This is a genomic window from Herbaspirillum sp. ST 5-3 (assembly GCF_004804275.1).
Classification (GTDB): Bacteria; Pseudomonadota; Gammaproteobacteria; order Burkholderiales; family Burkholderiaceae_D; genus Noviherbaspirillum.
The window spans coordinates 55519-280951 of sequence record NZ_STGI01000006.1 but is presented as its reverse complement, the minus strand read 5'-3'; the positions used below and the strand labels follow the sequence as shown (position 1 = coordinate 280951).

At 58.8% G+C, this 225433-nt stretch carries 221 protein-coding genes, 4 tRNA genes and 2 pseudogenes (2 of these 227 running past the window's edge); 140 read left to right on the top strand and 87 right to left on the bottom strand.

Annotated features, from left to right (window positions below; genetic code table 11):
- On the top strand, positions 1-1241 hold the end of the coding sequence (locus E6W33_RS14450) for an adenosylcobalamin-dependent ribonucleoside-diphosphate reductase (RefSeq protein ID WP_136418006.1). The gene continues 1603 nt to the left of window position 1, outside the view; the window shows 1241 of its 2844 coding nt (coding positions 1604-2844); its start codon lies beyond the left edge, outside the window; it ends in the stop codon at positions 1239-1241.
- Between the two features lie 87 nt (positions 1242-1328).
- Here E6W33_RS14450 and E6W33_RS14445 read toward each other — a convergent pair whose 3' ends face one another.
- The 3 genes from E6W33_RS14445 to E6W33_RS27065 form a co-directional block, all read right to left on the bottom strand.
- A complete protein-coding gene (locus E6W33_RS14445; RefSeq protein ID WP_136418005.1) occupies positions 1329-2327 on the bottom strand; it encodes a hypothetical protein in 999 nt (332 codons plus the stop codon).
- Complete coding sequence (locus E6W33_RS14440; RefSeq protein WP_136418004.1) at positions 2324-2902, bottom strand: hypothetical protein; 579 nt, start codon at positions 2900-2902, stop codon at positions 2324-2326. Before E6W33_RS14440 ends, E6W33_RS14445 begins: the two co-directional genes overlap by 4 nt.
- A gap of 182 nt (positions 2903-3084) precedes the next feature.
- A complete protein-coding gene (locus E6W33_RS27065) occupies positions 3085-3246 on the bottom strand; it encodes a hypothetical protein (RefSeq protein WP_168798648.1) in 162 nt (53 codons plus the stop codon).
- 116 nt (positions 3247-3362) lie between these two features.
- On the opposite strand from E6W33_RS27065, the gene E6W33_RS14435 reads away from it, so the two are divergent.
- From E6W33_RS14435 to E6W33_RS14425, 3 genes are all read left to right on the top strand, one after another.
- Entirely contained in the window at positions 3363-4649 is a 1287-nt protein-coding gene (locus tag E6W33_RS14435) for an aminotransferase class I/II-fold pyridoxal phosphate-dependent enzyme (RefSeq protein ID WP_136418003.1), read from the top strand.
- A gap of 115 nt (positions 4650-4764) precedes the next feature.
- Entirely contained in the window at positions 4765-6117 is a 1353-nt protein-coding gene (locus E6W33_RS14430; RefSeq protein WP_136418002.1) for a TrpB-like pyridoxal phosphate-dependent enzyme, read from the top strand.
- Between the two features lie 88 nt (positions 6118-6205).
- Positions 6206-6883, top strand: a complete 678-nt coding sequence (locus tag E6W33_RS14425; RefSeq protein ID WP_136418001.1) for a DUF4145 domain-containing protein — start codon at positions 6206-6208, stop codon at positions 6881-6883.
- A gap of 182 nt (positions 6884-7065) precedes the next feature.
- On the opposite strand, the gene E6W33_RS14420 is transcribed toward E6W33_RS14425, so the two are convergent.
- From E6W33_RS14420 to E6W33_RS14405, 4 genes are all read right to left on the bottom strand, one after another.
- Entirely contained in the window at positions 7066-7977 is a 912-nt protein-coding gene (locus E6W33_RS14420) for a DNA adenine methylase (protein WP_136418000.1), read from the bottom strand.
- A 30-nt stretch (positions 7978-8007) separates the two neighbouring features.
- A complete protein-coding gene (locus tag E6W33_RS14415; protein ID WP_136417999.1) occupies positions 8008-9504 on the bottom strand; it encodes a hypothetical protein in 1497 nt (498 codons plus the stop codon).
- An 868-nt stretch (positions 9505-10372) separates the two neighbouring features.
- Entirely contained in the window at positions 10373-11419 is a 1047-nt protein-coding gene (locus E6W33_RS14410; protein ID WP_136417998.1) for a M48 family metallopeptidase, read from the bottom strand.
- Positions 11416-12663 carry a YjgN family protein gene (locus E6W33_RS14405; protein ID WP_136417997.1) on the bottom strand — a complete coding sequence of 416 codons (1248 nt, stop codon included), beginning with the start codon at positions 12661-12663 and terminating at the stop codon, positions 11416-11418. The genes E6W33_RS14410 and E6W33_RS14405 overlap by 4 nt, the downstream gene beginning before the upstream one ends.
- A 151-nt stretch (positions 12664-12814) precedes the next feature.
- Here E6W33_RS14405 and E6W33_RS14400 point away from each other — a divergent pair, with 151 nt between their 5' ends.
- The gene (locus E6W33_RS14400) at positions 12815-14077 is read left to right on the top strand and encodes a TIGR03862 family flavoprotein (RefSeq protein WP_136417996.1); all 1263 of its coding nucleotides are present in this window, start codon (positions 12815-12817) and stop codon (positions 14075-14077) included.
- A 261-nt stretch (positions 14078-14338) separates the two neighbouring features.
- Here the strand turns inward: E6W33_RS14400 and E6W33_RS14395 are convergent, their stop codons facing one another.
- From E6W33_RS14395 to E6W33_RS14380, 4 genes are all read right to left on the bottom strand, one after another.
- Positions 14339-15211 carry a hypothetical protein gene (locus tag E6W33_RS14395; protein WP_136417995.1) on the bottom strand — a complete coding sequence of 291 codons (873 nt, stop codon included), beginning with the start codon at positions 15209-15211 and terminating at the stop codon, positions 14339-14341.
- Between the two features lie 163 nt (positions 15212-15374).
- On the bottom strand, positions 15375-16535 hold the full coding sequence (pstS, locus tag E6W33_RS14390) for a phosphate ABC transporter substrate-binding protein PstS (protein WP_136417994.1): 1161 nt from the start codon (positions 16533-16535) through the stop codon (positions 15375-15377).
- Positions 16536-16774: 239 nt separating this feature from the next.
- Positions 16775-18313 carry a hypothetical protein gene (locus E6W33_RS14385; RefSeq protein WP_168798647.1) on the bottom strand — a complete coding sequence of 513 codons (1539 nt, stop codon included), beginning with the start codon at positions 18311-18313 and terminating at the stop codon, positions 16775-16777.
- A gap of 337 nt (positions 18314-18650) precedes the next feature.
- Complete coding sequence (locus tag E6W33_RS14380) at positions 18651-20123, bottom strand: hypothetical protein (RefSeq protein ID WP_136417992.1); 1473 nt, start codon at positions 20121-20123, stop codon at positions 18651-18653.
- 147 nt (positions 20124-20270) lie between these two features.
- On the opposite strand from E6W33_RS14380, the gene E6W33_RS14375 reads away from it, so the two are divergent.
- Positions 20271-21134 carry a hypothetical protein gene (locus E6W33_RS14375; RefSeq protein WP_136417991.1) on the top strand — a complete coding sequence of 288 codons (864 nt, stop codon included), beginning with the start codon at positions 20271-20273 and terminating at the stop codon, positions 21132-21134.
- Between the two features lie 125 nt (positions 21135-21259).
- Positions 21260-22162: a DMT family transporter gene (locus E6W33_RS14370; RefSeq protein ID WP_136417990.1), complete on the top strand. Its 903-nt coding sequence runs from the start codon at positions 21260-21262 to the stop codon at positions 22160-22162.
- A gap of 28 nt (positions 22163-22190) precedes the next feature.
- Here the strand turns inward: E6W33_RS14370 and E6W33_RS14365 are convergent, their stop codons facing one another.
- Complete coding sequence (locus E6W33_RS14365; RefSeq protein ID WP_136417989.1) at positions 22191-23096, bottom strand: crotonase/enoyl-CoA hydratase family protein; 906 nt, start codon at positions 23094-23096, stop codon at positions 22191-22193.
- A gap of 407 nt (positions 23097-23503) precedes the next feature.
- Here E6W33_RS14365 and E6W33_RS14360 point away from each other — a divergent pair, with 407 nt between their 5' ends.
- The 4 genes from E6W33_RS14360 (at position 23504) to E6W33_RS14345 (ending at position 29985) form a co-directional block, all read left to right on the top strand.
- Positions 23504-25654: a histidine kinase dimerization/phosphoacceptor domain -containing protein gene (locus E6W33_RS14360; protein ID WP_136417988.1), complete on the top strand. Its 2151-nt coding sequence runs from the start codon at positions 23504-23506 to the stop codon at positions 25652-25654.
- A 37-nt stretch (positions 25655-25691) separates the two neighbouring features.
- The gene (locus E6W33_RS14355) at positions 25692-28187 is read left to right on the top strand and encodes a GGDEF domain-containing response regulator (protein WP_136417987.1); all 2496 of its coding nucleotides are present in this window, start codon (positions 25692-25694) and stop codon (positions 28185-28187) included.
- 252 nt (positions 28188-28439) lie between these two features.
- Positions 28440-29627: a multiheme c-type cytochrome gene (locus tag E6W33_RS14350; RefSeq protein ID WP_211097342.1), complete on the top strand. Its 1188-nt coding sequence runs from the start codon at positions 28440-28442 to the stop codon at positions 29625-29627.
- 52 nt (positions 29628-29679) lie between these two features.
- A complete protein-coding gene (locus E6W33_RS14345) occupies positions 29680-29985 on the top strand; it encodes a PadR family transcriptional regulator (protein ID WP_211097341.1) in 306 nt (101 codons plus the stop codon).
- 9 nt (positions 29986-29994) lie between these two features.
- Here the strand turns inward: E6W33_RS14345 and E6W33_RS14340 are convergent, their stop codons facing one another.
- Positions 29995-30711, bottom strand: coding sequence for an amino acid racemase (locus E6W33_RS14340; RefSeq protein ID WP_136417985.1), 717 nt, complete (start codon positions 30709-30711; stop codon positions 29995-29997).
- 499 nt (positions 30712-31210) lie between these two features.
- Between E6W33_RS14340 and E6W33_RS14335 the strand changes: the two genes are divergently transcribed.
- Positions 31211-31879, top strand: coding sequence for a hypothetical protein (locus E6W33_RS14335; RefSeq protein ID WP_136417984.1), 669 nt, complete (start codon positions 31211-31213; stop codon positions 31877-31879).
- A 149-nt stretch (positions 31880-32028) separates the two neighbouring features.
- Here E6W33_RS14335 and E6W33_RS14330 read toward each other — a convergent pair whose 3' ends face one another.
- Positions 32029-32901 carry an alpha/beta fold hydrolase gene (locus tag E6W33_RS14330; RefSeq protein ID WP_136417983.1) on the bottom strand — a complete coding sequence of 291 codons (873 nt, stop codon included), beginning with the start codon at positions 32899-32901 and terminating at the stop codon, positions 32029-32031.
- A gap of 373 nt (positions 32902-33274) precedes the next feature.
- Here E6W33_RS14330 and E6W33_RS14325 point away from each other — a divergent pair, with 373 nt between their 5' ends.
- Positions 33275-34318 carry a hypothetical protein gene (locus E6W33_RS14325; protein WP_136417982.1) on the top strand — a complete coding sequence of 348 codons (1044 nt, stop codon included), beginning with the start codon at positions 33275-33277 and terminating at the stop codon, positions 34316-34318.
- Between the two features lie 127 nt (positions 34319-34445).
- Here the strand turns inward: E6W33_RS14325 and E6W33_RS14320 are convergent, their stop codons facing one another.
- The 3 genes from E6W33_RS14320 to E6W33_RS14310 all read right to left on the bottom strand — a co-directional run bounded on the left by E6W33_RS14320 (position 34446) and on the right by E6W33_RS14310 (position 36462).
- On the bottom strand, positions 34446-34928 hold the full coding sequence (locus E6W33_RS14320) for a hypothetical protein (protein WP_211097340.1): 483 nt from the start codon (positions 34926-34928) through the stop codon (positions 34446-34448).
- 160 nt (positions 34929-35088) lie between these two features.
- Positions 35089-35739, bottom strand: coding sequence for an ABC transporter substrate-binding protein (locus E6W33_RS14315; RefSeq protein ID WP_136418065.1), 651 nt, complete (start codon positions 35737-35739; stop codon positions 35089-35091).
- A 168-nt stretch (positions 35740-35907) separates the two neighbouring features.
- A complete protein-coding gene (locus tag E6W33_RS14310; RefSeq protein WP_136417981.1) occupies positions 35908-36462 on the bottom strand; it encodes a periplasmic heavy metal sensor in 555 nt (184 codons plus the stop codon).
- 71 nt (positions 36463-36533) lie between these two features.
- On the opposite strand from E6W33_RS14310, the gene E6W33_RS14305 reads away from it, so the two are divergent.
- The gene (locus E6W33_RS14305) at positions 36534-37154 is read left to right on the top strand and encodes a Crp/Fnr family transcriptional regulator (protein ID WP_136417980.1); all 621 of its coding nucleotides are present in this window, start codon (positions 36534-36536) and stop codon (positions 37152-37154) included.
- 170 nt (positions 37155-37324) lie between these two features.
- On the top strand, positions 37325-37528 hold the full coding sequence (locus E6W33_RS14300) for a hypothetical protein (RefSeq protein WP_136417979.1): 204 nt from the start codon (positions 37325-37327) through the stop codon (positions 37526-37528).
- A gap of 86 nt (positions 37529-37614) precedes the next feature.
- Here the strand turns inward: E6W33_RS14300 and E6W33_RS14295 are convergent, their stop codons facing one another.
- The gene (locus E6W33_RS14295; protein WP_136417978.1) at positions 37615-38226 is read right to left on the bottom strand and encodes a hypothetical protein; all 612 of its coding nucleotides are present in this window, start codon (positions 38224-38226) and stop codon (positions 37615-37617) included.
- A gap of 320 nt (positions 38227-38546) precedes the next feature.
- On the opposite strand from E6W33_RS14295, the gene E6W33_RS14290 reads away from it, so the two are divergent.
- Entirely contained in the window at positions 38547-38768 is a 222-nt protein-coding gene (locus E6W33_RS14290) for a hypothetical protein (RefSeq protein ID WP_136417977.1), read from the top strand.
- Positions 38769-38775: 7 nt separating this feature from the next.
- On the opposite strand, the gene E6W33_RS14285 is transcribed toward E6W33_RS14290, so the two are convergent.
- Positions 38776-39426 (bottom strand): LysE family transporter, encoded by a 651-nt coding sequence (locus E6W33_RS14285; protein ID WP_136417976.1) that lies wholly within the window; start codon positions 39424-39426, stop codon positions 38776-38778.
- Between the two features lie 237 nt (positions 39427-39663).
- On the opposite strand from E6W33_RS14285, the gene E6W33_RS14280 reads away from it, so the two are divergent.
- The 9 genes from E6W33_RS14280 to E6W33_RS14240 all read left to right on the top strand — a co-directional run bounded on the left by E6W33_RS14280 (position 39664) and on the right by E6W33_RS14240 (position 45865).
- Positions 39664-39942, top strand: coding sequence for an acyl carrier protein (locus E6W33_RS14280; RefSeq protein ID WP_136417975.1), 279 nt, complete (start codon positions 39664-39666; stop codon positions 39940-39942).
- Positions 39936-41159, top strand: a complete 1224-nt coding sequence (locus E6W33_RS14275) for a beta-ketoacyl-[acyl-carrier-protein] synthase family protein (protein ID WP_136417974.1) — start codon at positions 39936-39938, stop codon at positions 41157-41159. Before E6W33_RS14280 ends, E6W33_RS14275 begins: the two co-directional genes overlap by 7 nt.
- A 532-nt stretch (positions 41160-41691) precedes the next feature.
- On the top strand, positions 41692-42168 hold the full coding sequence (locus E6W33_RS14270) for a hypothetical protein (RefSeq protein WP_136417973.1): 477 nt from the start codon (positions 41692-41694) through the stop codon (positions 42166-42168).
- Between the two features lie 109 nt (positions 42169-42277).
- Positions 42278-42931 (top strand): hypothetical protein, encoded by a 654-nt coding sequence (locus E6W33_RS14265; protein ID WP_136417972.1) that lies wholly within the window; start codon positions 42278-42280, stop codon positions 42929-42931.
- A 127-nt stretch (positions 42932-43058) separates the two neighbouring features.
- On the top strand, positions 43059-43703 hold the full coding sequence (locus E6W33_RS14260; RefSeq protein WP_136417971.1) for a hypothetical protein: 645 nt from the start codon (positions 43059-43061) through the stop codon (positions 43701-43703).
- Positions 43704-43759: 56 nt separating this feature from the next.
- Positions 43760-44146 (top strand): hypothetical protein, encoded by a 387-nt coding sequence (locus E6W33_RS14255; protein WP_136417970.1) that lies wholly within the window; start codon positions 43760-43762, stop codon positions 44144-44146.
- Positions 44147-44219: 73 nt separating this feature from the next.
- Entirely contained in the window at positions 44220-44450 is a 231-nt protein-coding gene (locus E6W33_RS14250; RefSeq protein WP_211097339.1) for a hypothetical protein, read from the top strand.
- Positions 44451-44540: 90 nt separating this feature from the next.
- The gene (locus E6W33_RS14245; RefSeq protein ID WP_211097338.1) at positions 44541-44948 is read left to right on the top strand and encodes a cupin domain-containing protein; all 408 of its coding nucleotides are present in this window, start codon (positions 44541-44543) and stop codon (positions 44946-44948) included.
- An 80-nt stretch (positions 44949-45028) separates the two neighbouring features.
- Positions 45029-45865, top strand: a complete 837-nt coding sequence (locus tag E6W33_RS14240) for an AraC family transcriptional regulator (protein ID WP_136417968.1) — start codon at positions 45029-45031, stop codon at positions 45863-45865.
- Between the two features lie 12 nt (positions 45866-45877).
- Here the strand turns inward: E6W33_RS14240 and E6W33_RS14235 are convergent, their stop codons facing one another.
- The 5 genes from E6W33_RS14235 to E6W33_RS14215 form a co-directional block, all read right to left on the bottom strand.
- Positions 45878-46465, bottom strand: coding sequence for a LysE family translocator (locus tag E6W33_RS14235; RefSeq protein ID WP_136417967.1), 588 nt, complete (start codon positions 46463-46465; stop codon positions 45878-45880).
- Positions 46466-46663: 198 nt separating this feature from the next.
- Positions 46664-47419 carry a transporter substrate-binding domain-containing protein gene (locus E6W33_RS14230; RefSeq protein WP_247869646.1) on the bottom strand — a complete coding sequence of 252 codons (756 nt, stop codon included), beginning with the start codon at positions 47417-47419 and terminating at the stop codon, positions 46664-46666.
- Between the two features lie 64 nt (positions 47420-47483).
- Positions 47484-48257: an ABC transporter permease subunit gene (locus E6W33_RS14225; protein WP_136417965.1), complete on the bottom strand. Its 774-nt coding sequence runs from the start codon at positions 48255-48257 to the stop codon at positions 47484-47486.
- A gap of 84 nt (positions 48258-48341) precedes the next feature.
- A complete protein-coding gene (locus tag E6W33_RS14220) occupies positions 48342-49337 on the bottom strand; it encodes an ABC transporter substrate-binding protein (RefSeq protein WP_136417964.1) in 996 nt (331 codons plus the stop codon).
- Positions 49334-50107 (bottom strand): ABC transporter ATP-binding protein, encoded by a 774-nt coding sequence (locus E6W33_RS14215; RefSeq protein WP_136417963.1) that lies wholly within the window; start codon positions 50105-50107, stop codon positions 49334-49336. Before E6W33_RS14215 ends, E6W33_RS14220 begins: the two co-directional genes overlap by 4 nt.
- Positions 50108-50467: 360 nt before the next feature.
- Between E6W33_RS14215 and E6W33_RS14210 the strand changes: the two genes are divergently transcribed.
- Positions 50468-51196, top strand: coding sequence for a glutathione S-transferase (locus tag E6W33_RS14210; protein WP_136417962.1), 729 nt, complete (start codon positions 50468-50470; stop codon positions 51194-51196).
- Here the strand turns inward: E6W33_RS14210 and hpaR are convergent.
- Positions 51191-51691 carry a homoprotocatechuate degradation operon regulator HpaR gene (hpaR, locus tag E6W33_RS14205; protein WP_136417961.1) on the bottom strand — a complete coding sequence of 167 codons (501 nt, stop codon included), beginning with the start codon at positions 51689-51691 and terminating at the stop codon, positions 51191-51193. The two genes, E6W33_RS14210 and hpaR, sit on opposite strands and share 6 nt — an antisense overlap.
- Before the next feature lie 253 nt (positions 51692-51944).
- On the opposite strand from hpaR, the gene E6W33_RS14200 reads away from it, so the two are divergent.
- Positions 51945-53486 carry an acetyl-CoA hydrolase/transferase family protein gene (locus E6W33_RS14200; protein WP_136418063.1) on the top strand — a complete coding sequence of 514 codons (1542 nt, stop codon included), beginning with the start codon at positions 51945-51947 and terminating at the stop codon, positions 53484-53486.
- A 9-nt stretch (positions 53487-53495) separates the two neighbouring features.
- On the opposite strand, the gene E6W33_RS14195 is transcribed toward E6W33_RS14200, so the two are convergent.
- The 6 genes from E6W33_RS14195 to E6W33_RS14170 all read right to left on the bottom strand — a co-directional run bounded on the left by E6W33_RS14195 (position 53496) and on the right by E6W33_RS14170 (position 60778).
- Positions 53496-55046, bottom strand: coding sequence for a fatty acyl-CoA reductase (locus tag E6W33_RS14195; RefSeq protein WP_211097337.1), 1551 nt, complete (start codon positions 55044-55046; stop codon positions 53496-53498).
- A 63-nt stretch (positions 55047-55109) separates the two neighbouring features.
- On the bottom strand, positions 55110-56117 hold the full coding sequence (locus E6W33_RS14190; protein WP_247869645.1) for a DUF2156 domain-containing protein: 1008 nt from the start codon (positions 56115-56117) through the stop codon (positions 55110-55112).
- Positions 56118-56267: 150 nt separating this feature from the next.
- On the bottom strand, positions 56268-56915 hold the full coding sequence (locus tag E6W33_RS14185) for a class I SAM-dependent methyltransferase (RefSeq protein ID WP_136417960.1): 648 nt from the start codon (positions 56913-56915) through the stop codon (positions 56268-56270).
- A 356-nt stretch (positions 56916-57271) separates the two neighbouring features.
- Positions 57272-57658 carry a nucleotide pyrophosphohydrolase gene (locus tag E6W33_RS14180; RefSeq protein ID WP_136417959.1) on the bottom strand — a complete coding sequence of 129 codons (387 nt, stop codon included), beginning with the start codon at positions 57656-57658 and terminating at the stop codon, positions 57272-57274.
- Between the two features lie 58 nt (positions 57659-57716).
- Entirely contained in the window at positions 57717-60224 is a 2508-nt protein-coding gene (locus E6W33_RS14175) for an EAL domain-containing protein (RefSeq protein ID WP_168798646.1), read from the bottom strand.
- Positions 60221-60778 carry a hypothetical protein gene (locus E6W33_RS14170; protein WP_136417957.1) on the bottom strand — a complete coding sequence of 186 codons (558 nt, stop codon included), beginning with the start codon at positions 60776-60778 and terminating at the stop codon, positions 60221-60223. The genes E6W33_RS14175 and E6W33_RS14170 overlap by 4 nt, the downstream gene beginning before the upstream one ends.
- A gap of 131 nt (positions 60779-60909) precedes the next feature.
- Here E6W33_RS14170 and E6W33_RS14165 point away from each other — a divergent pair, with 131 nt between their 5' ends.
- Positions 60910-63123, top strand: a complete 2214-nt coding sequence (locus tag E6W33_RS14165; RefSeq protein ID WP_247869644.1) for an EAL domain-containing protein — start codon at positions 60910-60912, stop codon at positions 63121-63123.
- 167 nt (positions 63124-63290) lie between these two features.
- Here E6W33_RS14165 and E6W33_RS14160 read toward each other — a convergent pair whose 3' ends face one another.
- From E6W33_RS14160 to E6W33_RS14150, 3 genes are all read right to left on the bottom strand, one after another.
- Positions 63291-63683 carry a DUF4148 domain-containing protein gene (locus E6W33_RS14160; protein WP_136417955.1) on the bottom strand — a complete coding sequence of 131 codons (393 nt, stop codon included), beginning with the start codon at positions 63681-63683 and terminating at the stop codon, positions 63291-63293.
- A 233-nt stretch (positions 63684-63916) separates the two neighbouring features.
- Entirely contained in the window at positions 63917-64321 is a 405-nt protein-coding gene (locus E6W33_RS14155) for a response regulator (RefSeq protein ID WP_136417954.1), read from the bottom strand.
- Between the two features lie 153 nt (positions 64322-64474).
- Complete coding sequence (locus E6W33_RS14150) at positions 64475-67327, bottom strand: bifunctional diguanylate cyclase/phosphodiesterase (protein WP_136417953.1); 2853 nt, start codon at positions 67325-67327, stop codon at positions 64475-64477.
- Positions 67328-67605: 278 nt separating this feature from the next.
- On the opposite strand from E6W33_RS14150, the gene E6W33_RS14145 reads away from it, so the two are divergent.
- Entirely contained in the window at positions 67606-68061 is a 456-nt protein-coding gene (locus E6W33_RS14145; RefSeq protein ID WP_136417952.1) for a universal stress protein, read from the top strand.
- Positions 68062-68119: 58 nt separating this feature from the next.
- On the opposite strand, the gene E6W33_RS14140 is transcribed toward E6W33_RS14145, so the two are convergent.
- From E6W33_RS14140 to E6W33_RS14130, 3 genes are all read right to left on the bottom strand, one after another.
- Positions 68120-69574 carry an alpha/beta hydrolase gene (locus E6W33_RS14140; RefSeq protein ID WP_136417951.1) on the bottom strand — a complete coding sequence of 485 codons (1455 nt, stop codon included), beginning with the start codon at positions 69572-69574 and terminating at the stop codon, positions 68120-68122.
- 346 nt (positions 69575-69920) lie between these two features.
- The gene (locus tag E6W33_RS14135; protein WP_136417950.1) at positions 69921-70382 is read right to left on the bottom strand and encodes a DUF1854 domain-containing protein; all 462 of its coding nucleotides are present in this window, start codon (positions 70380-70382) and stop codon (positions 69921-69923) included.
- Entirely contained in the window at positions 70379-72658 is a 2280-nt protein-coding gene (locus tag E6W33_RS14130) for an ABC transporter ATP-binding protein (protein ID WP_136417949.1), read from the bottom strand. Before E6W33_RS14130 ends, E6W33_RS14135 begins: the two co-directional genes overlap by 4 nt.
- Before the next feature lie 261 nt (positions 72659-72919).
- Between E6W33_RS14130 and cphA (E6W33_RS14125) the strand changes: the two genes are divergently transcribed.
- Together cphA (E6W33_RS14125) and cphA (E6W33_RS14120) are read left to right on the top strand one after the other, a co-directional pair.
- Entirely contained in the window at positions 72920-75091 is a 2172-nt protein-coding gene (gene cphA, locus E6W33_RS14125) for a cyanophycin synthetase (RefSeq protein WP_136417948.1), read from the top strand.
- Between the two features lie 123 nt (positions 75092-75214).
- Positions 75215-77782, top strand: coding sequence for a cyanophycin synthetase (gene cphA, locus E6W33_RS14120; protein ID WP_136417947.1), 2568 nt, complete (start codon positions 75215-75217; stop codon positions 77780-77782).
- A 12-nt stretch (positions 77783-77794) separates the two neighbouring features.
- On the opposite strand, the gene E6W33_RS27060 is transcribed toward cphA (E6W33_RS14120), so the two are convergent.
- The 4 genes from E6W33_RS27060 to E6W33_RS14105 all read right to left on the bottom strand — a co-directional run bounded on the left by E6W33_RS27060 (position 77795) and on the right by E6W33_RS14105 (position 80146).
- Complete coding sequence (locus E6W33_RS27060) at positions 77795-77932, bottom strand: hypothetical protein (protein WP_168798645.1); 138 nt, start codon at positions 77930-77932, stop codon at positions 77795-77797.
- A gap of 210 nt (positions 77933-78142) precedes the next feature.
- Positions 78143-79279, bottom strand: a complete 1137-nt coding sequence (locus E6W33_RS14115) for a PQQ-dependent sugar dehydrogenase (RefSeq protein ID WP_136417946.1) — start codon at positions 79277-79279, stop codon at positions 78143-78145.
- Between the two features lie 59 nt (positions 79280-79338).
- Positions 79339-79620, bottom strand: coding sequence for a hypothetical protein (locus E6W33_RS14110; RefSeq protein WP_136417945.1), 282 nt, complete (start codon positions 79618-79620; stop codon positions 79339-79341).
- 22 nt (positions 79621-79642) lie between these two features.
- The gene (locus tag E6W33_RS14105; RefSeq protein ID WP_136417944.1) at positions 79643-80146 is read right to left on the bottom strand and encodes a hemerythrin domain-containing protein; all 504 of its coding nucleotides are present in this window, start codon (positions 80144-80146) and stop codon (positions 79643-79645) included.
- Positions 80147-80313: 167 nt separating this feature from the next.
- Between E6W33_RS14105 and E6W33_RS14100 the strand changes: the two genes are divergently transcribed.
- Both E6W33_RS14100 and E6W33_RS14095 read left to right on the top strand, forming a co-directional pair.
- On the top strand, positions 80314-81213 hold the full coding sequence (locus tag E6W33_RS14100) for a DMT family transporter (RefSeq protein ID WP_136417943.1): 900 nt from the start codon (positions 80314-80316) through the stop codon (positions 81211-81213).
- 41 nt (positions 81214-81254) lie between these two features.
- On the top strand, positions 81255-81608 hold the full coding sequence (locus E6W33_RS14095) for a DUF1232 domain-containing protein (protein ID WP_136417942.1): 354 nt from the start codon (positions 81255-81257) through the stop codon (positions 81606-81608).
- Here E6W33_RS14095 and E6W33_RS14090 read toward each other — a convergent pair whose 3' ends face one another.
- On the bottom strand, positions 81609-82430 hold the full coding sequence (locus E6W33_RS14090; RefSeq protein WP_136417941.1) for a metal-dependent hydrolase: 822 nt from the start codon (positions 82428-82430) through the stop codon (positions 81609-81611).
- A gap of 98 nt (positions 82431-82528) precedes the next feature.
- Between E6W33_RS14090 and E6W33_RS14085 the strand changes: the two genes are divergently transcribed.
- A complete protein-coding gene (locus E6W33_RS14085) occupies positions 82529-83125 on the top strand; it encodes a TetR/AcrR family transcriptional regulator (protein ID WP_211097336.1) in 597 nt (198 codons plus the stop codon).
- A 21-nt stretch (positions 83126-83146) separates the two neighbouring features.
- On the opposite strand, the gene E6W33_RS14080 is transcribed toward E6W33_RS14085, so the two are convergent.
- The 6 genes from E6W33_RS14080 to E6W33_RS14055 all read right to left on the bottom strand — a co-directional run bounded on the left by E6W33_RS14080 (position 83147) and on the right by E6W33_RS14055 (position 90732).
- Positions 83147-84571 (bottom strand): diguanylate cyclase, encoded by a 1425-nt coding sequence (locus tag E6W33_RS14080; protein WP_136417940.1) that lies wholly within the window; start codon positions 84569-84571, stop codon positions 83147-83149.
- Positions 84568-84975, bottom strand: a complete 408-nt coding sequence (locus E6W33_RS14075; protein ID WP_136417939.1) for a response regulator — start codon at positions 84973-84975, stop codon at positions 84568-84570. The genes E6W33_RS14080 and E6W33_RS14075 overlap by 4 nt, the downstream gene beginning before the upstream one ends.
- Positions 84962-86812 (bottom strand): PAS domain S-box protein, encoded by a 1851-nt coding sequence (locus tag E6W33_RS14070; RefSeq protein WP_136417938.1) that lies wholly within the window; start codon positions 86810-86812, stop codon positions 84962-84964. Before E6W33_RS14070 ends, E6W33_RS14075 begins: the two co-directional genes overlap by 14 nt.
- 251 nt (positions 86813-87063) lie before the next feature.
- Positions 87064-87267, bottom strand: a complete 204-nt coding sequence (locus E6W33_RS14065; RefSeq protein WP_136417937.1) for a hypothetical protein — start codon at positions 87265-87267, stop codon at positions 87064-87066.
- A 42-nt stretch (positions 87268-87309) separates the two neighbouring features.
- Entirely contained in the window at positions 87310-89838 is a 2529-nt protein-coding gene (gene ligD, locus E6W33_RS14060) for a DNA ligase D (protein WP_136417936.1), read from the bottom strand.
- Positions 89839-89847: 9 nt separating this feature from the next.
- On the bottom strand, positions 89848-90732 hold the full coding sequence (locus E6W33_RS14055; RefSeq protein ID WP_136417935.1) for a Ku protein: 885 nt from the start codon (positions 90730-90732) through the stop codon (positions 89848-89850).
- 213 nt (positions 90733-90945) lie between these two features.
- Here E6W33_RS14055 and E6W33_RS14050 point away from each other — a divergent pair, with 213 nt between their 5' ends.
- Positions 90946-91863 carry a Tim44-like domain-containing protein gene (locus E6W33_RS14050; protein WP_136417934.1) on the top strand — a complete coding sequence of 306 codons (918 nt, stop codon included), beginning with the start codon at positions 90946-90948 and terminating at the stop codon, positions 91861-91863.
- 197 nt (positions 91864-92060) lie between these two features.
- Positions 92061-93200, top strand: coding sequence for a metallophosphoesterase (locus tag E6W33_RS14045; RefSeq protein WP_136417933.1), 1140 nt, complete (start codon positions 92061-92063; stop codon positions 93198-93200).
- Positions 93201-93210: 10 nt separating this feature from the next.
- Here E6W33_RS14045 and E6W33_RS14040 read toward each other — a convergent pair whose 3' ends face one another.
- Positions 93211-93612 (bottom strand): DUF1330 domain-containing protein, encoded by a 402-nt coding sequence (locus E6W33_RS14040; RefSeq protein ID WP_211097335.1) that lies wholly within the window; start codon positions 93610-93612, stop codon positions 93211-93213.
- Between the two features lie 334 nt (positions 93613-93946).
- On the opposite strand from E6W33_RS14040, the gene E6W33_RS14035 reads away from it, so the two are divergent.
- The gene (locus E6W33_RS14035) at positions 93947-94636 is read left to right on the top strand and encodes a hypothetical protein (RefSeq protein WP_136417932.1); all 690 of its coding nucleotides are present in this window, start codon (positions 93947-93949) and stop codon (positions 94634-94636) included.
- A 7-nt stretch (positions 94637-94643) separates the two neighbouring features.
- Here E6W33_RS14035 and E6W33_RS14030 read toward each other — a convergent pair whose 3' ends face one another.
- Positions 94644-95756 carry an NADH:flavin oxidoreductase/NADH oxidase gene (locus E6W33_RS14030; RefSeq protein WP_136417931.1) on the bottom strand — a complete coding sequence of 371 codons (1113 nt, stop codon included), beginning with the start codon at positions 95754-95756 and terminating at the stop codon, positions 94644-94646.
- Positions 95757-95889: 133 nt separating this feature from the next.
- Here E6W33_RS14030 and E6W33_RS14025 point away from each other — a divergent pair, with 133 nt between their 5' ends.
- Together E6W33_RS14025 and E6W33_RS14020 are read left to right on the top strand one after the other, a co-directional pair.
- The gene (locus tag E6W33_RS14025; RefSeq protein ID WP_136417930.1) at positions 95890-96903 is read left to right on the top strand and encodes an AI-2E family transporter; all 1014 of its coding nucleotides are present in this window, start codon (positions 95890-95892) and stop codon (positions 96901-96903) included.
- A 99-nt stretch (positions 96904-97002) separates the two neighbouring features.
- Complete coding sequence (locus E6W33_RS14020; RefSeq protein WP_136417929.1) at positions 97003-97293, top strand: hypothetical protein; 291 nt, start codon at positions 97003-97005, stop codon at positions 97291-97293.
- 115 nt (positions 97294-97408) lie between these two features.
- On the opposite strand, the gene E6W33_RS14015 is transcribed toward E6W33_RS14020, so the two are convergent.
- From E6W33_RS14015 to E6W33_RS14005, 3 genes are all read right to left on the bottom strand, one after another.
- Entirely contained in the window at positions 97409-98332 is a 924-nt protein-coding gene (locus E6W33_RS14015; RefSeq protein WP_136417928.1) for a delta(1)-pyrroline-2-carboxylate reductase family protein, read from the bottom strand.
- 17 nt (positions 98333-98349) lie between these two features.
- Entirely contained in the window at positions 98350-99423 is a 1074-nt protein-coding gene (locus E6W33_RS14010) for a 3-deoxy-7-phosphoheptulonate synthase (RefSeq protein WP_136417927.1), read from the bottom strand.
- A 138-nt stretch (positions 99424-99561) separates the two neighbouring features.
- Positions 99562-100458: a LysR family transcriptional regulator gene (locus E6W33_RS14005; protein ID WP_136417926.1), complete on the bottom strand. Its 897-nt coding sequence runs from the start codon at positions 100456-100458 to the stop codon at positions 99562-99564.
- 87 nt (positions 100459-100545) lie between these two features.
- On the opposite strand from E6W33_RS14005, the gene E6W33_RS14000 reads away from it, so the two are divergent.
- Both E6W33_RS14000 and E6W33_RS13995 read left to right on the top strand, forming a co-directional pair.
- On the top strand, positions 100546-101469 hold the full coding sequence (locus E6W33_RS14000) for a DMT family transporter (RefSeq protein WP_136417925.1): 924 nt from the start codon (positions 100546-100548) through the stop codon (positions 101467-101469).
- A 37-nt stretch (positions 101470-101506) separates the two neighbouring features.
- Positions 101507-102292, top strand: coding sequence for an enoyl-CoA hydratase-related protein (locus E6W33_RS13995; RefSeq protein ID WP_136417924.1), 786 nt, complete (start codon positions 101507-101509; stop codon positions 102290-102292).
- A 68-nt stretch (positions 102293-102360) separates the two neighbouring features.
- Here the strand turns inward: E6W33_RS13995 and E6W33_RS13990 are convergent, their stop codons facing one another.
- The 3 genes from E6W33_RS13990 to E6W33_RS13980 form a co-directional block, all read right to left on the bottom strand.
- Positions 102361-103479, bottom strand: coding sequence for a hypothetical protein (locus E6W33_RS13990; RefSeq protein ID WP_136417923.1), 1119 nt, complete (start codon positions 103477-103479; stop codon positions 102361-102363).
- 296 nt (positions 103480-103775) lie between these two features.
- A complete protein-coding gene (locus E6W33_RS13985) occupies positions 103776-104564 on the bottom strand; it encodes an N-acetylmuramoyl-L-alanine amidase (RefSeq protein WP_136417922.1) in 789 nt (262 codons plus the stop codon).
- A 4-nt stretch (positions 104565-104568) separates the two neighbouring features.
- Complete coding sequence (locus E6W33_RS13980; protein WP_136417921.1) at positions 104569-105540, bottom strand: helix-turn-helix domain-containing protein; 972 nt, start codon at positions 105538-105540, stop codon at positions 104569-104571.
- A gap of 100 nt (positions 105541-105640) precedes the next feature.
- On the opposite strand from E6W33_RS13980, the gene E6W33_RS13975 reads away from it, so the two are divergent.
- The gene (locus E6W33_RS13975; protein WP_136417920.1) at positions 105641-106459 is read left to right on the top strand and encodes a dienelactone hydrolase family protein; all 819 of its coding nucleotides are present in this window, start codon (positions 105641-105643) and stop codon (positions 106457-106459) included.
- A 283-nt stretch (positions 106460-106742) separates the two neighbouring features.
- The gene (locus E6W33_RS13970) at positions 106743-107519 is read left to right on the top strand and encodes a ferredoxin--NADP reductase (RefSeq protein ID WP_136417919.1); all 777 of its coding nucleotides are present in this window, start codon (positions 106743-106745) and stop codon (positions 107517-107519) included.
- A 154-nt stretch (positions 107520-107673) separates the two neighbouring features.
- Here the strand turns inward: E6W33_RS13970 and E6W33_RS13965 are convergent, their stop codons facing one another.
- Positions 107674-108045 (bottom strand): hypothetical protein, encoded by a 372-nt coding sequence (locus tag E6W33_RS13965; RefSeq protein WP_136417918.1) that lies wholly within the window; start codon positions 108043-108045, stop codon positions 107674-107676.
- Between the two features lie 435 nt (positions 108046-108480).
- Between E6W33_RS13965 and E6W33_RS27055 the strand changes: the two genes are divergently transcribed.
- The 3 genes from E6W33_RS27055 to E6W33_RS13955 all read left to right on the top strand — a co-directional run bounded on the left by E6W33_RS27055 (position 108481) and on the right by E6W33_RS13955 (position 110299).
- Positions 108481-108624 carry a hypothetical protein gene (locus E6W33_RS27055; RefSeq protein WP_168798644.1) on the top strand — a complete coding sequence of 48 codons (144 nt, stop codon included), beginning with the start codon at positions 108481-108483 and terminating at the stop codon, positions 108622-108624.
- 3 nt (positions 108625-108627) lie between these two features.
- The gene (locus E6W33_RS13960) at positions 108628-109479 is read left to right on the top strand and encodes a hypothetical protein (protein ID WP_136417917.1); all 852 of its coding nucleotides are present in this window, start codon (positions 108628-108630) and stop codon (positions 109477-109479) included.
- A 112-nt stretch (positions 109480-109591) separates the two neighbouring features.
- The gene (locus tag E6W33_RS13955) at positions 109592-110299 is read left to right on the top strand and encodes a hypothetical protein (RefSeq protein ID WP_136417916.1); all 708 of its coding nucleotides are present in this window, start codon (positions 109592-109594) and stop codon (positions 110297-110299) included.
- Here E6W33_RS13955 and E6W33_RS13950 read toward each other — a convergent pair.
- Complete coding sequence (locus E6W33_RS13950; protein ID WP_136417915.1) at positions 110283-110966, bottom strand: hypothetical protein; 684 nt, start codon at positions 110964-110966, stop codon at positions 110283-110285. The two genes, E6W33_RS13955 and E6W33_RS13950, sit on opposite strands and share 17 nt — an antisense overlap.
- 663 nt (positions 110967-111629) lie before the next feature.
- Between E6W33_RS13950 and E6W33_RS27945 the strand changes: the two genes are divergently transcribed.
- From E6W33_RS27945 to E6W33_RS13925, 5 genes are all read left to right on the top strand, one after another.
- Positions 111630-112400, top strand: a complete 771-nt coding sequence (locus E6W33_RS27945) for an AraC family transcriptional regulator (RefSeq protein ID WP_348983162.1) — start codon at positions 111630-111632, stop codon at positions 112398-112400.
- Positions 112401-112468: 68 nt separating this feature from the next.
- Positions 112469-113782 carry a diaminobutyrate--2-oxoglutarate transaminase gene (gene ectB / locus E6W33_RS13940; protein ID WP_136417913.1) on the top strand — a complete coding sequence of 438 codons (1314 nt, stop codon included), beginning with the start codon at positions 112469-112471 and terminating at the stop codon, positions 113780-113782.
- Between the two features lie 21 nt (positions 113783-113803).
- A complete protein-coding gene (locus E6W33_RS13935) occupies positions 113804-114310 on the top strand; it encodes a GNAT family N-acetyltransferase (RefSeq protein ID WP_168798642.1) in 507 nt (168 codons plus the stop codon).
- Positions 114307-115659 carry a SidA/IucD/PvdA family monooxygenase gene (locus tag E6W33_RS13930; protein WP_136417911.1) on the top strand — a complete coding sequence of 451 codons (1353 nt, stop codon included), beginning with the start codon at positions 114307-114309 and terminating at the stop codon, positions 115657-115659. The genes E6W33_RS13935 and E6W33_RS13930 overlap by 4 nt, the downstream gene beginning before the upstream one ends.
- Positions 115660-115775: 116 nt before the next feature.
- A complete protein-coding gene (locus tag E6W33_RS13925) occupies positions 115776-116426 on the top strand; it encodes a LysE family transporter (RefSeq protein ID WP_136417910.1) in 651 nt (216 codons plus the stop codon).
- 301 nt (positions 116427-116727) lie between these two features.
- On the opposite strand, the pseudogene E6W33_RS27045 reads toward E6W33_RS13925, so the two are convergent.
- Both E6W33_RS27045 and glmS read right to left on the bottom strand, forming a co-directional pair.
- Positions 116728-116859 (bottom strand): annotated as a pseudogene (locus E6W33_RS27045) (integrase core domain-containing protein); the annotation flags it as partial.
- A gap of 642 nt (positions 116860-117501) precedes the next feature.
- Entirely contained in the window at positions 117502-119319 is a 1818-nt protein-coding gene (gene glmS / locus E6W33_RS13915) for a glutamine--fructose-6-phosphate transaminase (isomerizing) (RefSeq protein WP_136417909.1), read from the bottom strand.
- A 148-nt stretch (positions 119320-119467) separates the two neighbouring features.
- Here glmS and E6W33_RS13910 point away from each other — a divergent pair, with 148 nt between their 5' ends.
- A complete protein-coding gene (locus E6W33_RS13910) occupies positions 119468-119941 on the top strand; it encodes an Lrp/AsnC family transcriptional regulator (protein ID WP_136417908.1) in 474 nt (157 codons plus the stop codon).
- Between the two features lie 38 nt (positions 119942-119979).
- Here E6W33_RS13910 and glmU read toward each other — a convergent pair whose 3' ends face one another.
- A complete protein-coding gene (gene glmU / locus E6W33_RS13905) occupies positions 119980-121338 on the bottom strand; it encodes a bifunctional UDP-N-acetylglucosamine diphosphorylase/glucosamine-1-phosphate N-acetyltransferase GlmU (RefSeq protein WP_136417907.1) in 1359 nt (452 codons plus the stop codon).
- Between the two features lie 33 nt (positions 121339-121371).
- Here glmU and E6W33_RS13900 point away from each other — a divergent pair, with 33 nt between their 5' ends.
- Positions 121372-122250, top strand: coding sequence for a DUF6279 family lipoprotein (locus E6W33_RS13900; protein ID WP_136417906.1), 879 nt, complete (start codon positions 121372-121374; stop codon positions 122248-122250).
- Positions 122251-122290: 40 nt separating this feature from the next.
- On the opposite strand, the gene ttcA is transcribed toward E6W33_RS13900, so the two are convergent.
- From ttcA to E6W33_RS13885, 3 genes are read right to left on the bottom strand one after another with little or no spacing between them, the layout of a single operon-like run.
- Positions 122291-123220, bottom strand: a complete 930-nt coding sequence (gene ttcA / locus E6W33_RS13895) for a tRNA 2-thiocytidine(32) synthetase TtcA (RefSeq protein ID WP_247869643.1) — start codon at positions 123218-123220, stop codon at positions 122291-122293.
- Between the two features lie 14 nt (positions 123221-123234).
- Positions 123235-123627, bottom strand: coding sequence for a dihydroneopterin aldolase (locus tag E6W33_RS13890; protein ID WP_136417904.1), 393 nt, complete (start codon positions 123625-123627; stop codon positions 123235-123237).
- A gap of 11 nt (positions 123628-123638) precedes the next feature.
- Positions 123639-124406, bottom strand: a complete 768-nt coding sequence (locus E6W33_RS13885) for an SDR family oxidoreductase (RefSeq protein ID WP_136417903.1) — start codon at positions 124404-124406, stop codon at positions 123639-123641.
- A gap of 94 nt (positions 124407-124500) precedes the next feature.
- Between E6W33_RS13885 and E6W33_RS13880 the strand changes: the two genes are divergently transcribed.
- From E6W33_RS13880 to E6W33_RS13860, 5 genes are all read left to right on the top strand, one after another.
- Complete coding sequence (locus E6W33_RS13880) at positions 124501-125661, top strand: SAM-dependent methyltransferase (RefSeq protein ID WP_211097333.1); 1161 nt, start codon at positions 124501-124503, stop codon at positions 125659-125661.
- Positions 125662-125710: 49 nt separating this feature from the next.
- Positions 125711-125908, top strand: a complete 198-nt coding sequence (locus E6W33_RS13875) for a DUF2905 domain-containing protein (RefSeq protein WP_136417902.1) — start codon at positions 125711-125713, stop codon at positions 125906-125908.
- A gap of 312 nt (positions 125909-126220) precedes the next feature.
- Positions 126221-126562 (top strand): c-type cytochrome, encoded by a 342-nt coding sequence (locus E6W33_RS13870; protein ID WP_136417901.1) that lies wholly within the window; start codon positions 126221-126223, stop codon positions 126560-126562.
- 354 nt (positions 126563-126916) lie between these two features.
- Entirely contained in the window at positions 126917-128551 is a 1635-nt protein-coding gene (locus E6W33_RS13865) for an ATP-binding protein (protein WP_168798640.1), read from the top strand.
- Positions 128548-129975 (top strand): sigma-54 dependent transcriptional regulator, encoded by a 1428-nt coding sequence (locus tag E6W33_RS13860; protein WP_136417899.1) that lies wholly within the window; start codon positions 128548-128550, stop codon positions 129973-129975. Before E6W33_RS13865 ends, E6W33_RS13860 begins: the two co-directional genes overlap by 4 nt.
- An 85-nt stretch (positions 129976-130060) precedes the next feature.
- Here E6W33_RS13860 and E6W33_RS13855 read toward each other — a convergent pair whose 3' ends face one another.
- From E6W33_RS13855 to E6W33_RS13840, 4 genes are all read right to left on the bottom strand, one after another.
- The gene (locus tag E6W33_RS13855; protein WP_136417898.1) at positions 130061-130705 is read right to left on the bottom strand and encodes a cytochrome b/b6 domain-containing protein; all 645 of its coding nucleotides are present in this window, start codon (positions 130703-130705) and stop codon (positions 130061-130063) included.
- A gap of 11 nt (positions 130706-130716) precedes the next feature.
- Entirely contained in the window at positions 130717-132090 is a 1374-nt protein-coding gene (locus E6W33_RS13850; RefSeq protein WP_136417897.1) for a multiheme c-type cytochrome, read from the bottom strand.
- Positions 132091-132211: 121 nt separating this feature from the next.
- Positions 132212-132946, bottom strand: a complete 735-nt coding sequence (locus tag E6W33_RS13845) for a response regulator (protein WP_136417896.1) — start codon at positions 132944-132946, stop codon at positions 132212-132214.
- Between the two features lie 55 nt (positions 132947-133001).
- A complete protein-coding gene (locus tag E6W33_RS13840) occupies positions 133002-133409 on the bottom strand; it encodes a response regulator (RefSeq protein WP_136417895.1) in 408 nt (135 codons plus the stop codon).
- 323 nt (positions 133410-133732) lie between these two features.
- Between E6W33_RS13840 and E6W33_RS13835 the strand changes: the two genes are divergently transcribed.
- From E6W33_RS13835 to E6W33_RS13825, 3 genes are all read left to right on the top strand, one after another.
- On the top strand, positions 133733-133930 hold the full coding sequence (locus E6W33_RS13835) for a DUF2905 family protein (protein ID WP_136417894.1): 198 nt from the start codon (positions 133733-133735) through the stop codon (positions 133928-133930).
- 56 nt (positions 133931-133986) lie between these two features.
- Positions 133987-135405 (top strand): DHA2 family efflux MFS transporter permease subunit, encoded by a 1419-nt coding sequence (locus E6W33_RS13830; RefSeq protein ID WP_136417893.1) that lies wholly within the window; start codon positions 133987-133989, stop codon positions 135403-135405.
- A 123-nt stretch (positions 135406-135528) separates the two neighbouring features.
- Complete coding sequence (locus tag E6W33_RS13825; protein ID WP_136417892.1) at positions 135529-137157, top strand: tetratricopeptide repeat-containing response regulator; 1629 nt, start codon at positions 135529-135531, stop codon at positions 137155-137157.
- A gap of 17 nt (positions 137158-137174) precedes the next feature.
- On the opposite strand, the gene arsC is transcribed toward E6W33_RS13825, so the two are convergent.
- On the bottom strand, positions 137175-137534 hold the full coding sequence (arsC, locus tag E6W33_RS13820; RefSeq protein ID WP_136417891.1) for an arsenate reductase (glutaredoxin): 360 nt from the start codon (positions 137532-137534) through the stop codon (positions 137175-137177).
- 367 nt (positions 137535-137901) lie between these two features.
- Between arsC and E6W33_RS13815 the strand changes: the two are divergent.
- The 14 genes and pseudogenes from E6W33_RS13815 to rpoC form a co-directional block, all read left to right on the top strand.
- Positions 137902-138759 (top strand): annotated as a pseudogene (locus E6W33_RS13815) (type 1 glutamine amidotransferase); the annotation flags it as partial.
- A 143-nt stretch (positions 138760-138902) separates the two neighbouring features.
- Positions 138903-138988: transfer RNA gene (locus E6W33_RS13810), tRNA-Tyr, on the top strand.
- 40 nt (positions 138989-139028) lie between these two features.
- Positions 139029-139102 (top strand) — tRNA-Gly (locus tag E6W33_RS13805).
- Positions 139103-139143: 41 nt separating this feature from the next.
- A tRNA-Thr gene (locus E6W33_RS13800) sits at positions 139144-139218 on the top strand.
- Positions 139219-139286: 68 nt separating this feature from the next.
- Positions 139287-140477, top strand: coding sequence for an elongation factor Tu (tuf, locus tag E6W33_RS13795; protein ID WP_136417879.1), 1191 nt, complete (start codon positions 139287-139289; stop codon positions 140475-140477).
- Positions 140478-140556: 79 nt separating this feature from the next.
- A tRNA-Trp gene (locus E6W33_RS13790) sits at positions 140557-140632 on the top strand.
- A 34-nt stretch (positions 140633-140666) separates the two neighbouring features.
- Complete coding sequence (gene secE / locus E6W33_RS13785) at positions 140667-141050, top strand: preprotein translocase subunit SecE (RefSeq protein WP_136417889.1); 384 nt, start codon at positions 140667-140669, stop codon at positions 141048-141050.
- Positions 141051-141061: 11 nt separating this feature from the next.
- On the top strand, positions 141062-141625 hold the full coding sequence (gene nusG / locus E6W33_RS13780; RefSeq protein ID WP_136418056.1) for a transcription termination/antitermination protein NusG: 564 nt from the start codon (positions 141062-141064) through the stop codon (positions 141623-141625).
- Positions 141626-141783: 158 nt separating this feature from the next.
- Positions 141784-142215 carry a 50S ribosomal protein L11 gene (gene rplK, locus E6W33_RS13775; RefSeq protein WP_040039168.1) on the top strand — a complete coding sequence of 144 codons (432 nt, stop codon included), beginning with the start codon at positions 141784-141786 and terminating at the stop codon, positions 142213-142215.
- Positions 142215-142910 carry a 50S ribosomal protein L1 gene (rplA, locus tag E6W33_RS13770; protein ID WP_136417888.1) on the top strand — a complete coding sequence of 232 codons (696 nt, stop codon included), beginning with the start codon at positions 142215-142217 and terminating at the stop codon, positions 142908-142910. The genes rplK and rplA overlap by 1 nt, the downstream gene beginning before the upstream one ends.
- 295 nt (positions 142911-143205) lie before the next feature.
- Positions 143206-143703: a 50S ribosomal protein L10 gene (rplJ, locus tag E6W33_RS13765; protein WP_136417887.1), complete on the top strand. Its 498-nt coding sequence runs from the start codon at positions 143206-143208 to the stop codon at positions 143701-143703.
- Between the two features lie 68 nt (positions 143704-143771).
- A complete protein-coding gene (gene rplL / locus E6W33_RS13760; RefSeq protein ID WP_136417886.1) occupies positions 143772-144149 on the top strand; it encodes a 50S ribosomal protein L7/L12 in 378 nt (125 codons plus the stop codon).
- A 260-nt stretch (positions 144150-144409) separates the two neighbouring features.
- Entirely contained in the window at positions 144410-148516 is a 4107-nt protein-coding gene (gene rpoB, locus E6W33_RS13755) for a DNA-directed RNA polymerase subunit beta (RefSeq protein WP_136417885.1), read from the top strand.
- Between the two features lie 94 nt (positions 148517-148610).
- Positions 148611-152849, top strand: a complete 4239-nt coding sequence (gene rpoC / locus E6W33_RS13750; protein ID WP_136417884.1) for a DNA-directed RNA polymerase subunit beta' — start codon at positions 148611-148613, stop codon at positions 152847-152849.
- A gap of 132 nt (positions 152850-152981) precedes the next feature.
- Here the strand turns inward: rpoC and E6W33_RS13745 are convergent, their stop codons facing one another.
- A complete protein-coding gene (locus E6W33_RS13745) occupies positions 152982-154736 on the bottom strand; it encodes a phosphoethanolamine transferase (RefSeq protein ID WP_348983161.1) in 1755 nt (584 codons plus the stop codon).
- Positions 154737-155240: 504 nt separating this feature from the next.
- Here E6W33_RS13745 and rpsL point away from each other — a divergent pair.
- The 38 genes from rpsL (at position 155241) to E6W33_RS13555 (ending at position 179223) form a co-directional block, all read left to right on the top strand.
- Positions 155241-155630, top strand: a complete 390-nt coding sequence (rpsL, locus tag E6W33_RS13740) for a 30S ribosomal protein S12 (RefSeq protein ID WP_136417882.1) — start codon at positions 155241-155243, stop codon at positions 155628-155630.
- Between the two features lie 159 nt (positions 155631-155789).
- On the top strand, positions 155790-156260 hold the full coding sequence (gene rpsG / locus E6W33_RS13735) for a 30S ribosomal protein S7 (protein ID WP_136417881.1): 471 nt from the start codon (positions 155790-155792) through the stop codon (positions 156258-156260).
- Between the two features lie 124 nt (positions 156261-156384).
- Complete coding sequence (gene fusA / locus E6W33_RS13730) at positions 156385-158487, top strand: elongation factor G (protein ID WP_136417880.1); 2103 nt, start codon at positions 156385-156387, stop codon at positions 158485-158487.
- 83 nt (positions 158488-158570) lie between these two features.
- Positions 158571-159761: an elongation factor Tu gene (gene tuf, locus E6W33_RS13725; RefSeq protein ID WP_136417879.1), complete on the top strand. Its 1191-nt coding sequence runs from the start codon at positions 158571-158573 to the stop codon at positions 159759-159761.
- Between the two features lie 87 nt (positions 159762-159848).
- Positions 159849-160160 carry a 30S ribosomal protein S10 gene (gene rpsJ, locus E6W33_RS13720; protein ID WP_089400500.1) on the top strand — a complete coding sequence of 104 codons (312 nt, stop codon included), beginning with the start codon at positions 159849-159851 and terminating at the stop codon, positions 160158-160160.
- A 174-nt stretch (positions 160161-160334) separates the two neighbouring features.
- Positions 160335-160991, top strand: coding sequence for a 50S ribosomal protein L3 (rplC, locus tag E6W33_RS13715; RefSeq protein WP_136417878.1), 657 nt, complete (start codon positions 160335-160337; stop codon positions 160989-160991).
- A gap of 3 nt (positions 160992-160994) precedes the next feature.
- Positions 160995-161615 carry a 50S ribosomal protein L4 gene (gene rplD / locus E6W33_RS13710; protein ID WP_136417877.1) on the top strand — a complete coding sequence of 207 codons (621 nt, stop codon included), beginning with the start codon at positions 160995-160997 and terminating at the stop codon, positions 161613-161615.
- Positions 161612-161929 carry a 50S ribosomal protein L23 gene (gene rplW / locus E6W33_RS13705; RefSeq protein WP_136417876.1) on the top strand — a complete coding sequence of 106 codons (318 nt, stop codon included), beginning with the start codon at positions 161612-161614 and terminating at the stop codon, positions 161927-161929. The genes rplD and rplW overlap by 4 nt, the downstream gene beginning before the upstream one ends.
- Positions 161929-162756, top strand: a complete 828-nt coding sequence (rplB, locus tag E6W33_RS13700) for a 50S ribosomal protein L2 (protein ID WP_136417875.1) — start codon at positions 161929-161931, stop codon at positions 162754-162756. Before rplW ends, rplB begins: the two co-directional genes overlap by 1 nt.
- A 10-nt stretch (positions 162757-162766) precedes the next feature.
- Positions 162767-163042 (top strand): 30S ribosomal protein S19, encoded by a 276-nt coding sequence (gene rpsS, locus E6W33_RS13695; RefSeq protein WP_088710709.1) that lies wholly within the window; start codon positions 162767-162769, stop codon positions 163040-163042.
- Between the two features lie 8 nt (positions 163043-163050).
- Complete coding sequence (gene rplV, locus E6W33_RS13690; protein ID WP_136417874.1) at positions 163051-163380, top strand: 50S ribosomal protein L22; 330 nt, start codon at positions 163051-163053, stop codon at positions 163378-163380.
- A gap of 9 nt (positions 163381-163389) precedes the next feature.
- Complete coding sequence (rpsC, locus tag E6W33_RS13685; protein ID WP_136417873.1) at positions 163390-164226, top strand: 30S ribosomal protein S3; 837 nt, start codon at positions 163390-163392, stop codon at positions 164224-164226.
- Positions 164227-164228: 2 nt separating this feature from the next.
- Positions 164229-164648 (top strand): 50S ribosomal protein L16, encoded by a 420-nt coding sequence (rplP, locus tag E6W33_RS13680; protein WP_136417872.1) that lies wholly within the window; start codon positions 164229-164231, stop codon positions 164646-164648.
- A gap of 12 nt (positions 164649-164660) precedes the next feature.
- Complete coding sequence (rpmC, locus tag E6W33_RS13675; protein ID WP_136417871.1) at positions 164661-164852, top strand: 50S ribosomal protein L29; 192 nt, start codon at positions 164661-164663, stop codon at positions 164850-164852.
- A complete protein-coding gene (gene rpsQ / locus E6W33_RS13670; RefSeq protein ID WP_057289731.1) occupies positions 164852-165124 on the top strand; it encodes a 30S ribosomal protein S17 in 273 nt (90 codons plus the stop codon). The genes rpmC and rpsQ overlap by 1 nt, the downstream gene beginning before the upstream one ends.
- A 247-nt stretch (positions 165125-165371) precedes the next feature.
- Complete coding sequence (gene rplN, locus E6W33_RS13665) at positions 165372-165740, top strand: 50S ribosomal protein L14 (protein ID WP_040039188.1); 369 nt, start codon at positions 165372-165374, stop codon at positions 165738-165740.
- Positions 165741-165749: 9 nt separating this feature from the next.
- Complete coding sequence (gene rplX / locus E6W33_RS13660) at positions 165750-166064, top strand: 50S ribosomal protein L24 (protein ID WP_136417870.1); 315 nt, start codon at positions 165750-165752, stop codon at positions 166062-166064.
- A 6-nt stretch (positions 166065-166070) separates the two neighbouring features.
- Positions 166071-166610, top strand: a complete 540-nt coding sequence (rplE, locus tag E6W33_RS13655; RefSeq protein ID WP_136417869.1) for a 50S ribosomal protein L5 — start codon at positions 166071-166073, stop codon at positions 166608-166610.
- Between the two features lie 7 nt (positions 166611-166617).
- A complete protein-coding gene (gene rpsN / locus E6W33_RS13650; protein WP_136417868.1) occupies positions 166618-166923 on the top strand; it encodes a 30S ribosomal protein S14 in 306 nt (101 codons plus the stop codon).
- A 14-nt stretch (positions 166924-166937) separates the two neighbouring features.
- Positions 166938-167333: a 30S ribosomal protein S8 gene (gene rpsH / locus E6W33_RS13645; RefSeq protein WP_136417867.1), complete on the top strand. Its 396-nt coding sequence runs from the start codon at positions 166938-166940 to the stop codon at positions 167331-167333.
- A 10-nt stretch (positions 167334-167343) separates the two neighbouring features.
- Entirely contained in the window at positions 167344-167877 is a 534-nt protein-coding gene (rplF, locus tag E6W33_RS13640) for a 50S ribosomal protein L6 (protein ID WP_136417866.1), read from the top strand.
- A 12-nt stretch (positions 167878-167889) separates the two neighbouring features.
- The gene (rplR, locus tag E6W33_RS13635; protein ID WP_136417865.1) at positions 167890-168252 is read left to right on the top strand and encodes a 50S ribosomal protein L18; all 363 of its coding nucleotides are present in this window, start codon (positions 167890-167892) and stop codon (positions 168250-168252) included.
- Positions 168253-168264: 12 nt separating this feature from the next.
- Entirely contained in the window at positions 168265-168786 is a 522-nt protein-coding gene (gene rpsE / locus E6W33_RS13630; protein WP_136417864.1) for a 30S ribosomal protein S5, read from the top strand.
- A gap of 10 nt (positions 168787-168796) precedes the next feature.
- Positions 168797-168976, top strand: a complete 180-nt coding sequence (gene rpmD, locus E6W33_RS13625) for a 50S ribosomal protein L30 (RefSeq protein ID WP_040039196.1) — start codon at positions 168797-168799, stop codon at positions 168974-168976.
- A gap of 27 nt (positions 168977-169003) precedes the next feature.
- Positions 169004-169435, top strand: a complete 432-nt coding sequence (rplO, locus tag E6W33_RS13620) for a 50S ribosomal protein L15 (protein WP_136417863.1) — start codon at positions 169004-169006, stop codon at positions 169433-169435.
- Between the two features lie 28 nt (positions 169436-169463).
- A complete protein-coding gene (gene secY / locus E6W33_RS13615; RefSeq protein WP_136417862.1) occupies positions 169464-170795 on the top strand; it encodes a preprotein translocase subunit SecY in 1332 nt (443 codons plus the stop codon).
- A gap of 33 nt (positions 170796-170828) precedes the next feature.
- Complete coding sequence (gene infA / locus E6W33_RS13610) at positions 170829-171047, top strand: translation initiation factor IF-1 (RefSeq protein ID WP_005663428.1); 219 nt, start codon at positions 170829-170831, stop codon at positions 171045-171047.
- Positions 171048-171084: 37 nt separating this feature from the next.
- The gene (gene rpmJ / locus E6W33_RS13605) at positions 171085-171198 is read left to right on the top strand and encodes a 50S ribosomal protein L36 (RefSeq protein ID WP_014004415.1); all 114 of its coding nucleotides are present in this window, start codon (positions 171085-171087) and stop codon (positions 171196-171198) included.
- A gap of 27 nt (positions 171199-171225) precedes the next feature.
- Positions 171226-171591, top strand: a complete 366-nt coding sequence (gene rpsM, locus E6W33_RS13600; protein ID WP_136417861.1) for a 30S ribosomal protein S13 — start codon at positions 171226-171228, stop codon at positions 171589-171591.
- Positions 171592-171633: 42 nt separating this feature from the next.
- The gene (gene rpsK, locus E6W33_RS13595; protein ID WP_136417860.1) at positions 171634-172038 is read left to right on the top strand and encodes a 30S ribosomal protein S11; all 405 of its coding nucleotides are present in this window, start codon (positions 171634-171636) and stop codon (positions 172036-172038) included.
- Between the two features lie 171 nt (positions 172039-172209).
- On the top strand, positions 172210-172833 hold the full coding sequence (rpsD, locus tag E6W33_RS13590) for a 30S ribosomal protein S4 (RefSeq protein ID WP_136417859.1): 624 nt from the start codon (positions 172210-172212) through the stop codon (positions 172831-172833).
- Between the two features lie 99 nt (positions 172834-172932).
- Positions 172933-173910, top strand: coding sequence for a DNA-directed RNA polymerase subunit alpha (gene rpoA, locus E6W33_RS13585; RefSeq protein WP_136417858.1), 978 nt, complete (start codon positions 172933-172935; stop codon positions 173908-173910).
- A gap of 147 nt (positions 173911-174057) precedes the next feature.
- Positions 174058-174453, top strand: a complete 396-nt coding sequence (rplQ, locus tag E6W33_RS13580) for a 50S ribosomal protein L17 (RefSeq protein WP_136417857.1) — start codon at positions 174058-174060, stop codon at positions 174451-174453.
- 169 nt (positions 174454-174622) lie between these two features.
- Positions 174623-175555, top strand: a complete 933-nt coding sequence (locus tag E6W33_RS13575; RefSeq protein WP_136417856.1) for an ATP-binding cassette domain-containing protein — start codon at positions 174623-174625, stop codon at positions 175553-175555.
- 1 nt (position 175556) lies between these two features.
- The gene (locus E6W33_RS13570; protein ID WP_136417855.1) at positions 175557-176342 is read left to right on the top strand and encodes an ABC transporter permease; all 786 of its coding nucleotides are present in this window, start codon (positions 175557-175559) and stop codon (positions 176340-176342) included.
- A 28-nt stretch (positions 176343-176370) separates the two neighbouring features.
- A complete protein-coding gene (gene cutA, locus E6W33_RS13565; RefSeq protein ID WP_136417854.1) occupies positions 176371-176703 on the top strand; it encodes a divalent-cation tolerance protein CutA in 333 nt (110 codons plus the stop codon).
- Positions 176696-178489, top strand: coding sequence for a protein-disulfide reductase DsbD (dsbD, locus tag E6W33_RS13560; protein WP_136417853.1), 1794 nt, complete (start codon positions 176696-176698; stop codon positions 178487-178489). The genes cutA and dsbD overlap by 8 nt, the downstream gene beginning before the upstream one ends.
- A gap of 92 nt (positions 178490-178581) precedes the next feature.
- The gene (locus E6W33_RS13555; RefSeq protein WP_136417852.1) at positions 178582-179223 is read left to right on the top strand and encodes a peroxiredoxin; all 642 of its coding nucleotides are present in this window, start codon (positions 178582-178584) and stop codon (positions 179221-179223) included.
- Positions 179224-179314: 91 nt separating this feature from the next.
- Here the strand turns inward: E6W33_RS13555 and E6W33_RS13550 are convergent, their stop codons facing one another.
- From E6W33_RS13550 to yihA, 3 genes are all read right to left on the bottom strand, one after another.
- A complete protein-coding gene (locus E6W33_RS13550; protein WP_136417851.1) occupies positions 179315-180421 on the bottom strand; it encodes a magnesium transporter CorA family protein in 1107 nt (368 codons plus the stop codon).
- A gap of 181 nt (positions 180422-180602) precedes the next feature.
- Complete coding sequence (gene hemB / locus E6W33_RS13545) at positions 180603-181565, bottom strand: porphobilinogen synthase (protein ID WP_247869642.1); 963 nt, start codon at positions 181563-181565, stop codon at positions 180603-180605.
- A 263-nt stretch (positions 181566-181828) separates the two neighbouring features.
- Entirely contained in the window at positions 181829-182530 is a 702-nt protein-coding gene (gene yihA, locus E6W33_RS13540; protein WP_136418055.1) for a ribosome biogenesis GTP-binding protein YihA/YsxC, read from the bottom strand.
- A 148-nt stretch (positions 182531-182678) separates the two neighbouring features.
- Here yihA and E6W33_RS13535 point away from each other — a divergent pair, with 148 nt between their 5' ends.
- The 8 genes from E6W33_RS13535 to E6W33_RS13500 all read left to right on the top strand — a co-directional run bounded on the left by E6W33_RS13535 (position 182679) and on the right by E6W33_RS13500 (position 190252).
- Positions 182679-183317 (top strand): c-type cytochrome, encoded by a 639-nt coding sequence (locus E6W33_RS13535; RefSeq protein WP_136417849.1) that lies wholly within the window; start codon positions 182679-182681, stop codon positions 183315-183317.
- A gap of 87 nt (positions 183318-183404) precedes the next feature.
- Positions 183405-185510, top strand: a complete 2106-nt coding sequence (locus E6W33_RS13530) for a cytochrome c biogenesis protein ResB (RefSeq protein WP_136417848.1) — start codon at positions 183405-183407, stop codon at positions 185508-185510.
- Between the two features lie 93 nt (positions 185511-185603).
- Positions 185604-186755, top strand: coding sequence for a c-type cytochrome biogenesis protein CcsB (ccsB, locus tag E6W33_RS13525; RefSeq protein ID WP_136417847.1), 1152 nt, complete (start codon positions 185604-185606; stop codon positions 186753-186755).
- Positions 186756-186863: 108 nt separating this feature from the next.
- Positions 186864-187247, top strand: a complete 384-nt coding sequence (locus tag E6W33_RS13520) for a hypothetical protein (RefSeq protein ID WP_136417846.1) — start codon at positions 186864-186866, stop codon at positions 187245-187247.
- 14 nt (positions 187248-187261) lie between these two features.
- Positions 187262-187765 (top strand): sigma-70 family RNA polymerase sigma factor, encoded by a 504-nt coding sequence (locus E6W33_RS13515; RefSeq protein WP_136417845.1) that lies wholly within the window; start codon positions 187262-187264, stop codon positions 187763-187765.
- A gap of 1 nt (position 187766) precedes the next feature.
- Entirely contained in the window at positions 187767-188525 is a 759-nt protein-coding gene (locus tag E6W33_RS13510; RefSeq protein WP_136417844.1) for an anti-sigma factor, read from the top strand.
- 63 nt (positions 188526-188588) lie between these two features.
- A complete protein-coding gene (gene msrP, locus E6W33_RS13505; RefSeq protein ID WP_136417843.1) occupies positions 188589-189569 on the top strand; it encodes a protein-methionine-sulfoxide reductase catalytic subunit MsrP in 981 nt (326 codons plus the stop codon).
- A 32-nt stretch (positions 189570-189601) separates the two neighbouring features.
- Entirely contained in the window at positions 189602-190252 is a 651-nt protein-coding gene (locus E6W33_RS13500; protein ID WP_136418054.1) for a protein-methionine-sulfoxide reductase heme-binding subunit MsrQ, read from the top strand.
- 12 nt (positions 190253-190264) lie between these two features.
- Here E6W33_RS13500 and lysA read toward each other — a convergent pair whose 3' ends face one another.
- Complete coding sequence (gene lysA / locus E6W33_RS13495; protein ID WP_136417842.1) at positions 190265-191548, bottom strand: diaminopimelate decarboxylase; 1284 nt, start codon at positions 191546-191548, stop codon at positions 190265-190267.
- Between the two features lie 15 nt (positions 191549-191563).
- Positions 191564-191731 carry a lipoprotein gene (locus E6W33_RS13490; protein WP_247869641.1) on the bottom strand — a complete coding sequence of 56 codons (168 nt, stop codon included), beginning with the start codon at positions 191729-191731 and terminating at the stop codon, positions 191564-191566.
- Between the two features lie 40 nt (positions 191732-191771).
- Here E6W33_RS13490 and cyaY point away from each other — a divergent pair, with 40 nt between their 5' ends.
- Positions 191772-192110: an iron donor protein CyaY gene (gene cyaY / locus E6W33_RS13485; protein ID WP_136417841.1), complete on the top strand. Its 339-nt coding sequence runs from the start codon at positions 191772-191774 to the stop codon at positions 192108-192110.
- 59 nt (positions 192111-192169) lie between these two features.
- Here cyaY and E6W33_RS13480 read toward each other — a convergent pair whose 3' ends face one another.
- A complete protein-coding gene (locus tag E6W33_RS13480; RefSeq protein ID WP_136417840.1) occupies positions 192170-194518 on the bottom strand; it encodes a penicillin-binding protein 1A in 2349 nt (782 codons plus the stop codon).
- 310 nt (positions 194519-194828) lie between these two features.
- Here E6W33_RS13480 and E6W33_RS13475 point away from each other — a divergent pair, with 310 nt between their 5' ends.
- Genes E6W33_RS13475 through E6W33_RS13455 form a run of 5 tightly spaced genes read left to right on the top strand, consistent with a single transcriptional unit; the run spans position 194829 to position 199898 of the window.
- Entirely contained in the window at positions 194829-195911 is a 1083-nt protein-coding gene (locus E6W33_RS13475) for a pilus assembly protein PilM (protein ID WP_136417839.1), read from the top strand.
- Complete coding sequence (locus E6W33_RS13470) at positions 195908-196522, top strand: PilN domain-containing protein (protein ID WP_136417838.1); 615 nt, start codon at positions 195908-195910, stop codon at positions 196520-196522. Before E6W33_RS13475 ends, E6W33_RS13470 begins: the two co-directional genes overlap by 4 nt.
- A 15-nt stretch (positions 196523-196537) precedes the next feature.
- On the top strand, positions 196538-197197 hold the full coding sequence (locus E6W33_RS13465; RefSeq protein ID WP_136417837.1) for a type 4a pilus biogenesis protein PilO: 660 nt from the start codon (positions 196538-196540) through the stop codon (positions 197195-197197).
- Complete coding sequence (locus E6W33_RS13460) at positions 197194-197736, top strand: pilus assembly protein PilP (protein ID WP_136417836.1); 543 nt, start codon at positions 197194-197196, stop codon at positions 197734-197736. Before E6W33_RS13465 ends, E6W33_RS13460 begins: the two co-directional genes overlap by 4 nt.
- 47 nt (positions 197737-197783) lie before the next feature.
- Positions 197784-199898, top strand: coding sequence for a type IV pilus secretin PilQ family protein (locus E6W33_RS13455; protein ID WP_136418052.1), 2115 nt, complete (start codon positions 197784-197786; stop codon positions 199896-199898).
- A gap of 13 nt (positions 199899-199911) precedes the next feature.
- Here E6W33_RS13455 and E6W33_RS27535 read toward each other — a convergent pair whose 3' ends face one another.
- Positions 199912-200514, bottom strand: coding sequence for a hypothetical protein (locus E6W33_RS27535; RefSeq protein ID WP_247869640.1), 603 nt, complete (start codon positions 200512-200514; stop codon positions 199912-199914).
- A gap of 40 nt (positions 200515-200554) precedes the next feature.
- Here E6W33_RS27535 and E6W33_RS13450 point away from each other — a divergent pair, with 40 nt between their 5' ends.
- From E6W33_RS13450 to E6W33_RS13440, 4 genes are read left to right on the top strand one after another with little or no spacing between them, the layout of a single operon-like run.
- Positions 200555-201907: a hypothetical protein gene (locus E6W33_RS13450; protein WP_247869639.1), complete on the top strand. Its 1353-nt coding sequence runs from the start codon at positions 200555-200557 to the stop codon at positions 201905-201907.
- Positions 201907-202455, top strand: coding sequence for a shikimate kinase AroK (gene aroK / locus E6W33_RS27845; RefSeq protein ID WP_282183698.1), 549 nt, complete (start codon positions 201907-201909; stop codon positions 202453-202455). Before E6W33_RS13450 ends, aroK begins: the two co-directional genes overlap by 1 nt.
- An 8-nt stretch (positions 202456-202463) precedes the next feature.
- Positions 202464-203564: a 3-dehydroquinate synthase gene (aroB, locus tag E6W33_RS13445; RefSeq protein WP_282183697.1), complete on the top strand. Its 1101-nt coding sequence runs from the start codon at positions 202464-202466 to the stop codon at positions 203562-203564.
- Positions 203565-204716, top strand: a complete 1152-nt coding sequence (locus tag E6W33_RS13440; protein WP_136417834.1) for a deoxyguanosinetriphosphate triphosphohydrolase — start codon at positions 203565-203567, stop codon at positions 204714-204716.
- Here E6W33_RS13440 and E6W33_RS13435 read toward each other — a convergent pair.
- The 8 genes from E6W33_RS13435 to E6W33_RS13400 form a co-directional block, all read right to left on the bottom strand.
- Positions 204713-205804, bottom strand: coding sequence for an enoyl-CoA hydratase/isomerase family protein (locus tag E6W33_RS13435; protein WP_136417833.1), 1092 nt, complete (start codon positions 205802-205804; stop codon positions 204713-204715). The two genes, E6W33_RS13440 and E6W33_RS13435, sit on opposite strands and share 4 nt — an antisense overlap.
- A 160-nt stretch (positions 205805-205964) precedes the next feature.
- Entirely contained in the window at positions 205965-206312 is a 348-nt protein-coding gene (gene raiA / locus E6W33_RS13430) for a ribosome-associated translation inhibitor RaiA (protein WP_136417832.1), read from the bottom strand.
- A gap of 105 nt (positions 206313-206417) precedes the next feature.
- Entirely contained in the window at positions 206418-207905 is a 1488-nt protein-coding gene (locus E6W33_RS13425) for an RNA polymerase factor sigma-54 (RefSeq protein ID WP_136417831.1), read from the bottom strand.
- Between the two features lie 18 nt (positions 207906-207923).
- On the bottom strand, positions 207924-208664 hold the full coding sequence (gene lptB / locus E6W33_RS13420) for an LPS export ABC transporter ATP-binding protein (protein ID WP_136417830.1): 741 nt from the start codon (positions 208662-208664) through the stop codon (positions 207924-207926).
- Between the two features lie 2 nt (positions 208665-208666).
- Complete coding sequence (lptA, locus tag E6W33_RS13415; RefSeq protein ID WP_136417829.1) at positions 208667-209218, bottom strand: lipopolysaccharide transport periplasmic protein LptA; 552 nt, start codon at positions 209216-209218, stop codon at positions 208667-208669.
- Between the two features lie 39 nt (positions 209219-209257).
- The gene (gene lptC / locus E6W33_RS13410; protein ID WP_247869638.1) at positions 209258-209803 is read right to left on the bottom strand and encodes an LPS export ABC transporter periplasmic protein LptC; all 546 of its coding nucleotides are present in this window, start codon (positions 209801-209803) and stop codon (positions 209258-209260) included.
- A gap of 44 nt (positions 209804-209847) precedes the next feature.
- A complete protein-coding gene (locus E6W33_RS13405) occupies positions 209848-210375 on the bottom strand; it encodes an HAD family hydrolase (protein ID WP_136417827.1) in 528 nt (175 codons plus the stop codon).
- Positions 210375-211403, bottom strand: coding sequence for a KpsF/GutQ family sugar-phosphate isomerase (locus E6W33_RS13400; RefSeq protein WP_136417826.1), 1029 nt, complete (start codon positions 211401-211403; stop codon positions 210375-210377). The genes E6W33_RS13405 and E6W33_RS13400 overlap by 1 nt, the downstream gene beginning before the upstream one ends.
- 116 nt (positions 211404-211519) lie before the next feature.
- On the opposite strand from E6W33_RS13400, the gene E6W33_RS13395 reads away from it, so the two are divergent.
- Both E6W33_RS13395 and E6W33_RS13390 read left to right on the top strand, forming a co-directional pair.
- Positions 211520-213505 (top strand): monovalent cation:proton antiporter family protein, encoded by a 1986-nt coding sequence (locus tag E6W33_RS13395; RefSeq protein ID WP_136417825.1) that lies wholly within the window; start codon positions 211520-211522, stop codon positions 213503-213505.
- A 139-nt stretch (positions 213506-213644) separates the two neighbouring features.
- Complete coding sequence (locus E6W33_RS13390; protein ID WP_136417824.1) at positions 213645-214553, top strand: AEC family transporter; 909 nt, start codon at positions 213645-213647, stop codon at positions 214551-214553.
- Positions 214554-214568: 15 nt separating this feature from the next.
- On the opposite strand, the gene E6W33_RS13385 is transcribed toward E6W33_RS13390, so the two are convergent.
- Together E6W33_RS13385 and uvrA are read right to left on the bottom strand one after the other, a co-directional pair.
- Entirely contained in the window at positions 214569-214847 is a 279-nt protein-coding gene (locus E6W33_RS13385) for an acylphosphatase (protein WP_136417823.1), read from the bottom strand.
- A 15-nt stretch (positions 214848-214862) separates the two neighbouring features.
- Positions 214863-217715, bottom strand: a complete 2853-nt coding sequence (gene uvrA / locus E6W33_RS13380) for an excinuclease ABC subunit UvrA (protein WP_136417822.1) — start codon at positions 217713-217715, stop codon at positions 214863-214865.
- A gap of 191 nt (positions 217716-217906) precedes the next feature.
- On the opposite strand from uvrA, the gene E6W33_RS13375 reads away from it, so the two are divergent.
- The 7 genes from E6W33_RS13375 to E6W33_RS13345 all read left to right on the top strand — a co-directional run.
- A complete protein-coding gene (locus E6W33_RS13375) occupies positions 217907-219103 on the top strand; it encodes an MFS transporter (RefSeq protein ID WP_136418051.1) in 1197 nt (398 codons plus the stop codon).
- Positions 219104-219157: 54 nt separating this feature from the next.
- Complete coding sequence (gene ssb / locus E6W33_RS13370) at positions 219158-219652, top strand: single-stranded DNA-binding protein (protein WP_136417821.1); 495 nt, start codon at positions 219158-219160, stop codon at positions 219650-219652.
- A 229-nt stretch (positions 219653-219881) separates the two neighbouring features.
- The gene (locus tag E6W33_RS13365; protein WP_136417820.1) at positions 219882-221603 is read left to right on the top strand and encodes an EAL domain-containing protein; all 1722 of its coding nucleotides are present in this window, start codon (positions 219882-219884) and stop codon (positions 221601-221603) included.
- 29 nt (positions 221604-221632) lie between these two features.
- Positions 221633-223132 (top strand): HDOD domain-containing protein, encoded by a 1500-nt coding sequence (locus E6W33_RS13360; protein ID WP_247869637.1) that lies wholly within the window; start codon positions 221633-221635, stop codon positions 223130-223132.
- A 268-nt stretch (positions 223133-223400) separates the two neighbouring features.
- Positions 223401-223955, top strand: a complete 555-nt coding sequence (locus E6W33_RS13355) for a DUF2726 domain-containing protein (protein ID WP_136417818.1) — start codon at positions 223401-223403, stop codon at positions 223953-223955.
- Positions 223956-224038: 83 nt separating this feature from the next.
- Positions 224039-224755, top strand: a complete 717-nt coding sequence (locus E6W33_RS13350) for a transposase (protein WP_136417817.1) — start codon at positions 224039-224041, stop codon at positions 224753-224755.
- 180 nt (positions 224756-224935) lie between these two features.
- Positions 224936-225433: the start of a glutamate synthase-related protein gene (locus tag E6W33_RS13345; protein ID WP_136417816.1), read on the top strand. The gene runs 4179 nt beyond the window's last position; the window shows 498 of its 4677 coding nt (coding positions 1-498); it begins with the start codon at positions 224936-224938; its stop codon lies beyond the right edge, outside the window.

Sequence of the window (225433 nt, the reverse complement as noted above, 5' to 3'; positions counted from 1 at the left end):
TGATGGTCGCCAGCGTCGCACCCTACATCGATGCCGCGATTTCCAAGACGGTCAACGTGCCGGAAGACTATCCGTACGAGGACTTCAAGGGCCTCTACATGGAAGCCTGGCGCCAGGGGCTGAAAGGCATCACCACCTATCGCCCCAACGGCGTGCTCGGCGCGGTGCTGTCGGTGCCTGCCGCCAATCCCAATCCGCAGCCGGTCACGCTGTCCGAGCAGGACAAGCGCCTGGTGCTGACGGAACTGGCGATGACGCCGCCGCTGGCGTCGCTGCGCTGGCCGTCGCGTCCGCGCCTGCCGGCCGGCGCTTCCGCCTGGATCAGCGAAATCATCGACACGCCGCAGGGCGAATTCGCGGTCGCCGTATCCGACAAGGGCGGCGTGCCGTTCGAAGTCTGGGTGCTCGGCGGCCAGCCGCCGCGCGGCCTGGATGCGATCGCCAAGACGCTGTCGACCGACATGCGCGCCAACGACCGCGCCTGGCTGCGCAAGCGCCTGTCGCTGCTCGGCAGCGCCTACGGCGATCCGTTCGAAATGCCGATGCCGCCCAACGGCCAGCCGATCCAGGTGCCGAGCGCGACGGCCGCCTTCGCCAAGCTGGTCGAATGGCGTTACAACCAGCTCGGCGCACTCGACAAGCAGGACAACGAAACGTCGCCGGTGCTCAACGCGCTGTTCGCGCCGCATGAGCCCAAGACCGGCACCGACGGCACGCTGGCTTGGGTGGCGGATGTGCGCAACCCGGCCACCGAAGACGATTTCGTGCTGATGCTCAAGGAACTGCAGATGCCGGACGGCACCCGCCGTCCCTACAGCATGTGGCTCACCGGCGGTCATCCGCATACCCTGGACGGCCTGTGCAAGCTGCTCAGCCACGACATGCGCGTGGTCGATCCGGCCTGGATCGGCATGAAGCTGCGCAAGCTGCTCAACTACGCCGAACCGCGCGGCGATTTCCTCGCCCGCGTGCCCGGCAGCGAAAAGCAGGTCAGCTATCCATCGACCGTCGCCTACATCGCGCAACTCGTGATTCACCGCTACGCCATGCTCGGCATCCTCACCGAAGAAGGCATGCCGGTCAAAGCCATGGGCGTGGTCACCGACGAGCCGGCGCATATCGCCCGGACCGCGCCGACCATCGCCGGCAAGCTGTGCAAGGAATGCGGCAACACGACCGTGATCAAGAAGGACGGCTGCGAGTTCTGCACAGCCTGCGGCGCGATCGGCGCTTGCGGTTGAACCAGCAGTAGGCAGGATCGGGGCGGTGTGAATTGCCGCATAAGGTGAACACCGCCCCTTGCCGCTTGCGGCCCGTTTTCACGGTGTTCAGCCCGGCCGCTCCACGATGCTGACCCAGACCAGGGTCTGGTTGAGCAACTGCCAGGCAATCTCGCCGAAAGTCATCGGCCCGGTCAAGGTGCCGGTCTTCTTCCCCTCCAGGTTGGCATAGAGATAGTTGAGGATGCAGTTGCAGGAAAAGGCCGCTGCAATCTTCCTGTCGGCCATGGCTGCGTCGAAGCTCTCGACATAGTCGGCAACCGGTTTGGCGAAGAAATATTCGACGCCTGCGAAGACCGGCGCGAAGAAGCTTGTCTCGCCGCTGGCGGCATCCACGCTCTGAATGCTCACGTTGACGTAGAAACCGTTGTAGTCCGCGACCAGCGGCATGCGTGTGTCGATCGCATGCTCGCTGATGAAACGTGCGAGATTGGTCCGTTTTCCGTCGATCATGCAATCGCCTGCCGAGAAACCGTCCGCGTCGAAGATCAGCGTGTGCGCATCGAGAGCCTCGAACAGGTTGAGCAGCTCGACGTTCGCCTGCTTATTGGCCGGAAGCTCGACGTGCATCGCGACCGCCAGGCAATCCGATTTCTGCCCGGTTGCGCCGTTGTACACCTGCGGCTTCACACGGCCGATGTCGTCCAGGCTGACGCCCGCGACCCAGCCGACCAGGGGCTTCATGAACATGTCGTCGAAGTCCGGCCCGTGTTTCGCATAATGCTCATGCACGGCACTGCCGGCAGGCAGGATGCACACCGTCAAGCCGTTGGCGGGGCCGTCCGTGGCGATGCGGTCGATAGTCGATACGTCGTACATGCCGACGTGTCCGCCTGACGCCTCGTCGATCACCGATACATGCAGCAGCTCTTTGCTCTGCAGGCCACCCTGGTCTCCCATGAAATAGGGAATCGTTCCGCCGATCCAGTTGCCGCGCGGCACCTGGTCGAGCAAGGCTTCATCGCCGGCAAGCAGGATGGCGCGGCCGCTGGTGACCAGCTCCGACACGGCGGCCAGCGAATACATTCCCTTCTTTGCGGTCATCATGCCTTCTCCCCTTCGATTTGGCTCAGCATGAGGACTTCAGCGTTGAGCAGCAGCCGGTTCTTGATAAAGAAATTGCGCGTGATGCGGATGCGTTCGGCAATGGCGTCTTCCGAGTTGCTGGCGCGCTTCACATAGCGCACATTGTTCTTGAGCAGGAAGCGCAGCGATATGTCGGCTGTCGTGATTTCCGTCTCGCCGAGAACAAGACGCCGCCAGCATGTCGCCGATACCTCCGGCAATCCGTGCCCATCCACATGCAGCCCGTGCCGCACATAGGTCTGCTGGTCCTGCGGGAACAACTCGTTGACCTGCTTCTGCTTTGGCTGCCCGAAGAGTAATCGAATGAAGTTTCCAAGCACTGCGTCCTCCCTTGATGGTGTTGTTATGACGGCAATCTCCATTTGCATAAGTGCAACAAACATGCCAGTGGTCAACGAGGGGAAAAGACAGGCGCGCAGCCGAACGGGCTGCGAAAAATTGATACAGCGGTGCGCAACATTGCTCAAAATATGAGCAACAGGCGACCGGGAAATTGAACCTTCAGGATGCCGTCGGCGTGGAAATCCGGCCGGCAAGAACTTCCGGTTTCGCGCCTCGAATTGTTTGCATCCTTGTGCGCGAAGCACGCCGCGAAGCCGGTACGGAGTTTGTCCGACATTGCCGTCCGATGCGGCAAAAACGCCTGCTTCATGAGGTTTTTGCGCAGAGAAAAAATGTTATTCTTCAGGACGCCACATTGAACGCGTCCGCTCGCACATCAGCATGCGGCAGCCAGCAAGCTGCCCGGAAAAACACTGCGCAAGCCGTGCATCGCGCCGCGTTTTTCCGCCTGCTCGTTCTGCTTGCCTGTCCGCTCCCGTTCGCCATCGCGTGTTTCACCCGAGGTGGAATGCGGGCACGCTGTTTCGTTGTGGTTCATGTTGAGCTTCGCAGCGGTCGCCGCCGGCTATTCTCGCGATTGCGACCGCTCTCCCATGCAAGTCTTGCGCCGCCGCGCTACACACTTTTGAAAACCACAGGAAGAAAAGGAAGACAATGAAAATCGAAACCCTCGCAGTCCACGCCGGCTACACGCCCGAGCCGACCACCAAGTCCGTCGCGGTGCCGATCTACCAGACCGTCGCCTATTCCTTCGACAATGCGCAGCACGGCGCGGACCTGTTCGACCTCAAGGTCGCAGGCAACATCTATACCCGCATCATGAACCCGACGCAGGACGTGCTGGAAAAGCGCATCGCCGCGCTCGAAGGCGGCGTCGGCGCGCTGGCGCTGGCCTCCGGCATGGCTGCGGTCACCTATTCCATCCAGACCATCACCGAAGCCGGCGACAACATCATTTCCGCCAGCACGCTGTACGGCGGCACCTACAACCTGTTCGCGCACACCATGCCGCAGATGGGCATTGAGGTGCGCTTCGCCGACGCGCGCAAGCCGGAAAGCTTCGCGCCGCTGATCGACAGCCGCACCAAGGCCATCTTCTGCGAATCGATCGGCAATCCGCTCGGCAACGTCACCGACTTCGCCAAGCTGGCCGACATCGCGCACGCGCATGGCATTCCGCTCATCGTCGACAACACCGTGCCCAGCCCCTACCTGTGCCGTCCGTTCGAATACGGTGCCGACATCGTCGTGCACGCGCTCACCAAATACCTCGGCGGTCATGGCAACAGCATCGGCGGCGCCATCGTCGACAGCGGCAAGTTCCCCTGGGCGCAGCACAAGGACCGCTTCAAGCGCCTCAACGAGCCGGACGTCTCCTACCACGGCGTGGTTTACACCGAAGCGCTCGGCGCTGCCGCCTACATCGGCCGCGCGCGCGTCGTCCCCTTGCGCAACATGGGCGCGGCGATTTCGCCGATGAATGCCTTCCTCATCCTGCAAGGCATCGAGACCCTCGCGCTGCGCATGGACCGCATCTGCGAAAACTCGCAAGCCGTCGCCAGCTTCCTCAAGAATCATCCGAAGGTCGGCTGGGTCAACTACGCCGGCCTCGCCGACCATCCGGACCATGCGCTGGTGCAGAAATACATGGGCGGCCGCGCCTCCGGCATCCTGTCCTTCGGCCTCAAGGGCGTGGACAAGGCCGACCCCCGCGCAGCCGGCGCACGCGTGCTCGACGCGCTGCAACTGTTCACGCGCCTGGTCAATATCGGCGACGCCAAGTCGCTCGCCACGCACCCGGCCTCGACCACGCACCGCCAGCTCAATCCGGAAGAACTCGCCAAGGCCGGTGTGTCGGAAGACATGCTGCGCCTGTCGATCGGCATCGAGCACATCGACGACCTGATCGCCGACCTGGATCAGGCGCTCGCGAAGGCGTAAGCCAGCAGTAGCAGACGTAAGCAACATAGACAGCGGGTCCCCTCCCCCTTGCAGGGGGGAAGGAGCCCGTCCAGCAGTGATACAAAAACCGCTTGCCACACGATAGGATCAGACCATGTCACAAACCAAATTCCTGCTCCCCGAATCCGAAATCCCGACCCATTGGTACAACATCGTGGCCGACATGCCCAACCCGCCCGCGCCGCCGCTCGGCCCGGACGGCAAGCCGCTCACGCCCGATGCGCTGGCCGCGATCTTCCCGATGAGCCTGATCGAGCAGGAAGTGTCGGCAGAGCGCTGGATCAAGATTCCCGAGAAGGTGCGCGAGATCTACCAGCTCTGGCGTCCCACGCCGCTGTTCCGCGCGCATCGCCTCGAAGCGGCACTCGGCACACCCTGCAAGATCTACTACAAGTTCGAAGGCGTCTCGCCGGCCGGCTCGCACAAGGTCAACACCTCCGTCGCGCAGGCCTACTACAACGCCGAAGCCGGCATCAAGCGCATCGCCACCGAAACCGGCGCCGGCCAGTGGGGCAGCTCGATGGCGCTCGCCGGCCAGATGTTCGGCCTCGAAGTGCGCGTCTACATGGTCAAGGTCAGCTACTTCCAGAAACCCTATCGCCGCTCCATGATGCAGACCTGGGGCGCCGAAGTTTTCGCCAGCCCGTCCGAGCAAACCAACGTCGGCCGCGCCGCGCTCGCAGAGAATCCAGACAACCAGGGCTCGCTCGGCCTCGCCATCTCCGAAGCCGTCGAAGAAGCCGCCTCGCGCGCCGACACCAACTACGCGCTCGGTTCCGTGCTCAACCACGTGCTGCTGCACCAGACCGTGATCGGCCTCGAAGCCAAGAAGCAGTTCGATCTCGCCGGCGACTACCCCGACATGATCTTCGCCCCCTGCGGCGGCGGCTCCAACTTCGGCGGCGCGGCCTTCCCCTTCTTCGCCGACAAGGCCGCCGGCAAGAACGTGCGCCTGGTCGCCGTCGAACCGACCTCCTGCCCGACGCTCACGCGCGGCCACTACGCCTACGACTACGGCGACACAGCCAAGCTCACGCCGATGACCCTGATGTACACCCTCGGCCACGACTTCATGCCGCCGGGGATTCATGCGGGCGGTCTGCGCTACCACGGCGACTCCGCGCTGGTATCGCAGCTCTATCACGAGAAACTGCTGGAAGCCGTCGCCGTGCCGCAGCTTGCGACCTTCGACGCCGGCGTGCGCTTCGCGCGTTCGGAAGGCATCATCCCCGCGCCGGAATCGAGCCATGCGATTGCGGCGTGTATCGATGAGGCATTGCGCTGCAAGGAGAGCGGTGAGGCGAAGACGCTGTTCATCAACCTGTCGGGCCATGGGCACTTCGACATGGGCGCGTACGACGCTTACTTCAGCGGGAAGCTGCAGGACTTTGCTTATCCGGAGGAGGCGATCAAGGCGGCGCTGGATCGGTTGCCGAAGGTGGGGTAGACGGTTTGCCGATGCAAGCGTCGGATAGGTTGTTGGTTTGGCGCTTGCATTACATAAGGACGCAAAACACAAAGGCTTTGGACTTCCAATGGATGAAGACAAAGAGAAAATCAAGCTTCACTGCAACATGTGCATGGGAAAGCGATGGCATACGACGCTGTACAACACCCAAAAGGAACATTTTGAAGAACTTGACGACTTCGGTAATGAATATCACGAATTCTGCAATTACCGTCTTGCTGAATGCGATGGTTGCGAAAGCATTAGCCTGCACACTGAATGGTGGTGTAGCGGTCAATCCGAGAAAGTTGTTGAGCAGTGGCCACCTAAAACGTCTCGCAGACAGCCGAAATGGCTTTTCGATCTAATCTTTATGGAGAGTATTTCGAATCCTTATAAGCGTGAATTTTTAAGCGAGATATACATCGCGCTAAAGAACGAAAATCTGCGCTTGGCTGTTCTCGGAATGCGAGGACTCTTAGAGCAAGTAATGATTGAGTCGGTGGGTGATCAAGGAAATTTCGTTAAGAACCTTGCTAGGTTTGAAGCGGATGGTTATATATCTGGGGTCCAAAAAGACGCCATCGGCCCAGTCATAGAAGCCGGACATGCAAGTATGCATAGAGGGTTCAAGCCCAGTAAGCAAGAAGTTGAAGCAATTATGGATGTTGTCGAAAACGTGATCGAGTCGATATACATCAGCAAGCAAAAAGCGGCCGGATTGAAAATCCCGGAAAGGCCAAAGAAACACAATACGCAGAAATGATAGAACTACGCTTATGATCGGCTGATTGGGCGCGGTTCGCAAGGGCGTATGTACACTTTGTGAAAACCACATCTTGCGCTAACTTTGATTTCTCCACTAACAAAAAGAATATAAGTGAATAATCGAGTCGGCCCCTACATACTTGGAGACACTTATACATTCGACTCTTGAGTCTCGCAAATTCAAGCAGCCAAGGCGTTGACATGCAAAGTTCGTGTATTTGCTTTCAACGCCGACGAGATGAACGGTAGAGCTGAGCTACGCGGAATAACAAGATCGTCAGAGAATATGAATACTTCACTTCCCTTGTAAGCGCGGGACGCGTTGTATTGCAGTTCATATAGAAATTTACGGCGTTGAGCGTAGTAGCTCAGTATCTTATCAACACCATCGTATGACACGATCCATTTTACGTTTTCCAACTCTTGGATAGTATCGGCTATCCTTTCGTGATCTTCAGGCGCGTAATGGTTAAGGTAGAGTCGACTTGCCTTTTCGAAGTAAGGTGGATCACAATACACGAGCGTTTCTTCCGGCAAAATTGGAACATAAGTAGCAAAAAACTCTTCTGCATCGAGATTGCAAACTGTAATTGAATCTCGGAAGGAGCTGATCAGTTCTATACGTCGAATAAGTTCATTTCTTGGAAATCGAGCGTCAATTTTCCACTTTCCTGATTGGTTAAGTCCGCCTATCACCCCCCCGGTCAACACTCCAGATCTGTTCGAACGATTGAGATAAAACGTTGCGAATCCAACGTCGAACTCACTATGCTGTTCTGGATGACGCAGTACTTCGCGATGGTTGCGCCATTCATCAACGTTCAGTAAAGACCGTGAAATTCGATTACAAAATTCATCAGGCTGTGTCAGCAAAGAATTCCAAAACGAATAAATGTGATATGACGAATCGTTGAGATGAACGTGCTCAACACAGCCGTCGATTAACAACTCCATTGCAACGCCAGCTCCGCCCGCATATGGCTCAACGTAATGCCCACCCTCAAGCCCATTAGCTCTCAAAACTTCGACAACGAATGGTGTTAATTTCTGCTTCCCACCAGGGTAGCGCAGTGGCGTTCTATTTTGAGTCATAGCTTGCCTTATGCAGGGGAGAGGTCACTATCATTTGTTCATGTGATCAAGCAGAGGGAAAATATTCGCGAACAAGGTTGGGATGTCACCCGCTTGGATCGTAAACGTGGGGCTATGGACAAGCTGATTCATCGAAGTGATCGACAGAATCCCCTCATGCCTCAAGATTTCGGTCCCTGGGCCATGCAGCACTCGGACCATCTGAGTATCCTTCTTATTTTGTGTAAGATGAGTGATGATGTCTTTCAAGACATCCGCCAAGTTCCTGTCTGTTCCATCGGCCTTACGGGCCGTGGGTGCCCCTGCAACGGTCGCATGGTCATCGCAATAGGCCTTTGCAGAAATTTCAAACATGCTACGCAAGAGGAAACAAAACGCGATCGGATTATCTTTTATTTTCAGCTTCAGTGCTTCCTGTCGTAACGTTACCAGCTTGGACCGATTTTGGCCAAAGAGCGTAAGTGCCCGCAGCGAACGCCGCACCGTCCGCTCATCATTCGTCGCTGTCGCCGCAGTTTTTCCTCCGCTTGAAGTGCCGCCATTTGCACCCGCCGCCCCTCCACCAGCACCACCAGAATTGGACGGCCCTCCACCGGAAGCATTCGTTTGACTGCTTGGCTTGGTCGCGCTGGCATTTGTTCCGCCAGAACTGTTCCCCGTGTTTGCGCCAGACGAGTTTGAACCGCCGGCTTGCGTTCCTTGCCTGGAATTTGTAGTGGTTCCCGCTGCTGATGCTGGTGCCGGCACACCAAATCTAAGCGCTAGATCAGGACTGTCGCGAATTGCGGTAAACGTCAACGTCTCCATCCCAATCGCGTAGATCATTTCATCAAGGCACTTTCTGTGCGGAATCAATGGATAAAGGCGAACGAGTTCCGGACTTGTTGCGGCCCCGAACCTTTGCGCAGTCTTCTTGATCGCTTCATCAAGAACCGACAAAACATACTTTCCAGCCCAACGAGCTCGTTGCTCCTCGGTCAAGTTCGTTCCTGTCGCCAAATACTTCTCCAATAGATCCAATGCTACTTCCGATGCCCCATTCTTATCGCGGTTGTGGCGAGCTCGGGCAACGGTCTCCCAATCGTCGCGACCGGCTTTTGTCCCTTTACCATGGGTACGCGTAATAATCCGATCAACGAGATCTGCATCGCTCAGCTTGTACAGTGTGCAAGGGACAGACGAGTTTTCTTGAATCCATTGCGGAGCCAAGGTAGCAATTCGCTCAATCAATTGTTGTGGAAGATCTAGCGGCTTCGCATCGATAACACCTAGAATAATCTTCAAAGATGCGACACGACGGTTCCCTTCCTTGACGTGTTTACCACCAGATTTGTCTTCGATCGCCAGAATGTTTTCTGTCGGAAGATATCCGTCATCAAGCAAGCTCTCCATTAGAGCCCAGAAGTGATCCGGACTAATTGAGATCATTGCTTTAACAGCATCGACTTCGTTTTTTTGTGGAACCGTTCGAAAATTATGCAAATCGAGGCTAAGATCCTTGACCGGCACCAGTAATGTTTTTGCCATGATTCCCTTTGACGTTGTTCGTCTCTGCACAAATATTGTCGTGGGATCATCTAGTGTAGATGAATAAACCACGCGTCGGAATCTAGGTGCCCAGATACTGGCGAGGTGAAATACCTGTCTGTGCTTCTACGAACGCTCGGTCCGCTTCAAGGCATTTGCGAGATTTCTGCGTAAGCACCGGTCTCGCTTTTTCCTCGAACGCCTTTTCTAGGTTAGCAGCGTACATGCTTTACACCTGGCCCGCTAAAAGGCCACCTGACAGTGTTGAAAGTCGCCGCCCGACTCCGTGCCGATTCAGATGCAGCCGGTCAAACCGATATGCTGCTCACTGATCAGTTCCGGCATTAGACCTCTTACCGGCGTATCGAACCATCCCGACCGTATGGGAAGAGTTTGTCTTACACCTCCCGCAGCGGGAGTGTATATAGGCTCTGACCTTCCCCTAACGTGGGTATATATGGGGTCAGACTGGTCAGACTCGATATAAACCAAAGTTACAGACGAGATCAAACACATGTTCAGCAAGGGGGCGCCCTGCGCACCGTGTTGAACACATGCCGCCACCATTTTCGTTTTTTCTGCAGGCCGACTCTTCCAGCATGATCCATACCTTCACGCCATTCGGCGGAAAAAAATGGCGTTGAATTCAGCCAGGATGGCGATCATGCCATTCCCTTGTGATGGCCACCCCGAAACCCCGGATAATGTCGCCCATGCACAAGCAAACCAATCCCACGAAAATCGCAAGAGAACAGGGGCAGGTCCCGCAATCAAGCAGATACGAGGTAGCAAGACCTAACCCCGGTTCTTGTTCGCTGTCGTTAGCTCCACGCGCAACCCGTTGTTCATCAAGCCGGTGACGCTGTAGCTACTTACCATCCGCCGCGCGAAGCCGGCCGATCCGTTCCTCGTCGCTCGGGTGGGAGCTCAGATAGTCCAGCGGCCTGTCGCGCCGGGTCTTGCGCTGACCTCGCCGCTTCGGCACCTCATCCTCCCCATGATCGTGCTCATGCGCCGCACCCAGCTTCTCGAACAGGTCCGCCATTGGTGATAGCGGAATGTGATTCTCGCGCATCATGTCAATCGCATAGCCGTCCGCCTCGCGCTCGAAGTCGCGTGAATACTTCTGGTCGAGCAGGAAGGCCGGTGCGGCCGCCAGCACGCTGGAGACGTCGCCGATCAGCAGATGAATGACGACGCCCATGCCCGCCGCCTGCATCATGTGCCGCAGCGAGTGCCGGCGCTGCACATGGCCGAGTTCATGTCCGAGTACGCCCAGCACCGCATGGTCGTTGTGCGCGAACGTCACCATCTCATCGGTCATGATGATCACGCCATTGGGCAATGCGAAGGCATTCGGGCTCATCTTGCTGCGGCGGAATTCGATCCGGTATGCGGTCTTCTCGCCGCGTGGCTGCTTCAGTTGCGCGAACAGCTGCCGCAGGCGTTCCTGCTCCTCTGGCGCAAGACGCGACGGCTCCATGAAGCGACCGTCGATCATCGTCAGCTGCTCGTCGCCGATGCGTTGCCCGATTGCTTCCGGCAACTGCTGCGCGAGCGTGTCCGCCGCCCATGGCAGGCCCCATTGATAACCGGCGATCAGTACGGCCAGCAGCGACACGAGCGCGAGCAAGGACCGTGGCCACTGCATCTGCCAATGCACCACGCGGGGTTCGCGATAACCGTTCTTGCGCAGCAGCCGGTCGAGGCCCGGATCGCTGCTGTGGATGAATCCGCCGTCCGGCAGGCGCAGGATGCGCGGCGCATGGTCCAGCCGCTCCGATACGTCCAGCTTGGATAGCCGGTAGCTGCGCCGCACGCCGTAGCCGTCGATGGCGACGATGCGCTTGTGGATCAGCAGGGTCACCGGCTGGGAGCGCGCGCTTTGACCGTCAAAATAGGTCGCAGTAATCATAGGGCGATATCGATATCGAACAAGTCGCCGGCTTCCTGTCCGATCGCGCCGGCGTGGTCGTTGCAATGGTCGGCCAGGAATTCGTTCAGATCGCCGGACGGCACCAGGGTCATGCTTTCGATGCGGTACTTCGCCAGCCGCACGGCGGCGAAGGGCTTGTACAAGCCGCAGGTCAGCGTGATCAAGGCCAGGTTCGATGCATGTATCCACAACAGGGAGCGCGCTCTGGCGGCGCTTTCGAAACGGTGCATGCCGAGTTCGGTGTTGTTCCAGACCAGGTTCTGGATGCGGCTTTCCAGATAGGGCCGCACGAACAGGTAGAAAGCGTATGCGTTCAGCAGGCCATACACCAGCGCGAACAGCCAGCCGAAAATCGTCTTCTGCAGAAACGCGAACACGCCGGCGGTCAGGAAGCCGAACACCGCTGCCGGAATCGCGCCGAGAAAGAAGAAGCCGACCGCCTTGCCGTAGACTTTGAAAAATGCGGACGCGCGCGCATGGAAGTAAAACGGCGTGCGCCCATAATCGGCATTGTCGTGCTGATAGCGCTTCAGGCAGTAGTGCGCCAGCGGCACCGTGACGCCGAGTGCGATGAGCGGCAGCAGTGTCGTCAGCAGAATCACGCCGATTCCGGGATTGTGCGAGTAGGACACCACAATGCTCCAGATGAACAAGCCGATGAATGCGAGCACGACCGGGAACAGGATCAGCATCCGGTACGCCTCGCCGACCGTGCCGCGGAAATGGAATCGCAGACCGCGATAACTTGAGTTAGCCATCTTGAAGCGGAATGCGCGCGCCAGCAGCCACGGTGTGATGCCGGCGAGGATGAGCGCGACGATGACGGCAGCCACGACCGAGATGTCGAAAGAAATCTGGTAAGCGGCGATCAGCACGAGTGCCAGGATGCGCCCCTTGAGGATCGCCTTCGGATCGCCGTGATAGTCGAAAATCGTGCCGGCGACGCGGGTATTGCGATAGAAGTATTGCAGCCGCCTTACCTTGGCCCAGGCGGAATAGACACCAAGCGTCAGGATGGTCAGCAGCAGGTTCACCACCCAGATGCGGAAATATTCGGAACCGGTGCCGGTGAACTCGAAGCGCTGCGGAGCGCTGAAATCCTGTTCGGCCGGTGCGGCCGGTTTCACGCCCACCGCCACCGCAGCGGTGCGCTGAGGGGGCTCGTCATCCTGTAAGCGCAGCGGCTGCGAAGCCGCACGTCCTTCAATCGTGGCCTCGGCCATTCGTTCTCCCTGATTTCATTTCTTGTTGGGCGGTGCCGCCGGCAAATAGATGGCACAAGCGAATCGCAAAAAATTGCAAGAATGCCATCGTGCGGAATTGTGGCATCTTCTGCGCCGTTTCCTTGTGATGGCCACGCCGAAACCCCGGATAATGTCGTCCATGCACACGAAAAGCAATCCCATAAAAAGCGTAGTCATCATCGGCGGCGGCCCGGCCGGCCTGATGGCGGCCGAGGTACTGAGCGGGCGCAATTTGCAGGTCGAGGTCTTCGACGCCATGCCATCGGTCGGACGCAAATTCCTGTTGGCGGGCAAGGGTGGCATGAACATCACGCATTCCGAGCCGATCGAGTCCTTCCTCGGCCGTTACGGTGCGCGGCGTGAACAGATGGCGCCGCTGCTCGATGCCTTCGGCCCGCAGGCGCTGCGCGCATGGAGTCACGGGCTCGGCATCGAGACCTTCGTCGGCACCTCGGGCCGCGTCTTTCCGACCGACATGAAGGCCGCGCCGCTGCTGCGCGCGTGGCTGCATCGCCTGCGCGACGCCGGCGTGCGCTTTCACATGCGGCATCGCTGGCAAGGTTGGGAGGGCAAGCCTGCGGACGGCAATCTGCGCTTCGCGACGCCCGACGGCGAGCAACGCGTGCATGCGGATGCGGTTCTGCTTGCGCTCGGCGGCGCAAGCTGGGCGCGTCTCGGCTCCGATGGCGCGTGGGTGCCCTTGCTCACGGCGCAGGATGTGACGGTCAAGCCGCTGCAGCCGGCCAATTGCGGTTTCGATACACCGTGGATCGAACATTTCCGCACGCGCTTTGCCGGCGAGCCGGTGAAGTCGGTGGTTGCCAGCGTGGTTGGCGCGGATGGACAGACGCACACGCGCCAGGGTGAATTCGTCATCAGCGCAAGCGGCATCGAGGGCAGCCTGGTCTATGCGCTGTCGTCGCATCTGCGCGATGCGATCGCCGTGCACGGCGAAGCGACGCTGACGCTCGACCTGGTGCCGGGCAAGAGCCTGCAGCGCGTGATCGACGAGGTCGCGCATCCGCGCGGTTCGCGCTCGATGGCTTCACACCTGCAAAGCCGGGTCGGCTTGCGCGGCGTGAAGGCCGGACTGCTGCGCGAACTGGCGTCGAAAGAAGAGTACGCGGACCCGCAACGCCTGGCGCAGGCGATCAAATCGCTGCCGCTCAAGCTGGTGGCGCCGCGTCCGATCGACGAGGCGATCAGCAGCGCGGGCGGCGTGGCCTTCGAGGCGCTCGATGCGCACTTGATGCTGCGCGCGTTGCCGGGGGTGTTCTGTGCCGGCGAAATGCTCGACTGGGAAGCGCCAACGGGCGGCTATCTGCTGACCGGCTGCTTTGCCAGCGGCCATGCTGCGGGGCTTGGGATGGCCGCATGGCTTGAAGGGCGTTAGAGCCTATCCCAGTAGGAAACAGCCCCACGCCGATATCCATTGGGGCACAGGGCAAGGCGCGAGGCCCGCTGCATGGTGATCCACGCAAGGGACTCGCAACACCGCCATGTGCCCCAATGGGTAGCGGCCCTCCGGGTTGGGGGCAAAAACGCACGCCAGCTGTGTTGCTCGTCTTTGCATAGATCACTATGCCGCATCCTCGCCCTTGCTGGCGCACCTTTTTGCCCCCAACGCGGGGCTGTTTCCTACTGGGATAGGCTCTTAGTAAAGATATTGACTGAAAGGCGGTGTTTCACCGTTCTCGATCATGCTTTTCCAGTCCCTTAACGTGTCAACTTTCCAAAATTTCTCGCACAGGGTCAGGTACTCAATCACGGCTTGTTTTTCGCCAGCCAAAAGCAAGGCGCGTGCAAGCACTGTATTCGGACCAAAGGTACTGAGGACGGCCGATCCAGGAACCTTCGCTGACTCGATTAAATGTGTTTTTGCCTGTTCTACATTGCCGCTTTTTAACGCAACCAATCCGAGTACCGTGTTGGCACGGTAGACATTGTCAGCATAGAGGTCCACGCCACCGCGATAAAAAAATGACGTGCTCCTGTCATTGACCACGTCGATCAGCGCATGTGCGTACGTGCTTGCCTCGTTCAGGTGATTGGCGAAATAGGAAGCCATCATGGCCTGACGGACCGCTCTAAGCTTGTGTTCGCTCGCGTCCGATTTTGAATATCCATTGAGCTGCTTCACTGCCTCCAGATAATTCTCCTCTTCCCGCGTGTATTGTTCGACGAAATCTGCTTTGATGACTTCTTCCGGTTTTCCTATCCCGATAATTTTAAAAAGGCCGTTATTTTGGTCGTAAGTCATGGACCTATCCACGGCAGAGGGTTGAATCGAGATAATGTCTTTGGAAATCTTGAATTTATTCGAGGGCCCGAGCGCTCCGAACTTTCCGGTTTCCTGGAAATAGTGATAATGGTCGTCGCTACCCTTGTACTTCACGCAACGATAAGGCCGACATACGTCGATAGCGCGGGAGAGCTCCTTCTGGCTGTGTAGCTGAGTATCAGCCAGGAAAATGCTTGTCACCAAAAACGGCGCCCCGACCAAAATCCCTGGCAAAAACTTCGTCATTTTCGAGCCTCCGGTAGCGAGTGTTGACTGCCAGTGATTGGGGGCAACCGGCATGTTCCATCAGGCGCATTATCGGCGCGATGCCGATGGGAGGTCAGCCTCGACCTTCGCCGGCCCCCCGCGCACCTCGCACTACCTCGCCCCATCTTTGCTTGCAGCCGCGCTATCTCAGCCGCGCCTGCACCGATGCCAGCTGCAAAGCCTGCGTCATGCGTCGGCGCGTCGCGCCATCGACATCGCCGGTGACTGCCGCCACCGTCATACCGTCCCGTACCGCACCGCTCATGAAATCCAGCGATCTGCCCTGCGCGTCCTGGACTTCACGAAAGCTCGCCACCACGCGGGCCTGCACCGTGGAAGGCAATGGCACGTACCCCGTCTCCGCTGCCATCTCGTCTCCGCGCAGGAAGGCCCAGTAGAAGAAGCGGAGCACGTCCCGGACACGCTCCGGGCTTTTCGGATGTTGTTCGATGAGGATGTAGGTCGCGTCGGTGATCGGCCAGACGTTGGGGCCGGGCATGTCGACGAAGCTGAGTTTTTCGTCGCGCGGCGCCATGCTGGACTTGACCGCGGCGGCGAGCGCTTCATCGGTTGGGGCGACGAACTGCCGGTTGCGGTTCTGCAGGAGCGCATAGGCCAGATGGGAACGCGCGACCTGGTTGGCCGATACATAGCCGATGGCGCCGGGCGTTGCCAGGACCGCGGCTGCGACACCCTCGTTTCCCTTGATGCTTTCCACGCTGCCCGGCCAGTTGATGCGCAGGCCGCTGCCGACGCGGGTGGCCCAGTTCTGGTCCACCTTGCTCAGGTAGTCGCCGAAAGAGGCGGTGGTGCCGGAATCCTCGGCGCGCACGATGCGCTTGATGCGCAGATTAGGCAGTTTGACGTCCGGATTGAGCGCCTGGATGTCGGGCTCGGCCCAGTTCGCGATGCGACCGGAGAAGATCGCGGCCAGCACCGCGCCGGTGAGCCTGAGCTGGCCGCCCTTGACGCCGGGCAGGTTGAACACGGGGACGACGCCGCCGACCAGGGTGGGAAATTGCAGCAGCCCGGCACGCTTGAGTTCTTCGGGCCCGAGCGCATGGTCGGTGGCGCCGAAGTCCACGTCGCGCGACACGATCTGCCGCACGCCATCGCCCGAGCCACTAGCGTGGTACATCACCGTCGTATTGCGTTCCTTGGCGTAGCGAAACGCCCACGAGGTGTAGGCGGCCGCGGCAAAGGTCGATCCGGCGCCGCGCAGCTCGTGCTTTTGCGCCCATGCGCCGGCATGCGGAAGCAGTGCGAGGCAGAAAATTGCGGATAGGATGGCTTGTTTCTTCATGACGTCTCCCCTTTTGTGCAGTTGTTACGGTGACGAACCGCATCGGTTGTCGAGCAAAGTCTTGTGCCGCGCAGGAAATCACGGTCAAGTAAGGATAGGCGCGTCGGCGCATGAAGAAAGTCATACAGAAGTATAGGGTGGTGGCCGGCCGGACCTGTGGCAGAAGAAGCGCCCGCGTGATCCGGCGGCCTTGAGCTGCGCGGGGTGCAGCTGTGCCATGGCTCAAAGCAAAGGTAGCACTACATTGCTACATGTTTGAACCTGGCTCTCAGCTCTCTCGCAGCGTCATCGCTGATGGGGTTGTACCGCAGGTCGAGCAACGTCTCCGCGCGCAGTTTGTCGCTGTTCGCCACGGCCCTCGCACCTTCATTGCCGATGCTGTTGCCGCGAAGGTCAAGGGTATCCAGGGTCTGCACGATCTCACTGTGCGCCAATGCTCGCGCGCCCCAATCGCCGATGTAGTTGTACCCGGCGCCAAGGAAAGTCAAGGAGCGCAGCTCCTCGCTGTTCGCCAATGCCTCCGCGCCTGCATCGCAGATTCCGTTGTTCTCGATGTTAAGGGATGTCAATGACCTCAGATGCACGCTGTTCGCCAATGCGCGCGCACCTTCAAGATTGAAGCGACAATCCTGAAGGTCAAGCGAAGTCAAATTTCCCAGCTTGTCGCTGTCCGCCAGTGCGCACACGCCTCCATTTCTGAGGTAATTTCCCGGGAGGGCAAGGGAGGTCAAGGACCGTGCGATCTCGCCGTTCGCCAATGCCCTCGCGCCCGCCTCGTCGATTCTGCCGTTCCCAAGGTCGAGAGATTTCAACCTCAAGTGCCGGCTGTGCGCCAGCGCCGTCGCGCCTTCATCGCCGATGAAGAGGTTTCCTTCAAGGTCAAGGGAGGTCAGCGCCGCCAGTTTGTCACTGTTTGCCAGTGCCGCCACGCCTTGCGGCCCGATGGTGACGTTGTTGCGAAGGCCAAGGGAAGTCAGCGATCTCGCCATCTCGCTGTTTGCCAGCGTCGTCACGCCTCTGTCGCTGATGTTGTTGCTTCGCAATTCAAGGGAACGCAAGCGCAAGTGCTCGCTGCTCGCCAACGCCGCCACGCCTTCATCGCCGATGGCGTTGTTCCCGACGTTCAGGGATGTCAAGGCCTTCAGGCTCGTGCTGTTCGCAATGGCGTTCATGACCTCATTGGCTAACTCGCATCCCGCCAGATTCAAGCCAGCATGTTGCAATTGCGGGTTCCTTGGGAGGATTGTCTGCATTGCCGTCACGGCACCTCGCACCGAGCGGGGCGCCTCCTTCGCATCCAGATCCAGCGAGCGCAAATGCGTTTGCTCTGCCAGAACCTGCAATGCGGTTTCCTGGAGATCATCGGGCAGTGATCGCAGTCGAATACCGACATCCGGCGCACGACGCACAATAGAGCGCATGCCCGCCGCGAATTCTTCCAGCGTGGAGCGGCGTGCAAGGTGTTCGATTTGTGCGCGTGCCGTCTCACGCCCGACTTCCTGCTGATCTCTGCTGTGCAGCACGCTCCTGGCCGCGGCTCTGAAGCCTTGATCGACTCGCTGCAACAACGCCAGTTGCCTTGCACTGACCGGTGGTGACTCACCGGTAATGGTGCGACGGACAATCGTTTCCAGCATTTCCTGCGGCAACTGCACCGCCGGTCTGTCGTCGCCTGGTCTCGCTTGACCATCCTGATGGCGAGGATTGGAAAGCATGTCGGACGTGGCACCCGCAGGGGATGTCGGCTGTGTGCTCAGGGGTGGGGCTGCGCGTTTCATGATGAGTCGATGAGGGAACGCCTGCGACGTGGGCACTGGCGATTGGCAATGCATGAAATCGGCGACAACAGGTCCGTAGGTGGCGCCCTTGTTGGTACCGCCTCCTGCCAGACCGGCTCACAATAGCAAGAACTGGCAGTTAACTCATAGGTGGCATTCCTGATGAAAGCGGTTCTGTCATCGCAGTGATTAGTTGTGGCGCGACGTGCGCTGCATGAAATTGCTCGACATATATGCTGAAATTTATGCATGGCCAGGCTTCCCGGCTCACGGGAACCTGATGAGAAGGACGGCAGCGGGCATCAATTTGCGCCACGGTTCAAAGAAAGAGGAGGCGCTACACCACCACATGCTTGAACCTGGCGCTCAACGCTCTCGCGCCTTCTTCGCTGATGCGGTTGTTCAGCAAGTTGAGGAATATCTCTGCGTCCAGTCTGCCGATGCGCGCCATGGTTCTCGCACCCCAATCACCAAGGTCGTTGTCCTGAAGGCCCAGGGACGTCAATGATCTCGCCGTATCGCTGCGCGCCAATATCGCCGCGCCCCTGTCACTGATGCTGCAGCCCCCAAGATCAAGGGACATCAATCTCAAGTGCCTGCTGTTGGCCAGCGCTATCGCGCCTTCATTGCCCACGAAGTAATTACCACGAAGGTCAAGGGAGGCCAAGCCAGAAAGTTTGTCACTGTTGGCCAGCGCTGTCACGCCGTCAGGGCTGATGCCGAGGTTGTTCCGAAGGCCGAGGGACTTCAGCGACCGCGCCATCTCGCTGTTCGCCAATGCGGTCACACCCGCATCGCAGATTCGGTTGCCTCTCAGTTCAAGGGACTGCAAGCGCAGGCGCTCGCTGTTCGCCAAGGCGAGCGCGCTGTCATCGTCGATGGCGTTGTTGCCGAGGTCCAGGGAGCTCAATGCCGCCAGTTTGTCGCTGTTCACCAGGGCCATCACGCTTGGCGTGCCGACGAAGGCGTTGCTCCGCAGGCCAAGGGAAGTCAAGGACCGCGCCATCTCGCTGTTCGCCAGTGCCGTCACGCCCGCATCGCTGATGCTGTTGCCCCTGAGCTCAAGGGATCTCAGGCGCAGATGCTCACTGTTCGCCAGGGCCAGCGCACCGTCGTCGTCGATGTCGTTGTTCCCGATGTCCAGCGAGGTCAAGGATTTCAGGCTGGCGCTATTCGCAATGGTGTTGACGTCGTCCCTGGTCAGGTTACACCTGTTCAGGTTCAAATCTGCACGATGCAGTTGCGGATTTTTGGGGAGAATTTCCTGCATTGCAGCTACGGCATCCGGAGCGATGTCAGGCGTGCCCTTCGCATCCAGTTCCAGCGAGCGCAAATGGGTTTGCTCTGCCAGGACCTGCAATGCGGTTTCCTGAAAGTGATCGGGCAGCGATCGTAGCCGGACACTCACATCCGGCGCATTACCCACAATAGAGCGCATGCCTGCCGCAAATTCGTCCGGAGTGGAATGGCTTGCAAGGTGTTCGATTTGCGCGCGTGTCGTCTCGCGCCCGACTTCCTGCTGGTCCCTGCTGTGCAGCACGCTCCTGGCCGCGGCTCTGAAGCCTTGATCGACTCGCTGCAACAGCGCCAGCTGCCTTGCACTTGCCCTGGGTGTCTCGCCGATAATCGTGCGGCGAATAATCGATTCAAGCATTTCCTGCGGCAACTGCACCGCTGATCTGTCAGCGCCAGAGCCCGCTTGACCATCCTGTCGGTGACGCTTGGAAGGCGCAGCGCCGGGCTGCATGCCGGATGCGCTTCCTGCAGCGACTGCGGGTTGTGTGGTCGAACCTGGGTGTGCGCGCTTCATGATGAGGTCGATGAGAAAACGCCGGCGGCATATCCGCTGGCGATCACCTCGTATGTGACGTTTCCGATGAAATCGGTTCTGTCGTGGCAGTGAAAATTTGTGGCGAGACGTATTATCATGCGGTAGAAAGCGAAACCGTTCTACTCCATGGACAGCGACCTCCAACTGCTTACCCTTGACGACATCCGGATCGCCGGCGTGCGGCGCTTTCGCGTGTCGACGCTATCGCACGCGTTGACTGCGCCGATCGTCGGCGCAGTCATCTTGGGCTGTCTCTGGGCCGGCTGGCATGGTGGAGTCGCATTTGGAAAAGGCGGCGGCCTTCCGGGCTTCATCGCATGGTGGATTGCGCTTTCGCTTGCGCCATATTGGCTTCTGGTGTTGCGCGACTGGCGCAAGGCGACGCGGCCCCACGCATGGCTGGCGGCGACCAGCGACAATGGCGTATTCGTCAAATGGCGTTCCTATCGGAATGCGCATTGGGGTCACGATGACGTGCAGGTCGTGTTCATTCCGTATCGCCTCATTGCTGCGGCACGCGGACACCGGCGCTGGTGGATTACGCCAAGCGATAACAACGCAGTCCGCGCGGAGCGCAAGTCTTATGTCGAACTGCGCTTAAGCGCACTGGCCGATGCATCCGCACTCGCCGTCAAGCTGGCTGACGAACGCAGCGCGCGGCCGGGCGGCAGAAAGCAGCATTCCACCTGGGTGCATTTCCCGGTGTCCCTCGAAACTGGCAACACCTTGCGCATCGAATGGCAGGCGCGTCCGCGCATGCAGGTCTTCCTTGAGCTGTTGCGGCAGCACCATGTCTCTATCGAGACGATGGCGACGACAACGGCGGACTTGTCACGTCGCCATGATGATTCGACTCTGAATGAACTGGCACGTCGCGGCGATACGATGGCGCTCATCCGCGTGCTCCGCCATGACGACGGCTTGAGCCTGGAACAAGCTAAGGCGAAAGCCGAGGCGCTTGTCGCCGACGCGCGCACGCCCGACGCTTGACTCGATTAGTCGTCTGTCTCGCGACTCATCGCTGCTTCGGGTGCTTCTACGCCGAGTGCCTCTTTAGCCGTACAATGATCGGCTTGATGCTCCTCCTTGCCTGACCAATCAATCCAGTTTCTTCAATGAGCTACACCCCAAGCCGCCCCATCGCCTATGGTTGCCTCGCCCTCTCCATGTCCCTCGTCGGCAGCTATGTCGCGCTGACCAAACCGCTGGCCATCGTCTTTCCTGTTTTTCTCTTGGCCTGGCTGCGCTTCGGCATCGGCGGGCTGGCGATGCTGCGCTGGCTGAAGAAGCCGGCGAACGAGCAGCCGATGTCGCGGCAGACCAAAAAACTCGTGTTCCTTGAATCCTTCCTCGGCAATTTCCTGTTCACGATCTGCATGATTTCTGGCGTGCGCATGACCAGCGCAGTGTCGGCCGGCGTAATCATGGCGACCATTCCGGCGGTGATTGCGCTGATGAGCTGGATCTTTCTTAGGGAGCGCATCGGAGCGCGCATCTGGGCGGCGGTGGCGTGCGGTGCGATCGGCATTGGCCTGCTGTCGCTGGCCAAGCCTTCGCATGCGGCGGGCGATGCGCAGCAGACGGCCTGGCTCGGCAACCTGCTGGTGTTCGGGGCGGTGCTCTGCGAAGCGTCTTATGCGGTGATCGGCAAGAAGCTCACGGCAGTGCTGAGTCCCAAGCGCATCAGCGCCATCATCAATCTGTGGGGCTTCGCGCTGATGACGCCGCTCGCACTGTCCATGGCGTTCGGCTTCAACTTCGCGGCTGTGCAGCCCGGGATATGGCTGCTGCTGGTGTTTTACGGCCTGGCGGCGAGCGTGTGGACGGTGTGGCTGTGGATGACCGGTCTGAAGTCGGTTCCCGCTGCGCAGGCCGGTGTGTTTACCGTGATGCTGCCGGTGAGCGCCGCGCTGGTCGGTGTCGTGGTGCTCGGCGAGACGCTGACCGGCATCCAGATGGCTGCCTTCGCCGTCTCGCTGGCCGGCATCCTGCTCGCCACTGCGCCGGTGCGGGTCTGACGCGAGCAGCGCTGCACAAGCCGCGCCTTTACTTGTATTCCTTCTCCTCCCACCACGGGAAGAAGGACGGCATGTCCTGCGATACCTTGTTGATGAACTTCGCCGGGCGCTTTTCGAGGAAGGACATCACGCCTTCCTTGGCATCGGGCGCGGCGCCGCGGGCGTAGATGGCGCGGCTGTCGATGCGGTGCGCATCCATCGGGTGTTCCGCGCCGAGCATGCGCCACATCATTTGCCGTGTCAGCGCAAGCGAGACCGGTGCGCAGTTGTCGGCGATCTCGCGCGCCAGGGCACGCGCCGTGGGAAGCAGGTCTTCCGCCTTGCACACCTGTTGCACCAGTCCGCTTTCAAGTGCTTCCTGCGCGGAGAACACGCGGCCGGTATAAGTCCATTCCAGCGCCTTGCTGATGCCGACCAGGCGCGGCAGGAACCAGCTCGAACAGGCTTCCGGCGTGATGCCGCGGCGGTTGAACACAAAGCCGAAGCGTGCGTCCTCCGAGGCAATGCGTATGTCCATCGGCAACTGCATCGTGACACCGACACCGACGGCTGCGCCGTTCACGGCGGAAATCACCGGTTTGAGGCATTCGAAGATGCGCAGCGACACGCGCCCGCCGCCGTCGCGCACCGATGCATGGCTCCAGTCCACTTCACCGTCCGCCGTGCGCGGCGTGCCTTGCTTGTCGGGCCGGTCTTCGCGCGCCGCGAAGTCGAAGGTCTTGGCGCCGGACGACAGGTCGGCGCCGGCGCAATAGGCACGGCCCGCGCCGGTCACGATGATCGCGCGCACCTCGTCGTCGGCATCGGCCTTGTCGAAGGCGTCAATCAGCTCCAGCATCATCGTGCCGGTAAAAGCGTTCAGCTTCTCCGGACGGTGCAGGGTAATGGTGAGAATATTTTCCTGGATGTCGTATTTGATCGTCTCGTAAGTCATCGTTTTCTTTTCCGTTCAATGTGGTGTGGGCCGGGTACGGCAGGGTTTGTCTTTTCCATCATATCCTGCAAGGTGCGTCGCACGCAGCGTGCCTTGGTGCAAGCGCCGGAACTGCGGAAGTAATGCGGCGCGGACATATTGTCCAGACATGCCAGGGACCTGAAACAAATCTCACCCCCGCATTTCCATCCCTCCCGGCATCGGTCTCGCCGGCAAACATCCCGGACCTCCACATTCTCCATGACATGCTTTTGCATGTCATACGTCAAATCATTCCCCGTCAAGCAGATTTAGCCTATCAATCAATATATTGTTATCGAAGCTATTGCAAATCTGCAATGGCCGATGTTTCGCTCATGGCGACGACGAGAAGCGCGCAACCAATCAGGGCGAGCGAGATCTGACGATTGAGCGAGGTTCTTGTGAAGCTGAAGGAAAGTGTCTTTACCATTCGAAAGTCGCTTTCTGTATTGGTGGTCGCGTGCATCGTGCCGACCATCGTCACGACAGCGGTGCTCATCAATCATGCCTATGAACGCGAGCGTGTCCGCGCGGAGCTGAGGAGGATTGAGACAGCGCGCGCGCTCATGCAGGCGGTCGATCGCGAGCTGTCGAGTGCGCAGGGAACCTTGCAGGCACTCGCCACCTCGCCCCATTTGTCTTCCGGCAATCTCGCTGAATTCTGGGCGCAGGCGCAAGACGTGCAGCGCTATCGGCCGAACAATAACTTCGTGTTGAGCGATGCCACCGGCCAGCAGCTCGTGAACACGCTGCGCCCCTTCGGCAGCGCGTTGCCCCGGCACGGCAATCCGGCGCAGCTTCGCCGTGTGTTCGAGACGGCGAAGCCGGTCATATCGGACCTTTACGCGGGCGGCCTGACGCAGCGCCCGTTGATCAGCATCGATGTTCCCGTGGTGCGCAACAATCAGGTGATCTACGACCTGTCGATGGGCTTCTTTCCCGCGCATCTGGGCGAAATATTGCGGCTGCAGCGCATTCCACCGGATCGCGTCGCTGCGATTTTCGACAGCAGCGGCGTTGCAGTTGCACGGACCTGGGAACCTGAACGCTATGTCGGGAAAAAAGGCGCGCCGCAACTGGTCAAACGGATGCAGGAGGTGGCCGAGGACAGCATCGAGAATGTGACGGTGGAAGGTGTCCCCGTTGTTTCTTCATTCAGCCGATCGTCGGTCTCGAACTGGACCGTTGCCATTGGCGTTCCCCTGGTCGTGACCGCCCGCGAACTATGGAGGTCGATCGCCTGGATCGCCGGCGTCGCGGCGCTTTCCCTGGCGGTCGGGCTGCTGTTTGCGGCGCTGCTCGGCGAGCGCATCAGCCGGTCGATTCACGCGCTGCTGGCGCCGGCCGAGGCGCTGGGACATGGCGAGCCCGTCGCGATGCCGCTGCTGCACCTCAAGGAGGCGAACGATGTTGCGCAAGTGCTCGTCAAGACCTCCCAATTGCTGCGGCAACGCACCACCGAGCGTGATCTGGCGGAACGGGCGGAGCAGGAGATGCGCGCGATCAAGCAGCGGCTGGAACACAGCGAGGCCTTTCAGCGCCGCATCTTCGAGGAGGCGCCCAACGCAATCATTCTTGTGGCGCCATCCGGACGCATCGTTCGCGCCAATGCGGAGGCCGAGAAAGTATTCGGCTACACGGGCGAACAGCTGCTCGGCCTCTTTGTCGAAGATTTGCTGCCCCGGGAAGTTGCTGAGCACCACAAGTCTTTGCGCGAATCCTTTTTCGCCAACCCTGGCCGGCGCCTGATGGGAAGCGGAATCTATCTGCAAGGGCGTCGCGCCGACGGCACGCAGTTTCCGGCCGATGTGATGCTCAGCCCGCTCCAGTCGCCGGAAGGCGTGCTCGCGATCGCGATGGTGCGTGATGTGACGGAATTGCGCCGAAACGAGGATCGAATCAACGCCGCGCTGCACGAAAAGGAAACGCTGCTGAAGGAGCTGTACCATCGGGTCAAGAACAATCTTCAGGTCATCGCCAGCATGATCAACCTCCAGGAACGCGCCATGCCGGGCGATGCGACACGCGTCGCCTTGAAGGAAGCCGCCGACCGGGTGCGCGCGATGGCGCTGGTGCATGAAAAGCTCTACCAGTCGGGCAATCTGTCATCTATCGCGCTGGATGGCTACATTGTCGATCTGTGCCGGCAGCTTGGAGACGCCGCTGGCGCCGGCGAGCGCGGCGTTGTACTGACCGCGGAGGCGGAGCCGATCCAGGTCGGCCTGGACATCGCGGTTCCGCTTGGCCTTGTCCTCAACGAGTTGATCTCCAACAGTCTCAAGCATGCATTTCCCGGCGGTCGTCGGGGCCGCGTCTTCGTCCGGCTGGAGAGAGAGGACGCGATGAGCATGCGGCTCACGGTGGCGGACGATGGCGTAGGACTGCCGCCGGGCATGACGCCGGCCACGACGCCCACGCTCGGCCTCAGGCTGGTGACGGCCCTCGCCACGCAACTGGACGGGAACTTTACGCTGGAGACAAAACAGGGCGTGACGGCCAGCCTTGTCTTCCCATTTATCAAACAGGCTCAAGCATGAAATCCTTGCAAACCACTCTCCGGCCCGGGAGCATTGAATGACAGATGCAAACATGGTGCCCACCGCCATCGGCGAGCGACACTCGTCAAAAATCCTCGTCGTGGAAGATGAGGCGATCGTCGCGCTGGACCTGCAACTGCAGTTGGAAGAAATGGGGTATACGGTGTGCGGGGTTGCTGATACCGGCGAGGACGCCGTCGAGCGTGCCTGGAAACTCCGGCCCAACCTGATCCTGATGGATATCGTCCTCAAGGGTGCCATGGATGGCATAGAGGCCGCCGAACAGATCAGTCACGGGCTGCAAATTCCAGTGATTTTTCTTACCGCCTACAGCGATGCTGGCACCGTCGCGCGCGCAGCGCATACGGCCTCCTACGGCTATCTCACCAAGCCCTTCCGTCCGCAGGAGCTGCGTGCCGTGATCGAAGTCGCGCTCTACAAGGCCGAACTCGAACGGCAGCTGCGCGATTCGGAGCAATGGTTCGCTTCGACATTGCGCTCGGTCGCGGACGGCATCGTCGCCACCGATGAGCAGGGCAAAATCCAGTTCATGAATCCCGCTGCGGAAGACCTGCTGGGTTGGCAAATGAGCGAGGCATGCGGGCGCGATGTGGGCGAGGTGGCGCACATCGAGAACACGCAAACCGGAGCCGTGGTGGAATCGCCTGCCAGGCGTGCGCTGCAGGAAGGAAAAGCGGTCGGCATCGATTTCGCCGCGACGCTGGTGTCACGCAACGGATTGCGCCTGCCCATCGACGATTCAGCGGCGCCCGTCAAGGATGCGGAAGGAAACTCGCTGGGCGCCGTCATGGTATTTCGCAGCGTGCAGGAACGTCTGGCGGCGGAGCAAAAGCTCCGGCAAAGCGAAGAGCACTTTCGGAAGGTCTTCGACTTCGCTCCGGTGGGCATGGCGCTGGTCGGCCTGGATAACAGTTTTCTGCAGGTCAATGGCGCCATCTGCCAGCTGCTCGGCTATTCCGACACGGACCTCGTTGGCGCGGACCAGGCGCGCTTCAGCTGCCATGACGATCTGTCGTCCGAACGCGCCGTTCTCGACGAAATACTGTCGGGCAAATCACTCTCGTCGCAGTTCGAAAAGCGCTACCGCACCAGGGACGACCGGGTAGTGTGGACCCTGGTGAGCGTCTCCCTCCTGCGGCAGAATGAGGAGCCGCTGTGCTACCTGTGGCAGATTCATGACCTGACCGAGCGCAAGGACGTGGAAGACCGGCTGGCACGCCTGGCGCATTACGATCCGCTTACCGGGCTGGCGAACCGTGCCTGCCTGAGCGAGGAAATCGAACGGCAGATTCTGTTCGCTCGTCGTCATCAGCAATGTTTTGCGGTGGTCTTCCTCGACCTGGATCACTTCAAGCAGATCAACGACAGCCTCGGCCACGAAGCGGGCGACGAATTGCTGCAGGCGATCGCGCATAAATTGAAAGACTCCATACGCGAAATCGATACGGTTGCCCGACTGGGCGGCGACGAATTCGTGATGCTGCTGACGGAAGTCCGCTCGGCGGAAGACGTATTGACCGTCACCGACAAAGTGCGCGCCGAGTGCGCGCAGCCTTTCCACATCGCGGGTCACGAGATGTGCATCAGCATCAGCCTGGGTGTAAGCCTGTATCCGGACGACGCCCAGGATGCGCGCACGCTGCTCCGGTTCGCCGACAGCGCGCTCTATCATGCCAAGGCGGAAGGCCGCAACAACTTGCAGTTTTATCGCCCCGATCTCATCGCGCGCCTCCAGAAGCGCATGATGCTGGAAGCGGGCTTGCGCTCGGCGCTCGCGCATCGCGAGTTCGAGTTGCATTATCAGCCGATCGTCTCGCTGGCGGACGGAACACCGCTCATGGCGGAAGCGCTCATTCGCTGGAATCATCCCACGCTCGGATTGCTGACGCCGGAGACCTTTATTTCCCTTGCCGAGGAAATGGGATTGAGCACGGCGATCGGCACCTGGGTCATCGGCGAAGCGTGTCGTTCGGCGATGGCGTGGCCGGTTCACAAGGGGCGAGGCATTGCGGTCTCGATCAATGTGTCGCCGCGCCAGTTCAAGAGCGGCACCCTGGTGCAAAGCGTCACGGATGCGCTGCAGGAAACCGGCCTCGACCCGAAACGCGTCTGCATCGAAATCACCGAGCAAGTCTTGCTGGACAATAACGAAATGAATCACGCGACAATCGAAGAGCTGAAGACACTGGGCGTCAAGATCGCCATTGACGATTTCGGTGTCGGCTACTCGTCGCTCAGTTACATCAGCCGCCTCGCGCCTTCGGAAATCAAGATCGATTGCTCGCTGGTGCGCGACGTCGCCGTCAACCCGTCGGATGCAGCGATCGTCAGAGCCACCATCGTGATGGCGCACAGCCTGGACATGACCGTCGTGACCGAAGGCGTCGAGACGCAGGTCCAGCAATCCTTCCTGCAGAGCGAAGGATGCGACATGGCGCAGGGCTATCTGTACGCATTGCCCGCTCCCGCCGCGGAATTTCGTGACTGGTTGAACAGGAATCGCCCGCAGTAGGAGGTGCGTGCCAGGGCGCGCTCTCGCAACTGCGGCGATATGCACTTCCGCTCGAAATTCATCTGCATCAAGTTTGCCCTCCGAAATGCGATATCAATCCGGAATGCCTTGACTGCCGTCAATGACAGGCGGCGAATCGACGACCAACAATATCGGCAATCGATATCGGCACGCTACAGCAACTCTTTCGACCGAGCCGCCCGCATGGCGCGGCCAGCTGAACCAGTTTCAGTCACGAGAAGGGAGTACGTCATGTGGTCCATATTCCAGGGGCGCGGACCGCGCCTGATTGCCATGGCCGCAACGGCCTGGTTGCTGTGCGGTGCTGCATTGGCAGCCGATCCCGAATTCGTCGGTTCCAAGCGATGCGGCGAATGCCACGAGGAGGATTATGCGAGCTGGCAGCAGTCGTATCATGCCAAGATGATCCGCCCCAAGGACACGGCCATCCTCAAGGATGTCGTTGAACAGTGGAGCAACGGCGGACCGACCAAAATCAACCTGACTGGCGCACCGGCCACCTTGAACGATGTCGAGTTTGTGATCGGTTCGAAATGGAAGCAGCGCTTCCTGGTCAGGAATCCTGCTACCGGCGGCCACCTTTTCCTCGACAAGCAGTGGAACGCCGTCGCTAAGGCGTGGGAAAACTACGGCAACAAGAACGACTGGGAAACGAACTGCGGAACCTGTCACTCGACCGGCTTCCGCCTCACGTCGTATGACTCAGCCAAACCGACCGAGCAGAAGTGGTCGATGGTCGAATACAACGTTGGCTGCGAAACCTGCCACGGCCCGGGCGCGAAGCACTCCAAGTCCGAAAAGGCGCGCGACATATACAGCTTCAAGGGCAAATCGATCGAAGAACAGACGCGCGTCTGCGGCTACTGCCATATCCGCGGTGAGAATGATCTGTACAAGACCGCGCAGGGCAACCCGTCGGAGCATCTGCCAAGTCCTGTTATCGGCAAGACCTGGCTGCCCGGCGACGACTGGACCAAGTGGTATCCCGAGCACACCATAATCCCAGGCGTGCAACCGGAGGACAAGATCGATGCCGTCTACAAGGGCGACCTTGCCGGCATGTTCAAGACCGACGACATCGCGAAGGCAGGTGGTTTCTACGACGCTGCGAAACATCACCAGCAGTACCAGGAATACCTCCAGTCGCCGCACTACACCGCTGCCAAGGTGAAGGACCGCCTGAGCTGTTCATCGTGCCACACCTCGCACATCAGCGATGCCACTCCGAAGTTGATCGTGCCGAAGGACACCTGCAAGGAATGCCACGATTCCTCGTACACGGTCGAGAAGTACATGCCGGGCACAGGACAGACCGCCAATGGCCTGTTCCTGCGTACGCACACCTTCAACAAGAACCAGTCGCGTCCTGCGCAGACGACGGTCAAGGGCGAGCCGGTTTATTACAAGCAAGCCCAGTAATGGGTAGCTTCAATTCGGGCCGGGAAATCCGGCCCTTTTTTTAAGACAGATCTTGATTGCGATATTCAGGGACGTTTTTCTCGGCTTCGTCCGCGTGCACATTCTCCACCACGCCGCGAAGGAAGCGATTTATGGCGTCGAGATGATGGAGGAACTCAAGCATCACGGCTACGACATCAGCCCCGGCACGCTCTATCCGATCCTGCATGCGATGGAAAGCGCCGGTTATCTGAGCGTGCAGTTCGAGGTGATCGAGGGCAAGCGGCGCAAATACTATCGCGCCACGAAGACCGGCGTACGTGCGCTGCAGGAGCTGCGCAAGAAGATACGCGAACTGACCGAGGAAGTGCTCGAATAGGCCGAGCGCCTATTCCGCCGCGATTGGTGTCACCGGCGAGCCGACCGCCCGCTTCAGTGCCGCGCGCGCCAGCAGCCTTGTCGAATCCAGCGTCGGCAAGGACGAATTCGCATCATGGACGATCAACGGGATCTCGGTGCAGCCAAGCACAACTGCGTCACATCCCTGATCCTTCATGCGTGCAATCACTTGCCGGAAGCATGCAACCGACTCCGGTCTGAAAACACCAAGCACAAGTTCATCCATGATGATGCGTCCGATCTCGTCGCGTTCGGCGCTGCTCGGGCGCACAAACGCGATGCCGCGCGCCGCGAGCTTTTCCGGATACACATCGCTGTCGACGAGCCAGCGCGTGCCGGTGAGGCCGACGCGCCGGAAACCGCGCGCGACCGCTTCTTCCGCAACGACTTCGGCGATGTGCAGCCAGGGCAGCGGCGACTGTGGTTCGACATGGGGGAATGCCTGATGAATCGTGTTGTCGGGGCAGATCAGGAAATCGGCGCCGGCCTTGGCGAGCTTGTGTGCGGAGGAGAGCATCAGCTCGGCGACGCCATGCAAGTCGTTGCGGTCCAGGCAGCGAACGTAGTCGGCGAGCGAGTGCATGTGCATCGAGATTTCGGGATGGGCATGCGGACCGAGAAGCCGCGCGCCTTCGGTGCAGATGGTGCGATAACACAGCGCTGCACCTTCGGCGGAGCAAGCGACAATACCGATGTGATGAATCATGATTTGATCCTGCGATGCGCGATGGTTCCCACGATCATAGCAAAGGCGGATGTGCAGTGCGGCATTCGCCCAAAGGTCTCACATGCTTGACGTTCTTGGCTGCGGAATCGATCGCATCAAACAATTATGCATGACAGACGCAAGACTGATGCAATGCATCGATCAATAGCGGTGCAATCGTTCTCCTGCAAGAATTTATTCGCACCACGCAGCAATTCTTCCTGCAATAAAAAATTCCCTGACGCTGTATTGCCCGCGTACGCCGCGCTTGCATCAACTGCGCGGGTTCGACATCCATCAAGCCACCCTGAGCAGCACTGCCTATATTGGAGCGGGGTTGCCACATTTGCCGGCCCTGCCGTACCGACTGCGCCTGGCTCGGCAATACCGTGTGTCATGAGTGGATCGGTATGCGCCGCGCAATGCAGGTTTGCGGCAGTGTCGGCTGGCACCCTTCATCCTTGATCTTCCAGACAATCTTGAAAGGAGTAAGGTCGATATGACTAACGCAACTACGAACGAAACAGATACCCCTTCGATCCAGCGGCCGCTGGCATCAGCATTTCGCCGGCTGGGCGTGACGGCATTCGTTGCCGCTGCACTGGCCGGTGGCGCGACATCGGCCGGCGCGACCAACGGGCCGGCGCTGTTCGAAATGGTGCGCTCGCCCGGCATCGTCAACGCCGGTTGCCTGCCGAACGCAAGCGCGACCGTCACGATACTGCCGCAGGGGCCGGTCGAAGTGATGTCTGTCCTGGTGCGAGGGCTGCCGCCGAGGACCGAGTTCGATTTCTTTGTGATCCAGGTGCCGAACGCGCCGTTCGGCCTGTCATGGTATCAAGGGGATATCGAAACCGATGCCAACGGAAACGGACACGCGACATTCATCGGTCGTTTCAATGAGGAGACCTTCATCGTCGCACCGGGCGTGGCCCCGGCGCCTTCGGTGCACAACAATGCCTTCCCCGATGCGACCTCGAATCCGCAGAGCGGCCCGGTGCACACCTATCATCTCGGCATGTGGTTCAACTCGCCGCAGGATGCCGCCGCTGCCGGTTGCCCGAGCGCCGTGACTCCCTTCAATGGCGAACACAACGCGGGAGTGCAGGTGCTGAACACCAGTCAGTTCCCTAATGCCGCAGGTCCGCTGCTGAAAGTCAAACCGTAACGAACCCGAATGTAACGTAATGCACCGCGAGGCAGCATGAACATTGTCCAGCCGGAGCGTACACGTTTCACCGTGTGCGGACATGCAGTACAGGGGGCCAGGCTCTGCCGCAAACCATTATCGAGTCTGCTCCCTGCCGAAATGGGCCTTTATGCCGCGTCCTGTGCACGTGCGAGGCGCGCCTCCATCCAGGTCTGGATCTTCGCGAAAATTTCCTCGCGATTGAGCTCGTTGAAATTCTCGTGGAAATTATCGGGATAAAAATGGTATTCCAGCAGGTTGGGGCGAACTGTCTTTAACATCGCCACAACCGCCTGAGCATCGGCCAGCTTGTCATTGCCGGCAACCACGGCGAACATCGGATACGGCCACGACGACAGCTTTCCTGTCAGTCCTGCCTGCGCCTGCGCCAGTTCGTTCGCGAAGCGGAATGTCACTTCGGTCGCGCGGATATCATCCTTCTCGTCCGCATAATGCCGCGCGGTGATGTCGGGATCGTGGGTCAGCGCGTCGGTCAGGGAAGCCAGCGGCACTTTCGCCTTGGGCATGAGTTTGGCCAGCACGGTGGACAGCGATACCAGCAGCGCCGGCACCTTGATTGCATTGACGTAGTAGGGCGAGGAAATGATGAAGCCCTTGATGTCGCGATCGCGCGGGAAGCGGGTGAGGCCGAGCCAGGTGCTAATCAGCGCGCCCATCGAATGGCCCATCACGAAGATCGGCAGACCGGGGTAGCTGCGCTTCACCCATTTCAGGAACAATTCTCCGTCATCCAGAAAGCTGTCGAAGGAAGGAATGTCGACGCGCTTCTTGCGGTCGTGGCCACACATGTCGTAGCTCACCGTGGCGAAGCCCTTGTCGCGGAAGTACAGTGCCGGCGTGACATAGTCTCCCGCATGCGCCATGCCGCCGTGCAGCGCGAGGATGACCGCTCGCGGCTGCTTCGGCTCCCAGATGTGGATGCTGCGCTCGATGCCGTCGCTGCATGCGAGCGATGCCAGCCTGTCCTCGGAAAATCTCATTGGTCACCCCGGATCATGTTTGTTCAGAACTTTCAACTCGGCGAGAGGGCCGCACGAGGGCTGCACAATACGCGATATTATGCGCGCGGCGGGAAAATGCATACCGTCAACGCTTGATTCTCCCGGCCAACCACTTATCTTTGCGGGCCATTCTCGAATTATCCCAGATCAAGACATTCCGTTTCCACGGCCAACCGGGACTGGCGCGCCGGGAAAAATCGGCTGTAATTGTCTTATGGACGACCGCTTTGCCATGCTGCGTCGCAAGCGGCAGGAAGGCCGGGCCGGCATTCATTTTATCGACGCGGGAAACGCGGCAGCCTGCCTGTTCCCGCGATATTGCTTTTCCCATCTGACAGAGGGAGTCTTTACCATGCAATCCCGTCTTCTCAAACTTTCTTCCCTGGCATTGTCAATCGGCTCCGCGCTGCTGCTGGCCGCATGTGGCGGCGGCGGATCGTCCGGTTCGCCAGGTTCGTCCACGCAGGCCGCATCCACCATCACCTCCGCCAATGCGAGCGATGTGGCCGCGCAGGCCTACGCTGCGTCCGATGCGCTCAACAGCCAGGCAGTCGCGGGCGGCACTGCCGGCGCCGATCTTGTGACTGCCGTGTCGGTGCAGACGCCGACGCCGACCACCGGCCTGATCGATGCCGGCCTCCAGCAGATGTACCGGGCGCTGGCGCAGCAGCCCGCCAACATGGTGCTCGGCGTGATGGGTACGGGAACGATCACCTGCAGCGGCGGCGGCATGATGACCGGTTCGTACAACATGATGAATACGAACATGGTCTCGAACGGCGATACGCTGACGGTCACCAGCAGCGGCTGCCGTGAAGGCATGCAACAGTTCAATGGCGGACTGACCATCACCTTCAGCAATATCAGCGGCACGCCATCGCCCATGGGAGCGTGGAACGCGACGATGAGGATGACGTTCAACAATTTCTCCGTCATGCAGAACAACATGACGGGTACGGCCAATGGCGACATCAGCCTGAACTATGGACAGAACCAGTCCGGAACGCGGGCCTTCACCGTCAGCGGCAGTTCGTTGCAGATGACTACGACCCGGGGCAGTACGATGGTGACGCGCATGCTGACGAACTACAGCTATGACGCTTCGGTGACTTCCGCCAACTTGTACACCTATCGCTGCGACTACACGCTGACGGGCGACTTGCCGCGGATCGGCAACAATGTTTCCTACACCGTGCACACGATAATGCCTTTCCAGCAGCAGGGTGGCCTCTATCCAAACCAGGGCGTGATGACGGTGAGGGCGAGTGACGGCACCAGCCTGACCATGACGGTACGCGACGCCACGAGCGTGCAGATCGCCATCGACAGGAACGGCGACGGCACTGTCGATGAAACGATCGTCAAGACCTGGGCCGAGTTGAGCGCCTTGATCTAGCAGGCTGTTGAAAAACTACTGCGCGGGCCGATCCTGGGGCCTGCGGTGCTCTGCGTACAGGCGTACGCGTCCGCTCCTCGGTCCCAGTCTCGGCCCGCTCGCTACGTTTTTCAACAGCCTGCTAGCACTACTGCTTGCCGCCGCTCGGCGCTTCGCCCGCCTTGTTGTCTGGCGCGGCATCCGGCGCCGAGGTCGCGGGCGGCAGGGTGACTTCCTTGTATTCGCGGTAGATGCCGCCTTCGGACACGCTGCCGCTGGTGACGCCTTCACCGCGCGTACGGCGTTGGCAGGCGTCGCGTTCTTCCGCGGGCAGGGCTTCGCAGCGGGCGAGTGCGTTCTGCTCGTAAGTGGTCTGCGCGTCGTTGAGCTGTCCGTGCCGCGCTTCCGCTCTCGCGGCGGCAGCTTCGCGCAGGCATGCCGCGCGGTCCTGGCTCGGCGGCGCCTTGTCGCATGCCGCGCGCTCGCTCTGATAACGCGCCTCGATGTCGGATGACTTGCTGCCTTGCGCCGGCGAGTACGCGGACAACGCGGCGCCCATGACAAGAACAGCAAGAGAAATCAGCTTGCGGGCGATGCGGGCATCGCCGCGTGTTGGCATTGCATTGGACATGTGGACCTCCATGAAGCGGGACGCCGGCGGCCTGTCGGAGCGAGGCCGTGCCGCGCGTCGATCAATGCTTCTTCCTCATGGTAGGGCAGCTTGCGGTCGAGGGGAATGCCGCATTCTTGATCCAGGACAGCTTGCGGCGAACGCGTCGCTGCCGGCCGGATCACGAGGCCTTGCCGTCCTGCGGTGGCTGCGCGGCGAGGCGCTTGTTTTTTTCAGACAGCGTACGGATCAAGCCGTCGATGCCGCCATTGGCGATCTCCGCCGAGAAGCTTTCCTTGTAGGTTTCGATCAGCCATACGCCCAGCACGTTGACGTCGTACACCTTCCAGCCATCCGGCGTCTTGTACACGCGATAGGTGACCTGGACCGGATCGGGATTGCGCGGCTGCAGCACATCGAACCGGACCTCGACTTCGGTGGCGCCCGGCTCGGCGCGCAGCGGTCGGAACACCACCTTCTGGTCGCCCACCTGCGACAGCGCGCCCGCATAGGTGTACATCAGGAGCGCGCGGAATTCCTTGGTCACTTGTGCGCGCTGCTGCGGCGTCGCTTCGCGCCAGTGGCGTCCGAGCGTGAGCTCGGTGGTGCGCTCGAAATCGATGTGCGGCAGGATCAGGTTGTCGACCAGTTGGTGGATGCGGCGCCGGTCGCCGGCCTTTATCGCCTTGTCCGTCCTCGCGGTATCCAGGACTTCCATCGTGATGCGCTTGATCAAGACGTCCGGCGCTTCTTCGGAAGGTGCCGGCGCGGCGAAGGCAAGCGTGCCCAAGGCCAACGTGGCCAGGAAAACCAGTTTCGTGAGTATCTTCATCATTTCTCTTCAATCCGCCAAACATGATGCCTGACAACACCAGCACCGAAAAGTTTGGCCAAGCGGTCGATCTGTTCCAGCGATGCGGACCAGCCAAGGTTTTGGCAGTGGAGAAAGGAAGCCTTCACGTGAATGACAACAGGGTCAAGACGATGGGGCCCGCCAGAATCAATTGTACCCGCGCAAGTGCATGTACATGTTGACTTGTTCGGGGTTCAGTACATCGAGCATGCTCACGTGATAACGCAGGTGCGCCGCACGCAAGCGGCCTTGCGCCTGCGCCGCGTTTGCCGTTGCCTGCTCAAGCGATTCGGCGCTGACCTTTCTTTCGCTGAACAGGCGGTCGAGTTCGTGTTCGGCGGCGATCAAGGCTGCACCGAGCGTTTTCGTTTCCGACTGCATCTGGTCAAACAAGGCTTGCGTCTTGCGTTTCTGCGCATCGCTCAGGCCGAGCGGCGCTGCCAGTTCGAGCACATGCGCAGGCCCTGGATAGCCATTGAGCTCCGCCGGCAGCGCGAGCGCCATGCCCTTGCCGGCACGCAGATCGTTGAGCTGCTGTTCGGACAGCGCTTTGATGCTGCGGCCCTGCATGCCCGCGTAGGGGGAATGCGCGTGCTGCATGGCCGGCGAGGGCGCATCCGGCGCCGCCTGCGGATGCATGTGCTGCGCGCAGGCGGGAATCGAGGAAATGGCGAGCGCCAGTGTGAAAATAAGGGTTTTCATGCGGTGTCTCCTTCACGCGGTGAGAGCGCATTATTGCCCAGCGGCTGGGCGGCGCATATGATTGCAATCATATGGCCAAAAAATCACCCATTCCCGATGATGCGCCCACGGCGGCATCCTTGCCTGCCTGTTTCGCCAATGTGAAACCGGATGCTCGCCGTCTCGAAGCCGGCGACATGCTGTTTCGCCAGGGCGACAAATCCTTCGGCATGTTCCGGCTGGCGACAGGCCGCATTCGCCTGTTGCGCTCGACGCCGGGCGGCGCCGACATGCCGATGCACACGGTGCGCGCCGGTGAATTGTTCGCGGAAGCTTCGCTCTTTTCAGAGCGCTACCATTGCGATGCCATTGCGCTGCAGCGCTCCGAAGTGCTGGTCTATCCCAAGGCCGCGTTGCAACACGCGCTAAGACAGGACCCGGACGCGCTGTGGGCATTCGCCGCCGAACTTGCGCAGCGCGTGCAGGGCCTGCGCACCCGGCTTGAACTCAGCCGCATCCACTCGGCGCCCGAACGCGTTCTGCAAGCCTTGCGGCTGCGTTGCGACGCGAGCGGGACATGGAAGCCGGACGCGACGCTCAAGCGCTTTGCGGAAGAAATCGGACTCACGCACGAGGCCTTGTACCGGGCCCTGGCGGCGCTGGAACGTGAGGGCCGCATCGCGCGGCGCGATGAGGAATTCACGCTGCGTTAGCAAGCTGTTCTGGATCAAGCAAAATCATTTTTCCTCTCTCGATCGGTGTGCCAAACGGCAAGAAAGCGCGTTAAATGCCGAATGGACTACGTGCGTTGGAACAACATCGACAACATCGTATTTCACGCTCCGCTCAAGTGCGCGATCCGCACGGAAAACAGGAGGTCGACATGGCCAGTTACTACGTGAACAGACATGCTGAAGCGAACGGCGATCACGAAGTGCACAAGCACGACTGCCCTCGGTTGGCGCTTGCGGACGACAAGCAGTTCCTGGGCGACTTTGTCTCCTGCTACGGAGCGATGGCCGAGGCGCTGCGCCTGTATCCCACCGCGAACGGTTGCATCGACTGCGCGCCGCATTGCCATTCCTGATTCGGACTGACACCGCTGATGCAGCAAATGCCATGCGCCGGGAAGGCGAAGGCTTTGCTGCGTTCAGTGATGCATTCGGGCGGATATCAATCGCTATTCGCGCTCGCCGGTGCCGCATCCACCACATGCTGGCGCACCGCGACCGGCAACACCGCACCGACCACCTGTCCAATGCCGTCACTGACTCCGAGCGCCACATCCTTGATGGTCTTGATCGCCAGCTTGCTGATTCTGCCGACGCCCTCGATGCTGCCTTCGGCCGCACGCCGCGCCGCCGTGCCGGCATCGACGCCAACCGATGCGACATGCAGGATGATCGCGTGCGCGGTTTCGGCGGAGGCGGTGATGACGTCGCCGCCCACTTCATGCACGCCCAGCACGATGCCCTTGGCCACGCTCTTCATGCTCGTGGCGAGGTCGAGGCCGAGCTGTTCCACCGCCTGGATCGCGCCGCGCACGACATCGTGAATGAGCTTGGTCAGCTGATGCGCTGCGCTGCCTCCGGCCTTCAGCGCATCCGCGACCGTGGCCTTGACCACGATCACGATATCGGCGTCGATCGCCTTGACGCCGGACAGGCGGCTGACAATGCCTTCCCTGACCGCGTCCGCTGCCGCGCTTGCGGGAGCGTGCTGATCATTGTCGGCATGGCCGTTATCCAGTTGCACAGTACTTTCCTTTGCGTCGATTGCACTCATGCGGTTTCCTTTTTTGTCGTTGAGGGAAATACGCCGGGATGACGCTTGCCTTCAGGCGGCAAGCGCTTCGGCCGACGGTCGATAAGACGGGGTTAACTTTCGTCGGTCGCGCTGCGCAGGAGGTTGATCCATCTCACGCGAACCGGATGCAAGACGGTGAAAATACAACAGCTTGTGGCAGGGAAAATGCTTGCTGGAAAAGCAGGCACCAGAGATTGAGGCGATTCAAATCCGCGGCCTGATGCGGCACAAGCCGGGGCTCGCAAGGTCAATACAGGATGTCGTCACGGGATGTGGCTTTTTCACGCGAGGAGGTGCAGATGGAAGAGTGCGCTGACTGCAAGGCGCTCGGCGGCAAGAATGCCGTCGTCTCGCCGCATGCCAACTTGCTGCTGCACTCGCAGGCCGGCATCAATTTCGGCGGCACCGCCACCGGCCATGTCGAATATTACGTGTGCCGCGCCTGCGGCGCTCGCTGGGAACGCAATGTCGCCCGCAGCGAGCCGGACGCGGTGTGGCGGCACACCACGCGACAACTTTAGCAGCCTGTCAGGTTGGATTGCGCTTGACGAAGAACAGCGCCGCGCCGACCGCCATCAATACGCTGCCGAAAAACATGTTCTGTTTTTTCACCGCATGCGCATTGCGGAAAAAGCGCTGCATCGAGGACGCCGCGAACGCGTAGCCGTGCATTACGGCGAGATCGACCGCGCACATGGTCGCCGCCAGGATCAGCAACTGCGGCAGCAGTGGCGCAGTGTGCGCGATGAATTGCGGCAGCACCGCGACCATGAAGATGATGCCCTTCGGATTGGTGGCATTGGTCAGGAAACCGGTCAGCAGGCGCTTGCGCAGCTGCGGCACTTCGGTGCACGCCGTCACCGGAGCGCGCTGGGGCTGGTCGGATTGCACCTGCACCTTGGCCCGCCACTGGCTGAAACCGAGATAGATCAGGTACAGCGCGCCGACCGTCTTGACCACGTTGAAGGCGACTTCCGACGCCAGCAGGATGGAGCCGACGCCTGCGCCGGCGATGAACAGCACCAGCAGCAATCCGAGCTGCAGGCCGAGGATGGTGCCGGTCGTCTTCCTGACGCCGTAGGCGAGGCCGTGCGACATCGACAGCACCGCGCCCGAACCGGGGGAGACGGCGATGATGCAGGCGGCGACGAGGAAAGTGATCCAGGTAGTGAAGCTCATGCGTGTTCCGGGGTTGACTTGTGAAGACAAGATTATGCAACGGCGCGCGCAATTCTGCCGACGCGGCTTGACCCTGGAAACCAAGACTTGACCCTGGAAGCCATGCCCTGTTTTTCCCTCGGATAGCTTGTCGGGGATCAAAGTTGGTGATGATTGCAATGATATTTTCTTCCAAGGAATAGTTTCGCGGACGCGCAAACTGCCTGAAACCCCGCCTACAAAAATCGTGGAGACAACATGCAACTCGCCAATATCAAGGAAAAAATCGCTGCCTGCCTGGAGAAGAACCTGGAAACGGACAAGCAAAAGCTCATGTCCGACACCCCTTTTAGCGAGCTCGACTACGATTCGCTGACCATGGCCGAAGTCATCTTCATGCTGGAAGATGAATTCAACGTGAAATTCGACAACCTCAGCAGCACCGACTATCCCACCAACCTGACCGAACTCGCCAAACAGATGCTGCAACTGATGCCGGCCGCATCCATGCTGCATCCCGAGGCACAACAATGCTAGCCAGGCAGGGACGGCGTGTTGCCGTCACCGGCATCGGCCTGATGACCTGCGTCGGCGAGACGCCGAACACCTTCTTCCAGAATCTGATGGACGGCGTTTCCGGCATCCGGCGATCGGCCAGGTTGCCCGAAGTGCACAAGGTTGGCGGCGTGGAATTCGATTCCAGCCGCCATTTCAGCAAGATCCAGCTGCTGTCGCTGGATCGCGTCTCGCAGATGGCGATGGTGGTGTCGGACCGCGCGCTCGATGCAGCGCGTCTCAAGCCGGAAGACACCTCGCGCTGCGGGGTGTTCCTCGGCACCGGCATGGGCGGCGCCGAAAGCCTGGAGAACGCCTACTGGAATTTCTTCAAGGCCGAGCAGAAGAAACGCCTGCTGACGGTGCCGCTGGCGATGAACCATGCGCCCGCCTCGCAGATCGCGATGCGGCACGGCATCCATGGCGAATGCCAGACCTTCTCCGCCGCCTGTTCCTCGTCCTCCATCGCCATCGGCGACGCCTACCGCCGCATCAAGGACGGCTATCTGGACACGGTGCTGGCCGGCGGCGCGGAATGCATGCTCACGCCCGGCGTCATCAACGAATGGCAAACGCTGCAAGTGCTGGCCACCTCGCAGGGCGAACCCTCCACCGGCTGCCGTCCTTTCAGCAAGGGCCGCACCGGTTTTCATATTGCCGAGGGCGCGTGCATCGTGGTGCTGGAAGAAATGGACGGCGCGATTAGGCGCGGCGCGCGCATCTTGGCCGAGATCATCGGCTACGGACTGAGCAACGACGCCTCGCATATCACCAAGCCGGACGAAGCAGGACAGAGCAGGGCGATCGAAGCAGCGCTGCGCGATGCGCAAGTCGAACCGCAGGATATCGACTACATCAATGCGCATGGCACCGCAACGATGGTCGGCGACGTGGTGGAGACGCGCTCCATCAAGCGTGTGTTCGGCGACTACGCACACGCCATTCCGGTGTCCTCCACCAAGTCCTCGCACGGGCATGCGATCGGCGCCACCGGCGCGATCGAATTCGCCGCCTCGGTACTCGCCATGCAGCATCGCGCCGTGCCGCCCACCGCGTTCTGGCAAGAGCGCGATCCGGATTGCGATCTGGATTACGTGCCGGGCAAGGGGCGTGCAGTCGATCGCCTCAAGACCGTGATGTCCAATTCATTTGCCTTCGGCGGCAACAACGCGGTGCTGGTCGCGCGCGCCGTGGAATAAGTCAAGCAGTGCGGCAGGGAGAAGGCCGGACCGGTTTGCAGAATGTGCAACCGGATCCGGCCTTGCGCTGCTTGTTGCCGATGTCCGATAGCCAGTAGGATCGCGTCGCGCGATGTCGCTGCGCGCTTCTTCAAGCGCAGCCCGGCTTCGTACGACAGACGGGCCATCATGTGCGGACAAGCTCTATTCCCAAAACACCAAATCAATCCCCTGCGGCTCAAGCACAACCCGGCGCCTTGCCGCTCATATCCATGGGATGGCGCAGGCCAGGGCAGTGGATATACCATCGCGCTCAATAGACGAGTGTTCGCTCCATTCGTACACTGCAGTGAATCATTACGAACGCAATGGTTGGCCTGACGCTCTCGCGTCGTCGTGCTGGGAAATCGGCAAGGAAGCGGGAGGGTCGCAATGCGCGCAAGCTGTCTGTCTTTTCAAGGCTTGTGAACCGGTCGGTTCGGCGGGATAGGTAGACAGGATGCTGGGACGCACGGAATTTTTTTCACATTAATTAAAATTAGACAACACGGACATGGGTTTGGATGCTACGGTGTACTGCGACTGCTTTGAGCTAGGGCGGCTTAAATCCGCACCAAAGCCCGAGTGGTCAGTGTTCGTCGCGGAGGACGGCTCACGGTGCTCGTCTGCTGGCGATATCAACTTGCTAGTGGACTTTGATAAGTGGAACATCGAGGCCTGCGAGCATCTGGACGGGGTTCTACTTTCGTTGCGGCTTGGGAACATCAGTCTTGTCTCGGCTCTGAGCGCACAAGTAAAGAAGACGTGGGCGGATTTCCCGATTCTCCTAAATCGGGTACTTTACAGCGGAAGTCATACTGGTGACTACATCGAGACGAACCTCGTTTTAGGTCTTCAAGCTGAGGTTGCGCGTCTGGCGCATGTTCACGCCGAATGCGCCGAGGACGAGGAAGCCATTCGGTTATTCCACGCTGAACTCGAGGAGCTTGTCTCATGCGCATTGCGGGTCCACAAGCCGATTGCGTTTTGAGCATGAGCCTCAGAGTGCGGTCTAACATGTCGGGCAACACGGGACGTACTCGCGGCGGGCTTTCGCCTGCCTGTGATCCGCCGGTTACCTTTACGTTATACATAGCCATATGAAAGTGCTTTCTGGCATTACGAGTTTCTTGAGCAGTTTTGTTTGCGTTCTCCTTGTTTATCGATGGTTCGCCAAAGATCTTTTTGAAATGCTGGCTGCCGTGTACACAACGGGTCTCGTAATCGGGATTGTGCACGGTTTAATTTTTCCAAAGTGGGTAGGGCAATCCGTGTTTATTGGTGCGCTTACAGCCGTCTTGGGGTTGTGGTCCCCGATTGTTATAGGGACGTACGGGTTCGCCATCATGGGTCTGCCCCTGATAATCATCTATGCGCTTTGTTCGGCATTTGGTGTCCAACTTGCGGCAAAGGCAATAAGCCACTTCGGCATGCGTTCAGTTCCATTGGCTGAAAAGGAACAAACGGACTTGGATAACGCAAATGGTGGGACCGTGAGAAATGGTGATGACCATCCAAAACAGCCAGCAGGATCAATCCTTCTTATGGTTTTTGCGGCTTTCATAGGCTGGTTTTTGTCATTACTCTACATTGCGTCAGAAGGCACAGGTGACGGATGGGTCAGTACTTTTATTCTTAAGCTTCATCCGCTGCTTGGCCAATTAGCTTTTCATATTCCAGAACTCTTTACCGGAATTTGTGCTGCCGCCTCGATGTTGTTAGCCAGCCGGGTATTCGGGGCAAACATCAAATAATTGCGACTAAGTTCGTGAAATTCTTTAGCTTGCATAGCTCATCGTTGGACAAGATCCGCACACTCGCGTACTTGTCAGCTAAAACGCGTTTGCTTGCCGCATTCAGCGTTCGCGTAAAGGACATCAAATGAAGCGTTACCGGGTAATAGCATTCATCGTCGCACTTCTCATACGCGATGCCACATTTGCCGACTCGCTTCCTGTCAATCAACTGCCGATGTATGGAGGACGGGAAAAGACGGCGAAGATGAAGAGTGCGGATGCGGCGCTATTCGCCGCGGTCGAGAAGAAAGGATACTCTCGTCAGGAAGCCGCGAAGCGGGCTATACAGATTGGCTGGTCGTCCTGGGCGAAAAGCGATCTTGCGACTGCGATGTCACGCTTTAACCAGGCATGGCTGCTTGATCCGGAGAACGGAAATGCGTATCACGGCTTCGCGCTTGTCACCTCTGTCCGCGGTGGCGCGCCGAGTGAAGTTGAGCATCTGTTTCAAATGGCGATATCAAAGTCGAATGTCGACCCAGTGGCATTTGTCGACTATGGCCGCTTCCTGTGGACACAAAAACAGCTGGATAAGAGTCTCGTGCAGTTGAAGAAGGCGCTCCAATTGTCGCCCACGGCGCGTAACGCACGATCCAATATTTCTTTCGTCCATTATTTGAAGGGTGATGCAAGCAGTGCCTGCATATGGGCAAAGGATGCGCAGAAGAACGGCGACGAGCTGGAAAAAGGTTTTCTCGAAGATATGTGTCACCGCACTGAGAAGCCGTGAAAAGGCAGGCCGCCCCCAAGTCCGCGGTGCAGCTGTATAGGAGATAAATTTCATATATGAGCAAGCTAGCCGAAAGCATGCGCCGCTCCGCTGACGTCGAAGGCCGGCTTCACCTCTTTGGCTCGGGCGGGCGCCAGGCGCCGGCCTTCTCGGGCGATTATCGACCGGCGCACAAGCTGCATGTGAACTACTTGTCGTCGGGCATACACGAGTATCTGGACGTGGATTGTGTGCATCCAGGAGAAACGGTTCGTGTTGTCGTGTGGTTCATCACCCCGCATGTGTATCCCGGATGCTTGTGGGAAGGCCGCGAAGTCGGCGTCTTTGAGAGTGAGCATTTGCAGGTCGGCACGCTTGAAGTAATGCACTTTCACAACCAGATACTTCGCGGAAGCCCTGATACGTATAAATCCGTTTGGTATCCTCCCGTCGGACTGGAGTAGCAAGGAGCCCGCTATTTCAGCACCGGGCCAAGCTGTCAGTCGGGTGGGCGGCCCTCATGTTAGAACGCTTGATATGGCACTAGACGCAATTGTTGAGATTGTAGCGAAGGCAGCCGGACAAATTCTCGGTGAAGTTGTCGTTGCGACTTTTTACTGGCCTGGCTGGTTGATTTTGCGGGCGCTGACGTTCGGCCGTTATCCGCCCGAGAAATCGAAGCTGCATAACAAAGAATTTGTTGCAATATTTGGGTTGGCTGCAATATTGGTGGGTGTTCTTCTCAGCGTGCCGGGAGGAGGTCTTTGATGTGTACCGCCTCTGACTCGCAAACCAATGCCGACGCCTTCGGTGCTGAATAATCAGGTCGTTGAACCTATCCTCACTCGCAAGGAGCCCATGAACATGGAGCAACCAACAGTCAAGGGCCTGCGTCCCGACACCGAAGTCATGACCAGGCAGCGTCTTCCCTATTTCGTTGGCATTTCCGGCCAGACGGTCGGCGCCAAGGGGCTGTCGATGCATGTCGTTGTGATCCCGCCGGGCGGTCGCGCGCAAGCGCACATCCACGTGGGCTACGAAACCGGCATCTATGTGCTCGAAGGAAAAGTCTGTACGCGCTGGGGTGCGATGCTGGAAAATGAAATCGTGAGCGAGGCGGGAGATTTTCTCTTCGTGCCGCCGGGCGTTCCTCATGAGGCGATCAACCTCAGTGCAACCGAGGCAGCACGTGCAATCGTCGCTCGCAACGATCCCGCAGAACAGGACAAGGTGGAGCCCTATGTCGGTAATCCAGTATCAACCTAGCTGCCGCACCTCATTCGCCATCCAGCGCCGAAAATCACTGATTGAAATCCCGCATTTACTTCACCTCCAAACACCCCGCCATGGCACGTCCAACTGATACCCCAGCCAATCCGGTTTTCTGGCGCGATTCGGCGCTGCCTTTTTTCGAGGCGCGCTGGGTGCAGGATGGGCGCAAGGTGTGCTACGAACGGCATTGGCATGAAACGTTTTCGGTGGGCGTGATTACCGGCGGGCGCAGCACCTACATCAACGGTCGCAACGCGCAGCGTGTGGGCGAAGGCGCGACGGTGGTCATGAACCCGGGCGAGGTGCACGCCTGCAATCCGATCGGCGACGACCCCTGGTCCTACCGCATGTTTTACCTGGACAGCGAATGGCTCGGCCGCGTGCAAGGCGAACTGCAGGGCAGTTCCGAGCCTGCATTCAGGCCCTTCGCGACCGCCGCCACGTATTCGCCCAACCTGTACGCCGCAGTCAATGGCCTGTACGCTGCATTGACCGATCCGGACAGCGATCACTTGAAGCGGCACGTGTCCATCCTCGGTTTCGTTTCGAGCTTGCAGAACGTGCTGGAACCCGGCCCGTCGCGCTGTATCGACGGCGGTCAGAAGGTGGGGCGCGCGGCGAGCTACATCGACGACAATTTCGCTCGACCGCTCAAGCTGGACGACATCTGCACCGCGGCCGATCTTTCCGCTTCCTATCTGATTCGCGCGTTCAAGAAACGCTATGGCGTGGCGCCGCATGAGTACCAGACCAATCGCCGTATCCAGTACGGCAAGGCGCAGCTCAGGCGCGGCCGGCCGATCGCGGATGTGGCGCTGGAGGCCGGCTTCGCTGACCAGGCGCATTTCCAGCGGACCTTCAAGCGCTTGACGGCGGCGACGCCCGGACAGTATCGATCATGGAAGCCGTGAGGCGGCTTGTCCTCAGCTTGCGACGAGAAAAACGACGCTTGCGGCGATGATGGCAGCCATGACGAGGTTGAATGCGCGAACGCGTTTCGCATCGCGCAGGTACTTCTGAAGAAATGCGCCCGCCCAGGCCCAGCAGGCAATCGACACATAGCAGATCACGAAGTACACGGCGGTGAATTGCCAGACCGAGGCGCCGTCTCCATTCGATGCGTAAGTCCCCATGCCGGCGACGGCCGCCAGCCACGCCTTCGGGTTGAGCCATTGCATGGCTGCACCGTAGGCCAGCGATGGCCGTCTGGTTGTTTCGCCCGCGTCCAGTTCGCCTGAGTCGCGCCCGAGGCGATAAGCCATGAACAGAAGAAATCCCGCGCCGGCCCATTTGATGACATTGGTTAACTCAGGCCGGGTGGCGAGCAGTTCATGCATGCCAAGGCCGGTGAGCAGCAGCAGCGCCGAAAATCCGACCGTGGCGCCGGTGACATGCTGCATGCTCGCCATCAATCCGTATCGTGCGCCGCTGCCCAGCGCAACGATATTCACCGGCCCGGGCGAAATCGAGGAAGCGAGGGCAAAGGCTGCCATGGAAACAAGGATGCTCATCTGGAATCTCAATCGTGTGAAGTGGTGTGGAACGGGACACACGATATCGGGCGAAGAGCGTCAGGTATTGAAGAAAATTACCCTCGCTGACTGTGCATATTTCGGCGCGTCATGTCTCTCCCGGATGTGCTGCATCAGGGAAAGCGGTGAAACGGAAGGAATGCTGCAGGGATGTCGGGAGCTGGTGCGGTCGCCGTTTCAGTGGCAGTCCGGCACATCCTGGTCCAGATACACTTCGAACGCGATGTTCTGTACCGACTTCTTCGTCAGCTGGTTCACATAGCCGCTGGCGGTCCAGTCCTGCACGACCTGCGTGAGGAAGGCCGTGGTATTCGTGTCCATCTTCGTGACGACCAGCGCGAGCGGGGCGCGCTGCGGGGTAGTGAGCGTGGCGGAGAACTTCTTCCATTCCGGCAGCTTGATCAGCTCTTCCAGCAGGGTATTGTCGTGGACGGTCGCGTCGCATGCGCCGGTGCGCAGGGCGATGAGCGCATCGGCGGGCGCCTTGAAGCGCATTTCGATGGCGCCGTATTGCAGGGCGGGCATGCCGACATAATGGCCGCTTTCCGCGACGCAGACCTTGCGGCCTTTCAGGTCGTCCCAGCGCTTGATGTCGGTATCGTCGCGCATGATGGCCATCGGCCCGGCGGCATAGCCGGTGGGGATGATGGTCGCGGAGCGCGGCAAGCGGCGCTTTTCCGTCAGCGTGACGAGAGCGATGTCGGCCTTGCCCGCATCGGCGCGCACGGTGACCAGCGGGAGTTGCATGCGTTTGGCGATGTCTTCCGCGAGCGCGCTGTCGATGGCTTCGGGCGTGCGAAACTTCGTGCCTGCCTTGTATTCGGGCGCGACGTAGTGGACGGCCGCAACCAGCTTTTTGCGCTTGCGCGCATGGTCGAGTGCCGGTGCCGCAAGGGCGTCGGCACAGAGCGCGATCAGCGCGAGACCAAGCATGGCCTTCTTCATTCGGCGGTGAGCGAATGAGGATGGCGACACGCAGCGTTGAAAAGTCGTCGGCTCAGACATATTGATAGCGCAGCACGCGATGCTTCAGCTTCTCCAGCAACAGTTGGTCGATCAGCGGGGCGAGGATGGCGATCGCAAGAATGTTCGTCATCACGCCCACCATGTCGGCGGTTTCACCCGCGTAGGACAGCGAGCGGCCCAAACCTTTCCCGAAACCGACCAGCATTTCGCAAGAAATCAGCGCGCGCCAGGCATTGCCGAAGGCGAGTTGCGCGCCGGTGATGAGCTCCGGCATGACGGCGGGCAGGTAGACGCGCTTGATCATGTCCCAGCGCGATGCGCCCATCACGCGCGCGGCGGAAACATGCACGTGTTGCACGCTCTCGGTCGCATTCATCACGGACAGCGCGGCGGGGAAGAAGGCGGCAACGGCGACCACGACGATGATCGGCATGTTGCCGAAGCCCATCAGGATCAGGAACAGCGGCACCCAGGCGATCGAGGGAATCGATTGCAGGATGATGATGGCGGACTTGAGCACTTCACGGAAGAAGAACAGGATCGCGCCGATCAGGCCGAAGCCGACGCCGAACAGCATGGCCGAGCCGTAGCCGACGGCAAGGCGCGACAGGCTGCCCCAGAGCGCGGCGCGGAAATTGTCGGTCTGTACTTCCTGCCACAGGCGCGCGATCACCGTGGGCACATCCGGCATCAGGTAGGCGGGCAGCGACCAGGCGGCCACTTGCCAGCCGAACAGGATGAAAACAACTGCCAGTCCGAAGGCGAGTTGTTTGCGATAACCGGAGATGCGGGTTCTGGTGCTCATGTTTGTCTTTAAACGAGATGGCCGGCGCGAGCCGGCCATTTTATCGATGTTTCCTCCCCTATGCAGGGCGAACAGTTACGCTGTTTACAGCTTGCGTTCCTTCTGCCAGCTCAGATCCAGAATGTTCTTCACGTCATACGGTTTGCCGTCGCGCGTCTTGAGCGAACCCTGTTCTTGCAGGATGCCGGCGATTTCCTGCATGCGTGCCTCGTCCTTCGCCGCGATGATCGGGCTGAAGGTCTGGCTCTTGATGGCGCTGGTGATGACGGTTTCGCGCGGCACATCGCCCTTCTTCAGCGTCTTGAGCGTCGGCTCGGCGATGAAATAACCCGCGATCAGCTTGGCCGCGTCAGCCGGCTTTTTCTGCAGCATGTCGATCGCGTCGCGTTGCGCGTCCAGCGATTTCCATACGGCGTCCTTGCGCTTCTTCAGCGTGTCGCCGGAAGTGATGACGACCATGCAGGGGAAGGGCCAGACTTCGCCGATTTCATAGATTTCCTTGACCGGCGCCACCAGCTGCGCGATGGATGCCTGCGGCTCGAACAGGAAGGCGGCATCGACGCGCTTGCCGACCAGCGATTGCACCGCGACTTGCGGGCTGACGCCCATGATGTTGACTTCGTCCGGCTTGAGGTGCGCCTGCTTGAGCACCACGCCCTTCAGCACGGTGTCGGCGGTGCTGCCTTCGGCTTGCGAAGCGAGCGTCTTGCCTTTCAGGTCGGCGACGGTCTTGATGCCGGCGTCTTCGCGCACCACCAGCGCGTGGTAGCCTTGCTGCGCGCCACCCACCACTTTCAGGTCCGCGCCCTTGGAGGCCCAGGCCAGCGCATTGGTGAAGCCGAGCACGCCGGAGTCGAGCTGACCGCCGACGATGGCCTTGATCAGGTCGGTGCCGGACTTGAATTCAACCAGTTCCACATCGAGTCCCTGCTTCTTGTAGAAACCGGCTTCCTGCGCGACGATCGCCTGCGCATCGTCCATCACGCGCAGGTAACCGACCTTGAATTTTTCATTGGCAGCGGCTTGTCCGGCGATGGCGAATATGGCCAGCGCGGAGATGAGAAATTTCGACAACTTCATATTCCTGCTCCTTCCAGTAAGGCGGTGTTTTCTTCGTGCTCGGCATGGATGCCGAGCAATCCCAAAATCTGACGGCGCACCGGTGCGAACTCCGACAAGTCGTGCGTCTTTTCGTAGTGCGCCAGATTGAATTCCTGCAGCACGGTCGCGGGCCGCTTGCTGAACACCAGGATGCGGTCGGCGAGGAACAAGGCTTCGTCCACATCATGCGTGACCAGCAATACCGTCGGGCGCGCTTCGCGGATCAGGTCGCGCAAGGCATCCTGCAGCGTCATGCGCGTCAATGCGTCGAGTGCGCCGAACGGCTCGTCCAGCAGCAGCACTTTCGGATGCGAAATGAAAGCGCGTGCCAGGGCGGCGCGTTGGCGCATGCCGCCGGAGACCTGGTGCGGGTAGTAATCTTCGAAGCCTTTCAGATTGACCTTTTCGAGCCATTCGAAAGCCTGCTTGCGCGCCTGCTTCTTGTCGACCTTTTGCAACTCCAGTGCCATCGCCACGTTTTGCGCAAGCGTCATCCACGGATAGAGCGCGTTTTCCTGAAACATCAGCATGCGTTCCGGATTCGGGCCCTGCACCGGTTTGCCATCGGCGAGCATGCTGCCGGCGCTCGGTTTTTCCAGGCCGGCTGCGATATGCAGCAAGGTCGACTTGCCGCAGCCAGAGGGACCGACGAGGGCGATCAATTCGCCTTCTTCGATCTCGCGACTGAATGTCTTGATGACATGCAGATCGGCAAAACGCTTCTCGATGTTGTTAAACGATAGCTTCATTCAAATCATTTCGTGCCGCCGCTGGCGACGTCGCAAAAAAGACAGTGGAGGTGATGCGCCGATGTGCGCACCTGGGTAATGTGAATGCGGGGCTTAATTACTTTTCGCAATATCGAACTTTAATGATGGGAGATGGCAAGTACAACAATTTTTCCGAACTATGCTTATGCAGTAATCGAATAAGAGCTGAGGCGTCGCAATGCGTTGCTTGCAGAATTGGCAAGCATGGATGCGTGTGCCGACAAAAGGGCAGGACGTGATGACAATTCATCAACACATTGGGTAATGTCATCTTGTACAATGCCTTTTTGACAGCGGCGCTATCGAATAGATGCACAATAGATGCACGAGAGAGCGGCCATGCGCTATGAACTGTATTACTGGCCCGAGATACAGGGTCGCGGTGAATTCATTCGCCTTGCCCTGGAAGAAGCGGGTGCCGATTATGTGGATGTCGCGCGGCGCGCGGAGCGCAATGGCATGGGAATGACGGCCATGATGCGCCTGATGGAAAGCCAAACGGTTTCCTGCCCGCCGTTTGCGCCGCCGTTCCTGAAGGCGGGCGAACAAATCATCGCGCAGACGGCGAATATCCTGCTGTTTCTCGGATCGCATCACGACCTCGCCCCGGACGATGAGGCGGGCCGCTTGTGGGTCCATCAATTGCAGCTCACCATCGCGGACATGTTGTCGGAAGTGCATGACACGCACCATCCGATCGCCGCCAGTCTTTACTACGACGAGCAGAAGCCGGAAGCCTTGCGGCGGGCGGAGGAGTTCACCGCATCGCGCATGCCGAAATTCCTCGGCTACTTCGAGACTGTGCTTGCACGCAATCCGAGTGGGGAATCATGGCTGGTCGGCGACACGCTGACTTATGTTGATCTGTCGATGTTTCAAATGCTCGCCGGTTTGCGCTTTGCGTTTCCGCGCAACATGCGGCGTCTGGAGCCCGACTATCCCCTGCTGCTTGCGCTGCATGACCGCGTCGCGGCGCGCACGCGAATCAAGGCTTACCTGAAGTCGAAACGGCGCATCCCCTTCAATAACGAGGGCATCTTCCGCCACTACAAGGAGCTGGACTTATGATCTTTCGCTGCGCCTGCCGGCCTTGCGGCGCTCGCCGGCGGATGGCAGTTCCACCGCAGGCACCGGACTCTCGTTGGCCTCGATGAATGCTTCCAGCGAGTCGAACAGCGCGCTGATGGCCGGCTTGCCGAAAGTCTTTTCTATCTCGTCATATTGAGCGTCGATCAGGGGCGCGATCTCCGCGATCAGCCGGTCGCCCTTCGGCGCCAATCGCACCATCACGCGGCGTTGATCTTCCGGCAAGCGCGCGCGGCGCACCAGGCCCATGTCTTCCATGCGTGCCAGCACGCCGGCCATGCTCGGACTCTGGATCTGGCACAGGTCGCAGAGCTCGCGCGGTTCGAGCTGGCCGCGTTCGTCCAGCACCCGCAAGATGCGCCATTGCTGCTCGGTGACCCCGAAGTGATTGAGAATCGGGCGGAAGTGCGACATCAGGCACTCGCGCGCCTTCAAGAAGAGCTGGGGCAGGTTGCGGTATGTAATGCGATGTTTCACGAAACCTCCTTGTTCGCCGGTGCCGCCCGTCAAAGCGGATCGATAAGGGAACTATTATACCCATTGACTCACTCACATATTAGTGATTTAATCGCTCACATATTAGTAAACTGCCCGCCGGCCGCCATCGACTTTCATTGTGATTTGCATCGGGGCGAGTCTCTCTCCGACGACGCCTTCTGAAGGCAACATCATCGCCATGCCGGTGCGCCGGCTTGAGCCGCGCGGCGGTTTCCCGTTCCCGACCGATTTCATGAAGGAGACCATCTTGCTGAATCCGATCAAGCTGACCCGTTACGATGACCGCATCCGTCTTCCGCAGCTGCGGGAAAAAGTCACGACTGCCAGCGCCGCAGCCACCTGGGTGAAGGACGGCATGACCGTCGGCATGAGCGGCTTCACGCGTGCCGGCGATGCCAAGGTGGTGCCGTTCGCGCTGGCCGAGCGTGCGCACCATGAGCAACTCAAGATCACGCTGATGACCGGCGCCTCACTCGGCGCCGACGTGGATCGCACGCTGACCGAAGCAGGCGTGCTGGCGCGCCGCATACCCTTCCAGTCCGATCCCGTGCTGCGCGCGGCGATCAATCGCGGCGAGGTGATGTACGTCGACCATCATTTGTCGGAGACCGTGGAATTGCTGCGCACGCGGCAGATCGCGCCCATCGACATCGCCATCATCGAAGCTGCGGCCATCACCGAAACCGGCGCCATCATCCCGACAACCTCGGTGGGCAACAGCGCCAGCTTCGCCATCCTGGCCGACAAGGTGATCGTCGAGATCAACCTGACGCAGCCGGCCGAACTCGAAGGCTTGCACGACATCTTCATTCCCAAACCCCGCCCCAACCGCGAGCCGATTCCGATTACCGGCGTCGAGGACCGCGTCGGCACCACCGCCATCCCGATTTCGCCGGAAAAGATTGTCGCCATCGTCATCACCGAAAAGCTCGACAGTTCCTCCACCGTGCTGCCGCCCGACAGCGAGACGGCGGCGATCGCGAAGCATCTTGTCGCGTTCTTCGAGAATGAAGTGAAGCTCGGGCGGCTGACGGAAAGCCTGTTGCCGCTGCAGGCGGGCATCGGCACCATCGCCAATGCCGTCATGTCGGGCTTCATCGACAGCCCGTTCAAGCACCTGCGCATGTATTCGGAAGTCCTGCAGGATTCCACCTTCGAGCTGTTCGATGCCGGCAAGCTGGATTTCGCATCCGGATCGTCGATCACCCTGTCGCCGCAAAAGAGCGCGCACGTGTTCGCCGACATCGCGCGCTACAAGGACCGCTTGGTCCTGCGCCCGCAGGAAGTGAGCAATCACCCGGAGGTAATCCGGCGCCTGGGCATCATCGCGCTTAACACAGCGCTGGAAGCCGACATCTACGGCAACGTGAACTCGACGCATGTGCAGGGCACGCACATGATGAACGGCATCGGCGGCTCGGGCGACTTCGCGCGCAATGCCTATCTCTCGATCTTCGCCACCAAGTCGATCGCCAAGGGCGGCAGGATTTCCAGCATCGTGCCGATGGTGACGCACGTTGACCATACCGAGCACGATGTCGATATCCTGGTGACCGAAGTGGGTCTGGCGGATTTGCGCGGACTCGCACCGAGGGAAAGGGCGCAGGTCATCGTTCGCAATTGCGTGCCTTCGCCCTACCGCGAAATGCTGGAAGAGTATGTGGCGGAAGCCGATCAGCGCGGCGGCCACACGCCGCATGTGCTGGAAAAAGCTTTCTCGTGGCACGAACGCTATCGCGAGACCGGCTCCATGCTGCCGGCCGCGCAAGCGTAAGCAAGTTGATCAGGGCACGGCCTGCGGTGCTGGCAATGCAGCGTCGACCGTCGCTTCCACCGTGCTCACTGCCGGTGCTGCACCCTTGCCACGCAGCGCATAACGATTGAGTCCGGCCATGTGGACGCGGCACAGGTAGTCCGGCCAGCTGATCAGCCGCGCGTCGACCGGGAACAAGGCCTTCTCCTCGGGGCTGAAACGCTTCGCCAGCGCAAGCAGGCGCGTGTTGTGGAAACGGTAGCGCGGCAGGGTGTAGAAGGAGAAGGTCACCGCCAGCGTCTGCGTGGTGCGCAACTTTTCGAGCGAGCGCGATTCGCCCTGGCGCCCGAGCAGGCGGCGCGCACCCGACCACAGGCTCACCCCGGCGTGCATCGCCGCCATCGCCAGATGGAAGCTGGCGTGGTTGACCACGCGGAAATCGTGCGTCGGCTCGCTCAGGAACAAGCGATCATAGCTGCGCCAGTTGCGCTTGCATTCCTCCTGCAACAAACCGATCACCTCGCCGATCCGCACCGGATTGCCCAGGCCGCTGCTGCATTGATAGATGCGGTGCTGGGTCGGTTCCATCAGGGCCTCGGCGGTCGCCATGATGATGCTATTGGCAACCAGGTCGGCCGGGATGATATCGATGACGCCATCCGGTTTCGCCGGAAAGAAATCCGTCTTGCCGCGCGCATAGGCGAGGATGATCGCGTCCGCCACCTTGACGCCTTCGACCCAGCCGGCGCTCGGCTCCTGCAAGGTGCTCTCGATGATGGCGGGGCGCACGATGCTCAGCGCGCGACCCTGCATGCCGCGCATGGCGAGCTGTTCGCCCATCCACTTGGTGAAGGTGTAGGTATCGTTCCAGCCGTAGCGGTTTGCTTCGCGGATGCCGAGTTCGGTCAGCTTGCGGTCGCGCAGCTTGGGCTCGGTGAAGCTGGCTTTTACTTGCTCGATCTTGTGCTGCAGCTTGCAGATCAGACCTTCCACATCATAGTAGCCATCGCGATGGCGCGTGATCGCCGCGCCCGCGGGATGCACCATCTGCTCGCGCATCTCGCCGCGGTTGTAGCCGTTCACGTAACAGGTGGAAATCTGGATCAGCGGCACGTCCGCCGCACGCGCCAGCGAGGTGATGTGGTGCAGGCTCAGCGCGTTGATGGCCAGTGCCTGATCAAGCGGCTCGCGGAAATCGACGCTGGCCGCGGCATTGATCACCACATCCACGCGCGTGGCGAGTTCGACGAACTTGCCTGCCGACAGGCCGAAATTCGGCTCGGTCACTTCGGCAGTGACGCATTCGATCCGCTCGTTGAAAAAACGCTCGAGGTAATCCGGATTCTCGGCGCGCAGCTTGTCGAATACCGACGAGGTCGCGATCTCCCTTTCGAATCGCTCGCGCGCACTGTCGCTGCCGCGCCCGCGCCGGATCGGCAGAATCACGCGATCGATATCGGGAACGGCGCGGATGAGTTTCTCCAGCACGACCTTGGCCAGGAATCCGGTGGTGCCGGTCAGCAGGACACGCTTGCCGCACAATGCGGTCCAGACGCTCAGGTTGCGCGCGTTTCGTTTCATTTCTTCTTCTCTCATTCTGGGCGGGACCATGCAAACCGCTCCCGCCTTGCGGACAAAGCTTGTTCAGATAATGCGGGTCAGGCGGAACATCGCAAACATCGCCAGCCCGGGCATGGCGTTGCGATGGCAGCAGTAGGTCTTCTCGACCACGCCCTGGAAGCGCGACTTGGCGAACTCCAGCCCCTTGAAGTTGTACAGAAAATCCATGCGCTCGCGGATCACCGACATCGTGCTGCGCAGCAGGCGCGATTCCTGCGGCTCGACGCCGTCGGCCAGCATCAGCGGCACCAGCCCGAGGTCGAGGTAGGGCACGCCTTCGGCCTTGAAGACTTCCATCGCGTGCACCATCAGCGCGTACCACAGGCCCTGCTTGAAGTTGGCCGAGGAGCGCGAAATGTTCGGCACGTAGCTGATCAGCTTGCCGTTCTGGTAGATCGGATCGAAGAAGACGAAGCCGACCGCTTCGCTGTGGTGATAGGCGTAGAAGTAGCGCGTGCCTTCGCGGTAATCGATCAGCATCGGGCGGATCAGGAAACGGATCTCGTTGTTCTTGCAGCGGCGTGTGCGAATCCAGGCTTCCGATATCCGCTTCGCGTCGGAATTGAAACCGGTTTCGCGGATCTCGATGCCCTGGTTGCGCGCCTGGTTGATCGCGGTGCGGATCACCTGTTTCTTCGCGCCGCGCAGCGACCAGTTCGCCAGATCGACTTTCGATTCGCTGCCGAACTGGGTGCCGTAGTAACCGTAGCGACGGTGCAGATGATCGACCACCGGCTTGCTGACCTGCACGAACATGGCATTCGGATATTCCGCGAGAAAGCGGTCCAGCAGCATCTCGCGGTGGTGTGGCGCGCAGACCGGATCGGCCAGCGCAAAGCGCATGCCCCAGTGCCGCGCGTAAGCGACGTAGCCCATGCCGGGCACCTCGAAATACGACATGTCCGGCTGCATGGTCGAGAACGCCATCGAATGCGAGCCGAATTGCTTCAGGCAGGCAACCCGGCGCGCCATGTCGAGATGCGCGATGCTGGTGTTAATCGGCCTATCCAGCGCAAAAGCCTGATCAGACAAAGTGACCTCCGTGATGTTAGGTAGAGGAGCCAGCGATCGATCATTCTTCAGCGGATGCACAGGCGACAATGCGAGTTGCGCCTGCGAACGCCGCACAGCGGCATTCGCGCCTGATGCGATGAGAAAAACGTGACGGACCGCCTGCCCGGATCAGACAGGTTTCTTGCCGAGGACCGACCAGTAGCAGTTCAGCAGCAACAGGCGGAAATGCCTTTGCTCGCGGATATGCAGGCCGAGCCGCTTCATCCATTCGGGATAGTTGTAGATCTTGTGGACGGCGTTGCCGGCGAAGGCCCAGAAGAACAGGACCGCGCCATACCAGTAGGCGACCTTGACCGCACGCGAGAGGATGTTCCCGGTCGGGTAGGAGAAATCGCCGACCACGACGTCGGCGCCGGGCTTGCCGAGCTTGATCAGATGTTCCAGCACGCGCACCATCATTTCTTCATCGAACACATTGAGGAAGAAGTTCGCGACCACCATGTCGTACTGCTCATACTCCTCGACCTTCATGATGTCGCTGTGCACCTGGCGGATCTTGACGGTGATGCCTTCCTTGTCCATGTTGCGCTGAAAGTTCTTCAGCATGGTTTCCGACAGATCGACCACGGTCACTTCGGCGCCGAGCTTGGCCGCATGCACCGCATCCTTGCCATGGCCGACACCGGCGAACAGCACCTTGTCGCCGGGCTTCAAGTGGTCCAGCATCGCAACCTTGCAATGATGAATCGACTTGCCGCTGTAGAATGCGCTCAACCAATCGTAGACGGGACCAACCAGCTTGTATTTGTCTTTCATCGCTTCTTCCTCAGGTCTTTTCAACCTTGTCGTAGGCGCCGGCGGTGTGACCCGCCGGCGTGTCTCCTCGCACCCGGTATCGGGTGGCGCAATAGAGTGCATGCACTAGAGCGTTAAGATTAAGCCAAGACAAAAAATAAACATCGTGTTTCACCTTGGCTTCGCAGGCCAAACTTATGACCTTGAAAGTCACGACGCGGGGAGTTTTCGCGGAGTAATTTTTGTGCTTGAAAGGAAAGTTCCACCAGCGCAACAAGTGGCCGGCGAAACCTCTGATCGGGAACAATCGATCCTTGTCCCGAAGGGGGCAGCGTGCTTTTTAGTGAAAGAGGGCGATCAGCCCTGCGCGGCGAGGCTTAGCGCTCATCCTCTTCGCCGCGGGCCAAGGCCTTCAGCTCGGTGTACTTGCGCGCCGAGCCGTACGATTGATCGACCGGGTAGCGCTGCGCGTTCTTGGCGATCTTGTCCTGCGCGGCCTGCAGCAGGTCGATGCCGCTCTCTTCCGCGATCAGCAGCAGGTACAGGAACACGTCCGCGCATTCATCCTTCAGCGCCTGCCGGAAGCGGTCGTCGCTCTGCAGGGAGGAAAGCTCCTCATCCGTTTTCCATTGTGTCAGCTCCAGCAGCTCGGCCGATTCGAGATTGAGCGAGATGATGAGGTTCTTCAGCGTGTGAAACTGTTTCCAGTTCCGCTCGTCGCGGAACCGGAGCAGCAGCGTCTTTACCGAATCGATGGTGGCCATGACATGCGCGCGTTGAAAAGGCGAGGGAAGGAACGAGTATAGCGCTGCGGATGCGTGATTAGAGAATTGTCAGTTGCAGGTGCGCAGTCATCAGCGTGACGAACTCGCCCGCCGGCACCGGCTTGCTGAACAGGTAACCCTGCATCTCGTCGCAGGCATGTTCGCGCAGGAAGTTTTCCTGTTCCTGCGTTTCCACGCCTTCCGCTACCACCGTCAGCTGGAGCGTCTTGCCCATGGCGATGATGGCTTCGGTCAGCGCCTTGTCTTCCGCATTGGTGGCGATGTCGCGAATGAAGGAGCGATCGACCTTGAGCGTGTCGATGGGGAAGTTCTTCAACTGGCCGAGCGAGGAATAGCCGGTGCCGAAATCATCGATCGCCAGGCGCACGCCCATCTCCTTGATCTCGCGCAGCAGGCGCAGCGCATGCTCAGGATTCTGAATGACCATGCCTTCGGTGATTTCGAGTTCGAGCAGGTTCGGCGCCATGCCGGTTTCCTGCAGAATCGCAGCGATGTCCTGCACCAGGCGCTCGTCGGTGAACTGGCGGGCGGAGAGGTTGACCGCCATGTGGATCGGCGGCAGGCCCATGCGCTGCCACGCGACGTTCTGTTCGCAGGCGGTCCGCAGCACCCACTTGCCGATCGGGATGATCAGGCCGGTGTCTTCCGCGATCGGGATGAAACGTGCCGGGGAGACGGGGCCGAGCTCCGCATTGTCCCAGCGCAGCAGCGCCTCGACGCCGGTGATGCGGCCCTTCTCGAGTTCGCGCTTGGCCTGGTAGTGCAGGGTGAACTCCTCGCGTTCCAGCGCCTGCCGCAGATTGGTCTCCAGCGCCAGGCGTTCCAATGACTGGGCGCGGATGTCCTTCGAATAGAACTGGTAGTTGTTCTTGCCTTCATCCTTGGCGTAGTACATCGCAATGTCGGCATTCTTCATCAGCGACTGTTCGTCGCCGCCATCCTGCGGATACATGGCAACGCCAATGCTGGCCGTGATGTGGCAGTCGCGCCCGCCCAGCGTGATCGGTTTGAGTGTCGCCGACAGGAGCTTGCGCGCGACCGTCGCCGCCTGGGTCTCTTGCTGCAAGTCCTGGATCAGCACCACGAACTCGTCGCCGCCAAGACGCGCGACCACGTCGCTGGCACGCAGCGCCTTCTTGAAACGCTTGCTGATTTCCTTGAGCAGCTGGTCGCCGGCTTCATGGCCGAGCGAGTCGTTGATGAACTTGAAGCGGTCGAGGTCGATGAACAGCACCGCGCAATTGCGCTGGTAGCGCTGCGCCGAGGCGATCGCATTGGCGACCAGATGGCTGAACATCACGCGATTGGGAAGGCCGGTCAGGCTGTCGTGCGTGGCGAGGTGCTGGATGCGTTCTTCCGCGATCTTCTGCTCGGTGATCTCGCGCGATACGCCGCGATAGCCGGCGAACGTGCCGCTGGCGTCGAACACCGGTTCCGCGCTGACGCTGATGTAATACGGCCGGCCGTCGGCGAGCAGGCGGTGCATGATAATGTCGCGGAAGGACTGGTGCGCGGCCAGCAGGTCGCGATGGGTCTGCCATCCGCCGAAGCCCTCGATCTCCAGTTCGGTTTCCCATGGACGTTTGCCGAGGAAGGAATTCTGGATCGAACCAGCACCGGCTCGCCGGCTTTCCATGCGGGTGTAGCGAAACTCGCTATCCTGTTCCCAGTACCAGTCGGAGGACAGGTTGGTCAGCGCACGGAAGCGCGCTTCGCTCTCGCGCAATGCCTGCTCCATGTTCCTGCGTTCGGTTACATCGCGCAGGATGCCGCGAAATCCGACCGCCTTGCCGTCGAGATCGCGCACCAGTTGGACCGAGCCTTCGCCGGTGATGGTCCTGCGGTCCTTGCGGATCATCTGCCAGTCGAAGCTGTGTGCCGGCACGCCAGTGCGATAGACCTGGTTGAAGGTTGCAAAGACGCTGGCTGCTGCCTCCGGCTGCTGAAAGCGGCGGTTGTTCTGGCCGATGAGTTCCTCGGCGCTATAGCCGAGCATGCGGCAGAAGGCGCTGTTGCACAGCACGATATCGCCATGCAGGTCGACTTCGTAGTAGGCGTCTTCGATGGTGTCGAGGATGCCGCGGTATTTCGCCTCGCTTTCCCGCAGCGCCTGTTCGGTCCTGCGGCGCTGGGTCACGTCGCGCAGCATGCCGCGAAATCCGGCCGCTTCTCCCTGCAGGTCTCGCACCAGATGCACCGAGCCTTCGCCCACCACGGTGCTGCCATCCTTGCGGATCATTGCCCAGTCAAAACTGTGTGCAGGCGTACCGGTGCGAAATACCTCGTTGAAGGTGGTATACACGCTGGCGGCAACCTCGGGCGTCTGGAAGCTGCGGTTGTTGAGACCGATCAGTTCCTCCGCCGAATAGCCGAGCATGCGGCAAAAGGCGCTGTTGCAGCGGACCACATTGCCCTTCAGGTCGACTTCATAGTAGGCATCCTCGATCGATTCGAGAATGTCGCGATATTTTTCCTCGCTCGCGCGCAGCGCTTCAATCGCGCTGTCACGCTCATTGCGCTCGTTGTCTCCTGCGCGGCTGTTCACGCTATCTCCTTCGCTGGCGGTTTCCGGCATTTCCCGGCATTTCCGGAAACCGCCGGTCTATCCTGCTTCTTGTAGAAACCCGTGGCGATCACCACATCCTCCGCCTTCTCCAGACAGGCGGATTTCTGCCGGATTTCCTTGGATACCGGATTCACCCACTTGTAATCCATCCATCCGCGGCTGATGCTCCCGGCTTTCGCCAGAATCTCCTTTAAGTGAACGGCTTGTTGTCGGTATCCTTTAATTCGCTGACATCCTTGCCGTTCAGTTTGGCGTTGACGCCATGGGCGACGACATATCCCTTCATGTCGTCGACGCTGACTGGTGCCACCTGCGCGAAAGTGCCGGCGGCCTGGCATGGCAGAAACAGATACTACGCCGATTTGAAAAAACTTGCTGTGAGGCAATAAATTGATCTGAAACAGGCTTTGCTTGACGCGATTGCCCGATTTACTTCCTGCATTGTCATTTCGCCATTTTTCAAGGCGATTAGAACGGTAATTCTGTTGCTGCCATTCAATCGCACCGATACCATGGTCGCAATGTGTATCCAATAGGCAATCCAGCATGTTCTACCAAGCCAACGCTTGCTTTCCTGTGCGCAGAAGGCAACGCGCCGTTCGCACCGCATATCCACCGACGGATGGTTGAATCGATGGAATGGCCGTCCGAACTGAACAAGCGAATGAAGAAAATGCCGCGGCAACGCGTCGGGCTGGCCGTCGGTCTTGCGGCCGCAGCCGGGACATTGATCGCGGCCTCGCTGCCGCATTGGCTGGTCGCCGCGCTTGCCGCAGGACTGTGCGCGCTGATCTATTTCGTGGTTGCCAGACCGCTGCCGGAAACCGACCATGCCTTGCGTGAGTCCGAACGCAAGTTCCGCAACTTCGTCGAGCAATCGCTGGTCGGCCTGTATGTGGTGCAGGACGGCAAAATCGCCTACGCCAACAGCAAGTCCGCGGAATTCCTCGGTTATGACTCGCCGGAACAAATGGTCGGCACGCCGGTCGCCGCGCTTACCCATCCGGACGACCTGCCCATCCTGCAGGAAAACCACCGGCGCCGTCTCTCCGGCGAAGTGACCAGTTTGCGCTACACCTACCGCGCGGTGCGCCGCGACGGCAGCATCGGCTGGGCCGACGTGCACGGCAGCGTGTGCGAATACGAAGGCCGCCCGGCCATCATGGGCGTTGCGCTCGATGTCAGCCAGCAGGTCGCCTTTGAACAGCAGTCACGCCTCGCCAACCGCGTGTTCGATTCGGCCAGCGAAGGCATCGTCATCACCGACGCCGAATGCCGCATCGAGGCGGTCAACCCGGCCTTCACCCGCATCACCGGCTACAGTGCGCCCGAGGCGACCGGCAAGTTTTCGCGCATGATGACCGGGCACGGCGCCGAGGTGAACCACGACATGCTGTCGCATCTTGCGCGCGACGGGCATTGGCAGGGCGAAATGCTCGACCGTCGAAAGAGCGGCGACTGGTATCCGGCCTGGCTGTCGATCTCGACCGTGCGCGACGTGGAAAAGAAGATCACCAACTACGTCGGCGTGTTCACGGACAATACCAGTCGCAAGGAAGTCGAAACGCGCCTGCAATTCCTCGCCAGCCACGACAGCCTGACCGGCATGCTCAACAGGACGGGAATGATGGCGAAGTTCGCGCAGCAGATCGAAGGCGCGCGCATCGCCGACCGCCAGATTTCACTGCTGTTCATCGATCTCGACCGCTTCAAGACAGTCAACGATACGCTGGGCCACCTGGCGGGCGATCAGCTGCTGGTCGCGGCCGCCGACCGCTTGCGCCGCCAGCTCAAGGAAGGCGACATCGCGGCGCGCCTGGGCGGCGATGAATTCACGGTGCTGATGGATGACCCGCCGTCCTCCACGGCAGCCGGCGAACTGGCGGAACGCGTGATCGCCGGCATGGCGCAGCCATTCACGATCGACGGCCAGGAAATGTTCGTCACCGCCAGCATCGGCATCGCCTGTTTCCCGGCGGATGGCCATGACGCGGCTACCCTGCTGAAGAATGCCGACGTCGCGATGTACCGCGCCAAGCAGCGCGGCCGCAACACCTACCAGTTCTTTACCAGCGACATGAACACGCGCGCCTTCGAGCAGCTGCTGCTCGAAAACAGCCTGCGACATGCGCTGGACCGCGGCGAATTCGTATTGCACTACCAGCCGCAGTTCGACGCGGCCAACGGGCGGATCGCCGGCGTCGAAGCCCTGATCCGCTGGCGCCATCCGGAACTGGGGCTGGTGCTGCCCGGCACCTTCATCTCGCTGGCCGAGCAAAACGGCCTGATCGTGCCGATCGGCGCCTGGGTCTTGCAGGAAGCCTGCCGCCAGGCCAAGGCGTGGCTGGACGCCGGCTGGCGCATTGGTCACATCGCGGTCAATCTGTCAGCCAAGCAGTTCTCTTCCGGCGACCTGCTCGACACCATCCGCAGCGCGCTCGAACGCAGCGGACTGCCGCCGGCCATGCTGGAGCTGGAGATCACCGAAAGCACCATCATGAACAATCCGCCCGAAGCGGTGCTGCTGCTCGACCATATTCGCGACATGGGCGTGGCCATCTCCATCGATGATTTCGGCACCGGCTACTCGTCGCTGGCCAGCCTCAAGCAATACCCGCTCGACAGCCTGAAAATCGATCGCGGTTTCGTGAAGGGCATCCCGCATGATGCCGACGACGTCGCGATTACCGAAGCGATCATTGCGATCGCGCACAAGATGCGGCTGAAGGTGGTGGCGGAGGGCGTGGAAAACACCGAGCAGGCCGATTTTCTGCGGGCCGCTGGTTGCGACATGGAGCAGGGCTTCCTGCTCGGAAGGCCGATGGCCGCCGCTGACCTGGCTCGCCAGTTCGCCGACAGCAGCCTGAGTCTTTCCTGAATTTGCACCGAATCTGCGCGAGCAATAAAAAAGCCCGCGAACTTTGGGGTTCGCGGGCGTAAATCCAACTCTTGGAGGGAGTGGAGGAGACGCTTTACAGGGAAGACGGCGCCATTACCGGCGGCTTCCGCATGCCGGCGAACCGTCTCGCCTGCATCTTCATTCGATCAGCTTCCGGAACGGTTGCCCCGGGCATTGCGCGCGGCCTGGATCGCTTCATTGCGCACTTCTTCGCGGCTGCGGGTGGACGCCACATGCGTGAACTCGACGTATTCCTGGTTGCCGGCGGCTACCTGGCCGGACGCATACGCTTGTTCCAATTCGGCGCGTACTTCGGCGCGGGTCTTGCCGGGCACTGCCGCGGTCTTGAATTCGACGTATTCGGTGTTCTTGGCCTGCAATTCTGCCGGGGTCGCAGCTCGCATTTCGGCGATCACTTCGGCGCGGGTCTTGGTCGACGCGTGATTGGAGAAATCGACGTAGGGATAGGTTTGGTCGGCAAGAGCCGATCCGGCGGCGGTCAAAACGGCGACAGCGGCAATCAGGTTTTTCGCATTCATTTTCATTCTCCACAGATTAATTGATGACTCCGGGCTCGGCGGTTCAGGCGTATGTGCAGCCGTCGGGTCCTGCCGTCGTGAGTCGCACTGCGTTGTGTTGTGTGCTCATCGATGACTGCAGTGTAGCGATATCGGACTGTTTGAAAAACAGCAAAGGATGCAATGATTTATTTCCGATTCAGAAATAATCAGAAAGGAAGGAGGCTTGACGAAACTTGTGCGGTGGTAAGCGTTTACTCCGACGCTTGCTCAGCGCCGGCGCGGTGCTGGTGAGCGACCTTGATGACGGTCTTGCGGATCGTGTTGAGTACGGTGGCCGATTTGAAGGGCTTGACGATGAAGCCGTGCACGCCGCGCTCCAGCGCGATCTGCACGGCCGCGGGATCGAAATTCCCCGACACCATGAACACCAGTGCCTTGGGCAGGCCGGCGCGCAGCGTATCCAGCCGTTCCAGTCCTTCCGCGTCGACGGCACCGATGTCCACGCAGATCATTTGCGGTTTCAGCTTGATCATCGCTGCCAGTCCTGCCGAAGTGGAACTCGCATCGCCCACCACGTCGAAGCCGCCGTCGACCAGCACGGAAGTCAGCAGATTGCGCGAGATGGCATTGGCGTCGATAACGACCACTTTGAGCATGTGGGGCGGTCCTCAGGCTTGTTGCGGGCCGGGTGCGCGGGCGCATTCCGGCGTCTCCATGTTTGTATTTTTGTCATGTGCACGGGAGTTTGTCATCGACTTCTCCGTGTCTACGGAGCAATAGTGTCACGCTTCCGCCTTGGCCGCAATCCGTCACACCGTCGTTTCGCCCCAGGCAGAGGTGAACGCCTCGCTCGTCACCGGGCGGCCGAACAGATAGCCCTGCGCATGATCGCAGCCGGCATTGCGCAGGAAATCCACCTGCGCCTTGTTCTCGACACCTTCGGCCACGGCGTCCAGGCCCAGCGTCTTGGCCATCGCGATCATGGCCCGCACGATCGCCTCGTTGTTGCCATCCTCGGTCACATCGGTGATGAAGGAACGGTCGATTTTCAGCTTGCGCACCGGCAGGCGCTTCAGATAGCTGAGCGATGAATAACCCGTGCCGAAATCATCGACCGACAATTGAATGCCGAGTTCATCGAGCTCTTCGATCACTTCAAATGCCTCCTCGGTCTGCATCAGCACCGATTCGGTGATCTCCAGCTCCAGCATGGACGCCGGCAGGTCGTATTCGCGCAGGATGCTCGCGACCAGCCTGGCGAAACCCTTGCGTTCCAACTGTCTGACCGAAAGATTGACCGCGATCTTCGGCAAGTCGAATCCGGCGCTTCTCCAGTCGCGCATCTGGCGGCATGCGGCGCGCAGCACCCACTCGCCCAGATGCGTGATCAGGCCGCTGTCTTCCGCCAGTGGAATGAACTTGCCCGGCTCCAGCAAACCGAGTTGCGGATGATTCCAGCGCACCAGCGCCTCGGCGCCCACCACCTGATGCGTTTGCAGGTCGATTTGCGCCTGGTAGAACAGCATGAATTCATCGTTGATGATGGCCTTGCGCAAGGCCGATTCCAGTTCCAGCCGCTCCAGCGCGTAGGCCGTCATTTCCTGTTCGTAGAAATGGAACTGGTTCTTGCCGTATCCCTTGGCGCGATACATGGCCGCGTCGGCGTTCCTGATCAGCGTATTGGTATCGCCGCCGTCGGTCGGATAGAGGCAGATGCCGATGCTCGCCGTCACGTACAGTTCATGGCCTTCCAGAGAGAATGGTTGCTGGAAGATCGCCGCCAGCTTCTCCGCCACCAGGGCCGCGCCGCGCGGGCCGTCCACCTCATTGACGAGCACGATGAATTCATCGCCGCCCAGTCGGCCGATGGTATCCGCCTTGCGCAACTGCGACTGCAATTGCTGCGCCACTTCGCGCAACAGGCGGTCGCCCACGTGGTGGCCGAGCGAATCGTTGACGTTCTTGAAGTTGTCGAGGTCGATGAAATAGACTGCGAAGATCGTTTTTTCGCGAGTGGCGCGCTGGATGTTCTGCGCCAGGCGGTCATTGAACAGCAGGCGGTTCGGCAATTGGGTCAGCGGATCGTGGTAGGCGAGGAAGCTCACCTTTTCCTGCGAGCGCTTGATTTCCGTGATGTCGGAGAACACGCCCACGTAGTGCGACACATCGCCGCGGTCGTTGCGCACGGTACTGATCGACAGCCATTCGGGGTAGATCTCGCCGCTCTTTCTGCGGTTCCAGATTTCGCCTTTCCACTGGCCCGACTGATCGAGCGCGGACCACATCTCGTCGTAGAACCCCTTGTCCTGGCGGCCCGAGTGCAGCATGCGCGGCGTCTTGCCGAGCACCTCCTCCTCGAGATAGCCGGTGACTTCGGTGAATGCCTTGTTGACGGCCAGGACCTGTGTGTCGCGGTCGGTGATGATGACGCCTTCCTGCGTGTTCTCGAAAACCTTGGTCGCCAGCCGCATCCGTTCTTCGGCCTTCTTCCGTTCGCTGATGTCGGCAAACACCCAGACGCTGCCGCCTTTGAAGCGTTCGGAGGTCAGCGCATGACCGGTCAGCGCGCCCCAGAAAATGCTGCCGTCCTTGCGCACCAGCTGCGTTTCGCGATGGAACGACAGGCCCTTGCGCAGCGCGGCATAGGCGTCGCGCGCCAGCGCGCGGTAGGCATTGCGGTCGGCATAGAGGCGATCGCTGCGCTTGCCGAGAAATTCGCCGGGCGCAAAGCCGAACAATTCCTCCATGCGGCGGTTGCAGGTCAGCACCGTGCCTTGCTTGAGGAAGGCAACGCCTTCCGAAATCGTGTTCAGGATCGCGTCCTTCTCGATCAGCAGGCGCTTGCTTTCCTCTTCGGCGCGGCGGCGCTCGATGATTTTTTCGCTCAGGACGCGGTTCGCCTCCAGCAGCGCGGCGGTGCGATCGCGCACGCGGGCGTCAAGCAGTTCATTGCTCTTTTCAAGCTTGTTGCGTTGCGCCTGAATGATCCGGTGCGCGCGCGCCACGACGAAGTGCAGCGCGGCATACAGCAGGGCCAGCAGGCCGACCACCGAGGCGACGACCATCACCAGGGCCTTGTGCATCTGCTGCACGAAGGGCGTTACATCGGAATACAGTTCGAAGACCGCGACGATGCGCTTCCTGTCATCCAGGACCGGCATGTAGCTCGATGCCAGATCGCGATTCTTGATGACGCCTTCGAAGGCATCGAAGCTGTCGCGATACGTCAGCTCACTGATGATGCGGCCGGCGGCGGCTGTCGCAAAACCCAGGTTGTTCCGATTCATCTCGCCGATCTGTTCGTCGTCAGTCGAAAAGATCGTCAATCCATCCAGGTTGTAGATCTTGATCTTGGCCACATTGGTGCCGCTCATGAGCGACATGACGCGTTGGCGCAGCAGCGGAATATCGATCGCCGTTTTCAGATCGCCGGCCGGCATGGAATGCGAGCGGCGGATCAGTTCGGCAACGTCGGGCCACAGCGAATTCTTGAAGGTGGTCGCCATCGCGACGTTCTTTTGTTCGCTGAGGGAGAGCAGTTCGGCGACGGCGAAATGATGGCTGATTGCGCCAAGCGCAATGGCGATGACGACGATAAAGCCGAAGCTGATGACGGAGTAGTACCGGCGAAGGTTGAAACTTCTCGCGTTGCTGGCATCCATCGCATGTGGTCTGGCCCGTCGAAGCAGCCAGGGACGGAAATGAAAAAATCATTATATCGATCCGGTTATTTCTTTTTCGCAACCCACAGTGTCGACGTCGAAAAATCTTGACCTGGAATCAGAAACCGGCGTCCCGCGATACCACGGCGGCCGATTTCACCTCGCCTCGAAAGCCGTACGCGTTGTATCAACGTCCTGACAAAAACGAATTGCCGGACAAGCGCGCTGCAGTATCATGCTATTTACACCGGTTCCCCATCGAGCAACAGGAGGCAAGCATGTACCGCAAAATACTGGTCGCCTACAACGGCACCCCGGAAAGCCGTCTCGCGCTGCAGGAATGCATACTTCTTGCGCCCGGACCCACCGCGCAAGTGCATTTGCTCGCCGTGGTGGCGCCTTCGCCCATCGTGCTGGCGGGGGAATTCGTGGCAGCGGTTCCCACGCTGGATGAGGAGCAGGCCGAGAGGGATGCGATGGAACAAGTGCTGCAGGCCGGGCGCAAGCTGTTGACCGACGCGGGGCTCAACGTCGCGACGCATCTGGAAGTCGGCGAACCGGTGAATGTCATCGCCGACCTCGTGAACAAGCACGGCATCGAGCTTGTGATCGTCGGACATTCTCGTCAGAAAACCTTCGCCATGCGCTGGTGGCGCGGATCGATGGACGCCGTGTTGGTGGACAAGATCCGGTGCAGCGTGCTGGTGGCGGCGGATCCCAAGACTTCATCCTGAACCCGCCGCTTTGTGTTTGATGAGCGCGGCACGCTCTACGCATGCCGCGCCAGCGTGATCACGGACAGGGCGTCAACTGCGGCGCGATGGCAGTGCGCGTGTTGATCGTCGTCGGATTGTCATCCGACCCGCCCGTGTTTTTCGTGAAGGTGCAGCCGTAGGTTGGACTGGCAACGGTTGCCGCCGTCAATACATCGTCCCCTGCCGGTTTCACGCCGGATTCCGCCCACGCCACCATCGCGCTGAAGGCGTCCACCTGTTCCTGCACCGTGAAGTCGCAATGGCTCGGCGCGCGAATCGCACGTTGCACCAGCCATCCGCCGTTGCCCGCCGCATCGGCCCGGCGGCGATAGATTTGCTCCATGCTGAACGGCACATACATGTCACCCAGCGTATGCAGGGACACCACCGGAATATGGAACTGGCCATTGACCTTGGGAATCCAGCGCAGGCCGTCGCTGCGCAGGCGGTTGGCGTCGGCGGTTCCGGTGAGCTTGGGAATCGAGGCATTCAGCGCGGTTTCTTCCGCCGAGACCGCCGGATCGCTGTCGAGCTGGTAGGTGAAGCGGTTGGTGTCGAGCGTCGACTTGGTGAGAATGCCGTTCACCGTGCCGTCGCTGCCGAAGGTGCCCCAGACCACGCTCTGCAAGGCGGTATTGCCGAAGCCTTGTGCGAATACCGGACGTTCGCCGCCGGTCAGGTTCTTGACGATCGCGGCCAGCTTGGCGCCTTGCGCGGTCGGCACCGTGCTGAAGGTGGTGAACAACGCGCTGCGCACGCTGGCGGCGATGTCGGCGAATTGCGCCGTCGGGTAGTTCGGCTGGCCGGCCAGTGTCTGCGCGGCCAGCTGGTAGCCGGCGAAATAGTCGAACAGCTCGGTATCGCCCATCACGCCGCACATCGGCACCGCGCCGTCGTAGCGCATCTTGTTTTTCGCGGTGTTGAAGGTTTCATCCTCGATCGCCGCGCCCGTGATATGGCCGCCCATCGAATGGCCGATGATGTAGGTCTTGCTCGGCGTGCTCAGGGTGCGGCCCTTGGAGGCGGCGATGCTGGCGAAATTGAGCGCCAGCGCATTGGTGTCTTCCACCCCGGCGCGTACATCGTAGTAATTCTTGCTGTAACTGGAGGCCGCCCAGGCATAACCGTTTTCGATCAGGTAGCGGCGGATCGAGGGCGTGGTGATGGCCAATTGCGGCACCGTGCCGACATAGCCGTGTGCATACATGACCAGCCTGCCGTTCCAGTTGCGCGGGACTTCGATGCGATAGCCCGCGCCGTTCAGCACGCCGGTCCAGCGGTCGGTTTGCACCGTGGTGCCGGCCAGGGCCTTGAAGCTGGCGGCACCGCTGGTGTCGGCTTCATAGTCCGGTGCGGTGACGAAATTCGGTGCGGTGAAACTGCGGGTATCCTGCGCGCGGGCTTCTTCGGCATCGTTGCCGCCACCGCATCCGGCCAGCCAGAAGGCACTTCCCAATGCCAGCGCGACGGCTCGTAGAGTCGTGTTGTTCACTTATTGTCTCCTCGTTGTTGAGTTGTATGGGCCTCGCCGACTTCGTGCGTCGGAAACCGCGCCACCGGCCCGTGGCGGAGCAGCAAGTCTTTCTTCCGGCGCTTTCGTTGTTCTGCAGTGCAGAAGATCGTTTTGTTTTTATTTAGTGTATCGATTGGCAACTTGCATGTAAACCAACTGTTGCACGCAGTACAGTTAAGGGCTGGAAGAAATGCGCGGCTATTGCGCAAACGCAAAACGGATTGTTGAAAAAACAATGGATTCGGAGGGTGTTATTCTGCATTGCAGAATAACCATGTGAAAAGAAGGGGATGCATCCGCCGTCGGCGGATGCAATCAGAAGGCGTTACAGGAAGCGGTCGAGCAATTTGCGGCTGGCCTTGTCGAGCGCCTGCACGTCGCGGATCAGGAATTGCACGCCATGGCTGTCTGCGATCAGCAGGGTCTCATGGGCGACGCGGCGGATGTCCTCTTCGCCCTTCAGCACGAAAGTGGCGAGGCCGCGGTCGGTATCGACTTCCCAGGTGCTGGGCACGGCGAAGGTCGAGACATGCCGGATCTGCCGGATTTCGGGCAGGAATTCGCGGTTCTTCAATTCCTCTTCCAGCAGCGTGCGCGCCTCTGCCGGCAGCTCGTCCAGGCTGTCGATCCAGGCGAGTTCATGCCCGTCCACATCGACCAGCGCGATGCCGGATTCTGGCGCGGCAATCGGGAAGGCGCGCACCGGCACCACGCCTTCGAACACGCCTTCTTCCGATGCAAGGACCAGCTTGCCGAAGGCATTGCGGCTCAATTCAAACTTGTTCATGCGATGTCATCCTGAAGGTCGGCGAGCGCTTCATTCTCCGCCTGGCGCTGCTGCGCCTGGTAGAGGCGGTAATACGCGCCTTCGCGTGCCAACAATTCCTCGTGCTTGCCGACTTCGACGATCTGGCCCTTGTCCAGCACCACCAGTCGGTCGGCCTGGCGCAGCGTGGACAGGCGGTGTGCAATGGCAATCGTGGTGCGGCCGCGCACCAGGTTGTCGAGCGCTTTCTGGATTTCCTTTTCGGTCGAGGTGTCGACCGAGGAGGTGGCTTCGTCGAGGATCAGCAATTGCGGATCGATCAAGAGCGCGCGTGCGATCGAGATGCGCTGGCGCTCGCCGCCGGACAGGGTCTGGCCGCGCTCGCCCACCATGGAGTCGTAGCCATGCGGCAGGCGCAGGATGAATTCATGCGCGTTGGCCGCGCGCGCGGCGGCAATGATTTCCGCGCGCGTGGCGCCCGGCTTGCCGTAGGCGATGTTGTCGGCGATGGTGCCGAAGAACAGGAAAGGTTCCTGCAGCACCAGGCCGATATGGCGGCGGTACTCCGCGATCGGCAGCGAACGGATATCGACGCCGTCCACCAGGATGGCGCCGTCCGACACATCGTAGAAGCGGCAGATCAGGTTGACCAGCGTGCTCTTGCCGGAACCGCTGTGCCCCACCAGGCCGATCATCTCGCCCGGCTTGATGGACAGATCGACACCGCGCAATACCGCGCGGTTGCCATAGCGGAAACCGATGTTGCGGATGTCGATACGCCCTTCGATGCGCGACAGGTGCACCGGGTTTTGCGATTCCGGCACGCTCGATACATGGTCGAGGATGTCGAAAATGCGCTTGGCGCCCGCCGCCGCCTTCTGGGTCACGGACACGATGCGGCTCATCGAATCCAGCCGCGTGTAGAAGCGGCCGATATAGGCGAGGAAGGCAGTCAGTACACCGACCGTGATGTCGCCCTTCGACACCTGCCAGATGCCAACCGCCCACACGATCAGCAGGCCGATCTCGGTGAGGAAGGTCACCGTCGGCGAGAACAGCGACCACACCTTGTTGACGCGGTCATTGATCAGCAGGTTGTGCCTGTTGGCTTCACGAAAACGCGCCGCCTCGCGCTTTTCCTGCGCGAACGCCTTGACCACGCGGATGCCCGGAATGGTATCGGCCAGCACGTTGGTCACTTCGCCCCACACCCGGTCGATCTTCTCGAAGCCGTGCCGCAGCTTGTCGCGCACCACGTGGATCATCCAGGCGATGAAAGGCAGCGGCAGCAAGGTCACCAGCGCCAGCCAGGGATTGATCGAGACCAGGATCACCGCGGTCATGCCGATCATCAGCACGTCGGTCGCGAAATCCAGCAGATGCAGCGAGAGGAACACGCAGATGCGGTCGGATTCCGAACCGATGCGCGCCATCAGGTCGCCGGTGCGCCGGCCGCCGAAATATTCCAGCGAAAGGCGCAGCAGATGCTCGTAGGTGGCGGTGCGCAGGTCCGCGCCGATGCGCTCCGATACCAGCGCAAGGATATAGGTGCGCGCCCAGCCGAGGCCCCACGCGAACAACGCGGCGCCGGCCATGCCGGCCAGGTAGCTTGCGACCAGCATGACATCGATCTGCTGGCCGTTCTGGTAAGGAATCAGCACCTTGTCCATCAGCGGCATGGACAGGTAGGGGGCGACCAGCGTTGCAGCGGTCGATGCGAGTGTCAGCAGGAAGCCGGCCAGCAACTGGCCCCGGTACGGTCTGGCGAAGCGCCACAGGCGGAACAGCGTCCAGGTCGACGGCGGCGTGTGAATTTCGCGCGTGCAGATCGGGCATTCTTCCTGGTCCGCCGGCAAGGGCGCCTTGCAACTCGGGCAAATGGCCTGTTCCGGTTCCTGCACCGGCGTTCCGGTCAGCGCCGCATCGCGTTGCTGCTCGAAATGGTCGATCACGCGCAGGGCATCGGGATTGTGGCCGAGGGTGTAGCGCCAGCACGCCAGGCGCCGGATCTCATCGTGCAGTTCGAGCGTGCCGACGCCAGCATGGTCATGATGCGCCAATGCAAGATGTTGTCGATAAGACCATGTTTTCCATTCGACATCGCCCGCTGTCTTCGCCAGCAGGCGCTGATCGGTCACGACCACGATGCCCGGCGCGAAATGCAGGCTGTCATCGAGATCGAGCTCGACGCTGGCCACTGCCGTTTCGCCGGCGCGCAGACATGTTTGCAGCGCGCTTTGCCAGTGTGCGGGCACGGCATGCCTGGCTGGCAAAGCGATGGGGGATTCTGTGTTCATTGATGCTCTGAAAAGGCAAACAAACGACGCATTGTTTGCAAAATATAAATGAATTCGGGTGCGCCTTCACTGGAATGCGCATCAGGGTGGCGCTAAGTATACCGAGAGGCGATAATGTTGTTCGCGGGTATTTACATCACTCTGCGATAATTTTTGCTGCGTCCAGTAAACTAGCGCGGATGAGAAGCGTTAAACCAAGCACAGGCCAATAAGAGACCGCCATTACCCACAAAGGCCTTTACCCTTCAGCCTCAGTATTAAATGAACAACAAAACCATTGAGATCATCAATGTGATGTCTCTGCGCGGACCGAATATCTGGACTTATCGTCCGGTCATCGAGGCGTGGGTCGACATCGGTGATCTGGAAGACTCGCCCTCCAATACCATACCCGGTTTCTATGAGCGCCTGACCGCATGGTTGCCAGGCCTGATCGAACACCGCTGCGGCGTTGGCGAGCGTGGCGGCTTCCTGCAGCGCCTGCGCGAAGGCACCTGGCCAGCGCACATCATGGAACACGTGATGATCGAATTGCAAAACCTGGCCGGCGTGCAGACCGGTTTCGGCAAGGCGCGTTCGACCTCGAAACGCGGCGTGTACAAGGTGACCGTACGCGCGCGCTATGAACAGGTCAGCCGTGTCGCGCTGACCGCGGCGCGCGACATCGTGATGGCGGCCATCGAGGATCGCGCATTTGACGTTGCCGCCACCGTCGAAAACCTGCGTGACCTCGCTGAAGCGGTGGCGCTCGGACCGAGCACCGCCAACATCGTCGATGCCGCCACCGATCGCTCCATTCCGCACATTCGCCTGAACGACGGCAATCTCGTGCAGTTCGGCTACGGCGCGCGTTCGCGCCGCATCTGGACCGCTGAAACCGACCAGACCAGCGCCATTGCCGAAGGCATCTCCAGCGAAAAGGATCTGACCAAGAGCCTGCTGAGCTCTTGCGGCGTACCGGTGCCGGAAGGCCGCATCGTCAACGGTCTGGAGGATGCCTGGGATGCCGCGCAGGAGATCGGCCTTCCGGCGGTGGTCAAGCCGTCCGACGCCAACCATGGCCGCGGCGTCTCGACCGACCTGAAGACGCGCGAAGAAATCGAAGCCGCCTACCGCCTGGCCGACGAAGAAGGCAGCGACGTGATTGTCGAACGCTTCGTGCGCGGCAACGAGCACCGCCTGCTGATCGTCGGCGGCAAGCTGGTCGCCGCCGCCAAGGGCGAGAGCGCGTACGTGACGGGCGACGGCGTGTCCAACGTCACCGACCTGATCAACTCGCAGCTCAATACCGATCCGCGACGGGGAGAGCATGAGGAATTTCCGCTCAACCTGATCACTTACGAAGAAGACCCGACCGTACTGCTGGTGCTGGAGCGCCAGGGCCTCGGTCCGGACTCGGTGCCGCCCGCAGGGCAGCAAGTGCTGATCCAGCGCCATGGCAATGTTGCCTTCGACTGCACCGATGACGTGCATCCGAGCATCGCTGCGGCAGCCTCGCTGGCCGCGCGCATTGTCGGACTGGATATCGCTGGCGTCGATCTGGTGACGGAAGACATTTCCCGTCCGCTGGAAGAGCAGGGGGGGGCCATCGTCGAAGTCAACGCCGGCCCGGGCCTGCTCATGCATCTGAAGCCGGCCAGCGGTCAGCCGCGCCCGGTCGGACGCGCCATTGTCGACCACTTGTTCCCGCAACACGACAATGGCCGCATTCCCATCGTCGGCGTCAGCGGCAGCCATGGCAAGACTGCAGTGGCGCGACTGGTGGCGCGCATGCTCAAGCTGCGTGGCACGCATGTCGGCCTGGCCTGCAGCGATGGCCTGCTCGTGGGCGAGCGCCAGATGAGCAAGAGCGATTGCGCCAACTGGCAAGCCGCGCACCGCGTCCTGATGAATCGCGCGGTCGAGGCAGCGGTGTTTGAAAACGGTTTCCGCGCAATCCTGACCGAGGGCATCGCCTATGACCGCTGCCAGGTCGGTGTGGTGACCAATATCGATCCGAACGCCAGCCTGCCCGATCTGTACATCGAGGACGCGGACCAGATGGCCAACGTCGCACGCACGCAGGTTGACATCGTGTTGCCGGACGGCGTCGCGGTACTGAACGCCGCCGACGCACGCGTGGCCGACATGGCGCGCCTGTGCGATGGCAGCGTGATCTTTTTCAGCGTATCGCCGGATGCGGCGCCGCTCGCGCAGCATCGCGCGGACGGCGGACGCGCGGTATTCATGCGCGACGGCCAGGTGACACTGGCCAGCGGTGCGCAGGAAACGCCGCTCATCGCCCTCGAACGCTTGCCGATCGCGGACCTCGACAAACGCGCCGGCCTGATTGAAAACATCCTCGCCGCCACGGGTGCCGGCTGGGCGCTCGACATCGGCACCGATGTGTTGCGCGCCGTGATTGAAACCTTCGATTACGACAGCGCGGCATAGGCTGCACGTGTCGACCCATATCGGCACGCTTGAAAGAATACGGTCCGTCATTGACCACGGGCCCATGTAGAAAGCGTGGCTGCGACAACATCTCGACAGCCACGCGCACAAGGAAACATATAGATGGAAATCTCGCGTATCCGCGCCTTGCGCGGCCCTAATCTGTGGAGTCGGCACACGTCGATCGAAGCTATCGTCTCGTGCACCGAGGCCGAGCGCAATATCGCCTCACTGCCGAACTTCGAGCCGCGGCTGCGCCTGCGTTTCCCTCAAATCAAGTTCCTCGAACCGGCCAAGGACGGCTGTCCCGTCTCGATGGCGCATGCGCTGGAAGCCGCCGCGCTCAACCTGCAGGCGCAGGCTGGCTGTCCGGTGACCTTTTCCCGCGCGGTGGAAACCGTCCAGCCCGGCACCTATCAGGTCGTGGTCGAATACACCGAAGAGCCGGTCGGACGTCTGGCTTTCGAGCTGGCGGAACAACTGTGCCGCAGCGCGCGCGAGGACACGCCCTTCGACCTGGAAGGCGCGCTGTCGCGCCTGCGCGAACTGGATGAAGACATTCGCCTCGGGCCCAGCACCGGCGCCATCGTGCATGCGGCCGTTGCGCGCGGCATTCCGTATCGCCGCCTGACCGAGGGCAGCATGGTGCAGTTCGGCTGGGGCAGCCGCCAGCGCCGTATCCAGGCCGCGGAAACCAGCCGCACCAGCGCGATTGCGGAGTCGATCGCGCAGGACAAGGAACTGACCAAGATGCTACTGAACGCCGCCGGCGTGCCGGTGCCGAACGGGCGCGCGGTGGCGGACGCGGAAGATGCCTGGCTTGCCGCCCAGGAAATCGGCGGCCCGGTTGTGGTCAAGCCGCGTGACGGCAACCAGGGCAAGGGCGTCGCGGTCAACGTCAGGACGCGCGACGAAGTGCTGGCCGCGTTCAATGCCGCCTACGCGATCAGCCCCGACGTGCTCGTCGAACGCTACATTTCGGGCCACGACTTCCGCATGCTGGTGGTCGGCAACCAGCTCGTCGCCGCGGCACGGCGCGCACCGCCGCAAGTCGTCGGCGACGGCGTGCACAACATCGGCGAGCTGATCGAAGAAGTGAACAAGGATCCGCGCCGCAGCGAAGGTCATGCGACATCGCTCACCAAGATCCGCCTCGACAATATCGCGCGCGCCACGCTGGCCAAGCAAGGCTACACGGTCGAGAGCGTCCCGCCCAAGGGCGAGCCGGTAATCCTGCGCAACAACGCCAACCTCAGCACTGGCGGTTCCGCCACCGATGTCACCGAGGACGTGCATCCGGACGTGGCTGCATGCGCCGTCGAAGCCGCGCAAATGGTCGGCCTCGACATCTGCGGCGTGGACGTGGTGTGCGAAAGCGTGCTCAAGCCGCTGGAAGAACAGGGCGGCGGCATCGTCGAAGTGAATGCCGCGCCGGGCCTGCGCATGCACCTGCAACCCTCGTTCGGCAAGGGCCGCCCTGTCGGCGAAGCGATCATTGCCTCCATGTTCGAGGAAGGCGATGACGGCCGCATTCCGGTGGTCGCGGTGGCAGGAACCAACGGCAAGACCACCACCGTCAAGCTGATCGCGCACATCCTGACCGCAAACAAATATCGGGTCGGCATGACCGGCACCGACGGCGTCTACATCGGCAGCCAGCGCATCGATACCGGCGACTGCAGCGGCCCGCGCAGCGCGCGCAATGTGCTGCTGCATCCGGACGTGGACGCCGCCGTCTTCGAAACCGCGCGCGGCGGCGTGCTGCGCGAAGGACTGGGCTTCGACCGCTGCAATGTCGCGGTTGTCACCAACATCGGCGAAGGCGACCACCTCGGCCTGAACTTCATCACCACCGTGGAAGACCTGGCGGTGGTCAAGCGGGTGATCGTGCAAAACGTCGCGCCCAACGGTACGGCGGTGCTCAATGCCGCCGATCCGATGGTGGCCAACATGGCGGCCGTCTGCCCGGGCAGCGTCACCTTCTTCGCCAAGGATGTGCACCATCCCGTGATGACCTCGCATCGCGCGCAGGGCCGTCGCGTGGTGTATGTCGACGGCGACGCGATCGTCGCGGTCGAAGGCAAGAACACGCATCGCATCGCATTGGCCGACATTCCGCTCACGCGCAACGGCGCCATCGGCTTCCAGGTCGAAAACGCCATGGCGGCGATCGGCGCGGTGTGGGGCCTGGGCATCGATTGGGAGACGGTGCGGGCGGGGCTGAAGACCTTCATCAACGACGCGCAGAGCGCGCCGGGCCGCTTCAACCTGTTCTCCTGCAAGGGTGCGACCGTGATTGCCGACTACGGCCACAATCCGGATGCGATGCATGCGCTGGTGAAGGCGGTGGAAAGCATGCCGGCCAAACGCCGCAGCGTGGTCATCAGCGGCGCAGGCGACCGGCGGGATGAGGATATTCGCCGCCAGACCGAGATTCTCGGTGATGCCTTCGACAGCGTGATCCTGTACGAGGATCAATGCCAGCGCGGGCGGCAGGACGGCGAAGTGATCCGCCTGTTGCGGCAGGGGCTCGCCAACGCCCGGCGCACCACGTCCGTCAAGGAGATCAAGGGCGAGTTTGCGGCGATCGATGCGGCGCTTGCGGATTTGTCGGAGGGAGATCTTTGCCTGATCCTGATCGATCAGGTGGAAGAGGCCTTGGCGTATATCGGGGAACGGGCTGCGCGCTGAGCCGCTCCCGCCCTAATGCAGAAATAATCGGATCGACATCAAACCGATGCCTAGCGCAATCGAGGTGAGTGCGATCCGGTGCAGCCGGTCGACCTTGGCTTGTCTTGCACGGACGCGCTGGAGGAAGTGGCGGTTTTTGCGGCGGCGCATGGGCATTCCGGATGTGTGGGTGGACGGCCATTTTGCCGCCGCCGTGCCGGGCGGAATTTGATTTTTCGCAATGCTCGTGCCTGATTGGCAAGACTGCTACAGGGCCGCAGCGATCGTCTCCGGTGTGCAGCTTCCGTAAATCGCGCAAGCCTGTCCGCTGCGGCTCGCCGCACTCCCGTATCGGTATCAATGCCGCCGTGCTCATCGCTTTTACTCCGGCCGCAAGCGAATCAACTGCCCCTTGCGCTCGTCGGTCAGCACATACAGCAGGCCGTCGGGTCCTTCGCGCACATCGCGTATGCGCTGCTTCAGATTCTGCAGAAGCTTTTCCTCCTTCACCACCTTGTCGCCTTGCCATTCGAGACGCGCGAGATACTGGAATTTCAGCGAGCCGACAAACAGGCTGCCTTGCCACGCCTTGCCGTATTTGTCGCTGTGCAGAAAGGCCATGCCGGAGGGCGCGATCGATGGCGTCCAGTAGTGCAGTGGTTGCTCCATGCCTTCCTTCGCGGTGATGCCCGCGCCGATCTTCCCCCCGCCATAGTTTTCGCCGTAGGTGATCACCGGCCAGCCATAGTTCTTGCCTGCCTGCGGGCGATTGATTTCATCGCCGCCTTGCGGACCGTGTTCATGCATCCAGAATTTGCCGTCCGGTCCGATCGTCGCGCCCTGTGAATTGCGATGGCCGTAACTCCAGATTTCCGGCAGCGCGCCGGGCGGCGAGGATTTCCGGTCGGCGAACGGATTGTCGGGGGGCACCGAGCCGTCCTTGCGGATGCGGACCACCTTGCCGAGATGGTTGTCGAGCTTTTGCGCATCCTCCTTGCGGCTGTAGCGTTCGCCCAGCGTCAGGAACAGGCTGCCGTCGCCGAAATCGACGATGCGGCAACCGAAATGCGCGTCGCTTTCGACCTTCGGCTTCTGGCTGAACAAGACTTTCATCTGCTCGATGCGCTTGCCGTCCTCCGAGAGCCGGGCAGAGGACAGCGCGGTGGAGTTCACGTGCGATGATTCACCGGGTTCGGCGTAACAGAAATAGATGGTGCGGTTGCGCGCGAAATCGCGATCGGTGATCACGTCCAGCAGGCCGCCTTGTCCGCCCACATCAATTTTGGGCAGACCCTGCAGCGGTAGCCCCAGACTGCCGTCGGGCTGCACCACGCGCATGCGGCCCGGCCGTTCGGTGACCAGCATGCGGCCGTTACCGATGAAGGCCAGCGCCCAGGGATGTTCGAGATCGCGCGTGAGCACTTCCGGATGAATGGTTGCGGATTGCGCCTGCGCGTTTGCCAGCAAGGTGAACGCGCACAGTGCGCCCAGCTCACCCACTCGTCTACGGTGGTCCATATATTCCCCCTGATGCAACAGTATCCGGAAACTCGGCGTCGGCCATCTCCAGTTTCGCTTCACTTCGCCTTTTTGTCCTGCGATTTTTTTCGATTTTTCCTGTCGATGTCCGGCGTCGCATCGTCCATGCCGGGATCGACATTCGCGGGCGGCTTGACGATGGATTTCGGGTCGGTTGTCGGCGGCACTTCGACCGAGCCCGGGTCCGACGGCGGCTTCAGCCCCGGGTCGGGCATGCGTCGCAAGCCGGGATCGTCCGGCGTCTTCAACGAAGGTTCGGACTGTCTTGGCAAATCGGATTTTGCCGCAGCCGCGGCTGCGCACAATGCAAGCAACAGCATTGCGCACCACCGCTTCATCGCGCTAGTCGAGCCGCGCCGCCGTTGCCGTCTCATTCTTCACCGTCCCGCGCGGCGCGCCCTGCTGCGTCATGTCGAACTGCGCCGTCAACATTTCGCTGCCGAGGGCGGCGCGTTCGTCGGCGTCGAGCAGCCGCCGCACCGCCGGGAACAAATGCTCTTCCTCTTCACGATGATGATGCTCGGTCTGCTCCTTCAATACCTTGAACTTGGCTTCGAACGCCTTGTCGCCGGGATCCAGTTCGAGCAGGTCCTTCAGCAGCCGCTTCAGCGAGAGATGCTCTTCCAGCGCTTCCAGCAAATCGTCCTCGGTCCGCGCACGATGCACGGCCGGATAGAACACCTCCTCTTCGGATTTGATGTGGACCGTCAGCAGATCGGCGGCTTTCGTGAACAGCGCCTTTCTCGCTTCCGCGGTTTCGGCGCCGCGCACGAGCGCGAGCAGACGCTCCATCTCGCGATGCTGGGTTTCGAGCAATGCCACTGCGTCCGTTTCTTTTTCTGTCATCGTGATGCACTCCAATTGTTTGCCAAACAAGTTAGAGACGGGCTTGCACAACAGGTTCAGGCAACAGCCTGCTTTCCTTCCACTTGCTGACATCACGCAAGATGCCGATGCTTAACGAAAAAATCTGCCTCCGCTTACAATGGCGGATCGTATTTTTGCGGAAAGAAATGATGAGCAATCGCAAGCCGCTCGACGCCATGGCCGTCGGCCTCATGCTGATGTTGTGCGTGATCTGGGGCTTGCAGCAAGTCGCGGTCAAGCTGGCGGCGCCGCACATGGGTGCGATCATGCAGATTGGCTTGCGCTCGCTGGTCGCGGCCTTGATGGTCAGCGGCCTGATCGGGTGGCGCGGCGAGAAGCTGGACTTGCGCGACGGCACACTCTTGCCCGGCATCGCAGCCGGCGTATTGTTCGCGCTGGAATTTCTGTTCGTTGCGCTCGGTCTGCAATACACCACTGCATCGCACATGTCGGTGTTCCTCTACACCGCGCCGATTTTTACGGTGCTCGGCTTGCACTGGAGCATAGCCGGCGAACGGCTCGGGCCGATGCAATGGGCCGGCGCGCTGGCCGCATTCGCCGGCATTGCCGTCGCGTTTTCCAATGGCTTCGCGGCGCAGTCGCGCGGCTGGGGCGATATGCTGATCGGCGATGCGCTCGGCGTGCTGGGCGGCATATTCTGGGCCGCGACCACCGTGCTGATCCGCCGCTCATCCCTGTCGGAAGCGCCGCCCGCCACCACGCTCCTGTATCAGCTCGGCACCTGCGGCGTGATCCTGCTGACCATCGCGGCACTGAATGGGCAGGCCGCGTCATCCGCCTTCACCGGCATTGTCTGGGGCAGCCTGTTCTTCCAGTCCGTCATCGTCGCTTTCCTCAGCTTCCTGATCTGGTTCTGGATGCTGCGGCGTTACCTTGCGTCGCGGCTGGCAGTGTTTTCCTTCCTGACGCCGATGTTCGGTGTCGGCTTCGGCGTGCTGTTGTTGCATGATCCGCTCGATCCGCGCTTCGTTGCCGGCGCGGTGCTGGTGATGGCCGGTGTTGTCATGGTGAACATGCGGAAATAATCCTCACGGCCGGCACTTTTTATTGTGGCGATTGCCCAAACATGGGTTCTGGCGCCGCACCTGCGCGTCATGCCAACCGGAATGTTGAGGAGTTTGTCATGCTGTTTCGCCTGGGTCGTCTCATCCGCGCAGTGGGGCGCGATATCGTGGTGCTGTGGTACGCCTGCCGCAATCCGGCCACGCCTGCCATCGTGAAGCTGGCCGCGGTCCTGATCGCGCTGTACGTCATCAGTCCGATCGATCTCATCCCCGACTGGCTGGTCGTGCTTGGGCTGGTGGACGACGTCACGCTGGTGGCGCTCGGCATCCCCGCGCTGCTGCGGCTCGTGCCGGATCACGCGCTGCAGGAAGCGCATCACGCCGCGGAGGGCTTGCTGTCCCGATCGAAGTCGTGATCAGCCGGCGCCGACCGGCGTGTATTGCCCGACGTTTTCCGCCAGCCAGCGTTGTGACAAGTCGCTGCCGTGCTGATTCGGATGGAAGTCTTCGCGGAAATATTCCCGCCACGCCTGGTATGACTGGCGCAGCAGGCCGCGCCGGCCGAACAGGAAAGATGCGCCGCTCTTCCACGTACGCCATTTCCAGAGTGTGCCGTCGCGGCGCAGGTTGTTGATCGTCTGCCGCAGCGCCTCGCTCAGGAAAATGAAGGTCACACGCCGCATCCAGGTGAGGCGCCACGCATGCGAGCCGCCCAGCGCCTGGTACAGGTCGAAGGCGGTACCCTTGTGCTCCGATTCCTCCGCGCTGTGCCACAACCACAAAGTCTTCAGCCGCGCGTCGCAGCCGTCGAGCAGGTCGTGGTTCTTCAGCATCCATTCGGCGAAGATCGCGGTGAAATGTTCATTCGCCGCCGTAATGCCCAGCCAGTGGCGCGGATCGACGCCTTCCAGCAGTTTCAGGCGCTTCTGCGCGCGCGGCCCCCATGCATTGACGAGACCCTGCTTTTCCAGCTGATTGTTGAACAGGCCGTGAATCCGGCGATGCGTCGCTTCCTGCCCGACGAAGCCCTGGACCTCGGCGCGGAACTGCTCTTGCCGGTCGGCCGGCAGCGCCTTGAATCCATTGCGCACCGCATCGATGAAGAATTGCTCGCCCACGGGGAAGCTCATCGACAGGGCATTGAAAAAGGCGCTGCGGAACGCGTCGCCGCCGCACCAGTGGCGCGCGAACGGTGTTTCCAGATCGATCAGCAGGCGGCGCACAACGAGATCGGCCATCACGATACTCCCATCAAGATAGATTGGTACGAATCAGTACCAAACATGGTGGTGCACGTTTGTGGTACTGTCAAGTACCAAATCACCCCTGACCCGAAATGACGCAAGCTTTGCAGGACAATGATATTGCATCCAGCCATCGCCAGCGATTGCTCGAAGGCATGGCGCATGCGGTCGCCGCCAAGGGCTACGCAGAAACGACCATTGCCGACATCGTGCGTGAAGCCGCGGTATCGCGCCGCACCTTCTACGAGCATTTCACTACCAAGGCCGATTGCCTGATCGCGCTCTATGAAGCCGCCAATCGCAGCGCACTGGCCGTGTTGCGCGAGGCCATCGATCCCGCGCACGACTGGCAGGAACAAGTGGAAAAGGCGATGGGCGCCTACTTCGCCTGCCTGGCACAGAACCCGACGCTGGTGCGCACCCTGTTCGTAGAGATCCTCGGTCTTGGTGCCGAAGGACTGGCGGTGCGCCGTCGCGCCAACGAGGAAATCGTCGCGTTCATGCTGCAGGTAATCAACGGCGGACGCAAGCGCAAGGCGCCACTGTCTGCCGAGATGGCGATGGCGGTGGTGGGCGGAATCAATGAACTGGTGCTGCAGGCGATCGAACGCAATCGGGTCGGCGATCTCAAGGCATTGGCGGCGCCGGCCATCGCCTTGCTGCAAGCGGTCACCCGCGACGTCGCCTGAACGGGTAATCGCTCATCCGCATCAGGCGGCGCTGCCCGGCGAGTAGTACCGGTATGCGCTGCCGCCACGGCTTTTTGCCTCATACATCGCGGCGTCCGCCTTTTCCATCAATTCATCGACGCTGGTCCCGTCGTCGGGGAAGATGCTGATCCCCACGCTAGTCCCGATCCTGATTTCCTTGCCGTCCACATCGAACGGCGCTGTCAGTTCGTGAATGACTTTAGCCGCCACCGTCTGGACGCTCTTGTCCGCGCTTTTGCCTGCGACGGTCATGGTGAACTCGTCCCCGGACATGCGGGCGAGGCTGTCGCTTTCGCGAATGCAGCCTTGAAGGCGCTGCGCCACGGATTGCAGCAAGTGGTCTCCGACCTGGTGGCCAAAGGTATCGTTCACCTGCTTGAAACCGTCCAGGTCAAGGAAGACCACGGCCAGCTTTTCTTCGTTGTGGCCGGCATGGTTGATGGATTGCGAAAGACGGTCGGTAAACAGCAGGCGATTGGGCAAATCGGTCAGCGCATCATGCGTGGCCTGATACATCAGCGCGTGAGAGCGCGCATGCAGCCGGGTCACATCGTGCAGAACCGTCACGACGCCGATGTCCTTGCCGCCGGTGTCATGCATTGTTCCACCGGTCACTCTCACGAAGAGTTCCGTGCGGTCCTCGCGAACAAGGATCAAGACGGCGTCCTCCGGCAGGTCGGCGGCGAGGCCGGGCGGTTTCATCAGTTTCCGGCGGCTGGACTCTTCCAGGAAGCTGATCCGGTCAGAAAGCAATTGGCCAATCAGCTCTTCGCTGCCTGTGCCGGTCATGTGCGCGGCCGCCGGATTCATTTGCAGGACGCGGCCGTCGTTGTCCATCACGAACACCGCATCGACAATCGACGTCAGCGTGATCATCGCCAACTGGCGTTCCGCAGCCAGCTCGGCGGTGCGCTCCTGCACGCGCTGCTCCAGCCTCTCGTTGGTGGTGCGCAATGCCTCTTCAGCCTGTCGCATCTGATCCCTGAGCGTGCGTTCTTCGTGGATGCGGTCGAGCACGGCAGGTAACAATTCGAGGTAGGTCTTGTCCGTATCCTTGACGAGGTAGTCCCGCGCGCCGAGCCGCATCGCGTCAACCGCGATTTCCAGATCGCGCGCGCCCGTCATGATGACTACCGAGGGCGCTTCATTCGGGTGATCGTGTCCGACTTCGCCGATCTGCCGCAGGACGGTAATGCCGTCGGCGTCGGGCAGCCGATAGTCGAGAAGAACCATGTCCGGATGCTCGTCTTTCACCGCCCGGATGCCTTCCGCCCCCAGCGCTGCCTCCAGGATCCGGACATTGAATGCGCGATGGCCCGAGAGCGTGCGCCGGCAGGCCATGCGATCCACTTCGTCATCGTCGATGATGAGAATGGTGCGCCTGGCCAGCGCATCGGGGATGGTGTCCGGGGCCGGCTGCGTCATGCTGTCTCGCTGAGCGTCCAGTACTTGTCCAGTGCATGCATCAGCTCGATGAACTTCGGGTAGCCCACCGGCTTGACCATGTAGCCGGCCACACTCAGGTCGAAGCAATTACGCTTGTCGTCGAGCTCGCACGAGGTGGTCAGGACCACCACCGGAATGCGGCGCAATACGGTATCCGCTTTCACCTTCCTGAGAAATTCCACTCCGCTCATCACCGGCATGTTCAGATCCAGCAGGATCAGCGTCGGCTTGTCCTTGCCGCTGTCGAGGATGCGCAGCGCCTCCTCGCCGTTTTGCGCAACGATCAGCGGGACATCGACCTTGAGCTGGCGCATTGCGCGTTCCACGGTCATCACGTCGACAGCATCATCGTCGACCAGCAGGATCGGTCTATCTGTCGGCATGGGGCACCTCCGCTTTCCTTCCGTCCGACGGCGGCAGCTTGGGCAGCGTGAACAGGAAACAGGCACCTTTGCCCATTTCCGATTCCACCCAGACCTTGCCTCCGTACAGTTCAACGATCTTTTTCACGATCGCCAGCCCGACCCCCGTGTTCTCCGACGCATCCTTGGGAACCAAAGTCTGGAATAGCTGGAAGATCCGCTCGAAGTTGCGGGGATCGATTCCCGGCCCGTTGTCGCATACGTGGAATCGCCACGCCTCTTCCACTTCGGTGCAGCCGATGCGGATTTCCCCACCCGACACATTCGCATGCTTGACGGCATTGCCGATCAGGTTCTGGAAGACCTGCTGCAAGCGGACCTGCTCGACCGCAAGCCTGGGCAATGGCGTCTCGATCTTGACGCGCATGGTGGCAGGGATATCGATCAAGGCGATGGCATCGGCAAGCGCTTCGCCGGCATCCGCCATCGCCGGTGTTTCGGGCGAGCGGCCGGCGCGGGAATAAGCCAGGATGCCGTCGATCAGCCGGTCCATGCGCTGGACGCGTCCGACCAGCAACTCCATCTGCCGGTTTCCTTCGTCGCCAAGCTTTCCCCCGTAGTCCTCCATCAGCCAGGCAGCAAGAGAGCCGATCGCTCTCAGCGGCGCCTTGAGATCATGGGATATGACATAGGAAAAACGCCTTAATTCCTCATTCGCTGCGGACAGGTTGGTGAGCAGCTTCTTCTGCTCCTGCTCGGCCTGCTTGCGCGCGGAAATGTCGCGCACCGTGCCGATGAAACGGCGTTCGCCCCCCGAGCGCGTTTCTCCCACGGCCAGTTCCATCGGGAACACGCGGCCATCCTTGCGCATTCCGGAGACGTCGCGGCCGATGCCAATGATCCGTTTTTCCCCGGTACGCAGATAATGTTCAAGGTAGCCGTCGTGCTCGCTGTGATAGGGCTCCGGCATCAAGAGTTTGATGTTGCGGCCGACGACCTCCGTCGGCGCATAGCCGAAGATCCGCTCTGCCGCGGGATTGATGCTTTGCACGATGCCGCGCGTGTCGATCACGATGATCCCGTCGACCGCCGCGCGCAGGACTTCCTGAAGGCTTTTCTCGCGATCGAGGAGATGCTGCTGGATCCCTTTTCTTTGCCGCACCTCCAGCCGTATCTGCCAGAACATGAGTGCAAGAAAGAACGTCATCGCCAGCGTCATGACGCCGTAGAGGGCGATCACCTGGCGCTCCTGCAGGCGCGCCATCTCCGATTCCCTGTTTTCCGCGTCCGCGAACCGGCGCTCGGCCTCTAGCGTCAGAGCCTCGATCGCGTCGACTTCGCGATTTCCGGCCTCGATGACGGAAACCATTTCGCTGGTCTCATCGGACTGCATGTCATGCAGCGCTGCAAGGTGGCGGAACAGGTCCAGACGCCGGACGATGCGTGCGCCGATAGCGTCGATGAGGTCTTGTCCCACGGGCAGATCACCGCGCGAGTTCGCATCGCTCAATTTGCGCTTGAGCTCTTGCCATGTCTGAAGCGCACGTCCATTGTCCGTGAGATAGCGTGGCTCTCCGGTAATCACGTAGGCACGGTTGCGCGATTCCGCTTTGCTCAGTTCCGCGCGTATGTTGGCAAGGGAAGTGCGTATCTCCTTCACGTAGACAGTCCTGAAAAGCGATTCTGCGTGTCGCGTTGTTGCCTGGAAGATCAATGCACCCAGAATGAGCAAGGACAGGACGACGGAAATAAAGCAGATCAGCAAGCGTCGTTCAATGGTGTCGGCCGCACTCAGCTCATCGTCCAGGGTGGTGTCGACTGACGCGAACGGTTGCAGGGCTTTATTGCGCGACTCCATCTGACTGGCCTGAAAGAGGGCATGCTCGTTTCAAAAAAGACAATAAAAATCGGAAAAAGTTCTGGGCATTCTGCCGCCGCGCAAGCCCGCACCCGCGCGACCAGTCAGAAAGGGTCGACGCCATGCCTGCCGACGATATCGCGGCACGGGGAGGTCATTGCTTTCGTCGGAAAAGCATCAGGATGTGCAAGAACATCGCCCGGGGAGGCAACGAATCACAAGGACTATCACGGCGGTCAAATGCCGCCCGTCTACTGCCTGTTCAGCCTGGCGTCATCCACCTCCAGGGCAATCACTTCGTACGTGCCTTCCTTGTAGCCGAGTTCCTGTGCGGCTTCGCTGGCTTCGCGCGCGCTCCGGTATTGTCCCGCCTGATCTTGCTCGTCGGTGAGGGAGACGTCGCCGGCAAACGGATACAGGTAACCGTCATGGGTTTTCACGATGTAGGCGTGCATGATTCTCCTCGTTGGCATCAGGTAGGAAGAACGATGGTCTTCCTATTGTGGCGCAATTCCGAGCGTTTTTCTCATGGCCTGCGTCAAGCCTTGCGATGTCTCGAAAAATGCTGCCCACGGATCATCTCTTCGCCCTGCAAGATGCGCGGCAAGCGATGTCACCGTCCACGCCGTCGCACTGCGAATGTCGGGCAACTCTTCCCACGCGATCGGCAGCGCCACCGGCAAGCCGGGGCGAGCCCGCGCCGAGTAGGGCGCGACCGTGCTGGCCTGACGCCTGTTACGGAGATAGTCGATATAGATTTTTCCAACGCGATTCTTTTCGCCCATCGTCGCGCTGAACTGCTTCGGCAGCGTACGCGCCAGATGCTGCGCGATGGCCTTCGACAACGCGGCCACCTCGTCCCAGCCGTGCCGGGGCGCAAGCGGAACGGTCAGGTGCAGGCCCTTGCCGCCGCTCGTCTTCAGGAAACTGCGCAAGCCCAGCTCATCCAGCACCACCCTGGTCAGGCGCGCGCCTTCCACCACTTTCTGCCAGGGCAGCGCGGGATCGGGATCGAGGTCGAACACCATGCAATCGGGACGATCGATGTGATCGGCGTCGGCGTTGCAGATATGCAGTTCCACCGTGCCCATCTGCGCCGCGCCGGCCAGTGCTTCGGCATCGTCGATCGCCATCAGCGGACCGTGGCCCGGATCGAGCGAGGCATCGAGTGCGCGGACGCCGGGAATGCGAAGCCGGCCGGCATGTTTCTGGAAGAATTGCTCGCCGTCGATGCCTTCCGGACAGCGCAGCAGATAGACCGGGCGATTGCGCAGGAAGGGCAGCATGTGCGGCGCGACCGCTTCGTAATAGTGCACCAGGTCGAGCTTGGTCAATCCGCTCGTGGTGTCGATCACGCGTTCGGGATGGGTGACCTTGATGCGATTGGCTGCCGCCTCTTGTGTTTTCTTTCCGTCCTTCTTGTCCTTGCCCGATGTGCTGACCGCATGTTCCCGCCGGATCTCGCGCGCCGCCTTGTCGGCCCGCAGCCCATGAAACACCGCTTGCCGCAGCAACCCCTCCTGCGTCCATTCTGAGAAGGAAATTTCCGCGACCAGCTGCGGCTTGATCCAGTGCGTCTCCGCGCGCCGCACGCCGCCCGGCATGTGTGCGAAAGGACTTTGCTGCTGCTCCAGCGCCTGCATCTGTTGATGCATCGAATGCAGCAAGGCGCGGTTGAAACCGGTGCCGACGCGCCCGGCATAGCGCAGCTCGCCATCCTCGTACACACCGAGCAGCAAGGCGCCGAAAAACTTGCGGCTTCCTTGCGGCTCGGTATATCCGCCGATCACGAATTCCTGGCGCTGCCGGCATTTCAGCTTGATCCAGTCGGCGCTGCGCTTGCCGGTATAGGGCGAATCGGCGCGCTTGCCGATCAGTCCTTCCATCGCCAGCCGGCAGGCGCCGTCCAGCAATTTCTGCGGCGGCTCCTGCAGCGGGCCGCTGTAGCGCAGGCGTTGCGTGTCCGCCCTCTCCAGCACGTGTTCCAGCAGGGTCCTGCGTTCCCTCAGGGGCGCCTTGCGCAGATCGACGCCGTTCAGATAGGGCAGGTCGAACAGGTAAAAGAGGATGGGCGCATCGCGTTGTTCATTGAAGGCATTTTGCAGCAACTGGAAAGACGGAATGCCTTGCTTGTCGAGCACCACGATCTCGCCGTCGAGCCAGGCGCTTTGCAATCCGAGTGCTTCCACGGCGGCCGCCTGCAAGGGCAGCTTCGCGGTCCAGTCCTGGCCGTCGCGCGTCAGCAGACGGGCCTTGCCCTTGTCGACGCGCGCCAGTATCCGGTAGCCGTCGAACTTGACTTCGTATTCCCACTCGCCGTCTTTCGGGATGTCGTCCACCAGCGTGGCCAGTTGCGGGCTGATCATTTCCGGCAGCGCGGCTTTCCTGGCTCCCTTGAGCTTGAGGTCGGCCTGCTTGTCCTCCTTCGCGCTTGCCTTGCGGGCTTTGGATGCGCGCAATGCCGCGTCGTCGGTTTTCCGTGTTCGCGCCAGCACGCTGTCCGGCATTTCCGCCGTGATGTCGTATTCCTTCGCGGAACGCGCGGCCTCGTCCTTTTCCTTGATCAGCAGCCATTGTTCCTTGCCGCCGCCCGGCAAATGCGTGCGCACCAACGTCCACCCGCCGTGCAGTTTCTCGCCCTCCAGTCGGAACTTGAGTTTGCCGGCTTCATAGGCCGCCAGTGCATCGCCCTGCGGTTCCCAGTAACCGATGTCCCACACATCCACATGGCCCGCGCCGTACTGGTGCTCCGGGATGTCGCCCTCGAAATCGATATAGTCGAGCGGATGGTCTTCCACATGCACCGCCAGGCGCTTGTCCGAGGGATCGAGGCTGGGACCCTTGGGAACCGCCCAGCTCTTCAAGGTGCCGTCGAGTTCGAGGCGAAAGTCATAGTGCAGCTTGCGCGCATGATGTTTCTGCACCACGAAGCGCAGGCGCTCGGCGGGCGCGGCGAGTTCGCCTTCCGGCTCCGGCGTGACGCGGAAGTTGCGCTTGGCATGGTAGGTGGCAAGCTTGTCGGGCATGGGCAATCTTTAGTGAACCGACTTCGATGCGCGCGCCCGCACCCCGGCACTCTTGCGCGCGGCGGGTGGCGGCACCTTCTTTTCCGTCGTGCGCTTGTGCACGCTTCCTTGCAGGCTCTGCCGCAGCAATTCCGCCAGGTCTTCTTCCTTCCCGGCTTCTTCTTCCGGCATCTCGGCTTCGACTTCGGAAATTTCCTCCGCGCGTCCTTCCTCGTATTTCTTCCTGACCAGCGCCATGATGTCGTCGCGGAAGGTGTCCTTGTATTGCTCCGGCCGCCAGTCCTCGCTCATGTTGTTGATCAGCTGCGTGGCCATCTGCAATTCCTTCGGCTTGAGCGCTGCGCCTTTCTGGCCTTCCTCCGGCAGGTCGAGCGTCTCCGGACTGCGCACTTCGCTGGCCCAGCGCAGCGTGTTCAGCACGATGGCCTGCGGTGTCGCGATGAGCGCGGCGAGATGCTGCTTGTTGTGCATCACGATCAGGGCGATGCCGATCTTTTTTGTCTTCAGGAGCGCTTCGCGCAGCAGGGCGTACACCTTTTCCCCGCCCTTGGTCGGCGCCAGGTAATAGGGCGTCTCGAAGAACAGGAAATTCACGTCTTCCGCATCGGTGAAGCCGACGATATCGATGGTGTGCGTCGCCTTCACGTTGGCCGACTTGATTTCCTCGTCGGACAGCACGACGTAATGGTCTTCGTACTTGACGGCCTTGACGATGTCGTCCTTGCCGACTTCCTCGCCGGTTTCCTTCACCACGCGCTTGTAGCCGACCGCTTGCAAACTGCCGCGCCGCAGCCAGTCGAAGTCGATTTCGTCCTGTTGCGAGGCCGGATGCAGCGACACGGGCGCATGCAGCAAGCCGAAGCTGATGGCGCCTTTCCACATGACACGAGCCATGGCAGTCCTTGCTTGGTTGAAAACATTATCTCTTCGACATCCACCGATGCGCCAAGTTCGTCGGGCGTCATCGGCATGTTCCTGTTTTTACGAAGAACATATTCCGATTTATTCGCTTTTTCAAAAGTGGGGCCGCGCGTAGGATGGGCGTCGATGTGATCGGTTCGGTCATCCATGGCCGGCCTCACTCGCAAATCAACTCCTGGAGGAAACATGAAGAAATTTTTGATCAGTCTGATGGTCGCGCTGACGGCGCTGTCCGTCGTCGTGTCCGAGGCGCAAGCCAAACGCATGGGCGGCGGCGGCTCCTTCGGACGCCAGTCGCAAAACGTCAGCCGTCAATCCATGTCGCCATCGTCGAGCCAGGCTGCGCCGTCTGCCGCCCGGCCCGCTGCACCGGCCGCGACACCGCAAGGCACGCCGCCCAAACCGGCCGGCGCGTGGAAGGGCATGCTCGGCGGCGCCTTGCTCGGTCTCGGTCTGGGCGCCTTGCTCTCGCACTTCGGCATGGGTGGCGCACTGGCCAGCATGATCAGCAGCCTGCTGATGATCGCTCTGCTGGCGGGAGCCGCGTTCTTCATCTATCGCATGGTGACGCGCAAGAACGGCAGCGCGCAGGATCGCAGCCGGTTCGAGCCGGCCTATGGCGCAGCTTCACGCGGCGTCGTGACCCCGGACATCGGTTCGCGCATTGAGCCGGCCGCGCTGCAATCGGCATCGTCCGCAAGCAGCACTGCCGACAATGCGAACTGGGGCATTCCGGCCGATTTCGATGCGCCCGGTTTCCTGCGACACGCGAAGACCTACTTCATCCGCCTGCAAGCGGCATGGGACAAGGCCGATGTGAACGACTTGCGCGAATTCACGGCGCCGGAAGTGTTTGCTGAAATGAAGCAGCAATTGCTGGAGCGCGGCCCGTCGCCCAACCATACCGATGTGGTGTCGCTCGAGGCGGAACTGCTCGGCGTGGAAACGACCGGTAACGAGCATCTCGCCAGCGTCAAGTTCAGCGGCATGATCCGCGAAGCGGAAAACGCGCCGGCAGAACCGTTCACCGAAGTCTGGAACCTGTCCAAGCCGGTTTCCGGCGCGGGCGGCTGGGTGCTGGCCGGGATTCAGCAACTGTCCTGATCGCAACACCGCATCACAGCGTTTGTCCTGAAAGCCCCGGCGCGAGCCGGGGCTTTTTTCCTTCCGGCATCGCATCGGCATCGGCACCGCATCGGCATCGCATCGGCAACGCTATTGAACGGAGACATTTCATCCCAAGATAATCCGGACTACTACGCTGCCTCTGCGGCGGCTCTTCTTTCACTTCAGAAATCAACATGCGGTTACGCGCTTCCATCCTTGTCATCCTTGCCTTGCTGGCGGCGCTGCACGTCTATATCGGCTGGCGCATCTTGCCTGATTTGCCGATTGCCAATGCCTGGCGCATGGCCGGTGCCTTGTGGCTGCTGGCTTCCTTCATGCTGGTGCCGACAGCCCTGCTGGCGCGCAGCATCAAGCGCCAGCCACTGGCCGATCGCCTCGCCTGGGCCGGTCTGCTCGCATTGGGACTATTCTCATCGCTGTTCGTGCTGACGGTGTTTCGCGATGTCGGATTGCTGCTCGCCGCCGTGCTCGCGGTGCATACGGAATCGCTGGTGCGCTGGAGCGCGATCGCCGTCCCCGCGCTGGCGGCGGCGGTGACCTTGATCGGGTTCATCAATGCGCGCCGCCTTGCGCGGGTGGTCGATGTCGAGGTGCCGATAAAAAACCTGCCGCAGGAATTGCACGGCTTCACGATTGCGCAGATCAGCGACATCCATGTCGGCCCCACCATCAAGCATGGTTACCTGGATGCAATCGTCGAGGCGGTCAACCGGCTCGACGCCGACCTGATCGCGGTCACCGGCGACCTGGTGGACGGCAGCGTGCGCCACCTCGCGGCGCATACCCAGCCCTTGTCCAGGCTCGCTGCGCGGCACGGCGCATATTTCGTCACCGGCAATCATGAGTACTACTCGAATGCGCACGACTGGATCGCCGAAGTGCAGCGGCTCGGGCTGAAGGTATTGATGAACGAGCATGTGGTCCTGCACCACGAAGGCAGGTCCTTGCTGGTGGCCGGCGTGACCGATTACACCGCGCATCATTTTGACGAATCGCACCGCAGCGACCCGCATGCGGCGCTGGCCGGCGCGCCGCGCGGCATGGCCGTCAAGGTATTGCTGGCGCACCAGCCGCGCAGTGCGACCGCTGCAGCCGAAGCCGGATTCGACCTGCAGTTGTCCGGCCATACGCATGGCGGACAATTCTTTCCCTGGAATTTCTTTGTGCCGATGCAGCAGCCCTACACGGCCGGTTTGAACCGCCTCGGAAAACTGTGGGTATATACCAGCCGTGGCACCGGCTACTGGGGGCCGCCGAAACGCTTCGGCGCGCCGTCGGAAATCACGCGCGTGCGCCTGGTGCCGGCGCAATAGCGCCATCCCTTCATACCGTCACGAGCAGGCGTGCGTCGGCCAGCGCGGCCGTCCTGTGCATCGTGATGGCCTGATAGTCGGGCGATTTCAGCATGGTCATGAATGCGTCGCGCGACGGATAGGCGACCAGCATGATTTCATCCCACTCTTCGCCGACAGGCGCGATGAAGGAGTGCTTTGCCTGCGCCTTCCAGATGACCTTGGCTCCCACGTTCGCCAGATGCGTGCTCGCATTCTTTGCATAGGCGGCGTAGGCATCGCGTCCGCTGCACGGCGCCAGGTCCAGTTCGGGCGGATAAACCGCCCGCTCGCGGAAACGCAGCAGATTCAGCATCACGACCGGTACGCCGGCGGGGACCTTGGCCATCAAACGCTTCACGCTCTGCGGCGTCGGGTCTATCGATTTGATCACATTTATCTCCTCAAACAGGTTGATACGTTCCTCGAGAGCCCGTAATACACCGTGCCAAGGGGGTCCTTGCACTGCGACGCGGCTCAAGCGAGCGCGACGACCAAAAAAGGCTCCAGCCGCGCATCATGCCAGCTTTCCAGCGCCGCGGCGAAAACGTCCGTTCAAGAAATTTCTTCCGCTACAAACGGAAACAAAATGGCGCGCCCTTGCCACGAACCCGGTTGCGCGCGATGGGTCGAATGAGCGGTAACCGTGCGCGCGGCATCAGCCGCTGCGGACCAGTCCACGGCAGCGCGGTGAAGTGTTTTACGGAAATAGTTTCAAGGAGAATGACGTGGGCATCATTGGCAATATCCTCGGCAAGCGGGAACCCGAGGTGATCTATCGCACCATCGATGGCGGGCATCCGGCGCCGTTTCCGGACATGACGGACGAACAGCTCTATAACTTCGAAATGACTTTCAACGTGCCGCACAAAACCTTCGACAAGCCGCCGCCATCGCACAAGACCACGGCGCGGTCCGATCGCGCCGATGCGTCCGCCGAGAAGACGGCGCAAAACGATGAACCGCTGGACAAGCAGAATGAAAGACTGTTCGATGCGCCGCGCTACTCGGGCCGCGCCGCGCGGGAAGAGCAGCGTGCGCCGCGTCCGGCGCCGCCGTCAGGCGAAGCGCTGCCGCTCGACTTGACCAGGCCGGTGCGCCTGATCACCAGCAAGCAGCCGGTGGAAATCATCACCACGCGCGCGCGCCATCCTGTTTTCAAGGTGCATGGCTATATCGGCGACGATAACGTAGTGACGGTCTTTACGCTCGACGGCCAGCTATCGGAAAACGGGCCGCGCTTCCTGGAGAACGTGCCGGAACAGCGCCAGCTCTTCCTGAACATCTATCTCAATCCCGACCGGCGCAGCGCCGACAGGTATCTGATCACGCAGCACGCGACGCAGGAAGAGGCGAATGCCGCCGCAACCCCGGGCCGCCTGAGCAGCGTCGGGGTGCGCTTCGATCTCGCAGATTAGCAGCCTGCTAGTGCTTCCCGAGCGTCGACGCGCGGAACAAATCCTTCACCTCGCGCGGCTGCGAGCGCCAGTACTGCGGCGGCGCATCGATTTGCGCACCCAGCCTGGCCGCTGCGTGCCATGGCCAGCGCGGATCGTAGAGCATGCCGCGCGCCAATGCCACCATGTCGGCGCGGCCGGATGCAATGATTTCGTTGGCCTGTTCCGCTTCCGTGATCAGGCCCACCGCGATCGTCGGCATGCCGGAGTCCTTCCTGATGCGCTCGGCAAACGGCACCTGGTAGCCCGGCCCGAGCGCGATCTTTTGCAGCGGCGACAGTCCGCCGCTTGAGACGTCGATGAAATCGCAGCGGCGCTTTTTCAGTTCTTGCGCCAGGACGACCGTCTGCTCCAGATCCCAGCCGCCCTCGACCCAATCCGTCGCCGATACGCGGATGCCGACCGGCTTGTCGGCGGAGAAGTTGGCGCGCACGATGTCGAAGATTTCCAGCGGAAAGCGCAGCCGGTTTTCCAGCGAGCCGCCATATTCGTCTTCGCGCCGGTTGGATAGCGGCGACATGAACTGATGCAGCAGGTAACCATGCGCACCATGCACTTCGATCGCGTCGATGCCGAGGCGGTCGGCGCGCCGCGCCGCGTGCGCGAACGCATTGCGGATGCGCTGCAAGCCTTCGGCGTCGAGTGCGATCGGCGTTTCGTCATGGTCGGCGAAGGGCAGGGCGGAGGGCGCGAAGGTTTTCCAGCCGCCTGCGTGAGAAGCGATTGACTGTCCGCCTTCCCAGGGAACCGCAGTCGATGCCTTGCGTCCGGCGTGCGCAAGCTGGATCGCGATCGGCATCGATGAATGCTTGCGGATTGCGCGCAATACGCCGTCCAGCGCTTCCTCGTTGGCATCGTTCCACAAGCCGAGGTCCTGCGGCGAAATGCGTCCTTCCGGCTCCACCGCAGTCGCTTCGATGATCAGCAGCCCGGCGCCGGACAAGGCAAGCTGTCCGAGGTGCATCAGATGCCAGGGTGTCGCACTGCCCTGATTGGCCGAATACTGGCACATCGGCGCGATGGCAATCCGGTTCTTTAATGAAAGCTTTCCGAGGAAAATGGGGGAGAATAGCGTTGTCATTGGAATTCGTCTTGTTCAGATCGGTTGAAGGTAACGCCTAAGCGTCCGGGCCGGGACGGTTCGCATTTCTGATCTCATCACGCAAGCGCCCCAGTGACCTAAGCTACATCACTACGGAGAACGAAAAACGACCATGCCGGATCACAACAAGCTTAATTTAACCACTATTGCTTCTTACGTGCTGGCGGCACTCGCGCTGCTCATTGTGCTGATGAAAGGTCTGCTGGCCTCGCTGTTTGCCGGCTTGCTGGTGTACTCCCTGGTGCACCTGCTTTCGCCCGCGCTGGGCAAGAACATCAGCGACCAGCGCGCGCGCATGATCGCCGTCGCCATCCTCGGCACCCTGATCGTCCTGCTGCTGTCGCTGGCGGTGTGGGGCGCGATTCTCTTCTTTCAGAGCGACGTCGGCAACCTGCAGGTGCTGTTGCAGCGGCTGGCCGACATCGTGGAAGCCTCGCGCGGGCAGATGCCGGCCTGGCTCAAGGAACACATTCCCGCGAATGCCGAGGCGATCCGCGAAGCCATCACCAACTGGTTGCGCGCGCATGCGGTGCAGGCGCAAACCATCGGCCAGCAGGCCGGGCGCACCGTGGCGCATCTGCTGATCGGCATGATCATCGGCGCCATGGCGGCGCTGTACGACACCACCACGACACCGCAGTTCAAGCCGCTTGCCGCCGCCCTGCATGCGCGCGTGGTCAATCTGCACGACGCGTTCCGGCGCATCGTGTTCGCGCAGGTCCGCATCGCCGCCATCAATGCCGTCTTTACTGCCATCTATCTGCTGCTGGTGCTGCCATTGGCCGGTGTCCGCCTGCCCTTGACCAAGAGCATGATCGCGATCACCTTCGTCGCCGGCCTGCTGCCGGTGGCCGGCAATCTGATTTCCAACTCGGTCATCGTGATCGTCAGCATGTCGCATTCGCTGGCCATCGCCATTGCCTCGCTCGCGTTCCTGATCGTCATCCACAAGCTCGAATATTTTCTGAATGCAAAAATCATCGGCTCGCACATCAACGCCCGCGCCTGGGAGTTGCTGACCGCCATGCTGGCCATGGAAGCGATGTTCGGGCTGGCCGGCGTGGTGGCTGCGCCGGTGTACTACGCCTACCTGAAAAAGGAACTGACCGACCAAGGGCTGGTTTGATCGTGGAGATTTGAACAGAAAGGAAACTTTTGGCATTCCCGGTTATCGCATGAGTGCGGGCCTTCGCGTCCGCTCACGCAATTTAACTGGAGAAATGGTATGTCGAATCTCAAGAGAAGTTCTGAGGAAGATGAGAAAAGGCAATCGCAAGAGCCGACATCTTCATACGGCAACAATTCGAAATCGGTGACGCCGAAGGACGTTTCTCCACAGGATGCGTCCGCGAAGGACGTGACTGAACGGAAAACCTGCTCGGACGATCCGGAAGAAAAAGAACAGGAGATGCTGGACGACGCTGTCGATATGACGTTTCCCGCCAGCGATCCGATTGCGATCCCGTCCCCCGACAAGGAGCGCGAAAAGCGTATTGCGCAACGAAACAATCCCTGAACCGGGATGCCGGCGAGTTGCTCGCCGGCTTTCCTGATCCGCATGCTCCGAAGTCACCGGGGCATGCAGACCAATCCATGAGGCCTGAAGAAACAGGGATTGCAGCGAACGTTCGCTAGCCGCCGATCGAAGCAAGGGCAACACGCGCTGCCGCAAGATCCCATGCTGCATGGCCGACCGTTTTCAACACGGGTGCGAGTTCCGTGCGCTGCATGCCATGCGCGATCACGTCGGGAAGATCGCGCACCAGCTTCCAGTCGATATTGGCGCGAATCAAATCGCCGGCTTCATGCTGCGCGCCGGCCAGATGATCGACCACAATGGCGCGCGCGTGCAACAAGTCTGCCGGGAACTCCGCCATCTCCGGCTTGAACGCACCCACACCCACCGCCAAGGTATCCGGTCGCAGCCGGGACGGAATCACCGGCGTCTTTGCGGTGGTCAGCGCGATGATCAGATCGACATCCTCGCAATGCGCATCCAGTTCCGCAATCGTTACCGGCGTTGCCGCGGTTTCGGCATGGCGCATCCACAGCGCGTCGCAGAATGCCTGCGCGCCTGCTGCTGTCCTGCTCGCGATGCGGAAATGCGAAATGCCGAAATATTCGATCAGCGCATCCGCATGGGCCACTGCTTGCACGCCGGTGCCGATCAGCAGCGCGGAAGTCGGTTTCTTCGGCGCGAGTTTTTCGATGCCGAGCAAGCTGACTGCCGCGGTGCGCCGCGCGGTGACGGTCGGTCCGTCGAGCAGCGCCAGCCGCCGGCCGGTCGCCGTGTCGAATACGACCACTTCGCCCTGAATCGCCGGCAAGCCATGCTGCGCATTATCGCCATGCACGGTGATCAGCTTGGTGGCGCTGATATCCGGCGCGATGGCCGGCATGCACAGCAAGACGCTGGATGCATCGATCTTGACTACCTGGCGCTCGGGCGCATGGATCTCGCCATTGCCGAGTTGCAGCGCTGCCTCCGCGATGGCCGGCACCAGCTTCTCGTAGGGGAGTGCTTGCGCGGTTTGCAGACTGTCCAGGACTCGCATAGGGTTGTGCTCCGCGTTCAGCGCAAGCGTTGCGCGAGCACGCCGCGCAATGCGTGATCCGCCTCGCGAATCATCTTTTCCGTGGTGTCCCAGCCGACGCAGCCGTCGGTCACCGAGCAGCCGTACTTCAGTTGCGACAAATCTTCCGGAATCGATTGCTTGCCGCCGACGATATTCGACTCGATCATCACGCCGACCAGCGACTTGCTGCCAAGGCGAATCTGGTTCACCACATCGTTCATCACCAGCGGTTGCAGATCCGGATTCTTGAAGCTGTTCGCATGCGAGCAGTCGACCACGATATTGGCCGGCAGCTTGGCCTTCGCCAGCGCTTGCTCCGCCATCGCCACCGACACCGTATCGTAATTCGGCCGGCCGTCGCCGCCGCGCAGCACCACATGGCCGTAGCGGTTGCCGCTGGTGCGCACGATGGACACGCGGCCCTGACTGTTGATGCCGAGGAACGAGTGCGGATGCGAGGCTGACAGGATGGCATTGATCGCGATGCCGATGTCGCCGTCGGTGCCGTTCTTGAAGCCGACCGGCGTCGACAGGCCGGAGGACATTTCGCGGTGCGTCTGCGATTCGGTGGTGCGCGCGCCGATCGCGGTCCATGCAATCAGGTCGCCCAGGTATTGCGGCGAAATCGGATCCAGCGCCTCGGTCGCGGTCGGCAGGCCGAGTTCGCACACGTCGAGCAGGAACTGGCGCGCGTTCGCCATGCCGCGCTCGATGTGGAAGGAGTCGTCCATGTCCGGATCATTGATGTAGCCCTTCCAGCCGGTCGTGGTGCGCGGCTTCTCGAAGTACACGCGCATCACCAGCAGCATGGTGTCCTTCACCTCTTCCTGCAGCTTCTTCAGGCGGCGCGCATAGTCCAGCCCCGCGACCGGATCATGGATAGAGCAGGGGCCGACGACGACGAACATGCGCGGATCCTTGCGATCCAGGATATTGCGCAGCGCTTCGCGGCCCTGCGTGACGACCGTGCCGGCGGCGTCGGTCAGGGGCAGGCGGGCGTGCAGCTCTTCCGGCGTCGGCATCGAGTCGAAGGAAGTGACGTTGACGTTTTCTACATTGAAGGTGGTCATGATCGGATTGTGGTCAGAATGGAATCGTTGCGTTGCGTCCATCCGGCAAGCGGCGAGCGCGAAAAGACGACAGTTTATCGCTTATTGCAGGCGCATGAGCCACATTGGCGCTGCCGCCCGTTCCGCCCGGCGAAGAATTTAAAGACGCTCGTTGATCAGCTCGACGATGAAATCGCGCATCGCAATGACGCGCTGGCTGCCTTTCAGGTCGCGGTGATAGACCAGCCACAGGTCGCGTGACAGCGATGGCTGTATGCCGCCAAGCCGCTGGAGCGTCGGATCGCCGTCGCCAATGAAGCACGGCAGCATGCCGACGCCAAGTCCCGACCGTACCGCCGCGTACTGCGCCTGCAAGCTGTTGCAGGCCAGTGCCGGCGGCTTGTCCCGAAACGTCGTCTTCATCCATTTCGCCATCGGAAGATCGGCCCAGGAATCGTCCCACGACACGTAATCGAGCGATTGCCATGCAGCAGCCGCTTTTGCATCGGCCGGCAGCGATCCGGCCGCGACATACATGCCGAAGTCCATCTTGCCGACACGGCTCGCAATGTAATCACCGGCGCCGTCATCCGGGTCCGGCGCGACGATGCGCAGCGCCAGGTCGGCCTCGCGCCGTGACAGGTTGGCGCGCGTCAGAGCGATATTGAGTTCGACCTGCAGCTTCGGATACCGCTCGCGAAAGCGGTGCAGCTGCGGCACGATCAGGTGGAAGGCCAGCATTTCCGTGGTGGCGAGGCGCACCTGCCCCGACAGCTCCTGCTGCGCCGACGAAAGGCTATTGCGTTCGGCCGCCATCATCGCCTGTTCCACCAGATCGATATGTTTCAGCAACGCGGCGCCATCGTCCGTCAGCAGGTAACCGGTTTGCTGGCGCAGAAACAGGCTCGCGCCGAAGCGCTCCTCCAGTGCAGCAATATGGCGCGACACGGTGGACGCGCTGGTACCGAGCGCAAGTCCGGCAGCGCTCAGTCCGCCATGGCGGGCAACCGCCAGAAAGAATTTCAGGTCATTCCAGTCAAACGCGACATTTTTCATTTGCGGAAAACCGTTTTCTAAATTAACAAAACATATTCCAAAAGTGGAAACCTATACTAGCCCCATGTCAGTTCGGAGGCAATCGTCATGAATCATTCCTGGATCTACCTGAAGCTGGTGCTGACCACGCTCTTTTGGGCGGCGGTTTTCCATGTCGGCAAGTACGCGGTCACTCTCATGTCGCCGGTCGCAGTCGGTGCGTGGCGCTTTATCGTCGCCGCGGCGGTGCTGCTGCCGCTGGTCGCGCTGCGCGAAGGCTGGTCGCTGCCCGCCGTGCGGCGCAATGCGCTGGCGCTGAGCGTCATGTCCGCGGTCGGCGTGTTCGGTTTCAATGTCAGTCTTTTCTATGGTTTGCGCCTGACTTCCGCGGTCAACGGTGCGCTGATCATGGCCTTCAATCCGGCGCTGACGGTCGTGCTGTCGGCCCTGATCAACCGTGAATCGGTGACGATGCGTCAAGCGGCAGGCCTGCTGCTCGGCCTGATCGGTGTGAGCGTTGTGGTCAGCAAGGGATCCTGGCATGCGCTTCAAGCCATGTCCTTCTCGGCCGGTGACCTGCTGGTGTTGCTCGGCAGCCTGAGCTGGGCGATCTACTCGGTCATTCCGAAGCGCTTCGTCCATGGCCTGTCGACGATGCAGGTAACGGGCAGCACGATCACTGGCGGCGCCGCACTCATGGCGTTGCGTGCCGCCGCGACGACACCGGATTTCCTGCAGCCGCCCACGCTGCCGATGGCGACCGCCATCGTCTTCATGGGCCTGTTCGGTTCGGTGCTGGCCTATCTGTGGTGGAATCAGGCGGTGCAGAAAATCGGCGCGGCATCGGTCGCCGTGTTTATCAACCTGGTGCCGCTCTTCACCGCCCTGATCGGATTGCTGCTCGGTCAATCGATTTCCCTGGCGCAGTTGTCCGGCGCTGCGCTGGTGATCGCCGGTGTGCTGGTCTCATCGGGCAGATTCAAAACCATCCCTGCCGTGCCCGCGCTTGCGCAAGCGCAGGCGTGCCGCTGAGCGGACGGTCAGGCGCGCAATCAATGGAGAAATGCAAATGCAGAAAAACGCACCCGTCCTCTACGAGGAAGACAATGGCATCGCGGTCCTCACATTCAACCGGCCCCACGCGCTCAATGCGCTGAACATCGATGTTCTGCAGCGCCTGACGGACATGCTCGACGCAGCGCGAACAAATGATGCCGTGCGCGCCCTGATCCTGACGGGCGCGGGCACGACTGCATTTTCCGCTGGCGCGGATATCAAGTACCTGAGCGAGGCCACGCCGCTGGCGGTGCGGGAATTTGCGCGCCTTGCTGTGCGGATCACCAATAAGATCGAAAATCTTGGCAAGGTCGTGGTCGCCGCGCTCAATGGCTACACCTATGGCGGCGGCCTGGAACTTGCCGAGTCCTGCATGATCCGCGTCGCGGCGAGCCACGCCATGCTCGGCCACCCCGAAGTGCGCATCGGCGCGGTCGCCGGTTTCGGCGGCACGACCCGCCTTCCGCGCCTGGTCGGAAAGGGGCGCGCCGCGGAAATGCTGCTGCGCGGCCGCGCGGTGGATGCCGAGGAAGCGCTGAAGATCGGACTGGTGCAGGGCATCGCCGATGCCAGCCGATTGATGGAGGAAACGAAAGCGCTTGTCCGCGACATCCTCGATCAGTCGCCGACCGCGGTAAGGCTGACCTGGGAGGCTTTGCACAGAGGGCTCAACATGACACTCGAAGAATCGGCCGAACTTGGCGCGGATTTCTTCGGACTCGTCGCAGCGTCGGATGACTTCCGCATCGGAACGCGCGCCTTCATCGAGAAGGCGCGCCCGCGCTACACCGGTCGGTAGGCCGCGAATTCGGACCGCAAGGCAGCACGCCATCGCAACATGCCTTGCGGTCACCGACGACGTATCGATCAGAACGGATACATGCGTATCCATGCGTTGCCGGTGATGCCGGCGCCGCTGACCGGCGATTCGTCATTGACCTTGATGGACTGGCCAACCAGGTCCGCATCCGGGTCGCCGCCGGCGCGCACCATCTTTTGCACGGTCGACAGCGTGAGCTTCATGGAGAAATGGCCCGCGATGTTTTCCAATGCGCTCAGCTTCTGCCCGGCCTGGGAGAATCCGGCTTCCAGGTCCAGCAGCAGGAAAACGCTGGTGGTATCGCCATGACTATCGGGCACCTGCGACATCGGCAGCAGTCGCACCGTGCCTGCAGGCGCAGCGATGTTCTCCCGGACCTCTGCACCGGAAGCGCTGCGTCCGTACACATGGATTTGCGCGCCGTCCTGCAACTTCACCGAGACCAGTTCGCCGCTCGGGCTGCTTGTCATCTCGACCTTGTCGATCACGAAGCGCATCACCTCGGCTACGCCATTGGCGCCGATGCCGGGCGAGTCGTTACGCTCGGTAAGGTCGATCGCAATCCGCCCCACTGCAGTTTGATTTCCCACTGACTGTCCTGGTGACGCCGGCAGGACAAACTTGCCTATCCGGATGCCGAACGCAGCAATCGGCGCGGCGGGCGCAGCAGCAGTCGGCTGGACGCCGCACACGCCATCGATCTCCGGATTGCAGCCCGCCGATACCACGTCGATGTCGAGGTGGTCCGTCCTGCTGCCGGCCGCCATGTCGACGGTCCCTCTGTCGCTCTCGAACTCGTCCAGCGTGACGGGAAGATAGATCACCCGGTTGGTTCTGATGAACAGGATCTGGTTGGCGACGATCTCCAGGCTGCCCTTGAGCGGCTGGTCGGTCACGACCGGTTTGACAGGCATCGGATCGCTCGGCGGTGGCGTGACGGTTGCCGGTGGATCGGCCGGCTTCTCGATGGCCGGCGCAGGTGTGGGCGCGGGTGCGGCGGTAGCGCTCGCGGCCGCAGTCGGCGTGCTGCTGCTTTCGTTATTCGGCGCGGTATTGCCTGTGGCCGGTGCGGCAGCGGCAGACTTGCCCGTATCGCCGCCACCACCGCAGGCGGCCAGAAGTACCGATGTAAGGAGCAAAAGCGGAATACATTTTTTTGCATGCATTGTTCGTCTCCATGCCAACCGCACTCCCGCGACGAAGCCTTGCCGCGACGAGCTCAGGCGCGTAATTGTCCAGGTCAGTTCGAGGAAGGGCGATGCCGCATCCGGATTCCGAATCATCCATGCGCCACGCCCACGTCCGATCGTCATCGGTGCCTTCATCTTTGCTCAGGTGCGCGCTCGGCTCTATCCCAAGTCGCTGCGCTTTTGCGTGCCATCAAAGGACGTGATGTACCGACAGAGAATGCGTGTTGAATGTGCAGCGTATCGATATGGCCGTCATCGTTGACGGCCGACGCTCAAGGAGCGACGGATACCGTCGAAGTCAGTACGTCGAGAAGCGCGGCCGTCTCTGCATCCGGAATGCCGTCAAAGCGGGCGGGACGATACTTCATCTGAAAAGCGACCAGGACCTGCTGCGTCGCCTCATCCAACTGGTTGCTGCAGGGAAGAACATAGCCATGCAGCACCAGCTTGTTTTGAAACCAGCCGATGTCGGGCAATTGCTGCTCGAATGCCTGGCGGCGTTGCGCTAACTGCGCGGCATCGGGCCAGCGGATCAGGCCGGCTTGCGCGAGCTGCTGCCACGGAAACATCGGGCCGGGGTCGGACTTGCGCTGCGGCGCGATTTCGTTATGGCCGAGGATGTGATCCGGCGTGATGTGGTGCCGCGCGACGATCTGTTTGAGCAGGCCGATCAGCAGCGCGATCTGCTCGGGCGGATAGGCGAAGAACACCCGGCCCTGCGGCGTGTCCTGATAGCCGGGATTGACCAGCTCGATGCCGATCGAACTGAAATTCAGCTGGGCATCGTTGTTCCATGCGCTGAAGCCCGCGTGATAGGCCCGACGACCTTCATCGACCAGCTGATAGATGGTGGGAGGATGATCCGAGATCAGGTAATGGCTGCTGACGCTGCCCCTGGTCAGGATCGACAGCGCACGCGGAAAATCGCCCTCGGTGTAATGCAGGATCACATAGCGCACCCGGCTGTCCTGCGAGACGGAAGAATAGCTGTGATCGATCGGCGGGCCACCCGCGCAACCGGCCAACAGGATGAAGGCGACAAGTGAAAGAAGATATTTCATCGTGCTAGCTACGCAATGCCGCCGGCGTCGTGCCAAACTCTCGCCGCACCAGTTTTCTCAGCGCCGTTCCATCCTGATAACCGACCTTGGCGGCAATCGCCTCGATGGACATGGAGGTCGTCTCGATCAGATGCGATGCATGCAGCAGCCTTCGCCGCTGAACGAATTTAACGGGCGACACGCCAGTCGCCGCCTCAACGCGGCGCGCCAGCGTCTTGGCCGATACCGACAGTTCCGCCGCGAGTGCCGCGATGCTGATCGGCTCGGCAAGATGCGCGTCAATCCAGCGCTCCGCGGCGATCACGGTGGGATCGATATGCTGCACATGCGCGTGCACCATGTAGCGCGCCTGCGACGGCCGCTGGTCGATCAGCAGGTAGCGCGAACAAAGATGCGCGATGGCCGTACCCATGATGTCGGCCACGATGGCCAGCATCAGGTCGAGCTGCGAGTAGGCCGATCCCGCAGTCAGGAACGGGCCATCCCGCACCAGCATCCTGGTTTCGTCCAGCCTGACGTCGGGGTGCCGTGCCCGGAAGAGATGCGCCAGCCACCATGTCGTGGTGACCTCGCGACCGGCAAGAAGCCCGGTCCGCGCAAGCAGAAATACCGACGAGCATGAAGCGCCAATGCGCGTCGAGCGCGACGTCTGTCGCAGCAGTTCTACTGCGGCATCCACATCCTTCTGCGCGAGGCGCGTCGAGATCGCATCATCCGAGACCATTCCCAGTCCGGGAATGACAATCCAGTCCGGCCGGATCGCCTCCTTGAGCGCGTCGCGGAAGCTCATATCCGCCTTCAACTGCAGGCCGGCGCCGGTGCGAACAGACTTTCTGTGACCCGCGACAAGAACCCGTACCTGGCTGCGCTTACCCGTTCCGGAAAGGAAGGATTGCCCGGCCCGAATGGTATCGAGCGTGATGGCGAGGCTGGAATCCATGACGCCATCAAGTGCAAGTATCAGGACGGTTTTCATTTGTCCATTTTGACATGAAAAATGTCGAAACTGAACATTTCCCGTTTGCGCCCAACGCGGCAGACTTGCACGCATCGACCAATGAGAAGGAGGTTTGCCGATGTCGAAACGAAACATGCAGCAAGACGATCCGCTCGACGATTTCAACGCCCGCGAAATCACGCTGGACGGCGTCACGAAGGTGGTGCACGTTGCCGGTACCGGACCGGGAGTGATCGTCATGACCGAGATGCCGGGCATCAGCCCGCATGTGGCGCGTTTCAGCCGCTGGGTTCGGGACGCAGGATTCACCGTGTACATGCCCTCGCTGTTCGGCCGCGACGGCGCGGTGGCGTCGGAAGAAGAGGGCATGGCCGTGCTCAAGCGGGCTTGCGTCAGCGCCGAGTTCCGCGCCTTCGCCGCCAACGAATCCAGCCCGGTGACCGTCTGGCTGCGAGCGCTGGCGAGGCTGGCGCATCAGGAGTGCGGCGGCCCCGGCGTGGGCGCGATCGGCATGTGCTTCACCGGCAACTTCGCGCTCACCATGATGCTGGAACCGGCGATGCTCGCTCCCGTGTTGTCGCAGCCATCGCTGCCGTTCAACGATCCCGCCGGCCTTGAGATCGCACCCGACGAGCTGGCCGAAGTGCAGCGGCGCCTGGAGCGCGACAATCTGACCGTGATGGCCTACCGTTTCCAGGGCGACCGTTTCTGCACGGCGCAACGCTTTGCCGCCTATTCAAAGGCCCTCGGCGACCGCTTCGTCGCGCGCGTGCTGCCCGACACCGCCGCCAGCCGCGAGACGCCGCCCTTCTTCGAGAAAGTCGTGGGATGCCCCCACAGCGTCGTCACCGCGCACCTGATCGATGAAGCCGGCCAGCCGACCATTGCGGCGCGCGATGAAATCCTGTCCTTCTTCAGGCACAGGCTTTCTGCCTGATATTTGCCAATCGCACAACTTTGACGGTAGCGCTTCCCGCCCAAGGCGCGGAAGCACTACCGTATTGGCATGGATTTCCGATATCATGCAGCCTGGCCATAATTCCCTGGCATATGGGCTCAGGCTCGACTTCGATAGCGGCACCGGCGAACCGTGCCGCATCGGGGACGTTCCCACTGCACTGACATCGCTCCAAGACGTCCGTCGCTTGGCCCTCTCGCCCTGGCACTCGCATGTGCCGGCGCGTCTTGACAGAATCACCACAACTCATTGAAAAAGTCTTATGTCGAACTTCAACACCGAACGCGTCTTGAGCGTGCACCACTGGAATGACACGCTGTTCAGCTTCAAAACCACCCGCGATAAAAGCCTGCGCTTCCATAATGGCCATTTCGTCATGATCGGCCTGCAAGTGAACGGAAAGCCGCTGATGCGTGCCTACAGCATCGCCAGCCCCAATCACGAGGACCACCTGGAGTTTCTCAGCATCAAAGTCCAGGACGGTCCCTTGACCTCGCGCCTGCAGCATCTGCGCGAAGGCGACGAGCTCCTGGTCAGCCGCAAGCCCGTCGGCACGCTGGTGCTGGACGACCTGAAACCGGGCAAGAACCTGTATCTGTTCGGTACCGGAACCGGGCTGGCGCCGTTCATGAGCATCATTCAGGATCCGGAAACCTATGCGCGTTTCGAGAAAGTGATCCTGTTGCACGGCGTGCGCGTCGTGAGCGAATTCGCCTATGCCGACTACATCACCGAGGGATTGCCGAAAAACGAATTCCTTGGCGATATGGTGCGCGAGCAGCTGATCTACTATCCGACCGCCACGCGTGAACCGTTCAAATACCAGGGCCGGATCACCGACCTCATCGCCAGCGGAAAGCTCGCCAGCGACATCGGCCTTCCGCAGCTTGATCCCGAACACGACCGCGCCATGATTTGCGGCAGCCCGGCCATGCTGCAGGACACGTGCAAGCTGCTGGATGAGCGCGGCTTCGTGATGTCGACGGCGCAAGGCGTGCCCGGCGACTACGTGATTGAGCGTGCGTTTGTCGAAAAATAAGGGTCTTGAGCACGGCATTTGCCGTGACTGAACCCTGCGTCCAGGGCATGCTCATGATGTCCTGTGTAGGCGGAAAATAAAAGCGTTGGTTTCGAACGTCCAAAATTCTTTAGTAATTGAAATATAAAGGATTTCTTTCGGAAACCAATGCTTCTTATTTTTCAATGTACCTGCCTTCGCGTGTCGTTAGGCCTCCGGTAAATAGAAGCATTGGCGGCTTTACCTGCTGCGGCGCAGCAGCCGATTGAGGCACGTTTTCCGGTTGTCGATATACGCCAGAATGTTGGAGCTGCTTGGTCAGTTTTCCAATTGGAAAATCGCCTTCCCGTACGAAGTTGGATTTGTTGCTCCCTTGTATTGGCCTTTGCCAGTTTTCCTTGCCACGGCCGAGCGAATTCTTCTTCAGTGGCTTGCGCAAGCTGCACATCATCACGTTGCGCCGAGTCACGGTTTTTTCTGCATTATCCGGGTGCTTGTCGACGCTTTGATAGCTGGCGTGGCCAAACACCATCGCCTCGCTATGCATCGGGTGGCACTTGCCGAGCTCGGCTTCCCAGTCAATGTCACCCTATCTGCGCTGTAACGTCGGACTAGCCATGCCTCACCGTGGATAGCGCCCTACTTGGCGGCGAGCGGACCTATCGGTACGTCCTACTTCGCTCACGTTGTTGCGCTGCATGTCTTCGTTCAACCCGACCAACTGATGGACGTCGTCCCGGTGGAGGGGCTCCACCGATGGTAAATGACAGAACGCGAAAGTAAACGAGCGAAGGGATTTTTGGCAAAATGAGGACATTTTTGCGGCGTTTCAGGCGTCCCATTTACCATCTAGTCTGGTAATTTTCTTCCGCAAGCAATTGATTTATATGGATAGTTTTGAATATCGCAAAAAATACGCTATCTAGATTACTATATGGGAGGGGCATTAGAATTCGGCATCACTTGTTTTTGGAGACTCAACATGCCGAAAATCTCGTCCTCCCTCGTGCAGGCTGCGGCTAATATCGAACCCCTCAATTTGGCCATTCTTTTGATCGGAGTGATCGCCCTGGCCGTGGTCTGGCTCGCAGCTGTGGCTATCAAAAGCGCAGCGAAAAGGAAGTGACACATGGATAAATTCAAAGAACCGGGGTGGAGGAAAATGCCAGTGTCCTGGCAGAAGGACCCTAACTTTCAGGAGCGTATCCGTGCTGCTCGGCAGGGTGATGCCATTGCGGCATTGAAGCTCTATATTGCTATTTGCCTGAAGGCTGAGTTTTACCCAACAAATCGCCTTCCCGCAGGCAGCGTGCAAATTTCCCTTACTTCGCTATCTGAACTGGTCGACTTATCGCGGCCAATGGTGATCGCGGGGCTCAACCTTCTGGCTGAATGGAATATCGTTGTTTCGGATGGCGGGCGCCCGGCCATTCTTCGAATCGTCGAATACGCAGACTCAAAATACTGGGTGAAGCTGCCGATGCGACAGCTTTACGGTTCGAAGAACGAGGACCGTGTGCAGACCCTTATCCACCTGCCCAATCGACGACGGGGAACGCTGCATGCTCTACAGCTCTACCTTTACCTTGCATCGATCCGGGACAGAAATAGCAATATGGCGACGTTGAGCTATGACCAAGGAATGAGGACGCTTGGACTCTCGCGCAATTACTTCTCCTCAGCCCTGTCGATGCTCACGGTGGACCTAGTGACTGTGCGAACTGCACTTGAGGCAAAAGAACAGACTGGCCAAAACTTCTCAGCAAACCAATATTGGTTACGGGGATCGCGTTACGATCCATTCCGGACCAATCCTGCTGATACCGATGCTCTCGACGCGGACGACGGGCAAGCGTACCTTTACGATGAGTCAGATGACGACCTCGGTTCGGAAATTCAGCGATCCCAAAGAATTGAACCCGCCACGATTCCGGAGCTACGCAGACCACGAAAAACAGTATTCTCGTTCGATGATGATTGATAAGCCTCCTTTCGAATCGTCTATACTGCTGACCTCTTGCCGATAGATCACTCCGTGTGAAACAAGGCAATTACAACATCCTTGAACGCTCACGCTAAACCCGATGAATTAAATGGAACGACGGCGTAATTTGAAGCAATCCGACCAGTTTGATTCGGAAGCGCAATTAGTGGTAGCGATACTTTCTCGGCTCCGTAGCTCACACAATCGTAGTTACCGAATCGAAATGGAGCTGGATGCCGGCGTGGGCCTTGCGGACATCGTTCTCTATAAGAGGCAACCCCGAACGACGCGTGAGATACAAGTATTGGCTGCAATCCCGCCTCGCCTGGCGCCCCTACTGGATCCGCTGACCGCATCCAACATTCAAAGTTGTGAAGATCTTGCTGCTGCGCTAGGACTTTTAAAACCTGCCGCGCAGCGTGTAATGCGACAATTGCAGCAACTGGGACTATTCAGTGGGCAGCCATCGGGTTCGCTGACATCTGTCAAAAATTCACCGTTTGAAACAGTTATTGCTGTTGAAGCAAAGCTCAGTGACTGGTCGCGCGCATTAGTTCAAGCCTACCGAAATCGTCAGTTCGCCGACGAATCTTGGGTGGTGCTCGATCATCGATATTACAGAGCAGCGCTAGCTCGTTTGGAGCGCTTTGAACGGTCGGGCGTGGGGCTTGCATCCCTTGATGTCGCGGGAAACCTATATATACACTGTAGCGCGGCGTCAGCGCCGGCAATGAGTTCGACGAAGCGTTGGCACGCACAGGCGGCGCTAGCTCGCCGCGTGGTACAACGTCTGGGTCGGGTTACAGTAGAGCGTTAAGCCAAGCGTCAATGTGACCGCCACGGCCATGCTTCTCAAGTTCGATACCACTCGCGCTTAGCTGAGAATAAAAAGTTCGTGCCCGGCGAAGGCGCCCCAGGAGCTCCAGACGACGCTCTTGTGTTGACAGCGGTTTCATGCTGGCTACGTGGTCGTGAATATTCGCAAAAAAATGCTTGTATAGTTGCGGCTGATTGAACGTAGGTTCAACCGGTAATGCTAGTGCTGATTCTGCCCATTCCGTCGGATCATAGACGGCTTTCCATATTTCTGGGGCTCGCATTTGTATCGTCTTCGCATCTTGGAACTGGACCCAATTAAGCAATCCAGCCAAGTAGATTCGAGCCTTAGGACCGCGACGATCCCCCTCTGACTCGAGGAATTTTTCAACCGAAAAAATTCTCGTGTTCTCGAAGGAGCCCATTGTGACAGTTAGATTGGTGACAGTTGCAAACAACAATCCCTCGACATTTGTGTAGCCGACAGTTAGTTTGAGACCAGTGCCCACGATCTCATTGAAAAAGCTCATACACGCTTTGAGAAACGAGCTGTCCTGCACCTGTTTTGTGTCCCTAGAATGTTGGTACATCAGGTACACTTCTTCGACGTTTGGATAGGAAGTTATCCAGTTAAGAAGGCGAGAACGAAAGCCTTCGTCCTCAATCATCGCTGCAGTAACGGCAACAGACAGACAAACGGACCTGCCTCCTGCTGCCTCCATAAAGGCGTCAACTGTAAATCGCCGCTGGCGATCAACAAAATCTGTATACAACTCGTCAAGAAAGCGCGTAGGGACAACGATAGTTCGAAACCCTTTAAAGCGTTCTCAGGAGTACAGGAATCGGGCAACGTGCCGGGGTGCCAAGTGTCCTTCGAAATGGGGGAAGGCCACTTTGCCCTTTTTTCATGCCGCTGTCATAGCCAACGCGTAAAGTCAAAGATGCCCTCTGGTATGAACGTGACGTTGCGGGCTAGCTATCCGAAGCCGCAGGATAAAATCACGCCGATCGAGACCCTAAAGCTCCTCTTCCTCTCGGCATGCGCTGTTGGAGCGCATCCCATATTTTAGAGATGTGCTCTAAGCCTTCCAAGGCCTATCATATATGAAATAATTATAAGATTGCCAACACTACGAATATGCAACTCCTTCCAACTCCAGTACTTGAGCAACAAGTTAACGATCTGAGAGCATCCGGAATTAGGGTAGCTTATATATCTTGCGATCCTGCGAGCGGACCATGGCTGTCCTTCATGAGAATTGAAACTCAGTACCTATGATTGTCACAGACAAACAAATTCAAGCTGAATATAGGGAAGTAGTTGCCTATAGCTGGCCAGACCATCGTCACGATGTAGAGATATTCCATGCGCAGATTGCCCGAAAAACCTTCGCCCCTCACGTACACGATGGATACATAATTGGCTTCGTAAAACGTGGGGGGAGCGTTTTCGATATCGAGGCGCCGAGTGGATTGCCGGACCTGGTGATTTAATCCTTCTTAGTCCCGACGAGCTTCATACAGCAGAGGCTGCGCAGGATGGCGGCGTAGACTACAGTACGATACTTGTCTCAACAGAAACCGTGCACAAGAGTCTAACTACCAACGTAAACCTTTCTTCCCCATTGATACGCGCGCCGGAGATAGTCGAGACGCTTCAAACCGTAGTGCAGACCTTAAGCACCCACGACGATCCTCTTACCTATGACAGCTTTATTGAATCGACTATTCTGGATGTGCTCTGTCGATTCGGGGGCCTCAAAGCTCAAGAGATAAAACATACCTCAATTGGTCTCAAGATTACTGATATTACTGATTATGTTGATGCAAATCTGGATCAGCCCTTGAAGGTGGAAGATCTTGCTGAAGTGGCCGAATTTAGTCGGTTCCATTTCATCAGATGCTTTAGGAATGTTACCGGAGTTACTCCTATCGCTTTTGTGCAGGCCCGCAGAGCAATGAAAGCCAAGCAATTGTTGACAGCAGGGCATTGCCCATCAATGGTCGCCGTCCAGACCGGCTTTGCCGACCAGAGCCATATGAATAGATGGCTAAAAGCGTGTTACGGAACAACTTCAAAAATGTTTAAGAAAGCAATCTGATTCTAGAGAAGTTCCCTCCTGGTTTGGGAATATAAGGCCTTTCTAACGACGTACGTAGAAAGGGGTATATGCTGACCAGCTTGAGAGCTCAAAATGAAGCAGCAAACGGATTTCAGGTCTTTGAAGAGTTGGAATCTAGTGTTCGCTCTTATTGCCGTGACTTCCCAGCAAAATTCAGTCGCGCAAAAGGGTCTTTGCTCCATAGCGTTGACAACAAGACCTACATTGACTTCTTTGCCGGAGCCGGTGCGCTGAACTATGGCCACAATTGCGAGCCATTGAAAAAGCGCCTGCAGGAATATCTCGAATCGGACGGCATAACGCACAGCCTGGACTTTTATACGCAGGCCAAAGAGGAGTTCATCACCTCCTTTGAGAAGATAATTCTCCAACCCAGACGACTGCGTTACAAACTGCAATTCACGGGACCAACCGGTACCAATGCAGTTGAAGCGGCTTTGAAACTTGCTCGAAAAGTGACGAAGCGTTCAAACGTCATTGCCTTTACGAATGCTTATCATGGGATGAGCCTTGGCGCACTGGCACTGACCACCAATCCGAAGAAGCGCCAAGGTGCTGGTATCAACCTCACTGGCGTCACCTTTATGCCGTATGAAGGGTTTTTGGGCAAAGATCTCGACACGATTGAGTACGTGCGAGAGATGTTAAAGGCTGGAAGCGGCATCGATGTGCCGGCGGCCTTCATCGTTGAGACGATTCAGGGTGAAGGCGGTCTCAAGTATGTCACTCAACCTTGGCTTCAGCGACTGCAGCAGCTAGCGCAAGAGATCGGCGCTCTGCTGATTATCGACGACATTCAAGCCGGTTGTGGCCGCAGCGGTCGCTTCTTCAGTTTTGAAGATATGGGTGTTTATCCCGACATCATATGTCTATCCAAATCGCTTAGCGGATACGGCCTGCCCTTTTCCATGAATCTGATTCGTCCCCAGCATGACATTTGGGAAAGCGGCGAACATAACGGCACATTCCGGGGCAACAATCTCGCTTTTGTGACCGGCAAAGCTGCTCTCGAAGAGTTTTGGGGTAACGCCGACTTCGAGGATGAATTGGGAAGAAAAATCTTCTACCTGCATCGTCGTCTTGGCTCACTTGCTGAAGTTTTCCAGCAGGATGGGCAGGATGCTGAAGTCCGGGGTCGTGGATTCTTGTGCGGTATTGCACTCTCTAATCCCAAACTTGCGGCCGACATTTCTGAAGAAGCGTTTCATGCAGGCCTCATCGTCGAAACCTGCGGAGTACATGGCCACGTCATAAAACTGCTACCTGCTCTCACGATTGAAGAAGAACTTGTGGATCAAGGAGTGGATTTGCTCGAAGCAGCCATCAAACGCGTCTTGCGCCGCAAACCCTACGCTATATAACGGACAAAAATGAATTCGACAATGAACCTAACTGTCAGATACGCAACGCTTGATGACGTTGAAAAGATCGCTCCACTCTTTGATGCATATCGGTGCTTTTACGGTGAAAAGCCAAACCTAAATCGTGCCATTGATTTTCTCTGTGAGCGTTTCTACAGGGGGGAGTCGCAAATTATCGTGGGATGCCTATCACAAGAAATTGTAGGTTTTACGCAGCTATTCCCGAGCTTCTCGAGTGTCACGATGCAAAGGCTATGGATCTTGAATGATTTGTATGTCGACGAGCGAGCTCGAGGCAAAGGCATGGGCGAAAAACTACTTAAGGCCGCTGCGAATTTCGGCTATCTCTCCGGCGCAAAACAGCTTTTCATTGAAGGCGCAGTTGCCAATGTAAAGGCCCGGGGCTTGTATGAACGTTTCGGGTTTATCCGGAATTCGGAGTACTACTACTACCACTACCCGCTTAACCAGGATCGGGTTCATCCGGCTGTAGAGGAAAATAATCTTTTTGCGTCGGAGGCAGCATGACAAAGCAAATTTATGATGTAGTTGGCGTAGGGTTTGGCCCGTCCAACCTTGCTTTGGCTATTTGCCTGGCCGAGACAAATTCACCGCTAAACGTGCACTTCATCGAATCACGAACAGCGGCGGGGTGGCAGTCTGAAATGCTGCTCGATGGTTCTGACATCCAGAACAACCCAATAAGAGATCTTGTGACCCTCCGTAATCCTCTTAGTAAATACAGTTTTATCAATTATCTTAAGGAGAACGAGCGGCTACTCGATTATTTGAATCTGGGTTTGGAGTATCCGCTTCGCAAGGAATATGCACGTTATATCCAGTGGGCAGCGCGAGATTTCAATCGCTTGGTCTCATATAGTACTCGCGTCATGTATTTGGAAATTCTCACTATCGGAGAAGAGAACCTATGGAAAATAACGTGCGATAACGGCACAAGCATGCTCACACGTTCATTGGTACTCGGCACCGGTAGAAGTCCAAATATCCCCAGTATATTCAAGCCAATACTCGGCCCGCGCGTTTTTCATTTAACGCAATATCTCAAGCGCATATCAGAATTGCCAAGCACTTGCCGAAAGATCGGTGTGCTCGGAGCGAGCCAAAGCGCCGTCGAACTCCTCATCGATTTGATGAACAGATTTCCTGGCAAGGAGATTTACTCGATCCAGCGCAGTTATGCTTTCCGTTTGAAGGACACAAGTCAGTTTAGTGATCATGTCTACTTTCCGGAGTTTATTGACTATTACTACAATCTGCGTCCTGCCGGAAAAGCGAATATAGACCGCCAGTTACGTGGCACAAACTACTCCTCTGCAGATGGTGATGTTATTCACCAGCTCTATCTCAACGTCTATGAAGAGAAGCTGGACGGCCGCAACAGATTCAAGTTACTAAATAACACCGCTGTCAAACATGCTGAATTTTCCCCTGAAAGCGGCCTCACTCTTAATCTGCAGGAGGTCAACACAGGACATGAATCTAATCTTGATCTGGATGCTTTGGTGCTCGCAACAGGTTTCCTCGATCTCTCTCCTCCACCAAAAGGAGAGCCGTTCCCCCCATTGCTGGCGCCGGTAGCTGAACGACTTCCTTTAGATGAGGCAGGCGTGCTCGTAGTATCTAGGGATTACAGCGTAAAGCTTCAGATGCCGGGAGCTCCGCGCCTATATTTGAATGGGCTCTGTGAATCTACGCACGGGCTTGGAGATGCTGGCTCCTTTAGCCTTGTCTCTTTACGCGCGCATACGCTAGTGACGAGCTTATTGGCCAACAGACACTACGTCCCTCAACAAGTCGACGTGGGGGCGGCATTAGCTAAAGAGCCGTCTGCGCGTGAGCTCAGTCCCTTGATTTGACGCGCAATTAGCGAAGATGAAGTGCTTGGGAGCGTTCAACGGCATGGAAGGCTAGTTATCTTTTCAGACCAGGATTCTCCCAAGCGCAGTAAGACATTATTTCTTAAGGATACAGAATGTTCTCTCCGGCACTAGTCTACATAATGGCGGTAATCAGTCCAGGACCAAACTTTATATTGGTAAGCCGCTTTGCCGCTGCCAACTCAATTGCATCAGGCATAGGAGCAAGCTTCGGCATTTGGGTTGTGGGCCTGATGTTTTCAATTTCTTCGGTCTTGGGCCTTGCCCTGCTTTTAGGCCAGTTTCCTCAACTGAACCGGGCTGCCACCATACTTGGAGCGCTTTACCTGTTATACATTGCGTACCTGTTAATAAAAAGCGCGCTGAACTCTAAAGCTAGTGATTCAACAATTTCGACAGACTTCGACACCAAAGAGACTGAACTTCAGCTTTTGGCAAAAGACGGTGTAAGCAGGTTTCTGCAAAGCTTTAAGATGGGATTTCTGACAAACATTACTAACATGAAGACAATAGCGTTCATGATTAGTATTTTCTCGGCCTTTTTGTCTCAATCAACGACGACGATGGATAAGGTGCTCATTATTGTTATTTGTAGCTCCTTCGAAATCTGCTGGTATTCATCCGTTGCCTTCGTGTTTGGGCAAAAGCGTATGAGGCAGCTTTATTTCAAATTTAATCGAACAATTGATCTATGCCTAGGCCTTTTTTTAATTGGGTTTGCCGCGAGCAATGTAATGGCAAGGTAGTGGTCGTGACCTGCTAAGAATCGTGTAGCCACCACCCGCGCGATCTCCATTCCCTTGGAATTTGGATTGTATGCGGATCCATTGATGATCCCGGGCCACGACGAAAAAATCGTCGCCAATAGTCTTGTTGTACAACAGGTCAACGTCAGCAAGCGAGCGCCAACGCGCACAATCAAAAACGTGCCGCCTTTTATCTACTGGCGGTAACCTTTGCGTATCTCGGCGGGGACGGCATTTGGGTCCAACAGTGGCAACACGGTTTCCCAGCGCTTGCTGGCGTCGGCGTGACCTGCTACCCAATTTAGTCCGAAATGGACATAGAGTCTGCGGTTAAAAAACTCTCTGCAAATCTGTTCGGCGTCAGGTAGCCGAGCGAACTGTGTGGCCGTTCGCCATTGTATTCCTGACGCCAGTTCTCGATCACTTGCCGTGCGAGGGTTTCGAGACAGTACGCACCTGGGAAGGGCGCGCCAAGGCTGTATTGGAGAGCGAGCGCAATCAGATTCCTCCCATGAGTGCAGAGGCCTTGGCTGATGGGCTCGCGGCACTAGGGGTCGGATTCACTCAAAAAACCCTGGTTGCACATATCTCCTCCGGAAATCTCTTTCTTCCCGAGTTTTTGCGGTGTCTCGTGATTCTGAGAAGTAGAAGCTTGGATGCCTATATTGAATATAGAGACTTGGTGTCAGCGGCGCGACCTCTTGGCGATAGGTGAAATCGGCTGTCCAGCGTATTAGGATGCGCTACAAGATTCGTCGTTACTTGCCCTTGCTAAAAATCTGCGTATTTACATACATTTTTATCGAGATGTGCCTGCGACTTTTAGCAATCTCGACAGCAATACGAAGCGTCGGAAGCCCCTAAAGGGAAGGTTTACCGTGCAATATCGGTGAAACATGGGAGGGCTATTTAGGCCCTTCAGCACGTCAAAATTGCCACGGTAAATAAATGCTTTGGTCCTCAGGTTGGGCGCGGGTTTCCGGGTGACTCAGGCAACGGAAACCCGCGCTTTCATGAAGCTCGAAACCACGGCATCTATTTACCGCTTACATCGGCCGAGCCTCCCCATCCCCCTCTACTCCACCGTTACCGACTTCGCCAGATTGCGCGGCTTGTCGACATCCGTGCCGCGCGCCAGAGCGGTGTGATAGGCAAGCAATTGCAGCGGCACGACGTGCAGGATCGGCGACAACAGACCGTAGTGTTCCGGCAGGCGGATCACATGCACGCCCTCGCTCGGCGCAATGCGTGAATCGGCATCGGCGAATACATACAACTGGCCGCCGCGCGCGCGCACTTCCTGCATGTTCGACTTCAGCTTCTCGAGCAGCGTGTCGTTCGGCGCGACCGTCACCACCGGCATCTCTTGCGTTACCAGTGCCAGCGGGCCGTGCTTCAACTCGCCGGCCGGATAGGCTTCGGCGTGGATGTAGGAAATTTCTTTCAGCTTCAGCGCACCTTCCAGCGCGATCGGGTAGTGCAGTCCGCGTCCGAGGAAGAGGGCGTTTTCCTTGCGCGCGAATTCTTCCGACCAGGCGATGATCTGCGGCTCCAGCGCCAGCACCGCGCCGAGCGATACCGGCAGGTGGCGCAGCGCCTTCAGATGCGCGGCTTCCTGTTCATCGCTGAGCAGGCCGCGCACTTGCGCCAGCGCGAGCGTGAGCAGGAACAGCGCCGTCAGTTGCGTGGTGAAGGCCTTGGTCGATGCGACGCCGACCTCGACGCCGGCGCGCGTGATATAGGACAGCATGCATTCGCGCACCATCGCGCTGGTTGCAACGTTGCAGATGGTGAGGCTGTTGACCATGTCCTGCGCGCGCGCGTGCTTGAGCGCGGCCAGGGTGTCGGCGGTCTCGCCGCTTTGTGAAATCGCGACCACCAGCGCATTCGGATTCGGCACGCTGTCGCGATAGCGGTATTCACTGGCGATCTCCACGTTGACCGGCAGCTTGGCGATCGATTCGATCCAGTATTTGGCGGTCAGGCCGGCGTAGTAGCTGGTGCCGCAGGCGAGGATCAGCACGGAATCGATCTTCTTGAAGACCTGGTATGCCTTGTCGCCGAACAGCTCGGGCATGATGGCCGAAACGCCTTCGATGGTGTCGCCTACGGCGCGCGGCTGCTCGAAGATTTCCTTTTGCATGTAGTGGCGGTAGGGGCCGAGTTCGGCAGCGCCGCTGTGCGCATGCACGGTGCGCACTTCGCGCTCGACCGGCCTGCCGTTGACATCGGCGATCCAGTAGCGTTGCAATTGCAGATCGACCACGTCGCCTTCTTCGAGGTAGATGATCTGATCGGTGGTGCCGGCCAGCGCCATGGCATCGGAGGCGAGGAAGTTCTCGCCCTTGCCGACACCGACGATCAAGGGCGACCCCTGGCGCGCGCCGACGATGCGATGCGGCTCGTCGCGGCAGAACACGGCGATCGCGTACGCACCCCGCAGGCGCTTGACGGCCTGCTGCACGGTGTCGAACAGGTCGCCGGTGTACATGTGGTTGATCAAGTGGGCGATCACTTCGGTATCGGTCTGGCTTTCGAAGACATAGCCGGCGGCAGCCAGTTCGGCACGCAGTTCGTCATGGTTTTCGATGATGCCGTTGTGGACCAGCGCGATGCGATCGCGGGAAAAATGCGGGTGGGCATTGTGCGAGGCCGGCGCACCGTGTGTCGCCCAGCGCGTGTGCGCAATGCCGGTGAAGCCGGCCAAGGCGGCCTTGTCCACCTGCATCTCGAGATCGGCGACACGGGAAGTGCTGCGCGAGCGTTGCAGCATGCCGTCCACATGCAGCGCCACGCCGCAGGAGTCATAGCCGCGGTATTCCAGCCGTTTCAAACCTTCCAACAAAATCGGGGTGATATTGCGTTGCGCTACTGCGCCGACGATGCCACACATGGAAAATCCTCGCCTGATTGAATGAACGGCTCTATCCTAGAAGAGCTGGGATGAAATAAGTTTGCAATATTCTGGCAAAAATGACTTGATATTGCGTATGTCTATCACAATGACATAATATTTCAAAACAAGATCAATATTTCGATTTATGGTCAATACTCAACTGCCCCTGGACGACCTCGACCGGCGCATTCTGAATGCCTTGCAGGAAGATGCGTCGCAGACAAACAATGACCTCGCAGCAAGTGTGCATGCTTCACCGCCGACGTGCTTGCGGCGGGTCAAGCGATTAATTGACGCAGGCGTGATCCAGCGGCAGGTCGCCTTGGTTGCGCCGGAAAAGGTCGGTTCGGTATTGACCGCGATCGTGGAAATCACGCTGGATCATCAGGGCGCGGAGCACATGGAGGCGTTCGAATCGCTGGTGGCGAAGGAGGCGGCGGTCCTGCAATGCTATCGCGTCTCGCCCGGTCCGGATTTTGTGATGGTCGTGCAGGTGGCCGACATGCCGGCCTATCATGCGCTGGCACATCGCCTGTTTGCCGCGCACGCCAACGTGCGCAATGTGCGCAGCTTCTTTTCCATCCACCGCAGCAAGTTCGAGACGCGCATCGCGGTATAACTCGCCGCGATGCGACGTGCCACACCCGCGAGGTGTATCTACTTCTTGACCTTGACCGGCCGCTTCCAGTTTTCGATGGTCAATTGCTTTGCCCTCGAAATGGTCAGCTTGCCTTCCGGCGCGTCCTTCGTCAGCGTGGTGCCGGCGCCGAGATTGGCGCCCTTGCCGACGCGCACCGGAGCGACCAGCTGGCTGTCGCTGCCGATGAAAACGTCATCTTCGATCACGGTGCGATACTTGTTCGCGCCGTCATAGTTGCAGGTGATGGTGCCGGCGCCGATGTTCACGCGCGAACCGATGCTTGCATCGCCCAGGTACGCGAGGTGGTTGGCCTTGCTGTGCGCGGCGATTTGACTGTTCTTGACCTCGACAAAATTGCCGATGTGGACATCCTCTGCCAGCTCGGTGCCGGGGCGCAGCCGCGCATACGGTCCGATGATGGAATCGGCGCCGACGACCGCGCCTTCGATATGGCAGAACGGCTTGATCTCCGCGCCCCTGGCGATGCGGGCATTCTTGATCACGCAATGCGCGCCTATCGTCGTGCCTTCTTCCAGCTCGACCTGGCCTTCGAACACGCAGTTGACATCGATCGTGACATCGCGTCCGCAGGTGAGCGCGCCGCGCACGTCGATGCGCGCCGGATCGGCCAGCGTGACGCCTTGTTCGAGCAGCGCATCGGCAATATTGCGTTGATGGATGCGTTCCAGCTCCGCCAGTTGCACCTTGCTGTTGACGCCCAGCGTTTCCCACACGGCCGAGGGCTGCGCAGAGACGACCGGTACGCCATCGGCCACGGCGCGAGCCACGATATCGGTCAGATAATATTCGCGCTGCGCATTGTCGTTGGAGAGTGTCGCCAGCCATTTTTTCAGGTGCGCGGTCGGCGCCACCATGATGCCGGTATTCACCTCGCGGATCGCACGCTCGGTCTCGCTCGCATCTTTTTGTTCCACGATGCCAACAATATTTCCCTGCCGGCGCACAATACGACCATAACCCGTGGGATCTTGCAGTTCGACAGTGAGAACCGCCAACTTATTGCTTCCTGCGCTGTCCAATAATTGCTGAAGTGAATTTCTTGTCGTCAGAGGAACGTCGCCATACAGGACCAACGTCGGGACATCGTCGCGCAGATGCGGCACTGCCTGCATCACTGCATGGCCGGTACCGAGTTGCGGTTCCTGTTTGGCAAAAACGATATCGGACGATGCAAGGGACTCCGGCACGGCTTCGCCGCCATGTCCGTAAATGATGCACAAGGTAGTGGGCGACAAGGCGCGCGCAGTTTCGATGACATGCGACAGCAAGGGCTTGCCCGCCAGAGGGTGCAAGACTTTCGGCAATTCGGATTGCATGCGCTTTCCCATGCCGGCGGCGAGAATGACAATATTCATGAAAACCCAGTGGAAGTGATGCAAAATTCTATCATGCGACCTTACCGTGCTTTTTACGTTCGGGCGACGCTTTTCCTGCTCGCATGCCTGCTGGCCGGGTGCAGCGCGCTGCGACTCGGTTACGCCAACGGCGACACCTTCCTGTATTGGTGGATGAACGGTTACATCGATTTCACCGACGAGCAAAAGCCCTGGGTCAAGGCACGCATCGACAATTTGTTTGCCTGGCATCGCAAGACGCAACTGGCCAGTTATGCGCAATTGCTGGCGCGCGAGCAGCAGCGTCTGCAGACCAGGGTGACGCCCGCCGATGTGCAGACCGATTATGCCGAACTCAAGAAGCAGGCCATGCTGGTGCTCGACAAGGCGCTGCCCGACCTGACCGATCTGGCCCTGTCATTGCAGCCGCAACAGATCGCGCATCTCGAGAAGAAGTTCGCGTCCAACAACGACAGTTATCGTAAGGACTACCTGCGCGGCGATGTTGAGGACCGTCAACAGTTCCGTTTCAAGAAGGTGATGAAGCAGGCGGAATACTGGTTCGGCGATTTCAGCGCGCAACAGGAAGCGCAAATCCGCGCCGCATCCAATGCACGTCCGCTCGACAACGACTTGTGGATGGCGGAGCGCCTGCAGCGCCAGCAGGAGCTGATCAGGATTCTCAGGAAGATACAGACGGAGCATCCGTCCAGGGAGGTGGTATTCGGCCTGCTGCGGGGATATATCGAGCGCAGCTTCGAACACTTCCTGTACGCGGAGCACAAGGCCTTCTTTGATGCTTCGCGCGATGGCACGGTGCAAATGGTGGCGCTAATCGTGAACATCGCCACGCCGGCGCAGAAGACGTTTGCAATCAAGCGGGCGCAGAAGTGGATCGAGGATTGTCGATCGCTCGCAGCGAAGGCCGCCTGATCATCGAACGGTTCCGGATGCGCGGAGCGCACCCGGTTGCCTACTCGTCGTCCAGCTTGTTGAAGCGCACCACGCTCGGCGCCGGTGTCGCACACGGATCTTCATCGAAGGCGATATCCCCGTCCGGCGACGCTTCGCCGGTTACCTTCAGGTCCATGAAGTTGAACAGTTTCTTGTCCATCAGGTGCGACGGCGTGATGGTCGATAGCGACGAGAAGATGTTCTCCACGCGCCCCGGATGTTTCTTTTCCCAATCGCGCAGCATCGCCTTGATCTGCTTGCGCTGCAGGTTCTCCTGGCTGCCGCACAGGTCGCAGGGAATGATGGGGAACTGCTTCACCTGGGCATAGCGTTCCATGTCCACTTCCTTCACGTAGGCCAGCGGACGGATCACGATATGCTTGCCGTCGTCCGACTGCAGCTTGGGCGGCATGCCTTTCAGCTTCGAGCCGAAGAACATGTTCAGGAAGAAGGTTTCCAGAATGTCGTCGCGATGATGGCCGAGCGCGATCTTGGTCGCGCCCAGTTCGCTGGCCACGCGGTACAGAATGCCGCGCCGCAGTCGCGAACAGAGCGAGCAGGTGGTCTTGCCCTCGGGGATGAGGCGTTTGACGATGCTGTAGGTGTCCTGGTTCTCGATGTGGAAAGGCACGCCCACCTTGCTCAGGTATTCCGGCAGCACATGCTCGGGAAAACCCGGCTGCTTCTGGTCGAGATTGACCGCGACGACGTCGAAATGAATCGGCGCACGTTCGCGCAAGGTCAGCAAAATGTCCAGCAGGCCATAGCTGTCCTTGCCGCCGGACAGGCAGACCATCACCTTGTCGCCATCCTCGATCATGTTGAAGTCGCCGATCGCCTGCCCGACCAGCCGGCACAGGCGCTTGTGCAGCTTGTTGTTTTCGTAAGCGATCTTCTCTGCTTTCCTGGCGCTGACGGCGCTCTCCGTCTCAGGCGAAAAATCGTTCATTGCGGTATCCATGCTCAACCCTTGATATGAATGACTTCGACGCCGACCGCGTCGCAGTCCGGGTAGACATCCGGCTTCTCGGTCGATACCCGCACCGCACGCACCTTCGGATGCGAGAGCATGGCGCGGGCCACGTCGTCGCACAGCGTTTCCTGCAGATGGATGTGGCCTTGTGCCATGCGTTTTGCGATCGTCTCGCGCATGAAGTCGTAATCGACCACTTCGTGCAGATGGTCTCCCTTCGGCGTCGATTCGGCCAGGGGGATGAACAGATCGACATTGATCAGCACGCGCTGCTCCCCTTTCTTTTCGAATTCGTGAACGCCGATATTGATCATGACCTCGTAGTTGCGCAGGAAGAGGCGCCGGCATTCGGCAAGGCTGGGGTGCGAGAGGGAGGAAAGCATAATGTCAAAGTTTATTTTGCAACGAACATGACGTCGCGTTGCAGGGGGATCAAATGCTGGCCGCCATCGACCAGCAGGGTGGTACCGGTAATCGCCGGATTGTCGGCGACAAAGCACACGGTGGAGGCGATGTCGTCCGGCGTGCTGGAACGGCCCAGCGGCGTCAGTTTGTGCGCCTTGGCGAATCCTTCCTCGGTCTGGTCGCCGGACACCAGCGTGATGCCGGGGGCGATGCCGACCACGCGCACTTTCGGCGCCAGCGCCTGTGCCAGCATCGTGGTCGCGGTGTGCAAAGCCGCCTTCGACAGGGTGTACGACAGGAAGTCGGGATTCAGGTTGAACAGTTTCTGGTCGAGCAGGTTGATGACCACCGCTTGCGAACCATCCGGCGTCGCGTCATGCAGCGCCTTCGCCAGCAGTACGGGAGCGGCCAGATTGGTATGCATGTGCGCGTCGAGACAGGCCTGCGAAAAATCGCCGATGGTATCGTGCCCGAACAATGATGCATTGTTGACCACGCAGGATATCGGGCCGAGCGCCTGCGTCGCGCGCGGCAGCAGCGCCTTCACCGCATGCTCGTCGGCCAAGTCGCACTGCACGGCGGCGGCGCGCCGGCCAAGCCGTTCGATGTCGCACACGGTGGCGTCGGCTTCATCGGCCGAGCGGCCGTAATGCACGACCACATCCCAGCCGCGTTGCGCAAGCGCGAGCGCGATATCGCGCCCGATGCGCCTGGCCGCGCCGGTCACCAGTGCAACTTTTTTTGCTTGTGTGGTCATAGATGTGTGGTGAAGCCCGCGGAAGTTGTCAATCCATTCACGGTACGGACAGACATTTCACATTCCCCGAGCCGATTTCAATACAATAGCGGCCATGCAACTGCAACTGCCCGAACCCTCTCACGACGCGCTCGCAGCATCGCGCGCACTGCACCAGCTGATCGCCGACGAAATTCGACGCAATTCCGGCTGGATCTCCTTCGCAAAGTACATGGAACTGCTGTTGTACGCGCCGGATCTCGGTTATTACAGCGGCGGGGCGGCCAAACTCGGTAAAGACGGAGATTTTACAACCGCGCCCGAAATCACGCCGCTTTTTGGTGCTGCCCTGGCGCATGTCGCCGCCGACCTGATGGCGCAAACCGCGCCGCAAATCCTGGAATTCGGTGCCGGCACCGGCAAGCTCGCGCGCGACATCCTCACCGAACTGGCCGACATGGGCACGTCGATCGAGCGCTATGCGATTGTCGACCTGTCCGGCGAACTGCGCGCGCGCCAGGAAGAAACCCTTCGCGATTTCCCGCAAGTGACCTGGCTGGACCGCATGCCTGCCGCATTTTCCGGCGTCGTGATCGGCAACGAAGTACTCGACGCCATGCCGGTCAATCTGGTCGTCAAGGCCGAACAGGCTTGGGAAGAGCGCGGCGTCGGACTGGCGGACGACCAGTTCGTCTTCCTCGACCGGCCCTGCGATGCCTCGCTTGTTGCGCAAATCCCGGAAGCGGATGCGCTGCCGGTCGGCTACCTGACTGAAGTGCATCCGGTTGCTGCCGGTTTCATGCGTTCGCTCGCCGCGATGATCGCCGCCGGCGCCCAGGAAAGCGGACGAGGCGCTGCTGCCATCCTGATCGATTACGGTTTCCCGGCGCAGGAGTACTACTTCGGGCAGCGTTCGGCGGGCACGCTGATGTGTCATTACCGCCATCATTCGCATCCCGATCCGTTCTATTTGCCCGGTTTGCAGGACGTCACCGCACATGTCGATTTCACCGCGATGGCGAGCGTCGCCATCGAGAACGGGCTGGAATTGCTCGGCTACACCAGTCAAGGCGCATTTCTGCTTGGAGCCGGCATCGGCGATTTGCTGCTGCGGACTTCGCCCGAGGATCCGATGCGCTACCTGCCGCAGGCAAACGCCCTGCAAAAGCTGATTTCCCCGGCGGAAATGGGCGAGTTGTTCAAGGTGCTGGTGCTCGGCAAGCACGCGCATCTGCCAGATCAATTCGCGCGCAGCGACCGCAGTCACCGGCTATGATCGCAATGACTCTCTCATTCTCCACTCGCCCGATCTCACGGAGCCGCGCATGATACGTTGGGTACTGACCATTTTCCTTGCGCTGGTGATCTTTTCATCCTTGCTGCCCTGGCTCGAAAAGCTTGGCATCGGCCGCCTGCCGGGCGATGTGCGCTTCACGTTCTTTGGAAAGAAAGTCTTCCTGCCATTTGCCTCCACGCTCTTGATGTCCTTTGCCGTGGTGCTGATCGGGCGCTTGCTGCGTTAAACGCCTTTCTTCGCGCCGGTGCATAGAATTGCCCGGACCGGCTCGACATTCTTAATTCCTTGAATTCAAACGGAATTCCGGTGAATGCCGGGGCCGGGGTGCATAAAAAAAATATACTTCAGCCCGGAGAAACAGGTGGCGCGCAACGACTGCGAGGCGTTCTCGCGCCCGCAAGCGGCTGATTGCAAACGAATTTTTCTCCTTCTCTTCGCATTGGCATGACGAATGCTAGGTAGCGTGTATTCGAGAACGGCGCTGGCAAAGCGCCCCACGCGGCATAAACGCTTTCAACCATGAGAAAAGGGGAATGATATGAAATCCGTATCACTTGTCGGTGCCTTGTTCACGATTTCGCTGGCGCTGTCGGCGACAAGCGCCAGCGCAGCCGTTGACGCCGACGCGGCAACGGGGCTGGCCAAGAGCAACGGTTGCATGAAGTGCCATGCGATCGACAAGAACAAGAAGGGCCCGTCCTACAAGAAGATTTCGGAGAAATACAAGGGCAAGGCCGATGCCGAAAGCGCCATCATGAAGAGCATCACGACCGGTCCCAAGGTCAAGCTCGACGACGGCTCAGAAGATCAGCACAAGATCATCGACACGAAAGACCAGGGTAAGCTGAAGAATCTGATCAACTGGATTCTTGCCCAGTAAGGTGGCCAGCCCCGACGATAGAAAGCTGCCCCGGCCGCGGTGCCGGTCATGGCAGCTTTCCGTCGTCATTCATCCATCCAGGATCCACAGTGCCCGTCAAGCGCACGCTGACGGCGCTTTTCCATCGCGAATCCTCCAAAGCCAGACTGTTTCTGCGAAAAAAGCCGGTTTTTCTTTTCAACGTTGATGTGGCTCAATAGCCCGGATTGAAAAAAATTGCCCGGATCGCAATACTAAACATTGTGTGCCAAAGTCTCGATCCGGCTCGCGTCAGGCCATGGCGGAGCATCGGTCGAACAACGGTTTTCCCCGCAGGCGTCAGCAGGCTCTTCTCGATCCATGCGGAAGGCGAGAATGTTCCCGAAAAGCCTTAAATTCAAAGTCAGCATGTACCTGACCATTGTGCTGGTCGCGGTGATGATTTTCTTCATCCTGCTTCTCGTGCAGCAAGAGCGGAACGAGCAATTGCGCATCCTGACCGGCCACATGGCGCAGCTGTCGCAAGTTATCGAGCGGAGTACGCGCTACGCCATGCTCCTGGACGAACCCGACATCGTTGACAAGATCATCGAGGACATCGGCAAGCAGGAGGGTATCAAGCGGGTCCGCGTCCTCGGCAAGGACGGCATGATCGCCCATTCCAACGATCCGTCGGAGATCGGCGATCATATCGACAAGAAGGCGGAGCATTGCTCGCTTTGCCACGAGGGAAAGAAAGCGCTGACCGATATTCCCAACCACAAGAAATGGCGCATCTTCGAAACCGAGGGCCGGCATCAGATGCTGGGAAACATGGAAGTCATCCGCAATGAGCCGTCGTGCTCGACCGCGGACTGCCACAAGCATCCCAAGAGCCAGTCGGTGCTCGGCGTGGTCGACATCACGTATTCCCTGGACGAGGTCGATCGCACCATGCGCGCCCACATGGTCAACATGGTCGTCATATCGATCGGGTTCATCCTTCTGGTTTCGCTCAGCGTCGGCTGGCTGCTCCATCGCTTGATTTATGTCCCCCTGCGCGACCTGGAGAACGGCGCCAAAAAACTCGCTTCCGGGGACTTCGATCATCCGATCCCCGTGCGCGGCGACGATGAATTCGGCAGCCTCGCGCTCTCCACCAACCAGATGATGTCCGCGCTCAAGAAGTCGCGCGGCGAACTCGAAGAATGGGTGCAAACGCTGGAGCAGAAAGTGAAGGAGCGCACCCTTGAACTGCGCCGCGCCGAAGCCGAGGTCGCGCGTGGCGAGAAGCTGGCTTCCATCGGGAAGCTGGCCGCCGGCATCGCGCACGAGCTGAACAATCCGCTGACCGGCGTATTGACCTTTACGTCGCTGTTGCGAAAGAAACTTCCCGACGACAGTCAGGATGCCGAGGACCTGGATCTGGTCATTCGCGAAACCAAGCGCTGTGCCAGCATCATCCGGCGGCTGCTCGACTTCGCGCGTGAAAAGGCGCCCGAGAAGAAGCTGGTCGACCTGAACCAGGTCATCAGCGAGACCGTGCAGTTCGTCGAACGCTCGGCCGCGCTGCAGCAGATCGAAATCGCCATGAAGCTCGATCCCGATCTGCCCCGGCTGCTGGTCGACGCGGACCTGATCAAGCAAGTCGTCATGAACATACTCGTCAACGCCCAGCAAGCGATCGAGGAGCGCGGGACCATTCTCGTCGAGAGTCGACTGCTCGCCGGAAAACGCCTCTCCGCATTCGGCGACGAGCCGGTTCCCGCGGTGGAAATCGCGGTCACCGACAACGGCTGCGGCATCCCGGAGGCCAACATGGAACGCATCTTCGACCCCTTTTTCACTTCCAAGGAAGTGGGCAAGGGGACCGGGCTGGGCCTTTCCGTGAGCTACGGGATCATCAAATCCCACGGCGGCGAGATCGCGGTGGAAAGCAAGGTCGGTGAGGGAACCACGTTCCGCATCTATCTTCCGGCCAGGGTGCCTGTTGACGAACCCGGAAGAAAACCCTTTGAGAGCATTCAATGAAAGCCAGGATATTGATCGTCGACGATGAGGAAATCGTCGTTCAGAGCTGCCTACGCATACTCGGCAACGAGCGCTATGAAGTCGAGTCGGTGGCGAACGGCTGGGATGCCTTGCGCAAGATCGACGAGAACAATTACGACGTGATCGTGCTCGACATCATGATGCCGAAGATCGATGGTCTCGAAGTGCTGCAGCACGTCAAGGAAAGGCATCCGGATGTCGACGTCATCATGATGACCGGCCTGTCCCAGATCCAGACCGCCGTGCGCGCGATGAAGCTCGGCGCATTCGATTACCTCTCCAAGCCTTTCGATCCAGATGAACTGAAGATGGTGGTCGATCGCGCACTGGAGCGGCGGCGCCTGTTGCAGGAAAACCGCTCGCTCAAGAGCGAAGTCAGTTCCAAATACCGTTTCGAAAACATCATCGGCTCCAGCGTCCAGATGCAAAACGTGTATCGCCTGATCGCCAAGTGCGCGCCCACGAACTGCACCGTGCTGATCACCGGCGAGAGCGGCACCGGCAAGGAAATGATCGCCCGGGCGATCCATTACAACAGCCTGCGCAAGGAAGAGTCCTTCGTGCCGGTCGATTGCAATACGCTGAGTGAACATCTTCTGGAAAGCGAACTGTTCGGGCACGTCAAAGGCGCGTTCACCGGCGCGGTGGCCAACAAGCGCGGCATGTTCGACATGGCCAACAACGGCACGCTCTTCCTGGATGAATTCGGCAACATCTCGCCATCGACCCAGAGCAAGCTGCTGCGCGTGATCCAGGAGCGCGAATTCAAGGCCGTCGGCGACACGCGCAGCCACACCACCAACGTCCGGCTGCTCGCCGCGACCAACAAGGACTTGAAGGCCATGGTGGCGGATGGCAGCTTCCGCGAGGACCTGTATTACCGCATCAATGTCTTTCCGATCCACATTCCGCCCTTGCGGGAGCGGCGCGACGATATCCCCGCACTGGCCTTTCATTTCCTCAAGCTGTATGGCAACGAGCTGGAAAAGCCGGTCACACAATTCTCCGATGGCGCAATGAGCCTGCTGGTAAACCATGACTGGCCGGGCAATGTGCGCGAGCTGGAAAATACCGTGCACCGCGCAGTGATTCTTGCCTCCGACAACATCATCCGCCAGGCGCATCTGGCGAGCATTCTCGATGCGGCGCCGCGCGCGGATCTGGAAGTGCCGCGCACCAGCGACGACCTCAAGCGGATAAAGAAGATCGTCAGGGAGAAATCCGTAGAAGACATCGAGAAATTGTTCGTGCAGGAGACGTTGAAACGGAACGTCTGGAACGTGACCAAAAGCGCGGAAGAAACCGGCATGCAGAGAGCGAATTTTCAGGCGCTCATGAAGAAATACAACATCCGCGTGCGCGATACGGAACAGGGACCGCCCGGCGAGCCGGAGCCGACATAGTCGAAGCAGCTATCCATGGAAAACACGGAAGGCACGGAATCGAGGAAGAATTCCGTGCCTTCCGTGTTTTCCGTGGGCCAACCACTCACTCCGCAGCATGCGCCGCAGGTTCGTCCTCCACATCTTCATAGCCGCTCACCATTGCATTGATATGCGCCATCGGTGTGTGCCCGAGGGTAGCGAGATAAGGATGGAAGAACATGTAGAACACGAAGAAGATGAAGATCAGTACATGCACCGTGTCCACCACCCGCACGCCGCCGAGCATGTCCACCAGGCTCGAAAAGCGCTTCACATCCCACAGCAGCACGCCGGTGAAGAACTGAATCGGCAGCAGCATCAGCATGAGGATCTGGTAGAGCATGCGCTGCAAGGGATTGAACTTGGCGTAGGGATCGATGCGATGCGGATTGGCCTCGCCCCTGAACATGCCGTAGCCGTAGTAACGCGCTTGCCGGAAGCATTCGCGGAACAGCTTCAGCAGATTGAACTCCGGGTGGTAGACCTTGTTCCTTTCGGAGAACAGGTAGAACAGCAGCCAGATGCCGAAATTCCCGATCAGCGCAAAGCCGGCCCAGTTGTGGATCACGACCGCCGTCTTGAACGACATCAGATTCATCGATCCGAGATACCTGACCTGCAGTCCGCTCGCGATCAGCACGATGAACAGCAGCGCGTTGGCCCAGTGCCAGATCCTGACCGGAAGAGGGTGTACATAAACTCTGCTCATGATCATCTCCTTTAGTTCAGCATATCGCTGTCGGGACGCGATGTCTCGGATGAATCCTTGGCGGCTTCCTGCTTGTTGCGCGCTCTGCGTGACAGCCATTTGGCAGTCAGATGCGCGCCTGGCAGGAAGATGCCGGCGGCGACCGTGAGCGCCAGCAGGGTGTCGAGCAATTTGATGCGTGTGCTGCCGAGGGCATAAAAGCCGCTGACCGACTCGATCGATTCGATGGAATTCAGCACGCCTTTGCCGGCATCGCGACGCAGCGGCCGACCATCCGGTCCGGCGATGCTGATCGTCACGCTCTGGAACGATTCCGCGCCTTCGCGATGGCAGGTGTCGCAATCCTTGAGGGCCTGCTCTTTCTTCGCGAGTTGATGCGCTTCGATCCCGGTGCGCACCTCGAGCCTTCCGCGCAATACCGTTTTCTCTTTTGCACCATCGCGGTTGAAATCCTGCAGCATGCTCCACAGCGCCCGCGAATCCAGCCCCGCTGCATTGGCATCCGCGCCAGGGGCAAGCTTGATGAATTGCGGCACGCCCACCTTGTCGGAAGCCTGCTGCTGCGTCATGCCGTCATACAGCCTGAGGTTCACGCGACGTTTCGCTCCGGGAGAATGGCAGGCCGGGCAGGAAATCGCTTCCAGGTGGCGCTGCGTGTTCGGCAGCCAGGTCGCATGGGTGGTGGCCGTGTCGCGATGGCAGGAAATGCATTCCTTCTTCATGTTGTCGCCGAGCGATGCAGCCTTCACATTGTGCGTGTGATGGCAATCTGCGCAAACCAGCGCGTCGTCGCCGGCCTGGCCATGCACGCTCGCGGTGTACGCCTTGTCGATGCTCTCATGGCACTTCTGGCAGATCACCGTGTCGGTATGCGCCGGCGCATCCTTAAGGGACTGCGTCGCATGCGGGTCATGGCAATCGGAACACAGCGGCGCCTTCTTGCTGCCTTCCTGCACCAGCGCGGCATGCACGCTGTCTTCGTATTGCTTGACCGTCTTCTTGTGGCAATCGCGGCAGGTTTCCATCATCGAGAGCGAAAGTTCCCGCTTGCTCTCGAGGCTGGTCTTTTCCTTGCCATGGGTCTTCGCGTCGATCTCGGCATGGCACCCCTCGCAACCTTCCTTGCCGTGCACCGAACCGGCGAAGGTTTTTGTGCCGATGTACAAAGATAGCTTCTTGCCGTTCCCCAGCGTTTTTTCAAGATCCGGCTTGGCATGACATTTCAGGCATGCCATGTCCTCGTCGGACAGGCCCCTGTCTTTGTCGTCGGCGGCGTGCGCGATCATGCTCAGCATGAAAAATGCAATGACCGCCATCGTCGCCAGAATGAAGCTGGTGCGGCATGACGGCCTTGCTGCGGCGCTCAATGTGCGGGAGCGTGTCATAGCAGTTCCTCTTTGATCGAAAATGGCTTGCTTTCCTGTCAGGCGAAGGTGCCCTCCCCATGCAGGCAGCGGCAGGCAGGTGGCGTTCAACCGTGCCTGGCGCGTGCCCGCACCGTATGCTTCACTCTTGCGCCGGCCGGGTGGCCAATGTTTTTCCTGCGAACCAGGCCAGCATCGCAAGCCCGACGAACGGGAACAGGACAATGAATGCCAGACCCACGAAGGGAGCGGCCACGATCTGTCCGGCGTACTTCCCTGCGCGCAGCACCGTAGCGGCCTTCGGGTTTTTCATCAGCGCCTCGCCCGCAACCCAGGCCAGCATGCCGATACCGACGAACGGCAGCAGGATGGCGTAGACCAGACCCACAAAGGGTGCCGACAAGAACAGCAGCATGTTCTTCAGCATGCTCGATTTCCTTGCTGCCGCAGGCTGTGCCTCGACGGCGACAGGCGCCTCTTTTTTCAGCAAGGCAGCCGGCTGCGCCACGGGCTGATGCAGAACCTTGATCGTCGTTTCCTCGATCATCTCCGGCGACAGCGGTTTGCGCAGGAAGTCCGAGACGCCGACGGCCATGGCCTTCTCTTCATTGGCCTTGCTGCCATAGCCGGTCACGATCACGACGGGTGTCCACGGTTGCTTCGCCTTCACGCGTTCAGCGACTTCCAAACCATTCATGCCGGGCATTTTGATATCGGTGAAGACAAGGTCGTATTTTTCTTCCTGGAGCTTCGCCAGCGCGTCATAGCCGTTTTCGGCGGTGATCACGATGTAGCCCTTGTCGGAAAGCACACGGTTGAAACTCTTGCCAACCACCGGGTCGTCATCGACGACTAATACTTTAGGTAACGCGCTCATGGTATTCCCCTCAAAAAATCGCCTTCTTCAGCGACACTGCCGGAACCAGCCTTCTTCAAGCCTGCGAGCCGGCATCGCTATGCAAAGCCCACTGTTTATGCAGCATCGCACCTCTGGTTGCGTCAATCACCTGTTCAGGACCGACCGGTTTGGTCAGATAGTCGTATGCGCCGAGCGTGACTGCTTCCTTGGCCGACTCGATGGTCGGATACCCGGTGATGATGATCACTTCGCTGTCGGGCCAGTGTTGCTTGAGCGCCCGGAGAACCGTCATGCCATCCATTTCCGGCATCCGCAAATCGAGCAGTACGACATCGAACGGGCCCTTCTGCAGCAGTTGAACCGCCTGCATCCCGGTGCATACCGCTTCCACATCGCAGTTCGATCCCGCAAAAATTCTCACGTAGCTCAACCGGACCACTTCTTCATCATCGACGATCAGGATTTTGGCTTTCGTGTTCATTTTGCTGACTCTGTTTTGTGTTTAACCATTGCTTAGCATTCCGCGTGCCAATAGGGCGGAGGCAGATTTATCCTTGCGCAATCAAGGGCTTACGTTTTCCATTGCGGAGAATGGCCGGCGCAGGCCGATTTGGTGCCCGTGCGGACGCGGTTGAAGTACATTTTTTATGTGCACCGCAAGCCGGGAAATCGGCCAATTCCCTTTATATTCAAGGTGCTAGGGCGCTCACACGCAGCATCCGGTTTCTATGCACCGCGCCGCGATCAGCCCTTGAATAGAGCCGGGTACAATCTCCGTTCCGCCTGACATCAAGAGGGAAAGACATGATCCGCTGGGTCGCCGCGATATTCGTCGGTCTGTTTGTGTTCTACCCGCTGCTGCCGGTGATGGGCCGGCTCGGGGTCGGGCGCGTGCCGGGCGATGTTCGTTTTCGCGTGCGCTCGGCGAACTTCTGCCTGCCGTTCGGCTCGACATTGCTGTGGTCGATCGTCGCCTTCGCCATTGCGCAAGTGATCGGCTGAGCAGCCCTTGTCTTCGAGGACGCGCTCCCACATAGACATTCATCTCCCGAATCAAGATGCAGCCCACTCTCGAACAATTGCGCAGCCGTTACGGAACCCGCTACAAATGGCTGGTCCTCCTGACGACCATGATCGGCACCATGGCGTCGATTCTTTCATCGACCATCGTCAACGTCGCCGTTCCCGACCTGAGCAGGCATTTCGTTCTCGGCCAGGAGCGCGCGCAGTGGGTGTCGGCTGGTTTTATGCTGGCTATGACCTTGTCGATGCTGAGCACGCCCTGGTTTCTGCTGCGCTACGGTCTGCGCAGGACCTACACCGCCGCCATTCTCTTGCTGCTGTTCGGCGGAGTGGTCGGCGGATTCAGCCTCAACTATCCGATGCTGCTCGCCATGCGCGTGGCGGAAGGATTGGCCGCGGGCATCATGCAGCCGATTCCCTCCATCGTCATCCTGCGCTCATTCGAAGCGCGCGAGCAGGGCAAGGCAATGGGGATCTTTGGTTTCGGCGTGGTGCTGGCGCCGGCCATCGGCCCGAGCGTGGGCGGCTTCCTGGTCGAACAGTTTGGCTGGCGCTCGATTTTTTTCGCGGTGGTGCCGTTCTGCCTGATCGTGCTCGCGATGTCGCGCCGCCTCCTCGCGGTCAATTCACCGATGATGGGCGACACCCGCGCGCTGGACTGGAAAGGCTTGCTGCTCGCCGGTGTCGGCACCGTCAGCCTGCTGAACGGGCTGGTCAGCTTGCATCAAGGTTTGGGAGAAGCTGCCGCCTTGCTGCTGGTGGCAGCCGCCAGCCTGGTCGGCTTTGTGCTCTATCAGCTCCGCGTGCAAAATGGCCTGATGAACATGACATTGTTCCGCTACCGCCAGTTCGCGATGGGCGCGCTGGTCGCATTCATCTACGGCGCCGGCCTGTTCGGTTCGACCTACCTGGTGCCGGTGTACATGCAAATGGCGCTGCATTACGCGCCTTCCGAGGCCGGGCTGCTTCTGCTGCCGGGCGGGATCGTGCTGGCAGTGACCATCGTTGTTGCCGGCAAGCTGGCGGATCGTTTCCCGCCGAATGTGCTGGTCGCGCTCGGCCTCTGCCTGCTGGCCACGTCCTTCGGCCTGATGGCCGCCGGTTCGCGCGCCACCGGCTATTTCACGCTGATGACTTGGACCATCATCGGCCGCCTCGGCCTGGGCTTTGTCCTGCCGTCGCTCAGTCTGGGATCGATGCGCGGCCTGGAATTCGGCCTGATCGCGCAGGGCGCCAGCACCATCAATTTCATGCGCCAGCTCGGCGGCGCCATCGGTGTCAGCGTCGTCGGAATCCTGCTGGAGTGGCGTCTGGCGGTGCATCAGTCCGCGCCGGACGGCGGCCAGGTGACCGCCTTCAGCGAAACCTTCCTGGTCGTTGCGGCTTTATGTGCATCCGCCGTTATTGCCGCCTGGCGCATGCGCGCAGCCGCGCCCGAAGTGACCGCCCGATAGCGAGTCAACCCGGCCAGCGGCTTCCGGGTTTGCTTTTCGGTCCGACAGTGGTATGTTGGCAATCTGGCTGGACGGCAACATCGTCCTGGCACCAACCTCTTCAGGGCGAACGGATTATCAGGAATGTCATCGCTTCGTAGTTTGACCGCATTGATCGTCGAGCCGCATTCCGGCATGCGCGCGAGCGTTCACAACATGCTCAACCTGTGCGGCATCACGAAGATCGACCACGCCGTGAGCTCCGGCACCGCGATCCGCCCGCTCAAGAACAAGTCCTACGACCTCATCCTGTGCGAATACGATCTCGGCGACGGACAGGACGGTCAGCAATTGCTGGAAGATCTGCGCCACAACAAGCTGATTCCCTTGTGGACCATCTTCATCATCGTTACCGCAGAGCGCTTGTATGAAAAGGTCGTCAGCGCCGCCGAGCTGGCGCCGACCGACTACATCCTGAAGCCGTTTACCGCGGACACGCTGCTCGACCGGATAGCCCGCGCAATCGAAAAACGGACTATCTTCCTGCCCGCCTATCACCTGATGGAGCATGGCAACCTGCGCGAGGCGATCGACATCTGCCGCATGGGTGAAAGCAAGTACCCGAAGTACGCGATTGATTTCATGCGCCTGCGTGCCGAGTTGCACGTCATTCTCGGCGAATCGAAGGAGGCCGAAAAGATTTACCAGGACCTGCTCGCGACCAAGGCCGTCGCATGGGCGCGCCTCGGTCTGGCCAAGACGCTCTTCATGCAGGAAAAATTTGCCGAGGCGGAAAGCCTGCTCGCCTCGCTGGTCGAGGAAAACAGCCGGTACATGGACGCCTATGACTGGCTGGCCAAGACACACGAAGCGATGGATCAATTACCGCAAGCGAAGGAGGTCCTGGCCGGAGCGGTAGCCATCTCACCTCACGCAGTGCGTCGCTTGCGCAGGCTGGGCGACGTTGCGCTCGAGACCGGGGATGTCGAGACGGCGGAGAAGTCCTTCCAGCGCGTCGTAACCAAGGCCAAATACTCCGAATTCCGCGACCCGGAAGACCATGTCCGTCTGGTGCGAACACTGGTCAGGAAAGGCGACACACAGCAGGCGGCAAGCGTCATCCGCGATCTCGAAAAATCCCTTGCCGGCCTTGACAAGACCCCGGCCTGCCGCGCCTTGTCCTCGGCACTGCTTCAAACGGAACTCGGCAATGCCGAGCGCGCACAGGAAGAATTGAGCGTTGCCGTGGCGGCGTGCCGCGACGTCCACGGCATATCCAATGAACTGAAAATGGAGCTTGCGAAGAACTGCCTGGATCATCAGCTCGATGACGGTGCCTCCGAAGTGATGCGCGATGTGATGAGTAACGCCGCCGACGACACTGCCTTTGCCAAGGCAATGGACATTTTCGAGCAGGCGGGGCGCAAGGAGCTGGCGCAGACCGTGGCCAAGGAAAGCCGGCGCCAGGTAGTCGACCTCGTTTCGAGTGGCGCCGAGAAGGCGCGGCAGGGCGATTTCGCCGGCGCGGTCGATCTGATGACGACCGCCGCGCGCCGCCTCCCGGACAATCCGCAAGTCGTCTTCAACGCCGCCGTCGCTGTCCTCAAATATCTCGAAAATGTCGGCTGGGACTCCAAGCTCGCGGCCCAGGTGCGCGGGTACATCCAGTCCGCGCGCCGCCTCGACCCCAACAACCCGCGTCTCGTCCCTTTGGCGGATCTCTATCAAGCCATGCTGAGAAAACATGACATTGCTCCGCTGGGCGGCGTCTGAGGCGCAAGACTGTCGACTTACTCCGCGTCGAACAAATCCCTGACGCGTTCCGGCGGCCGGCCGATGACCGCTCGTCCCCGATACACCACGATCGGACGTTGCAGCAGCTTCGGCGTCGTTGCTATGGCGCTGAGCAATGCCTCGTCGTCGGCCTGTGCTAGCCCGAGAGTGTCGTATTCCTCTTCATTGCTGCGCACAATCTCACGCACGTCGCAGCCCAGTTGCTGCAGCAGGGGCTTGAGTTGCGGGACCGTAGGCGGTGTTTTCAGGTACTCCACGACCTCGACGGGCAGATGCCGGCGCGCGGCGAATTCCTCGACAAGCGCAAGCGTTTCGCGGGACTTTGAGCAACGTGGGTTATGAAAAATCGTTATCATTGTTGGTCGATGGGAACGCGGTTGTAAGTCGTGTGCAATTTTATTACGTACGGAGATCCGTCGCTCGTGATCGTCTCGCGCGCAATCTGAAGGCGAGGCAAGATTGAACCGCAGAGCAACAAATAGGTCTGAATCAATATTCACGTTCCGTCTGACGAAGACGGTCGCCACTTGTTTTTGACTCTGCCGTCCGTCGCTCAAGTGTCAGCAATTCGACCAGTATCCGCCGGACGGCGAAAGTTGTTTAACCGATCTTATGCCTGAACAGAACAAGCCGAAAACGCCATCATCCGATTTACCTCCCATCGACGCACCGGCCGGTAGTGCCGGCCCGAATTACGAGCCGTTCCCCAGGCTGCACACGCACGAATCGCCTTGGGCTCAGACGCAAAGAATTGTCGGTGCCCGCGTGCGCGCCCTGTCCGACAGGATTCTTCGCCGCCTGACACAACGCACGCTGAAAATCGGCGTCTCTGCGCGCATCTTTCATCCAGAAGCGGGGGCCAAGGGCCTGCGCAGCAAAACATTGCAGTATCTCGAAGAATCGATCGCCCAATGGGTGATGTCGCGCGATGTCATGGTATTCATGATCCCGACCGTCAACAACAAAAGCATGTTGCATCCAAGCAATATCCGTCTGCGCGACTACGCCAAGCATCTGGACGGACTGGTTCTGCAGGGAGGTGCTGACGTCTCGCCGCAGACCTATTCCGAAACCGCCACTCGGCCGGAGTGGAGCGGCGATCGCGCCCGCGATATGTATGAACTCGAGCTTCTGCATGAATTCGTGGAAGCCGGCAAGCCAGTACTCGGAATTTGCCGAGGTTGTCAATTAATTAACGTTGCCTTTGGCGGCACGCTGTATCAAGACATCGCATCGGATGTGCCGACCGCAATCAAACACGTGAGCGATCTGTACGACAGCCACTATCATGTCATCCAGTTCCCGAAGGGATCGGTGCTTGGTTCCTTGTTTCCGGCGAAACCCGAAGCCTTGGTGAACTCGATTCACCATCAGGCCGTCAAGGATCTCGGGCGGGATCTCGTGGTCGAGGCGGTCTCCGGACGTGACAACATCGTCGAAGCGGTGCGTTACCGCAAAGCGCGTTTTGTAATGGGATTGCAATGGCATCCCGAATTTCACCGGGGCGGGAGCGCCGAGTTGCTCGACTGCACCCCAATTCTCGACGATTTTCTCGCTGCGGCACGCGAAACGCGTTTTTAGGTCTAAGCATTCGGGCATTTGACGACGCTGCATCAAATGCCTGCCGGGAAGCGTTTTTCGGCGATCCAAGGAAAAAATGCAGTCCAGATGCAATTTCGGGTTGACAAGCAAGGACCTCTCTACTATAGTTTGGGGTTCCCTGCGGAGGGGTGGCCGAGTGGTTAATGGCAGCAGACTGTAAATCTGCCCTCTTACGAGTACGCTGGTTCGAATCCAGCCCCCTCCACCAGCAGTAACGCAGGAAAAAGTGTGCGGCTGAAGAGGTCCCTGCGGGTGTAGCTCAATGGTAGAGCTGAAGCCTTCCAAGCTTATGACGAGGGTTCGATTCCCTTCACCCGCTCCAGTTTTTGGTCGGACGCATTGTTTGATGCGGACGACAGAGATGCCCTTGTAGCTCAGTGGTAGAGCACTCCCTTGGTAAGGGAGAGGCCACGTGTTCAATCCACGTCAAGGGCACCAGTTTCTTGAAATGGCAAGACAGTCAGGCACGTGCCTAGACATTCTCATCAAATCGTTAGGAGTCTAAAATGGCAAAAGGCAAGTTTGAGCGGACGAAGCCGCACGTGAATGTGGGCACGATTGGTCACGTTGACCATGGCAAGACCACGCTGACTGCAGCGATCGCAACCGTGCTGTCGAGCAAGTTCGGCGGCGAAGCGAAGAAATACGACGAAATCGACGCGGCACCGGAAGAAAAGGCGCGCGGCATCACGATCAACACCGCGCACGTCGAATACGAAACTGCCAACCGCCACTACGCGCACGTCGACTGCCCGGGCCACGCCGACTATGTGAAGAACATGATCACCGGCGCCGCACAGATGGACGGTGCGATCCTGGTGTGCTCGGCCGCCGACGGCCCGATGCCGCAAACCCGCGAACACATCCTGCTGGCCCGCCAGGTTGGCGTGCCGTACATCATCGTGTTCCTGAACAAGTGCGACATGGTGGACGACGCCGAGTTGCTCGAGCTGGTCGAAATGGAAGTGCGCGAATTGCTGTCGAAGTACGAATTCCCCGGCGACGATCTGCCGATCATCCGCGGTTCGGCCAAGCTGGCACTCGAAGGCGACAAGGGCGAACTGGGCGAGCAAGCCATCATGAAGCTGGCTGATGCGCTGGACAGCTACATCCCGACACCGGAGCGTGCCATCGACGGCGCCTTCCTGATGCCGGTGGAAGACGTGTTCTCGATCTCTGGCCGCGGTACCGTGGTGACCGGTCGTGTCGAGCGTGGCATCGTCAAGGTCGGCGATGAAATCGAAATCGTCGGCATTCGCGACACCCAGAAGACCACCTGCACGGGCGTGGAAATGTTCCGCAAGCTGCTGGACCAGGGTCAGGCAGGCGACAACGTTGGCGTGCTGCTGCGCGGCACCAAGCGTGAAGACGTCGAGCGTGGCCAGGTGCTGGCCAAGCCGGGTTCGATCACGCCGCACACCCACTTCACGGGCGAGATCTACGTGCTGTCGAAGGAAGAGGGTGGCCGCCACACCCCGTTCTTCAACAACTACCGTCCGCAGTTCTACTTCCGTACCACGGACGTGACGGGCGCGATCGAGCTGCCGAAGGACAAGGAAATGGTAATGCCGGGTGACAACGTTTCGATCACGGTCAAGCTGATCAACCCGATCGCGATGGAAGAAGGCCTGCGCTTCGCAATTCGCGAAGGCGGTCGTACCGTCGGCGCCGGCGTCGTTGCCAAGATCATTGAGTAAGTCATGAGTCGTCGCGCTGCGATCGCCGGGCAATTGTCCGGCATCGCAGCGTTGTCAATTCAGGCAAAGTTTTAAGCGTAGGGGTATAGCTCAACTGGCAGAGCGTCGGTCTCCAAAACCGAAGGTTGGGGGTTCGATTCCCTCTGCCCCTGCCACCTATCAAGGTGCAGGGCACCGAAAGAAACTGGTATGTCTAACCACCCCGTAGAAACCGTCAGCGCTTCAGGCGACAAGATTAAGGTCGCTTTGGCTATTGGTGCAGTGATCGCGGGTGTTGTCGGTTTTTATTTTCTGTCAGATAAGCCTGCCGTAGTACGCGCTGCCGCACTGGTCGTCGGTCTGTTGGTGGCAATCGCCGTTGCATGGACTTCGCAGCCAGGACGTGACTTTCTCGGCTTCGCGAAAGAGTCCGTGCGTGAGGCGAAAAAAGTTGTCTGGCCGACTCGCAAGGAAGCGATGCAGATTACCGCAGTCGTGTTCGGCTTCGTGCTGATCATGGCGCTCTTTCTGTGGGGTACCGACAAGATTCTTGAATTCGTTTTGTACGACCTGATCCTGGGCTGGAAAAAATAATGAGCGAGAACATGCAAGATAGCGCGGCAGCCCAAGCGGGCGGCAACAAGCGCTGGTATGTGGTGCACGCTTACTCCGGCATGGAGAAGAGTGTGCAACGTGCATTGATGGAGCGCATTGAGCGTGCCGGCATGCAGGACAAGTTCGGCAAGATCCTGGTGCCGACCGAAGAAGTTATCGAAGTGAAGAATGGCCAGAAGTCAGTTACCGAACGTCGTTTCTTTCCGGGTTACGTCCTGGTCGAGATGGAAATGACCGATGAAACCTGGCATCTGGTAAAGAACACCAGCAAGGTCACCGGTTTCATTGGAGGCAAATCCAATAAGCCGACGCCTATTCCTCCGCATGAAGTCGACAAGATCTTGCATCAGATGCAAGAAGGCGTCGAGAAGCCGCGGCCCAAGGTCTTGTACGAAGTCGGCGAGCTGGTTCGCATCAAGGACGGTCCTTTCACTGACTTCAACGGCAATGTTGAAGAAGTCAATTACGAGAAATCGCGCGTGCGCGTCTCGGTCACGATTTTTGGCCGCGCCACGCCGGTCGAATTGGAATTCGGGCAGGTCGAAAAAGTTTAACCTGCCATCCTAAAAAGATCTGTGTAGTAAAAACGCCATTTTGGAGCGTCGTCAGCAGAACTGCTTGCGAAATCCGGAAAAGCAGCAAAGAGGAGCTCCAGTAGCTGGCTGAACAGCTAGCGAACAGGCGCTAATACTCAATTAACGTAGGAGCCGTCATGGCAAAGAAAATTATCGGTTTTATCAAGCTGCAAGTGCCGGCTGGTAAAGCAAATCCGTCTCCCCCGATTGGCCCGGCGCTCGGTCAGCGCGGTCTGAACATCATGGAATTCTGCAAGGCATTTAACGCCCAGACGCAAGGCGTCGAGCCGGGCCTGCCGATTCCGGTGGTGATTACCGCTTTTGCGGACAAGTCTTTCACTTTCGTGATGAAGACGCCGCCCGCAACGATCCTGATCAAGAAGGCTGCTGGCATTCAAAAGGGTTCGGCCAAGCCGCATACCGACAAGGTCGGCAAGATCACCCGCAAGCAAGCTGAAGAAATCGCTACGACAAAAATGCCGGATCTCACGGCAGCCGACATGGATGCCGCCGTGCGCACGATCGCCGGCTCTGCTCGCTCCATGGGCATCACGGTGGAGGGTCTGTAATGGCTAAGTTATCCAAGCGTTTGAAGGCGCTGAAGGCAAAAGTTGATCGTACCAAGGCTTACCCGTTCGACAATGCGATTGCCCTGATCAAGGAATGCGCAACTGCCAAGTTCAACGAGTCGATTGACGTCGCAGTGCAACTCGGCGTCGACGCGAAGAAGTCGGATCAAGTTGTTCGCGGTTCCGTCGTGCTGCCTGCAGGCACGGGCAAGACCGTTCGCGTCGCCGTGTTTGCATCCGGCGACAAGGCCGAGGCAGCCAAGGCAGCCGGCGCCGATGTGGTTGGCATGGAAGATCTGGCCGAGCGAATCAAGGCTGGCGACATGCCGTTCGATATCGTGATCGCTTCGCCGGACACCATGCGTATCGTCGGTACGCTCGGTCAGATCCTTGGCCCGCGTGGCATGATGCCGAATCCGAAAGTCGGCACCGTGACGCCGGACGTCGCGACCGCTGTCAAGAACGCCAAGGCCGGTCAGGTCCAATATCGTACGGACAAGGCAGGCATTATTCACGCAACCATTGGTCGCAAGTCGTTCAGCGATGCTGATCTGAAGTCCAACCTGTTGGCGCTGATCGAAGCCCTGAACAAGGCCAAGCCGGCAACAAGCAAAGGTGTATACCTGCGCAAGGTGGCCATCTCCTCGACGATGGGCGCTGGTGTGCGCGTCGACCAGGCAAGCTTGGCTGCGTGATGTATTGAATCAAGTCCTCGTGCCGCCATAGCGCACGAGGCGAATCTTTGGGCTGGACCTCCTTCAGCAGAATTGAAGAGGGTCCGGATTATCAAAGACCGTTGGGCGGCGTGCATGAACGATGTGCACAAAGTTAAACGTTGAACGAGCGATCTTCAGCACCCAACGCAGATGGTGTACCCGAACAAGTTTTGTAGTCTCAACGCTAGTCCGCTGGCACTGAACTCCTAAACTTCGGACGCCGTGTTCGAACCGATGTGAGGCATTCGCCGAACATCATTTTTGGAGGTTGATCTTGAGTCTCAATCTGAATGACAAAAAGGCCGTCGTCGCCGAAGTCTCCGCAAAAGTAGCAACTGCGCAGACGATCGTCGTGGCCGAATACCGTGGCATCCAGGTTGGTCACTTGACGCAACTGCGCGCCAAAGCGCGTTCCCAGGGCGTATACATGCGCGTGTTGAAAAACACGCTGGCACGTCGCGCCGTCGAAGGAACGCCGTTTGCCGGCCTCGCCTCCGAAATGACCGGCCCGTTGATCTACTCGATCTCCGAGGACGCCGTTGCTGCCGCCAAAGTCGTTCATGACTTTGCCAAAGGCAACGACAAGCTGGTTGTTAAGGCAGGCAACTACGCAGGCAAGCAGCTGGATAAAGCCGGCGTTGCTGCGTTGGCAAGCATCCCGAGCCGTGAAGTTCTCATCTCCCAGTTGCTGGGTGTGATGCAGGCTCCGGTTTCCGGCTTTGCCCGTGCTTTGGCTGCTCTCGCAGCGAAGAAGGAAGCCGAAAGCGCCTGATCGCTTTCCGCATCCTTCCGCGTCAGTACCGATCAGATGTAATAACCGAATAAATTTAGGAGTTTCAAATGGCAATTAGCAAAGACGATATCCTTGAAGCAGTAGGTCAGATGTCCGTGATGGAACTGAATGACCTGGTCAAGGCTTTTGAAGAGAAGTTCGGTGTTTCTGCAGCTGCAATGGCAGTTGCTGGCCCGGCAGGCGGCGGCGCTGCTGCTCCGGCTGCTGAAGAGCAGACCGAGTTCACCGTTGTTCTGGCCGAAGTTGGCGCGAACAAGGTTGGTGTGATTAAGGCTGTTCGCGAAATCACCGGCCTGGGCCTGAAGGAAGCCAAGGACCTGGTTGACGGTGCACCGAAGCCCGTCAAGGAAGGCATCGCCAAGGCAGATGCAGAAGCAGCCAAGAAGAAGCTGGAAGAAGCTGGCGCAAAAGCCGAACTCAAGTAATTTCGGCTTGCCAGGGCGAACTGAACATCGCCGGAGTCAAAGCTCGGAACTCTCTCGCAAGAGGGGGTTCGGCTTTGGCTCCTTTGTCGTTTTCGTTTTTTGAAGCGCCTTTTTCCGTGTCAAGCGATGGGATCAGGCAGTACCAGTCTAATTAAGCCCGAAGGGCAGAGACTTGAGGTTTCGCAGAGAGCAAGAGGTGACATCGATGGTCGCCAGCGAGTCCTGAATTCTCAATCCTTCCTGTCACTCACGGAGTGTCCATGCACTACTCATTTACTGAGAAGAAGCGCATTCGCAAGTCGTTCGCGAAACGCGCTAACGTTCACAACGTTCCGTTCCTGCTGGCGACCCAGCTCGAGTCGTACACGAGCTTCCTGCAGGCCGATAAAGCTCCATCGCAACGCAAGAACGAGGGTCTGCAATCGGCCTTCACGTCAATTTTCCCAATCGTATCTCACAATGGTTTCGCACGGCTAGAGTTTCTGTCGTATGTGTTGGGTGATCCGCCATTCGACGTCAAGGAATGCCAACAGCGCGGCTTGACGTTCGCATCGCCCTTGCGCGCAAAAGTGCGTCTGGTCATTCTGGACAAGGAATCGCCGACCAAACCGGTCGTCAAGGAAATGAAAGAGCAGGAAGTCTACATGGGCGAACTCCCGCTCATGACGACGACCGGCTCGTTTGTGATCAACGGCACCGAGCGCGTGATCGTGTCGCAGCTGCACCGTTCACCGGGCGTGTTCTTCGAACACGACCGCGGCAAGACGCATTCGTCCGGCAAACTGTTGTTCTCCGCCCGCATCATTCCGTATCGCGGCTCCTGGCTTGACTTCGAATTCGATCCGAAGGACATCTTGTTCTTCCGTGTCGACCGTCGCCGCAAGATGCCGGTCACGATCCTGCTAAAGGCGATTGGCATGACGCCGGAACAGATCCTGGCGAACTTCTTCGTGTTCGACAATTTCACACTGCGCGCCGACGGCGGCGAGATGGAATTCGTCGCCGAGCGTTTGCGTGGTGAAGTTGCGCGTTTTGACATTGCCGACAAGTCGGGCAAGGTGATTGTCGCCAAAGACAAGCGGATCAACGCCAAACACGTGCGCGAAATCGACGCTGCCGGCATCAAGCATATTTCTGTGCCGGAGGACTACCTGCTTGGCCGTGTGCTGGCGAAGAACATCGTTGACGCCGAAACCGGCGAAGTCATTGCAAGCGCAAACGACGAGTTGACGGAAGAAACCTTGGCGCGCTTGCGCGAAGCGGGCGTGAGCGACATTCAGACCCTGTACACCAACGATCTGGATCAGGGCGCCTATATTTCGCAGACGCTGCGCATGGACGACACGGCCGACCAGATGGCCGCACGTGTTGCCATCTATCGCATGATGCGTCCCGGCGAGCCGCCGACCGAAGAATCCGTTGAGGCATTGTTCAACGGCTTGTTCTACAGCGAAGAGCGCTACGACTTGTCGGCAGTGGGCCGCATGAAGTTCAACCGCCGTATTGGCCGCGACGAGCTGACCGGCGCGATGACTTTGTCGAACGAAGACATCCTCGCTGTCATCAAGATTCTGGTCGAACTGCGCAATGGCCGCGGTGAAGTGGACGATATTGACCATCTGGGCAATCGTCGCGTGCGCTGCGTAGGCGAATTGGCGGAAAATCAATTCCGTGCCGGACTGGTGCGCGTTGAGCGCGCAGTCAAAGAGCGTCTGGGTCAAGCGGAAGCCGACAATTTGATGCCGCATGACCTGATCAATTCCAAGCCGATTTCGGCTGCAATCCGCGAGTTCTTCGGCTCATCGCAGTTGTCGCAGTTCATGGACCAGACCAATCCGCTGTCGGAAATTACCCACAAACGCCGCGTCTCGGCTCTTGGCCCTGGCGGTCTGACTCGTGAGCGTGCCGGCTTCGAGGTGCGCGACGTGCATCCGACCCACTACGGACGTGTGTGCCCGATTGAAACGCCCGAAGGCCCGAACATCGGCCTGATTAATTCGCTGGCATTGTATGCTCGCCTGAACGAATATGGCTTCCTCGAGACACCGTATCGGAAGGTCGACGACAGCGGTGTAACCAACCAGATCGACTACCTGTCCGCCATCGAAGAAGGCCGTTATGTGATCGCTCAGGCGAATGCGACTATCGATGCCGACGGCAAACTGTCCGATGAACTGGTATCCGCACGTCAGGCCGGTGAAACCATCCTGGTGTCACCGGAGCGCGTACAGTACATGGACGTGGCGCCGGGCCAGGTTGTGTCGGTGGCGGCGTCTCTGATTCCGTTCCTCGAGCACGACGACGCGAACCGCGCATTGATGGGTGCCAACATGCAACGTCAAGCGGTTCCCTGCTTGCGTCCGGAGAAGGCATTCGTCGGTACAGGCATTGAGCGCACCGTAGCGGTCGACTCCGGCACAACCGTGCAGGCGCTGCGCGGCGGCGTGGTTGATTATGTCGATGCCGGCCGTATCGTGATCCGCGTTAACGATGATGAAGCAGCCGCCGGCGAAGTCGGTGTGGATATCTACAACCTGATCAAGTACACCCGTTCCAACCAGAATACCAACATCAACCAGCGTCCGATCGTGAAGGTCGGCGATCGTGTTGCCAAGCACGACGTGATCGCGGACGGTGCATCGACCGATCTCGGCGAACTCGCACTCGGCCAGAACATGCTGGTCGCGTTCATGCCGTGGAACGGTTATAACTTCGAGGACTCGATCCTGATTTCGGAGCGCGTGGTTGCGGACGATCGTTACACCTCGATCCACATCGAAGAGTTATCGGTTGTTGCGCGCGACACCAAGCTCGGCGCGGAAGAAATCACCCGCGACATTTCGAACTTGGCAGAAAACCAGCTGGCTCGTCTGGACGAGTCCGGCATCGTCTACATCGGTGCGGAAGTCGAAGCCGGCGACGTGTTGGTCGGCAAGGTGACGCCAAAGGGCGAAACCCAGCTGACGCCGGAAGAGAAGCTGCTGCGTGCGATCTTCGGTGAAAAAGCTTCCGACGTGAAGGACACCTCGTTGCGCGTGCCATCCGGCATGGTCGGTACTGTGATCGACGTGCAAGTGTTCACGCGCGAAGGCATTCCGCGCGACAAGCGTGCGCAACAGATCATCGACGATGAACTGAAACGCTATCGTCTCGACCTGAACGACCAGTTGCGTATCGTGGAAGGCGACGCCTTCCAGCGTCTGGAGAAGATGTTGATCGGCAAGGTCGTCAACGGCGGTCCGAAGAAATTGGCCAAGGGCGTCAAGATCACCAAGGAATACCTGGACGATCTGGACAAGTACCACTGGTTCGACATTCGCCCGGCCGAGGACGATGTTGCTGCAGCGCTCGAAGCGATCAAGGAATCGATTGCCGAGAAGCGCCACCAGTTCGACCTCGCATTCGAAGAGAAACGCAAGAAGCTCACCCAAGGCGATGAACTGCCGCCGGGCGTGCAGAAGATGGTCAAGGTCTACCTCGCCGTAAAGCGTCGCCTGCAGCCTGGCGACAAGATGGCGGGTCGCCACGGCAACAAGGGTGTGGTTTCGCGCATCGTTCCGGTGGAAGACATGCCGTACATGGCAGACGGTACGCCGGCTGACATTGTGTTGAACCCGCTGGGCGTTCCGTCGCGTATGAACGTCGGTCAGGTTCTCGAAGTGCACTTGGGCTGGGCCTCGAAGGGCTTGGGCCTGCGCATCGGTGAAATGCTGAAAGCGCAAGCCAAGGCCGCCGAACTGCGCAAGTTCCTGACCACGATCTACAACGAGTCGGGCAAGCCGGAAGAACTCGACAACTTTACGGATGACGAAATCCTGCAACTTGCGAGCAACCTGAAGCACGGCGTGCCGTTCGCGACACCGGTGTTCGACGGCGCGCACGAGGACGAAATCCATCGCATGCTTGACCTCGCGTATCCGGACGACGTTGCCAAGCAGCTTGGCATGACGCCGTCCAAGAACCAGGTCACGATGTACGACGGCCGCACCGGTGAAGCTTTCGAGCGCCCGGTCACGGTTGGCTACATGCACGTGCTGAAGCTGCACCACTTGGTCGACGACAAGATGCATGCACGTTCCACAGGCCCATACTCGCTCGTTACCCAGCAGCCGCTGGGCGGCAAGGCGCAGTTCGGTGGCCAGCGCTTCGGCGAGATGGAAGTCTGGGCACTGGAAGCCTACGGCGCGTCCTACGTGCTGCAGGAAATGCTGACGGTGAAGTCGGACGACGTGACCGGCCGTACCAAGGTGTACGAGAACCTGGTCAAGGGCGACCATGTCATCGACGCCGGCATGCCGGAGTCCTTCAACGTTCTGGTGAAGGAAATCCGCTCGCTCGGTATCGACATCGATCTGGAACGCGACTAATCGGGAAACCGAAGCTGGCGGCGCGAGTAACCCGCCGCCAGCAATGCAGCACCGAAGCAAAGATATTTTTATTCACGCCACACTGGAGTGATACATGAAAGCACTGCTCGATTTATTCAAGCAAGTTCAGCAAAGCGAACAATTCGACGCGATCAAGATTGGTCTTGCGTCACCCGAAAAAATCCGTTCCTGGTCCTATGGCGAAGTCAAGAAACCGGAAACGATCAACTACCGTACCTTCAAGCCGGAGCGCGACGGCCTGTTCTGCGCAAAGATCTTTGGCCCGATCAAGGACTATGAGTGCCTGTGCGGCAAGTACAAGCGCCTGAAGCATCGTGGCGTGATCTGCGAAAAGTGCGGCGTGGAAGTTACGCTCGCAAAAGTGCGTCGTGAGCGCATGGGTCATATCGAGCTCGCCTCGCCGACCGCGCACATCTGGTTCCTGAAATCGCTGCCGTCGCGCCTGGGCATGGTGCTCGACATGACGCTGCGCGATATCGAACGCGTGCTCTACTTTGAAGCCTACGTCGTGACCGATCCTGGCATGACCCCGCTGAAGAAGTGCCAGATCATGTCGGAAGACGATTACGCCGCCAAATACGAAGAGTACGGCGACGACTTCACCGCGTTCATGGGTGCCGAGGGCATTCGCGAATTGCTGCGTTCGATCGACATCGACCGCGAAGTGGAGACGCTGCGTCAGGAGCTGAAAGATTCCAAGTCCGAAGCCAAGATCAAGAAGTATGCGAAGCGTCTGAAAGTGCTCGAGGCATTCCAGCGTTCCGGCATCAAGCCGGACTGGATGATCATGGAAGTGCTGCCGGTGCTGCCGCCGGAACTGCGTCCGCTGGTGCCGCTGGACGGTGGCCGCTTTGCGACCTCCGACCTGAACGATCTGTACCGTCGCGTCATCAACCGTAACAATCGTTTGAAGCGCCTGATGGAATTGCGCGCGCCGGAAATCATTACGCGTAACGAAAAGCGCATGCTGCAGGAAGCTGTCGACTCGCTGCTCGACAACGGCCGTCGCGGCAAGGCCATGACCGGTGCGAACAAGCGTCCGCTGAAGTCGCTGGCTGAAATGATCAAGGGCAAGGGCGGCCGCTTCCGTCAGAACTTGCTCGGCAAGCGCGTCGACTACTCCGGCCGTTCGGTCATCGTGGTGGGTCCGCAGCTCAAGCTGCACCAGTGCGGTCTGCCGAAGCTGATGGCGCTCGAACTGTTCAAGCCCTTCATTTTCAACAAGCTGGAGCTGATGGGTCTCGCAACCACGATCAAGGCTGCGAAGAAGCTGGTTGAAGTGCAGGAACCGGTGGTGTGGGACATTCTGGAAGAAGTCATCCGCGAACATCCGGTCATGCTGAACCGTGCGCCGACGCTGCACCGTCTCGGCATTCAGGCGTTCGAGCCGGTTCTGATCGAAGGCAAGGCAATCCAGCTGCATCCGCTGGTCTGCGCGGCGTTCAACGCCGACTTCGACGGCGACCAGATGGCGGTTCACGTTCCGCTGTCGATCGAAGCGCAGATGGAAGCCCGCACCCTGATGCTGGCGTCCAACAATGTGCTGTTCCCGTCCAACGGCGAACCGTCGATCGTGCCGTCCCAGGATATCGTGCTGGGTCTGTACTACGCGACGCGTGAAAAGATCAATGGCAAGAACGAAGGCATGATGTTCCCGGACGTGTCGGAAGTGATCCGCGCGTACGACAACAAGGAAGTCGAGCTGACGACCCGTATCACCGTTCGCATCACCGAGTATCCGAAGGATCCGGCGACTGGCGAATTCGTGAAGACGATCAAGCGCTACGAGACCACGGTCGGTCGCGCCATCCTGTCGGAAATCCTTCCGAAGGGTCTGCCGTTCACCGTGCTGAACCGCGCGCTGAAAAAGAAAGAGATTTCGAAGCTGATCAACACGTCGTTCCGCAAGTGCGGCCTGCGTGCAACCGTCGTATTCGCCGACCAGCTGATGCAATCGGGCTTCCGCCTCGCAACACGCGCGGGCATTTCCATCTGCGTGGATGACATGCTGGTGCCGCCGCAGAAGCACACCATCATTGCGCAAGCCGAGCACGAAGTGAAACAGATCGAGCAGCAGTACGCTTCCGGTCTCGTAACAGCAGGCGAACGCTACAACAAGGTGGTCGACATCTGGGGCAAGGCCGGTGACGAAGTCGGCAAGGCGATGATGGAGCAGCTCAAGGTCGAAGATGTGGTCCGTCGCGACGGCACCAAGGGCACCCAGGAATCGTTCAATGCGATTTACATGATGGCCGACTCCGGTGCCCGCGGTTCCGCAGCGCAGATCCGCCAGCTCGCCGGTATGCGCGGCCTGATGGCTAAGCCGGACGGCTCGATCATCGAGACGCCGATTACCGCGAACTTCCGCGAAGGCCTGAACGTGTTGCAGTACTTTATCTCGACACACGGCGCTCGTAAGGGGCTGGCCGATACCGCGTTGAAGACCGCGAACTCCGGTTACCTGACCCGTCGTCTGGTCGATGTGACTCAAGACCTGGTCGTGACGGAAGATGATTGCGGCACCACCAACGGCGCTTCGATGAAGGCGCTGGTTGAAGGCGGCGAGGTGATCGAAGCCCTGCGCGACCGCATTCTCGGCCGCGTGGCCGCGACCGACGTCGTGAATCCGGAAACCCAAGAGACGCTGCTCGAAGCCGGAACCTTGCTGGACGAAGATGCCGTCGAAAATATCGAGCGTCTCGGCATCGACGAAGTCAAGGTCCGCACGCCGCTCACCTGCGATACGCGCTACGGCCTGTGTGCCAAGTGCTACGGCCGCGACCTCGGCCGCGGTTCCCTGGTGAACAGCGGCGAAGCGGTTGGTGTAGTTGCAGCACAGTCGATCGGCGAACCGGGTACCCAGCTGACGATGCGTACGTTCCACATCGGTGGTGCGGCATCGCGCGCGGCAGTCGCTTCGTCGGTCGAAGCCAAGTCGAACGGCACTGTCCGTTTCACCGCAACGATGCGTTACGTCACCAACGGCAAGGGCGAGCAGATCGTGATTTCGCGTTCCGGCGAAGTGCTGATTACTGACGATATTGGCCGCGAGCGTGAACGTCACAAGGTGCCTTACGGCGCGACTCTGCTGGTCAAGGATGGCCTTGCCATCAAGGCCGGTACCGCACTGGCGACTTGGGATCCGCTGACCCGTCCGATCATTACCGAATACACCGGTACGGTGAAGTTCGAGAATGTTGAAGAAGGTGTCACCGTTGCGAAGCAGATCGACGAAGTGACCGGCCTGTCCACACTGGTGGTAATCGACGCGAAGCGTCGCGGCTCGGCTACCAAGATACTGCGTCCGCAAGTGAAACTGCTGAACGAGAAGGGCGAGGAAGTGAAGATCGCCGGCACTGAGCATGCAGTGACGATCGGCTTCCAGGTTGGCGCGCTGATTACGGTGAAGGACGGTCAGCAGGTCTCGGTGGGTGAAGTGCTCGCACGTATTCCGACCGAGTCGCAAAAGACTCGTGACATTACCGGCGGTCTGCCGCGTGTGGCCGAGCTGTTCGAAGCACGTTCGCCGAAGGACGCGGGCATGCTGGCGGAAGTTACCGGTACAGTGGCGTTCGGCAAGGAAACCAAGGGCAAGCAGCGCCTGGAAATCACCGACATGGATGGCAACAAGCACGAGTTCCTGATTACCAAGGACAAGCAAGTGCTGGTGCACGATGGTCAGGTGGTGAACAAGGGCGAAATGATTGTGGACGGTCCGGCCGACCCGCAAGATATTCTGCGTCTGCTCGGTATCGAAGCGCTGGCACGCTACATCGTCGACGAAGTGCAGGACGTGTACCGTCTGCAGGGCGTGAAGATCAACGACAAGCACATTGAAGTGATCGTGCGCCAGATGCTGCGTCGCGTGCAAGTGGTCGATGCCGGCGATACTTCCTACATCCCGGGCGAGCAGGTTGAGCGTTCCGAGCTGCTGGATGAAAACGATCGCGTCATCGCCGAAGGCAAGCGTCCGGCAACGTACGAAAACGTACTGCTCGGCATTACCAAGGCGTCGCTGTCGACGGACTCGTTCATTTCTGCGGCATCGTTCCAGGAAACCACGCGTGTGCTTACCGAAGCCGCAATCATGGGCAAGAAGGATGGCCTGCGCGGACTGAAGGAAAATGTTATCGTCGGTCGCCTCATACCGGCTGGTACCGGCCTGGCCTACCATCGTGCTCGCAAGGAAAAGGAGTCGTGGGAAGCAGAAGAGCGGACAGCATTGTTGCAAGCCGAAGAGCAGGCGCGTGCTGCACACGGTGAGGAGGAAATCGCTGGCAGCCTGGGCACACCGGAGGGTGGCGAAGGCTGATCGAATCTGTTTCGATAAGACAAACGGCATCGAAGGCGACTTCGGTGCCGTTTTTTTTGGGAATGTTTGAACAGGCAGACATCAATCGGACGGCGCGCAGGCGCACGCTAGCTTCCGTCCCAGGCAGTCCTGTTATTTATCCTGTTTCAGCGGGCTCCCCCGGTCGATCACTTCCCGACAATCGCCCCTGAAGTTTGCGTTGTCATAGTCGGTCCAGCCATAACTATCGACATAGCGCTTATGCAACCTGAATTTCTTGTTTAGAAAGCTCCATTCCAGTTGCTCGGTGCTGTAATGGATATCGGCGAGGTCCAGCAATGAATGGAAGATATTTTCCGTTGCCAGCTTTGCGCGCTTGTTCTTCAGCAGCTGATTCACCTTGGCGGGATGTGTCGCGCGGTACAGATCGGAGTACCACACAAGCGCAGGCACATGAAACTCGAACTGCGTGTTATGTCCGTGGAAGGCGAGATTGCAGCTGCCATCGTAAAGCGTTTGCCCATGGTCGGACACGTACATCATGGCAGTCATTTGTTTCGTCGATTTCAGCTCGCCGATCACCTGTGAAAGAAACCAATCCGTATACAGAATGGAATTGTCATAGCTGTTGTTCAGCTGAGGTTTCATCGCGACGTCCGTATACGCCGGGTTGGCGATGCCGAAGAGGGACGGCTGCCATTTGTCGAATTCCTTTGGATACCGATGGCTGTAGTTCCAGTGGTTGCCGAGTGTATGCAGCACGATCAGTTTTTTCTTCGATGGATCCTTGATGGCGGCGCGGAGCGGCTCGAGCAGAATCTCGTCATAGCTTGAGTTATTGGTGAATCCGCCCAGATTCAGGAATTCGGTCACATCCGCTTCCTTTGCAAACACCGACACGGGCGTGTCGAATTGGCCATACGACATCTGGTTAGAAAGCCAGTAGGTCTTGAACCCCGCCTCCCTGAACGCCGTCAAGAACGACTTTTCCGAAAACCCGGCCTGTAAACTCTGGCGCGCCGGCTTGCGGGAAACCAGTACCGGTACGGACAAGCGTGTCGCGGAAACCGCAGTCACCACATTCGAAAAGCTGACCAGGTTCTGTTCTTTTTTCAACAGGGGATTGGTTTCGCGCTTATAGCCGTTCAAGCTCCAGCGATCGTAGCGCGACGACTCGCCAATCACCATCACAACCACTTGTGGAATATCGAGCGTGCCGGCCTGATGGGCGCCAAATGTGAATAAACTGCTCTTGTGCGCCAGTTCGGCAAGGTATTTGCGTTCCTTCCAAAACTCATGGCCGCGCAGCGCGAGACCAAACGGCCAGGTCGATCCAAACGTGGTGACGTCAAAGGGAACTTGGGCCCATGCAGACACCTTTGGCAAGCGCGGCTCATGGGCTGGATTTGATGCCATCGCGGATTCGCTGGCCTCGCGAGCGATCTCGCTGCTGCCATCGCTGCTTGCCGGAGCCGATGCGGTCTCGATGCCGAATTCCTGTCCGTACATCCATATTCCCATTCCGCCGGCCAGCACGACAATCGTCGCCCAACGGGAGACATCGTCCCAATCCAGATCGCGCGTCCTGAATGCTGCCTCCCAGCTCAACCACCACCAGGCAATGATGCCAACTGCCACCGCGCCGAGCAGCCATGCTCTGTTCCCGAGAAACTCCAATGCTTCCTTCGGACTCGTCTCGGCAATGATCCCCAGATGATGAGTCGAAATTCCCTGGTTGTAATAGATATTCAGGTAAATCTCGATCGGCAGCGCCAGAAACGCGGGCGTGAGTAGCCAATGAAACCAGGCCGGTCGCTTGAATACTGCCCATATAGCCAGCCATGCGACAAACTCCATCGCAATAACACGCGCAGGATTTTCCACCGGCCGCCCAAATAGCAGCGGCATGAATGGTACCGCTGACAAAGTCAGGTAGGTAAGAAGGATAAAAAGATTGGCCGGACGTAGCTGGGGATGCATGACTTCAATCAAAACCTGTGCCCGCAACGCAAAGTCGCCGCGGAATGCATCAGTTTATGACGAGAAAGTATTTGCTGCCATCAATCCGAGTACCTTGTTGCTGCATTGCGCGGCAACGTCGTCTTCGGGTGAAAGCCGGCGTCAGATGGCTTCGCAGGAAAACCGAAAGCCACGGAAAAGGTTGCACATTCGAACTTCATCGCCTAGTCTGGTTGACGGAGCGCAGTTATGAGGATATACTCGCGAGTTCTCGATTTTAGGCTACCCAAGGCCTAAGCGTTCTTTGGTCAGTTTTCCCGCCTTTCGTAACGCTTATCCCTTTTGCCCCGAATCGAAGCCCTTGGGGCGCAATGATTTCCCCCTCTTGGTTCCGGACAATCGTTTTCGGAGCTGTATTTTTATTAACGTTGTAATTTTGTTGGATTTAGACCGATGCCAACCATCAATCAACTGATTCGCAGGCCGCGGGTTTCCGCTGCTGTGAAGAGCAAATCGCCGGCGCTGGAAAACAGCCCGCAGAAACGCGGCGTTTGCACCCGTGTGTACACCACGACTCCGAAGAAGCCGAACTCGGCGCTCCGTAAGGTTGCCAAGGTACGCCTGACCAACGGTTTCGAAGTCATTTCGTACATCGGTGGTGAAGGCCATAACCTGCAAGAACATAGCGTCGTGCTGATTCGCGGTGGCCGTGTGAAAGACTTGCCGGGTGTGCGTTACCACATGGTGCGTGGCGCGCTGGATACCCAGGGCGTCAAGGATCGCAAGCAGGCCCGTTCGAAGTACGGTGCCAAGCGCGCAAAAGCCGGCGCAGCCAAGAAGTAATCAAGTTTTCCGCAAGGAGGTTCGCCTCCCGGTGCTTCACCGCGCGGATTGTGAGTCGGCCCCGAATGGGTCGAGTAAGTGGATGGTCATGATGGCCTCCGCGAGCGAGCAGCAAACCACTCAGTGCTGCAGCTCAACTGAAGAGTGAAAGGAATCGAAATGCCACGTCGTCGTGAAGTCCCGAAACGGGAAATTCTGCCAGATCCGAAGTTCGGCAATGTTGATGTCGCGAAATTTGTCAACGTCCTGATGCTGTCCGGTAAGAAATCGGTCGCCGAGAACATCATCTACGGTGCGTTTGACCACATCAAGCAAAAATCCGGCAAGGACCCGCTGGAAGTGTTCACCGCCGCAATCAACAATTGCAAGCCGATGGTCGAAGTGAAATCCCGTCGCGTTGGCGGTGCCAACTATCAGGTTCCGGTGGAGGTCCGCCCGGTTCGTCGTATGGCGCTGTCCATGCGCTGGTTGCGCGAAGCCGCCAACAAGCGCAGTGAGAAGTCGATGCCGCAACGTCTGGGTGGCGAATTGATGGAAGCCGCTGAAGGCCGCGGCGGCGCGATGAAGAAGCGTGACGAAGTGCATCGCATGGCAGAAGCCAACAAGGCGTTCTCTCACTTCCGTTTCTGATTGTAATTTGAATAGTAGCCTTCGCATCGTTGAAGGCCCAGCAATGTAAATCGGTCAAAACCGGGCGCATCTCTTGCATAAAGTGGCGCTCGGTTTTCGACCATTAAAAGACTTAGGATTGAATATGGCTCGCAAGACCCCCATCGAGCGCTACCGCAATATCGGTATCTCCGCTCACATCGATGCCGGTAAGACAACCACTACCGAGCGTATCCTGTACTACACCGGTGTTAACCACAAGATCGGTGAAGTGCACGACGGCGCTGCGACCATGGACTGGATGGAGCAGGAGCAAGAGCGCGGCATTACCATTACCTCCGCTGCGACGACCTGCTTCTGGAAGGGCATGGCCAACAACTTCCCCGAGCATCGCATCAACATCATCGATACCCCGGGTCACGTTGACTTCACCATCGAAGTGGAGCGTTCCATGCGTGTGCTCGACGGCGCCTGCATGGTGTATTGCGCAGTGGGTGGCGTGCAGCCGCAGTCCGAAACGGTTTGGCGCCAGGCCAACAAGTACGGCGTGCCGCGTCTCGCATTTGTCAACAAGATGGACCGTACCGGCGCGAACTTCTTCAAGGTCTACGAGCAGATGCGCGCTCGCCTCAAGGCGAACCCGATTCCGGTGCAAGTGCCGATCGGTGCTGAAGAAAACTTCGAAGGCGTGGTGGACCTCGTCAAGATGAAGGCAATCTACTGGGACGACGCTTCCCAAGGCATGAAGTTCGACTACCGCGACATTCCCGAGAACCTGAAGGCCATCTCGGCCGAGTGGCGCGAAAAGATGGTCGAGGCAGCTGCCGAGGCTAACGAAGAACTGATGAACAAGTACCTTGAAGAGGGCGACTTGTCCGAGGCCGAAATCAAGAAGGCGATCCGCATGCGCACTATCGCCGGCGAAATCGTCCCGATGATGTGCGGCACCGCGTTCAAGAACAAGGGCGTGCAAGCGATGCTGGACGCCGTGATCGAATACCTGCCTGCTCCGACGGACATCCCGCCGGTCAAGGGTTTGGACGAGAACGAAGAGCCGGCTGTGCGCAAAGCGGACGACAATGAAAAGTTCTCCGCGCTCGCATTCAAGATCATGACCGACCCGTTCGTCGGCCAGTTGATCTTCTTCCGCGTCTATTCCGGCGTGGTGAATTCCGGCGACACCGTTTACAACCCGGTGAAGGGCAAGAAAGAACGTATCGGCCGCTTGCTGCAGATGCACGCGAACCAGCGCGAAGAAATCAAGGAAGTTCGCGCAGGTGACATCGCCGCTGCGGTTGGCCTGAAAGAAGCAACCACTGGCGAAACCCTGTGTGATCCGGAATCCGTGATCACGCTGGAGCGCATGGTATTCCCGGAGCCGGTAATCTCCCAGGCTGTCGAGCCGAAGACCAAAGCCGACCAGGAAAAAATGGGTATCGCTTTGAATCGTCTTTCGCAGGAAGATCCGTCGTTCCGCGTCAAGACCGACGAAGAGTCCGGCCAGACCATTATTTCCGGTATGGGCGAACTGCACCTCGAAATTATTGTTGACCGTATGCGTCGTGAGTTCGGCGTGGAAGCCACTGTCGGCAAGCCGCAGGTGGCATACCGTGAAACGATTCGCAAGACCTGCGAAGAGATCGAAGGCAAGTTCGTCAAACAGTCCGGCGGTCGTGGTCAATACGGTCACGTCGTTCTGAAGATCGAACCGCAAGAACCCGGCAAGGGCTTTGAGTTCGTCGACGCGATCAAGGGTGGTGTCGTTCCGCGCGAATACATTCCTGCGGTTGAGAAGGGCATTATCGATACGCTTCCGACGGGCGTTATGGCGGGCTACCCGGTTGTCGACGTCAAGGTCACGCTGATCTTCGGTTCCTACCACGACGTGGACTCGAACGAAAACGCGTTCCGCATGGCCGGTTCGATGGCGTTCAAGGATGGCTGCCGCAAGGCCAATCCGGTTCTGCTTGAGCCGATGATGGCAGTTGAAGTCGAAACCCCGGAAGAGAAAATGGGCGATGTGATGGGCGACTTGTCGTCCCGTCGCGGCATGATCCAGGGTATGGACGACATCCCGGGTGGCGGCAAGATTGTTCGCGCCGAAGTTCCGCTGTCCGAAATGTTTGGCTACTCCACCACGCTGCGTTCGCTGACCCAAGGTCGCGCAACGTACACGATGGAATTCAAGCACTACGCAGAAGCGCCGAAGAACGTTGCTGACGCCGTCATCAGCGCCAAGGCCAAGTAAAGCCGATTGCCGGCCGCATTCAGCGGTCGGCAATCGCAATTCAAGACAACTTAACAAATCGTTCTTTTTGAAGGAAATCTAAAATGGCAAAAGGCAAGTTTGAGCGGACGAAGCCGCACGTGAATGTGGGCACGATTGGTCACGTTGACCATGGCAAGACCACGTTGACTGCAGCGATCGCAACCGTGCTGTCGAGCAAGTTCGGCGGCGAAGCGAAGAAATACGACGAAATCGACGCGGCACCGGAAGAAAAGGCGCGCGGCATCACGATCAACACCGCGCACGTCGAATACGAAACTGCCAACCGCCACTACGCGCACGTCGACTGCCCGGGCCACGCCGACTATGTGAAGAACATGATCACCGGCGCCGCACAGATGGACGGTGCGATCCTGGTGTGCTCGGCCGCCGACGGCCCGATGCCGCAAACCCGCGAACACATCCTGCTGGCCCGCCAGGTTGGCGTGCCGTACATCATCGTGTTCCTGAACAAGTGCGACATGGTGGACGACGCCGAGTTGCTCGAGCTGGTCGAAATGGAAGTGCGCGAATTGCTGTCGAAGTACGAATTCCCCGGCGACGATCTGCCGATCATCCGCGGTTCGGCCAAGCTGGCACTCGAAGGCGACAAGGGCGAACTGGGCGAGCAAGCCATCATGAAGCTGGCTGATGCGCTGGACAGCTACATCCCGACACCGGAGCGTGCCATCGACGGCGCCTTCCTGATGCCGGTGGAAGACGTGTTCTCGATCTCTGGCCGCGGTACCGTGGTGACCGGTCGTGTCGAGCGTGGCATCGTCAAGGTCGGCGATGAAATCGAAATCGTCGGCATTCGCGACACCCAGAAGACCACCTGCACGGGCGTGGAAATGTTCCGCAAGCTGCTGGACCAGGGTCAGGCAGGCGACAACGTTGGCGTGCTGCTGCGCGGCACCAAGCGTGAAGACGTCGAGCGTGGCCAGGTGCTGGCCAAGCCGGGTTCGATCACGCCGCACACCCACTTCACGGGCGAGATCTACGTGCTGTCGAAGGAAGAGGGTGGCCGCCACACCCCGTTCTTCAACAACTACCGTCCGCAGTTCTACTTCCGTACCACGGACGTGACGGGCGCGATCGAGCTGCCGAAGGACAAGGAAATGGTAATGCCGGGTGACAACGTTTCGATCACGGTCAAGCTGATCAACCCGATCGCGATGGAAGAAGGCCTGCGCTTCGCAATTCGCGAAGGCGGTCGTACCGTCGGCGCCGGCGTCGTTGCCAAGATCATTGAGTAATTTGGGTGCAGGATTGACTTCCGCTCTTTGATTAAATATTGCCGCGGGTGAGTATTCGCTCGCGGCTCGCTCTTTTAAGGATAAACCATGCAAAACCAGAAAATCCGCATCCGCCTGAAGGCATTCGACTATCGCCTGATCGACCAGTCCGCACTCGAAATCGTGGATACCGCCAAGCGCACCGGCGCCGTAGTAAAAGGCCCCGTTCCGCTGCCGACGCGTATCCAGCGTTTCGACGTGCTGCGCTCCCCGCACGTAAACAAGACGTCGCGTGATCAGTTCGAGATCCGCACACATCAACGCCTGATGGACATCGTCGACCCGACGGACAAGACGGTCGATGCGCTGATGAAGTTGGACCTCCCGGCTGGCGTGGACGTGGAAATCAAGCTGCAGTAATGGATTAAGCATTATGCGACGCACATACCACAATTTTCCATATAAGTGGATTGTGGTATGAAAAAAAGCGGGTTATAATGCTTGGCTTCGGTATTGGCACGGAAGTCCGTGCCAATACGTTTTGGTAGTACAAACATCAGCCCCGCCCAATCGCAGGCGGGAATGGAGAAAACAATGAGCCTGGGCCTTGTTGGTCGCAAGGTTGGTATGATGCGCATCTTCACGGATGACGGGGATACGATTCCTGTAACCGTGCTGGACGTGTCAAACAACCGCGTGACGCAAATCAAAACTGACGAAACAGATGGCTATACCGCTGTTCAAGTCACCTTCGGTCAGCGCCGTGCTTCCCGCGTCAATAAAGCGGCGGCCGGTCACCTCGCGAAAGCGGGCGTGGAAGCTGGTACTATCCTCAAAGAATTCCGTATCGACGCAGCCAAGGCTGCTGAACTGAAAGCCGGCGACAACATCGCTGCAAGCATGTTCGAAGCCGGTCAGAAAGTGGACGTGCAAGGTGTGTCCATCGGTAAGGGCTATGCGGGTACGATCAAGCGCTACAACTTCAGTTCTGGCCGCGCTACCCACGGTAACTCGCGTTCGCACAATGTGCCTGGTTCTATCGGTATGGCGCAGGACCCGGGGCGTGTGTTTCCAGGTAAGCGCATGACCGGTCATCTTGGTGATGTCGTCACCACTGTGCAAAACCTCGAAATCGCTCGCGTTGACGCTGAGCGCCAGCTGCTGCTGGTCAAGGGTGCCGTGCCCGGTGCAAAGAACGGTCAAGTGATCGTTCGTCCCGCCGTCAAAGTTAAAGCAAAGAAGGGAGCCTAATCGATGGACCTGAAGCTCCTGAATGACCAAGGTCAAGCTGCTTCGAATGTTGCTGCGCCAGATACCATTTTTGGCCGTGATTATAACGAAGCGTTGATTCACCAGGTCGTGGTTGCATACCAAGCAAATGCGCGCAGCGGCAACCGCAAGCAAAAAGATCGTGAAGAAGTAAGCCACACGACCAAGAAGCCGTGGCGCCAAAAAGGCACCGGCCGCGCTCGTGCAGGTATGTCCTCTTCGCCACTGTGGCGCGGCGGCGGTCGTATCTTCCCGAATAGCCCGGACGAAAACTTCTCGCACAAAGTCAACAAGAAGATGTATCGCGCAGGTGTCTGCTCGATCCTCTCCCAGTTGGCACGCGAGGGCCGCTTGTCGGTGGTGGAGAGCCTCTCCGTCGATGCGCCGAAGACCAAGCTGCTGGCGCAAAAGCTGAAGGGTATGGGGCTGGACTCCGTGCTGGTTATTACCGATAACCTCGACGAAAACCTGTTGCTGGCTTCCCGCAATCTGCCGAACGTGCTGGTTGTCGAGCCGCGTCATGCTGATCCCGTTTCGCTGGTGTTCTACAAGAAAGTTCTGATCACCAAGCCGGCATTGGCAAAGATTGAGGAGATGCTGGCATGAGCGCGATCGTTAAGCACAGCGAAGAACGTTTGATGAAGGTGCTGCTCGCTCCGGTGATTTCGGAGAAGGCTACTTTCGTTGCTGAGAAAAATGAGCAAGTTGTTTTCCGTGTCGCTCCAGACGCAACCAAGCCTGAGATCAAGGCAGCTGTTGAGCTGTTGTTCAAGGTGCAGGTGGAGTCGGTTCAAGTCGTGAATCGCCAAGGCAAGCAAAAGCGTGCCGGTCGTTTCACTGGCCGCCGTAATCACACGCGTCAGGCTTATGTCTGCCTGAAACCGGGCCAGGAAATCAACTTCACCGAGGAGGCTAAATAATGGCACTCGTGAAAATGAAACCGACGTCGGCCGGTCGCCGCGGGATGGTCAAGGTCGTTAATCCCGATCTGTACAAAGGCCGTCCGTTTGCAGCCCTCGTCGAAAAGAAATCGAAGACCGCTGGTCGTAACAACAATGGTCACATCACCACCCGCCACATTGGCGGTGGTCACAAGCATCACTACCGCGTTGTTGACTTCCGTCGCAACAAGGACGGCATTCCGGCGAAGGTCGAGCGTCTTGAATATGATCCGAACCGTAGCGCGCATATCGCTCTGTTGTGCTATGCCGACGGTGAGCGTCGCTACATCATCGCTCCGAAGGGCGTCGCTGTAGGCGATCAACTGATGAATGGTTCCGAGGCTCCTATCAAGTCTGGTAACTGCCTGCCGATTCGCAATATTCCGGTCGGCACAACCATGCACTGTGTTGAAATGCTGCCGGGTAAGGGCGCGCAAATGGCGCGCACGGCTGGCGCCGGTGTGGTTCTGATGGCGCGCGAAGGCACTTATGCTCAAGTTCGTTTGCGTTCCGGCGAAGTACGTCGCGTGCATATCGAATGCCGTGCAACAGTTGGTGAGGTCGGCAACGGCGAACACAACCTGCGCAAGATTGGCAAGGCTGGTGCGACCCGCTGGCGCGGCATCCGCCCAACGGTTCGGGGCGTGGTAATGAACCCGATCGACCACCCGCACGGTGGTGGCGAAGGGCGCACTTCCGCTGGTCGTCATCCGGTTTCGCCATGGGGCCAGCAGACCAAGGGCAAGAAGACGCGTAGCAACAAGCGCACGACTTCGATGATCGTCTCTCGCCGTGGCAAGAAATAAGGGGTAACACATGACACGTTCATTGAAAAAAGGGCCGTTCTGTGACGCCCACCTGATCAAAAAGGTCGAAGCCGCTCAGGCGTCGAAAGACAAGAAGCCGATCAAGACCTGGTCCCGCCGCTCGACGATCATGCCGGACTTTATCGGCTTGACAATCGCGGTGCATAACGGCAAGCAGCATGTGCCGGTCTATGTTTCTGAGAACATGGTTGGTCACAAGCTCGGCGAATTCGCGCTGACCCGTACGTTCAAGGGTCACGCCGCTGACAAGAAGGCTAAGAAATAAGGTCCGATATGGAAACTAAAGCTACCCTCCGTGGCGCGCGCCTGTCGGCCCAAAAAGGCCGCCTTGTCGCCGATCTGATCCGCGGTAAAAAAGTTGATCAAGCGTTGAACATCCTCGCCTTCAGCCCGAAAAAAGGCGCGGTCCTCATCAAGCAGGTTCTGGAGTCCGCAATTGCGAACGCCGAACACAACGATGGTGCGGATATCGACGAGCTGAAGGTGACGACGATCTACGTCGAAAAAGGTACGGTCATGAAGCGCTTCATCGCGCGCGCTAAAGGCCGTGGTGATCGCTTCTCGAAGCAAACCTGTCACATCTACGTGACTGTCGGTAACTAAGGAGTCACGATGGGACAGAAAATTCATCCGACCGGCTTCCGTCTTTCGGTTACGCGAAATTGGGGTTCCCGCTGGTACGCTGGCAATAGCAATTTTGCCACGATGCTCAACGAAGATCTCGACGTTCGTGCTTACTTGAAGAAGAAGCTGAAGAACGCATCCGTAGGCCGTATCGTCATCGAGCGCCCGGCGAAGAACGCACGCATCACCATTTACAGCTCCCGTCCAGGCGTTGTCATTGGCAAGAAGGGCGAAGATATCGAAATTCTGAAGTCCGACCTCACCAAGCTGATGGGTGTGCCGGTTCACGTCAATATCGAAGAAATTCGTAAGCCGGAAGTCGACGCGCAGCTGATCGCCGATTCGATTGCGCAACAACTCGAAAAGCGCATCATGTTCCGCCGTGCGATGAAGCGCGCAATGCAAAATGCAATGCGCCTCGGCGCGCAAGGCATCAAGATCATGTCTTCCGGCCGCCTGAATGGTATTGAAATCGCTCGCAAGGAATGGTATCGCGAAGGCCGCGTGCCTCTTCACACCTTGCGTGCCGATATCGATTACGGTTTCGGTGAAGCGGAAACAACCTATGGCATCATCGGCATCAAGGTCTGGGTCTATAAGGGCGATCGACTTGCCAGCGGCGAGGCCCCGACGATTGAAGCGCCGGCTGACGAAGAGAAGAAGCGCCGTGGCCCGCGTCGTGACGATGGAAAGCCGGGCGGACGTCCGCGCGCCAAGAAGCCTGAGGGCTCCGAGGGCAGTTCGGCCACTACACCGGCTGCCAAGCGCGTCCGTGCCCCGAAAAAGGCTGACGGCGCGGCACCGGCTGAGAAAGCAGGAGAATAATCATGCTGCAACCAGCACGCAGAAAATATCGTAAAGAGCAAAAAGGCCGCAACAAGGGCATTTCGCATGAACGTGGCACCGCGGTCTCCTTTGGTGAATTCGGTCTGAAGGCAATCGGCCGTGGTCGTATCACGGCGCGCCAGATTGAAGCGGCGCGTCGTGCGATGACCCGTCACATCAAGCGCGGTGGTCGTATCTGGATCCGCATTTTCCCGGACAAGCCGATTTCGCAGAAGCCGGCTGAAGTGCGTATGGGTAATGGTAAGGGCAACCCCGAGTACTACGTGGCTGAAATCCAGCCGGGCAAGGTGTTGTACGAAATGGACGGCGTTGATGAAGCACTGGCACGCGAGGCATTCCGCTTGGCTGCCGCCAAGTTGCCGCTCGCGACCACGTTTGTGCTCCGCCAAGTCGGACAATAACAGGAGTGAAATATGAAAGCATCTGAACTCCGCGGCAAGGATCAGCCGGCTCTCCAAAAAGAGCTTAACGAGTTGCTCAAGGCGCAGTTTGGCCTGCGTATGCAAATCGCCACGCAGCAGCTGAACAACACCGCACAACTCAAGAAGGTGCGCCGCGATATCGCGCGCGTGAAGACGGTCATGAATCAGAAGGACGCCAAGTAATGAACGATCAAGTGAAACAGTCGCTCAAGCGCACATTGATTGGCAAGGTGGTCTCCGACAAGATGGACAAGACCGTCACCGTTCTGGTCGAGCGCCGCGTCAAGCATCCGCTGTACGGCAAAATCGTGGTGCGTTCGAATAAATATCACGCGCACGACGAGGCTAACCAGGCGAAAGAAGGCGACACTGTTGAGATTCAAGAGGGTCGCCCAATTTCAAAGACGAAAGCATGGTCTGTGACTCGCGTGGTCCAGGTCGCGCAGATCGTCTGAAAATAGTAGTTGCGAGCCCGGCATTTTACTGTCATAATGCTGGGCTTGGTTCTTGCAAAGCTTCTTTGGCAGGAGCCTGTTGCAGTGCCCTGCAGTTCGAAAAGTCGCGCAGTTAGCAATTGCGCTGCAGTAGTTTTTGTAACCGTCCACCTAATCGGCACGGCTTAGCTAAGTCGGCTGACAGGACCAAGACTGACCGCAAGCCCGCGTGGGCGGTTGAGCGGATTAAGTTGGGAAAGAAAATACTATGATTCAAACTGAAAGCCGGCTCGAAGTAGCCGACAACACGGGTGCGCGTGAAGTCATGTGCATTAAGGTGCTGGGTGGTTCAAAGCGCCGCTATGCCAGCATTGGCGACGTTATCAAGGTGACTGTTAAAGTTGCGGCGCCACGTGGTCGTGTAAAAAAAGGCGAAATCTATAACGCCGTGGTCGTCCGTACTGCTAAAGGTGTGCGTCGTCAAGATGGTTCGCTGGTTAAGTTCGATGGCAATGCAGCTGTGTTGCTGAATAACAAGCTTGAGCCGATCGGCACGCGTATTTTTGGGCCCGTAACGCGCGAGTTGCGTACGGAGCGCTTCATGAAGATCGTGTCGCTCGCACCCGAAGTTCTGTAAGGAGTCGTCATGGATAAGATTCGAAAAAACGACGAAGTCATCGTCCTGGCCGGTAAGGATAAGGGTAAGCGCGGCGTGGTCAAGCAACGTGTAGGCGCCGACTACGTCGTGGTTGAGGGTGTCAACGTAGCCAAGAAGGCGATGCGGCCGAACCCGATGACTGGTACAACTGGTGGCATCGTTGACAAACTGATGCCGATTCACGTGTCCAACGTTGCATTGTTCAATGCGGCGACTGGCAAGGCAGATCGCGTGGGCGTCAAAGAAGTGGATGGTAACAAGGTTCGCGTCTTTAAGTCCAATGGCGAAGTCGTTAAGGTGTAAGGCATCATGGCCCGTCTCCAACAATTCTATAAAGATAAAGTCGTCGCCGACTTGACCGGCAAGTTTGGTTATAAGTCCGTGATGGAAGTCCCGCGTCTGACCAAGATCACCCTGAATATGGGCTTGTCGGAAGCGGTTGCTGACAAGAAGATCATCGAGCACGCAGTCGGCGATTTGACCAAGATTGCAGGTCAGAAGCCGGTGGTGACGAAAGCTCGCAAGGCAATTGCAGGCTTCAAGATCCGCGAGGGCTATCCGATTGGCTGCATGGTGACTCTCCGCGGTGCGCGCATGTACGAGTTCTTGGATCGTCTGATTACCGTTGCGCTGCCCCGCGTGCGTGATTTCCGAGGCGTTTCGGGTCGCGCGTTTGACGGTCGTGGCAATTACAACATCGGTGTGAAAGAGCAGATCATTTTCCCCGAGATCGAGTACGACAAGATTGACGCGCTTCGTGGGATGAATATCAGCATTACCACGACTGCGAAGACCGACGACGAAGCGAAAGCGCTCCTCGCCGCATTTAAATTTCCGTTCAGAAACTGAGGCTGCCATGGCAAAACTGGCACTGATTAACCGTGAACAAAAGCGCGCTGACTTGGTGAAGAAGTTCGCTGCCAAGCGCGCTGAGTTGAAGGCAATCATCGACGATCAAACGAAATCGGAAGAAGAGCGCTACGAAGCGCGCCTGAAATTACAGGCACTGCCGCGCAACTCTAATCCGACCCGTCAGCGCAACCGTTGCACACTGACCGGTCGTCCGCGCGGGACCTTCCGCAAGTTCGGTTTGGCTCGTATCAAGCTCCGTGAGATCGCTATGCGTGGCGAGATTCCGGGTATGACTAAAGCTAGCTGGTAATAGGAGAACAAGCAATGAGTATGAGCGATCCTATCGCCGATATGCTGACCCGCATCCGCAATGCCCAAGGTGTACAGAAGACCACGGTTGCAATGCCGTCGTCCAAGGTCAAGGTGGCAATTGCCAGCGTTCTGAGGGACGAGGGTTATATTGAAGATTTCGCAGTATCCGACGCGGACGGCAAGGCGGAGCTGAAGATTGGTCTGAAGTACTATGCCGGCCGTCCTGTTATCGAGCGTCTCGAGCGTGTATCGCGCCCTGGCCTTCGCATTTACAAAGGCAAGGACGAGATTCCCCAGGTTATGAACGGGCTCGGCGTGGCAATCGTGTCAACGCCGAAGGGTGTGATGACAGACCGCAAAGCGCGCGCGACCGGTGTCGGTGGCGAAGTTATTTGCTACGTGGCCTAAGGAGTGCAAGATGTCTCGTGTAGGTAAAATGCCGATTGCACTGCCGAAGGACGCGGAAGCGACCATCAGCGCAGAGCAAATTACAGTTAAAGGCCCGCTGGGCACACTTAGCCAAGGCCTGAATGGCTTGGTCAAGATCGAAAACGACAACGGTACCCTGAAGTTCTCTCCGGCGAATGATAGCCGCGAAGCGAACGCGATGTCGGGCACGCTGCGTGCGTTGGTCAATAACATGGTCAATGGCGTCACCAAGGGCTTTGAGAAGAAGCTTTCGCTGGTCGGTGTGGGCTTCCGTGCGCAGGCGCAAGGTGATAAGTTGAACCTGTCACTCGGTTTTTCGCATCCGGTCGTGCATCAGATGCCCGCTGGCGTCAAGTGTGAGACTCCTACCCAAACCGAAATCCTGATCAAGGGTGTCGACAAGCAGAGGGTCGGGCAGACAGCTGCCGAAGTTCGTGCTTACCGTAGTCCTGAGCCTTACAAGGGCAAGGGCGTTCGCTATGCGGACGAAGTGGTAACGCTCAAAGAAACCAAGAAGAAGTAATAGGGGTTGACGATGGACAAGAAACAATCACGTCTGCGCCGCGCACGCCAAACTCGCGCGAAGATCGCGGAGTTGAAGGTGAATCGCCTGGCCGTGCATCGCACCAACCTGCACATTTACGCAAACATCATCGGTCCGGATGCCAAGGTGCTGGCCTCTGCCTCTACGCTGGAAGCGGAAGTGCGTCAGGAATTGGCTGGAAAGTCGGGCAAAGGCGGAAACGCCGCTGCCGCAGCCTTGGTGGGCAAGCGCGTGGCAGAGAAGGCTTTGAAGGCTGGAATCTCCGAAGTCGCGTTCGACCGTTCCGGTTTCCGCTACCACGGCCGTGTCAAGGCGGTGGCGGAGGCGGCTCGCGAAGCCGGTCTGAAGTTCTAAGGAAGAATCGTCATGGCAAAAATGCAAGCAAAGACGCAGCAGGGCGAAGAGCGCGACGATGGTATGCGCGAAAAGATGATCGCGGTCAACCGTGTAACCAAGGTTGTCAAGGGTGGACGCATCATGGGTTTTGCTGCACTGACAGTGGTTGGTGACGGCGACGGACGTATCGGAATGGGTAAGGGGAAGTCCAAAGAAGTTCCCGTTGCCGTTCAAAAGGCGATGGAAGAAGCCCGTCGCAAGATGATCAAAGTGACATTGAAGAATGGAACGCTGCAGCACACGGTTACTGGAAAACACGGTGCATCGACAGTCATGATCTCGCCGGCAAAGGATGGTACCGGTGTGATCGCAGGTGGTCCGATGCGTGCAATTTTTGATGTGATGGGCGTGACGAATGTTGTCGCGAAATCCTACGGCTCGACGAATCCATACAACATGGTTCGTGCGACGCTGAACGGTTTGGCGAGCATGAGCACTCCTTCCGAGATCGCAGCCAAGCGTGGCAAGTCGGTTGAAGAAATTCTGGGTTAAGGTGATCCGAATGGCAAACACTATCAAAGTGAAGCTGGTCAAAGGTTTGATCGGAACACGTCAGGACCATCGGGCGACAGTACGCGGCCTTGGTCTGCGTCGTGTGAACTCGGTCTCGGAACTGCAAGACACGCCAGCTGTTCGCGGCATGATCAACAAGGTTTCGTATCTCGTGAAAGTGGTGTCGTAAGCCTTGGGCTTGCGAACGGAGCAAATCATGGAATTGAATAATATCCAACCGGCAGATGGCGCAAAGCACGCAAAGCGGCGCGTCGGACGTGGCATCGGCTCGGGTCTGGGCAAGACTGCCGGCCGTGGTCACAAAGGGCAGAAATCCCGCTCGGGCGGTTTTCACAAGGTCGGCTTTGAAGGCGGTCAGATGCCGCTCCAACGCCGCTTGCCGAAGCGTGGCTTTAAGTCGTTGGCAACCCCGTTTAAGGCCGAGGTTCGTTTGGGCGACCTCGATAAACTGCCAGTTGCGGAAATCGATGTTCTGGCGCTGAAGCAAGCCGGTCTCGTTTCCGAGTTGGCGCGAGTAGTGCGTATCATCAAGGCCGGTGAAATCAGCAAGAAGATTTCGGTGAAGGGCTTGATCGCTACTAAGGGTGCCAAGGCGGCAATTGAAGCAGCCGGTGGTTCGGTTGCTTAACAACTTACCGGTTTGTTCGGAGCACTAATTGGCGACGACACCTCAACTCGCTAAGAGCGCTGCAAGCGGTTTTCCATGGGGGCGCCTATGGTTTCTGCTTGCTGCTCTAGTTGTTTATCGTATCGGTGCGCATATTCCCGTACCGGGGATCGATCCAACGCAGTTGTCTGAGCTATTCAAACAAAACCAGGGGGGTATCCTGGGAATGTTTAATATGTTCTCCGGCGGTGCGTTGTCGCGCTTTACTATTTTCGCGCTAGGAATCATGCCGTACATTTCGGCATCGATCATCATGCAGCTGATGTCGATCGTATCGCCGCAGCTCGAAGCGCTAAAGAAGGAAGGTGAGGCCGGTCGTCGAAAGATAACGCAATATACTCGTTACGGTACTCTGGTATTGGCTACATTCCAGGCACTCGGCATTGCGGTGGCTCTGGAGTCGCAACCCGGGCTCGTACTGGACGCGGGGCTCGCATTTCGCTTGACCACCGTCGTAACCCTGGTTACCGGAACAATGTTCTTGATGTGGCTAGGCGAACAGATTACTGAACGCGGCTTGGGTAACGGCATTTCGATCATTATTTTTGCCGGTATTGCGGCTGGATTGCCGAACGCAATCGGCGGACTGTTCGAACTGGTGCGAACTGGTTCGATGAATGCGTTGTCGGCGATCTTGATTTGCGTGATTGTTGCCGCCGTTACGTTCCTCGTGGTCTTTATCGAACGAGGTCAACGCAAGATTCTGGTGAACTACGCGAAACGTCAGGTTGGAAACAAGATTTATGGCGGACAGAGCAGCCATCTGCCCTTGAAGCTCAATATGTCCGGCGTGATTCCACCAATTTTCGCGTCGTCGATTATCTTGTTTCCGGCGACGATTACGAGTTGGTTTACCTCCGGTGATACTTCGAACTCGTTTGTGCGATTTCTGAAGGATTTGGCTGCCTCCTTGGCGCCAGGTGAGCCGATTCACGCGTTGCTGTATGCAATAGCGATCGTGTTCTTCTGCTTTTTTTATACCGCCTTGGTATTTAACAGCAAAGAGACGGCAGACAATTTGAAGAAGAGTGGTGCGTTTGTTCCGGGTATTCGACCGGGCGACCAGACAGCGCGATACATCGACAAGATCTTGATGCGTTTGACGCTGGTGGGCGCGGTATATATCACGTTGGTGTGCTTGTTACCGGAATTTCTGATCGCGCGCTGGAAGGTGCCGTTCTATTTCGGCGGGACGTCGCTGTTAATTATCGTCGTGGTGACGATGGATTTCATGGCACAGGTACAGAATTACGTGATGTCGCAGCAATACGAATCGCTGCTACGTAAAGCGAATTTCAAGGGCGGTATGCCGATGCGCTAGGCGATCGACGGCCCAGGAGAACGAGCAGAGCGAATGGCAAAAGACGACGTAATTCAGATGCAGGGTGAGATTCTCGAGAATCTTCCGAATGCAACATTTCGAGTCAAGTTGGAAAACGGGCACGTGGTTCTCGGGCACATTTCCGGGAAGATGCGGATGAACTATATCCGGATTCTCCCAGGGGATAAAGTGACAGTGGAATTGACGCCTTATGATTTGAGCCGGGCACGCATCGTGTTCCGCACGAAGTAAGTAACAAGTAACCAGAGCTGAAAGAAAGAGGGCAAAAATGAAAGTGCTCGCATCAGTCAAGCGGATTTGCCGCAACTGTAAGATCATTAAGCGCAAAGGCGTCGTTCGTGTTATCTGCACAGAACCACGCCATAAGCAGCGCCAGGGTTAATTAACGTTATTGATTGAGGAATAACGAATGGCACGTATTGCAGGGGTGAATATCCCCAATCACCAACACACCGTTATCGGCTTGACAGCGATTTATGGTATTGGCCGTCCGCGCGCGCAGGAAATTTGCGACCAGACGGGAGTTCCGTCCACGAAGAAGGTCAAGGATCTGGATGATAACGAACTGGAAAAGCTGCGCGACGCGATCGGCAAGTTCGTCGTCGAAGGTGACCTGCGTCGTGAAGTCTCGATGAACATCAAGCGCTTGATGGATTTGGGTTGCTACCGCGGCCTGCGCCATCGCAAGGGCCTTCCGTGCCGTGGTCAGCGCACGCGCACCAATGCTCGCACCCGCAAAGGTCCGCGCAAGGCAGCTCAGTCGCTGAAGAAATAAGCCAGCGCAGTTTGACTCGTAGTCGGATTCAAGGAAATTAAAATGGCAAAAGCCCCGAATAGCGCCGCAGCAGCCCGCGTGCGAAAGAAAGTTAAGAAGAATGTTGCCGAAGGCATCGCGCATATTCATGCGTCCTTCAACAACACCATCATCACCATTACTGACCGTCAAGGCAATGCACTGTCTTGGGCGACCTCCGGTGGTGCAGGCTTCAAAGGTTCGCGTAAATCGACCCCATTCGCAGCACAGGTTGCGGCTGAAGCAGCCGGCAAAGTTGCAATTGAGTGTGGCGTGAAGAATCTTGAGGTTCGCATCAAGGGGCCCGGCCCGGGCCGTGAGTCGGCGGTTCGTGCCTTGAACGGCCTCGGCATCAAGATCACGCAGATTCAGGACGTAACACCGGTGCCGCATAACGGCTGCCGTCCGCCGAAGCGCCGCCGCATCTAAGTGCAGGCGGACTAGGTACTAGTCCTTGAAGTCGCAAGTCGCCCGCCAAGACTCTTGGCGGGTTTTGTTCTTAAGACCACTGTCTGGCCGAGCTTAGGTCAGACTAGCGCCTGGCAGATTTGGCATCACGCTTGATCTGGTCGGGGCGTCATTTAAAAAAAGGAAATTAACGTGGCACGTTATATCGGACCGAAAGCAAAACTGTCCCGTCGCGAAGGGACTGACCTTTTTCTGAAGAGCGCTCGTCGCTCGCTGGACTCAAAGTGCAAGCTGGACTCCAAACCGGGTCAGCACGGCCGCACCTCTGGTGCGCGCACTTCCGATTACGGCAACCAACTGCGCGAAAAGCAGAAGGTTAAGCGCATGTATGGCATTCTTGAGCGCCAGTTCCGCCGTTATTTCGCCGAAGCGGATCGCCGCAAGGGTAACACCGGCGAAAACTTGCTGAAGCTGCTCGAATCCCGCCTTGATAACGTCGCATACCGCATGGGTTTCGGCTCTACACGCGCAGAAGCACGCCAACTGGTGAGCCACAAGGCATTTACAGTCAACGGTTCGGTTGTCAATATCGCTTCTTTCCAGGTGCGTGCCGGTGACATCGTCGCCGTGCGCGAGAAGGCGAAGAAACAGGCTCGCATTATCGAGGCACTGTCTCTGGCCGAGCAAAGCGGGATGCCGTCGTGGGTATCCGTCGATGCCAAGAAGATGGAAGGCACCTTCAAGTCCATGCCGGACCGCGGCGAGATCGCCAACGATGTCAATGAATCGCTGATCGTCGAATTGTATTCCCGTTAATTTTGATTTCCCCTGCCCCGTTAAAAATGGGGCAGGATTCTTTGTAATGCCATCAGCCTTATCGGTGTAACGAGCCGAGGGTATTGAAAAGGACATTTCATGCAAAACAGCCTGTTGAAACCCCGAATTATCGAAGTTGAGGCACTCGGTGCCGGTCACGCCAAAGTCGTCATGGAGCCGTTCGAGCGCGGCTACGGCCACACGCTCGGTAACGCACTGCGTCGCGTGCTGTTGTCGTCAATGGTTGGATATGCGCCGACCGAGGTAACGATCGCTGGTGTGGTGCACGAGTACTCATCTCTGGATGGGGTGCAGGAAGACGTCGTTGATATGCTGTTGAACCTGAAAGGTGTCGTGTTCAAATTGCATAACCGCGACGAGGTGACACTGACTTTGAAGAAGGACGGCGAGGGTGCAGTGTTGGCATCTGATATCGACCTGCCGCACGATGTTGAGCTGATCAACCCGGATCATGTCATCGCGCATCTAACTGCGGGTGGCAAACTGGACATGCAAATCAAGGTCGAAAAGGGCCGCGGCTATGTCCCGGGCAATGTGCGTCGGCTCTCGGAAGACGCAAACAAGACCATTGGCCGGATCGTCCTGGATGCATCGTTCTCGCCGGTTCGCCGCGTTTCGTATGCTGTCGAATCTGCGCGCGTGGAACAGCGTACCGACCTCGACAAGCTGGTCATGAATATCGAGACCAACGGTGTGATCTCGCCGGAAGAAGCGATTCGCCAGTCCGCACGCGTGCTGGTGGACCAACTGAACGTGTTTGCCGCACTCGAAGGCACGGAAGCAGCAGCTGAAGCACCGTCGCGTGCTCCGTCGGTTGATCCTATCCTTCTGCGCCCGGTCGACGATCTGGAACTCACAGTTCGCTCTGCGAATTGCCTCAAGGCCGAAAATATTTACTACATCGGTGATTTGATCCAGCGCAGCGAAAATGAATTGCTCAAGACGCCGAACCTCGGTCGCAAATCGCTGAATGAGATCAAGGAAGTGCTCGCATCCCGCGGTCTGACCTTGGGTATGAAGCTGGAAAACTGGCCGCCTGCTGGCCTTGAGAAGTAAGTCATCCGGGAGCGTCCCTTAGGGCGCTTCCGATTGAAGTTGCTTTACCGACTTGGAAATATCAAACACTGAAATACCGGCCCGCGACCGGCTAACCCGGTCGATAGAAGAGCTGGACCTAAAACTGAAAAATAGAAAGGAAATACCATGCGCCACCGTCACGGCCTCCGCAAACTGAATCGTACATCCTCGCATCGTCTCGCGATGCTGCGCAACATGACCGTTTCCCTGCTGCGTCACGAAGCAATCAAGACAACTTTGCCGAAGGCAAAAGAATTGCGCCGCGTTGTCGAGCCAATCCTCACGCTTGGCAAGACCGATAATCTGTCGAATAAGCGCCTCGCCTTCAGCCGTCTGCGTGATCGCGAAATCGTCGGTAAGCTGTTCTCCGAGCTTGGCCCGCGTTATGCCGCTCGTAATGGCGGTTACGTCCGTATCCTGAAGATGGGCTTCCGTCAGGGCGATAATGCGCCGATGGCATTTGTTGAGCTGGTGGACCGTCCGGAAATCAGCGATGCGGCAGAAGTGCCGACCGCTGAGTAATTCGCACGTCTTTCCGCAGAAGAAAAGCCAGGCAATGCCTGGCTTTTTTGCTTTGATGCGACGCTGGCTGTTCAGATAATTTGCGGCCTCATGCAGCGCGCTAGGCAGGCGCGTGGGACTTGTTTTTTTTGTGGCAAGATGTTCGTTTTCGATGGGATGAAGTTAGTGCATGCTTGAAACCAGCATTCTGTCAGTTGTCAATCTTCGTAAGTCATACGGCAATGGTGCTGCGCGCAGCCTCGTGGTTGATGGCTTATCCTTCAGCCTTCGTCGCGGGGAGTGTTACGGTCTGCTCGGCCCAAATGGTGCGGGGAAGACGACGACTTTGCGTTTGTGTCTGGGACTGACGGCGCCGGATAGCGGCGAGATTGTTCTTGTCGGTCGGCGTATACCGCAGGAGGCTCGCGCCGCACGTCTGCGAGTCGGGGTTGTTCCTCAGGCCGACAATCTTGATCCCGACTTCACGGTGGCTGAAAACCTTCTCGTATTCGGCAGGTACTTCGGGATGAGCGACGACGAGATTGCTGCACGGATTCCGAAGCTGCTGGAGTTTGCCAATTTGACTGCGAAGAAGGATGCGAATATCGGTGAACTTTCAGGCGGCATGAAGCGCCGCCTCACGCTTGCCCGGGCGCTGATTAACGACCCGGACCTGATCTTCATGGACGAACCTACAACCGGACTTGATCCGCAGGCGCGGCACATGATTTGGGACAGGTTGAAGACGCTTCTCGCCGAAGGCAAGACGATTGTTCTGACCACGCACTTCATGGATGAAGCAGAACGCCTTTGTGACCGACTGGCCGTGATCGATCACGGGCAGATGATTGCGGAAGGCTCTCCCCGCGATCTCATCGGGCAACATATCGAGGCGGAAGTGGTCGAAGTGTATGGTGACAATGCGCGTGCCTGGGGTGATGCTGAAGGGCGTGAAAAATCGGCACGAATCGAAGTGAGCGGCGAGACCGTGTTCTGCTATACCAACGATGCGCAGCCCCTGCTGGCAAGCTTGCATAGTATGCAGGGCGTGCGGTATTTGCATCGGCCGGCAAACCTGGAAGATTTGTTCCTGAAGCTGACCGGAAGGGAAATGAGAGACTGAGATGAGTGCAACGGTATACGCTTTGCCGGGTTTCTCGCTGCGTTTTTTTCCGATATGGCAGCGTAATTTTCTGGTTTGGAAAAAGCTCGCGTTTGCCAGCATTCTCGGCAATATCGCCGATCCTCTGATTACATTGGTAGCCTTCGGTTATGGCTTGGGCAGTCTGCTGCACACGGTGAACGGGATTCCCTACATTCAGTTCCTGGCATCCGGCTCGATCTGCATGTCCATCATGATGGCGGCGTCGTTTGAAACGCTTTACTCGGCGTTTTCGCGCATGCATGTCCAGAAGACGTGGGATGCGTTGCTGAATGCACCCTTGGCGCTGGACGACGTGGTGCTTGCCGAAATGCTATGGGCAGCGACAAAGTCACTGTTTTCCGGTATTGCCATTCTGCTGGTGATCTTCATGTTGGGAATAGGTCTTCATCCTCATGTGCTATTGGTACCGCCATTACTGTTTCTAATCGGAATGACTTTTGCATCGGTAGGTTTGATTGTGAACGCACTTGCACGTGGGTATGATTTCTTTACCTACTATTTCACTCTCGTGTTAACGCCGATGATTTTTCTGTCCGGAGTGTATTATCCAACTGAGCAATTACCGGCATGGCTGCAGATCTTCGCCAAGATCTTGCCGCTCGGCGCCGCGGTGAACCTGATTCGCCCCCTGATACTCGGCCAACTGCCCACGGCACCATGGATGCACATTGGTGTATTGATTGCGTATTGCGCGGGCGGCTTCTATATCGCGACCATCCTGACTCGCCGCCGGCTGCTGAAATGATCGTCAATTTTCGAACGAGGAATGGCAAATGCAACAAGCGCTGCTGGTCCTGACCAACGTTCCGGACGAAACGACAGCGCATGCAATCGCACGGCGCCTGGTTGAGAGCCGGTTTGCCGCGTGCGTCAATCTGTTGCCGGCCGTGCGCTCTGTGTACCAATGGCAAGGAGTGGTTGAGGAAGCGGGTGAGGTGACCATGCTGATCAAGACGACACAGGCGCGTTACGCGGAATTGGAGGCTGCGATCAAGGCTGCACATCCCTATGAGGTCCCCGAAGTTATTGCCGTTCCGATCACTGCCGGATTGCCGGAGTACTTGAACTGGGTTGCTTCTGAAACAAAGAAAGAACTGAATGTTTAGTTTATTGAGCCAGCGTGCGGGCGGACAGTTGTTGAACCGCCTTGCTGCCATCCTTGTTGCCGTGCTTGCACTCTTTCTTGCGCCCTTGTCGCATGCTGAAGCTGATTTTCTCGATCCCGAGATGGCCTTCCAGTTTTCCGCACGCATGCCCGATGCGAAGTCGATTGAGGTCACTTACAAGATTGCCGATGGATACTACATGTATCACGACCGCTATGCGTTCAAGGCGGAAGGGGCGACGCTGGGACTGCCGCTTATTCCACCCGGCAAGGTGAAGTTCGACGAGACATTTCAGAAAGATGTAGAGACCCATCGGAAAGTTGTCGTGATGACGATTCCGGTCGAGGCGTCCGGCCCGTTTACACTGAAGGTGACCGGTCAGGGATGCGCGGATAAAGGCCTGTGCTATCCGCCAATGGAATCGAGGGCGAGCTTGTCACCGATTGGCGCTGCGGTGTCCGGCAATGTCGGAGCGAAGGAAAGCGGAAGTGCCGGCATTAGTCGCACGAACGCGCCGGGCGAGAGCGAGATGGGGCGCATCGAGGCATCGCTGCAAAGCGGCAAGCTGCTGGCAATTTTGCCCTTGTTCCTCGTGCTCGGACTGGGTTTGGCCTTTACGCCCTGTGTCTTGCCGATGGTGCCGATTCTGTCCTCGATCATCGTTGGCGAGGGTGCTCATGTCAGCCGCAGTCGCGGTTTTTCGCTGTCTGTCTCGTACTCGCTCGGCATGGCGCTGGTGTATACCGCGCTGGGGGTAGTTGCCGGCCTGGTTGGTGAGGGCTTGGCAGCGGCCTTGCAGAATCCCTGGGTACTGTCCGCATTCGCGCTACTGATGGTGCTACTGTCGCTTTCGATGTTTGGGGTCTACCAGATTCAGATGCCGGCCTCGATTCAGACCCGGCTCACCCAGGCGTCGGAACGTCAGGCGGCAGGGAAGATGCTCGGTGTCTTCGTGATGGGCGCGCTTTCCGCTCTGATTGTCGGACCATGTGTCGCCGCGCCCCTCGCGGGCGCCTTGCTCTATATCAGTCAGACACACGACGTCGTCATCGGTGGCAGCGCGCTTTTTGCAATGGCTGTCGGGATGAGCGTGCCGCTGTTGCTGGTCGGTGTTTCCGCCGGTGCCTTGCTGCCGCGTGCCGGCGCCTGGATGGAGTCGGTCAAGTTCTTCTTCGGCGTGGTCATGCTTGGGCTGGCGCTGTGGATCGTGACGCCAGTGATTCCGGGCTGGGTGCCGATGCTCGGATGGGCCGCGCTTGGTATTGGCTACGGTATTTATTTGATGCGGGGGAAACGCTGGGGCTGGATTTCCAAGGCGATTGGCCTTTCCGTGGCGGTGCTGGGCCTGGTGCAATTGGTGGGCGCGGCGACAGGCGGGCGTGATGCATTGGCACCCCTTTCACATTTGACGGGCGGGGCGCATAAGATCGAATTCACGCGGGTGAAGACCTCGGCCGAACTCGACGCCCTGCTGGCGCGGGCTGGCGCGAAAACCGTCATGCTCGATTTCTACGCCGACTGGTGCGTATCCTGCAAGGAAATGGAGAAGCTCACCTTCAGCGACGCGCGTGTGCAGGCGCAATTCGCCAACATGGTGCTGCTGCAGGCGGATGTGACGGCAAATAACGATGACGACAAGGCATTGTTGAGGCGCTTCAAGCTTTTCGGTCCGCCGGGAATCATTTTCTTCGACAAGGGAAGCGAAATTCAGGGAAGTCGTGTTATCGGCTATCAGGATGCAGACAAATTCCTGCAGTCCTTGAAGCGCGCGAGCGGCCAGATATAACCGGCCAGGCATAAGAACCAAACTACTTTGTCGTTGAACGCCGAGCAAGGCAGCGCTATATTGATCTTTCGATAACACGATGGGAGATTGATATGGCGCTGCATTTAGGTGATACCGCACCCGATTTCGAGCAGGATTCAACAATAGGAACAATCAAATTCCATGAATGGGCCGACAATTCATGGGTCGTCTTGTTCTCTCACCCGGCGGATTTCACGCCGGTCTGCACGACTGAGCTTGGTCTCACTGCCAAGCTGAAATCCGAATTCGATAAACGCAACGTCAAGGCGATCGCCCTGTCTGTAGACCCGGCTGACAAGCACCGGGAATGGGTCAAGGATATCGAAGACACGCAGAACACGACCGTGGATTTCCCCATCATTGCGGACGCCGACACGCGCGTGGCGCAGCTGTACGACATGATCCATCCGAATCAGTCGGAAACCATGACGGTGCGTTCGCTGTTCATCATTGATCCAAAGAAGAAAGTGCGTCTGACCATCACGTATCCGATGAGTACAGGACGCAATTTCGACGAGGTGCTGCGGGTGATCGACGCGCTCCAACTGACCGACGGCTACACCGTCGCCACACCGGGCAACTGGCGTGACGGTGACGACGTCATCATTCCGCTGAGCATTCAGGATGAGGATGTGATCAAGCAGAAATACCCGAAGGGTTACACCGCCCCGCGTCCCTACCTCCGGATGACGCCGCAACCGAACCGGAGTTGAGCAATGAAGTCGCATGCAGCAGCTTGCATGCTTTTGCCACTCCCTCAGCAAGCGCCCAGTCAATGGGCGCTTTTTTTCGCACTACCGCTCCTTATCGTTCGGTATCGCGTGCCTGATCCTCAAGGTAGCGTTTGCGGCGGAAGAAGAACAGGAGCACGGCGACGATCACCGCCATCGTTCCCATGGTGATCCAGAATCCGGCTCGGTCCTTGATGAGCGGCATGTCATTAAAATTCATCCCGAAGATGCCCGTGATGAGCGTTAGCGGCATGAACAGGGCGGTAATGACGGTCAGCGTGCGCATGATCTCGCTCGTGCGATGCGCCATGGCGGAAAAATGAATCTGGACCGCGGATTCGATCGTTGCTTCCAGCCGTTGTGCGTGATTGAGGACGCGCGTGATGTGCTCCATGATGTCATGCACACGCACTAACATCAGATCCCTTGTGCGGCCGTTGTGCGATTCGTCTATGCCGTCGACCAGATAGTCGCGCAGCTCCTGCATCGCGTCGCGCTGTCCCTCGCATAGGTGATCCAGCTTGCGCAGCTCGATACGCGCGTCCAGCAACGCGGTCCAATCATTGAACGGGTGGCGCGGGCTGAGCAAGGCGCGCTGCCACCGATCGATCTGCCCGGTAAGCGGCTGCCGCAACGCCAGATATTGATCGACCATCGCATTCAGCAGGCGCAGCATCAGCTCTTCCGGCGATGCGGGCGGCCGGCTCGCATGAGGCCCGCCATCGCGTTTGCTTTTCTGTTCCAGCAGCCGGGCGCGGGTGGTCTCGATCGTGCGGCTGTTTGCTGCATGCACCGTCACGAGCGCCCGCTCCATCAATAGAAAGGTCACCGGTTTGGTGGCGAGCCTGGTCAGCGCCGGGGGAATCTTGCGCCTCTTTGCTCGCTCATCGGATTCTTCCGCCGTGCCATCGGCGTCGAGAGCAAGCTTGCGAAACACTACCATCGCGTAATCCTGGGTCGAATCAAAGTAAGACGGATGGGAGAGATTGATGGCGTCGCTCAGATGCGGATCGTAGATGTGGATGCCGGTGGCGCGCTCGACCGCGTCGCGCCACGCGCTGGTGTCGGCGGCAACTTCGTCATGTGTAGCGTCCAGCCACAGGAAGCCGTGTGACGGGATCTCGTCCAGCGCGTGGGACACCGACGTCACCTGGCTGCTGTTGATGTGAAAAATATCCATGGGGCCCCGATGGCAATTTAGGAATGCGCGTGGCACGCAGCAGAAACGTGCCAGTCGCTGTTCTGGCAATGGTAGCTGAAACGCCGGGAAATGAACTACTTGAAACGCCGTGGATGCGCGTGCAGGGAGAGGAGGCATCGACGCCGTTGCGGCGATCGATGCCTTGTTGCGTGCCGACTGCTTAGCCGAGCTTCAGCCGGCGCGCAATGTCGAGGGCAAAATACGTAAGCACGCCGTCGGCACCTGCGCGCTTGAACGACAGCATGGCTTCCATCATCGTTTTATCGTGGTCGAGCCAGCCGTTTTGCGCGGCCGCCTTGATCATTGCGTACTCGCCGCTCACTTGATAGGCGAAGGTCGGCACCTTGAATTCGTCTTTCACGCGGCGCACGATGTCGAGGTAGGGCATGCCGGGCTTGACCATGACCATGTCCGCGCCTTCCGCCAGATCGAGTGCGACTTCGCGCAGTGCCTCGTTACTGTTGGCCGGATCCATCTGGTAAGTGCTCTTGTTGCTCTTGCCAAGGTTTGCCGCCGACCCGACCGCATCACGGAACGGACCATAGAATGCCGACGCGTACTTGGCCGAATAGGCCATGATGCGTGTGTAAATGTGGCCACGCGATTCCAGTGCAGCGCGGATAGCGCCGATCCGGCCGTCCATCATGTCTGACGGCGCGACGATATCGACACCGGCTTCTGCCTGCGCCAGTGCCTGCTTCACGAGGATGGCGCTTGTTTCATCATTGAGCACGTACCCGTCTGCATTCAGTACGCCGTCTTGCCCATGGCTGGTGTACGGGTCGAGCGCCACGTCGGTCAGGATGCCAAGTTCCGGGAAACGCTGCTTCAGTTCGCGCACGGCCCGCGGTACCAGTCCTTCCGGGTTGATGGCTTCGATGCCGTCGGGGGTTTTCAGCGAGGGGCTGATTACCGGGAACAAGGCCATGACGGGAATGCCGAGTGCAACACACTCTTCGGCCACGCCGAGCAGCAAGTCCACCGACAAGCGTTCGACGCCGGACATCGAGGCAACCTTTTCACGCTGATTCTTTCCGTCGAGGATAAAGACCGGGTAAATCAAATCCGACGCGGTGAGAACATGCTCGCGCATCATGGCGCGGGAAAAGGCGTCCTTGCGCATGCGGCGCATCCGGATTGCAGGAAATTGCAGGGCAGGCAGAGAATGAGACATGGCAGTGTATGAATAAATGGAAAGCGCGAAATAAGGGCTTGTTACAAATTTCTGAAACTTTTCAGGCTGAGCCCTATCTTAGCAATAGGTGATCACTCACCTCCCGCTTCTCCTCCCTGAGCGGGGCCTATCGTGGCATTAGCGATAAGGCGTTACTGCCCTGGAGATCTTCCCCTTTCTCCAGGGTTTTTTTTTGCCCAAAAATTCTGCGATCAGCTTTGGGCATCGCTATCATCGCCCTCAGTTGCCGCCTCTGACAAGCCAAGCAAATCAAGAATTCGCTGATTTGCCTCGTCGATACCGGTGCGTTTCAATGCCGAAAACAATTGCACGGTAAACGGAAAAGGTTTCCCCTGCTCGTCGACGTAGCTATTTAATACCGTCCGCGCCAGGCGTAACGCATTGGTGGATTCATTCCGGTTCAGTTTGTCGGCCTTGGTCAACAGGCAATGCACCGGTTTTCCGGTCGGCGCGAACCATTCCAGCATCTGCACATCGAGGTCCGTAAAGGGCCGGCGCGAATCCATGATCAGGACCAGTGCAACGAGTTGTTCGCGCCTTTGGATATAGTTTCCGAGCAGTTCGTTCCAATGCAGCTTGGCCTCGCCGGGCACTTCGGCGTAGCCATAACCGGGAAGGTCAACCAGCAAGGCTCGGATTTCCTCGACTTTGGTCGCGTCTTTCCGATGCTGGCCAACGTGCGCACCGCCGATGGAGAAGTAATTGATATGTTGCGTTCGGCCAGGTGTTTTAGAGGCAAATGCCAGTTTTTTCTGGTTGCACAGAAGATTGATGGCGCTCGATTTACCAGCATTCGAGCGGCCGGCAAAAGCGATTTCGGGAACTTGCGTATTTGGCAAGTCGCGAAGGTGGTTCACCGTGGTGAAGAAGCGGGCTTGCCAAAGTAGGGACATAGAGGGAGAAATTGCAGCAAAAACCAGCGAAAATGCTGGAAAGCTATTGTACAATAAGCGGTTATGTATTGCTGCGCCGCAGAAGATGCGCTGCACAAAAGAGATCGCCGCCAGGCCAGAATTTTAATATCAAGTCCAGGGTGTTTTAATGAACCGTGCGTTTTTACCGATTGTAAAGTCCTTGTTTGTCGCGATGGTGGCGGTTTCCTCGGTTGCGTATGCAGCGGAAGAAAATAAAGCTCCGAAAGCTGATCCTGCGAAGGGTGAGGCGCTGTTCACCAGCATGGCTTGCGTTGGCTGCCATGGCGCGGCCGGCAATTCCACCATTGTGCAGAATCCGAAACTGGCCGGTCAGCATGAGCAGTATATCGTCAAGCAACTCGCCGACTTCAAGACCCCGCAGCGTACCAATCCGGTGATGAGCGCCATTGCCAAGACGGTGTCGGACGTGGACGCAAAGAATATCGCTGCCTATCTCGACAAGCAGACCACGAGTGCGGGCGCAGCCAAGAACAAGAATTCCGTCGAGCTGGGCAAGAAGATCTACCGTGGCGGCATTGCCGAGAAAAACGTCCCGGCATGCGCCGGTTGCCACGGTGCCACCGGCAACGGGATTCCGGCGCAGTTTCCGCGTCTGGCTGGTCAGCATCAGGAGTACACTGTCGCTCAGCTGACCAACTTCCGTGCCGGCGGTCGTAACAACAGCCCGCAGATGACAACCATCGCCAAGCGTATGCTGGATGATGAAATCCAGGCTGTTGCAGACTATGTTGCCGGCCTGAAGTAATGCCGTAAATGTAGTACCACGGGTTGGAACGAATCAGATGGAGGGGGTGGCAGATGCCACCCCCTTTTGCTTTTGAAGATCACAAACATGAACGTAACTACCGCCGGGCTGCAATTGAATACCAGGCGCCGCTGGCTGGCAGAGGCAGTCGAGTTGACTTCGTCGATGCGGTTTGCGATCAGCCTTCTGACGCTAATTGCCATTGCATCGGTCATCGGCACCGTATTGAAGCAGAACGAGCCGATGCCGAATTATGTGAATCAGTTCGGCCCATTCTGGTTCGAGGTGTTCAACAAGCTCGGCCTGTATGCGGTGTATTCGGCCTGGTGGTTCTTACTGATCATGAGCTTCCTGGTGCTGTCGACCTCGCTTTGCATTATCCGCAACGCGCCGAAGATGCTGAAAGACATGCGCAGCTGGCGCGAGAATGTGCGCGAGCAGTCCTTGCGCAATTTTCATCACAAGGCGGAATGGACGAGCGCGTTGCCACTGACGGCGCTTGCACATCAGCTCGCGCAGCGCATTGCGGCGAGCGGATACAAGGTCAAGCTGGTCGAGAAGGATGCGGGGCGGCTGATCGCCGCCAAGCGCGGTGCGGCAAATAAATGGGGCTACATTTTTGCGCATAGCGCGATCGTGATCATTTGCATCGGCGGTCTGCTCGATTCCGATTTGCCGATTCGCTTCCAGGAGTGGTTCAACGGCAAGACGCCGTTTGCGGGAAGCGGTGCGATCTCGGCAATTCCTGCGCAGCACAGGCTCGACATCGGCAATCCCACTTTTCGCGGCAATACCTTCATCCCGGAAGGTGCAACCAGCAACACTGCCATTCTCCCGCGGCAGAACGGCGTTCTGGTACAGGAGCTGCCGTTTTCGATCCAGTTGAAGAAGTTCATCATCGAGCACTATTCGACCGGGATGCCGAAGCTGTTCGCCAGCGAAGTGGTGGTGCGCGACGACGAAACAGGCAAGACCTTCAATGCCACCATCAAGGTGAATCAACCCTTGGTCTACAAGGGTGTCGCAATTTATCAGGCGAGCTTCGACGACGGCGGCAGCAAGCTGCAACTGGCTGCCTATCCGATGACCGGTTCGCGGCGCGAGACGTTTGCGCTCAAGGGCGAGGTGGGCGGCTCGACGCCATTGACTGGTGCTGGCGAGTACACCGTGGAGTGGACCGGTTTTCGCCCATTTAACGTGGAGAACATGGCGCAAAGCGGCCAGGACGTGCGCGCGGTGGGCGGCGACAAGGGATTCAATGAACGATTCGCCGCCGGCCTGGACAAGCAGCTGGGCTCCGCGGCGAAAAATGCGAACAACAAGGATCTGAAAAACGTCGGGCCCAGCGTGCAGTACAAGCTGCGCGACAAGACGGGGCAGGCGCGCGAATATCACAATTACATGCAGCCGGTCCTGCTGGACGGAAGCATGGTTTTCCTGACCGGCATGCGCGATTCGCCGAGCGAGTCTTTCCGCTATGTGCGCATCCCGGCTGACGACAAGGATACGGTCGAGGAGTGGATGCGTCTGCGTGCCGCGGTGTTCGATCCGGAACTGCGGGCGCAGGCGGCCAGGCGTTACGCACTGCATGCGATGCCTGAGGCGAAGGGAAATGTGGATACCCTGCGGCAGCAGTTGCAGCTTTCAGCCTTGCGCGGATTGGAAATTTTTGCAGGCAACGGGCAAGAGGCGGGATATGTCGCCGTCTCGAAATTCCTGGAAAAGCTGCCTCCCGCCGAGCAGGAAAAGGCTGCCGATGTCTTCATGAAAATTCTCAATGGCAGCATGTGGGAACTTTGGCAAGCAGCGCGCGAGAACGACGGCTTGCCGGCGGCAGCGATAGACGAAAAGCACGGGCGCTTCCTGCAGCTGGCGATCAATGCAATTTCCGATGCGTCTTTCTACGGGGCGCCTGTCTACCTGCAACTGCGGGGATTCGACGAAGTCAAAGCTTCTGTCCTGCAAGTGACCCGCTCGCCGGGAAAGAATGTCGTGTATCTTGGTTGCCTGTTGCTGACGCTTGGCGTGTTCGCCATGTTTTACATTCGCGAACGCCGTTTGTGGGTCTGGCTGAAACCCGATAGCGAGGGCGGAACACACGCCTTGATGGCCATGAGCTCACAGCGCAAGACGCTCGACTTCGAAAAGGAATTCGAGGTGCTGAAAACACAGTTGCCGGGCCGGGATAGTTGAGGGCCACGGGCATGATGCCCGAAGGCCTGACGCCCGAAGTTGCAACCCGTTTAATCTGACCACCCGCGCGATGAGCATGGGATGGAGACAAACATGGAAATGACGCAATCACACATCTATTCTCCGCCGCAGGGATTCTTCCGGCGCTTGAGTCTGCTCGACTGGCTGTATGCTGCCGCGCTGGTTGCCGGAGCACTGTTCGCGTTCAATCGCTTTGGTGCGTACATGGATGTCTATGAAAAATCGATCCTGATATTGTCCGCACCGACATTCGCCTGGCTCGGCTGGCAATGGAAGCAGGTCCGCTGGCTGATGGCATTGCTTGCTGTGCTGGCGCTGTCGTCCATTGCACTCTATGGTGGCAGCCTCGACGCGGCCAATAGCAGGTTCTTCCTGAAGTATGCATTGTCGAGCCAGTCCGCGATCCTGTGGATGAGCACCTTGTTCTTCCTGTCCACCTTGTTTTACTGGGGCGGCCTGGCGACCCGATCCGATTTCGGCGCGTCCGTCGGTAGCAAGCTGTGCTGGGCGGCGGTCGTGATGGGATTCACCGGCATGCTGGTGCGCTGGTACGAGTCCTATCTGGTTGGCGCCGACATCGGGCATATTCCGATCTCCAACCTGTATGAAGTATTCGTCCTGTTCTGCATGATCACCGCGCTGTTCTACCTGTATTACGAAGAGCGTTATGCAACGCGTCAACTCGGGCCTTTCGTGCTACTGGTGATTTCCGCGGCAGTCGGCTTCCTTCTCTGGTACACGATCAACCGGGAGGCATCGGGCATACAGCCGCTGGTGCCAGCCTTGCAAAGCTGGTGGATGAAGATCCACGTGCCTGCCAATTTCATCGGGTACGGCACCTTCTCGTTGGCGGCGATGGTTTCGATGGCCTATTTGCTGAAATCCAGGGGCATCCTGGCAGACCGCCTTCCGACACTGGAAGTGCTGGACGATGTGATCTACAAGGCGATCGCCGTCGGTTTCGCGTTTTTCACCATTGCAACGATCCTTGGTGCATTATGGGCGGCGGAAGCATGGGGCGGCTACTGGTCCTGGGATCCGAAGGAAACCTGGGCGCTGATTGTCTGGTTGAACTATGCTGCATGGCTGCACATGCGCCTGATGAAAGGCTTGCGGGGACAGGTGGCTGCCTGGTGGGCGCTGATCGGCCTGGTGGTGACAACGTTCGCCTTCCTCGGCGTCAATATGTTCCTGTCAGGCTTGCATTCCTACGGGGCGCTTTAAATAAATCAAGAAAAGAGCGCAGGCGGAGGGAATAAAACGTCCGTCGCGGTTGTTTACTTCATGTGCGCATCACGAGCACGCTTGATTAACCAGCTTAGCGAGGACTTCATGAAAATTCGTTTCTCATTAGTATCATCGTTGCTCGCCGTCTTGCTGGCCAGCAGCGCAAGCCTGGCTTTCGCAGAAGCGCCGGTCAAGGCCAGCGATGGCATGCTGACCAACTCTTCCGGCATGACCCTGTACACCTTTGACAAGGACGCCGCAGGCAGCGGCAAGAGTGCCTGCAACGGCCCCTGCGCCGCGAATTGGCCGCCGCTGATGGCCAAGGAGGGAGACCAGCCTAGTGGCGACTACAGCATCGTCACCCGCGATGATGGCGGCAAGCAGTGGGCCTACAAGGGCAAGCCGCTCTATCAGTGGGTGAAAGACCAGAAACCGGGCGACAAGACCGGTGACGGCGTCAATAACGTCTGGCATACCGCCAAACCGTAAACACGCATCCGCCCATGGCCGACTTCGCCGATGAGCTCGCATTGCAGATTCCAAGGCTGCGACGGTATGCGCGCGCATTGACGCATGATGTGTCATGGGCTGACGATCTGGTGCAGGACACGCTGGAACGTGCCCTGCAGCGACGCTGGCTATTCCGGATCAATTCCAATCTCACTGCCTGGCTGTTTACCATGTTGTACCGCTTGTATCTGAACGAGGCACCGCGCCGGCAAATTGCGGCCGTATCGCTTGAGGATGTGCCGGAGCCGGCCACGCCGGGCGATCTTGGGCAGCAGCTCGATTTGCAGCGCGCGCTGGCGAGATTGAGCCCGGAGCATCGGGCTGTCATCGTGCTGGTCGGGCTGGAGCAGATGCGTTATCAGGAGGTTGCCGATGTGCTGAACGTTCCGCTGGGCACCGTCATGTCACGCCTCGCGCGTGCGCGCAGCCACTTGCGCGAATTGTTGTCCGGTCAGTCTGCACCCGCAGCATCGGCACATTTAACCCGGGTCAAGTGACATGTCTGCCTCACCCATCACTGAAATCGATTTGCATGCTTATGCCGATGGCCAACTGGAGACATCGCGACGCGCCGAGGTTGAAGCATTCCTGGCTGCACATCCGGAAGTCGTCGCCGAGGTGCAGGCATGGCGGACGCAGAATCAGTCACTGCATGACATCTACGACAACGTATTGAATGAAGCGGTCCCGCTGCGGCTCACTGGCAGCTTGCGGTCGCGTCGCTGGCCGCGCGGGATTGCCGCCGGCGTCGCCTGGCTGAGCTGCGGCCTCGCGGCAGGCTGGCTTGCCCATGGATGGATGCAGGCGCCGGTCCAGCCGCGCACCTTCGCCCAAAATGCGCTGGCCGCACATGTGTTGTACACGGCAGAACAGCGTCATCCGGTCGAGGTTACGGCGCAGCAGGAGGCACATCTTGTGGCTTGGTTGTCGAAGCGTCTGAGCGCGCCGATCCGGGCGCCCAAGCTTCAGGAGCAGGGCTTCAGCTTGCTCGGCGGCCGTTTGCTGCCGGGGCAGGACGGGCCGTTGGCGCAATTGATGTACGAGTCGGACAAGGGGGAGCGCCTGACCCTGACGGTCCGCCACGCGTCGCAAGCGCAGTCTGAAACCGGGTTCAAGGTGATGGAGCAAGGCGGCAACAGGGCGTTTTACTGGATCGACAGCGAATACGGCTACGCCTTGTCGGGCAGCATTGATAAGCGCAAATTGCTGGAAATTGCCCAGGCGGTCTACCTCCAACTTCATCCGCCACCAAATTGATGTAAGGTTGTCAGGGGCTCGGCAGACCAACAGCCACCTAATCGACGAAATCATGGAGCAGCCATGTTGATCAAGCGCAACCCCAACGGGATCGACATTCCGTTCAGTTCTGAAATTACGCCACGCGCAGTCTTTGAGTCGCGGCGCACCTTCATCAAACAAATGGCGTTCGGCTCTGTTGCCGGCGGCGCACTCCTTGACATGCTCTCCCGCGAGGCCTTCGCGCAGGGAGCAGGCGCGCAGAAACTGGCGGCAAAGACGAATCCTGCCTTTGTGGTCATGGACAAGACGACCGCGTACAAGGACGCTACGTCCTACAATAATTTTTACGAGTTCGGCACCGACAAGACTGATCCTTCGCACTACGCCGGCACGCTCAAGCCGCGGCCATGGACGGTCGCGATCGAGGGCGAAGTCAAGAAGCCGATGACGCTCGACCTTGATGGCCTGTTGAAACTGGCGCCACTGGAAGAGCGGGTTTACCGCCTGCGCTGCGTTGAAGGCTGGTCGATGGTAATCCCATGGATCGGTTATTCGTTTGCCGAATTGATCAAGAAGGTCGAGCCCACCGGCAATGCGAAATACGTCGAATTCATTTCGCTCGCCGACAAAAAGCAAATGCCGGGCTTGCGCAGCCCTGTACTGGAATGGCCGTACGTGGAAGGCTTGCGTCTGGACGAGGCGAATCATCCGCTGACGCTTCTGACGCTCGGCATGTATGGCGAGGTGCTGCCGAACCAGAATGGCGCGCCGGTGCGGATTGTCGTGCCGTGGAAATACGGATTCAAGTCAGCGAAATCGATCGTGAAGATCCGCTTCGTCAAGGATCAGCCGAAAACCGCGTGGAATATCGCCGCGCCGCAGGAATACGGCTTCTATTCGAACGTCAATCCGGAGGTCGATCATCCACGCTGGTCGCAGGCAACCGAACGCCGCATCGGTGAAGACAGCTTCTTCAAACCCAAGCGCAAGACGCTGATGTTCAATGGCTACAGCAATGTCGCGTCGCTGTACACAGGCATGGACCTGAAGAAGTTCTTCTGAGCGGGCCGACGAGATTGTCTTCGAGCGTCATGATGAAATCCGTGTTCAACCCGACTCCGCGCCAGGTCACTGCGGTCAAGACGGCGATATTCCTGGCTGCGCTGTTGCCGTTTGCGCGACTGGTGCTGTTTGCATTCACCGATCGGCTCGGCGCCAATCCGATTGAATTCATCACGCGCAACACCGGCGATTGGACGCTTTATTTTCTGTGCCTGACGCTGGCTGTCACGCCCTTGCGGCGTCTGAGCAAATGGCACTGGCTGATCAAGCTGCGGCGCATGCTGGGTTTGTTTGTATTTTTCTACGCCGTGCTGCACTTCACCACTTTCCTGTGGTTCGATCACTTCTTTGATGTCGACGAGATGCTGCGGGATGTGGCGAAGAGGCCGTTCATCACGGTTGGCTTCACGGCTTTCCTGCTGCTGATTCCGCTGGCGGTTACAAGCACCAACGCGATGGTGCGACGCCTGGGCGGCAAGCGCTGGCAATGGCTGCATCGCGCCGTGTATCTGATCGCATCGCTGGGCATCCTGCATTTCTGGTGGATGAAGGCCGGCAAACACGATTTCGCCCAGCCCATCCTGTACGGGAGCATCGTCGGCTTGCTGCTCCTGATGCGTGTCTATTGGAATGTTGTGCAGCCTAGAATGCAAAAGCGCCGGGCGGAGCCGGCGCCTGGTTGAGTGTCGCGCGGATCAGGGAAGCAGTGACTCCAGCGCAAACAGATCGCTCGCGTTTTCACGCTTGCGAATCAGATGCAGCTTGTCGCCATCGACCATCACTTCCGCCGCGCGGCTGCGCGTGTTGTAGTTGGATGACATGGTCATTCCATACGCGCCTGCCGACATGATGGCGAGCAGATCGCCCTGGTGGATCGCGAGCGAGCGCTCACGTGCCAGCCAGTCGCCGGATTCGCACACGGGGCCGACCACGTCGTAGACCTTCGATGGCGATGCGCGCTGCACCACCGCTTGCACGCCATGCCATGCTTCATACATGGCGGGGCGCATCAGATCGTTCATGGCTGCGTTGACGATCGCGAAATTCTTGGCCGCGCCGTGCTTCAGATATTCCACTTCGGTCAGCAGCACGCCGGCATTGCCGACAATCGAACGTCCCGGCTCGAACATCACCTGGATCGGTGCTCCCTTGTGATTCAGCAGGCGCCACTTGTCGATCTTCGCAAACAATCGCGCCAGATAGTCGCCGATCGCCACCGGCTTGTCCTGGTCGTAGGTAATGCCGATGCCACCGCCGATGTCGAGGTGATGTAGATGGATGCCTTCTTGCGCCAGCCGGTCGATCAACTCGATCAGCCGGTCGAGTGCTTCCAGCAGCGGTGCGTCATCCAGCAGTTGCGAGCCGATATGGCAATCGATGCCGACCACGCGAATGTTGGGAAGCGTCGCGGCCGTGCGGTAAGCGGTCAACGCCTCCTCGTAAGCGATGCCGAACTTGTTTTCCTTCAGGCCGGTCGAGATGTACGGATGGGTTTTTGCATCGACATTCGGGTTCACGCGCAGGGAAATCGGCGCCTGCTTGCCCATCTCGCCGGCAACTTCGTTCAACCGGTCCAGCTCCGCTGTCGATTCGACGTTGAAGCAGAGGATGTCGTGCGAGAGTGCGAGGCGCATTTCCTCATGCGTCTTGCCGACACCGGAAAAAATCACCTTGCGCGGATCCCCGCCGGCCGCGATCACGCGCAGCAGTTCGCCGCCTGACACGATATCGAATCCGGATCCGAGACGGCTGAGCAGGTTGAGCACGGCGAGGTTGGAGTTGGATTTCACCGAGTAGCAAACGAGTGCCGTCGACTCGTCGCGCCGGTTTTCCTTGCAGGCATTGGCGTAGGCGGAGAAATTCTCGACCAGTGCCGCTTTTGAGTAAACGTAGGTCGGGCTGCCGAACTGCCGGGCAATATCGGTCAGGGGAGTGTTTTCGACGTGGAGTACGCCGTTCTTGTAATTGAAATGCGACATGGGAAAGGCGGAGAACTATTTGGATACTGGAGCGCTGCTGTCTGCGGGCGCAGGAGCGGCTGGCGCAGCGGGCGTCGAAATCGGAGCCGGTTTTGCCGGCAGGTAAAGCGGACCCTTCTGCCCGCACCCAACGACGGCAAACGCCAGAGCTGCAACAACGACAAGATGTGGAACGGACTTCACGATTAGAATCACGGTTTAGTGCAATTGATTGGAGTGTAGCATGACTGAATCGGAATTCCTGGCGCTGGCCGAGCGGACGCTGACCTTGATCGAGTCGGCATTGGAGCGTGCGGCCGACGAAAGCGATCTCGACGTGGAGTGCAGCCGCAGCGGCAATGTCCTGGAAATTGAGTTCATCGACAATGGCTCGAAAATCATCGTCAACAGTCAGGCACCAATGCAGGAAATGTGGGTGGCGGCGCGCTCTGGCGGATTTCACTACCGGTATGAAGGTGGTCGCTGGGTGAATACGCGTGATCAGTCCGAACTGTACTCAGCTTTGTCCGGAATGGTCAGTGAACAAGGCGGCGTGGACCTGGTGCTGGGCGGCGACGCTTAAGAAAAAGCCGAAGCCAACAATGCTGGCTTCGGCTTGCGATGTGTGAAATTCCGAGAGTGTCAGAACAGCTCGTTCTTCACTTCATCCTTTGACTTTTCTTCTTCGGTGGGTTGTCGGTCACCCAGGCCCAGGCTGTGCACGCCCGTGCCCGGCGGATTCTCGGCGTAGAAATAATCGCCGTTCATCTGAATAACTCCTTCGGGTACGGCACGTTCCTCGACAGGCACATCCTTGAGTGCCTTCTGCATGTAACTGATCCAGATCGGAAGCGCTAGACCACCGCCGGTCTCCCGGTTGCCGAGATTCTTGGGTTGGTCGAAGCCTATCCACGCAACCCCGACCATCTTCGGGGTGTAGCCGGCGAACCATGCGTCGACCGAGTCATTGGTGGTGCCGGTCTTGCCGGCAATGTCGGGGCGTTTCAGGACCAGTGCGCGGGTCGCGGTGCCGAACTTGACGACGTCCTTCAGCATGCTGTCCATGATGAAGGCATTGCGCTCGTCGATCACGCGGTTCGATTCTTCACCTGCCTTGTCCGGCGTGACTTGGGACAGCACTCGGCCAGTCGAATCCGTCACCTTGGAAATCACGTAAGGGCTGATCTTGTAACCGCCGTTGGCAAACACCGAGTAGGCGCCGGCCAATTGCAGCGGCGTGACCGCACCGGCGCCGAGCGCCAGCGTCAGATACGGCGGGTTCTTCTCGGCATCGAACCCGAATCGGGTCGTGTATTCCTGGCCATACTTGGCACCGATCTTGTGCAGAATGCGGATCGATATCATGTTTTTCGACTTGGTGAGGCCTTTGCGCATCGTCATCGGGCCTTCGTACTTGCCGTCGTAGTTCTTCGGCTCCCATGCCTGGCCGCCGGTTTGCCCTGCGTCGAAGCTGATGGGAGCGTCGTTGATGATGGTGGAAGGGGACAGGCCTTTTTCCAGCGATGCCGAATAGATGAAAGGCTTGAACGAGGAGCCGGGCTGGCGCCATGCCTGCGTCACGTGGTTGAACTTGTTGCGGTTGAAATCGAAACCGCCGACCAGTGCGCGGATTGCACCGTCGTCGGTGTTGGCGGCGACGAAGGCCGATTCGACTTCCGGCATCTGCGTGATGCTCCATTCCTTGTTCTCTTGCGTGACGCGGATGATGGCGCCGCGCTTGATGCGCCGGTTCGGCGGCGACTTGTCGCTTAATGCGCTGGTCGCAATCTTCAGGCCGGCGCCGGTAATCGTGATCTCCTCACCGGACGACAGCACCGCCGTCACGTTCTTCGGCGTTGCGTCAAGCACTACGGCTGCGACAATGTCGTCGCTGTCGGGATGCTCGGCCAGTTCGACTTCGATCGCGTTGTCGGCTTCTTCTTTCGAGTTTGGGATTTCCATATAGCCTTCGGGCCCCCGATAGCCGTGCCGCTTTTCATAGTCCAGCACGCCGTGCCGCAATGCCAGGTAGGCAGCATCCTGGTCCGCCTTGGTAATGGTTGTATAGACGTTCAAGCCGCGGGTGTAGGTCTCCTCCTTGAACTGCTCATAGACGAGCTGGCGGGTCATTTCCGCAACGTATTCCGCATGGATGCCGAACTCACTGCTGTCCGTCTTGATTTTCAGGACCTGGTCCTTGGCAGTCTGGTAGTCGGCTTCCGTGATGTAGCCAAGCTGGAACATGCGCTCCAGGATGTACTGCTGGCGCGCACGGGCCCGCTTCGGATTCGCGACGGGGTTATAGGCAGACGGTGCTTTGGGCAGGCCGGCCAGCATCGCAGCTTCCGCGATGGTGATATCGGACAGTTTCTTGCCGAAATAGATCTGGGCGGCGGAGGAGAAACCATAAGCGCGCTGGCCCAGGTAGATCTGATTCATGTACAGCTCGAGAATCTGGTCCTTCGTCAGGTTCTGCTCGATCTTCCAAGCCAGCAGCGCCTCGTAGATCTTGCGCTTGAGCGTTTGCTCGCTCGACAGGAAGAAGTTGCGTGCGACCTGCTGGGTAATGGTGGAGGCGCCCTGTTTCGACCTGCTGGTTAGGTTGTGAACCGCCGCGCGGAGGATGCCGAGGTAATCGACGCCGCCGTGGTCGTAAAAGCGGTCATCCTCGATGGCGAGCACCGCTTTCTTCATGATGTCGGGCACGTCCTTGATATGGACGAGATTGCGCCGTTCCTCGCCGAATTCACCGATCAGCACATTGTCCGCCGAATAGATCCGCAATGGGATTTTCGGACGGTAGTCGGTGATTGCCTCCAGCGATGGCAGATTGGGGTAGGCCATCGACAGCGCAAAGCCGAGGAGCAACACGCCGATGAGGGCCAGGCCGACAACTCCTCCGACAATGCCTAGCGCGATGCGCAACAAGAGAGAGGGTCGGCGCTTGGGCGCTTCGTTCGGGGTATCGCCAGGGGAGTTTGAACGAGTCATTCGGAGAAAACGAGTGGAGGACGGTGAACGCGGAATTATAACGGGGCGCAACACTATCCGATATTAAGAAAAAATCAATTATTATCCCGATGCAACGTGGACATTTGGCAACGGAGTTACAAATTACTGGTAGGAAATCGCTTTACATCGGTTCAAGCTTATTGCTAGGATTTAATGTAACGTTGGATATATGTCACCTAAATATTGGTTTTTAAACGGATTTTTTGTGAGTCGATGATTTTATCCGTTCATTCGACATTCAAATAAGTGGTGCGTTCACGCAATAACCACATTTTGGGGAGAACTACCCTTGGCCATAGATCTCGGATTGTTACTTGGCAAGAAAAATCCGCCACTGATCGGCCTGGACATCAGCACGTCGGGTGTCAAACTCGTCGAGCTGTCTGAAGCGGGCAAAAACGAATTTCGACTGGAGCGCTTTGCAAGCGAGCCATTGCCACGCGGTGCGGTGGTGGACGGCAATATCGAAAACATCGAGCAAGTGACGGAAGCGGTGCGCCGAGTCTGGAAGAAAAGCGGCACGCGCGCCAGACATGTCGCGCTTGGCATGCCACCGGCATCCGTGATTACCAAGAAAATCATTCTGCCTGCCGGCTTGTCTGAAGATGAGCTGGAAATGCAGGTTGAAAGCGAAGCGAATCAATATATCCCCTTTGCGCTCGACGAAGTCAGCCTGGACTTCGATGTCATTGGTCCCGCGCAGAATGCGCCGGAAGACGTCGAAGTGTTGATTGCTGCCACGCGCAAGGAAAAAGTGGAGGATCGTGTTGCAGTTGCTGAAGCAGCGGGTCTGAAGCCGACTGTCATGGATATCGAATCGTATTCGGCGCGTGCTGCCATTGATCGCATCACGGCGCAATTGCCCAAGGGAGGGCAGGGACAGATTGTTGCCTTGTTCCAGATCGGTGCCCAGGTCACGCACGTGTCGGTGCTCCTGGACGGCCAGACGATTTATGAGCGTGAGCAGCCATTCGGTGGCAACCAGCTCACCCAGGATATCGTACGCGCCTACGGGCTGTCCTTCGAGGATGCCGAGGCGAAGAAAAAAGCCGCGGACCTGCCCGAAGGCTATGAGCGCGAATTGCTCGAGCCCTTCCTGGAAAACGCGGCACTCGAAGTCACGCGCGCCATCCAGTTCTTCTTTACATCCACGCCATATACCCACATCGATCAAATCTTTCTTGCGGGTGGATGCGCCGTCATCCCCGGCATGGTGGAACTGGTTGCGGAGCGCACCAAGATTTCCACCTCTGTCGTGAGCCCGTTCAAGGGCATGCAGTTGGGGACTTCGGTGCGGGAAAAACAGCTGCGTAGCGAGGCGCCATCCTACCTTGTCGCATGCGGACTGGCGATGCGGAGGTTCGACCGATGATCCGTATTAACCTTCTTCCTCATCGCGAGGAAACGCGCAAGCAGCGCAAGATTGCCTTCTACCGATTGCTGGCGATGTCGGCATTGATGGGGCTGGCTATCGTGCTTGTCGTCGGCGGCGTCATCGGTGCTCAGATATCGAACCAGAATCAGCGCAATAGCTTTATCAAGGCGGAGAACGCCAAGCTCGATGAGCAGATCAAGGAAATCGCGACGCTGAGACAGGAAATCGATGGTTTGAAGGCGCGTCAGCAAGCGGTGGAAGATCTTCAAAGCGACCGCAATCAGCCAGTCTATTTGATGGACGAACTGGTCAAGCAGGTGCCGGAAGGAGTCTATCTTCGCTCGTTCAAGCAGGAGAATCAGCGTGTTGTGCTGAGCGGGTATGCGCAGTCCAACGAACGTGTGTCGGAGTTGTTGCGCAATCTGAGCAATAACTCCCCGTGGCTTGAACGGCCTGATCTCATTGAGATTCGCTCGGCGAGCGTCGGTCAGGGCAAGGATTCGAAGAGAGTGTTCGATTTCACTGTCAACGTAGGAATCAAGCGCCCGCGCGACAAGGATCAGGCGGCTTCGGGCAAGACAGCGGATGTGGCGCCGAAGCGCCCCTGACATGAAAGACGCACTATGGCAGATTTGAAAAAAATCGGTGACAAGGTCGCTGCGCAATTCCGCGGCCTGAATGGGCGACACCCGGGGCAGTGGCCTCTCATTCCGCGTATTGCTTGCGGTCTCGGGACTTTGATCGCCGTTGGCGCAGTTGGTTGGTTCCTGTATTTGAACGGCGAACTGGAACAACTTGAGCTTGGCAAGCAGGAGGAAGTGAGGCTGAGGGAAGACTACAAGCTCAAGGTGCAGCAGGCGATCAATCTCAACAGTTTGCGTAAACAAAAAGAACAGGTCGGAGAATACGTCTCGACGCTGGAGAAGCAATTGCCAAGCAAGGCTGAAATGGACGCGCTGCTTTCCGATATCAATCAGGCTGGTTTGGGCCGGGGATTGCAGTTCGAGTTGTTCAAGCCCGGACAAGTGGTCGTGAAGGACTATTACGCGGAGCTGCCGATCAATATCAAGGTGACAGGGAATTATCACGACGTCGGGTCGTTTAGCAGCGACATTGCGAACCTGCCTCGCATTGTAACCTTGAACAATATGAGTCTGGCTACGGGTAAAGATGGCGTGCTTACCCTGGACGCTGTTGCAAAGACCTTCCGCTATCTGGACAAGGACGAAGTAAGCGCGCAACGCAAGATGTCGGCCGACAAGGCGAAGGGGGCGAAAAAATGAGGACCTTGTTCGCGAGGACTCCATTCGCCGCCGTGCTCGTTGCATACGCACTGGCAGGATGCGGTGATGGAGACGTGCAAGAAGTCAAGCAATGGATGGATGACGTGCAGCGCCAGACGCCGGTCACGGTACGAAAACTTCCTGAACCTAAAAAATTCACGCCATTTGTCTATACCGCAAAGAACGAGGTCGACCCATTCAGTCCGGTGAAATTGACGACTGCGCTCGCAAAGATGCAGGCTAATTCGGAAAACGGAATCAAGCCCGACCTCGACCGGCGCAAGGAGCCGCTGGAAAGCTTTCCCCTCGATAGCATCAAGATGGTCGGTACGCTGGAAAAGCCCGGCCTGAGTTACGCACTCTTGCAGGTCGATCAGGCCGTATTTCAGGTGAAGGTCGGTAACTACATTGGCCAGAACTTCGGAATGATTACCAAGATAACCGAATCAGAAGTCGAGCTGAAGGAAATCGTCCGCGACGCGGCAGGTGAATGGACCGAGCGTAAAGCCAAGTTAGAGTTGCAGGAGAATAAAAAATGAATGCGGTGAAAAAATACTTCGAATGCTTGGACGTGACTGTGCATGACATGTTGAAGCGATGCGTTTTTGCGTGCCTCCTGGTTGTATGCGGAACCGGCCTTGCGCAACAGAACGCCATCGAGTCGATCAGTGCGAATCAACAGGGCGCGAACGTTATCATCAAGGTGATGCTGAAAAACGCTGTCACCAAACCGCCGATTGGCTTCTCCATCACCAGTCCGGCACGCATTGCACTTGATTTCGCCGGCACTGCCAACGCGACTGGCAAATCAGCTCAGGATATTGGTCTGGGTGACGTGCGAAACGTGAATGTGGTGCAGGCAGGGGAGCGGTCCCGGCTGGTCTTCAACCTCTTGCGTCCGCTGAACTATGCGACGGCGGTCGAGGGCAATATGGTGATTGTGACGATTGACGGATCCGGGGGCGTTGCGACTGCGGTGAATGCCGCGGGAATTCCAATCTCGCCGAAACCCGCCGAGACCGGCAAGCAGACTTTGCGCGATATCGATTTCCGTCGCGGACCGGGAGGTGAAGGCCGCATTGTCGTCGATCTGCCGAGCAATCAAGTTGCGGTCGATGTACGGCAACAAGGCCAGACGATCGTGGTCGACTTCCTGAAGACTTCCCTGCCGGAAGTCCTTCGGCGTCGTCTCGACGTTACCGACTTCGCCACGCCGGTGCAAACAATCACGACGACACCGCAAGGCGAAAATGTGCACATGGTGATCGAGCCTAAAGGCTTGTGGGAGCATAGTGCCTATCAAAGCGATACTCAGCTTGTTGTGGAAGTGAAGCCCATCAAGGAAGAACCAAACAAGCTGGTGCAAGGTACGCAAGGTTATCGGGGTGAGCGTCTCTCGTTGAATTTCCAGAATGTTGAGGTCCGTGCGGTCTTGCAGGTTATCGCCGATTTTACCGGTCTGAATATCATTACCAGCGATTCCGTTAGCGGAAATCTCACCCTGCGTCTCAAAGATGTTCCATGGGATCAGGCGCTCGATATCGTGATGCAGGCAAAGGGCCTCGACATGCGCAAGAACGGTTCCGTTCTGTGGATTGCGCCGAAAGACGAACTGCTCACAAAAGAAAAACTGGAGCTGGAACAGAAAGCACAGATTGCGGAACTCGAACCTTTGCGAACCGAAATATTCCAACTCAATTATCAGAAAGCGGAAGCGTTCAAACAGGTGTTCGGCCTTGACGGGGGAGGGGAAGGCAAGAGAAGCATCTTGTCCAAGCGCGGAAGCGCCGTGATTGATCCGCGAACCAATCAACTTTTTGTGACGGATATTGCCTCCAAGATCGAGGAGGTGCGCAAGTTGGTGCAGAAGACCGATATCGCGTCGAAGCAGGTGCTGATTGAGGCACGCATTGTCGAGGCTGACGACAAGTTCAGCAAGAGTCTTGGCGCAAAACTCGGCTTTAATGACATGCGCAATCTTCGCGGCGGTGATGCGGGATACCAGATTAACGGTGACACGCGCGCTGCGATTACTGGAAATTATGTCGGTGTTGGCGAACAGACGGGGCAGGCGCGAGATTCCGGGGCAGCATATAACAATACGCAATTTGTGAGCTTGCCTGCCACCGGCTTTAACGGACTGACGCCCCCGAGCCTTGCAGTAAGCCTTTTTTCCGCCGCAGCCAACCGGTTCTTGAATCTTGAGCTGTCAGCCCTGGAAGCAGACGGCAAAGGCAAGATCATTTCCAGCCCACGCGTGGTGACGGCCGATCAACTGAAGGCACTGATCGAGCAGGGCACAGAACTTCCTTATCAGGTCGCCACATCCAGCGGAGCTACCTCCATTGCCTTCCGCAAGGCAAACCTGAAGCTTGAAGTGACACCGCAGATCACCCCGGACGGAAACATTATCCTTGACGTTGATGTGAACAAGGATAGTGTCGGCGTTGAGACTCGATCAGGTTTTGCCATCGATACCAAGCATGTAAAGACACAGGTCCTTGTGGAGAACGGCGGAACAGTGGTGCTTGGCGGCATCTTCCAGCAAACTGAACGAGACTCCGAGGCAAAAGTGCCTTTGTTAGGGGATGTTCCAGTCGTCGGGCATCTGTTCAAGACAACGACGCGGACGAACGACAAGACGGAGTTGCTGATATTCATCACACCAAAGATCGTCAATGACCGAGTAGTGACGCGCTGATCGTCAACAAGATTCAAGAAATAAAAACAGGGATAAACATGAAATTTGGCTCGATAACAAATATTTTCCGAAATGTGGCCCGTGTGGGAGTCACTGGCTTTGCAGCGTTCATGCTGGCTTCATGCGGGGGAGGCGGAGGATCGCCAGGCGTTGTTGCCGGTAGTAATGGCTCTACTACCACGACACCGACCACCGTTTCCTTGCTATTCAGCACACCCGAATTGCCCTCATCGGGTGCGAGCGGCACTGAAGTTACCGTAACGGCTGTCGTCAAGAATGCCAGTAACAACACCATTCCAGCCGTGCCGGTGACTTTTTCAGCAAACTCCGGTGCGCTGAGCGGAGTATCCGCAATCACGGACGCAAGCGGCAAGGCAACTGCCACGCTTAGCACATCTGGCGATCGCACCAATCGAACTATCACGATTACCGCCACGGCGGGAACCGTTTCAGCAACCGGCACAGTCGCGGTGAGCGGAACCGCAGTGACAGCAACAGGTCCGACAACAGTGACGGCCGGAGGTACGGGCGACTTTGTCATTTCAGTCAAGGATTCTGCCGGAGTGGCAGTACCAAACGTACCGGTCACAGTTTCGTCGACAAAGGGAAATCCCATTGCAGTCACGTCATCTGGAGGTGGAACATCGACCACACCGTTGACCAACTCATTGGGCCAGGTATCCGTCCGCGTTTCCGGATCTCAATCGGGCACCGATACGCTCTCCATCGCGTCACAGGGAGCAAGCAAAGCGCTTTCATTTGCCGTGAACTCCGTCAGCCTGAGTGTAACAACCGTCGGCACCACCGTTAATAGTTCAGGGAACGCGCAGGCCAACATTGGCGCATGTACCCAAATTGCGGCGCGCTACGAGAATGCCGGCGTAGCACAGTCCGGAACCGTCAATATCAGCGCGTCCCGAGGAACATTGTATTCGGACAGTGGATGCGAGACCGCGCTGGCTGCAAGCGGAGTGCCCGTCACAGCAGGCAATGCGCAAGCCTATATCAAGTCTGATACGACCGGGATTGCGACAATTATTGCTACTATCGTTAATGGGCCAACGGCACAAGCCACATTGGAATTCGCGGCGCCATTGACATCAGCGGCCACCATTACGTTGCAGGCTGATCCTGCCGTGATAGGGACCAATGCAACGACGCAAAGTGAAAGAAGCCGTTTGACTGCGGTAGTACGTGATGGACCAGCAAATAATAACCTTGTCAAAGACGCGGTCATTGAGTTCACGATCGTCAATGATGCGAGCGGCGGAAGTCTTTCGACCCCGGTAGCCACAACAGGACGTGACGGCAGCGCCACGGTGGATTTTATCGCCGGCTCCGCAACGACAGAGGTCAACGGCGTTCAGGTCCTGGCAAAAATCCAGGGCACGAGCAAGAGTGCGACAACGGCCTTGACGGTGTCCAGGAAATCTCTGTTCATCACGGCGGGTACGGGTAATACACTTGAAGTACCGAACTCGACGACGTATAAACAAGACTATTCAGTCTTCGTAACAGACGTATCCGGTAATCCTGTACCTAACGTTACGGTTACAGCGTCTATTCGTGTCACTGGATATACCAAGGGCCAGTACCACTATTTCACGGCGGAAGAGGTACTCTTGGGACTAGCAAGCGGTACTGGTTGGGGCATGATCAACACGCATGACTGCGCTAACGAGGACAGCAACATGAACGGCGTCCTGGATCCGGGTGAAGACTTCAACGGCAACGGGACACTGGATCCAAGGACGCCGCTCAATGTCACTTCGAGTGGGCAAACCGATGCTAATGGTACGGCAATCATTTCCATTCGCTATCCGAAAGACAGGGGAAACTGGACGTCGGTTATTCTGACCGTCCGTGGCAGCGTGGCCGGAACCGAAGCAATCTATAGCACCCAAGCATATGTCTTGCCAGTATCGGCAGTAGATCTGCAAAATCAAAGCGTTCCTCCTCCAGGATCCCCGAATCCCTATGGAGAGAGTACGTGTAACGTAGCCTACTAGTGTCAAACATTTTCCTCGTAGGCCTGATGGGCGCCGGCAAGACGACAGTCGGCCGCGCCCTCGCCAAAAAGCTGGACAAACGCTTCATCGATTCTGACCATGAAATAGAGGCGCGTACCGGCGCCTCTATTCCTTTGATCTTTGAAATCGAGGGAGAGGCGGGGTTTCGTCAGCGCGAATCGGAAGTGATTCGCGAGCTGGCGGAACTTGACAACATTGTGCTGGCGACTGGTGGCGGAGCAATATTGCGCCCGGAAAATCGTGCATGCCTCAAGGCGCATGGCACGGTAATCTATCTGCGCGCGAGCGTCAGCAGCATTCTTCAGCGGACCAGTCACGACAAGAACCGGCCCTTGCTGCAGACCGCCGATCCGCGCCAAAAGCTCGAACAACTCTCTCGTGAGCGCGAGCCTTATTACCTTGAAGTTGCCGATCTGATTATCGATACCGGCCGTCCTAACGTACAATCACTGGTACAAACCATCTTGACCCAGCTGGAATCGTGTTCCAAGGGGCAGGGCGGGGATAAGACGAACCCAACTTCCTGATACTTTTGATGATGACGCAACAAGCTTCCCCGATCACATTGCATGTCGATCTAGGGGATCGTAGCTATCCGATTGCCATCGGGCAGTCTCTTCTATCCGATTCCGACCTGGTGGCCCGCAATATCGTGGGCCAACGGGCAGCAATTGTCACTAATACTACTGTCGGTCCGCTGTATCTCGATACACTGGTTCGCGGACTGACCGCGGCCGGCAAACAGGTCACGACGGTTGTGTTGCCTGATGGAGAAGAAGAAAAGAACTGGTCCAACCTGATGCGGGTGTTTGACGTTCTGCTCGGCGAAAAGTGTGATCGCAAGACGACGCTGATCGCTCTTGGCGGCGGGGTGATCGGCGATATGACGGGGTTTGCCGCAGCGACCTACATGCGCGGTGTGCCCTTCATCCAGGTACCGACGACCTTGCTGGCGCAGGTCGACTCATCGGTTGGCGGCAAGACCGGCATCAATCATCCGCTCGGCAAGAACATGATTGGCGCGTTTTACCAGCCGCGTGCCGTCATTGCCGATACCACGACGCTGAATACCTTGCCGGCACGCGAACTTGCCGCCGGCCTCGCAGAAGTGATCAAGCATGGCGCGATCATCGACGCGCCGTTTTTCGATTGGATCGAGGCGAATATCGCGAAGCTCGTCGCCCGCGATGCGGATGCCTTGGCGTACGCTATCAAGCGATCCTGCGAGATCAAGGCGGATGTCGTGCGACAGGACGAGCGTGAAGGAGGATTGCGCGCCATTCTGAATTTCGGCCACACGTTTGGCCACGCCATCGAAGCAGGACTAGGCTACGGCGAGTGGTTGCACGGCGAGGCGGTGGGTTGCGGCATGGTAATGGCCGCGGATTTGTCGCATCGTCTCGGTTTTATCGATGCCATGACCAAGGAGCGCATCGTCGCACTGGTGAAGGCTGCCGGCTTGCCCGTGGTGGCGCCGAATCTCGGCAAGGATCGCTGGCTGGAGCTGATGCAGGTCGACAAGAAAAACGAAGGCGGTCAGATCAAGTTCATTCTGCTCAAGCCGCTTGGCACATCAATCATCATGCCGGTTCCGCAGGATGCCTTGCTGGCGACCCTGGAAGACAGTGTCAAATAAATGAATTTCGACGCCTACCTCGCACCTTATGCCGCACGGCCAGAGGCTTCGCGGGGACGGCGCTTTCCGGAAACGCCACCGACGTCGCGCAGCGAATTCCAGCGCGATCGCGATCGCATCATTCACTCCACCGCGTTCCGAAGACTTGAATACAAGACGCAAGTCTTCGTCAATCACGAGGGAGACTTGTTTCGAACTCGGCTGACGCATAGCATCGAAGTCGCGCAAATCGCACGCTCCATTGCGCGTAACCTGCATCTGAACGAAGACCTGGTCGAGGCGATTTCACTCGCACATGACCTCGGCCATACGCCGTTCGGCCACGCGGGACAGGAGGCGCTGAATGCCTGCATGAAGGATTATGGTGGCTTTGAACACAACCTGCAAAGCCTGCGCGTGGTCGATGATCTGGAGGAGCATTACGGCGCATTCGATGGCCTGAACCTGATGTTCGAGACGCGTGAAGGCATACTCAAGCATTGTTCGCACCCGAATGCACAACAGCTTGGGGACATCGGATTGCGCTTCATCCAGAAGAAGCAGCCGACGCTGGAAGCGCAATTGGCGAACCTTGCCGACGAGATCGCGTATAACAATCACGATGTCGACGACGGATTGCGATCGGGATTGCTGACGACCGCGCAGTTGGATGAAATCGACTTCTACGCACGGCATCGCAGCGAAGTGGAAGCGGTTTATCCGGGTATCAGCGGCCGGCGTGCCATACACGAAACCATTCGCCGGATGATCAACGCCCTAGTCGTCGATCTTATCCAAACATCGCAGACGCGCATTCAGGATGCCGGATTGAAGAGCGTCGACGAGGTGCGGGATTCACCTGCCTTGATTACCTTCTCGGACGAAATGCGCCAACAGGCGGCGCAGCTGAAGCGATTCCTGCGCGAGAATCTGTACCACCACTACATGGTCAACCGCATGACGAGCAAGGCGCGCCGCGTCATTCGTGAACTGTTCGAGGCCTTCATGCAGGAGCCGCGCCTGCTGCCGCCGGACTATCAGGTGCTCTCGGACGAGCAAGGCGACGACAAGGTGCAAGCGCTGGCGCGCAAGGTGGCCGACTATATTGCCGGCATGACTGACCGCTACGCCATGCGCGAACACCGACGGCTGTTTCGAATCGACGAGATCTAATCGAGATCCCGCAACGGATGTGCATGCGAGGGCCAGGCCGGGTCAAAGAAGCGAGCGATCATCTCTGTCGTGACGCCATCCAATGTCGCCGGCATCCATTTCGGCGCATTGTCCTTGTCGATGACAACGGACCGGATTCCCTCCAGCACTTCACCGTTCTCGAAACTGCGCCGAACCATCGTGCGCTCCATGCGCAGGCATTCTGCGACGTTCATGCTCGCGCCGCGCCGCAATTGCGCCAGCGTCACGCACATCATCAGCGGCGACCGCTTCGTCATGATGTTCAGCGTCTTCTGCGAAAAGGCATTGTCGTCGTGTTGCAGTGATGAAGCGATCGCAGCGACTTGGTCGTGCACAAAGTGCCGATCGATCGTCGCGCGTTCCAGGGCGAGGGCGCTGCGCGCGGGATCTGCATGCGTCTCGAACTGCCTTGCGAAATCGCGAATTGCCTGACGTGCGTCAGAGTACTCCGTCGATTCCATCAGCTCCACCAGTGAGGATAGTTGTGCCGAAGGGATGTACACATCGGCCAGGCCGGCATAGAGCGCATCCGCTGCGCCGATGATCTCTCCTGTTACCGCGAGATAGGTACCGAGTTGGCCTGGAGCTCGCGACAGGAAGTAGCTGCCGCCGACGTCCGGAAACAACCCGATGTTCACCTCCGGCATCGCCATCCTGGTGCGCTCGGTGACGATGCGCAGGCGGTTCGATTCGCCGCCTTGTGCAACGCCCATGCCGCCACCCATGACGATGCCATCCATGACGGCGATATACGGTTTCGGATAATGGTGGATGAGATGGTTGAGTGCATATTCTTCCGTGAAGAAGTCCTCGAGTAGCGCGCCGCCGTGCTGCGGCGTGTTGCGGCCGGCTTCGTAGAAGAAGCGAATATCGCCGCCGGCGCAGAATGCCTTGTCGCTGCTGCTGCGAATCAGCACAGCGCGAACGCCGTCGTCATTGCGCCATGCGAGCAATGCTTCGGTGATGGTGCGTACCATCTCGAGGGACAGGGAATTGAGTGCCTTGGGGCGATCGAGTGTAATGAAGCCGATCTTGTTCTTGATGGCGGTATGAACGAATTCAGTCATGACGGATGGAATGGTTGATGTCCGACGTATTCTAGCGGCAATGCTGAAACACTTCAGTCGCGCCATTGACAGTCGATTCCGGCGCTGCGGGCAATAAAAAAGGGCGCATTCGAATGCGCCCTGATTTTGGCAGCCGACGTCGTCGGCAAAAATGGTTTCCCTAGGCTGCAGTCTGCACGTCCGGCATGTGCTTGATCGCTGCGTGCTGATGATCCTGGAGTTTGGTCTTGTATCTGAGGACCTGGCGGTCCAGTTTGTCGATCAACATGTCGATTGCCGCATACAGGTCCTCGGCGATACTCTCAACATGGATGACGTTTCCTCGCAGTCGGAGGTTGATTTCGGCTTTTTGCCTTTTTTCCTTTTCAGGGAGCTTTTCCACGGCCAGGATGACCGCTACATCAATGACATGATCGAAATGGCGCTTGATCCGTTCCAGCTTGGTCTGCACATACTCACGGATGGAGGGTGTCAGTTCGAGATGATGTCCACTGATTGTGAGATTCATACGCGCTCCTATGGATAGCGTCGCCGGAGGTTCCCAACATGCCTGCAATTCCGTGTAGCAGGCTACGCCGGAACACAGCAACGAGACAACACTACAACACAATGACTACAGGGATTTGCGCAGATTGACTGGAGGGATTTTCAGGGCTTCGCGGTATTTCGCGACTGTGCGTCGTGCGACCACCATGCCTTGTTCCCCCAACATATCCGCGATTTTGCTATCTGAGAATGGATTCTTGGGGTCTTCTGCTCCTATCAATTGTTTGATCAGTGCACGTATCGCCGTCGAAGACGCTTCTCCTCCCGCTTCGGTGGCGACGTGGCTACCGAAAAAGTACTTCAACTCGAACATGCCATGAGGAGTCAGCATGTATTTTTGAGTTGTTACACGAGAAATAGTGCTCTCGTGTAAACCAAGTGTATCAGCAATTTCACGCAAGACAAGAGGGCGCATGGCGACCGCGCCGTGCGAGAAAAAGTTGCGCTGGCGGTCGACGATGGCTTGTGCAACGCGCAATATCGTGTCGAAGCGCTGCCGCATATTCTTGATCAGCCATTTGGCCTCCTGCAGCTGAGAAGTGAGTGACCCCTCACCCTTGCTTTGCTTGAGGATGTTGGCGTACATCGCATTGACCCGCAGGCGCGGCATGACGTCGTGGTTCAGCATCACCTGCCAGCCGTTCTTTGTCTTCTTGACAATGACATCCGGCACAACGAAATCCGATGTGTCGGACGCGAACAGGGCGCCGGGATGCGGATTGCACTGCTTGATCACGTACTGCGCTTCACGCAGGTCTTCATCGTCGCAATCGAGGATTTTCTTCAGCTTGTTGAAATCGCGCTGCGCGAACAGGGCGAGATGATTCTCGACGATCTGCAATGCCCGGCGACGCGTCACCATCGGTACTTTCGGGAAGCGCCGGATTTGAATCGACAGGCATTCCGAGGCATTGCGCGCGCCGACACCCGCCGGATCGAAACTCTGCAGCAATCTCAACGCGACCTGCAATTCCTCGATGTCGACCCCGAGCTCCTCCGGCAAGCGTGCATGGATTTCCTCGATCGGTTCTTCCAGATAGCCGTTGTCGTTCAAGGCATCGATGATCAATTCGACCAAGGCGCGGTCGCGCAATTCGTGCACCGTGACGCGCATTTGTTCCAGCAGGTGTTCGCGCAAGGTTGTCTCATGCGCCTCAAGTTGCGGGCGCGAATCGTCGTCTTCCGGTGCCTTGGATGTGCGCGCGACATCGTCGAAACTCCATTCGCCTTCGCCGGATGCAGGTGCATCGCCGGCATCGCCACCTTCAAAGCCGCCTTCCGATTCTTCCGGAGCAGAAGGGCTGCTATCGGACGCCGGTGCTTCTGACGTGCTCCCGTTGAGACTCGGGGTCGCGCTGATTGCGCCATCCGCCAGCAGGCGGACGGAATTGTCGAGCGGGTCGTCGATGCGCTCCAGAAGCGGGTTGTCGGAAAGGATTTGTTCCAGCTCCTGATGCAGTTCAAGCGTCGACAACTGCAGCAAGCGGATCGATTGCTGCAGCTGAGGCGTCAGCGCAAGATGTTGCGAGATTCGAAGTTGGAGAGTTTGTTTCATGTGTTTGCCAAGCTGCCCTTACATCCTGAAGTGTTCACCCAGATACACGCGCCGCACTGATTCGTTGGCAATGATGTCGTCCGGGCGACCGCTCGCAAGTACCGAGCCCTGGTTAATGATGTAAGCACGATCACAGATACCGAGCGTCTCGCGCACGTTGTGGTCTGTGATCAGTACGCCGATGCCGCGTTCCTTCAGGAATCGCACGATGCGCTGGATTTCAATCACCGCAATCGGGTCGACCCCCGCGAAGGGTTCATCCAGCAACACGAAGCGCGGATTCGTTGCCAGTGCCCGCGCGATTTCCACACGCCGTCGTTCGCCGCCCGAGAGTGACAAGGCCTGGTTCTCGCGAAGTCGCTCGATCTGCAAGTCGGCGAGAAGCGTATTCAGGCGCTTTTCGATCTCGTCGCGCGACAGCGGCTTGTCGTCGACGCGCTGGAGTTCGAGTACGGCGCGAATGTTGTCTTCCACGCTCAGCTTGCGAAACACCGACGCTTCCTGCGGCAGATAGGACAGGCCGAGCACTGCACGCCGATGGATCGGCAAGCGCGAAATGCCGACACCATTCAGGTCGATCTCACCCGCATCCGACGGAACCAGACCAACGATCATGTAAAACGAGGTTGTCTTGCCCGCACCGTTCGGGCCGAGCAGCCCGACGACCTCACCGCTTTCAACCTCCAAGGATACGTCGCTCACAACCTGGCGTGTGCCATAACTTTTCTGCAAGCCGCGGACGACCAGAGTACTTGCCATCTTCATTTGCCCTTTGACTCGGTACGCGGCTGGATAACGGCTTTGATGCGGCCGCCACCCACCTTGTTCTCGCCGGACGGCGTGTTGTTGACCGTGAAGAACTCGGCGCGGCTGTCGTAGGAAATGAATTCGCCCTCGACCTCGTCGGTGGGCTTCGTTCCTTCCAGCCTGCGTATCCTGGCTTTGGCGAAAAGTTTCACGATCTCCGACTTGCCGTCGTATTCGATGCGTTCGGCTTGCCCTTCGACCCACTGATTCGGGCCGGCGTCGCGCTTCTGACGAAACGTGGCGAGACCGCCCGGCGCGGCAAGCAGCGTTGCGTACTGGTAACCCGCCGGGTCCTGGGACACGGTCAACTTCTGCGCATGCATTACCAGCGTGCCGCGCGTCAGGATCACATTGCCGGTGAAGGTATTGATTTGCTTCACATCGTCATAGGCCATCTGATTGGCTTCGACGTTGGTCGGTTTCTCGGAGTCCGCTTTCTCGGCATGTGCGCCGCCTGCGACAGTTGTGCTGAACATCAACAGCAGCAAGGAGAAGAAACGTTTCATGTATGGTCTCGAAAGTGGTGCCTCAAGTTATATCCCGATTTAACGCTGCGGGACTTGATACGTGCCATGAACATTGCTGGTCAGGCGGAACTCACGCGTCGCATTGTCAGCGAACATGCCGACGCCGCTGAGCGTGGATGCGCCGACTGTGATTTCCACCGGCTCATCGGTTTTCATCACTTCATCGTCGGGCAGGACCAGCAGATATTCTGAAGTCGCGTGCAGATGCTGACTCGTCGCCGATGCGGGGCGGTCGACCTGCACATTGTTGAACAACTGGATCCTGCTGTTATCGCTGTTGACATGTGCCCGTTCGGAACGCATCGTCATCGGCATCGTCGCTTCGCCGAGATTGTTGATGACCGGCAGTGTGATGTCGTAGGAGTCGTCCTTTGGGTTGTGCGTCAACTTCGCGCCGGAAAAGTGGTATTGCACTTTGCCAGTCTTTCCCAGCTTCACGTAACTGAATTTCTCGACATAAAAATCCGGTTCACTGCGTTCCTGATTCGGAATGAAATCGCTGGCCGACCTGCGCATCACCTCCAGCAGCCAGAAGCTCCCGAGTGCCAGTGCAATGGCTGGCAAGGCGATTGCCAATATGCGGAAGCGGAGTCCCGCACGGCCGCTGATCATGCCAGATACGGCGCGAGCGCCGCCTCGTAGTTGCCTTGCGCGCGCAGGATGAAATCGCATAGTTCGCGGGCCGCACCACGACCACCGCCAGCCTGCGTGAGGTAATGGACGCGCGATCGCACCTCGCTGTGCGCGTTCGGCACGCTGGCGGAAAATCCGCAACGCAACAGGATGGGCAGGTCAATCACGTCGTCGCCGATGAATCCGCATGCTTCAGGGGCAGTGCCGGTATCCGACAACAATTGCTCGAAGGCCATGCGCTTGTCATGCACGCCCTGATAAACATGGTGAATCCCGAGATCGGACGCACGCCGGACAACGATATCCGACTTGCGCGCACTGATGATCGCCGTTGACACCCCGGATTGCTGCAATAGCTTGATGCCATGCCCGTCGAGCACGTTAAAGGTCTTGATCATCTCGCCGTTCGGGCCGTAGTGCAGGCTGCCGTCGGTCAGGATGCCATCCACATCAAAAATCATGAGCCGTATGCGCGCGGCCCTGGCGAGAGCATCGTCCTGCATCAGATCACCTTGGCGCGAGTCAGATCATGAATATGGAGCGCGCCGACCAATGTCCCGTCGGCATCCGCCACCAGCAACTGGTTGATGCGAAACTGTTCCATCACCTCGACGGCTTCAACCGCCAGTTGATCCGGGCCGATCGTGCGCGGATTGTGATGCATGACATCGGCCATGGTCAGCTTGCTGAAATCCTGCACGGTCTCGATCAGACGTCGCAAGTCGCCGTCGGTGAAGACGCCAATGACCTTGTGCGCATCGTCCACCACGGCAGTCATTGCCATGCCTTTTTTCGTGATTTCAAGCAAGGCGGTCGGCAGCGAGATGCCGGCGGTCACGGCGGGAACGGCATCACCGCTGCGCATCACGTCACGCACATGGGTAAGCAACCGCCTGCCGAGCGCGCCGCCCGGGTGCGAACGGGCAAAGTCCTCTTCGCGGAAACCGCGGGCGTCGAGCAATGCCACCGCAAGCGCATCGCCCAAGGCCAGCGTGACGGTGGTACTGGCCGTGGGAGCGAGGTTCAACGGACAAGCTTCCTTGTCGACGCGCGCATCCAGGTGGATATCGGAAAGTTGCGCCAGGCGCGACGCCTCGTTCCCGGTGATCGCCACGAGCTTTGCGCCCATGCGTCTGATGATCGGGATGATCGAGATGAATTCTGCCGCTTCGCCGGAATTGGAAATGGCGATCAGCACGTCGTTCTGGGTGATCATGCCAAGGTCGCCGTGCAGCGCCTCGGCGGCATGCACGAATAGTGCCGGCGTTCCGGTCGAGGCAAGGGTGGCTGCAATCTTGCGGGCAATATGGCCCGACTTGCCAATGCCGGAAACCACGACGCGGCCATGACATTGCAATAACAATGCGACGGCTTGCAAGAAGCTGTCGCCCGGGTTGCCGGAAAGTCGGTTTTTCAGCGCGAGAATCGCGTCCGCTTCGATCTGCAGCGTTTCGCAGGCGAGATCCAGCGCGCGTTTTGCGCTTTTTGTATCAAAAGCTTCCGGCGGGGATTTTGCATCGGTTACACTCATGCGGGAAGTATAAACGAATTGTGAAAGCAAAAAATCTGCCAGTCATAACAAAAATCTGTGTCGAGCCAGCCAAAGCGAAAAAACGACGCCGCGTTTCGATGCATTTTTCATAACCCATGTTTTCGGCTCTCGAACTCACGCTTATTCTACTAAGCGCCGGCGTGCTCGGCGTGGTGGCATTTCGCATGATGCATCTGCCGCCCATGCTCGGCTACCTGCTTGTCGGCGTCGTCGTCGGGCCCTACGGTTTTGGCATGGTCCATGAAACCGAGACGACCAACAAGCTGGCCGAATTCGGCGTGGTGTTTCTCATGTTCTCGATCGGCCTTGAGTTTTCGCTACCGAAGCTGTCATCGATGCGCAAGACCGTGTTCGGCCTTGGCATGGCGCAGGTGCTGCTGACGCTGCTGGCTACCATGTTGTTCGGATGGCTCACTGCGCACTTGTTGCCGCAACTGTCTAACATCAGCTGGCGCGCGGCGTTCGCGGTCGGCGGCGCGCTGGCGATGTCTTCGACAGCGATCGTTTCGAAGATGCTGACCGAGAGGCTGGAGCTGGACAGCCAGCATGGCCGGCAGATCGTCGGCATCCTGCTGTTCCAGGATATCGCCGTGGTGCCGCTGCTGATTCTGGTACCGGCGCTGGCCATGAATACCGAAGACCTTCTCGTCACGCTTGCATTGGCTGCAATGAAGGCCGGCGTCGTGCTGGTCTTGCTGCTGGTGATCGGACAGCGCCTGATGCGCAGCTGGTTTCACATCGTCGTCAAGCGCCGCTCGCAGGAACTGTTCATGCTCAACCTCCTGCTCATCACGCTGGGTGCGGCATGGATCACGGAACAGGCTGGCCTGTCGCTCGCGCTGGGTGCCTTCGTTGCCGGCATGCTGATCTCGGAAACCGAGTACAAGCACCAGGTGGAAGAAGACATCAAACCCTTCCGCGATGTACTGCTGGGTTTGTTCTTCATTACGGTCGGCATGTTGCTCAACATGCGGCTGGTGATGGAAAACTGGTGGCTGGTGCTGCTGCTCCTGATCGGCCCGGTGCTGCTCAAATTCGGCCTGATCGCGATGTTGACCAAGCTGTTCGGGCAATCGACGGGCGTGGCCTTGCGCACCGGCCTGGGCCTGGCGCAGGCCGGCGAATTCGGTTTCGTCCTGCTGAACCAGGCTGGAGGATTGAAGCTGATGGATCCCTTGCTGATCCAGTTGATCCTGGCGTCGATGGTGTTGTCGATGCTCGCTGCGCCGTTCATCATCGCCAAGTCCGATGCCATCGTGTTGAAGCTGTCCGCCAACGAGTGGATGATGCAGTCGCTTGCGTTGACGCAAATTGCGACCCGCACCATGAGTACGCAAAAGCATGTATTGATCGCCGGTTTCGGTCGCAGCGGCCAGAGCCTGGCCAAGCTGCTGGAGGAAGAACACATTCCCTATCACGCGCTGGATCTCGACCCCGACCGCGTGCGTGAGGCGCAGGCCGCCGGTGCCAATGTGTCGTATGGCGATGCCGCGCGCCGCGAGAGTCTTGTTGCCGCCGGCATTCATCGTGCTGCTGCTTTGGTTGTTACCTATGCGAGCACGCCGTCCGCACTCAAAGTCCTGCATTTTGCCCATGAGCTGGCGCCCGCGTTGCCGGTCATCGTGCGCAGCCACGACGATTCCGATCTCGACAAATTGCGCGAGGCCGGTGCGGCGGAAGTGGTGCCGGAAGCGATCGAGGGCAGCCTGATGCTGGCGTCGCATGCACTTGTGATGCTGGGTGTGCCGCTGCGGCGCGTCGTTCATCGCGTGCAGGCGGCGCGTGACGAACGCTATGCCTCGCTTCGCGGTTATTTTCACGGCGCCAGCGATGCGCCGGAAGACGCGGACCATATGCATGTGCGGCTGCATTCCGTGACCGTACCCGAAGGCGCGAAGTCCGTCGGAAAATCACTCACGGCGCTGAAACTGGGCGAGCTCGGCGCCGAGGTGTCGATCGTGCGACGCGGCAAGAGCCGTGTCGAGGTTACGCCGGAAACAATCCTGCATGTCGGCGACATCGTGGTCTTGCGCGGAGCCAGCGAGAGTGTTGTTCGGGCAGAGGAGCGTTTGCTGAAATGACGCTGCCCTATACCTCATCGAACTTGCCCTCGCATTAGCAAACCAGCCATTGCTTCTTTCGATTGCTGCACAGAAAACGCGATTGCGCATATCTCGCTACAATGCTGCAGGCAGCAGCTTTGATCGAAAGAATCTCCCCATGCAAGTTTTTGAACGCATCCTCGGCATTATCCTGCCGGTCTTCATCATCATCGGTCTTGGTTACGGATACGCGCGCTTGCGTGGCGACAGCGTCAAGTCGGACATGAACGCCGTCAATCGCGTCAGCATGGATGTGCTGTGTCCTCTCCTCGTATTCACTGCGCTGGCGGCAAAAGAGTTCGACCTGGCGCAGAACGGAACGCTGATCCTGGCCGGCGTGCTGATTTCTCTCGGCTCCGGGCTGCTGGCATGGCCGGTTGCGCGATTGCTTGGTTATGATCCGCGCAGCTTCGTGCCGCCGATGATGTACAACAACTGCGGCAACATGGGTTTGCCACTTGCAGTACTGGCATTCGGCACGGCCGGGCTCTCGGCAGCGGTGGCCCTGTTCATGGCCTGCAATCTGATCTACTTTTCCGTCGGGATCAAGATCATCGAGAGCGGCCGCAATCAGCACACGCCATTCTGGCGCTTTCTGGTCAGCCCGATGATGCTGGCGATGATGATCGGCATGGTATTCGCCGTATTTCACATCGGCTTGCCGGTGCCGCTGATGCAGGCGTTGAAAATGCTGGGCGACGCTTGCATTCCGATCATGCTGTTTGCGCTCGGCGTGCGCATGCTCGATGTGAATTTCAAGAGCTGGCATATCGGTCTGGCGGGTGCCATCGTGTGCCCGCTGGCAGGATTGATCGTTGCATGGTTGCTGGATGGTGTGCTGAGCCTGACACCGATGCAGCGCGGTCAGATGTATCTCTTTGCAGCCTTGCCGCCGGCGGTGTTCTGTTTCATGGTGGCCGAACAATACAAGCAGGAACCGGACAAGGTGGCGTCGATTGTCCTGCTGGGGAATCTCGCCGCGCTGGCATTCGTGCCTGCGGGCCTGTGGATGGGAATGCGTGCCTGAGCGACAGGCAGCTTGCTAGTGTGTAGGCAGCACGTCAAAGCCTTCTTCAGGCACGACTTCGTCCTTGATATCGGTAATCGCAACATCGCGTACCTGAGCCGCTGGCGGTCCGCGCCTGGCCCAGGCGACGATTTTTTCAATCGCGTCCGGGCTTCCGCGCACGAGCGCCTCCACCGAACCATCCGCGCGGTTGCGCACCCAGCCCGACAGCTTCAAGGTCAGCGCCTGCCGTTCAAAGGAAGCGCGATAGCCCACACCTTGCACCAATCCGACAATGCGCAGATGCTTTGCCATCTTGCCTCCCTTGCCTTATTTCTTCTTGAGCATCGGCGCCAGATACTGGCCGGTAAAGCTCACCGGCGTCTTCGCCACATCTTCCGGCGTACCGGTCGCGATGATCTGTCCGCCGCCGGCGCCGCCCTCCGGCCCCAGGTCGATGATCCAGTCGGCAGTTTTGATCACATCCAGGTTGTGCTCGATGATAACCACGGTGTTGCCCTGATCGCGCAGACGATGAATCACTTTCAGCAACAGATCGATGTCATGGAAGTGCAGGCCGGTGGTCGGCTCATCCAGGATATAGAGCGTGCGGCCGGTATCGCGCTTGGACAATTCCAGCGAGAGCTTGACGCGCTGCGCTTCGCCGCCGGATAACGTGGTCGCGCTCTGACCGAGACGGATGTAGCCGAGGCCCACGTCAAGCAGCGTCTGCAGCTTGCGCGCGACGACCGGTACCGGCTTGAAGAATTCGAAACCTTCCTCGACCGTCATCTCCAGCACTTCGTGGATATTCTTCCCCTTGTACTGCACTTCCAGCGTCTCGCGGTTGTAGCGCTTGCCATGGCATACATCGCACGGCACATACACGTCCGGAAGGAAATGCATTTCAACCTTGATCACGCCGTCGCCCTGGCAGGCTTCGCAGCGCCCACCCTTGACGTTGAAAGAGAAGCGGCCGGCACTGTATCCGCGTTCCTTGGCCGTCGGCACCGTCGAGAACAAATCGCGGATCGGCGTGAACACACCTGTATAAGTCGCCGGATTGGAGCGTGGCGTGCGGCCGATCGGCGCCTGGTCGACCGAGATCACCTTGTCGAAATGTTCCAGTCCGCTGATCGATTCATATGCGGCCGGCTCAGTCTGGGAGCCGTACAAATGCCGTGCGGCAGCGTGGTACAAGGTGTCATTGATGAGCGTGGATTTGCCCGAACCGGAAACGCCGGTGATGCAGGTCAGCAGACCGACAGGCAGCTCCAGCGTCACGCTTTTCAGATTGTTGCCGGATGCGCCGCTGATCACCAGTTGCCGCTCCGGATCGGGCGGCGTGCGCTTCTTCGGCATGTGAATGGTGAGCGAGCCATTCAGATACTTGGCTGTCAGCGATTTCTTGTTCTTCAGGATGTCTTTGAGCGGCCCCTTGGCAATGACCTCGCCGCCATGCACGCCGGCGCCGATGCCCATGTCGACGATGTAGTCCGCGCATCGGATGGCATCCTCGTCGTGTTCGACCACCAGCACGCTGTTGCCGATATCGCGCAAATGCTTCAAGGTGTTGATCAGGCGGTCATTGTCGCGCTGATGAAGACCGATGGAGGGCTCGTCGAGCACATACATCACGCCGGTCAGGCCGGAGCCGATCTGCGACGCAAGACGGATGCGCTGCGCCTCGCCGCCGGACAAGGTATCTGCGCTGCGCTCCAGCGACAGGTAATCGAGGCCGACGTTATTCAGGAATTTCAGGCGCGATATGATTTCCTTGATGATGCGGTCGGCGATTTCCTTTTTCGCACCGGTCAGCTTCAGCTTGTCGAAAAACTCCAGCGTGTCGCGCAATGGCGTTGCCGCGATCTCGTAGATCGAGCGCTGCTGCTTGCCGGTACCGACTTTCACATGCCGCGCTTCGATGCGCAGGCGAGCGCCTTTGCAGGATGGGCATTCCTTCTGATTGATGAACTTTGCCAGCTCTTCCTTTACGGCGATCGAATCAGTCTCGCGATAGCGCCGCTGCAGATTGTTCACGACGCCTTCGAAAGTATGTTCGCGCACGACCGCACGGCCGCGCTCGTTGATGTAGGTGAAGGGAATCGTCTGGCGGCCTGAGCCGTACAGCACTGCATGCTGCGCCTGCTCGGGCAGTTTCTCGAACGGGATGTCCAGATCGAACGCATAGTGTTCCGCGAGGTTCGACAGCATCTGGAAATAGAATTGGTTGCGCCGGTCCCAGCCCTTGATCGCACCGCTCGCGAGCGACAGGTTGGGGAAGGCTACAATGCGCTTCGGATCGAAGAACTCGATGTGACCGAGGCCGTCGCATTCCGGGCAGGCGCCCATCGGGTTGTTGAAGGAGAACAGGCGCGGCTCGAGTTCCTGCAATGCGTAGCCGCAGGTCGGGCAGGCGAACCTGTTGGAGAAAAGATGCTCCTTGCCGCTGTCCATTTCGAGGGCAATGGCACGGCCTTCCGCCAGGCGCAATGCGGTCTCGAAACTCTCCGCGAGCCGCTGCTTCACATCGGCCTTGATCTTCAGGCGGTCGATCACGACGTCGATCGTGTGCTTCTCGGTCTTCTTCAGTTTCGGCAGGTCGTCGACTTCATAGATGCGCGCCGCATGCGTGCCGCTCTGGATGCGGAAGCGGACAAAGCCCTGTGCCTGCATGTCTTCGAACAAGTCGACATGTTCCCCCTTGCGGTTGGCGACGACGGGCGCGAGGATCATCAGTTTGGTATCCTCCGGCATTGCCAGCACGGCATCGACCATCTGCGAAACGGATTGCGCCGCGAGCGGATTTTCCGGATGGTCCGGGCAATACGGTGTGCCGACGCGCGCATACAGCAGGCGCAGGTAGTCGTGGATTTCGGTCACGGTGCCGACTGTCGAACGCGGGTTGTGCGAGGTGGCCTTCTGTTCGATGGAGATCGCCGGCGACAAGCCTTCGATCAGGTCGACATCGGGCTTTTCCATCAGCTGCAGGAACTGGCGCGCATAGGCTGAAAGCGACTCGACATAGCGCCGCTGGCCTTCCGCGTACAAGGTATCGAAGGCGAGCGAGGACTTGCCGGAGCCGGACAGACCTGTAATGACAATCAATTGGTTGCGAGGCAATTCCAGGTTGATGTTTTTCAGATTGTGTGTACGTGCGCCGCGAATTCTTATTTCTTCCATGAACTGCTTTCAACGAGAGCTGAGCGCCTGTATCGGCAGGAAGCATTCCCAAGCGGGATGTTTCCTGCCGATACAGGCGCCGAAACGGGTCAACCTGATACTATAACGGGTTTTAAAGTCCATCGTATCTTCAGGTTCAACCCTTCCAGAGCACCATGCCCACCTCTTCATCCGTCGACCCGAGCAGTCGCATGACCCCCATGGAAATCCGTTCCAGTCTGTCACTGGCATCGATTTTCGCGCTGCGCATGCTCGGCATGTTCCTGATCCTGCCTGTCTTCGCCGTGCACGCAAAGACACTTCCCGGCGGCGAAAGCGCGGCGATGGTCGGTTTAGCAATGGGAATTTATGGCTTGACGCAGTCCTTCGGACAGATCCCGTTCGGCATTGCCTCAGATAAATATGGGCGCAAGCCCATCATCATCATCGGCCTGGTCCTGTTTGCGCTCGGTTCCTTTATCGCCGCGTCGGCACACACGCTCACCTGGGTGATCGTCGGCCGCGCCGTGCAGGGAGCCGGCGCGATCTCCGCGGCGGTCACCGCATTCATTGCGGATGCGACAAGGGACGAGCATCGCACCAAGGCGATGGCGATGGTCGGCGGCTCGATCGGACTGACCTTCGCAATCTCCATGGTCGCCGCGCCGGTGATGTATCGCCTGATCGGGATGGGCGGCATCTTCGCACTGACCGGCATTCTTTCCTGTATTGCCATTCTTGTTGTTCTGTATATCGTGCCGCCGGCGCCGCAAAAGATTCATGCGAAGGAAGTCCCGTTCTCCGAGGTGCTGGCCGATCGCGAGCTGGCGCGCCTGAACTATGGCGTATTCGCGCTGCATGTGGCGCAAATGTCGATGTTCGTGGTGGTGCCGTCGGCCATTGTGCAGTACATGGGCCTGCCGGTTGCGGGCCATTGGAAGCTGTATCTTCCGATCATGGTCGTGTCGGTTGCGCTGATGCTGCCCTTTGTCTTCGTCGGCGAAAAGCGCGGCAAGATGAAACAGGTATTCCTGGGCGCCATTGCCCTGCTGGCACTGGTGCAGGTCGGGCTGTGGGCTTTCATGTCCCGGCCGGCTTCCATGCACTGGTCGGTGCTGGTCCTGTTGCTGCTGGCATTCTTCGTCGCGTTCAACATCCTGGAAGCGACCCAGCCTTCACTGGTATCCCGCATGGCGCCGCCGGCCGCGAAGGGCAGTGCGCTCGGCGTCTACAACACACTGCAAGCGTTGGCGCTGTTCTGCGGTGGCGTACTTGGGGGCTGGTTGCAGCAGCACCTCGGGCCGTCTTCCGTCTTTGTGGCGGGCGCGGCGCTGACAATTGTCTGGCTTATAATTGCCGCGAAGATGAAAAGCCTGCCGCGGCGCGGCACCGCTGCAGCATCCGCTTGAATCCATTCCGCATTTGAATCACGATACCACCTCAGTCAGCTTTAGGAGAAATTTATGGCATCCGTCAACAAAGTCATTATCGTCGGCAACCTCGGGCGCGATCCTGAAACGCGCTACATGCCGAACGGCGATGCAGTCACGAATATCGCGGTTGCGACCACCGAAAGCTGGAAAGACAAGAATACCGGCGAAAAGAAGGAATTGACCGAATGGCACCGCATTACCTTCTACCGCAAACTGGCGGAAATCGCCGGCCAGTACCTGAAAAAGGGCTCGCAGATCTACGTGGAAGGCCGCCTGCAGACGCGCAAGTGGACGGACAAGGACGGTGTCGAACGCTACACCACTGAAATCATCGCCGACACCATGCAGATGCTCGGCAGCCGTCAGGGCATGGGCGGTGGCGCCCCGATGGACGATGATTACGGCAGCAGCGCTCCGGCACCTCGGCAGAGCGCCGGCGGAGGCAATGCCGGCGCTTCGCGCGGTGCTCCGCAGCAGCGCCCGGCGCCGAACTTCAGCGATATGGACGACGATATTCCGTTCTGATCATCGCCATAGCCAAAAAAGCCCCGCCTTCAAACGCGGGGCTTTTTTGCCATGTAACGGTCCACTGTTTCATTTTTGGCACTTTCCAGAACAAGATTGCATCCCCTGCTCAATTTCTTGACAACAATTTGTTAAGATGACTGAATCGGCGTCTGACATCGCGCATTGCAGGTGTAGCCGCTAGATTCCGGCCGGATGTCCGGCCTTGACCCGAAATTGATTTTCAACAATGTTTTCCATTCATCGGGATCGGCCTGATACTGCGCTCAATAGTCAACTGGACAGCCTCATGGAGGCCGCCGGAGACGCCGTTTTCCGTCTGAATGCGGAGACAGTCATCCAGCACGCCAGCAAACGCTCCAGCGAATTGATCGGTTCCGGTGTCAAGCTGATCGGCCAGCCCCTGCCAGCCCTGATCTTGAGTGCCGATCACTCAGCGCTCGAAAGCGCTGTAACGCGGGTTCGGGAGACGGCTGAACCCAGCAAAGCCAATGTGCGCTTCAAGACGCCGAACAGCGCGTTATGGATCGAATTGCAAATCAGCAGCTACACGAACGCGCGCGGCGAAACCGAACTGCTGGCCGTCGGCAGGGATATCTCCGGGCAGCAGGCTACCGAGGAACGCCTGCGCCATATGGCCACGCATGACCCATTGACCGGTTTGCCGAACCGGTCGCTGTTGTCCGACCGGATTCGCATGGCGATCGCGCAGTCGCGCCGCACGGGATTGGGATTTGCCGTCGTGGCACTCGACCTGGACGGCTTCAAGAAGGTCAACGATGCCCTCGGACACCCGGTCGGCGATTCCTTGTTGCGCGTCGCTGCGATGCGATTGAGCGATACGCTACGCGACATCGATACGCTGGCGCGCGTCGGTGGCGACGAGTTTGTGGCGGTCCTCGCAGGCGCGGTATCGGAAGGCGAGATTCAGGCGATTGCGCGCCGCATGATTTCAGCGATGCAGCTCCCGTTCGATATCCAGGGGCATACCCTCTACGTCGGCACGTCGATCGGTGCGGCCATTTTCCCCGAACATGGCGAGAGCGAAGTGAAGCTGCTCGCCCATGCGGACACCGCGATGTACCGCGCCAAGGAAACCGGCAAGGCGCGTTGCGTCGTCTACAACAACCAGAAATTCACCCAGCCCGAACACGACGTGTCGATGGAAGCGGCCATGTTCCAGGCGGTCAGGGATGGCGAATTCCTTCTGAATTACCAACCCATCGTCGACGCGCGCAGCCGGCAGATCATGGGATTCGAAGCGCTGATGCGCTGGTCGCGTCCCGGGCTCGGCATGGTGCCACCCACGCAGTTCATCCCGATGGCTGAAAACAACGGGCTGATCAACCTGCTCGGCGCATGGGTGCTCAAGGCCGCCTGCATGCAGATCAGGCAGTTCCAGGAAGTTGCCGGCAGGCCCTTGTACGTCTCGGTCAACGTCAGCCCGAGACAGTTCAGAAACGATCAGTTCCTCGACATCATGGACGAGGCGATCACGCTGTCCGGCCTGAATGGGCAACAGTTGCTGCTGGAAATCACGGAAGGCATCCTGATGTCGGATCCCGAGCACGCAGAAGCCCTGCTGACCGAAATGACCGCGCGCAATGTGCGGATTGCCATCGACGACTTTGGCACCGGCTATTCCTCGCTCGCCTACCTGAAGCGCTTTCCGATCGCCACGCTGAAGATCGATCGCGCCTTCATCAAGGACCTGCCCACCTCGGTCAAGGATGCCGCGATCTGCGACGTGGTACTGAGTCTTGCAAGTCATCTCAAACTGTCCACCGTGGCAGAAGGCGTGGAGAGCGAAGAGCAGTTGCAGTTCCTTGCCAAACACGGCTGCGGACTGATCCAGGGCTATCTGACCGGCCGCCCGTTGCTTCCCGAGCAAGTTATTGAACTCCTGAAAACGACGCAATCGCTGCCCGCTCCAGCGCATGCTTCGCAATAACGAGAAGATCAGATTGAATGGACGCTTTTGTGAACAGGGAACCCCTCACCGCTGACAAGACGATCAAGCTATTGTGGTCGCGCGTGCGAGAGCGCGGCGATCTGCCCGGGTTCTCCAAGGTGGTAGGTGCAATCATTTCGGCCATGCGCGGCGATGACGACCGCGAATTCAACATGACTACCACCGTGCTGCAGGATCCGGCCCTGACGCAGAAAGTGCTGCGGCTGGCCAATAGCGCGATGTATTCGGTATTCGGGCAAGGCATCAACACGGTATCGAAGGCCGTGATTGTCCTGGGCACGGAGGCGATCGGTCACATCGCATTGGGCCTGAAACTGATCGATGGACTCTCGGGCGCATCCTCCGATTCCGCCAATGCCCGCGCTGAATTGGAAAAGGCCGTGCTGGCCGGTTATATCGCCCGCCAGGTGGCGTATTCAGCGAGCACGCGCGATGCAGAAGAGGCGGTTGTCTGCTCCATGCTGCATTCGCTCGGCCGCTTGATGGTCACCTTTTATCTGCCCGATCGCTGGTTGCAGGTGCAGGAGCGCAGCCTGGAAACGGACGTCGATGAAAAGGAGGCGACGATCGCCATGCTCGGCCTGGGTCTGGATGAGATTGGGCGCGAGGTGGCCAAGCAATGGGGCCTGCCTTCAACCCTGATCGAGACGCTGCGGGACATGCCGCCCAAGCCCGTCGGCGAGCCTCTCACTCACAGTGACTGGCTGGCAGCCTTGTCGACCTTGTCCTCGCTGTGTGCTGGTGCCTTGCATGACAACCGCTCGTCGCTGCAGGCCGAGCTCTCGCAGTTGGCCGGCGACTATTCGGAAATGCTTGGCCTCGATGCGTCCGAGGTCGTCGCTGCTGTCGATGCCGCCAAGCTCGGTGCCGCAGAGGAAGATGTGGTCGTGAAGCGCCTGATGAAGCGCAACGACCTTGGCGCTGCTGGATCAAGACCCGCTGCGACCGGCAAGCCGGCCGATGCCGCGTCGATTCTGGCACGCGGTGTGACCGATCTGCGCGGCGTGATGGAAAGCGCGAATATTGGACAACTGATGTCGATGGCATTGGAAACCGTCTATCAGGGTTTGGGATTCAGCCGCGCCATCGCGTTCACCCGGAACAAGGAAAAGTCGCAATATTTCGCGCAAATGGGTTTTGGTGAAGGCGCGCAGGAACTGCTGCCGCGCCTGATATTCAATGACGCGTATGAGCCGGACGTGTTTCATGCCGCGTTGGCGAACGACAAGATGATCTTCGTCGAAAATGCACGTGACCCGGGATTCGTCAACAAACTGCCGCGCTGGTGGAAGGAGTCGCTGCCCACGGTGCGCAGTTTCATGGTTTTGCCCTTGACGGTGAACCGCAACCCGGTCGGCTTTATCTACGGCGACTGGGACTTGAGCAAAATGGCCGCGAAGATCGAGCAGGCAGAGGTCGGGCCGCTTGATGAATTGCGCACTCTGGTGATGCGTGCAATGGAGCAGCATCGCCTCGGTGGCTCATCGTGGGGGCGCCGCCCCTCTTAGCTGTCTTTTCCCCTGTCGTCCTCTCCGTGCATTCGCAAGCGCCTCGGTGCGAGCGGGTGAGTGCAATGACGCCCCTGCGATATCAGTCCTGTAGCGTGGCCTCGGCCCAATGCGGCCGATCCATTGGCCAGGGAGGCCTTCCATGGCGAAATTTGCGGAACCTCAATACTTTCACCTGCTTGCCGTTCTATGTTGCCGTCTAGTATGTAAAAAGTGTTAATATTCGGCATAAAAGTTATTATATTAATAATGAAAAAGAGGGGTTGCGATGAGTGAGACAACCGTTTTTTTTACTATTGTCTGCGGCGGACTGCTGCTCTGGTTTCTCTTTGGAAGAGAAAAGCCTGCGCGTTATCGCAAGAAAAATCTGCTGACCGGCAGGGAGCGTGATTTTTTCTATCGCCTGCGCAGGGCGCTTCCCGACTGCCTGGTCTTTCCGCGCATGCCGCTGTCCGCGCTGATTGAGCCGACGGGTATTGGCCGGGTGCGCAAGACGGCACACGCGGCGATCGAGGGGCTGAAGGTGGGCTACGCCGTGTTTGACATGGATATGCGCCTGGTCGCCGTGGTTGAGCTGGACCATGGCGTTCGCATGAGCCGGCGCGCAGCGGCACGCGAGGCCTATCTGGATCGTGCCGGAATACGGGTTGTGCGCTTTCCCGCCCGAAAACTTCCATCCGAAACCAATATCCACGCCACGATTTACGCCCGTTCGGCCTCACAAAACGGCGCGCGTGTTTCGGAAGCCACGGCTCAAAGCGACGTCATCGAATTCATTCCGCAACGATCACCTTGGCGCAACACCCTCAACGCGCATATGTGAGGTGCGATTGCACTGGCGTCGATGCGGAGAAAATTTCGCGGCGAAGGGCGCGAAGGCTGGCGGTTTAATGTTCTAATTCCGTCATGGCCAGACTTCCGCGACTCGTCGTTCCTCATCAGCCGCATCACATCATTCAAAGCGGCACTGACCGCCAACCGATTTTTCGGGACGCGGATGATTATTCCGCCTTCCTGCGTTGGCTGCGTGAAGCTGCCAGGCAATTCAAAGTGGCTGTTCATGCCTATGTATTGATGCCCACGCATTTGCACCTGCTTGTTTCCCCAAACGACGAGCCTGGCCTTGGACGCATGATGCAATGGGTCGGCCGTCATTACGTGCCTTACTTCAATACCAGGTACGGCCGGGCCGGAACGCTCTGGCAGGGGCGATACAAGGCTACCGTGATTGAATCCGAGCGATATTTTCTCGTTTGCAGCCGCTATATCGAGTCCAACCCTGTTCGTTCCGGTCTGGTTCAGGAACCAGTGGACTATGCGTGGTCCAGCTATGCCCATCATGCAGGCGTAAAACCCGATCCGCTGATCACCGATCATCCCCTCTATTGGGCCTTGGGAAACACGCCTTTTGAGCGGGAGGCTGCTTACAAAGACCTGATGAATCAAGGCCTTACTACACGCGAAGTGGATGCGCTCAGCGAAGCCACCCGAAAAGGCTGGCCGCTCGGCTCTGAAAAATTCATCTCCATGCTCGCCAAGCAGAGCGAGCGCCGTGTTACGCCGGCCAAGCGTGGCCGGCCGCCCAAGCCACGGCCGGGCGCGAACCCAGGCACGGCCAATTAAAAAATGCGGGCTATATCGAACGCCAATTCATCCCGGCTCGATTCACTCTGTCCCTATTTAACATGCTCACGAAATGTGCTCACTTTTAATTTGACTCTGACCCTGTTTATTTAAGTTGAACAATCTGTTGCGCTGCACTATCCTTCAACGTCAATATCACCAAAGTTGCGGAGAAAGCTTATGCACGCGCAAGGTCTTTACGATCCTATCAACGAACACGACGCTTGCGGCGTCGGTTTCATCGCCCATATCAAAGGCAAGAAAAGCCATTCCATCGTCGAGCAGGGGTTGCTGATTCTGAAGAATCTCGACCACCGGGGTGCGGTTGGTGCCGACAAGCTGATGGGCGACGGCGCGGGTATTCTGCTTCAGATTCCCGACCAATACTACCGTGAAGAAATGGCAAAGCAGGGCGTGGCCCTGCCGCCGCCGGGCGAATATGGCGTCGGCATGATTTTCCTGCCTAAGGAAAACGCTTCCCGCATCGCCTGCGAACAGGAAATCGAGCGTGCGGTCTTCGCTGAAGGCCAGGTCGTCCTCGGCTGGCGTGATGTGCCTGTCGATATCGAGATGCCGATGTCGCCGACGGTGCGCCAGAAAGAGCCGGTCATCCGCCAGATCTTTATCGGTCGCGGCCCGGACATCATGGTGACCGATGCGCTGGAGCGCAAGCTGTAT

What these genes read in the sequence shown, in the direction of transcription:
- E6W33_RS14445 (WP_136418005.1), bottom strand. Translation starts at nt 2,327, where the DNA reads ATGATGACCGCAAAGAAGGGAATGTATTCGCTGGCCGCCGTGTCGGAG.
- E6W33_RS27065 (WP_168798648.1), bottom strand. Translation starts at nt 3,246, where the DNA reads ATGAACCACAACGAAACAGCGTGCCCGCATTCCACCTCGGGTGAAACA.
- E6W33_RS14435 (WP_136418003.1), top strand. Translation starts at nt 3,363, where the DNA reads ATGAAAATCGAAACCCTCGCAGTCCACGCCGGCTACACGCCCGAGCCG.
- E6W33_RS14430 (WP_136418002.1), top strand. Translation starts at nt 4,765, where the DNA reads ATGTCACAAACCAAATTCCTGCTCCCCGAATCCGAAATCCCGACCCAT.
- E6W33_RS14425 (WP_136418001.1), top strand. Translation starts at nt 6,206, where the DNA reads ATGGATGAAGACAAAGAGAAAATCAAGCTTCACTGCAACATGTGCATG.
- E6W33_RS14420 (WP_136418000.1), bottom strand. Translation starts at nt 7,977, where the DNA reads ATGACTCAAAATAGAACGCCACTGCGCTACCCTGGTGGGAAGCAGAAA.
- E6W33_RS14415 (WP_136417999.1), bottom strand. Translation starts at nt 9,504, where the DNA reads ATGGCAAAAACATTACTGGTGCCGGTCAAGGATCTTAGCCTCGATTTG.
- E6W33_RS14410 (WP_136417998.1), bottom strand. Translation starts at nt 11,419, where the DNA reads ATGATTACTGCGACCTATTTTGACGGTCAAAGCGCGCGCTCCCAGCCG.
- E6W33_RS14405 (WP_136417997.1), bottom strand. Translation starts at nt 12,663, where the DNA reads ATGGCCGAGGCCACGATTGAAGGACGTGCGGCTTCGCAGCCGCTGCGC.
- E6W33_RS14400 (WP_136417996.1), top strand. Translation starts at nt 12,815, where the DNA reads ATGTCGTCCATGCACACGAAAAGCAATCCCATAAAAAGCGTAGTCATC.
- E6W33_RS14395 (WP_136417995.1), bottom strand. Translation starts at nt 15,211, where the DNA reads ATGACGAAGTTTTTGCCAGGGATTTTGGTCGGGGCGCCGTTTTTGGTG.
- pstS (WP_136417994.1), bottom strand. Translation starts at nt 16,535, where the DNA reads ATGAAGAAACAAGCCATCCTATCCGCAATTTTCTGCCTCGCACTGCTT.
- E6W33_RS14385 (WP_168798647.1), bottom strand. Translation starts at nt 18,313, where the DNA reads ATGAAACGCGCAGCCCCACCCCTGAGCACACAGCCGACATCCCCTGCG.
- E6W33_RS14380 (WP_136417992.1), bottom strand. Translation starts at nt 20,123, where the DNA reads ATGAAGCGCGCACACCCAGGTTCGACCACACAACCCGCAGTCGCTGCA.
- E6W33_RS14375 (WP_136417991.1), top strand. Translation starts at nt 20,271, where the DNA reads ATGGACAGCGACCTCCAACTGCTTACCCTTGACGACATCCGGATCGCC.
- E6W33_RS14370 (WP_136417990.1), top strand. Translation starts at nt 21,260, where the DNA reads ATGAGCTACACCCCAAGCCGCCCCATCGCCTATGGTTGCCTCGCCCTC.
- E6W33_RS14365 (WP_136417989.1), bottom strand. Translation starts at nt 23,096, where the DNA reads ATGACTTACGAGACGATCAAATACGACATCCAGGAAAATATTCTCACC.
- E6W33_RS14355 (WP_136417987.1), top strand. Translation starts at nt 25,692, where the DNA reads ATGACAGATGCAAACATGGTGCCCACCGCCATCGGCGAGCGACACTCG.
- E6W33_RS14350 (WP_211097342.1), top strand. Translation starts at nt 28,440, where the DNA reads ATGTGGTCCATATTCCAGGGGCGCGGACCGCGCCTGATTGCCATGGCC.
- E6W33_RS14340 (WP_136417985.1), bottom strand. Translation starts at nt 30,711, where the DNA reads ATGATTCATCACATCGGTATTGTCGCTTGCTCCGCCGAAGGTGCAGCG.
- E6W33_RS14335 (WP_136417984.1), top strand. Translation starts at nt 31,211, where the DNA reads ATGACTAACGCAACTACGAACGAAACAGATACCCCTTCGATCCAGCGG.
- E6W33_RS14330 (WP_136417983.1), bottom strand. Translation starts at nt 32,901, where the DNA reads ATGAGATTTTCCGAGGACAGGCTGGCATCGCTCGCATGCAGCGACGGC.
- E6W33_RS14325 (WP_136417982.1), top strand. Translation starts at nt 33,275, where the DNA reads ATGCAATCCCGTCTTCTCAAACTTTCTTCCCTGGCATTGTCAATCGGC.
- E6W33_RS14320 (WP_211097340.1), bottom strand. Translation starts at nt 34,928, where the DNA reads ATGTCCAATGCAATGCCAACACGCGGCGATGCCCGCATCGCCCGCAAG.
- E6W33_RS14315 (WP_136418065.1), bottom strand. Translation starts at nt 35,739, where the DNA reads ATGAAGATACTCACGAAACTGGTTTTCCTGGCCACGTTGGCCTTGGGC.
- E6W33_RS14310 (WP_136417981.1), bottom strand. Translation starts at nt 36,462, where the DNA reads ATGAAAACCCTTATTTTCACACTGGCGCTCGCCATTTCCTCGATTCCC.
- E6W33_RS14305 (WP_136417980.1), top strand. Translation starts at nt 36,534, where the DNA reads ATGGCCAAAAAATCACCCATTCCCGATGATGCGCCCACGGCGGCATCC.
- E6W33_RS14300 (WP_136417979.1), top strand. Translation starts at nt 37,325, where the DNA reads ATGGCCAGTTACTACGTGAACAGACATGCTGAAGCGAACGGCGATCAC.
- E6W33_RS14295 (WP_136417978.1), bottom strand. Translation starts at nt 38,226, where the DNA reads ATGAGTGCAATCGACGCAAAGGAAAGTACTGTGCAACTGGATAACGGC.
- E6W33_RS14290 (WP_136417977.1), top strand. Translation starts at nt 38,547, where the DNA reads ATGGAAGAGTGCGCTGACTGCAAGGCGCTCGGCGGCAAGAATGCCGTC.
- E6W33_RS14285 (WP_136417976.1), bottom strand. Translation starts at nt 39,426, where the DNA reads ATGAGCTTCACTACCTGGATCACTTTCCTCGTCGCCGCCTGCATCATC.
- E6W33_RS14280 (WP_136417975.1), top strand. Translation starts at nt 39,664, where the DNA reads ATGCAACTCGCCAATATCAAGGAAAAAATCGCTGCCTGCCTGGAGAAG.
- E6W33_RS14275 (WP_136417974.1), top strand. Translation starts at nt 39,936, where the DNA reads ATGCTAGCCAGGCAGGGACGGCGTGTTGCCGTCACCGGCATCGGCCTG.
- E6W33_RS14270 (WP_136417973.1), top strand. Translation starts at nt 41,692, where the DNA reads ATGGGTTTGGATGCTACGGTGTACTGCGACTGCTTTGAGCTAGGGCGG.
- E6W33_RS14265 (WP_136417972.1), top strand. Translation starts at nt 42,278, where the DNA reads ATGAAAGTGCTTTCTGGCATTACGAGTTTCTTGAGCAGTTTTGTTTGC.
- E6W33_RS14260 (WP_136417971.1), top strand. Translation starts at nt 43,059, where the DNA reads ATGAAGCGTTACCGGGTAATAGCATTCATCGTCGCACTTCTCATACGC.
- E6W33_RS14255 (WP_136417970.1), top strand. Translation starts at nt 43,760, where the DNA reads ATGAGCAAGCTAGCCGAAAGCATGCGCCGCTCCGCTGACGTCGAAGGC.
- E6W33_RS14250 (WP_211097339.1), top strand. Translation starts at nt 44,220, where the DNA reads ATGGCACTAGACGCAATTGTTGAGATTGTAGCGAAGGCAGCCGGACAA.
- E6W33_RS14245 (WP_211097338.1), top strand. Translation starts at nt 44,541, where the DNA reads ATGAACATGGAGCAACCAACAGTCAAGGGCCTGCGTCCCGACACCGAA.
- E6W33_RS14240 (WP_136417968.1), top strand. Translation starts at nt 45,029, where the DNA reads ATGGCACGTCCAACTGATACCCCAGCCAATCCGGTTTTCTGGCGCGAT.
- E6W33_RS14235 (WP_136417967.1), bottom strand. Translation starts at nt 46,465, where the DNA reads ATGAGCATCCTTGTTTCCATGGCAGCCTTTGCCCTCGCTTCCTCGATT.
- E6W33_RS14230 (WP_247869646.1), bottom strand. Translation starts at nt 47,419, where the DNA reads ATGCTTGGTCTCGCGCTGATCGCGCTCTGTGCCGACGCCCTTGCGGCA.
- E6W33_RS14225 (WP_136417965.1), bottom strand. Translation starts at nt 48,257, where the DNA reads ATGAGCACCAGAACCCGCATCTCCGGTTATCGCAAACAACTCGCCTTC.
- E6W33_RS14220 (WP_136417964.1), bottom strand. Translation starts at nt 49,337, where the DNA reads ATGAAGTTGTCGAAATTTCTCATCTCCGCGCTGGCCATATTCGCCATC.
- E6W33_RS14215 (WP_136417963.1), bottom strand. Translation starts at nt 50,107, where the DNA reads ATGAAGCTATCGTTTAACAACATCGAGAAGCGTTTTGCCGATCTGCAT.
- E6W33_RS14210 (WP_136417962.1), top strand. Translation starts at nt 50,468, where the DNA reads ATGCGCTATGAACTGTATTACTGGCCCGAGATACAGGGTCGCGGTGAA.
- E6W33_RS14200 (WP_136418063.1), top strand. Translation starts at nt 51,945, where the DNA reads ATGAAGGAGACCATCTTGCTGAATCCGATCAAGCTGACCCGTTACGAT.
- E6W33_RS14195 (WP_211097337.1), bottom strand. Translation starts at nt 55,046, where the DNA reads ATGAAACGAAACGCGCGCAACCTGAGCGTCTGGACCGCATTGTGCGGC.
- E6W33_RS14185 (WP_136417960.1), bottom strand. Translation starts at nt 56,915, where the DNA reads ATGAAAGACAAATACAAGCTGGTTGGTCCCGTCTACGATTGGTTGAGC.
- E6W33_RS14180 (WP_136417959.1), bottom strand. Translation starts at nt 57,658, where the DNA reads ATGGCCACCATCGATTCGGTAAAGACGCTGCTGCTCCGGTTCCGCGAC.
- E6W33_RS14165 (WP_247869644.1), top strand. Translation starts at nt 60,910, where the DNA reads ATGAAGAAAATGCCGCGGCAACGCGTCGGGCTGGCCGTCGGTCTTGCG.
- E6W33_RS14160 (WP_136417955.1), bottom strand. Translation starts at nt 63,683, where the DNA reads ATGAATGCGAAAAACCTGATTGCCGCTGTCGCCGTTTTGACCGCCGCC.
- E6W33_RS14155 (WP_136417954.1), bottom strand. Translation starts at nt 64,321, where the DNA reads ATGCTCAAAGTGGTCGTTATCGACGCCAATGCCATCTCGCGCAATCTG.
- E6W33_RS14150 (WP_136417953.1), bottom strand. Translation starts at nt 67,327, where the DNA reads ATGGATGCCAGCAACGCGAGAAGTTTCAACCTTCGCCGGTACTACTCC.
- E6W33_RS14145 (WP_136417952.1), top strand. Translation starts at nt 67,606, where the DNA reads ATGTACCGCAAAATACTGGTCGCCTACAACGGCACCCCGGAAAGCCGT.
- E6W33_RS14135 (WP_136417950.1), bottom strand. Translation starts at nt 70,382, where the DNA reads ATGAACAAGTTTGAATTGAGCCGCAATGCCTTCGGCAAGCTGGTCCTT.
- E6W33_RS14130 (WP_136417949.1), bottom strand. Translation starts at nt 72,658, where the DNA reads ATGAACACAGAATCCCCCATCGCTTTGCCAGCCAGGCATGCCGTGCCC.
- cphA (WP_136417948.1), top strand. Translation starts at nt 72,920, where the DNA reads ATGAACAACAAAACCATTGAGATCATCAATGTGATGTCTCTGCGCGGA.
- cphA (WP_136417947.1), top strand. Translation starts at nt 75,215, where the DNA reads ATGGAAATCTCGCGTATCCGCGCCTTGCGCGGCCCTAATCTGTGGAGT.
- E6W33_RS27060 (WP_168798645.1), bottom strand. Translation starts at nt 77,932, where the DNA reads ATGCGCCGCCGCAAAAACCGCCACTTCCTCCAGCGCGTCCGTGCAAGA.
- E6W33_RS14115 (WP_136417946.1), bottom strand. Translation starts at nt 79,279, where the DNA reads ATGGACCACCGTAGACGAGTGGGTGAGCTGGGCGCACTGTGCGCGTTC.
- E6W33_RS14110 (WP_136417945.1), bottom strand. Translation starts at nt 79,620, where the DNA reads ATGCTGTTGCTTGCATTGTGCGCAGCCGCGGCTGCGGCAAAATCCGAT.
- E6W33_RS14105 (WP_136417944.1), bottom strand. Translation starts at nt 80,146, where the DNA reads ATGACAGAAAAAGAAACGGACGCAGTGGCATTGCTCGAAACCCAGCAT.
- E6W33_RS14100 (WP_136417943.1), top strand. Translation starts at nt 80,314, where the DNA reads ATGATGAGCAATCGCAAGCCGCTCGACGCCATGGCCGTCGGCCTCATG.
- E6W33_RS14095 (WP_136417942.1), top strand. Translation starts at nt 81,255, where the DNA reads ATGGGTTCTGGCGCCGCACCTGCGCGTCATGCCAACCGGAATGTTGAG.
- E6W33_RS14090 (WP_136417941.1), bottom strand. Translation starts at nt 82,430, where the DNA reads ATGGCCGATCTCGTTGTGCGCCGCCTGCTGATCGATCTGGAAACACCG.
- E6W33_RS14085 (WP_211097336.1), top strand. Translation starts at nt 82,529, where the DNA reads ATGACGCAAGCTTTGCAGGACAATGATATTGCATCCAGCCATCGCCAG.
- E6W33_RS14080 (WP_136417940.1), bottom strand. Translation starts at nt 84,571, where the DNA reads ATGACGCAGCCGGCCCCGGACACCATCCCCGATGCGCTGGCCAGGCGC.
- E6W33_RS14075 (WP_136417939.1), bottom strand. Translation starts at nt 84,975, where the DNA reads ATGCCGACAGATAGACCGATCCTGCTGGTCGACGATGATGCTGTCGAC.
- E6W33_RS14070 (WP_136417938.1), bottom strand. Translation starts at nt 86,812, where the DNA reads ATGGAGTCGCGCAATAAAGCCCTGCAACCGTTCGCGTCAGTCGACACC.
- E6W33_RS14065 (WP_136417937.1), bottom strand. Translation starts at nt 87,267, where the DNA reads ATGCACGCCTACATCGTGAAAACCCATGACGGTTACCTGTATCCGTTT.
- ligD (WP_136417936.1), bottom strand. Translation starts at nt 89,838, where the DNA reads ATGCCCGACAAGCTTGCCACCTACCATGCCAAGCGCAACTTCCGCGTC.
- E6W33_RS14055 (WP_136417935.1), bottom strand. Translation starts at nt 90,732, where the DNA reads ATGGCTCGTGTCATGTGGAAAGGCGCCATCAGCTTCGGCTTGCTGCAT.
- E6W33_RS14050 (WP_136417934.1), top strand. Translation starts at nt 90,946, where the DNA reads ATGAAGAAATTTTTGATCAGTCTGATGGTCGCGCTGACGGCGCTGTCC.
- E6W33_RS14045 (WP_136417933.1), top strand. Translation starts at nt 92,061, where the DNA reads ATGCGGTTACGCGCTTCCATCCTTGTCATCCTTGCCTTGCTGGCGGCG.
- E6W33_RS14030 (WP_136417931.1), bottom strand. Translation starts at nt 95,756, where the DNA reads ATGACAACGCTATTCTCCCCCATTTTCCTCGGAAAGCTTTCATTAAAG.
- E6W33_RS14025 (WP_136417930.1), top strand. Translation starts at nt 95,890, where the DNA reads ATGCCGGATCACAACAAGCTTAATTTAACCACTATTGCTTCTTACGTG.
- E6W33_RS14020 (WP_136417929.1), top strand. Translation starts at nt 97,003, where the DNA reads ATGTCGAATCTCAAGAGAAGTTCTGAGGAAGATGAGAAAAGGCAATCG.
- E6W33_RS14015 (WP_136417928.1), bottom strand. Translation starts at nt 98,332, where the DNA reads ATGCGAGTCCTGGACAGTCTGCAAACCGCGCAAGCACTCCCCTACGAG.
- E6W33_RS14010 (WP_136417927.1), bottom strand. Translation starts at nt 99,423, where the DNA reads ATGACCACCTTCAATGTAGAAAACGTCAACGTCACTTCCTTCGACTCG.
- E6W33_RS14005 (WP_136417926.1), bottom strand. Translation starts at nt 100,458, where the DNA reads ATGAAAAATGTCGCGTTTGACTGGAATGACCTGAAATTCTTTCTGGCG.
- E6W33_RS14000 (WP_136417925.1), top strand. Translation starts at nt 100,546, where the DNA reads ATGAATCATTCCTGGATCTACCTGAAGCTGGTGCTGACCACGCTCTTT.
- E6W33_RS13995 (WP_136417924.1), top strand. Translation starts at nt 101,507, where the DNA reads ATGCAGAAAAACGCACCCGTCCTCTACGAGGAAGACAATGGCATCGCG.
- E6W33_RS13990 (WP_136417923.1), bottom strand. Translation starts at nt 103,479, where the DNA reads ATGCATGCAAAAAAATGTATTCCGCTTTTGCTCCTTACATCGGTACTT.
- E6W33_RS13985 (WP_136417922.1), bottom strand. Translation starts at nt 104,564, where the DNA reads ATGAAATATCTTCTTTCACTTGTCGCCTTCATCCTGTTGGCCGGTTGC.
- E6W33_RS13980 (WP_136417921.1), bottom strand. Translation starts at nt 105,540, where the DNA reads ATGAAAACCGTCCTGATACTTGCACTTGATGGCGTCATGGATTCCAGC.
- E6W33_RS13975 (WP_136417920.1), top strand. Translation starts at nt 105,641, where the DNA reads ATGTCGAAACGAAACATGCAGCAAGACGATCCGCTCGACGATTTCAAC.
- E6W33_RS13970 (WP_136417919.1), top strand. Translation starts at nt 106,743, where the DNA reads ATGTCGAACTTCAACACCGAACGCGTCTTGAGCGTGCACCACTGGAAT.
- E6W33_RS13965 (WP_136417918.1), bottom strand. Translation starts at nt 108,045, where the DNA reads ATGCATAGCGAGGCGATGGTGTTTGGCCACGCCAGCTATCAAAGCGTC.
- E6W33_RS27055 (WP_168798644.1), top strand. Translation starts at nt 108,481, where the DNA reads ATGCCGAAAATCTCGTCCTCCCTCGTGCAGGCTGCGGCTAATATCGAA.
- E6W33_RS13960 (WP_136417917.1), top strand. Translation starts at nt 108,628, where the DNA reads ATGGATAAATTCAAAGAACCGGGGTGGAGGAAAATGCCAGTGTCCTGG.
- E6W33_RS13955 (WP_136417916.1), top strand. Translation starts at nt 109,592, where the DNA reads ATGGAACGACGGCGTAATTTGAAGCAATCCGACCAGTTTGATTCGGAA.
- E6W33_RS13950 (WP_136417915.1), bottom strand. Translation starts at nt 110,966, where the DNA reads ATGATTGAGGACGAAGGCTTTCGTTCTCGCCTTCTTAACTGGATAACT.
- ectB (WP_136417913.1), top strand. Translation starts at nt 112,469, where the DNA reads ATGCTGACCAGCTTGAGAGCTCAAAATGAAGCAGCAAACGGATTTCAG.
- E6W33_RS13935 (WP_168798642.1), top strand. Translation starts at nt 113,804, where the DNA reads ATGAACCTAACTGTCAGATACGCAACGCTTGATGACGTTGAAAAGATC.
- E6W33_RS13930 (WP_136417911.1), top strand. Translation starts at nt 114,307, where the DNA reads ATGACAAAGCAAATTTATGATGTAGTTGGCGTAGGGTTTGGCCCGTCC.
- E6W33_RS13925 (WP_136417910.1), top strand. Translation starts at nt 115,776, where the DNA reads ATGTTCTCTCCGGCACTAGTCTACATAATGGCGGTAATCAGTCCAGGA.
- glmS (WP_136417909.1), bottom strand. Translation starts at nt 119,319, where the DNA reads ATGTGTGGCATCGTCGGCGCAGTAGCGCAACGCAATATCACCCCGATT.
- E6W33_RS13910 (WP_136417908.1), top strand. Translation starts at nt 119,468, where the DNA reads ATGGTCAATACTCAACTGCCCCTGGACGACCTCGACCGGCGCATTCTG.
- glmU (WP_136417907.1), bottom strand. Translation starts at nt 121,338, where the DNA reads ATGAATATTGTCATTCTCGCCGCCGGCATGGGAAAGCGCATGCAATCC.
- E6W33_RS13900 (WP_136417906.1), top strand. Translation starts at nt 121,372, where the DNA reads ATGCGACCTTACCGTGCTTTTTACGTTCGGGCGACGCTTTTCCTGCTC.
- ttcA (WP_247869643.1), bottom strand. Translation starts at nt 123,220, where the DNA reads ATGAACGATTTTTCGCCTGAGACGGAGAGCGCCGTCAGCGCCAGGAAA.
- E6W33_RS13890 (WP_136417904.1), bottom strand. Translation starts at nt 123,627, where the DNA reads ATGCTTTCCTCCCTCTCGCACCCCAGCCTTGCCGAATGCCGGCGCCTC.
- E6W33_RS13885 (WP_136417903.1), bottom strand. Translation starts at nt 124,406, where the DNA reads ATGACCACACAAGCAAAAAAAGTTGCACTGGTGACCGGCGCGGCCAGG.
- E6W33_RS13880 (WP_211097333.1), top strand. Translation starts at nt 124,501, where the DNA reads ATGCAACTGCAACTGCCCGAACCCTCTCACGACGCGCTCGCAGCATCG.
- E6W33_RS13875 (WP_136417902.1), top strand. Translation starts at nt 125,711, where the DNA reads ATGATACGTTGGGTACTGACCATTTTCCTTGCGCTGGTGATCTTTTCA.
- E6W33_RS13870 (WP_136417901.1), top strand. Translation starts at nt 126,221, where the DNA reads ATGAAATCCGTATCACTTGTCGGTGCCTTGTTCACGATTTCGCTGGCG.
- E6W33_RS13865 (WP_168798640.1), top strand. Translation starts at nt 126,917, where the DNA reads ATGTTCCCGAAAAGCCTTAAATTCAAAGTCAGCATGTACCTGACCATT.
- E6W33_RS13860 (WP_136417899.1), top strand. Translation starts at nt 128,548, where the DNA reads ATGAAAGCCAGGATATTGATCGTCGACGATGAGGAAATCGTCGTTCAG.
- E6W33_RS13855 (WP_136417898.1), bottom strand. Translation starts at nt 130,705, where the DNA reads ATGAGCAGAGTTTATGTACACCCTCTTCCGGTCAGGATCTGGCACTGG.
- E6W33_RS13850 (WP_136417897.1), bottom strand. Translation starts at nt 132,090, where the DNA reads ATGACACGCTCCCGCACATTGAGCGCCGCAGCAAGGCCGTCATGCCGC.
- E6W33_RS13845 (WP_136417896.1), bottom strand. Translation starts at nt 132,946, where the DNA reads ATGAGCGCGTTACCTAAAGTATTAGTCGTCGATGACGACCCGGTGGTT.
- E6W33_RS13840 (WP_136417895.1), bottom strand. Translation starts at nt 133,409, where the DNA reads ATGAACACGAAAGCCAAAATCCTGATCGTCGATGATGAAGAAGTGGTC.
- E6W33_RS13835 (WP_136417894.1), top strand. Translation starts at nt 133,733, where the DNA reads ATGATCCGCTGGGTCGCCGCGATATTCGTCGGTCTGTTTGTGTTCTAC.
- E6W33_RS13830 (WP_136417893.1), top strand. Translation starts at nt 133,987, where the DNA reads ATGCAGCCCACTCTCGAACAATTGCGCAGCCGTTACGGAACCCGCTAC.
- E6W33_RS13825 (WP_136417892.1), top strand. Translation starts at nt 135,529, where the DNA reads ATGTCATCGCTTCGTAGTTTGACCGCATTGATCGTCGAGCCGCATTCC.
- arsC (WP_136417891.1), bottom strand. Translation starts at nt 137,534, where the DNA reads ATGATAACGATTTTTCATAACCCACGTTGCTCAAAGTCCCGCGAAACG.
- tuf (WP_136417879.1), top strand. Translation starts at nt 139,287, where the DNA reads ATGGCAAAAGGCAAGTTTGAGCGGACGAAGCCGCACGTGAATGTGGGC.
- secE (WP_136417889.1), top strand. Translation starts at nt 140,667, where the DNA reads ATGTCTAACCACCCCGTAGAAACCGTCAGCGCTTCAGGCGACAAGATT.
- nusG (WP_136418056.1), top strand. Translation starts at nt 141,062, where the DNA reads ATGCAAGATAGCGCGGCAGCCCAAGCGGGCGGCAACAAGCGCTGGTAT.
- rplK (WP_040039168.1), top strand. Translation starts at nt 141,784, where the DNA reads ATGGCAAAGAAAATTATCGGTTTTATCAAGCTGCAAGTGCCGGCTGGT.
- rplA (WP_136417888.1), top strand. Translation starts at nt 142,215, where the DNA reads ATGGCTAAGTTATCCAAGCGTTTGAAGGCGCTGAAGGCAAAAGTTGAT.
- rplL (WP_136417886.1), top strand. Translation starts at nt 143,772, where the DNA reads ATGGCAATTAGCAAAGACGATATCCTTGAAGCAGTAGGTCAGATGTCC.
- rpoB (WP_136417885.1), top strand. Translation starts at nt 144,410, where the DNA reads ATGCACTACTCATTTACTGAGAAGAAGCGCATTCGCAAGTCGTTCGCG.
- rpoC (WP_136417884.1), top strand. Translation starts at nt 148,611, where the DNA reads ATGAAAGCACTGCTCGATTTATTCAAGCAAGTTCAGCAAAGCGAACAA.
- E6W33_RS13745 (WP_348983161.1), bottom strand. Translation starts at nt 154,736, where the DNA reads ATGCCGCTGCTATTTGGGCGGCCGGTGGAAAATCCTGCGCGTGTTATT.
- rpsL (WP_136417882.1), top strand. Translation starts at nt 155,241, where the DNA reads ATGCCAACCATCAATCAACTGATTCGCAGGCCGCGGGTTTCCGCTGCT.
- rpsG (WP_136417881.1), top strand. Translation starts at nt 155,790, where the DNA reads ATGCCACGTCGTCGTGAAGTCCCGAAACGGGAAATTCTGCCAGATCCG.
- fusA (WP_136417880.1), top strand. Translation starts at nt 156,385, where the DNA reads ATGGCTCGCAAGACCCCCATCGAGCGCTACCGCAATATCGGTATCTCC.
- tuf (WP_136417879.1), top strand. Translation starts at nt 158,571, where the DNA reads ATGGCAAAAGGCAAGTTTGAGCGGACGAAGCCGCACGTGAATGTGGGC.
- rpsJ (WP_089400500.1), top strand. Translation starts at nt 159,849, where the DNA reads ATGCAAAACCAGAAAATCCGCATCCGCCTGAAGGCATTCGACTATCGC.
- rplC (WP_136417878.1), top strand. Translation starts at nt 160,335, where the DNA reads ATGAGCCTGGGCCTTGTTGGTCGCAAGGTTGGTATGATGCGCATCTTC.
- rplD (WP_136417877.1), top strand. Translation starts at nt 160,995, where the DNA reads ATGGACCTGAAGCTCCTGAATGACCAAGGTCAAGCTGCTTCGAATGTT.
- rplW (WP_136417876.1), top strand. Translation starts at nt 161,612, where the DNA reads ATGAGCGCGATCGTTAAGCACAGCGAAGAACGTTTGATGAAGGTGCTG.
- rplB (WP_136417875.1), top strand. Translation starts at nt 161,929, where the DNA reads ATGGCACTCGTGAAAATGAAACCGACGTCGGCCGGTCGCCGCGGGATG.
- rpsS (WP_088710709.1), top strand. Translation starts at nt 162,767, where the DNA reads ATGACACGTTCATTGAAAAAAGGGCCGTTCTGTGACGCCCACCTGATC.
- rplV (WP_136417874.1), top strand. Translation starts at nt 163,051, where the DNA reads ATGGAAACTAAAGCTACCCTCCGTGGCGCGCGCCTGTCGGCCCAAAAA.
- rpsC (WP_136417873.1), top strand. Translation starts at nt 163,390, where the DNA reads ATGGGACAGAAAATTCATCCGACCGGCTTCCGTCTTTCGGTTACGCGA.
- rplP (WP_136417872.1), top strand. Translation starts at nt 164,229, where the DNA reads ATGCTGCAACCAGCACGCAGAAAATATCGTAAAGAGCAAAAAGGCCGC.
- rpmC (WP_136417871.1), top strand. Translation starts at nt 164,661, where the DNA reads ATGAAAGCATCTGAACTCCGCGGCAAGGATCAGCCGGCTCTCCAAAAA.
- rpsQ (WP_057289731.1), top strand. Translation starts at nt 164,852, where the DNA reads ATGAACGATCAAGTGAAACAGTCGCTCAAGCGCACATTGATTGGCAAG.
- rplN (WP_040039188.1), top strand. Translation starts at nt 165,372, where the DNA reads ATGATTCAAACTGAAAGCCGGCTCGAAGTAGCCGACAACACGGGTGCG.
- rplX (WP_136417870.1), top strand. Translation starts at nt 165,750, where the DNA reads ATGGATAAGATTCGAAAAAACGACGAAGTCATCGTCCTGGCCGGTAAG.
- rplE (WP_136417869.1), top strand. Translation starts at nt 166,071, where the DNA reads ATGGCCCGTCTCCAACAATTCTATAAAGATAAAGTCGTCGCCGACTTG.
- rpsN (WP_136417868.1), top strand. Translation starts at nt 166,618, where the DNA reads ATGGCAAAACTGGCACTGATTAACCGTGAACAAAAGCGCGCTGACTTG.
- rpsH (WP_136417867.1), top strand. Translation starts at nt 166,938, where the DNA reads ATGAGTATGAGCGATCCTATCGCCGATATGCTGACCCGCATCCGCAAT.
- rplF (WP_136417866.1), top strand. Translation starts at nt 167,344, where the DNA reads ATGTCTCGTGTAGGTAAAATGCCGATTGCACTGCCGAAGGACGCGGAA.
- rplR (WP_136417865.1), top strand. Translation starts at nt 167,890, where the DNA reads ATGGACAAGAAACAATCACGTCTGCGCCGCGCACGCCAAACTCGCGCG.
- rpsE (WP_136417864.1), top strand. Translation starts at nt 168,265, where the DNA reads ATGGCAAAAATGCAAGCAAAGACGCAGCAGGGCGAAGAGCGCGACGAT.
- rpmD (WP_040039196.1), top strand. Translation starts at nt 168,797, where the DNA reads ATGGCAAACACTATCAAAGTGAAGCTGGTCAAAGGTTTGATCGGAACA.
- rplO (WP_136417863.1), top strand. Translation starts at nt 169,004, where the DNA reads ATGGAATTGAATAATATCCAACCGGCAGATGGCGCAAAGCACGCAAAG.
- infA (WP_005663428.1), top strand. Translation starts at nt 170,829, where the DNA reads ATGGCAAAAGACGACGTAATTCAGATGCAGGGTGAGATTCTCGAGAAT.
- rpmJ (WP_014004415.1), top strand. Translation starts at nt 171,085, where the DNA reads ATGAAAGTGCTCGCATCAGTCAAGCGGATTTGCCGCAACTGTAAGATC.
- rpsM (WP_136417861.1), top strand. Translation starts at nt 171,226, where the DNA reads ATGGCACGTATTGCAGGGGTGAATATCCCCAATCACCAACACACCGTT.
- rpsK (WP_136417860.1), top strand. Translation starts at nt 171,634, where the DNA reads ATGGCAAAAGCCCCGAATAGCGCCGCAGCAGCCCGCGTGCGAAAGAAA.
- rpoA (WP_136417858.1), top strand. Translation starts at nt 172,933, where the DNA reads ATGCAAAACAGCCTGTTGAAACCCCGAATTATCGAAGTTGAGGCACTC.
- rplQ (WP_136417857.1), top strand. Translation starts at nt 174,058, where the DNA reads ATGCGCCACCGTCACGGCCTCCGCAAACTGAATCGTACATCCTCGCAT.
- E6W33_RS13575 (WP_136417856.1), top strand. Translation starts at nt 174,623, where the DNA reads ATGCTTGAAACCAGCATTCTGTCAGTTGTCAATCTTCGTAAGTCATAC.
- E6W33_RS13570 (WP_136417855.1), top strand. Translation starts at nt 175,557, where the DNA reads ATGAGTGCAACGGTATACGCTTTGCCGGGTTTCTCGCTGCGTTTTTTT.
- cutA (WP_136417854.1), top strand. Translation starts at nt 176,371, where the DNA reads ATGCAACAAGCGCTGCTGGTCCTGACCAACGTTCCGGACGAAACGACA.
- dsbD (WP_136417853.1), top strand. Translation starts at nt 176,696, where the DNA reads ATGTTTAGTTTATTGAGCCAGCGTGCGGGCGGACAGTTGTTGAACCGC.
- E6W33_RS13555 (WP_136417852.1), top strand. Translation starts at nt 178,582, where the DNA reads ATGGCGCTGCATTTAGGTGATACCGCACCCGATTTCGAGCAGGATTCA.
- E6W33_RS13550 (WP_136417851.1), bottom strand. Translation starts at nt 180,421, where the DNA reads ATGGATATTTTTCACATCAACAGCAGCCAGGTGACGTCGGTGTCCCAC.
- hemB (WP_247869642.1), bottom strand. Translation starts at nt 181,565, where the DNA reads ATGCGCAAGGACGCCTTTTCCCGCGCCATGATGCGCGAGCATGTTCTC.
- yihA (WP_136418055.1), bottom strand. Translation starts at nt 182,530, where the DNA reads ATGTCCCTACTTTGGCAAGCCCGCTTCTTCACCACGGTGAACCACCTT.
- E6W33_RS13535 (WP_136417849.1), top strand. Translation starts at nt 182,679, where the DNA reads ATGAACCGTGCGTTTTTACCGATTGTAAAGTCCTTGTTTGTCGCGATG.
- E6W33_RS13530 (WP_136417848.1), top strand. Translation starts at nt 183,405, where the DNA reads ATGAACGTAACTACCGCCGGGCTGCAATTGAATACCAGGCGCCGCTGG.
- ccsB (WP_136417847.1), top strand. Translation starts at nt 185,604, where the DNA reads ATGGAAATGACGCAATCACACATCTATTCTCCGCCGCAGGGATTCTTC.
- E6W33_RS13520 (WP_136417846.1), top strand. Translation starts at nt 186,864, where the DNA reads ATGAAAATTCGTTTCTCATTAGTATCATCGTTGCTCGCCGTCTTGCTG.
- E6W33_RS13515 (WP_136417845.1), top strand. Translation starts at nt 187,262, where the DNA reads ATGGCCGACTTCGCCGATGAGCTCGCATTGCAGATTCCAAGGCTGCGA.
- E6W33_RS13510 (WP_136417844.1), top strand. Translation starts at nt 187,767, where the DNA reads ATGTCTGCCTCACCCATCACTGAAATCGATTTGCATGCTTATGCCGAT.
- msrP (WP_136417843.1), top strand. Translation starts at nt 188,589, where the DNA reads ATGTTGATCAAGCGCAACCCCAACGGGATCGACATTCCGTTCAGTTCT.
- E6W33_RS13500 (WP_136418054.1), top strand. Translation starts at nt 189,602, where the DNA reads ATGAAATCCGTGTTCAACCCGACTCCGCGCCAGGTCACTGCGGTCAAG.
- lysA (WP_136417842.1), bottom strand. Translation starts at nt 191,548, where the DNA reads ATGTCGCATTTCAATTACAAGAACGGCGTACTCCACGTCGAAAACACT.
- cyaY (WP_136417841.1), top strand. Translation starts at nt 191,772, where the DNA reads ATGACTGAATCGGAATTCCTGGCGCTGGCCGAGCGGACGCTGACCTTG.
- E6W33_RS13480 (WP_136417840.1), bottom strand. Translation starts at nt 194,518, where the DNA reads ATGACTCGTTCAAACTCCCCTGGCGATACCCCGAACGAAGCGCCCAAG.
- E6W33_RS13470 (WP_136417838.1), top strand. Translation starts at nt 195,908, where the DNA reads ATGATCCGTATTAACCTTCTTCCTCATCGCGAGGAAACGCGCAAGCAG.
- E6W33_RS13465 (WP_136417837.1), top strand. Translation starts at nt 196,538, where the DNA reads ATGGCAGATTTGAAAAAAATCGGTGACAAGGTCGCTGCGCAATTCCGC.
- E6W33_RS13460 (WP_136417836.1), top strand. Translation starts at nt 197,194, where the DNA reads ATGAGGACCTTGTTCGCGAGGACTCCATTCGCCGCCGTGCTCGTTGCA.
- E6W33_RS13455 (WP_136418052.1), top strand. Translation starts at nt 197,784, where the DNA reads ATGTTGAAGCGATGCGTTTTTGCGTGCCTCCTGGTTGTATGCGGAACC.
- E6W33_RS27535 (WP_247869640.1), bottom strand. Translation starts at nt 200,514, where the DNA reads ATGGGATTTCCCTTTGTCGACGAAACTGTGACCGGTACGTTTGGTACT.
- aroB (WP_282183697.1), top strand. Translation starts at nt 202,464, where the DNA reads ATGATGACGCAACAAGCTTCCCCGATCACATTGCATGTCGATCTAGGG.
- E6W33_RS13440 (WP_136417834.1), top strand. Translation starts at nt 203,565, where the DNA reads ATGAATTTCGACGCCTACCTCGCACCTTATGCCGCACGGCCAGAGGCT.
- E6W33_RS13435 (WP_136417833.1), bottom strand. Translation starts at nt 205,804, where the DNA reads ATGACTGAATTCGTTCATACCGCCATCAAGAACAAGATCGGCTTCATT.
- raiA (WP_136417832.1), bottom strand. Translation starts at nt 206,312, where the DNA reads ATGAATCTCACAATCAGTGGACATCATCTCGAACTGACACCCTCCATC.
- E6W33_RS13425 (WP_136417831.1), bottom strand. Translation starts at nt 207,905, where the DNA reads ATGAAACAAACTCTCCAACTTCGAATCTCGCAACATCTTGCGCTGACG.
- lptB (WP_136417830.1), bottom strand. Translation starts at nt 208,664, where the DNA reads ATGGCAAGTACTCTGGTCGTCCGCGGCTTGCAGAAAAGTTATGGCACA.
- lptA (WP_136417829.1), bottom strand. Translation starts at nt 209,218, where the DNA reads ATGAAACGTTTCTTCTCCTTGCTGCTGTTGATGTTCAGCACAACTGTC.
- E6W33_RS13405 (WP_136417827.1), bottom strand. Translation starts at nt 210,375, where the DNA reads ATGCAGGACGATGCTCTCGCCAGGGCCGCGCGCATACGGCTCATGATT.
- E6W33_RS13400 (WP_136417826.1), bottom strand. Translation starts at nt 211,403, where the DNA reads ATGAGTGTAACCGATGCAAAATCCCCGCCGGAAGCTTTTGATACAAAA.
- E6W33_RS13395 (WP_136417825.1), top strand. Translation starts at nt 211,520, where the DNA reads ATGTTTTCGGCTCTCGAACTCACGCTTATTCTACTAAGCGCCGGCGTG.
- E6W33_RS13390 (WP_136417824.1), top strand. Translation starts at nt 213,645, where the DNA reads ATGCAAGTTTTTGAACGCATCCTCGGCATTATCCTGCCGGTCTTCATC.
- E6W33_RS13385 (WP_136417823.1), bottom strand. Translation starts at nt 214,847, where the DNA reads ATGGCAAAGCATCTGCGCATTGTCGGATTGGTGCAAGGTGTGGGCTAT.
- uvrA (WP_136417822.1), bottom strand. Translation starts at nt 217,715, where the DNA reads ATGGAAGAAATAAGAATTCGCGGCGCACGTACACACAATCTGAAAAAC.
- E6W33_RS13375 (WP_136418051.1), top strand. Translation starts at nt 217,907, where the DNA reads ATGACCCCCATGGAAATCCGTTCCAGTCTGTCACTGGCATCGATTTTC.
- ssb (WP_136417821.1), top strand. Translation starts at nt 219,158, where the DNA reads ATGGCATCCGTCAACAAAGTCATTATCGTCGGCAACCTCGGGCGCGAT.
- E6W33_RS13365 (WP_136417820.1), top strand. Translation starts at nt 219,882, where the DNA reads ATGTTTTCCATTCATCGGGATCGGCCTGATACTGCGCTCAATAGTCAA.
- E6W33_RS13355 (WP_136417818.1), top strand. Translation starts at nt 223,401, where the DNA reads ATGAGTGAGACAACCGTTTTTTTTACTATTGTCTGCGGCGGACTGCTG.
- E6W33_RS13350 (WP_136417817.1), top strand. Translation starts at nt 224,039, where the DNA reads ATGGCCAGACTTCCGCGACTCGTCGTTCCTCATCAGCCGCATCACATC.